Genomic DNA, 179,007 nt, shown 5'->3' on the forward strand with positions numbered 1-179,007 from the left:
TATCCGCTGCTTTTAGTTGATCATCCGGAATATTTCCAGGAAGCGTGGCATCGGTAATAATATCCCGACCACCGTCTTTTTGACCTTGTGTTCCTTGGAAAATCATGCCGACTTCACCCGTTTTCGTGTTTTCGACAATCATGTAATCTAGTCCGGATTTTGTTCCATATGTTCCTTCTTTAACTTTGTAAGCATTTGGAACACCGTTCACTTTGATGAGGTCGTCTGCACGTGGCTCTTGATAAACTATTTTGCCGCTCATTTCTATAATATCCAAGTCTGATGTTTTTAGTTTTTCCGCTGTTGGCATCTTCCAAAGCCCCCTTGTCCATTATTTTTGAATATCCTCAACCCTAACATTATCACCGTCGGGCAAGCCAACGCGATTAACAATAAAATTATCATATAGAATAACACTATAATTTCCTTTTGGAAGTCCTGTCTCATTCTTCAAATCTTTGGCTATTTGTTCAGCCTTCTCTTGTTTTGGCACCCCTTTACTTATGTTATAGAAGTTTAAAGATACATTTGCATCTTCAAACTTACTGTCCACTTTAAAAAATAAGTTCCTTATTTCACTTACTGAAATGTTGGGATTTTTAATATAAGCATCATAAACTGCTGTAGACTGTCCACCAATTGGCACAAAATAACAACTTTTTTCATATCCGGAAGCATGCGTCTTATCAATCGTGGTCTGGTTTAACCCCTGTAATTCATATTTTTCAGCTATTTTTTTTGTAAAAGTATCCAGTTTCTCGAATTCTTCTTTGTAAGCTTTTACATATAAACCACTTGTAATGGCGCTCTCGACTAGCCCGTCCTGAGACCAAACATTAGGCAATGGGTCAAGCTCTTTTTTTCGCATATCAAGCCCGACAATCACAGAAGTATGGAACTCTATCGGGTCTTCTGCTTCGACCATGACAACCGCCGCATCTCTTGCAGGTACAACATTATTCACTTTAACATCAGTTTTATATGTATCTTTCATATATGCGATGGCTCGCTTTTTAATTTCTGCTTCGTTCTTTTCGACAATTTCTTTAGACTTGTCGCCATCAACGAAAATAAATCCTTGCCCTTTATACTCCGCAACAGGTGTTGTCCCGTCGTCTATTTTCTTTTCTTTTTCATCTGACTGCCCCATAAATGAACAACCTCCTAGTAAAATTGATAAACCAATAATGGAAATCGCTATTTTTTTCCCGTTCATGGTTACACCCCTTTTCTCTATTTATATAAAAAACACCTCTTATAGTATACAACAAGAAACCCTGTTTTAAAATTAAAACCCCCAATTTTGTTGGTCTTACTCTTCCTCCCACACTAGCCGTTCTTGTGTTTGTAGCGTTATAACAACCTCCCTCTTACGTACGCTTTTGCCATAAGGTCGCGCAATTCAGGCAGGGTATTCTAATTGAAACTTATCTCCAGTTTATGTATTTTTCTTACAATTTTAATAGAGCATGTTACTTTTCTTACTGCCTATGTAGATTTTGTGAGCTTTTTAAAAAAAGGACATAAAAGAAAAATAGATAGACAAAAATCCAGTAATAATGCCATCTTTAAAAAATGAGCTTTACTGGATTTTTGCTTACTTTTATTTATTTTTCTAATCTTTCGATACCGTTTTATATTTCTTACCTGGCCAAAATGCCCATCTGCCAAACAGTGTTGTAACTGCTGGAACGAGTAGCGGCCGAACTAAAAATGTATCTAGTAATATACCAATAGCTGTAATGAGTCCAAATTGGACGAGCAGATTAATTGGCAACGTTGTTAAAACTAAAAAGGTTGCGGCTAAAATGACACCTGCAGATGTAATAACCCCGCCTGTTTGGTGTACGCCTTCTTGAACCGCTTTTCGTAGCGGCCATTTTTCTGCGTTTTTCCAAATACTTGAAATCATAAAGATATTGTAGTCCTCTCCTAGCGCCACAATAAATACGAACGCATAAAGCGGTATGAGCCCTGAAATGGCTGTTACACCAAAACCGTGATGCAAAATGAGCCAGCCTAATCCAATTGCCGCCGCATACGAGATTAAAACAGACAAGACAAGATAAATAGTCGCTGTAATCGAACGCAAATACGTCAATAGCAAGATGCTTATAAGCGCAATGACAAGCGGAATAATCACTTTTTCATCATGTTCCGTCACAGCGCGGCTATCATACTGGGCAGCCGTTTGACCAGCAACATACGCTTTCGCTGAATCATCACTTGCCACTTGTTTGATTTTTGGAATTAAATCCATCGCTTCATTGCTGTAAGGATTCATATCGAGTACGACATCATATTTCACCACACTCGAATTCTCTCTACTTTTTTCAGGCAAACTAACAGATTGAACGCCTTTTATGTTCTCTAAATCCTTCCTGAGCCCTTCAGATGGGTTTTCAGCAAGCACCTCGACTTTAGCTAAATACCCCGCCCCGTAATGATCACTTATTAGCTTAAACCCTTCACGTGATGGCATATCTTCTGGAAAAGTTGAGAGTGTGTCATACGTATAGGAAACATTGGTCGTTTGAATGGCTGCTCCTCCAAGTAGAAGCAGTGCGACAATAGTGACAATAATTGGATGTTTCGTGGCAAGTTTCCCAACACGATTCCAAAATTGGTTTTCGCTTTTATGTTTTTTATTCGGATGCGGGATAAAAGGCCAAAATGAAACGCGGCCAAATAGCCCAAGAAGCGCCGGAACTAGCGTTAGCGATGAAAGTAGCATAATCAAAATGGCAAGGCTAAACGGAATCGCAAAGTTGTGAAATGAACCGTACTGTGCAGCAAGTAGCATTAAGAGTGCCACCATGACGGTAAGTCCGCTTAGTAAAATAGCGCCCGACGTCCCACTAAACGCTGTTCGGAAAGCTTTGAAGCGGTTTTCCTCATGACGTAAAACAGAGCGATAACGTGTAATGAGGAACAAACAATAGTCGGTCCCGGCTCCAAACAAGAGCACGGTCATAATGGAAAGCCCTTGCGAACCATACGTGATGAAACCATGTTCGCCTAGAAAACCGAGTAGTGGCGTAATCATCAAGTAAGCAAATCCGACCGCAATAAGCGGAATAAGCGCTAAAATCGGCGAACGATAGATGACAAGTAAAATAATTAAAACTATGAGCACCGTTGCAATAAGTAGTGAAACATCGGCATCTTGGAATAGCCCTGTCGCATCAACGCTAATACCTGCTGGCCCTGTAGTCCGCGCAACTAGCTCATCTTTACTCGATATTTTTTGGCTAAAAGGGTTCTCGCCTAGTACCCCTTCCGCACGCGTTTTTATTTCATTCATCCCCGTTTTAAGTTCATCTGCTGTGGCAGACTCGTCCATCAAGATAGTTTGAATGAAAGTCGTTTGGTCTTTTGAAAGTTGCTGTTTTAGGACAATTGGTGGCAGTTTCTCAAGTGGAATCGTGGCTTCCTGATGCGCCACTGGTGTTTTTGTAAGCGACGCATTAATGGCTTGAATGCTCGCTAAGTCCTCATTTGTCAAACCTTCTGCACGATACCAAGTAATCAGAAGCGGCGTTCCCGCCTGACCACCAAAATATTCTTTTACTTTGTTGTCCGCTACAACAGATGGCTCGCTACTTGGAAGGTCGCTTGCCGCATCATCTTTATATTCATCCGCACTCGGCAAGAAAAGCTGCAACAAAATCACAGCAAGTATCCAAATGGAAAGCGTCACAAAACGCCCTTTCTTTCCCCCAACACCATCAGCCATTTTTTCCAAAAAGTGACTCATATTTTTTCCCCCTTCGTTTATCAGTCGATAAATAGATTAGCATACTTTCACTTATCAATCGATAAATATGCTTCGATAAAAAAAAGATATTAAATTATACCTCTTTTTTACATAGCCCAAACAAAATAAAATTAATCGTTTCTTTCACACGAACATCCGTCGGTTCAGCACTTTCAAACTTGCTCATTTGCGAGAAAAGTGGACTTATCGCTGAAAGGAAAAAACGAGCAGCGCGTTCTGCAGAAATAGGTTCACGAATTTCCGCACGAGCTTCTAATTGCTTAAAAACATGCTCAAATGGACGCAAATACGTATCACGCCAAAGCGTATAAAGTAAAAATTGATTTTCTTCTTTTAATTCATTCAAAATATCATGAATCATTAGTAAAATATTGGTCGGGTGTTTATCAATTAGCATGATAACCATCTCATTTAGCGCATCCACCGGCGCTAAATTTTTCCGAATTAACTCGCTCATGTCAGCTTGAATGCTCGTCGTAAGCTCCTTCACAACCTCAAGATAGAGCATCTCCTTATCTTTAAAATGGTGATAAAGTGCCGGCTGCGTAATTCCAGCGATGACAGCAATTTCACGCGTTGACACGCTCCGATATCCTTTTTCCATAAATAAATCTCGGCCAGCATCTAAAATTTTCTTGCGCGTAATTAAAAATTCTTCTGCTCGACTTCTCTTCACCATGTCAAACGCTCCTTTTCCTCAACATGGTTTCATTTTATCATAAACAAACAAGATTTTCCCACCCTTCTTTTAGATTAAAACTGACATCGCTTTCCTAAAAAAACATTCTTCCCTCCTAAAATTCATTCCAAAAATCCGAATTGAAATCGCTAAATGTAAGATAATCTAACAAAATTTATGGAATTCATAAATAATTCTTGCAATTAAAATTTATTTATGTATTATAGTGGCATAAAGAAATTAATCAATGTTAGTTTATCTAACATTAAAGGAGAGTTGAATATGGAATCTGTCTTTATGTTTTTTTGTACATTGTTAGTTTGGCTTATGACACCAGGAATTGCATTATTTTATGGTGGTATGGTACGTCGAAAAAATGTTTTAAGTACAGCGATGTATAGTTTTGCTTCGATGGCCGTCATCTCAATTTTGTGGGTTGTTGTAGGTTATTCGCTCGCCTTCGCACCAAATAATGGCTTCATTGGCAGCTTTGACTGGAGCTTTTTAAACCAAGTTGGTTTCGCACCGAATGAATTATACAGCGATGCTATTCCCCATCTGCTCTTTATGATGTTTCAAATGACATTCGCTGTTTTAACAGTCGCTATCATATCTGGCGCTTTCGCAGAACGAATGAATTTTGCCGCCTATCTTGTTTTCATTATCCTTTGGTCACTCCTCGTCTACGCCCCTGTCGCACATTGGGTTTGGGGTGACGGCGGTTTCCTTCGCAATCTAGGCGCGCTTGATTTTGCTGGTGGTAATGTCGTTCACATTAGCTCCGGTATAACAGGTCTTGTACTCGCCATCATGCTCGGGCGAAGGAAGGAAGTCGATACGGCTTCACCACACAATCTTCCCCTTGCTTTAATCGGAGGAATCTTCGTTTGGTTTGGTTGGTACGGTTTCAATGTCGGCAGTGCGCTCACAATTGATAACGTCGCAATGGCGGCATTTGTCAACACAAACACAGCGGCTGCGGCCGGCATTATCGGCTGGTGCCTTGTCGAGTGGCTAACGAATAAGCGTCCCACTATGCTTGGAACAATTTCAGGCGCTATCGCGGGTCTTGTATCCATCACTCCCGCCGCTGGTTTTGTCACCGTTCCTGCTTCCATGCTCATCGGCCTTCTTGGCGGCGCGCTTTGTTTCTGGGGTGTCTACTGGCTAAAAGGAAAAGTCAAATATGATGATGCTCTAGATGCATTTGGCCTTCACGGAATCGGTGGCATCTGGGGCGGTATCGCAACCGGCTTGTTCGCCACAACTAAAATCAATGAGGCAGGAGCCGACGGTTTATTTTATGGAAATCCGGCGTTATTATTTAAACAACTGGCAGCCATTTCCATAACCGTTGTCTTCGTCGCAATCGCAACCATCATCATCGTTGTACTTATCAAACTCGTCCTCCCGCTTCGTGTTAGCGAAGAACAAGAATACAAAGGCCTAGATTTGACACTTCACGGCGAAAAAGCTTATCAGGATTAAAAGGAGGTTTTACAATGGCAAATTTAACAAAAATTGAGATTATTACGCGCCCCAACCGATTTGCAGCCTTCCAAAAAGAATTGGCTAAAATCGGCGTTAGCGGTTTAACTGTAACAAAAGCACTCGGCACAGGTCTTGAAAAAGGCTTCATCGAATTGTACCGCGGCAAAAAGAAAGAAAATAATATTCATGAACGCATGAAAATTGAAATCGTCGTAAGTACTGTTCCTGTAGAAGACGTTTTACGCGTCGTCGAAAATACACTCCGAACTGGAGAACCAGGCGATGGGAAAGTTTTTATTTATCCGCTTAGCGAAGTGATTAAAATTAGCACAGGCGAAACTGGAACCCAAGCACTTCAAGATTCACCTACTGAAAATTAAAATTAACCAAATAAATGCCTCCTTTTCTAAAAAAATCATGAGAAATTGTCTTTTCCCCTTTACTATGGGCGGAATACAGCTATAATTGATAGTGAGATGTATTTAGATTGGAGGCGCGAGCTCATTTTATGCGTAAGATTCCCATTTTCACTATAATTGCTGTTTTGCTAATTGGTGGCGGATATTTCTACTATCAACACATGAGCACAAGAGTTGATATTACGTTTAATTTTACACCAACCAAAAAATCAGCAGATCATACTGTTAGCGGCACAATTGACGGCGCGGGTACTGAAGAAGTTACTATCCCGCTCTCTGAAGAAATGTGGAAGACCGTTAAAAAGGGCAGTCGTTATAACGTAGAAGCGACATTCTATAATAAAAATAAAGTCAGTAAAGAAGTAGCTAAAAATTTACAAGGTCCTTTCTGGGAAAACGAGGCCAATCAAGGTCTACTTGTAAATAAAGTTAAAGTCGATAATATGGAAGCCATTACGACTGGATTTTAAAAAAGTGGTGCGAAGCTAAAAACTTCACACCACTTTTTTTATTTATTTGATGACTTCCGTTTTTTTCGGTACAGATGGACAAGAACGAAAAATAAAATAATAATTGGAACGTAAATCACAAGTATTGGAATGAACGCTGTAAAAGTTGTCATTGTTGTTTTTCTCCTCCATTGTCATGGTTCTTATTCTTTTTCAGGAACAGTCAAACCTAACTCCTCTAACTGTGCTTTGCTTACTTCACCAGGCGCGTTTGTTAGTGGGTCAACTGCACTTCCTGTTTTAGGGAACGCAATTGTGTCGCGCAAATTGTTTTTTCCAGCTAAAATCATCACAATGCGGTCGAGTCCTAGCGCGATGCCGCCGTGAGGTGGCGTGCCGTAGTCAAGCGCATCCATGAGGAAGCCGAACTGTTCTTCTGCTGCTTCGTCCGTAAAGCCGAGCGCGCGGAACATTTTTTGCTGTACTTCTTTTTGATAGATACGAAGCGAGCCGCCGCCAATTTCATAGCCGTTTAGCACAATATCATAGGCTTCCGCCATCGCCTCTCCTGGCTTTTCTTCCAAAAGAGGAATGTCTTCTGCTCTTGGTAAAGTGAACGGATGATGTGCAGAAACGTAGCGTTTTGCTTCTTCATCGTACTCAAATAGTGGCCAATCTGTTACCCATAAGAAAGCGAATTTGCTTTCGTCAATCAGTTCCAGCTCTTTCCCAAGTTTTGAGCGGAGTGCCCCAAGAGAAGCCGCAACTACTTCGCTTCTATCTGCTGCAAAAAGGAGTAAGTCGCCAGCTTCTGCATCAAGTGCTGCGCGTAATTCAGCCTGCTTTGCTTCGTCAAAGAACTTCGCAATTGGACCTTTTAACTCGCCTTCTTCAACTTTAAGCCATGCAAGTCCTTTCGCGCCGTAAGTGCCGACAAATTCACCTAGCGCATCAATTTCTTTACGCGAGTATTTATCAGCCGCTCCTTTTGCGTTAATTGCTTTAACAACGCCGCGAGCTTCAATTGCAGACGTGAACACTTTGAATGCCACATCGCTTACAAGAGCTGAAATATCGATTAGCTCTAGGCCAAAGCGTACATCTGGTTTATCGCTACCAAAACGTGACATCGCTTCACTGTAGGTCATGCGCGGAAATGGTGCACTGATTTCAATCCCCTTCGCTTCCCGTACAACGTTTACGAGCATTTCTTCGGTCATGCCCTGAATTTCTTCTTTGGATAAAAAGCTAGTTTCAAGGTCGACTTGAGTGAATTCAGGTTGCCGGTCGCCTCTTAAATCTTCGTCGCGGAAACAACGAACAATTTGGTAATACTTGTCAAATCCAGCTGTCATTAAAAGCTGTTTCAAGATTTGCGGTGATTGCGGTAGCGCATAGAAATTCCCCGGATAAACGCGGCTTGGAACTAAATAATCACGCGCCCCCTCAGGCGTGCTTTTCGTTAAATACGGTGTTTCAATATCATAAAAACCAAGTTTGTTTAATGTTTCGCGGAAAACGCGCGTCACCGTGTGGCGCATTTTAAATGTTTCTGCCATTTCGTTGCGGCGCAAATCAAGATAGCGATATTTTAAACGTAGCTCATCGGAAACATTGATGCCGTCTTCAATGTAAAATGGTGGCGTTTTGGAACGATTTAAAATCGTCACGCTTGATGCCACAATTTCTACTTTCCCAGTTGCAATTTTAGTATTGATAACCGCCTCATCACGCGCGGCCACTTTTCCTTTTACGGTAATGACAAACTCTGAACGAATGGATTCCGCAATACGAAGCGCCTCTTCGGAAAACTCCGGGTTAAAGACGACTTGGACAATTCCTTCGCGGTCACGCATATCGATAAAGATAAGCCCACCTAAATCACGACGTTTTTGTACCCAACCGTGTAATACGACTTCTTGACCAATGAATTTTTCTGTTATTTCTCCGCAATATGCTGTTCTCTTTTCCACGTTTTTTCCTCCTTAGGATTTCGTTAAACGGCTTATAAGTTCCTCAGCTGAAACTGAAATTTGTTCACCCGTTTCCATATTTTTAAGCGGGTATTCACCCGATGCAAGCTCTTCTTCTCCAATGATAACCGTATATTTTGCTTCTTTACGATTCGCATCTTTCATTTGCGCTTTAAATTTGCGCTTTTGGTAATCTTTATCAGCACTTATACCAGCATTTCGCAACTGATTCACGATTTTAACTGCTTCAAGTTCTGCTTCCTCGCTCGCTACAATGACATAACAAGCAAGTTCCTTATCTTTTGGAATTTCAATTTCTGCCGCCTGAAGTGCAAGAAGCACACGTTCAACGCCCATACCAAAACCAATTCCCGGAGTATCTGGACCATCAAATTCTTGCACAAGTCCGTGATAGCGACCGCCGCCACAAAGTGTCGTTTTAGCCCCAAAACCTTCCTCATCACTCATAATTTCAAACGTCGTATGATTATAGTAATCAAGCCCGCGGACAAGCGTTGGATCCACTACAAACGGAATGTCAATTGCCTCTAAAAACCCTTTTACTTGGCTAAAATAGAGACGGGAATCTTCATTTAGAAAATCTAAAATAGATGGCGCCGTTGCCACAAGTGGATGTGCGTGGTCCGTCTTGCAATCCAAAATACGAAGTGGATTTTTATGCAATCGATTTTGACAATCCGAACAAAACTCGTCAATGCGCGGTTCGAAATGCGCAATCAGAGCATCCCGATGTTTCAACCGGCTTTCTTTATCCCCTAGACTGTTAATCGTTAGCGAAATATTTTTAAGACCAATGGATTTATAAAAATTCATCGCAAGCGCAATGACTTCCGCATCAATCGCAGGATCCGCACTCCCAATTGCCTCCACGCCAATTTGTGTGAATTGACGCTGCCGCCCGCCTTGTGGCCGCTCATAACGGAACATCGGACCATTATAGTATAGCTTCACTGGTTGATTGACATCACCGAACATTTTATGTTCAACAAACGCGCGTACAACCGAAGCAGTTCCTTCTGGACGCAGTGTTAAACTCCGATTTTTTTTATCATGAAATGTGTACATTTCTTTTGAAACAATATCCGTTGAATCTCCGACACCACGTTCAAATAACTCCGTGTGCTCAAAAATTGGAGTACGAATTTCTTCATAACGGTAGTTTTCACAGATTTCGCGAAATTTATCTTCAAGAAAATGCCATTTTTGTACCTCTTCAGGTAAAATATCTCGCGTGCCTCGTGGTAATTGAATTTTCATCACATTTCCTCCTTTTTTGAATATAAAAAAATCCCTCGTCACTTGTCCGAAAACAAGGGACGAGAGATGTAGATTCACCCGTGGTACCACCCTAATTGGAATTTTTGAAATTCCCACTCTTCCGTTAACGCCGGACTACGTTTCGACCTACTCGTTTTCGATCAAAACCTCGGAAGTGTCTTTCCAAAAAGTTTCACCATGAATTTCTCTCAGCAAATGAAATTCTCTCTTTTATGGGAGTGATTCTTTGTACTTTTCTTCGTCATCAGTTTAAATATGAATTATTTCTAGGTTACTAAAAAAAACGACTAAAGTCAATTAGCTAAAAGAAAAACTGTAAAATTATATCAAATAACATTCAGTAGTGCGTAAAATTGTTTTCTTTTTTCAAAAAATTATGGTTAATAGTTCCATGAAAGCTTAATTTGTGGTACCATTTTAATGACCTGAAGAAGTTTTTATAAAGGTGGTGTAGCAATTTCGTGAAGAACAAATTTTTATTTATCACCGTTTTATCGGCGTTACTCATTGCAGCGGGGGTTATTACAACGATTGCGATGGCGAATGCAAATGCCGTTCGCGTTCAGGCGGAAGTTTTAAACGTGCGAAACGGTCCAGGTCTTGCTTATGACGTAACAAGTCAAGTCCGTAAAGGTGACGTGCTTCGCGTCATTGGAGAAGAAAATAAATGGTATAAAGTTCGTTTAGATAACGGAAATAGCGGTTGGGTAGCCAGCTGGCTCGTTGAAAACACAGATGTGAGCGCTGCAAGTAATAGTATGGCGATCGTAAGTTCTGAAAACGGCTTAAATGTCCGGTCCAAACCGTCAACTGATAGCACAGTTTTAGGCATATTAAATACAGGTGATCAAATCAATGTTGTGAGTGAACAAAACGGCTGGGCTCAAATTCAATATAAAGGGCAAAACGCTTGGGTAAATGCGAGTTACATAACAATTCGTGAATCAACGACAAAAGTTGACCAAAATAATTTGCAAAGTTTAACGATTCGTGATGACTCTACAAATATTCGAAGCAAGCCTGATTTAAGCGGTGAAGTGATTGAAAAAGCAAACTCTGGTCATGCTTACGGAATTCAAGGTGTCCAAGGTGACTGGTATCAAGTTCAAACAGCTGATGGACAAACTGGTTATGTAGCAAACTGGGTTGTCGATGTAGGAAATGAAAATGAAAAACCCGCTAAATCAAAAACGACGAAACTTTCTGAAGCAACTATCGTCCTTGATCCAGGCCACGGTGGAAACGATCCCGGTGCAAAAGGTGAAAATGGAACCATAGAAAAGAAAGCAACGTTAAAAACAGCAAATGCCATTAAAGCTCGACTAGAGCAAGCTGGCGCAAAAGTGATTATGACGCGTGACCACGATGAATATATTTCATTACGTCAGCGTACAAAAGTAGCTTCGAAAAACAATGCTGATGCATTTGTCAGCTTGCATTTTGATAGCCTTGAAAACAACGACGAAAGCGTAAGCGGCCAAACTACTTACTATTATGATAGTAGTGATAAAGGGCTCGCAAAAAGCATTAATAAGAGTCTTGGCAATACCCTTCCAACAACAAATCGCGGTGCTCGTGTTGGCGACTTTTACGTTGTACGCGAAAACTCGCAACCTGCTGTTTTATTAGAACTTGGCTATTTAAGTTCAAAAACTGACGAAGCCAACATCAATTCTAATTCATACCGCACAAAAATTGCTGAAGGCGTAACAGAAGGACTCGCAAACTATTTCGCAAACTAAAAAAACCGGAAAGTAAGTGTTAAGCTTACTTTCCGGTTTTTCTATTTCATTAAATCAGCTGAATCAAGCAAAATCGTGACTGGCCCGTCATTAACAAGCGAAACTTTCATATCCGCTCCGAAAACCCCGGCGTCTACACCTAAACCAGCTTTTTCCAACTCTTTATTAAATCGATTATAAAGCTTTTCCGCTTCCGCACCCGGTGCCGAGTCCGTGAAACTTGGTCGGCGCCCTTTTCTTGCGTCTGCATAAAGTGTGAACTGCGATACGCTAAGCACGTTTCCCGAAACCTCTTGAATGGATAAATTCATTTTCTGGTTTTCATCTTCGAAAACACGGAGATTTGCAATTTTTTGTACTAAAACATCAATTTCTCGTTCTGTATCCGTATGAGTAAAACCAACAAGAAGCAAGAATCCTTGTGGAATTTCCGCAATAATTTCATCATCTATCGTCACACTTGCACTTGTAACCCTTTGAAGCACAACACGCATAGCCAATCATCCTCCCTAGCTCATCAATCGTCTTACCGTATAAACATCTGGAATTTGTTTAATTTTATCTACAACGCGCTGTAAATGATTAATATTATGAATTTGCAAAGTTAATACGAGCGTTGCCATTTTATTATTATCAACTTTCGCATTCACGCCATTAATGTTTGAAGTCAAACTATTAATTACTTGCAAAATATCATTCAATAAGCCATTGCGATTATAACCATAAATTTCAATATCCACATTATAATCATTTTTCGCCTGAAAATCTGCATCTTCCCACTCTACGCCGATGAGCCGCTCACTTTCGATGGACTGCACATTCGGACAATCCGAACGGTGAATCGAAATCCCGCGCCCCTTCGTAATATAGCCCACAATTTCATCGCCCGGAACAGGGTTACAACATCTGGACAAACGAATAAGCAGATTGCCAACACCTTGAACAACTACACCCGCATTATGCTTGATTTTAAGCTTCTCGTTATTGGCCTCCGCATTGCTATTCCGCGCTTCCGCTTGCGAAAGCAATTTTTCCGTTTGCTCCTCTTGGTCGCGCTCCTTCCGCTCTTTCTCCGTCAAACGATTCGCCACTTGAAGCGCCGTAATCCCGTTATATCCAACAGCAGCAAACAAATCATCTTCATGGGAAAAATTCAGCTTCTCAAGGAGACGTTTGAGATTTTCGTTCGTCATAATCTTTTTAGGTTCAAAATCCATTTGCCGAAGTTCTTTTTCAACCAAATCCCGGCCTTTTTCGACATTTTCTTCTTTCGCTTGCCGTTTGAAGAATTGACGGATTTTATTTCGCGCCTGCGACGTCTGCACGAGTTTTAACCAGTCACGACTTGGCCCGTAGGAATGCTTCGACGTTAAAATATCGATAATATCCCCAGTCTTCAGCTTATAATCGAGTGTGACAATTTTGCCATTCACTTTCGCGCCAATCGTTTTATTCCCAATTTCCGTATGAATTCGGTATGCGAAATCAAGTGGAACCGAGCCGTTTGGTAGCTCGTAAACATCGCCTTTCGGTGTAAACACATACACAACGTCCGCAAATAAATCTAATTTTAACGATTCCATAAACTCTTCCGCATTATCAGACTCATTTTGGTACTCCAAAATTTCACGGAACCAAGTCATTTTATTATCAAATGACGTTTTCGAGTTAACGACTTTTCCTTCTTTATACGCCCAGTGCGCGGCAACCCCGTATTCTGCAATTTGGTGCATCTCATGCGTCCGAATTTGCACTTCAAGCGGTTCGCCTTGCGGTCCAATAACCGTCGTATGCAGCGACTGATACATATTCGATTTCGGCATCGCAATATAATCCTTAAACCGTCCCGGCATCGGTTTCCAGCGCGTATGAATGACGCCCAGTACCGCATAACAATCTTTAATGCTACTAACTAGAATCCGTACCGCCAATAAATCATAAATTTCGTTAAATTGCTTATGCTGTTCCGACATTTTGCGATAAATCGAATAAATATGTTTCGGCCTACCAGAAATATCCGCCTGAATATTTAATTCATCCAAGTTGTCTGAAACGCCGTCAATCACATCTTGCAAATAGCGCTCACGCGCACCGCGTTTTTGTTTCATCAAATGTACAATGCGGTAGTATTGTTGCGGATTCAAATAGCGTAATGCTGTATCTTCAAGTTCCCATTTCACGCGGCTAATCCCAAGTCGATGAGCAAGCGGTGCGAAAATTTCAAGTGTTTCCGTCGAAATCCGGCGCTGTTTTTCTACCGGAAGATGTTTTAAAGTACGCATATTATGCAGTCGGTCTGCTAACTTGATCAAAATAACTCGAATATCTTGCGCCATCGCAATGAACATTTTCCGATGATTTTCAGCTTGCTGTTCCTCATGCGATTTATATTTAATTTTCCCAAGTTTTGTAACGCCGTCCACAAGCATCGCCACTTCAGCATTAAACGTTTCTGTTAAATCCTCAAGTGTCACATCCGTATCTTCGACAACATCGTGTAAAAAACCTGCCGCTACCGTTTCAGGGTCCATTCTTAGCTCAACAAGAATTCCTGCTACTTGAATTGGATGAATAATATATGGCTCTCCCGATTTTCTAAACTGTTCACTATGTGCATCTCGCGCATATTCATAAGCCTTTTTCACAATTTCCAGATGCGTTTCATTCATATAATTCGAAGCCATTTCGATGACTTGCTCTGCTGTCAAATTTTGCTCTTTCGCCATTTTATCCACCCCCTTCTTTTCCCCTTGTCTAAAATAGATTCTTAGTTACTATTATACACAACTAAAGTGGCTTTAGAAAGTAGTTTTCATGCGCCACTAGAAAAAAACACTTTCCAAAAGGAAAATGTTTTTTCTAACTTAAAAGTCCATCAAAATCAAGCGATCATACCCGTTCAATTTTTTATGTCCTTCTAATTCTGTCAGTTCAATTAAAAAGGCGCACCCAGCAACAATTCCACCAAGTTTTTCCACAAGTTTGATCGTTGCTTCAATCGTACCACCCGTTGCAAGCAAATCATCTGTAATGAGCACACGTTGCCCCGGTTTAATCGCATCTTTATGCATCGTTAGCGTATTTGTACCGTACTCAAGCTCATACTCCATTTCAATTGTTGCACGCGGCAATTTGCCAGGTTTACGTACTGGTGCAAAACCAATACCAAGCGCATAAGCAACCGGGCAACCAATAATAAAGCCACGCGCTTCTGGCCCAACAATCAAATCTACTTGTAGTTTTTCAGCATACTCAACAATCTGATCTGTCGCAAATTTATAAGCTTCACCGTCATTCATAAGCGGTGTAATATCCTTAAATACAATGCCTTCTTTTGGCCAATCCTCCACGATTGCGACAAATTTTCTAAGATCATTTAAATCCATGTTTATTCCTCCAAAGTGGGTAGGCACTAGGCCTCCATAATGCGCTTCATCCAGCTAAATAGTTCATTAAAGCTCGCATAAAGCAGTTTTTCTCGTGTTGCAAGTTCTTGTTTTTTCGACTGATAAATTTCGGCCTCTTCTAAATTTCGTTTTTCTGAAAGGTTATTTAGTAAAATCACGCCACTTTCTATTTTAACAAAATCCAGCTCAAAAAACACGTTTGACATAAAATCAATTTGTTGTTTACTCCAACCGAACTTTTGATTTAAAGCAGGACCATACTTTTCAAGCGAAAAAGGTTGATATTTTTTAATCAGGGCAAAAAGATTCGCAAATGCCTTTCTATCTGGCAGCGCCTGGAAATCTTGATTTTCAGATGCTCCGAAATGGACATAAATCCGCTCAGGCTGGAACTTTTTAATGAACGCCTCCACGTGACCCGTTTCTTTCGGTAAATCAACAAAAACCACTTCACGCGCGCTCTCCCTGTCATCAGGCGTATACACCACATTCGCAGCAATCGCCGGAAGTTTCGTTACGGTTTCTTGGTTAAAGCAGATGAAAACCCGTTCGCGCTCAGATTCTTTTAATAAACGTTGCCATTCTGTTCGGTTACGCGCATCAAAAAGCTGGAACTCATTGACTTCAAGATCAACCAACCTAAGTTGCGGCTTCCGAATATGATTCCATTCATTCACATTCAGTTCGCCTACAACGCTAACAAGCGCATTTTGTGCCACATTATCCGCCAAGTCACCTAAATTGAAACCAATGCCATCTAAAAGCACGTTTTGGTCGGTCAGCACCGTTTTCAAATGCGTTTTATCCGCACCAATTCGTTTCGTATCTTTCAAATTAATCTCTTCAAATTGGAAAACTGGTTTCACATTGCCCGTTCCAAATGGCGCCATCTTTTCAATCATCTGAATGAATGGCAGTGAAACGTCAGCGAGTTGCAACGTGTCTTCCACGCTAAGCTCTCGTTTTACACTCGTTACATCTAACGCATCAGCCTGCGCAATTAAAGCCGCTTCAAGCGCCGCTAAATTATGAAGCGACACCGTCATACCAGCTGCCATGGGGTGCCCGCCAAACGCTTCAAGAATCGCCCTGTTTTTATCAAGCTCTTGATACAAATGGAAATGCGGTACACTTCTGCCAGAACCTTTAGCAATCCCCGCCTCCTCATCAATGGCAAGACAAATGACCGGACGATTAAATTTTTCTACTAATCTAGACGCAACAATTCCTAGCACGCCTGGATTCCAATCCTTTTCAGCAACCACAATGATACTCGGAATTTCAGTTTTCGCCTCCAAAATTGCAACGGCGCTCGCGGTGATGTCACTAACGAGTTTCCGTCGATTGACGTTTGCCTCATCAATTTCCTCGGCCAAATATTCCGCTTCCTCCTCATCAAAAGCGAGTAGCAATTCCGCAGCCGGGTCAGCAGCGCCTAAACGACCGACAGCGTTTAATCTTGGGGCGATGGCAAACCCAATTGTTTCTTCGTTTGCCTCCTCCAATTTGACACTTGCTTTCAAAGCGAGAACACGCAAGCCTGTGTTTGGCTTTTCACGAAGCACTTGAAGTCCCTTTTGTACAAGAAGACGATTTTCATCTGTTAATGAAACAAGGTCCGCTACGGTCCCTACGGCTACCATGTCTAATAAGTGCGTCGGCTCTTCGCCAAGCAGCGCGTGCGAAAGTTTGTAGCTAACGCCGACTCCCGCTAAATCTTCAAAAGGATAGTTCGAGTCGGGGTGCTTTGGGTGGATAACCGCAACTGCTTGCGGCAAGGTTTCGCGCATTTCGTGGTGGTCGGTTATAATGACATCCATCCCGATTTCTTGAGCAAAATCCATCACTTCAAGAGCCGCAATCCCATTATCAACCGTAATAATCAAATCGAAGCCTTGGTTCTTAATCATTTGAAATGCGTTCTGATTCGGCCCGTAACCCTCCGTGAAGCGATTTGGAATATAAAACTGTACAAGTGCCCCCAAACTTTCTAACGTCTTGTAAAGCACCGCAATGCTCGTTACGCCGTCCGCATCATAATCGCCGTAAATCATAATTTTTTCGCCCGCTTGAATCGCAGACTTAATCCGTTCTACAGCTTGCTCCATTTCTGCAAGTAAAAAAGGATCATAACTCGCATATTTGGAAGGATTCATGAACTTATCGTACTGCCCTTCCGTCGTAATCTTACGTTTCACAAGCATTTTCGCAAGCGGAAGCGACACATTCAACTCTTTAGCTAGGTTTGCTACTTTTTCGCCGTCAACTTCTTCGGTCTTCCATCTGTATTTTGAATGAATCACAATTCCCCCACCTTTCAACCCTCCTATTATATCGGAAAACATCGGAAAAACCAATAGTAAAAAGCCCAAATCAAAATCGATTTGGGCTCCAGAGTAATACTAAACGGCAATAAAGTCTTACCGTTTAGCATCACTCTGATTTTGCGATCTGCGTTTTGTATTCAAATATTAGTTTTGCTCATCCTGATTTTCAACTTTCGCATCGGCTACTTCTGTTTCTTCTGTGTCGCGAATTGAAATCGTGGACGTTTTTGTTTGCATCGCTTTCGCCGCCGCAAGTTGGCGTTCTAGATTTGTTTTTTCTTCATGAAGTTGTTTGACTTGCTTATTCATCCCTCGTACTTTAGCAATATTCAAACAGAAAATAATCAAGCCTCCGATAAGCACTGAGCCTAAAATAACTAATATAAGCGGCCACTCTAGTTTTGCGAAAAAGAAATTGACTTCAACTGATTCAACATTAATAATCGCAAAAACAGCAATTAAAATCGCTAAAATAATTCCTACAATAACCTGCCATTGATTTTTCATAGCATCTGTCTCCTTTTTTCTAATTATACAAATTTATTCCCGCAAAAAATTATGCTAAAACAAAAGCCGGACAACTCGTCCGACTTTCGTTACTCGTTTTTATACCATAGGTTGCGATGGGTTATTTCTTTTCTTTTTCTTAACCGTTGCAATTGGTCCTTTTTTATTCACTTGACGTGCTTTAAAGACATACCACAACTGCATGGCCATGAAAATGGAAGAGAATACGCTTGAAACAAGCCCAACAAGTAAAGCGATTGAGAAGCTTAAAATCGATTCACTACCAAAAATGACAAGCGCCACAACCGTGAAAATAACCGTCAAGATAGTGTTAATCGAACGCGTGAATGTTTGACGTAAACCGTGATTAACAGCAAATGCCACATCTTCTTTCGTCTTATAACGCCCCATCTTGCGTCCAATATCTCGAATCCGGTCCGCTGTTACAATCGTATCATTAATCGAATACCCGATAACAGTTAGAACCGCCGCAATGAATGTCAGATCAACCTCAATCTGGAAGATACTGAAGAAAATGAAGATGGTAAAGGCGTCAAATAGTAACGATAGAATCGCCGCAATCCCCATATAAAATTCAAAGCGGATCGCAATATAAATAACTATGAGTACCGAAGCTATTGCCATTGCGTACAAGCCGTTTTTCGCGAGTTCTTTCCCGACAGTCGGCGTTACTGTGCTAATGCTTGGTTCATGTTTATATTCTTTCTCAAAATGCGTTTTAAATTTCGCAATTTCATCTTGCGAAAGAGCACCTTTGTAGGAAACTACCGCCGTTTTGTTATCCTTACCTTGGAAAACAATATTATCAGACGGCATATCAATGTCATCTAAATCTTTTTTAATCTGCTGTTCTGTTAGCGGTGAATCAGACGTAATTTCTGCTCTCGTACCACTCGCAAAATCAATGCCCAGATTAAGTTTAAAGAAACTTAAAACAACAATCCCAATAATGGCGATGCCCGTAAAAATCCACAAGAACAACCGGTGATTCTTAACGAAATCAAAACGATCAAATGGTGTTTTTAAGTCATACGTGCTAATACCATCATGCAAATTATGAATGGCATCAGGTTTCACACTAAAGGCACGTGGTTTATTGTTTAATACGTTGCTCTTAACAAGCAAGCCAAGCAGTACACGCGAACCCCAAACGGCCGTTAGGAAGCTGACTAAAATACTAATAATTAGAACCGTCGCAAAACCTTTAATCGAGCTTGTTCCAAAGTAGAACAATACACAAGCAACAAGTAAAGTCGAAATGTTTCCATCGAAAATGGCACGGAAGGCTTCTTTTACGCCGACTTCAAACGCCGCTTTCGTCGATCGCCCGACTTTCAGTTCTTCTTTTATTCGCTCATAGGTGATAACGTTCGCGTCGACGGCCATCCCTATCCCGAGAATCAGCCCGGCAATCCCTGGAAGCGTCAGCGTTGCGTTCAGCAAGGCTAGAACGAGTAAAACAATGTATGTGTAAGCAACAAGTGTTACACATGCAATAATCCCAGGAATACGGTATACAAGCATCATAAAGATGAAAATAGCTGCAACCCCGATAATTCCAGCAAGAATTGTTTCATCAAGCGCATCTTGACCAAATTGTGCCCCAACAGATGTCGAGTATACCTCGGTCATCTTAACTGGTAAAGCACCCGAATTTAGCAAGTTCGCTAAGTCTTTTGCTTCTTCAACAGAAAAATTACCCGAGATTTCAACCTTATTTGTGTCTAAAACTTGGTTGACATTTGGTGCCGATAAGTAAGCAGGATCTTTTTTAGTTCTCTCTGTTTTATATTTTTGGCCCTCTTTCCAGTCTAACCAAATAACGAGTTGGTTGTCAGGTTTTTCAGCCAAAATTGTTTTCGTCACATCAGCGAATTTATCAGCACTTTTTAGTTTCAGTGTGACAATCGGTTGATTATTTTGATCGAAAGCTTGTTTTGCTCCCCCAGGAACTAAATCAGAACCATCCATCATAAGTTTATCGTTTGCGTCCCTAAAAGAAAGTTCCGCTGTTGTCGATAACATTTTTCGTGCTTCATTTTGATCCGTCACCCCAGCAAGCTGGACACGAATACGGTTATTTCCTTCAATTGTGATGCTAGGCTCAGCTACGCCGATACTGTTAATCCGGCGATCGAGGGCACTTACAGTATCCGTAAGTGTCTGTTTAGTCACTTCACCTTTTCCAGAAGCAGGCTCTACTTGATAAAGCACTTCAAATCCGCCCTGTAAATCTAGTCCCAAGTTAATATTTTGTAAAACCATTTTCCCTGTGCTGAAAACGACCCCAAAAATAATTGCCACGACTAGGAAGAAGGTTACTAACCTACTTTTCTTAATCATTTCTTTTCCTCCCTCATCTAAACCATGAAATGCTATTTAGAAAGTTCAGAAGATGTCGCTTCATTATCTTCCAAATTCTCTGTTTCATTGTTTGCGCTAGCGCTAATTGCTGGCTCGTTAGATGTTTTTGTAATAAAGTCCATTAATTGTCCAATGTTCATCTGCATTATATCATTGACACGTTCATGCAAATTCGGAGTGGGATTTGTAGCCCATTTAACTTCTGTTAAAAATGACCAAATGTGTTCTGGTTTGATTTCTCTATAACTAAGAAGATGGAAATCTTCCACTTTAATTAAAATAGCTGGTTCCAAACTTTCATACCAGTCTTCGTGCGACATCGCACTTCCCCTCCCTCATTTTACAATCAACTATTCCCATTTTATCTAAAAATCAACCAAATGAAAAGCAGAAAGTGAAAAATCCACATAAATGACACATTTAATTGTTCAAATTGGTACTTCCTAACAAAAAAGAACCGCCCTAGTTTGAACTAGAGCGATTTCTTTATTTTTCTTCGGTTTCTTTTTCAGTTTCTGCTACTTCTTCAACTGGCTCAGTAGGTGCTACTGCAGGAGCAGCGTTTCCTTTTTCAAGAACCGTACGAATCGCATTGCGATCGAATGTCAGCTTCGTGTTGCCAGTTTTTAGTACGACAGTGCCATCTTCAATTGCTTCAACTACGCCATGAAGACCACCAATCGTAATAATTTTGTCGCCTTTTGCTAAACTATTTTGCATGTTTGTTACTTCTTTTTGACGCTTTTGTTGAGGTCTAATTAGTAAGAAGTAGAACAAGACAATCATCAAAATAATTGGAATAAATGCTGTTAAACTACCCAAAAATTGTCAGCTCCTTTAAAAAAATATTTATTAAAAATTTTTCGCATTTGGTCCGTTAAAACCATATTGCTCAAAAAATTCTTCACGAAATTCTAGCAGACGATCAAAGCGAATTGCTTCACGTACTTGCTCCATTAAGTTTAACAGAAAATGCAAATTATGATAAGTCGTAAGTCTTATTCCAAATGTTTCATCGCAGCGAATTAGATGGCGAATATAGGCTCTGGAATAGTTTTGACAGGTGTAACAATTGCAGTTTTCATCAAGCGGTCCAAAGTCGTTTGCGAATTTGGCGTTTTTAATAACTAGGCGTCCGTTTGAAGTCATACATGTACCATTACGCGCAATGCGTGTCGGCAAGACACAGTCAAACATATCGATGCCTCTAATGACCCCATCGATTAATGAATCTGGCGAACCAACACCCATTAAATAGCGGGGTTTTCCACTTGGAAGAAAAGGTGTTGTGAATTCAAGCACTTCATTCATGACGTCTTTTGGTTCGCCTACTGAAAGGCCGCCAATCGAATAGCCTGGAAAATCAAGTGAAACGAGATCTTCCGCACTTTGACGTCGTAAATCTTCATAAGCGCCGCCTTGTACGATGCCGAATAGACCTTGAATATTAGGCTTCATATGCGCTTTTAAGCCGCGTTCTGCCCATCTGGACGTGCGTTCTACAGAGCGCTTCATGTATTCATGTGTGGCTGGATATGGTGGACACTCGTCAAAACTCATCATGATGTCAGAACCGAGTGCATTTTGAATTTGAATAGCTTTTTCAGGTGATAAAAATAGTTTGTCGCCATTTAAATGATTGCGAAAATGAACGCCTTCTTCTTTGATGTCGCGCATATCGCTTAAGCTAAAGACTTGAAAGCCACCTGAATCGGTTAAAATAGGTTGGTCCCAGTTCATAAACTTGTGCAGACCACCAGCCTGCTCAATCAATTGCTCACCGGGTCTTAACCATAAGTGATAGGTGTTGCTTAAAATAACACCCGCACCCATCTGTTTAAGCTCTTCTGGCGACATTGTTTTGACAGTTGCTTGCGTACCAACAGGCATAAACATTGGCGTATCAAACGTACCATGCGGAGTATGTAGTTTTCCTAACCTCGCACCTGTTTTTTTATCAGTTTTAATTAATTCATAACGAATAGCTGTCATGTGTTACCTCTTTCTTTTTACTCTACTAAATAGCATAACGAAAATAAACATAGAAAACAAGGTTTTTCACAAAATTAATGGATAAACATCGCATCGCCAAAACTAAAAAAGCGATACTTGTCTTCTACAGCATGCTGATACGCTCGCAAAATATTTTCACGCGTGGATAAAGCGGAAACAAGCATGATGAGTGTCGACTTCGGTAAATGGAAATTAGTAATTAACGCATCTACCGCTTTAAACGTATAGCCAGGGAAAATAAAAATATCCGTCCAGCCAGAATCGGCTTTTAATTCGCCGTCAAATTTTGTTGCAATTGTTTCTAGTGTCCGAATGGAAGTCGTACCAACAGCCACAATTTTTTTGCCGCTTGCTTTCACTTGATTTAAAACCGTTGCAGTTTCTTCCGTCAGACGATAAAATTCCGAATGCATTTTATGGTTTTCCGTATCGCTAACGTCTACCGGACGAAACGTGCCAAGACCAACATGGAGCGTCACAAAACATACGTGAACTCCTTTAGACCGAATCGCCTCTAAAAGTTCTTCAGTAAAGTGCAGACCCGCAGTTGGAGCGGCAGCAGAGCCATTTTCGCGCGCATAAACCGTTTGATAGCGGTCCTGATCGCTTAGCTGCTCTTTAATGTAAGGCGGAAGCGGCATTTCTCCGAGGTTTTCGAGCACCTCATAAAATATGCCCGTATAGTGAAACTCCAAAATACGACCACCATGCTCAAGCTCCTCAACACACGTCGCCGAAAGTTCACCCTCACCAAATGTGATTTTCGCACCTACACGAATGCGTTTCGCAGGCTTCACAAGCGTTTCCCACTTATTTTCTTCTTTTTGTTTTAATAAAAGCACTTCGATATGTGCGCCCGTCTCCTCTTTAATTCCGTGGAGGCGAGCAGGTAGAACGCGCGTATCATTTAATACAAGCGCATCTCCTTCGTTTAAATAATCGATAATATTCGTAAATTTTTTATCGCTTAAATCCCCCGTTTTTTTGTCCAGCACCATTAAGCGACTTGACGTGCGGTCAAGTAATGGCGTTTGAGCAATGAGGGATTCTGGCAAATCAAAATCAAAATCTTCAACTTTCATTCATGGACACCTTTTTCGTTTTGAATTCCAAAATGGTCGTACGCTAATTGTGTTGCGAGCCGACCTCTTGGTGTACGTTGCAAAAAACCAATTTGCAGTAAATATGGCTCATGCATATCTTCAATCGTTTCGCGTTCCTCACCGATGCTTGCTGAAATTGTATCAAGTCCAACTGGGCCACCACGAAATGATGTCATAATCGTTTGCAAAAGCTTCTGGTCAATCGTATCAAGTCCGCGCGGGTCAACACGTAGAAGCGTTAGCGCATCTCTTGCTACTTCATAAGAAACAAGTCCATCGCCTTTAACTTCGGCAAAATCACGCACGCGTTTTAATAAACGATTGGCAATCCGCGGGGTTCCGCGCGAACGCCTAGCAAGCTCAAGCGCGCCGTCTGCATTAATTTCCGTCGTTAAAATTTTAGCCGTCCGTAAAATGATATCCATCAATTGTTCTTCCGTATAAAATTCCAAGTGGTCAATTACACCAAAGCGGTCGCGCAGTGGCGCCGATAATTGCCCCGCACGCGTTGTCGCTCCAATCAGCGTAAATGGTGGTAAATCTAGGCGTACCGACCGCGCAGATGGCCCGTTTCCGATAACAATGTCCAAACAATAATCCTCCATCGCAGGATAAAGCACTTCCTCAATGGATTTTGATAGCCGGTGGATTTCATCAATGAAAAGCACATCGCCCGGTTCGAGTGATGTTAAAATTGTCGCTAAGTCCCCTGGACGTTCAATCGCGGGTCCACTTGTCGTTTTGATGTTTGTTCCAAGCTCGTTCGCAATGACCATCGCAAGCGTCGTTTTCCCCAAACCAGGAGGGCCGTATAAAAGCACATGATCCAGTGCTTCTTCCCTTCTTCTTGCTGCCTCAATAAAAATGCCAAGATTATGTTTGACCTTGTCTTGACCGATGTATTCTGCAAGCAATTGTGGCCGCAAGCTTGTTTCAAACGAGATTTCTTCAGGACTCACATTTTCGGAAGAAACAATACGCTCATCCATGCCACATCCCTCCTTAATTTGTCATTAATTTCAAAGCTAGTTTAATATAGCCGTCACTTGTAAGCATCTCATCTTGCAGTTTCGGCACGATTTTCTTCAGTTCGCGCTCACTATAACCGAGTGCCTGTAAGGCAAGAACCGCCTCCTCGAGCTGCGGCGGAAGCCCATCTGTAATTTCTTTTTTAGCCACAAAATGAGGAATCTCACTTGTCACCACGTCGCCTAATTTTCCTTTTAGGTCAAGGATAATCTGACGCGCTGTTTTTTTCCCAACACTAGGGAATTTTGTTAAATACACATCGTCTTCGATTTCAATCGCATTAATAAGCTGCGTAGCATCTCCTGCGGCCGTTATAGCGAGCGCGCTTTTAGGCCCAATTCCTGAAACACCGAGCAGTTTTTTAAACAAATAACGCTCTTCCGTCGTTTGAAATCCGTAAAGCGTAATATTATCTTCACGAACATGTTGATGTAAATAGACTTTCGCTTCTTTTCCTTCTTGCGCCGCAAAAGCAAACGGGTTGCCGGCAACAATTTGGTAGCCGACCCCGTAAACTTCTACAACGATATATTCAGGTGTAATGGCCGCAACTTGGCCTTTCATATAATCATACACGTCAATTCGTCCCTTCTGTCATACCATACCTTTCATGATAGCATATTACGAACATTTGTGCTAACAATCGTCTTACAGTTGTGCAATGCAGTCTTTAATGACACGTGCTGAATGCTTGAACGCCTCTTCTTCCTCGCCGTTCAGCTTTAACTCAATAATTTCTTTGACGCCGTCCTGATTAAGAACCGCTGGAACACCAATCGCCAAATCGCGCTCCTCGTATTCGCCTTCTAACACACACGACACCGTAAGTGCACGTTGACTTCCGCTAAAAATATGCCGACAAATCTCAACGATTGTGCCACCAATTCCGTATTCCGTACAACCCTTTTGGTGATAAATTTCAAAACCAGTATCGCGTGCAATCTCCCCGATTGCTTTCAAATCAAGAGAATCGCCTAGCTTCTCCGCGCTATATTCGTTCACCGGTTTCCCGTAAATGGAAGAATGCGACCAAACAGGAAACTGCGAATCACCATGTTCACCTAAAATGAAGGCATCAATACTTTGCGCCGCAATATCAAGACGCTCCGCGAGTAGCCTCCGAAGCCGCGTTGTATCAAGCCATACACCAGTACCTAAAACGCGATTTTTAGGTAGCCCTGATAACTTCCAAACTTGATAGGTAATGATGTCACAAGGATTTGTAGCCACCAAAAAAATGCCATTAAAGCCACCTTTCATCATTTCCGGAACAATACTCGCAACAATTTTCGATGTACTTTTTTGCTCATCAAGCCGCGTTTGCCCTTCCTTTAAAGCACCTGCTGTCACCGTAATGACCGCAATATCCACATCTTTACAATCTTTTGCTTCACGTACAGAAATATCCATTTTTCCCGGAATAAACGCAGCCGCATCAGCCAAGTCTTTCCGATTTCCTTCCACACGATCTTGATTTATGTCAACTAAAATAAGCTCTTCAATAAAACGCTGATTCACAAAAGCGTGAGCCGCTGCAGTTCCAACGTTCCCCGCCCCAATAATCATAACTTTCCGTGGTTTCATTCGTTTACTTCCCTTCATTATTTCACTACGCTCTCTATTCTACAAAAAAAGTAGAAGCTTCCGCAACTTATTTTAAAAAGAAACGCAATAATTTTTCCCGATATTTCGAATTCGGATAACGAAATTTCATATCAAAAGCAGTCGTCTGCCGCAGCACACTTTTCTCGTGCGAAAACGTCCGAAAACTGGCTTCCCCGTGATAGTTCCCCGTGCCGCTATCACCCACACCCCCAAACGGCAAATAAGGCGTAGCAATGTGCATCAGCGTATCATTAATGCACACACCACCAGAAGATGTTTTAAAAAGAAACTTCCGCTCGATTTTTCGACTTGCAGTAAAAAGATAAAGCGCAAGCGGCTTAGGACGCTCACGAATAAACCGAATCGCATCTTCTGTCTCCGCAAAACGAATGAGTGGCAAAATCGGACCAAAAATTTCCTCCCGCATCACAGGACTATCCAAATCTGGCGCTTCCAAAAGGTACGGCGCCATTTTCAAATTCGCTTCATCGACGAATGCATCTGGCACGTAGCTTTGAAGCCGTTTAAAATGCGCCTCGTTTACAATCCTTCCATATGCTTCATTCATCAGAGGGTTTCCACCGTAAAGTTCCGTTATCGCTTCTCGAAGCTCCGCTTTAAATTCATCATAAATGTCGTCCTGAACTAAAACATAATCCGGTGCAATGCACGTTTGCCCAGCATTCACCCATTTTCCGAAAGCAATGCGTTTTGCAGCCAGCTTCATATTTGCATCGTTCATCACAACAAGCGGACTCTTTCCACCAAGTTCAAGCGTGACAGGAGTCAAATGATTCGCCGCTTTTTGCATCACAATTTTCCCAACGTGCGTCGAACCCGTAAAGAAAATATAGTCCATTTTTTGATCTAGCAATTCCGTCGTCACGTCCACGCCACCATTTACAACCGCAATGATTTCTTCACGAAAGCGCGATAAAACGTGCATCAGCACTTGTGCTGTATGAGGTGCGAGTTCCGATGGTTTTAAAATCACCGTATTCCCAGCTGCAATGGCCCCAATCAGTGGTGCGAGCGCTAATTGGTACGGGTAATTCCACGGGGCGACTACAAGCACCGTACCGTACGGCTCACGCTGAATAAACCCCTTGGAACCAACATGCGTCAAGCTCGTCTTCACTTTCTCGACACGCATCCATTTTTTCAAATGCTTTAAAGCAAAAGAAATCTCTTCATAAATAATCCCAATCTCTGTCATGTATGCCTCAGAATTGCTCTTCCCCAAGTCCTTTTCGAGTGCTTCCAAAAACAGTTTTTCGTTTTCTTTCAATAGCATCGCCAAATTTTCAAGCGTTGTTTTTCGGTGTAGAAAACGCTTCGTATGCCCCTCATCAAAATAAGCTTTTTGCCGCCCCATAATATCACTAATTTGCATGGTTTTCCCTCCTAAAAAAGGCGCCACATTTTGTCGGCACCTCTCTCGTTTAGTCGTTATTCGCGTTTGTATAAACTTCTTGCACATCATCATCGTCTTCTAAAATGCTAATCATCTTGTCAAATTCAGCGCGCTTATTTTCTGGAACTTCCTGATAAAGCGTAGGTTGCATCGTAAGTTCTGCCGCTTCAAATTTTAAGCCTGCCTGCTCCAACTCATCTTTCACCACCGTAAAATCCGCTGGCGCCGTAAAGACTTCAAACGCTTCATCACTCGTAATAATATCTTCAGCGCCCGCCTCAATCGCAAGTAGCATGAATTCATCTTCACTGAGGTCTAAATTTTCCCGCAGCACAACTAAGTAGCCTTTCCGATTAAACATATAAGCCACACTACCCGTTTCCCCTAAACTGCCGCCATTTTTATTGAAAGCAACGCGCACATTCGTCCCCGTACGGTTTTTATTATCCGTAAGCGCATGCACCAAAACAGCCACACCACCTGGACCATACCCTTCGTAGGAAATTTCGTCATAGTTTTCCCCCGCCTGATTGCCAGCCGCCTTTTGAATTGCGCGTTCCATATTATCATTTGGCATATTCGCCGCTTTCGCCTTATCCATAACAAGTCTGAGTGCAGGATTTAATGCGGGATCAGCTCCACTTTTCGCCGCCACATAAATTTCCTTGGCAAGCTTCTGAAAAAACTTCGGCCGTTTTGAATCCTGCGCATTTTTTCTTCCTTGAATATTCTTCCATTTTGAATGCCCCGCCATAATCCGCTCACTCCTTCATTAAAATTCTAACGTATTCAATCTAGCCATGCAAGTTTATAGGCAAAAGAAAAGCACCCAGATTTCTCCGAGTGCTCTTCTTTATTTCGCGTATTCAACCGCTCTTGTTTCCCGAATCACCGTTACTTTAATGTGTCCTGGATAATCAAGTTCTTCTTCAATACGTTTGCGAATATCTCTAGCTAGGCGATATGATGCTAAATCATCAATTTCGTCTGGCTCAACCATAATCCGAACTTCACGTCCAGCTTGAATGGCATACGATTTTTCAACACCCTCGTAAGATTCCGAAATTTCTTCCAGTTTTTCTAAACGACGGATGTAATTTTCAAGTGTTTCACTACGCGCGCCAGGTCTAGCAGCAGAAAGCGCATCCGCAGCAGCAACTAAAACAGCAATGACAGATGTCGGCTCAGTATCCCCGTGATGGGAAGCAATACTGTTAATGACAACATCATTTTCTTTGTATTTCGTCGCTAATTCGACACCAATTTCAACGTGACTACCTTCAATCTCATGGTCAATTGCTTTCCCAATATCATGAAGTAAGCCAGCGCGTTTTGCCAGTGTCACATCTTCACCAAGCTCCCCAGCTAAAATTCCAGCCAGTTTAGCAACTTCCAGTGAATGATTTAAAACATTTTGTCCGTAACTTGTACGGTAACGCAAACGACCTAAAATTTTAATTAAGTCTGGGTGAATCGAATGAATCCCAATTTCGAAAGTAGCTTGTTCCCCAACTTCACGGATGTGCTCATCCACTTCTTTACGTGCTTTGTCGACCATTTCTTCAATACGTGCCGGGTGAATTCGTCCATCTTGAACTAATTTTTCCAGTGCAATTCGCGCAATTTCACGGCGAACCGGATCAAAACCTGATAAAATTACAGCTTCTGGCGTATCATCGATAATTAAATCAATACCAGTTAGCGTTTCAAGCGTACGGATATTTCGTCCTTCACGACCAATAATTCGACCTTTCATTTCATCGTTTGGAAGTGTTACAACAGATACTGTCGTTTCAGCAACATGATCTGCCGCACATCGTTGAATGGCAAGTGATAAAATGTTTTTCGCTTTTTTGTCCGCTTCTTCCTTCGCCTTGCTTTCAGATTCCTTCACCATGATAGCTGTATCATGAGAAAGCTCCTCTTCTACTTGGTTAAGGATGACTTTTTTCGCTTCTTCTTTAGTGAGTGCGGAAATGCGTTCGAGCTCATCTTGCTCTTTTTGAATCATCTCATCAATTTTGCTTTCCTTCTCTTCAATATGTTGTTGTCGTTTACTGATATTCTCCTCTTTTTTCTCGAGTGTACCTTCTCTTTTACTTAAAGAAGTATCTTTACGGTCGAGGTTTTCCTCCCTTTGCAATAAGCGATTTTCTTGTTTCTGTAACTCTCCTCTTCGCCCACGAAGTTCATTTTCGATTTCAGTACGTACTCTATGGCTCTCTTCTTTTGCTTCTAGCAACGCTTCTTTTTTCGTTGTTTCCGCCTCTTTTTTAGCATCTTCAACGATTAATTCAGCTGTTCCACGAGCAGCAACCAGTTTCTTTTCAGAACTAGCTTTATAAATAAGTGAGCCGACAACCAAACCGACGATTAAGAAAAGCAAACCGGAGATGATTGCGACTACTACGCTCATCCTTACACCTCCTTCGCTATTCAGTTTTCGTTATCATTATGTCGGTGGCCAAAAATGATTGGCACAAAGTGTATTTTCTATCATTAGCTGGATAGACTCCAACTTTACTAAAAAGCAGTTTTATTTTCCATCATCACTCTTTAGCAAATGTAAAATATACAATCTAATTTTATATTTGAATATACGTATTGTCAAGGAAAGGGCAGAATAATACGAGAAAAAATACCTTTTCGCCTGTTTTATACAAAAAGCCTAGTTTATATTCAACTATAAACTAGGCTTTACTTTTATTTTATTCGTCTTCTAAAAGACTAAATTCTTCATCTGCATCTGGTGTATTAGCTTGTTCTGAACTCGCGTCAATGCCATACTCCGCACGAACACGCGTTGAAATTTCATCCCGAATTTCTGGATGCTCTTTTAAGAATTGTTTCGCGTTTTCACGACCTTGACCAATACGTTCCTCATTGTAGGAGTACCATGAACCGCTCTTATTGATTACATCTACTTCAGAAGCCATATCAACAAGTTCACCTTCACGAGAAATTCCTTCCCCGTACATGATATCTACTTCAGCCACTCGGAATGGTGGTGCCACCTTGTTTTTAACGACTTTAATTTTCGTTTTATTCCCAATCACTTCGGTTCCTTGTTTCAACTGTTCAGCGCGACGAACTTCTAAACGAATTGTCGAATAGAATTTCAATGCACGTCCACCTGGCGTTGTTTCTGGATTACCAAACATTACACCAACTTTTTCACGAATCTGGTTGATGAAAATCGCAATGGTTTTGGATTTATTAATAACACCTGATAATTTACGCAAAGCTTGCGACATCAAACGAGCTTGAAGACCTACATGGGCGTCCCCCATCTCCCCTTCAATTTCCGCGCGTGGAACTAATGCAGCAACGGAGTCAATAACTAACATATCTACTGCGCCACTTCTTACAAGTGCTTCTGCAATTTCAAGCGCTTGTTCACCTGTATCTGGTTGTGAAAGCAATAATTCATCGATATTGACACCTAAATTTTTCGCATATGTTGGATCTAAAGCATGTTCAGCATCAATAAAGGCAGCTGTTCCACCTTGTTTTTGCACTTCAGCAATGGCATGAAGGGCAACGGTCGTTTTACCAGAACTTTCTGGCCCGTAAGTTTCAATAATTCTTCCTCTAGGATACCCACCGACGCCTAAAGCAATATCAAGAGCTAATGAGCCGCTTGAAACAGTGGAAATATTTTGGTCACTATGTTCACCTAATTTCATAATAGAACCTTTACCAAATTGTTTTTCAATGGATTTTAAAGCTTGGTCTAAAGCAGCTTGACGATCGTTCACGTTATTGCCTCCTCTATATATCTCTCTTAGTCATATTTCTCAATTTGAAATTCTCTTAATTTAAATTCCTAAAGTAACTATACCTTATTTCAAATTAAGAATCAAGCAAAAAGCGAACATTTATTCGCATTTTTTAAAAATCGCTTTTTAACATTCTCACACAAGTATTATAACGCGTGCTATAGCTGTTCGTCCAACTCTTTTTTCAGCGCCGTTTCTTACTTTTTACAGTACTTCACAGCCTTTTCGCCTTAATCAAAAACCCATCTTTTCCGCTAAAAAGTGATTAATAATTTGAAATCCTTGTTTTACCGCACGATTTCGATTATGATTCCGATCTCGCCCAAAAACAAAAGAATATGTTTCCGTTTTGAAGCCTGCAACACTAAGGCCAATAAAAACTGTTCCTGGTAAGTGTCCATCTAATTCACCTGGTCCAGCTACGCCAGTAAAACTAATTCCCATTTTTGCATCACACAGCTTGCGTATATTTTCAGCCATCGCTTTCGCACATTCTGAACTTACTACGCCGTGTTCAGCAATAATATTTTCTGAAACACCAAGAACATCCTTTTTCATTTCAGTGCTATACGTCACCATACCGCCTTTAAAAATATCCGATATACCTGTTGTAGCTCCTAATTCAGCTTGAAAAAGCCCTGCCGTTAAACTTTCGGCCGCAGAAATCGTTATTTTTTCTTTTAACAACTTCGAAATGACTACATCTGCAAGGGACGCCTCACCGTAACCATATAAAAATTCACCATCTCGTTTTAAAATTTCCTGCTCCGTTTCGAAAAGTAATTTATTCGCTTCTTCTTTTGTTGCGGCTGAAGCTGTAATTCGAATTTCAACTTCATTATCCGTTGCATATGTTGCGATAGTCGGGTTCGTCTGCTTCTCAATTAAATCATGTAAATCAGCAGCTAGTTTTGACTCGCCGATACCGAAAAAATGCATTATTTTCGACTCTAAATGAACTGCTTCCCCTAGTGAACTTTTGAGGAGCGGTTTCGCATACTGCTGAAACATTGGCTTCATTTCTGACGGAGGTCCAGGCAGGAGCATATAATTTTTGTTTTCCAACTCGAAAAACATGCCCGCTGCAAACCCAAAGTCATTTTGTAAGACAGTGGAACCTTCAATGACTAGCGCCTGCAATTTATTGTTTTCCGTCATCGCCCGCTTGCTTGCGGCAAAGTAGTTCGTTATTTTATCTAGATGAAACGCATCCTCCACCAAATTTTTATGAAGATGACTCGCTAAAACTTGTTTCGTCAAATCGTCTTGCGTTGGCCCTAAGCCGCCAGTAAAAATAAGGAGGTCACTCCGCTTCTCAGCAATCGTAATGACTTCATGAAGGCGCTCAGGATTATCTCCTACCACCGTATGATGATAAACAAAAATGCCAACATTCGCTAACTCTTTGGATAAAAAAGCGGCGTTTGAGTTTACAATTTGACCCATTAAAATTTCTGTTCCGACCGCAATGATTTCTGCACGTACCATATCCACACCCCTTTTAATTTAACGAGAAAAAACAAAATACTTCCTCCAAAAATTGCTTGGCTGAAGTATTTCTGTTTGTTACATAGAGCCTTTGAAAACTCCACGATTTTTATAAAAATAGTCGATTCCCGACCAAACTGCGAAAAATGCGCAGACATATAGGAAAATCATATCGACGCGAATTCCCGTCCAAGCAAATGGGAAATTGTCTAAAAACATTAACGGAATTGCAATCATCTGCGTAAATGTTTTTATTTTTCCAAGTTGCCCAGCAGCAAGCACTTCGCCTCCCTCAACAAGAAGTAAACGCAAGCCTGTTACGGCAAGTTCACGGCTAATAATTAAAATGACAATCCAAGCTGGCGCGATATTCATTTCGACCAAAATGATGAATGCCGCTGTAACAAGTAGTTTGTCCGCCATTGGATCCGCAAATTTACCAAAATTGGTAATGAGATTGTATTTCCGAGCTAGGTGCCCATCAAACCAATCCGTTAGTGCCGCAACAACAAAAATGATTGTCGCAATTAAACTTGTTACAGGAATTGTAGAATCCAACCATTCAACATTTCCCCATGAAAATGGCACAACACAAATAATGACAAAAATCGGAATTAAAATAATACGTGCCACCGTGAGTTTATTAGGTAAATTCATTCTTCCATCTCCCATCTTTTACTATTATTCATAAAGAAAGTATAGGCAAGCAATCACCTATACCTCTTTTATGTTACTAATTAGATGTCGTTGAACTATTTGTACTGTCATCACTATTGTCTTGAAGTGTCACAGTTAATACTTGCTTCACTAGCGTTGGTGCAAGTTCGAGCGTTTCGCCGTTTATTTTAACAGTAGTTACAGGGGCATTACCAACAACAATCGAAATGGTTTTGTTTTCACCACCATCAATGGCTTCACTCTTTTCCCCGTCTTTTAAAATACCGTTATAAATGTTAGCGCCTGCTTCTGTAGAAACGCCTACCCAGCTATCGCCACCAGATGCTGATAATTCAATCGTTAGCTTATCCGCATTTGCGACTGTATACGTTGTTGCATTACCTTGTGTTTCACCTTTTGTAATCGTAACTTGTTTGTCTTCCTCTTTTTTCGCTTCTTCTTCTTTCTTCTTAGCATCAGCAGCTTTTTGCTCTTCTTCTTTTTTCTTCGCCTCATCATCACTATTAGTTGATTTTTTTGTCGAAGAACCGGTATCGTCCTGAACTTTAACCGTTTGATTATCGTTCGTCGAAGTCACCTGATCATCATTTGATTTATTGGCAAAAACAAAATACCAAATAATAAAGAGAATAAACAGGATAAAGAGCGCAATAAGCACTTTTGGTAAAATATCAAAAAAACGATTTCGCGTTGAAGCAGACCCGCCAACAGAATGCGTTGTAAGTGGCGCCGCCTTTTTTTGTGCCCTACTTTGCTCTTGGTTCACCACTTCTTGTTGCGAATAAGGAACTTCCGATTCGAATTCAGTAAATAATTCTGCGCTGTCTAAATCGACTGCTTCCGCATATTGTTTAATAAAAGCACGCGTATAAAATTTACCAGGCATAACCGAATAGTTGCCCTCTTCAATTGCAACTAAATATCTTTTTTGAATTTTAGTAATTTGCTGTAAATCATCCAAACTGAGTCCTTTTTCTCGACGTGCAGCTTTCAGTTTGTCGCCTAAATCAGTCAATATAAAACACCTACCATATTAAATCTTAATTTATCTATCACATGTTCCAGCCACCATTAACACCCAGAGTCTGTCCAGTAATATAATTATTTTCATCACTCAGCAAATAAGAAGCGGCATTTGCAACATCAACAGGTGTAGCAAGTCGTCCTAACGGAATTTCCTGCTTTAAGTCAGCCTTTTCACTTTCAGAAAAACGCTCTAGCATCGTCGTATCTACAGCGCCTGGTGTAATCGCATTGACGGTCGTTCCAGTATACGCTATTTCTTTGCTTAACGCTTTTACAAAAGCAAGCTGTGCACCTTTCATTGTTGAGTATACAACTTCCATTGCTGCTCCAACTTCTCCCCAAATAGAACTTATAAAAAGAATTTTGCCACACTCGCTCTTTTGTATTTTGGGTAAAAAAGTGCGAACTAAGCGGAGCGGCATTTCAACATGTATTTGATAAAGATGTTTCAATGATGCATCTGAACTATCCATAAAAAGTGTATATTCAGATTCCCCAGCAGCATGAACAAAAACATCAAGTTGAAAAATGGAGTCCACAATGTTTATTAAACTTTCAGGATTTCTAAAATCAGCTTGGATTGGAAAAATATCGACTTGCGAATTAGCAAATTCAGCCATAATTTCTTTAATACTTTCGAAATTCTTGTGATAATGCAAATAAAGATGGAAACCATCCTTTGCAAGACGCCTCGCAATTGCTTGTCCAATTTCACCACTTGCTCCAGTTATAAAAGCATATTTATATGTTTTATCCATTTTAAAACTCCCTGAAAACCTATTAAATTCATAATAGCATGACTTCGTTTATAATACCATTTTTTCGTTGAGTTTGCTCATAAAAACTTGAGATTTTATACTTTTCTTTAATTTTGTTCAGGTAAAAGGGTGAAAGTTGTAATTTTATCCTCATCAGCCAGAGATTGGATAAAAGAATCAATGTCCGATTTAGTCACCGCTTCAAGTGCTTCTGGAATATCAAATAATGAGGCATCTTCTAAAATATATTGACTAAACTGATTGGCAATAAATTCAGGTGAATTAAGCGATCTCAAAAATTGCCCGATTTTTTTACGCTTAACAAGTTCTATCGTTTCTGCTGATACACCTTCTTTGGCGCTTTTAAAAATAGCGTCTTGAATCGCTTTTGACTGTGCATCAGGGTCCTCGGCATCCCCACCAATAATCACAAACGAAAAGCTGTCTTGTAGCGAATAATCAAACCCAAATGTGTCATCAATGACGCCCGCATTGTAAAGGTTTAAATAGTTTTCTGATGTTGTTCCAAATAAAATTTCTAGCGCAATATCCGCCGTCATTTCATGTTTAACTGCTTCAAAACCACGCAATAACCCGATATCCTCTTTCACGCCCACTAAAACTTTCGCTACTTGCACAGGAAATGATACATTTCTATGCTTCATAGCCACTTGTTTTTGTTCGTTCGGGAAAGAACGTTTTATTTCAGCTGGCGGAGCAAACGATTTTTCACTTTGATTTTTACGAATGTCTGCCATCATTTCCTCTGGCTCAAGTTGTCCGACAACAAATAACACCATATTGCTTGGATGATAAAACGTGTGGTAGCAAAGATATAGCAAATCTTTGTCGATTTCCGCGATGGATTCAACCGTTCCCGCAATGTCAATTTTAACTGGATGCTCTTTATACATATTTTCAATTACGCCGAAATAAGCGCGAAAGTCAGCATCATCGTCATACATTCGAATTTCCTGACCGATAATTCCTTTTTCCTTCTCAACCGTTTCTTTTGTAAAGTAAGGTTCTTGTACAAAATTAAGTAGTGTTTCTAAGTTTTCCGGAATGTTTGATGTCCCCGAAAACAGGTAAGCGGTTCTAGTAAAAGATGTAAAGGCATTTGTAAAAGCCCCTTTTTCCCCGAATTTAAAGAAGATATCGCCTTCCTCTTTTTCAAACATCTTATGCTCTAAAAAGTGAGCAATACCGTCTGGAACATGTTTCATTTCCGTTTCGCCAAGTGGAACAAAGGTATTATCAATCGAACCGTAATTCGTTGTAAAAATCGCAAATGTTTTACTGAATCCTTTTTTGGGCAGCAAGTACACTTTCAAACCATTATCAAGCTGTTCATGATAAACGCTTTCGCCAACTTGTTTAAAATCGATTTTTTCCATCAAACTCACTCACCTTTCTCCAAGAAATAAATCGTATCTTCTTGAATTTTTTGTATCGCGGCAACAACTTCTGCTTTTGTCGTCGCTCTAATTTTTCGGATCCAATTTTCAAGCGTTAAATCGCTCTTTTTAAGCACGTTACTATACGCCAGCTCAATTAGTCCTTGGGCGCCGTCACTTGTTTCAAGCAATTGGTTGATATACAATTCTTTTGTTTGCTCAAGCTCTTCTTCCGTAAAATCTCCAGCTTTCATTGCGGCGACTTGTTCTTTAATAATCGTCATTGCTTGTTCGCGATTTTTTTCGTCAATGCCTGCTGAAATGAGCATAAATCCTTTAAAGGAATCTACTCGGCTAGAGGCATAATACGCCAGACTCGCTTTTTCACGGACATTGATAAAAATTTTCGAATTCGCGTAGCCACCCAATAAGCCGTTTGCAATTTGCAGTGGGACAAAATCAGGGTCACCGAATAAAACGCCCGTATGGTAGCCTAACACGAGCTTTGCTTGGTTGATGGGTTGGTTTTCGGTAATCAAACGTTCAGCAGTTGCTGGTTTTGACGGGACAACCGTTAGCTCTTTCATTTCGCGTTCACTAAAACCTAATTTTTTCACAAAAGGAGCTACTTCATCACGTGACAAATTACCACATATGAACAGTTCAATCGTATCTTCGCGAAGAAATTCTTGATAATAAGAATAAAGATTTTCTGCGGTGATACCCTCAAGCTCTGAAAGAATGCCCGCAGCCGGATATTGAAAAACGTCATCTGCGAACATTTCCTCGATAAGGCGCATATTCGCATAACGAATTTTATCGTCATAAACGCTCTCAAGTCGACTCTTCAAGTTCACTTTTTCCCGAGCAAACGTTTCTACATCAAAAGCTTTTTCAGACACATTTGGGTTGAAAAACACTTCGTTTAAAAAAGCAAACGCATCGGCTAAAAGTTGTTCTCCTTCTGGCACAAGCTGCCCGTCCACCATATCTAAGACAGCCGTAATGATATGCTCATTGCCTTTTTTCTCGACCGAAGTAAAAAAATTGGCGCCGTACAAATAAGCAAGCCGCCGCCTAAAGGTCGTTTGCGTTTTATATGTAGCATTATTCGTTTCAAGCATCATAGCAAGAAGCGATCGTTTCGTAATTGTTTCACGTTTTAACGGCGAACGAAACTTAAATACAATACGATTTGATTTAAATTTTCCCGTTTGAATAAATGTTGTATGTATTGTTCCTAATTTTTCTTGATAATAATCCATATTGAAGGCTCCTTCCGATTTTACCCTACCCCTCATTTTAGCGTAACTGCTGCGGAAGTACAATTCTAAAAGCTGAGCCTCTGCAAAATGCAGAGGCTCAGCTTGTGCGCATATTTATAAGGGTATTATTTTCCTTTAATGTAATTGATGCCGTCTGCTTTTGGCGCTTCTGCTTTACCAATGAAGCCGACAAGTGCCAAGATTGTTAAGACGTAAGGTGCAATTTGTAAATAGATATCTGGGATTTCTTTGAAGAATGGCAATGAGCCTCCCGTGATGGCAAGACATTGTGCAAATCCAAAGAAAATAGCAGCGCCCATTGCACCAAGCGGATTCCATTTACCAAAGATCATGGCAGCTAGCGCCATGTAACCTTGTCCTGAAATTGTTGCATGACCGAAGTCTAACGTAAAGGACTGTGCGTATACAGCACCACCTAGGCCACCTAAAATACCAGAAATAATCACACCTTGATAACGCATGAAGCGTACTTTTATCCCCATCGTGTCAGCCGCAAGCGGATGCTCCCCAACCGAACGAAGACGAAGTCCAAAACGTGTTTTATAAATGATGAACCAAGAGAGTATTGCGAATAAAATCGCCACATAACTCATAACTGGCACATTCATGAAGAAAATTTCACCAATAAATGGAATATCTTTTAAACCAGGAATATCCGGTTTCCCAAAATAATAGGTGATTTGATCCGTTTGACCTTTATCATAAATGACTTTTACGAGAAAAAGTGAAAGTCCTGTAGCTAAAAAGTTAATCGCTACACCCGAAATAACATGATCAGCACGGAAATTAATCGTTGCAACTGCATGGACAAGGGAAAATATCCCACCAACAAGCATCGCTGCAATTAGTGATATCCACGGAGTTAACGCACCAAAGACATCTTGAAAAGTAAGGTTAAAGACGATTGCCGAGAATGCACCCATGACCATCATACCTTCTAGCCCGATGTTAACGACACCGCCTCGTTCAGAATAAACGCCGCCAAGTGCTGTGAAAATTAGTGGTCCTGCCATGAGTAACGTACTGGAAACTATCGTTGCTAAAATCGCAGTCATTCTGCTTTCGCCCCTTTCTTAAATTTCGCCATCGTCCAACGAATGATATAACTAGATGCTACAAAGAAAATAATAAGGGCGATGATGACATTAACTAATTCATTTGGAACTCCTGCAACAGCTGGCATATTGAGCGCACCAATTTTAAGGGCACCAAATAGTAAAGCCGCGAAGATAATTCCAATCGGAGAGCTTCCGCCGAGTAGGGCTACGGCGATTCCGTCAAAGCCGATACCAGGCGAGGCACTCAGGACGTATGCATTTCCATATGTACCAAGGCCTTCCATAACGCCGCCAAGTCCTGCTAGACCACCTGCAATGACCATTGACATAACGATTGTTTTCTTAACGCTCATTCCGGCATACTGGGAAGCGTTTTCGTTAAAACCAACTGCTTCAATTTCATAACCAAATGTTGTTTTATTTAGCATCAGCCAAATAATTAAAGCGAAGCCAAGTGCAATTAAAATCCCCCAGTGCAAGGTCGAATATTGTGTGATTTCTTGCAAGAACGCGGATTGTAGCGAAGCACTTTCGCCAACAGTTTTGGTTTTATCAAGCCCATCGGTTAAGAGATTTTGAACGACATAGTTGAAAATATAAAGCGCCGTATAGTTAAGCATGATAGTTACAATAACTTCATTTACGCGCAAAGTTGCTTTTAATATCCCTGGAATGAACGCCCAAAATGCGCCAAAAAGGATACCGGCAATAACGGCTAGTGGCAAATGAATCCATTTCGTTAAGCCGTCAAATTGTAGCGCGACGATAATCGATCCTAGCCAGCCCATAAGCATTTGCCCTTCTGCTCCGATATTGAAAAGCCCTGCTTTAAACGCAACCGCTACTGAAAGCCCGACTAAAATGTAAGGCGTCGATTGACGAATGGTTTCACCAATGTAGTAAGGTTGACCGACAACGCCGTCAATCAGAGCGGAATAACCAGCAATTGGATCATAGCCAAAAACAAGCATGATGATAGCTCCGGAGATGAGTCCCAAAATAACGGCAGTCACGGGAATAACAAGTGCATTTAACATACTTTTGACTTTACTCATGAACTTCTTCCTCCGTTTCTGCCTTTACTTTCGAGCCAGCCATTAAGAGTCCTAGTTCTTGTTCCGTTGTTTCTTCTGGCTTCACGATAGCTACGATTTTGCCTTCGTAAATAACCGCGATTCGGTCACTCACATTCATAATTTCATCAAGTTCAAACGACATTAAAAGAACCGCTTTTCCTTTATCGCGCTGCTCAATCAAGCGACGGTGAATAAACTCGATTGCCCCAACATCTAACCCACGTGTTGGTTGAGCCGCAATAAGAAAATCAGGGTCGCGACTTACTTCCCGAGCTATAATCGCTTTTTGTTGATTCCCCCCTGAAAGGGCTTTTGCTGCCACGTATTCGCTACTTGCGCGCACATCATATTCTTCAATTAAACCACGCGCAAAATCATACATCGCTTTATGATTTAAAAAGCCTTTACTTGAGATTGGTTTCTTATAATACGTTTGAAGCGCAATATTTTCGCCTAAACTCATCTCGAGCACTAAACCATGTTTATGGCGATCCTCTGGAATATGTCCTAACCCAGATTCTGTAATTTTACGCGGTTTATTGTTTTCAATAGATTGTCCGTTTAATTTAATCGTGCCTGCCGAAACTTTTGTCAAACCGCTAATGGCTTGAATCAATTCACTTTGTCCATTTCCATCTACACCAGCAATCCCAACAATTTCTCCTGCACGAACAGACAAGTTTAAACCACGGACGCTTTCAACGCCTCGTGCTTCTTTTACTACTAAGTCTTTCACTTCAAGAACATCTTTACCGGGAGTAGCTGGTTTTTTCTCCGTTGTAAAGACGACTTCACGACCAACCATCATATTCGCTAGTTCTTGTGGATTTGTTTCGGAAACATTAACAGTTCCCATTCCTTTACCACGTCGAATAACAGTGACACGGTCACATACATCCATAATTTCTTTTAATTTGTGCGTAATTAAAATAATCGATTTCCCTTCTTTAATTAAAGCGCGCATAATTTGAATGAGCTCTTTAATTTCTTGCGGCGTAAGCACCGCTGTTGGTTCATCAAAAATTAAAATATCTGCACCACGATAAAGTGTTTTTAGAATTTCAACACGTTGCTGCATTCCAATTGAGATATCTCGTACAACGGCATGCGGATCTACACGTAAACCATAACGATCAGAAATTTCTTGAATTTCTTGAATGGCCTTTTTCTGTTCAATGACGCCAAATTTATTAGGTTCTTTACCTAAAATAATATTTTCTGCCACTGTGAATTTGTCGACAAGCATAAAGTGTTGGTGGACCATTCCAATACCGAGATCATTAGCTTTATTTGGGCTATGAATATCTTCTTTTTGACCTCTTACGCGAATTTCACCACCATCTGGTTCATACAAACCGAATAGTACGTTCATTAGTGTCGACTTTCCTGCGCCATTTTCACCTAACAAAGCATGGATCTCTCCCTGCTTTAACTGTAAGGTAATGTTATCGTTAGCTACAAATCCAGAAAACTCCTTTCTGATTCCTAACATTTCAATAACATAATCCACATTCTCACTCCCTTTATCCGCTTCTTCAAAACGGAAAAACAGCCACTCGCGCATTTCTCACGAAAGACGCCGCCTCTCCCCGATCAGTCTAAAAGCGATTCTCGAGTTTTTTATCCGTTTATATCAATGCACTTTTCTGTAAAAATATGTATGTACGATAAATCCTAGTATCAATAAAAAAGGCATCACTTTATTTTATTTCTATTTGCTTTCCAATGCAATCATAATTTATAAAAAAACAAAAATATCTTTTGGGTTTCTTAGTAAAAGGGTTTACCTATCACTAGAAAGCGGTTTCATTTAGAAATTGAATGACAGGCCGCCAGTGGAGGCGGCCTTGCCAGTCTTTATTTCATCACGGTTTTTCTGGAACTTTAATTTCACCATCAACAATTTTTTGCTTATATTCGTCAACTTTTTTCAGAATATCAGCAGAAATATTTTCTTGATGTGGAGATAGTCCAACAGCATCCTTATCTAAACCATATTCGATTTTCTCGCCGCCAGGGAAATCCCCTGCTTTAGCACGAGTAGATAAGTCTTTAACAGCGATATCAACACGTTTAATTTCAGAAGTTAAAGTAACATTGTACTCTTTACCATCGTTTGCTTTAACTTTTCCTTCGTCCCATTGGTCACGGTCAACACCGATTACCCAAACAGCACGGCTAGGATCTTTTTTCTTCAAGTTTTTCGCTTCTGCAAACACACCGTTACCAGTGCCGCCAGCAGCATGGAAGATAACATCTACGCCGCTTGAATACATTGTCGAAGCAATTTGTTGTCCTTTATCTGCTTTTGCAAAATCATTTGCATATTGAACATCAATTTTCGCATCAGGATTTACAGCTTTTACACCTTCAGTGAAACCAGCTTCAAAACGGTCAATAACTTCACCCTTAACACCGCCGACAAAACCAACTTTATCAGTCTTCGTAGTAAGTCCAGCTACTACACCAACTAAGAAAGATCCGTCATTGTCTTTAAATCCGATACTTACAACATTATCACGATCATCAATGTTATCATCGACAATAGCAAAGTGATTATCTGGATTTTGCTTAGAAACTGTTTCAATCGCTTCTTTTAATTTGTAACCAATACCGAAAATTAAATCATAATCAGAACGAACAGCTGTGTTTAAGTTTGTTTTGTAATCAGCTTCAGATGCAGATTGCAAGTAGTTATAGCCATCTGTACCTTTTTTCATGTCGTTATCTTTACCGAACGCTTGAAGACCTTCCCAAGCTGATTGGTTAAATGAACGATCATCTACACCGCCAGTATCAGTAACCATAGCAACAGTGAAGTTTTTATCACTATCTTTGCTACCTCCGCTTTTACTATCCGAATCATTCGAACCACAAGCTCCCAAAACTAAAGCAGAAGCTAAAACTGTTGTTAGTGCTAAAGCAAATGTACGCTTTTTCACCTGCAAACCCCTCCCAAGAGATAAAATGTCAGCTAGATTTAACGGTTTACTACGAACATTCGTATCTTTTTAGGATATGTAAGTTCCCTTTTTGCTAAAAACGAAAATTCTTTGTAAACGTATACCTCTAACTGTTTTTAATATACCATGTTCTGCCTTAGAAATAAACAATGAAAGTCACATTTTTTAAATACAAGTAAATTCCGAAAATTTATTTTTATTCTAAACCCGTTCACTTAGTAAGCGTTTACATTTATTTCTAAAGAAAAACCAGTTCAAAAAATGAGCTGGTTTTCGTTATTATTCTTCCCCTTCAATTCGTTCAACGTTCACTCGGCGGGGTTTACTACCTTCATGTGGACCGACTACTCCGCGTTGCTCCATCTCGTCAACGAGTCTAGCAGCCCGGTTATAGCCAATTCTGAATTTCCGTTGTAACATCGAAACAGAAGCGGTTTGCATCTCTATGACAAGCTGGACGGCTTCATTGTAAAGTTCATCTTCACTTTCTTCTGCTACATCAGGCACATCATCTGGAATCATTTCTTCGTTATACTGCGCTTTTTGTTGCGCAATCACGAAATTCACCACTTTTTCTACTTCTTCATCGGATAAAAACGCACCTTGTACACGTGTTGGCTTACTTGAACCTACAGGTAAGAACAACATATCACCACGGCCTAGTAACTTCTCAGCGCCTCCCATGTCTAGAATTGTTCGCGAATCCGTTGCGCTAGAAACCGCAAAAGCAATGCGTGAAGGAATATTTGCTTTAATTACACCCGTTATGACATCTACAGAAGGACGTTGCGTAGCAATAATGAGGTGGATACCAGCGGCACGCGCCATTTGAGCGAGTCTCGTAATGGCATCTTCCACATCATTTGAAGCAACCATCATTAAATCAGCAAGCTCATCGACAATGACGACAATAAATGGCAATTCTGCTTGTTTTTCTTCATTTTCTTCGTTATGGCGGCGAACATGTTCATTATATCCTTCCATGTTTCGTGTCCCAGTACGTGAGAACAAATCATAGCGTCGTTCCATTTCAGCGACTACTTTTTGCAAGGCTTGTGCCGCTTTTTTCGGATTGGTTACGACAGGTGCTAATAAGTGTGGAATGCCATTATATACATTTAGCTCGACCATTTTAGGGTCAATCATCATCATTTTCACTTCATGCGGCTTGGCACGGAGTAAAATACTTGTGATGATGCCATTAATACAAACTGATTTCCCGCTACCTGTTGAACCTGCAACGAGTAGATGAGGCATTTTGTTTAAATGGGCTAACGTTGCCTCGCCGGAAATATCACGCCCGAGCGCAATTTGGAGTTTATCTTCAGGTTTATTTTGGCTGTTATTCTCAAGCACTTCACGCAATGTGACGACTGCCACATTTTGGTTGGCAACTTCAATACCAATAGCCGATTTCCCTGGAATTGGTGCCTCGATACGGATATCTTTCGCTGCAAGGGCAAGCGCAATATCGTCGTTTAGCGAAACAATTCGGCTTACTTTCACACCAACTGCGGGTTGCACTTCATATTTGGTAACAGCGGGTCCTAAATGCACCTGTGTTATTTTCGCCTTTACACCGAAACTTTCAAATGTTTCTTCCAGTTTCCTAGCATTCGCTTTAATTTGGTCATACTCCGCAGATTGATCGGTCGGCTTAGCTTCTACCAATAAATCAAGAGGAGGCAATTGATAGATTTCATTTTCAAAAGACTCTTGTTCAAATTTCAATTCAGCTTGAACAACTTCCTCTTTTTTCTCCTCCGCGATAGTTTCTACAACAGGTTCTGGAGCTTGATTTTGGCTGAAATTAGAAATAATCGGTGGCAATTTTTCTTCGACGTTTTCTTTTTTAGGTTCCTCAGCTAGTTCTTTTGGTAATTCATTTTCTTTTGCTAGCTGTTTTTGCTCGCGCTCAGCTTTTCTTTCTTTGCTTTTTTCATTCCAAGCTTTGCATTTTTGGACAACGAAAGTTACCGCTTGTTTGACTTTTTCTTTCACAACAGCAAGCGGAACTCCAGAGGCAAAACACAAACCTACGAAGACAAGAATAAGTCCGATTATATTTGTTCCTACTTTAGACACGAGAAAATAAGTAATCGAGGACACGAAAGCCCCAATCATTCCGCCCCCAACGGTTAGGACAGTGCTTGGGTGAATGAGGTTTGTGAACGCAACTTCCCAAGAATATTCCAAAAACGCTCTGTCTGCTGGAAGGTTTTGCGCGATAAAAGTCATATGTAAAAGGGTTGCGAGTCCGATAAATATTAAGTAAATGCCAATGAGTCTTTTCGAAAACATTTTCGGTCGCACGCGTTTAATCATCAAATAGCCACCGAGAATAACAAGGCCAATTAGCAGGCCATAGCTAAGCGAGCCAACTAATAGTTCGCCGAGCGCGTAGACGTGTTGGCCGATAAACCCTAATTTGAATATACCAACGAGTCCTAATGCAATTAAAATAAGACCTGTAATTTCGAAACGAAAAATAGGATTATTTTTTTTCTTTGAACGCGAATTTGTTCGTTTGCGCGTCGCCGTTTTTTTCTTTTGAGTTGCCAATATTTTCCCCACCTTATTCTCAGTTTCTCATGAAAATCCTGCTTTATTATAACATATTTCAACTTCGCTTGACTCATTCAAAAGTCCTATTTACCAAACAAATGTACGTAAAAAACCGCAACACTTAATGGAAAAGTCGCGGTTTTCTTGTTACAATTCGGCACCACTTTGAATAATTTTATTGACAATGCCGTATTCAATCGCTGCATTAGCAGAAAGCCAAAAATTACGATTGGTGTCTTTTGCAATTTTGTCAAGCGGTTGTCCAGTTGCTTCGCTAATCATACGGTTAATTCGTTCACGCATTCTAATAATTTCACGCGCTTCAATTTCGATTTCGCTATTTTGACCTTGCCCCCCACCAAGAGGCTGATGAATCATGTAATGCGTGTTCGGCAAGCTAAAACGATTTTTCTTTTTAGCTGCTAAATAAATTGTGATGCCTGGACTAGCCACCCAGCCAGTGCCGATAATACGGACTTCCGGTTTGACAAAACGTATCATATCATGAATTGTATCTCCTGCTTCAATATGGCCACCTAGGCTATTAATAAAGATTGTAATCGGATTATCATTCAAAGATTCTAAAAGCAACAACTGACTAAAAACTTCTTTGGCTAAATCTTGATTAATTTCGCCGTATATTAAAATGGTCCGATTATCAATCATTTTTCGTGTTAATAAATGATTAATGTCTTGGTTTCTGTCTACTTCCATTCTGCACTCCTCTTCAAAACAATTTATTTGTTCATTGTACCTTTTTGAGCAAACAAGTTCAAAAGATATGTGTAGTAGACTATAGAAAACTTCAAAATAAAACGCAAGCACACCTTCCACAGACAATGAACGAGAGAATTTGCGTGCATTGAACTAACAGTTTCCCCGAGGCCAGAAATCCGAAATTTGCTGTTTGTCAGAGTTCAGTGCATTTTATAAATGCGGCGTCCGTTTCGGTCTCATTTTACCGCCGCGGACTTCTGACATACTTCCGCCAACTGCCAAAAAGGCCTCTGGATCAATGTCGTCTAAAATCGCTTTTAATTTGACTTCTTCAAACCGAGAAATAATAACAAAAATCACTTTGCCCGTATGGCCTGAATAACCGCCAGTAGAATCAAGATAGGTCACACTTTTGCCAATTTGCTCCATAATTTCAAGCCCAATTTCTTCATAGTACTTGCTGATAATAAAAGCACTTTTTGATTCGTCCATTCCTTGAATGACAATATCAATGACTTTATACGCTAAAAAGTATGTAATGAGAGAATACATCGCTCTATCCCAATTAAAAGCAAATCCTGCTACACAAAAAATAATAATATTGATGACCATAATGATTTGTCCTGTAGAAAAAGGCGTTTTACCATTAATGATGATGGAAACAATTTCCGTCCCGTCAAGCGCCCCTCCGTTACGAATTACAAGTCCCACGCCTAGTCCAAGCGTCACACCGCCAAAAACAGTTGCGAGCAGTAAATCATCTGTTACAGGTTCAAAATCATGCAGTAAAAGTGTCACAATAGACATGACCGCAATGCCATACAATGTGAATAAAGCAAATACTTTACCAATATGCCGGTAACCGAGAATAAAGAAAGGAATATTTAAAACAAAGGTTAATATACCTAGAGGAAGCGGCGAAAGTTGCGAGATAATAATGGAAATCCCCACTACGCCACCATCTAAAATTTGATTATTTACGAGGAAAAGTTCAAGGCCGACACCCATTAATATTGCGCCGACAGTAATAATAAAAATTTTATAGAACAGCCACTTTATTTTTTTACGCCTACGAATCTTCACTTCTCGTAATGCTTGTTCTTCTAAAAAATCCGAGTTTACTTGCAAAGCCATCACTTCCTGTTTTCCGCATTTTATCTCTTTTTAGTATAGCATAGCCACTTTTAAGTTGTATAGAAACTTCATTTGGTGAAGTACTTTTACACTTGCCGAATTCTCCTTACTTATAGTAAGATAAAAGGTGCGCAACTTGTGGAGAATAGCATAACAATGCGTATCTTTTCACATAATAAATTAATAAAATAAGGGTGATAAAAAATGAGTGACTATCAAGTGTTGTTATACTACAAATACACGACAATTGATGATCCTGAAACATTTGCAAAACAGCATAGTGCTTTTTGTAAAGAAATTGGATTAAAAGGAAGAATTTTAGTAGCGACCGAAGGGATTAACGGAACAGTTTCAGGCACAAAAGAAGCTGCCAAGCAATATATGGAGCATATGCATGCCGACGCTCGCTTCCAGGATATGGTTTTTAAAATAGATGAAACCGACAAACATGCCTTTAAAAAAATGCATGTCCGGCCTCGTACGGAAATTGTATCGCTTCATTTAGAAGATGATGTAAACCCTCTCGAAGTAACGGGAAACTACATGGCACCTGAAGAATTTCGCGAAGCTCTAAAAGATCCAGACACGGTTGTCCTAGATGCAAGAAATGATTATGAATTTGATTTGGGACACTTTCGCGGTGCCATTCGTCCAGATATTAAAGCATTCCGCGACTTACCAGAATGGGTAGAAGAAAATCGCGAACAATTTGATGGTAAAAAAATCGTTACTTACTGTACAGGCGGAATTCGTTGTGAAAAATTTTCTGGCTGGCTGAAAACGGCAGGATTTGAAGACGTTTCGCAACTCCACGGCGGTATTGCCACATACGGCAAAAACGAAAATACAAAAGGCGATTTATGGGAAGGCATGATGTATGTGTTTGATGAACGTATTTCTGTACCTATCAACCGTGTTGAACACCGAGTTGTTGGCCGTGACCATTTTGACGGGACACCGTGCGAACGCTATATTAACTGCGCGAATCCTTATTGCAACAAGCAAATTCTTGCTTTAGAAGAAAATGATGAAAAATATTTGCACAGTTGTTCTCATGAATGCCGCGTTCATCCTGAAAACCTCTATGTAAAAAATAACCACCTTTCTCAAGAAGACCTAGAAACTCGCCTTCTTGCAATTGGCGAAACGTTATCAAAATCCATTCGTTAAATGGAAAAAGCAAAAATGCGTCTTTGCATTTTTGCTTTTTATTTTGCCAACTTCTGAAAATCAATTCCTCGTGCCATACAAAAATCTTGCAACTCACCCTTCACAATGAGCGGCGTGTCAGAAATTTCAAGCATATTTTTAGCGTCAGCAAGCACGAATAGAGCCGCCAAATTTTCTTTAAAAAGTCTCAGCTTCTGAATAGTTGCCCCCTTCCCTTCTTTTTTCAAAGAATGAAGAACAAGGCCAGCGATACCAGCAGCTTTTGCACCTAAAATAAAACTTTTCATCATATCAAGTGGCGTTTTGATTCCTCCCGACGCGATAAATTCCATGTCGCTAAACTCTGGTCGCTTAACATCAAGCAAAGACTCTGCCGTTGTTAACCCCCACTCTTGCATAAAATCATAACCTTGATCTCGTCTTCGGTCATTTTCAATTTCTGCAAAATTAGTTCCACCACGTCCGCCAAGATCCACAGTTTGAACCCCAAGTTCTTTTAAAAGCCGAACCGTTTCAAAGCGCATACCAAAACCGACTTCTTTGACGATAATCGGGATATTTATTTGTTCCGTATATTTTTTTATCGCATCTGCCCAGTGCGCAAAATGACGGTCGCCTTCACGCATCACGAGCTCTTGCGCCGGATTAATATGAATTTGTAATATATTTGCTTCTAACATTTCGATGGCACGCTTCGCTTTTTCAACGGAAACTTCCGGGCTTACATTTGCAAATAAAATGCCGTTTGGGTGTGTCTTCCTGACAATTTCATAGGTGGGAATTAAATCCGGATTTGAAAGAGCAGCAGACTGTGAACCGACAGCCATCGCAAGGCCGGCTTCACGTGCGATTTCGGCTAAATCTTGATTGATATTTTTCGTGTGTGCACTGCCACCTGTCATAGCGTTAATATAGAAAGGGACATCAAACGTGTGCCCTGCAAATTGTGTTTGTAGTGAAACGTCTTGTACGTCTAAGCGAGGAAGTGACGTTCCTAAGATTTGTAAATCTCGAAAAACATATTCCGTTCGCTCATAGTTTTTTAAAGCAAGCGTCACATGTTCGTCTTTTCTGCGTTCTCTAAGCAGCGCTTCTTTTTTATCCAATTTCTTCCCCACTTTCTTCATTTGAAAACTTGACTTCAAACGGGCTAATCTCGCTAAACCATTTTGCTTTTTCCCCTTCTGTCGGGGTGTAAACGGCATTATTCTCCATTAAAATTAAACCGTGAAATGTCTGAATATCGTCCTCACAGTCCTCGCAGTAGGCAATCTCATCTTCATTCCAAGCTGCGAAGAGAACGTCTTTTTTTAAAGCTTGATGCGGATAATCTAAAATGAGTTGTTGGGCGATTTCGCGATATTTTGAGAAGGCTTCTTCTTTCTTCTCAAAAGTAAAACTTGAAACGATATTTTCTTCCCATTCTTCAAAAAACCACCATGGTTCGTAGTCACCTGTTGTTAAAAGCACTTTCCATTCAGTCATTTGAAAACATCTCCCACACTACAGAATAGTTAAATTATAGCAATTGGACTGCGGAAAGTAAATTTTTGAAACTCGGGAGAAAAAGCGCTAAACTAAGATGTAAAGGATAAATGAAGGGTGTGTATCAGGATGGCAATTGAAACAGCAATTATTCGCGTTACTGGCTTTGTGCAAGGTGTTGGCTTTCGCTATACGACAAAACATGTGGCCTATAAATATGATGTTTGCGGGACTGTAAAAAATTTAGATGATGGTTCTGTTGAAATTGCGGCGCGTGCGGAAAGTGACAAGCTTGAAAAATTTATTGAGGCTGTAAAAAAAGGCCCCTCGCCTAGTGCGCGCATTCAAGAAGTTTTCATCTACAAAGGCGCTCCTGTTCCTGAAACGAAAACTTTTGATATCGTTTACTAAAATGAGGGCTTGAATTCCAGTACTATTTGAATTATAGTTAAGGAATGAACCGGGAAAGGAGCTGATGCGCGTCGTGACAATTCTTGTTCAAATGTTTTCAGAGCCAGAGTATGTATCACTTACTGTGACATTTTTACTTATGCTTGCGCTATTTCGTTTTTGGCCAGTTATCACACTGTTTAAACCTAAAATGTTATCGCGCGCTGAAGCAATCCATGTTTCTCATTTAACGATTGATAGGCGAATAGAAATGGTCAATGAGCATGTTAGTTTCGTCGTTAATTGGATTGTTGCTACTTTGAAAAAAAGTCAGTCCGATGACGAAGAAAGCCATCGTTCTTAATCTTTCAAGCAGAATGAACTTTTAGGAGGAAATAAGAACAGTGAAGAAGAAAAAAATTATACTCATTAGCATGCTTGCGGTGGCGCTACTCGTCCTTTCTGGATGTAGCATGGATCCATCACAAAATCAGGACGGCTTTTTCTATACGTATTTAATTGCACCACTTGTTTGGTTTATTCAGTTTGTGGCATCATTCTTTAACGATAATTACGGGATTTCTATCATTATTACAACTCTTATTATCCGTGCCATTATCATGCCGCTAAACTTGCGTACAGCGAAAGCACAAATGTCCATGCAGTCCAAAATGGCTGTTGCGAAACCTGAAATTGATGATATTCAAGCGCGCTTAAAACGTGCGGCAACAAAAGAAGAACAATCAAAAATTCAACAAGAAATGATGACCGTCTATAAAAAATATGATATTAATCCGATGCAAATGGGTTGTTTGCCACTTCTCATTCAAATGCCGATTTTAATGGCGTTTTACTATGCTATTCGTGGATCAGAAGAAATCGCAAGCCACACTTTCTTATGGTTTAATTTGGGCTCACCAGACACGATTCTAGCTATTATAGCCGGGCTCGTCTATCTTGGTCAATATTTTATTTCAATGATTGGTTATACTCCTGAACAGAAAAAACAAATGCGTATCATGGGATTACTATCCCCTGCGATGATTTTATTTATTTCGTTTTCAGCGCCTTCTGCACTTGCTTTGTACTGGGCTGTCGGTGGGATTTTCTTAGCTGGTCAAACTTTACTTACGAAAAAACTTTATATGAACAAACATCCAGAAGTTAAAGAAATGGCGAAAGAAGAACGCGAATTCGAAAAAATTGTCGAGGAACAAAAGAAACAACAATAAAAAGAAGCTGGGGCGTTATAACCCCAGCTTTTTTTTATTTAGTTACCTCAGCTTCTTCTTTTTGAATAACAGGTAACGTGATGGTAATTTCTGTGCCTTTATCTTCTTCGCTTTTTGCGTTAATGGTTCCTAAATAGCCTTCAACTAGCTGCTTGGCGATAGCTAGTCCTAAGCCGTTCCCACCTTTTTCGCGACTGCGTGCCTTATCTACGCGGTAAAAACGATTAAATACTTTATCAATTTCATCAGCAGAAATTCCGACACCGTGATCGCGAATTGAAATGTGAATTTTGTCTTTCACTTTGAAAACATTCATATTCACTTCTTTCGCTCCGTCCGAATACTTCACAGCGTTGTCCATAATAATAATGAGTAGTTGTTCCAAATGATTGTGCTGAATCATCGCATGTAAATCGGTTTCTTTCTCGTCTAAAGTAAAAGTAAAATCTTCATACATGACTTCAAAATTGCGTTTTACTTGCTCCACAACATCGTTCACATTGACGATTTGAAGTTCTTTTGTTTGAGAAACTTGTTCAGCGCGCGATAAATCAAGCATTTCTTGCACTAAGCGTTTCATTCGGTTGAGTTCGGTTAGCGAAGCATTTAATGATTCGTCTAACACCTCTGGATCACTTTTCCCCCACCGATTAAGTAGTTTCAAATGACCTTCCATAATTTGCACTGGTGTCCTCAGTTCATGCGAGGCATCTTCCACAAATTGTTTTTGCTGCTCAAAGCTCGTTTCAATTCGCGTCATCATGTCGTTAAAAATAACGGTAAGCTCAGTAATCTCGTCACGCGACTTGGATGTCGTTTCAATTCGTTTTTGGAAACCATTATTGCGAACATCATTCATTCCTTTCGCCAGTTTCGTTAACGGACTCAGGAAGTTTTGTGCGAGCAAATAACCCAACATTCCACTAATAAATAGTGCAACCCCGCCAAGAATGAACATCGTTACAAGCAATTTACCCATAATTTTGTTGTAACTTGTTAACGGATTAATAATTTGAACATAACCGATAACAGTAGAATTATCACTTATGGATGTAATTGGACCTTGTGAAATCAACATTTTATCCCCATTAATCGTGGGTTTACTTGTCACCCGTTCATTCGTTTGCCGAAAATATTGTGTAAAATCGTTGTTGGCCGTTTTTGTACTGGCCGTTAAAAAGTACTTTTGAATATATTGCCCATCTGCATCATAAAGCGCAATGACTTGGTCTTGTATTTTACGGCTGATGTTCGGATTTTTATCGAAAACTTCGACCAGCAAATCCGTATTATCAAGATTTCCGCTTTTCAGCACTTCATTGGCTGTTGTTTCAGCTAACAACGAATCGACTTTCTGCTCTTCTTCATTTAAAAGCATTTGTCCAATGCCTTGATAAATTGCGTATGAAAACAGGAAAAATGTAAGGAAAATGGCGGCACTGGCGCCGAATGTCCATTTAAACTTTAAAGAACGGCTCTTTAGTGAAAAGTTACTCGTCGTCATGTACGCATCACATAGCCTGTGCCCCGAACGGTCTGAATATAGCTTTCTTCATCAGGGTGATCGATTTTATTCCGCAAATAACGGACATAGACGTCCACCACGTTCGTTTCAACCTCAGTTTCGTAACCCCAAACCTTATTTAAAAGCACTTCTCTGGTTAAAACAATGTTGATGTTTTCCATTAAGGTTAAAAGTAACTCATACTCCCTTTTTGTTAAGTCGATAACTTCCTCACCTCGGCGAACAATGCGGCTTTCCTTTTCTACAACTAAATCACGATATTCGAGCGTCGTTTGTTTTAAGGATTGCTCAGCATTTTCAACGCGACGAAGGAGTGAGCGCAAGCGCGCAAGAAGTTCTTCTATCGCAAATGGTTTTACGATGTAATCATCTGCCCCGTGATCCAGTCCTGAAACTCGGTCAATAACTGAATCTCTTGCTGTTATCATTATAATTGGTGTTTGCTTCACTTGACGAACGCGTCGGCATACTTCTACACCATTTAAATGCGGTAACATTAAATCAAGTAAAATGGCATCCCAGTCTTCTTCGAGTGCAAGTTCTAGCCCCGCTCTTCCATCATTAGCCACTTTTGTTTCATAGTTTTCATGTTGAAGTTCAAGCTCGATAAAACGTGCTAAATTTTTTTCATCTTCAACGATTAAAATTTTACTCATCTGAAAAACCTCTCTTTCGGTTTCAAAAACATCATACCTATTACTATTGTAACTAACTTTGCAGATAAAACAACTAATAATCCCTTTATGACAACTTTTTTGATAAAATCTTAGCTGATTTTAAGAAATCAGACTTATTGCTGTAAGTATACCAGCCTCCATAAAAAGCTGTAAACAAAAAACACACCTCTTAAAAGAGATGTGTCTTAGTTATTTTTATTCATCAACTTCTGGCCACTCTGTATGGAACACGCCAGGTTTGTCGACACGCTCGTACGTATGAGCGCCGAAATAATCGCGTTGAGCTTGGATTAAGTTCGCTGGTAGAACTTCGGAACGGTAGCTATCATAATAGCTGATTGCCGCTGTGAACGTTGGAACCGGAATCCCAGCTTTTACAGCTTCAGAAACTACTTCGCGAAGTGCTCCTTGATAGTTATGCGCAATATCTTTAAAGTATGGATCTAAAAGAAGATTGCTTAAATGCTTATCATTATTGTAGGCATCTGTAATTTTTTGTAAGAAACGGGCACGAATAATACAACCCGCGCGGAAAATTTTCGCAATTTCCCCGTATTGAAGATCCCACTCATACTCGTCGCTCGCCGCTTTCATTTGCGCAAAACCTTGGGCATAAGAAGCGATTTTACTGAAGTACAAAGCACGACGTACAGATTCAACAAACGCCTTCTTATCACCATCAAAATGATAGCTAGACGGGCCGCTTAAAATGGTGCTGGCGTATTTACGTTCATCTTTAAGCGCAGAAATATAACGCGCGAAAACAGATTCTGTAATGAGCGAAAGCGGTACGCCTAAATCAAGCGCGCTTTGGCTTGTCCATTTACCAGTACCTTTTTGGCCGGCTTTATCTAAAATGACATCAACGATTGGTTTCCCAGTTTCATCGTCACGCACTTTTAAAATGTTCTTCGTAATTTCAATTAAGTAGCTATCTAGTTCGCCTTCGTTCCATTCTGCGAAAACGTCAGCTAATTCATCGTGATTTAAACCAACAATATCTTTTAAAATCGTGTAGGCTTCAGCGATGAGTTGCATGTCGCCGTATTCGATGCCGTTGTGCACCATTTTAACGTAGTGACCAGCACCATCTGGACCAATGTAAGTGACACACGGTTCACCGTCTGCAACAGCTGCGATTTCACGCAAAATTGGCGCCACTAAATCGTACGCTTTTCTTTGTCCACCAGGCATAATAGATGGGCCTTTAAGTGCGCCTTCTTCTCCGCCAGAAACGCCTGTTCCAATGAAGTTGAAACCTTCTTCGCTCAACTCTTTGTTACGACGAATTGTGTCTTCAAAGAATGCATTTCCGCCATCAATTAAAATATCGCCTTCTGTTAGGAAAGGTTTTACCGCTTCAATCATCATGTCCGTCGCATTACCTGCTTGAACCATAATCAAAATACGGCGCGGTACTTCAAGAGATTCAACAAACTCCTCTAAACTATAAGTCGGAACTAATTTTTTATCCGGATTTGCTTCCATAACCGCTTTTGTTTTTTCAGTAGAACGGTTGAAAATCGATACCGTGTGCCCGCGACTTTCAATATTTAGTGCAAGGTTACGCCCCATTACACCCATTCCAATAACGCCAATTTCTTGTTTTGCCATATGAAAATTCTTCCCTTCCTCGTATTTTTAAGGCAGAAGTCCCCTGTCTTACATTTTCTTTCAACCACTCTACTATACCAAATATTGAGAATCACGGCAAATGAATGTTTCTAGCCATTCACAACATTTTACAAATTTTTTGAAAAAGAAATCGTTTCCCCAAGATTTTCTCCGGATAAAGCAAGGGCTAACACCAGTTCTGTTAACCGTTCAAGCGTATTTTCAGAAATTTGTTCTTCCTTTGAATGCGGATTTTGATACCCAGCAGAAAGGAGTACGGTAACAAGCCCGCGCTCGTTAAACACACTCGCGTCTGATCCGCCCGCAAAACAAACGGATTCGACTGGCCATTTTAAGCGGTTTAACGCCCGCTTTAGTAATGCCACGCTATGATGGCGCTCTTCTAAACGGAAACCGGGATGTGTCACATGCGACTCCCCTTCAATTTCAACGTCGTATTTGATACCCGCCTCAAAAAATAGTTGCTTCACTTCTTCCATATACGGCATCAATTCTTCAAGCGGCATGTAACCAGATAGTTCCAATTTCATGAAAACAGTTTCATCAGCATTTTCATTAATTGCGCCTTCAAATTGCTTCACCGCATGTTTTACAGCTGGCGGCAAATTGACTTGTTTCAACTTATGGATGATAGTTCTAGCAACATTAATCGCGGATATTTGTGATTTTTTGAAATTTTGGATAATCGTAAAATCGAGCACGACATGTGACTCGCAGGCGATTTGAAAGCTCCCCACTTCTCCCGGTGCGTCCAGCGAATATCCGAAGCGTGACGTCAGCACACTTAAATCGAGCATTTTAGCCCCGAGCATCCCTACCTCTTCTTTTGCTGAAAAAATGAACTCAAGTGTTCCGTGCTTCGCTTCTGAATTCGTTTGTAGCGTGTCAATCAGCTCGAGCATAACTGCGACGCCAGCCTTATCGTCCGCCCCTAAAAAACCATTCTCACTCGTGTAAACTCCATTCCGCTTTTCCAGCTTCGGAGCCTCCCCGTTCGTTGCTGTATCCACGTGAGCATTAAAGAACAGCGCAGGAAAGTGTTCATCCGTTTTGTCTAAGCGCGCCATAATCCCGTCGTCTGATTTAACAAGTATTTGCACATTCCGCTTTTTGAGTTCTGACTCGATGTAGTCCAGTATTTCCGCTTCGTTGTAAGACGGGGAATAAATTTTTACGAGCTCTTCAAAAAAATCGGATGCGGCCATCATTCTCTCCTTCTTTCCTTTGTTTTTATATAGAATAACATAATTCTTCTTGAACAGTTACTACTATCTTGGTAAAATAAGGTAACAATGTTTCGAGAGGAGCTTATGCTGCATGTCCAACAAAAAATTTGTCCGTTTTGTGGTCATCTTAATGCTTATCGCCATCGTTCTTTCAAGTGTCATGGCTGGAGTATTGATGTTTCTTTAAAAATAATCACAATCGCCAAAAAGTCGGAGGTTCTCCGGCTTTTTTTATGCAAAAAAAGAGCAGCACTGCAAAGAGTACTACCCAAAAACATCTAGGGAGTTTAGGGGTATGGATCTAGATGTACAGTACCATACCCCTATATTCACAAAATAAAACGTTAATAAAGCGGTGTGTTATCTTGCGTCATCTCTTCCACAGACTTTTTAATGGACTGCAAGAAACGTCCTGCTAACAGGCCATCTAAGATACGATGATCAATGGATAAACATAGATTTACCATATCACGAACAGCAATCATATCGTCCACAATAACCGGACGTTTCACAATCGCTTCCACTTGTAAAATGGCTGCTTGCGGATGATTAATGATTCCCATGGACTGAACGGAGCCAAATGAACCCGTACTGTTTACTGTGAATGTTCCACCTGACATATCGTCATTTGTTAGCTTATTCGCACGCGCTTTGGCAGCAAGCTCACTAATTTCACGCGCAATACCTTTAATTGATTTCTCATCGGCATTTTTAATAACTGGCACGTAAAGTAAGTCGTTCGCTGCAATAGCGATCGAAATATTGACATCTTTATGCTCAATAATTTTGTCACCAGCCCACGTACTATTAAGCGCTGGGAACTCTTTAAGTGCACGTGCCACAGCTTTAATAAAGAACGCAAAATACGTAATGCCAAAGCCTTCTTCTTTTCTAAATGACTCTTTAATACTGTCACGATAGCGTACTAAACGCGTCGCATCAGCTTCAACCATCATCCAAGCATGTGGAATTTCATGTTTACTTTCCACCATATGTTTAGCGATAGCTTTGCGCACGCCATTTACAGGGATTTCACGGTCGCCATTCGCCGCGCGCGGATAGTCTTTCGGCGCTTCTTTAACAGCTTTTTCAGGCGTCGCTTGCTTAGCAGGAGCAGCTTTCACACCGCCATTTTCGACAAAACGAAGCACATCTTTACGCGTAATCCGACCACCTGCACCAGTTCCTGTAAGATCAGCCAAGTCAATTTGATGTTCTGAAGCCAAGTGCAACACGGCTGGGGAAAAGCGCGCGCCAGACGGGGCACTTGCTTTCGCTTCTTTTAGACTACCGCCGTTTTGTTCCACTTTAGGTTCAACTTGCGCCGTTTGTTCTTCTTTAGGAGCTTCCGCAGATTCAGCACCGTCTGCGTCCGTTTCAATCGTACAAATAATCGCACCAACTTCAAGCGTTTCATCTTCCTTGGCGATAATTTCTTTAATGACACCACTATAGGAAGATGGAATTTCTGCCGTCACCTTATCTGTTAATACTTCAGCCAAAGCATCATATTTTTCAACTTTTTGTCCCGGTTCTACAAGCCAAGAACTAATCGTTCCTTCCGTGACACTTTCACCAAGTTTTGGCATTGTAATTTCCATAACAGCCACACTTCTTCACTCCTTCTTTAAAATTCCGCAAGTTCCCGCATTTTATCTAAAATCTTATCCGGATTGATCATGAAATATTTTTCCATTGTTGGTGAGAATGGCATTGCTGGCGTATCTGGACCAGCTAAGCGCGCAATTGGCGCATCCAAGTCGAATAAACAATGTTCTGAAATAATTGCCGCCACTTCTCCAATAATGCTACCTTGTTTATTGTCTTCGGTCACTAAAAGGACTTTCCCAGTCTTTTTAGCCGCTTCAATAATGGCTTCCTCATCAAGCGGGTAAATCGTCCGCAAATCTAAAATATGCGCCTCATACCCGTCACTAGCTAGCCTTTCTGCCGCCTGTTGCGCGAATTCAACGGCAAGCCCGTAGGTAATGATCGTAATATCATCCCCTTCGCGTACAACATTGGCTTTTCCAATTGGAACCGTGTAGTCCGTCTCTGGAACTTCCCCTTTAAGCAAACGATAAGCTCTCTTATGTTCAAAGAAAAGCACTGGGTCGTTATCGCGAATCGCCGCTTTTAGCAACCCTTTTGCGTCGTAGGGGTTCGATGGAACGACGATTTTTAGCCCCGGTTGGCCGAAGAATACTTTTTCGACGGACTGCGAGTGATAAAGTGCTCCGTGGACGCCGCCACCAAAAGGCGCGCGAATGACCATCGGAACAGTCCAGTCGTTGTTTGAACGGTAGCGAATTCTTGAGGCTTCGGAAATAATCTGATTGACTGCTGGCATAATGAAGTCCGCAAATTGCATTTCAGCTACAGGACGATAGCCATACATAGCCGCCCCGATGCCAACACCTGCTATCGCTGATTCAGCGAGCGGCGTGTCGATAACACGTTCTTCACCAAATTTATCATAAAGTCCTGCTGTTGCTTTAAAAACGCCGCCTTTTTTACCGACATCTTCTCCTAAAATAAATACTTTATCATCGCGTTCCATTTCTTCGCGAAGCGCCATCGTAATGGCATCAATATATGAAATGACTGGCATTTTTACTCCTCCTCCGCATTCTCTTCGTATACATGTAGAAGTGCTGATTCCGGCTCCGCGTATGGTGCATTTTCCGCATATTCTGTCGCCTCATTCACTTCTTTTGCAATTTCTTTTTCAAGTTTTTGCAAAATTTCTTCTGTCAAAACGCCTGCTTCTAAAAGCTCGTTTTGGAAGATAAGCAGCGGATCTTTTGCTTTCGCATCATTCACTTCTTCTTTCGAACGGTACGCGCTATCATCATCATCAGAAGAGTGTGGCGTAAAACGGTATGAAACTGTTTCAATTAACGATGGGCCTTCACCCGCACGAGCGCGGTCCACAGCGCGTTTGAATGCTGTATAGACTTCGGTAATATTATTTCCATCCACACGTTCACCCGGCATGCCGTAACCAATGGCACGGTCAGAAAGCTGTTTCGCCGCATATTGTTTTTCTGCTGGTACACTAATCGCGTATTTATTATTATGAATGACATAAACCACAGGTAATTTGTGCACACTAGCAAAGTTAATTCCTTCATGGAAATCACCTTGATTAGAAGAACCTTCACCTGTTGATGTATAAGCGACAATATTTTCGCCAGCCATACGAGCAGCTAACGCAATCCCTGCCGCATGTGGGAATTGTGTCGTAACAGGAGAACTTTGGGTGACAATGCGCTGCGCTTTATGCCCGAAATGGGCGGGCATTTGTCGTCCACCTGAATTCGGATCTTCTGCTTTGGCAAACGCAGAAAGCATAATATCTTTCGCTGTCATTCCAAATGCAAGAACAACTGCTAAATCTCGGTAATACGGCAAACAATAGTCTGCATCTAAATCAAAGGCATAAGCCGCACCAATTTGTGCGATTTCCTGCCCTTGCCCAGAAATTGTAAATGGAATTTTCCCTGAGCGATTTAATAGCCACATACGTTCATCTAAACGACGCGCTAATAAAGTCGTACGAAACATTTCCAGTAATTTTTCATCAGATAATCCAGTATCTTTTAAAGCCATTATCTTTCCTCCTAATTATCAATCAAGGTATTTATTACCCGTGAATTTGATTCCCATCAACAGTAAGAGCTGCTTCTGCAAAAGCCTCTGATAAAGTTGGATGCGGATGAATCGTCGCCCCAATTTCCCAAGCTGTCGCATCAAGCACTTGTGCAAGAGCTGCTTCACTAATCATGTCCGTCACATGCGGTCCAACCATCGACACACCAAGGAGATCATCTGTTTCTTTGTCTGAGCAAACCTTAACAAATCCGTCAGATTCCCCAAAAACAAGTGCTTTCCCAATGCCGCGGAAAAAGAATTTCCCTTTTTTCACCGCATGTCCACGTTCTTTTGCGATGTCTTCGCTCATTCCGACACTCGCAATTTCTGGTGAAGTATAAATACAACGTGGAACCAAGTCGTAATTTAATTTTTCCACCTGCTTGCCAGCAATGAAGTTCGCCGCAATCGTTCCCTCGTGCATCGCAACATGTGCCAGTTGAAGCGTTGGGATACAGTCGCCAATTGCAAACATATGGCTTTCCTTTGTTTGATAAACATCATTCACTTGAATAAAACCTTTTTCAACAACAACATCTGTATTTTCTAAACCGATATTTTCAACATTAGCCGCGCGACCAACAGACACAAGCATTTTTTCAGCTGTAAATGTTTGCTTTTCGCCCTTAACAAGCGCATCAATCGTGACAGAGCCACCTTTTTTGATTAAAGAATCCGCCTGAACTTCTGCACTCGTAACCATTTTAATTTTTTTCTTTTTAAAGAGCCTCATGAGTTCTTTCGAGATTTCTTTATCTTCCGTTGGGATGATTCGGTCTGCATATTCGAGAACCGTAACATCAACGCCAAAATCGTGCAGCATCGAAGCCCATTCCATACCGATTACACCGCCACCAACGATTAAAATTGACTTCGGCAAAGCTTCCATTTGGAGCGCCCCGTCAGATGAGAATACATCTTTTTCATCAAGTTCGAGTCCTTTTAAAGAGCGTGGTCTTGAGCCTGTTGCGATAATAAGATTTTTTGAAATAAGCATTTCATTTTCAGAGCCGTCAAGAAATTCGACGGATACCGTTCCTGCTGTAGGCGAGAAAATAGATGGACCTAAAATCGTTCCTTTTCCTTCGTATAGGTCGATTTTCCCTTGTTTAAACAGTTGATGGATACCATTTGTTAATTGCTCCACAATTTTCGCTTTGCGTTCTTGTGCCTTTAAGAAATTAAGCGATGCACCACCTTCAACTGTAACACCAAATTCTTCTGCTTTTTTTACAGTTTGAAAAACTTCAGCAGAGCGCAGTAGTGCTTTACTCGGAATACAACCTCGATGTAAGCATGTTCCGCCTAGTTTATCTTTTTCAACAACCGCTACAGATAAGCCATTTTTTGCCGCACTAATCGCTGCAACATAACCACCTGTTCCGCCGCCCAAAACGACTACATCATACTCTTTCGCCATCTAAAAATCCTCCTCCTAGTATTCTAAAGCAATCTCTTGTCCTAACAAAATTCGCTGTGCGCCTTCATTTAAAGCCTTCATTTCGTCTTCACCTGGTGAGACAATAACCTTGGCAATCCAAGACGTCAGCTCCGTTATTTTCTTCGTAAAAGAAGCGCTCCTTGCAAGCCCGCCAGTTAAAATAATGGCATCCACTTCACCAGTAAAATGCACAGCAAGACTCGCGATTTCCTTACTCACTTGAAGGGCCATCGCATCAAAAATGAGCGCTGCGTATTCATCACCATTTGCAATCATCTTTTCAACTTCACGCATGTCCGTCGTACCTAGATACGAAGCAACGCCGCCCTCACCCATAAGTTGCTTTTGCAATTCTTCTTTTGAATGATTTTGGTCAAAACACGCGTCTAGAAATGCGTTAAGCGGTATAGTTCCAGCGCGTTCAGGGCTAAATGGACCTTCGCCGCCTAGCGCATTATTCACATCAATAGCAAACCCGTCCTTATGCGCCGCAACCGAAATACCACCGCCTAGATGTGCAATAATAAAGCGACTCGCTTCATACGCCTGGCCTAGCTCACTTGCTATCTTACGCGCCGTAGCCTTATGATTTAGCGCATGAAAGATACTAATTTTTTCATAATCCTTATGACCAGAAATACGCGCTACTGGTTCTAATTCATCAACCACAACCGGATCCACAATATAAATCGGAATTTGAAAGCCCTCGCCTAATTCAGCCGCAATTAAACCACCTAAATTAGATGCATGCTGCCCTGAAACACCAATTCGTAAATCCTGAATCATGTTCTCCGTTACCTTATACGTGCCACCTTTTAGTGGCCTTAAAAGCCCTCCACGTCCCACAATAGCATCAAGTTCCTCAAGCGAAAATGCTTTGCTTCGCAACGTTCGAATGATGATTTCCTTACGAAATTGAAGCTGTTCAAGAATTGTTCGAAACCCCTTTAATTCTTCATGTGAATGCCTTATTTCTTCTTCAAAACGTAAAGTATGTCCATCAAAAATTGCGAGTTTTGTTGATGTTGAACCTGGATTAATCGCAAGTACTGTAAAGCTCATTTCTGCCCCCTTCTAGCGCTAATCGCCTACTGAATTAAATTTGTGAAATTTATTATGTGTTATCAGTTATTTCAGCACTATTGTAACATGCACGCTTCACAATCCAAAAACTCTTTGCATCAAAAACAAAGAAAACGCTTTATTCCGATTTTTATAACATATTCAGACCATTCTGCCAGTTAATAAAAAGGGCAATATTACATTTAATTTTGAATCACTTGCAAAAAAATTACCATCAGGACTTTCGAATCAACAATGCTGTCATAAATGAACTTAATCCGCATTTTCAGTAGGCCTCATAAAATATCTGCACTCTTCACAGAAGGAATTCTAAATAGTGTCTTTCATAGGCGGCTCATGCTTTGAGACTTTCTCGCTAAAGTCTCAAAGCGCACTTGACCTTGCTAAGAATTTCATCATTCTAATAACGAGGAGCTGCGTTTTAATTTACGTGAATTTAGAGTTTTCCACTAATCTGCTTAAAGTTATTTTCTTCGTTACTATTTCCTCATACTCCGCATCATCTATTTTTTCTCCTAAATCAGGTGCACTTTTTCATCACGTAATCTGTTGCAAATAAGATGATATGGCAGAACAACCTCTTCGTCCGAACTCGTTTGAAAACTTCCAAACCACCATGACGACTAAAACAAAAACTTAACTTTTGGATGAAAGCAAGTTTTACCGTCCCTAAAATGATTGCATCACTCTTGGCTTTCCCATAAAAAAAGATAGCTACATTAAAAATTAGTAGTTGTTTTTATAGGTAGGTAATAAAACTTACTCTTATATTTTAAACAAAAAGCTTTTCGTATGCAAGCAATTTTGTTTTTTTATCGTGCGGATTTCGTCTTACTTGCTTGGGAAAGCATTTCTTCCGCATGTTGTTTCGCTATCTCAGTAACTTCTGTCCCCGCAATCATCCGACTGATCTCCAAACTTTTTTCAGCTCCGTGAAGAATTTCCACGTTAGTAGACGTTCGTTCATTTTCAATATTTTTCGTAATATAGTAATGATGATCCGCCATTGCCGCAACTTGCGGTAAATGCGTAATACAAAGGACTTGTGATCCCACCGAAACCGCGTAAATTTTTTCAGCAATAGCCTGTGCCACGCGCCCGCTTACTCCCGTATCCACTTCATCAAAAATAATCGACGTAATCCCTTGATGCTTCGAAAAAATCGTTTTCAGCGCCAACATCATACGCGATAGCTCACCGCCTGAAGCAATTTTCGTCATCGGTTTTGCCGGCTCCCCGGGATTTGTAGACATATAAAAAACCACTTCATCTTGCCCCGTTTCTGAATACTCTTCTTTGGTTGAAAAATGGACCTCAAATATGGCTTTTTCCATATACAGTTGACTGAGTTCTTGCTTAATTTGCGCTTCCAATTGGGTGGCGGCTTTTTTTCTTAGGGAAGTTAGGCGCGTGGCTTTTTCAGCGACTTGTTTTGCCAGCCGTTCGACGTTTTCCGAAAGTTCACCAACATGTGCTTCGCTATTCGCGAGTTTTTGAATTTCATCTTGGATTTCAAGATGGTAAGCCATTATGTCTTCCACCTTTTTCCCGTATTTCCGTTTCAATTGGTTCATTTCCGCCAAGCGATTTTCAATTTCGTTCAATTGCTCTGGCTGGAATTCCATCTGCTCAAGCGCCTGTCTAATTTGCATCGCCGCATCTTCCAATTGGTAATAGCTTGATGCAATGGTTTCGTGTACGCTATCAAAATCGGGCGACACGCCTTTTGCCGTTTCCATCTGATGCATCGCCTCACTCACAGCTGAAAGTCCGCCAGAGTCTGCTTGAAGCGCACTATACGCGCCATTCAAATTTTCATTTAATTTCTCGAAATTGGCCAGAATATTTTTTTCCGCAAGAAGGGTTTCTTCTTCGCCAGCTTCCAAGTGGGCAGCTTCAATTTCCTGATTTTGAAATTGAAGCATATCTAAACGCTGAGCGAGTTCTTGTTCATTTTTTGTGAAATCGCGAAATTCTTTTTGCGCCTTTTTATACAAAGTAAAAGTTTCTTCATATTCTTGAAGCGGTTTTGTTTCGCCGCTGTACCGGTCGAGAAGTGTAAGGTGAAACTCGTCATGCATCAACTCTTGGTGCTCATGCTGACTATGAATATCAATTAATTTGGAACCAATATCTCGAAGAAGCACTGTTGTCACAAGCTTCCCGTTTATGCGACAAACATTTTTCCCGCTTCTAAACATGGTTCGCTCTAAAACAACCATATTATCCGTTGCATCGATACCGTTCTCCGCAAGTGTTTTTTGCGCAGCGATGTTATCTTCTGCAAGGATAAATAAACCTTCTAAAGAAAGCTTATCTTCGCCGTGGCGAATGAAATGACTTGATCCCCGGCCACCTACAAGTAAACCGAGAGCATCGATAATAATCGATTTCCCAGCACCTGTTTCACCGGTTAAAACGGTCATTCCTTCTTCAAAAGACAGAGAAAGAGATTCAATGATAGCCAAATTTTTAATCGTTAATTCTTGTAACACCTGCCGAAGTCCTCCTTTTTATAACATTTCCACTAAACGTTCTGAAACTTTTTGTGCGTCTTCTTCCGAGCGACAAATAATTAGACAAGTATCATCGCCACAAAGTGTTCCGGCTTTCTCAGGCCAATTTAAATTATCGAGCAAGGCGCCGATTGCGTTTCCGTTTCCCGGCATTACTTTTAAAAGCAATATAAACTGAACTGTATCAATACTAATAAAGCAGTCAACTAGCGTACGCTTTAATTTTTGCTGTGGGTTGAATTTGTTATCAGCAGGCAAACTATACTTATATGTTCCATTTTGTGTTGGCACTTTCACCAAATGAAGTTCCTTAATGTCACGAGAAATGGTTGCCTGCGTAACTTTCACGTCACGCTTTTGCAAAAGTTCTACTAATTCTTCTTGCGTATCAATCTCATTTGAAGTTACAAGTTCACGGATAATAATGTGTCGATGACCTTTATTCACTATTTTTCACCTCGCGTTATTTTTTATATCTCCATATTAACGAAAAAATCGCATAAAGTCACGGATTTAACGCAAATATTTTTTGAATTGACAAATTTTTATTTATTCATGAGGGTTTATATTTTTTGTAAAATGCGTATAAAATAAAAAAACCAGCATAAAAAACTGGTTTTCTAGTCTAATTGTGTATGTGCAAGCGCAACAATTTTTTCTAGCGCGTGGCTCTCTAATAAAATTTCACCTGATTCATTTCCCGTCCATTTAAGATGCGCAATAAATTCAATATTCCCTTCGCCACCTGTAATCGGTGAGAAATCAATGCCTAGCACATTAAAACCAAGCTTTGCGGCTTCCGTTAAAATATCTTCTAAAACCGCTAAATGAATTTTAGGATCGCGCACAATACCTTTTTTCCCAACATTTTCTTTCCCTGCTTCAAATTGCGGTTTAATCAGTGTCATCACATCGCCGCCAGTTACAAGCACCGTACGCAAAACAGGCAATATAAGCTTTAAAGAAATAAATGAGACATCAATGGTCGCAAAATCTGCTAAGCCAAGCGCGAAATCTACGGGTGTGACATGCCGGAAATTAGTTCGCTCCATCACGGTAACCCGCGAATCATTGCGCAGCTTCCAAGCTAACTGGTTATAGCCTACATCAAGCGCATATGAATGTTTCGCCCCGTTTTGAAGCGCACAATCTGTGAATCCTCCTGTAGATGAGCCAATATCAAGCATCAATTTATCCCGCACATCAAAATCAAAAACTTGCAGTGCTTTCTCAAGTTTTAATCCGCCTCGACTGACATACGGCAAAGTTTTTCCTTTCACGCGTAGTGCGCTATCCACAGGAATTTTCTCGCCAGGTTTGTCGATTCTCGTATCCGTCCGGAAAACAATTCCCGCCATAATGGCGCGTTTTGCTTTTTCCCTCGTTTCAAAAAGGCCTTGTTCCACTAGCAAAACATCCGCGCGTTCTTTTTTTACACTCATAATAAATTCGCCTTTTGCTTCCCGAAACGCGCAAGCATTTCTTTTATTTTCATTTCAATGCCAGAAACCGATAAGCCATATTCCTCTAAAATGACTTCTACTGAACCGTGGCTTATAAATTCATCTGGCAAGCCTAGTCGACTAATAACGCTGTCGCTATACCCATGTTCTTCTGCAAATTCCAAGACCGCACTGCCGAATCCACCCGCTAAAAGGGCTTCCTCAACCGTTAAAATCGGCATTTTTTTCGCAAAAAGTTGGTGTAAAAGAACTTCGTCAAGCGGTTTGATGAAGCGTGCATTAATAACGCCGACGCGTAATCCTTGTTTGCGTAAGTGGAGAGCCGCCTCACAAGCGATAGAAATGGTTGTGCCAAATGTCAAAATTGCAGCATCTACTGGTTCAATCAATGTTTCAAATTCCCCAATGGGAAGAGCTTCTGCTGCTCCGCTCAAATCAACGCCTAATCCGTTGCCTCTTGGGTAACGAAGTGCGAATGGACCTTCAAACTCATAAGCAGTCTGAATCAGTTGGCGTGCTTCAAATTCATCTTTTGGCATCGCAATCACGATATTTGGAATTCCGCGTAAAAAACTAATGTCAAAAATACCTTGATGCGTCTCACCGTCCCCGCCCACAAGGCCAGCTCGGTCAATTCCAATTATCACATTTAAGTTTTGTCTGCAAACATCGTGGACAACTTGGTCGTAGCCGCGCTGTAAGAAAGTGGAATAAATTGCTAAAAACGGCTTTAAACCTTCCGCAGCAATTCCAGCAGCAAGCGTAACGGCGTGTTGTTCGGCAATCCCTACGTCGAAAAAGCGTTCTGGAAATTCTAAAGCAAATTTTTCTAGCTTAGAGCCGACTGGCATAGCTGGTGTAATCGCAACAATTCGCTCATCTTTTCTCGCTAGTTCCAAAATGCCTTCACTAATGACCTCACTCCATGCCGGCGCATCTGTTACAGGTTTAATAAAAGCACCTGTTTCAACTTTGTACGGTCCCGTGCCGTGCCATGTTCCTCGCTTATCAGTTTCAGCAGGAGCATAGCCTTTTCCCTTCGTCGTGACAACATGAATAAGCGTTGGCCCCTTCACCTTTTTAGCAAATTCAAGATTCGTAATTAAATCTTGATAGTCGTGACCGTTCACCGGTCCTAAATATGTGTAACCCATTTCTTCAAAGAAAGTTCCTTGGACGAGCAAATATTTTACGCTATCTTTTACTCTTTCTGCAAAACCAGCGATTTTATCCCCCGCTGTAGGAATTTTTTTCATTGCCGCCTCTAAATCTTTTTTTGCACGTTTAAATTTACCCGAAGTTCGTAGCTTTCCGAGCATATTGTGCATCGCACCAACGTTTGGTGCAATCGACATATTATTATCATTTAAAATTACAATCACTTCTTTTCCCATATCGCCTATATGATTAAGTGCCTCTAGCGCCATTCCGCCTGTCAAAGCACCGTCACCGATAATAGGCACGACATGAAAATGTTCGTTTTTTATATCTCGCGCAATTGCCATCCCTGCTGCTGCGGAAAGAGAAGTAGAACTATGTCCCGTTTCAAAAACATCATGAGGAGATTCTTTTCTTTTTGGAAAACCATCTAATCCGCCCTGTTGCCTAAGTGTATCAAATTTATCTGCCCTACCCGTTAAAATTTTATGCACATATGACTGATGCCCAACATCCCAAATAAATTTGTCATCTGGGCTTTGGAAAGCATAATGAAGTGCAATCGTCAGTTCAACTACACCTAAATTAGGTCCAATATGGCCACCTGTAACCGAAGTAGATTCAATCAAAAACTTTCTAATCTCTGCGGCTAACTCTTCCATTTCAGGTATCGCCATATCTTTTAAGAAGGCAGGATCCTTAATTTTAAAAAGATCCAATAGAAACAGCTCTCTTTCTTCATAATTTAATAAAAAGTGCCCATTCTATTTGGGCTTATTTGCCATTACTTGAAATCATTATATCATTTTCAATCTGTTTCACCAAGTGAATTCAAGTGAAAATACTTTTAGACAACAAAAAAAGCAAACCTCAAAATTGAGATTTGCTTTTGATTTTAAAATAGTAATTACGCTTTGTTAACGTTAGCCGCTTGTGGTCCACGAGCGCCTTCTTCTACGTCAAAAGTAACTGCTTGACCTTCGTCTAAGCTTTTAAAACCATCAGATTGGATAGCGCTGAAATGTACGAATACATCGTCTCCACCTTCACGTTCGATAAATCCAAAACCTTTTTCTGCGTTAAACCATTTTACTGTACCTTGTTCCATTTTAAATATTCCTCCTCGTGCTCCCGAGCACATTATATTGTACTATTCTTGCTTATGGCACGAGATGGAATGCTGTTCACAATCGTATCCTTACCCACAAAAATAATGCTATTTAAGCATATCACGTAAGAATCAAAAAAGCAAATGTTTACCTCAAAATAGTGAAACAATTTTTACAACTATTCAATTATCTCGCTTCACAATTAAATCAGCTAGACCAATTAAGAAATCCGTTTTTAAATCGCTACCTTGAAGTGCTGCAATTGCCAAATGATAATGCTCGTCTAACGCTTGCTTTGCACCGTCAAGTGTTAATAAACTTGGATAGGTGCTCTTTTGGTTTCGCTCATCAGAACCTGTTTCCTTACCTAATTTCGCTTTATCCCCTGTCACATCCAAAATGTCATCGCAAATTTGAAAAGCGATTCCAATATTTTGAGCATACGCGCTCAAGCGTTCCTGCTGACTAGCTGACGCATTTCCTAGCACGCTGCCCGCATAGACAGCCGCATGGAGCAGTGCTCCCGTTTTCCGCACATGGACTGATTCTAGCTCCTCAAGCGTGAGTTGTTTGCCCTCGCCCGTTAAATCTGCTTGCTGTCCGCCTACCATACCAAGAGCGCCAGCGTTTTTGGCGTAACATTGAATAATTTTTATCCGTTTATTAGCATCAATCGTTTCATCGTTTGCTACTTCCGAAAAAGCCATCGTTAGGAGAGCATCTCCTGCAAGAATAGCCGTTCCTTCATTAAATTTCTTGTGGTTCGTTAGTTTGCCGCGGCGATAATCATCATCATCCATCGCAGGTAAATCATCGTGAATTAAGCTATATGTATGAATCATTTCGATCGCGCTCGCCGCGTGGCTACCTAAGTTTTTGTCGCCTGATAAAGCATCGATTGTCGCAAATAGCAAAAGTGGACGAATTCGCTTTCCACCAGCTTGAAGCGAATAGTGCATCGCTTCTTTTAAAAGTGGTTCAATCGCTTCGTTTTCAACTGCGGAAAAGAGGCGTTCTTCAAGTTTTGCTTTATACGTATCTATAAAAGCATCAATGCTTGACAATGTTATTCGCCCTCCACTTCAAACGGCTTCTCTTCGTCCGTTTCCGTTACCACTTTAGCCATCTTCTCCTCAGCCGCTTGTAACTTCGTTTGGCAAAGTTTCGTTAACTCGATTCCTTTTTGATACATATCAAGCGATTCCTCTAAAGATGCATCGCCACTTTCTAAAGCTTCCACAATTGCTTCTAGTTCCTTCATCGCTTCTTCAAAACTTTGTTGTTTTTTTGTTACCATTTATTTTTCCTCCTCTTTGCTCGTCACATTTGCCAGAAAGGCTCCATCGCTTAAAACAACCTTCACTTCATCACCCGCAGAAAGTTCGCGCACTTCTTTCACGACCTTTCCGGCTCTATATGTCACCCCGTAACCTCTTTTTAGGAGGGAAAGCGGACTTAAAAGTTCCAACGCCGAAATATACTTTTCAAACTCATATCGCTTCAATTTGATGATATCAGTCGTAGCAACTTGTAATCGCCCCGCCAGTTCCTTTGTGTCGCGTTTTGCATCCGCCACTAGGCGTTCGGGTGAAACCAGTTGTAGCCGATTGGAAAATTGTGTCAGATGCGTTTCTTGTTGCCAAATAACCCGCGAAAATGCATTTTGCATCCGCCCCGAAAAATAATCCAAACGTTCAGTCTGCTCATCAAGCAATTTTCTTGGCCCACGTAGCAAAAGTCGCTCCCGCTTCGCTCGCAAATTGACTTCAGAACGCTCTAAAGTTTGCCGCATTAAATTTGTTAGCCGATACTTCCGTTCAAGTAAACGTTCATTTAAATCTTGATAGTGTGGCACCGCGAGTTCCGCAGCAGCAGTTGGAGTCGCCGCCCGAACGTCCGCCGCAAAATCAGCAAGCGAAAAGTCCGTTTCATGCCCGACCGCTGAAATGATAGGCACGTCGGAATCGAAAACCGAGCGTACTACGATTTCTTCATTGAATGCCCAAAGCTCTTCGAGTGAGCCACCACCTCGTCCAATAATCATCAGATCAATGTCGTTGCGCGCATTAATACGGGCAATATTTTCTGCTATTTTACGAGCAGCCGTTTCTCCTTGAACAAGTGTTGGGAAAACGAGTACTTCCACACTGGGCATTCTGCGGTGAATCGTCGTCAAAATATCGCGTACCGCAGCCCCAGTTGCACTTGTCACGACAGCAATTTTAGAAGGGAAAGAAGGAAGCACTTTTTTATGCGCTGCATCAAAAAGTCCTTCCTTGTCTAATTTAGCTTTTAATTGTTCAAATTGAACGTATAGCGCACCGACGCCGTCTGGTTCCATGCTGTCCACGTAAAATTGATAGCGTCCTGCCTTATTGAAGACGGACACTCGACCGGTCACGAGAACGTTCATGCCATCTTCTGGTTGAAATGGCAATTTGGCAACTGATTTTGCAAACATGACAGAACGAAGCATGGCCGCTTCATCTTTTAACGTAAAATAAATGTGGCCGCTCGCAGGTGTTTTTAAATTCGAAATTTCCCCTTTGACAAAAACTTGTTTTAAATATGGGTCTGCCTCAAATTTGCGTTCAATGTATTTTGTAAGTGCTTCAACTGTTAAATATTTTTCTTGCAAAATCATCACGTCCAATTTTTATTGCTTATTATAAATTCGTTTTGCGGCTTTTAGCGTGTTCGTAAGGAGCATTGTAATCGTCATTGGACCAACGCCGCCTGGAACAGGTGTGATATAGCCTGCTTGTTGGAAGACATCGTCATAATCGACATCGCCGCACAATTTGTTGTTTTCATCGCGGTCCATGCCGACATCGATGACAATTGCGCCTGCTTTGACATAGTCTTTTTTCACAAATTTAGCAAGGCCGGTTGCGACAACTAAAATATCCGCTTCACTTGCGACTTCTGCTAAATTTTTTGTTCGGCTATGCGCAATTGTTACGGTTGCATTTTCTTGCAATAAAAGTTGCGCAACTGGTTTTCCGACGATGTTACTTCGTCCAATGACAACCGCGCGCTTACCTTCAATTGTTTCACCTGTTGATTTGATGAGCTCAATAATCCCTGCTGGCGTGCACGGAACAAGCGAATCTTTGCCAACGAATAAGTTGCCGACGTTAAGAGGATGGAACCCGTCTACATCCTTCAGTACGGAAATCGTGTCAATGACCTTTTCCTCCGAAATATGTTTAGGAAGTGGCAGTTGCACTAGAATCCCGTGAATGGTTTCGTCTTCGTTTAGATCTTTGACGGTTTGGAGCAGCTTTTCTTCTGAAACATCTTCTGGAAGTTCGATAAGTACTGACTTCATGCCGCTTTCTTCTGTGCGCTTTTGTTTATTTCTTACATATGTACGTGACGCTTGGTTATTTCCTACGAGCACAACTGCAAGCCCTGGTTGTTTGCCTTCGCTTTTTAGCGCGCTAACTTCTTTCGTTACATGTTCCTGAATCTCTTTTGCTAATTTTTTACCATCAATAACTTGTGCCATCTTCATTGCCCCCTTGAAAACTTATGATTAAATAGACTTGGCGAAAAATACTTTTTTCACCAAATCTACAGTAAAACCATTAATCGTTTTGTGCAATATTTGCGAGTACGCCATTGATAAATTTGCTTGCTTTTTCATCGCTATAAATCTTTGCGATTTCAATTGATTCATTTAAACTTACACGATCTGGCACATCTTCTAAAAAGAGCATTTCAAATGCGCTAACTCGCAAAATGGAGAGGTCAACTTTATTTAAGCGGCTTAGTTGCCAATTATCTAGATGTGCTTCGATTTTTTGATCAAGTTCGCTTTTATGTTCTGTCACTCCATTTACAAGTGTTTCAACATAATCATCTTGTTCCTCATCCATCACATTTTGAATCGCCTGCTCGACTGGCATTTCATTCAATTCCATTTGGAATAAAGCTTGAAGCGCTCTTTCGCGTGCTTCTCTTCTTTTCATTTTAATACTCCTTTAAAAACGTCTCTTAAAATGTTAGGTCATCAAAAGAAAGCGATTCGGTTTTTTCAAATTGAACGCCTACAATGTGCACATTGACTTCTAAAACATGAAGTCCTGTCATGCTGAAAATTGTATCGCGAACCGTATTTTGGATGCTTTCAGCGACTAGCGGAATGCTTGCACCGAATAAAACTGTGCAATAGATTTCAACCGTGATGCCTTCTTCTAGTAAATCCACTTTGACACCTTTACGATAGTTCACTGCCCCGCCAAAACGTTCACGCATTTCTGTCGCAAAACCGCCTTGCATGGCCGCCACTTGCTCTACTTCATTTGCTGCAAGTCCAGCAATGACACCAATAACCTCAGGCGCAATTTCAATCTTCCCAAGCGGTTCGTCCTGTCCTTTACGTAAATCTTTTGTATAGGCCATAAATTACTCCTCCTCAGTGTTTTTCATTACATCATTTTTTTCTAAAAACTTCGTATTGAAATCTCCTGAACGAAACGCCTCTGTTTCAAGCACTTTTATGTGGAATGGAATGGTGGAAGGAATTCCATCAATCGCAAATTCGGAAAGCGCGCGTTTCATTTTTTCGATAACTTCTTCGCGTGTATCGGCGTAACAGATTAATTTTGCAATCATTGAGTCATAAAACGGCGGAATTTTATAATTTGGATAGGCTGCCGAATCGATTCGAACACCGTTTCCACCTGGCGGCAAGTAAAATTTAATTTCATCTGGCGCTGGCATAAAGTTGCGTTCTGGATTTTCAGCATTAATGCGGCATTCCATTGCCCAACCGCTTAATTTCACGTCTTGTTGCTTGATGGTTAATTCTTCACCAGAAGCTACTAAAAACTGTTGTTTCACGAGGTCAATCCCTGTAACAAGTTCAGTAACAGGATGTTCAACTTGGATACGCGTATTCATTTCCATGAAATAAAAGCTTTTTTCTTTTGGTTCGTAAATGAACTCAATTGTGCCGGCGCCTGAATAATGAACAGCTTTTGCCGCTTTAACTGCAGCGCGTCCCATTTTTTGTCGTGTTTTTTCATCGAGGGCTGGTGATGGACTTTCTTCAATTAGCTTTTGTAAGCGGCGTTGAATGGTACAGTCGCGTTCCCCGAGGTGAATAACGTTGCCATGATTATCCGCCATAATTTGAATTTCCACATGTCTAAAGTCTTCGATGAATTTTTCAATATAAACACCCGGATCACCGAATGCTGCTTCAGCTTCTGCTTGGGTCGTTTTGATACCAGAAATTAATTTCTCTTCACTCTCCGCAACGCGAATTCCTTTTCCGCCGCCGCCAGCTGTTGCTTTAATGATGACTGGATAGCCAATTTTCTTAGCAATTTTCTTACCTTCTTCGGCATCTTGAACGATTCCTTGTGAGCCGGGAACAACTGGAACTCCGGCTTTCCGCATCGTTTCGCGTGCAACATCCTTCGTTCCCATTTGCGAAATAGCTTCCGCGCTTGGGCCGATAAAGGTAATATTGCAATCAGCACATAAATCCGCAAAATCGGCATTTTCTGCTAAAAAGCCGTATCCGGGATGAATAGCATCACAATTTGTTAAAACAGCGACGCTAATAATATTTGACATGTTTAAATAACTATCTTTTGTTGCGGCTGGACCAACGCAGTAAGCTTCATCAGCTAATTGACTATGTAAAGCATCGCGGTCAGCTTCAGAATAAATCGCAACCGTTTCAATTCCCATCTCTTTTGCAGCACGAATAATACGAACGGCAATTTCGCCACGATTGGCAATCAATACTTTTTTAATCATTTCGCATTACTCCTTATTTTTTTCTAACTTTAAAGAGAGGTTGACCAAATTCAACAAGTTCCCCATTAGAAACTAAAATTTCAGCAATCTCACCGTTTAAGTCAGCTGTAATTTCATTGAATAATTTCATCGCTTCTACGACACAAACAATTGTGTTGTTTGACACTTGAGAGCCAATTTCAACAAATGGCGGTTCGCCTGGGCTACCAGATGTATAAAACGTTCCTACCATTGGAGAGGTAATTACTTCTAAATCGCTTGTTTCCACTGGTGCTTCGGACACGACTGGAGATGGCGAATTTTCTACAACATTTACTTTTGGTGCAGCTTCAGGCAGAAAGACTTGTCCTACTTCACTTAGTGCATGGGAAACTACGCCACTGTTTTTCTTTATAGAAAGCTTTGTTCCCTCTTGGTCTAATTCAAATTCATTTAAATTGGAATCGTCAATCAGCTCAATAAGCTGTTTAATATCATCAAATGATAGCATTTTTTTCTACACTCCTTAACATATCTAGTTCACAAACTAATTTCATTGTACCATAATTTCTTTTTAAATGGATAAATCACACGCTCATATTTCAATTTTTTCACAAAAAAATAGTACCTATCGGTGGATAAGTACTACTTCTTTTACTAAGCACGTGATACGTAACTAGCTTCTGTTGTATTAATCACAAGTGTGTCCCCTTCGTTTACGAAGAATGGCACCTGAACAACTAAGCCTGTTTCAAGTGTTGCTGGTTTAGAGCCTCCAGATGAAGTATCACCTTTAATTCCGGGTTCAGTTGCAGTTACTTCTAACTCAACTGTGTTTGGCAAGTCTACACCAATTGTTTCACCTTGATACATGATGATGTTGATTTCCATATTTTCTTTTAGGAATTTCAACTCATATTCAATTTGCGTTGCTGGCAATTCAATTTGTTCATAAGATTCGTTATCCATGAACACGTGATTTGTGCCATCTGCATATAGATATTGCATTTTACGGTTATCAATTTGTGCTTTGGCTACTTTTTCGCCGCCGCGGAATGTTTTTTCTTGAATCGCGCCAGTACGTAGATTGCGTAGTTTAGAGCGAACAAAAGCGGCTCCTTTACCTGGCTTCACGTGTTGGAAATCCAAAACGCGCCAAATCCCATTATCTACTTCAATTGTAAGACCAGTACGAAAATCGTTAACTGAAATCATCTTTTTTCCTCCTGTAAATCCCATTTTCTTAGTTCTTACTTATTTAACCACAAATGGCTAAAAGTTACAAAGAAATTTTATAAAATAATGAGCTCTTTTGGCGAATGAATTAAAACCTCATTCCCTGTTTCTGTAATTAAAATATCGTCCTCGATACGTACACCGCCAATTCCAGGTAGGTAGATGCCTGGTTCGTCAGTCACTACATTGCCGGCAACTAATTTTTGCGGACTCTTCATCGATAAGTTTGGACCTTCGTGGATTTCAAGTCCGATACCATGACCTAGAGAGTGTCCAAAATCCTCACCATAGCCGAAAGAAGCAATGTGATCACGCGCAATTTTATCCGCCTCGATGCCAGTCATACCAGGTTTTAATGCCTCAATAACTTTAAGTTGCGCATCTAGCGTAATTTGGTAAATCTCTTTTAATTTTTCGCTTGGTTCGCCCATCGAAACTGTTCGCGTCATATCGGAACAGTATCCATTGTAATAGCAACCGTAATCCATTGTTACAAAGTCGCCTGTTTCAATTTTTTTATCAGATGCCACTCCGTGTGGAAGCGCCGAACGAATACCGCTTGCCACAATGGTATCGAACGAAGATGAAGTCGCGCCTTGTCTGCGCATAAAGAATTCAAGTTCATTGGATACTTCAAGCTCTGTCATGCCAACTTTCATAAAGCGAATGATATGTTCAAACGCGGCATCTGCAATTTCGCATGCAGTTCGAATTTCTTTTAATTCGGCTTCTGTTTTCACTTGGCGCATCTTTTCAAAAAATCCTTGAACTGGAGAAAGTACTGCAGAAAATATTTGTTCCATTCCTTTAAATTCAGCAACAGTAACATAAGCTTCTTCAAAAGCCAATGTTTTTACACCATTTTTTTGGAGTAATTCTTCGACAGTTTCAAAGATTGGTCCTTGGTGCTTCACAATTTCATAACCTACAGCTTGTTTAGCGGCTTGTTCCGTATAACGGAAGTCCGTCACAAAATAAGCTTTTTGGGGCAAAATTAGCGCCACACCACTCGTACCAGTAAAGCTAGAAACGTAACGTCTATTATATTCGCTCGTCACAAGAACGGCTTCCATTTTTTCATTGACAAGTGCTTGCTGTATCCTTGATAATCGATTCATTTTTAACTTCCTCCCTATATGTAAGTTTCGTTTTTTATTTTACCATAAGTCGCGCACAAAAACTCATCCGAGAGCTGGATGAGTTTTTGCGGTATACCATTTTTTAGTGAAGTGAGGTAGAACAGCCCAAAACGCATTGGACTACTCTTTTTATAGCCTTTTTTTATAAAATTAAAACATTCAAGAAAAAGTCAGCAACAACCTGTGCTTCCTGTGTTATAATTAGTTTTTAGAAATCATAAAGGCTGGTGAACTTGTTGGAAGATAGACAAAAACCTGCTTATGGTGGTCAAGCAGTCGTTGAAGGCGTCATGTTTGGCGGCAAAAAGCAAACCGTTACAGCCATTCGCAGACTAGACGGTACGATGGAGTACTTTTATTTAGAAAAAAATAGCCCTCAATGGGTTACGACTTTAAAGCGCATTCCTTTTTTAAGAGGTATTGTGGCACTCGTCGAATCTAGTGCCATTGGTTCCAAACATTTAACGTTTGCAACTGATCGCTATGATGAAGATCCAAATCAACCTGAAGTGGAAGAAAAAATTGAGAAAAAAGAATCGAAAGTTGCCCTCTGGCTCGGCGTTGCGGTTATTGGCGTCCTTTCATTTGTTTTCGCGAAATTCGTGATGACGCTGATTCCAGTGTTTCTCGCACAGTTTTTCCGTTTTCTTGTTCCAGGTGATGTTGGACAAGTCATTTTAGAAAGCTTTTTTAAACTTTTATTGTTGCTAACTTACATTTTTGCCATTTCACAAACCCCCATTATCAAGCGGGTTTTCCAATATCACGGTTCCGAGCATAAGGTGATCAACTGCTATGAAAACAACCTCCCTCTTACGGTAGAAAATGTTCAAAAGCAGTCGCGGCTTCATTATCGTTGTGGGAGCAGCTTCATTTTATTCACCGTAATTGTCGGGATGTTCATTTACTTCTTAGTGCCAACTGACCCGCTGTGGCTCCGTGTTGTGGATCGTATCTTGCTCATTCCGGTTGTGCTAGGCGTTGCATTTGAAGTGCTGCAACTAACAAACAAGTGTCGGAACATTCCCGTTCTTCGCTTCCTAGGCTATCCAGGACTCTGGCTTCAACTTATCACAACAAAAGAGCCTGACGATTCACAAGTTGAAGTTGCTATCGCTTCTTTTAATGAACTTTTGCGCGTTGAAAAAGAAGGTGTTCCAGAAGATGAATTGCCTCAAAATTTAGAGTTACTGGAGTAGATGAATATGAAAAAATCATCCAAAATTATTTTGACTCTAATTGTTGTACTGTGCCTGATTGGCATCTTTACAGGTGGCGCGATTTCACTTGTCACACTCATTATCATTGGGGCGATTTCCGCTCTTTTACTCTTTGTTTTATTTCATTTTATTGCAACTCCAAAAGCGTCAGGATACAAAAAAGCGGTGAAGCAATCCAAGCAACTTCGCCGAAACGAAGAAAATCGCATTTCAAAAAAGAAAAAATCTTCGTTCAAAGTCATTGATGGTGGGAAAAAATAAGTTATAATAGAATTGATGTTGTATTGGAAAGGAGTTTACAGAATTGGATTTCAGTTGGATTTTAGCCATTGCCATTTTACTGATTTTACTTGGTTATGAAGTATATCAGCTAATTATGCGCAGAAAAGCAATCACCGTTTTATCAGAAGAAGAGTTTAAGGAGGGGTATCGCAAAGCACAGCTTATTGATGTGCGCGAGCCTAATGAGTTTGACGGCGGTCACATTTTAGGAGCACGAAACATTCCTGTGACGCAACTTAAACAGCGTATTTCTGAGTTCCGCAAAGATCAGCCCATTTACTTATATTGTCAGTCCGCACAGCGTAGTAATCGTGCAGGCATCATGCTTTATAAGCGCGGCTACCGGAATATTTACCAGCTAAAAAGCGGTTTCCGTAAATGGTCAGGTAAAACAAAAGCGAAATAATCATGAAAGCCGTCTCCGTTTACGAGGCGGCTCAAATTTTATAAAGGAGCCTATATATGTCTAAAATAGTAGCACCGAAAATTCCTCATCATTTAACAAATGCGTTTGAAGCAGACTTAACCGATTCTTATATGCAGCACATCCTTTTTACAGGCGCTTTCCCACTTCCAGAAACAGAAAGTCTTGTCATTAATCAGTCAAAATTTGAAAATGTCTTTTTCGAAGGTCGTTATTATCCGAAATTTGACCTGACTGATGTTCTTTTTGAAAAATGCAATTTATCAAACGTAACCCTCTATTCAAGCACTGTTCATCGCGTAACATTTAGCGATTGCAAATTGACTGGCGTTGATTTTTCCGACAGCTTGCTACACAATGTGACCTTCCAGAATTGTTTGCTCGATTTAGCAGGGTTTAGTTTTTCAAAATTTAAAAATGCCACATTTATAGATTGCCAATTGACTGGCGCAGAATTCGAAAGCACTGAATTCAAACAATTTTCATTTCAAAATTGCCTTTTAACGGACTGCCTTTTTGCTAATACTTCGCTAAGCGGGCTTGACTTCACAAGCTGCACATTCGAAAAACTAATTGCTTCGATTGAATCACTAAAAGGACTAAAAGTGAACGAGGAACAAGCCTTAAAATTGTCCACCCTGCTCGGCATCATTATTGAATAAAATCAGACTAAATACTGACTTAGTTTCCGTCTATCGTTGGTTATAAATCCTCTATTTTCTCGTTAAAATAATGGTATCGATATAAAAAGGGGATTTCAAAAATGAAGATATACATACTTTTAACTAGCACCAATACTCTACTCGCAAGAACGATTCAAAAATCAACAGGATTTCCGTTCTCACACGTATCACTTGCATTAGATGTTTCACTTTTTAATACATATAGTTTTGGAAGAAAAAGTGATTTAAATCCATTTCAAGCTGGTTTTGTTCGAGAAAACATGCATGAGCCAATATTCCAAAACGCAACCTGCATCATTTACGAACTTCAAGTTTCAAAAGAAAAATATGCACAAATTAAACGCTCCATCCATAAAATGAAACGCCGAGAAAAACTTTATCGCTATAACTTCTTAGGTTTGTTCGCTCTGCTTTTCCAAATTCCCTATAAACGGGAAAACCACATGTTCTGCAGTCAATTTGTTGGGCAGACACTGCTTGAGGCTGATATTAAAATTGATAATATCCCTCCTGAATTGTTAAAGCCAAGTGACTTTACAGCGTTTGAACCATTGAATGAAGTTTTCTCTGGGCAATTGAAAGACTATCCAATTTTTGAAAAAGACAATAAAATTGCTTAAAAAAACCGGGAAGAAGAGCCAACCTCTTACTTCCCGGTTTTTATTATTTTTGATAACGAAGTACTGGTTTTCTTGCAGCACGCGTTTCATCAAGACGTTTTACATACGTATCATGCGGCGCTTCTTGGACGATTTCAGGATCATCTTCTGCTTCTTTTGCAATTTGTAACATCGTATCGATGAATTTATCAAGCGTTTCTTTTGATTCCGTTTCTGTTGGCTCAATCATCATCGCCTCTTCCACAATGAGTGGGAAGTAAACTGTTGGCGGATGGAAATTATGATCTAACAGACGTTTCGCGATATCTGTCGTTCTGACGCCAAGTTTCTTTTGACGATTGCCGCTAAGGACAAATTCGTGTTTGCAGACTTGGTCGAACGGGAGATCAAACGCTTTTTCAAGCCGGCGCATCATGTAATTGGCGTTTAAAACGGCGTACTCGGTTACTTTTTTGAGTCCGTCTGGGCCCATGGTGCGGATATACGTATACGCCCTGACGTTAATTCCGAAGTTCCCATAATAAGGTTTTACACGGCCGATAGATTGCGGGTAGTTGTAATCAAACGTGTAGTTTTCCCCTTCTTTCGTTAAAACAGGCGTAGGCAAGAATGGGATTAAATCTTTTTTGATTCCAATTGGACCAGAGCCAGGTCCACCGCCGCCGTGCGGACCGGTAAATGTTTTATGCAGATTTAAATGCACCACATCGAATCCCATGTCCCCTGGACGCACCTTTGCCATAATCGCATTTAAATTTGCCCCATCGTAGTATAGCTTTCCTCCCGCAGCATGAATGATTTCCGCAATTTCCACGATGTCTTTTTCAAAAAGACCGAGTGTGTTTGGGTTTGTCAGCATGAGCGCGGCTGTATCTTCGCCAACGACAGTGCGCAAATCTTCAACATCAACAAGTCCTTTTTCGTTCGATTTCACGGTCACTACTTCAAAGCCTGCGACGGTTGCAGAAGCTGGGTTCGTGCCGTGCGCAGAATCAGGAATAATCACTTTCGTACGCTTCGTATCCCCGTTTGCTTCGTGATAAGCGCGAATCAGCATCAGGCCAGTCCACTCGCCCTGCGCCCCTGCTGCTGGCTGTAATGTTACTTCGTCCATGCCCGTAATTTCCACTAGACTCGTTTGCAAATCATATAAAAGAGCCATCGCGCCTTGCACGGAACTTTCAGGCTGATACGGGTGAATGTTCGCAAATCCAGGAAAACGTGCTACTTTTTCATTAATTTTTGGATTGTACTTCATCGTACATGAACCGAGCGGATAAAAGCCTGAATCTACGCCAAAGTTATGGTTGGAAAGCTCGGTGTAGTGACGCATAATTTCAAGTTCGCTAAGCTCTGGTAAATCAGCTTTTTCCGAACGAATATAGCTCGACTCAAAAATATCTTCTAAGTTCGTTTCAGGAACATCTTGCTCTGGCAGACTAAAACCGATACGCCCAGGCACGGAACGTTCGAATACAAGTTTCATCGTTTCACTCATTTTACTCCCTCCAAACTCTCTACTAATGCTGTAATAAAGGCATCGATTTCGTCTTTCGTGCGCATTTCAGTTACGGCGACAAGCATATGATTCGCGTATTGCGGCGCATAGAGCCCTAGATCAAAACCGCCAATAAAACCGCGCTCAAGTAGCATTTCATTAACGTGTTTCACTGGCTCATCTAACTTCACGACAAATTCATTAAAGAAAGCGTCCGAGAATAAAACGGTAAAACCAGCCGCTTGAAACGCACTTTTAGCATAATGAGCTTTATCAATGTTTTGCTTGGCCATTTCTGGAAGCCCGTTCTGACCAAGCGCGACCATTGCAACAGAAGAAGCAAGCGCATTTAACGCCTGATTCGAACAAATATTTGATGTTGCCTTATCACGGCGAATGTGCTGTTCACGCGCTTGGAGTGTCAATACATAGCCACGTTTTCCGTTCTCGTCAACCGTTTCACCGACTAATCGTCCTGGAACTTTACGCATTAATTTTGTCGTACACGCGAAATAGCCACAGTGCGGGCCACCAAACGATTCAGGAATCCCAAACACCTGCGTATCGCCAGCCACAATATCCGCCCCAAACTTCCCAGGTGGGGTTAAAATTCCTAAAGCGAGCGGATTACTTGAAACAATGAGTAGTCCTTTTTGTTCGTGAACAATCGCTTCAATTGCCGCTAGATCTTCTACTTGTCCATAAAAATTAGGATAACCGACAACGACACCGGCAACCTCATCGTTCATAGCCAATTTAAGGGCCGCTAAATCCGTTTTTCCGTCCTTTTCAGGGATGAGCTCTACTTCGACATGTTGCCCACTTGCATACGTCCTTAACACGTTAATGGATTCAGGGTGAACCGCCTCAGATACTAACACTTTCTTCCGCTTTGTATGCCCTGATGCAAGCATAGCCCCTTCAGCGAGTGATGTTCCGCCGTCATACATCGACGAGTTCGCTAAATCCATTCCCGTCAACTCTGCAATCATCGTTTGAAACTCAAAAATCGCCTGCAATTCCCCTTGCGAAATTTCTGGTTGGTACGGCGTATAAGCCGTGTAAAATTCAGAACGCGAAATAACATGGTCCACAATTGTTGGAATGTAGTGCGAATACACGCCCGCCCCTAAAAATGAGGCTGTTTCTTGCGTATTCACATTTTGTGCAGCGAGTTTCGTAAGTTCACGCAATAAGTTGGGTTCCGAAATGGCCGGTTTTAAATCATAATCCCGATTGAATCTAATTTTCTCAGGAATATCCGTGAATAAATCTTGGATGGAACTGACCCCAATTGTTTCTAACATTTCTTTTTCATCTTGCTCCGTCATTGGTAAGTAGCGAAATTTTGACATGTTCTTTCCTCCTTTTAATGGCGTAAAGTTTATTTTCCTCGCTTATAAAACGGCGTTTCAACAACGACTGCTTTAAGTTTCTTGTTGCGCACTCCGACTTCAAGCTCAACTCCAAGTTCTGCGTAATTCGAGTCAATCAAGGCAAGACCTAAGTTTTTCCCTAAAGTAGGTGATTGTGTGCCCGATGTAATCTTCCCGATTTCCTTCTCGCCTAAGTAAACAGGATAATCGTGTCTTGGTATCCCGCGGTCAAGCAGCTCCACCCCAACAATCTTACGCGGTACGCCCGCTTCTTTTTGTGAAATGAGCGCTGCTTTTCCAATAAAATCAGGCTCTTTTTTTAGCTTTACGGCGAAATTAACGCCTGCTTCAAGTGGCGAAATTTCTTTTGATAACTCTTGACCGTAAAGTGCTAAATTGGCTTCAAATCTAAGCGTATCACGTGCGCCAAGCCCAATTGGTTTTGCCCCTGCACTCACAACTGCTTCAAACACGGTAACCGCATCTTTAGCCGCCATATAAATTTCGAATCCGTCTTCACCTGTATAGCCGCTTCGCGAAATGATTGCGTCTACTCCAACTACCTTTTCCTCTACAAAACCAAAGAATGGAATGCTCGCCAAATCGGCATCTGTCAGGCTTTGCACAAGTTTCTCGGCATTCGGTCCTTGAACCGCTAGTTGGCCATATTCTGATGAAACATTTTTAACTTCTACATCTTCACTAGCATGCTCTTTTAGCCAGTTAAAGTCTTTTTCTGTATTCGCAGCGTTGACAACGAGTAGATAATCTTCATCGTTGCGTTTATAAACAACTAAATCATCTACGGTGCCCCCGTCTTCGTAACACATAATATTATATTGCGCGCGTCCATCTTTTATGTTCGCAATATTATTTGTTAACATTTTTTCTAAGTATGCGGTGCTCTCTTTCCCTGTCACATGAATTTCCCCCATGTGTGAAACATCAAATACTCCAACATCGGTGCGAACTGTTTCATGCTCGGCTTTTATCCCTGCAAATTGTACTGGTAAATCCCATCCCCCGAAATCAATTGTCTTGGCTCCGTACTTCCCATAAATGGAGTGAAGCGGTGTCTGTAATAGCTCTGCCAAAATGAAAACCTCCTTTTAAATTTAAGCATAGGAAAAAGGCTTACTAAATCATAAGCCCTGTCGTAAAAAACTCCAGAGTTGCGTCCCATAAACATCCTTTTGCCTGAGAGTTTCACATACTTCATGCTTTCCCCGTCGGCGCTGTTTTAACAGTCTCTCTGTTTATTTTCAACCGCGTTTTACATATGTATCCTGCCTTTTCCTATAGCTTATCACGCCTTGCAACGTTCGGCAAATTATACGTTCTAACGTATATAAAAGTATTTTCCAAAGGATTCGTTCGTAATGAAAGGGCTTTATTTATTTTCACTCATAAAAACGTACGCATAGTTATCGAATTCACAAAGTTTTGCTACTGGAAAATTTTTTTATGAAGTGATTATTTGTTTTTGGCGTCAATTAAGCGTTTGCATTTTTATAAAGTTGTCGAAATTTCATTTTCGGGCGGAAAACCCCTTTTATACCAAAAAGGAGTTGTTGTGTATGTGGCGAATATAATTAGCAAGAGGTGAATTTTATGCCCCAACTTTTTTTTGATAGTATGTTAGAACAATGTTTTGAGCTGCGTGCAAGCGATTTGCACTTGCACCCTTCTATAACTTGTTACCTTGTGAGAATTCGTGTTTCCGGTAAGCTCCACCCGCTAGCCACTATCCCGTTTGATCTTGGCGATAAGTTAATTTCTTTCTTAAAATTTAATGCTCAAATGGATATCGGCGAAAAGCGTAAGCCGCAATCTGGACAATACGAGCGCATCATCAAAAATCAGACAATCGCTCTTAGAGTATCTACACTTCCGAATAAAACTGGAAGGGAAAGTATGGTTTTGCGACTCTATCATTATGAGAAGCCACTGCCATTTTTAGAAACAACTCTTTTTTATGCTACAGCAAAATCTATTTTCGAATGTTGTGCTTCTAAATCAGGTTTATTTCTATTTTCTGGCAGTACTGGAAGCGGTAAGTCAACATCTATGTATAGTCTTGCTACTGAATTAACGCGGCATACACATAAACAAGTTATCACTATTGAAGATCCTGTCGAACATCTTCATCAAGAGTTTTTACAAATTGAAGTGAACGAACGCGCGGGCCTCACTTATGGAACTATTATCCGTGCGATTCTAAGACATGATCCAGACATTCTTATTATTGGTGAAATTCGTGATAGTGAGACCGCACAGATGGCAATTCGAGCAGCTCTAACAGGGCATCTTGTTATTAGTACTATCCACGCAAGTAGTTTAGATGGCATCATTGCCAGGTTAGCTGAATTAGGCATATCCAAAGAAAATTTGGCGCATTGCTTACTTGGCATAAGTTTTCAAACAATACATGCGCTTTATTGCCCGCTATGCTTAAGTTCTTGCCAACTTTTTTGTACACATCTTTCAAGAAAACGTACGGTTCTTTATGAAGTCGAAACTCGGCAAATCAATCTTCTGCAAATGCTAGAAGGACAACGAAATACCCCCACATTATCACTTAACAAACAATTTCAGAAAGGACTCTGCTATGGCTTTTTTTAATCAATCTGACTGGAATAAAGATGGCGATTTCCTAGTTCGCCTTTCCGAACTTTTAGACAAAGGTTTTCCAATTGATACCGCTATCGCCTATCTAGCCATCACTTCAAAAAAAGAAAAAAGACGCTATCTTATCATGCTTGAAACATTGAATACGGGTGCAAACTTTTCAATCGCTTTACAAAAAGCAGGTTTTCCTTCCTTCATTTCGGCACCTGTCCTTTATGCAAATGAACATGGCTATTTTAACGAAACCCTGCTAGAGTGCGGCAAGCTACTAAAAAGAAAAGCCGAACAACAAAAATCTCTTAAAAAGACATTTCAATATCCGGCTGTTCTCTTTTCAACTGTTATCATCGTATTTTTCTTGTTACGGATTTTCTTGCTGCCGAAGTTTGACCTGCTGTTTAAGCAAATTGCTAACGGTGAAAATGCATCTGGTCAGTTCTCATATTTCTTACTACAACAATTACCGATTATATTATTTGGCCTGATGCTAGGTTGCTTCTTCCTATTCTTATTCATTTTAAGCAGGAGCAAACGAAAAGATGCTTTAAAACGCGCCTTGTTTTTCAATAAAATCCCTATCGTTTCAAGTTTTACGCGTATTCACTATTCTCAACTATTCGCGAGAGAATGTGGTTATTTATTGAAGAGCGGTCTTTCTATTCAACAAACTTTTCAGCTCTTCATGCAAAAGAAATCCACTTCTTTTTTTATGAATATAGGCGAAAAATTTACGATTTCCTTAGAAAATGGGCTTTCTTTTACGGAAGCTGCAAAATCTATTGGAATCTTTGAAAAAGAGCTTGTTTATATTATTAAACACGGCGAGAAAAATGGTACTTTGTCAGATGAACTTTTATTTTATTATGATTTTTGTCATAGTAAAATGCTCGAAAAAACAGAAAAACTTTTTGGCTATATTCAGCCAGCTGTATTTCTTATTATCGGCATTTTAATTATTTCGATTTATTTATCAATCCTCTATCCCATGTTTTCAATGGTTAATCAAATCTAAAAGGAGTGTTTTCATGTTTAAAATTAATTGGAAAGACAATCAAGCGTTTACTTTAGTGGAAATGTTAATCGTTCTGCTCGTCGTCAGTGTTCTGTTACTCCTAACGATTCCGAACATCGTGAAGCAAAGTAAATCCATTAATGATAAAGGTTGTACTGCTTTTATTTCTGTTGTAGAAAGTCAAGTCCAAGCTTATCAATTAGAATTCAATCAAGTTCCTAGTTTCGCTGATTTACTCGCGAAAGGTTATCTATCTCAAGATCAAAAAAGCTGCCCGAATGGAAAAAGCGTTCAAATTGATGCTTCAGGAAATGTAAAGGAAAATTAGTGAAAAGAAATAGCTTTACACTCATTGAAATGTTGTTTGTTTTACTGATTTGCAGTTTAACCATTCAATTAACAATTACTCCTGTTCACCGCCTTATCGATCAAATTGCAGAAAAAGAGATGCTTGAGCAAATCAAAGCGGATATTTTTTTGGCCCAAACTATCGCGATTACAAACGGCGAACGAACAGAAATCATTTTTAATCCCGATCAATTTCAAATGGTTGTAGGTGGGCAAACACGCTATACAGAAAAATTTCCTAAGTCGCTAAAAGTTGTTCAACTAGAAAAATTCCAATTTCTACCAGATTCTGGTCATATTAATCGTTTTACAACCGTACACTTTAAAGGGCTTACACGTGACTACAAGTGGATCTTTCAAATTGGGAAAGGACGTTTTAGAATTGAAGAAGCCTAACGGTTTTACGCTGCTTGAAAGTATTTTTTCGCTTAGTATTTTAGTTTTGATCACGTCTTTTATTACGCCATTAATTTTGTTCATGCTTAGTCAACTTGAAACCGAGCGAGATTTAACGATACTTTATCAGCACCTACACGATCAAGCTCGGGCCCATCAATCTCCCCCTTTCAAAAAAGAAATTGATGGTTATTATATTGAGCAATTAAAAAAGGAGGAGATTTGTGGTTGGTCGAGTAAAAATAAAAAATGTCTCCCTCTCGCCGAATAAAAATGCCTTTAGTCTGCTAGAATCTATCATGGCACTTTTAGTAACAATCATTATTTTTACAATGATTCCTTTCTTACTGCAGACCGAAAAAAAGATATTGAATGTGACGAATATTTCTCATAGTGCAGAATGGCATATTTTTGTGAAACAATTACGCGAAGAGATTGGAAACGGGAAAATTCATATTCGTTCAGACAATAAATTCTGTTCGATTTCAAACAAAGAAATTTGTTACGAATTCTATAAAGATGTGATTCGCAAGCAAGTTGACGGGAAAGGTCATGAAACGTTGCTTACAAATGTCGCTCAATTTTCAATGTATTTAAATGATGCGGAACTAAGTTTGAAAATCAAAACAACTGCAAATAAAAATTTCACTACCATGCTTATGATGGAAAGGGAGTGAGTTAATTTTGAAGAACGGCTTTTCTCTCCCGATTACTCTATTTATCCTTTTCATTAGTTTTCTTATTTTAACAAGTGTTATTACTCTCTTTAATCGCCAAATGGAATTCGAACAGCGGTGGCAGAACTATTACATGGAGCAAATAAAACAAACCAGCAGATAGCTGAAAACCAATTTACTTCATTATATACAAAATGACACACTGTCTACTTTTTAACAGACAGTGTGCCATTAATAAATTCGTTCAGAAGACGAAACTAAGTTTGAAATTTTCCCATCTTTAGTGGAAATAAGTTGTTCAAACTGATAGCCGTATAAAACTTTTTGGCCATCTGGTGAACTAACAATTGGTTTATTATCCATGAGTTCTACGATAACACGATGTGATTTCTCTTCTGGATTAATCAATACAAGACGATATTCATTACCTTGTGGACTTATTTTTTTACTTTCATACGGTTCAAACGTCAGGAATGTTTTGGCCGTAAAATTTTTGTCGAAATACGGAATAAAGGTTCCTAATTCATCGTATTCTCTAGGCATCTCATATTTATAAATGGTTTGAAATCCTATTGTTCGAAAATCATACATGACTTTTGATGGGTCATCAGGTCGTTCAGTTGTAAGAAGCATATTGTGGCTTACCGCAAATTGCAAAATATTGGCCACGATAAGACTTTCTGGTTCTTGTTCTCTAGTATCTTCCAAATACAAATTACCGAGTTCAATCCCAGGTTCTTTTCGGTTTACTACATACAAATTATCACTATACCAACTGACAAACTGCGATGTAGTTGTCACTTTTGAAATTTCACTCGTTTCTGTATCAATAACATTTACTGTATAAGCAAAATTTTGATCAAAGAGAACCATCATTATTTTGTTTATCGAATCCGGATTCCAATAAAAATTGGCAGATAATGGTTCCATCTCTTTACTCATAAGAGTACTACCATCTGATGTCGAATGAACAGATAAATTCACTTTATTGTTTTTTTGAATAGCATACACGAGAAACTGAGAACCATCTGGACTTAATTGCACATCAGAAATTAAGCTGTCTACAGCTAATATTGGTTTTTCTTTTCCTGTATAAATATTGTAGTTGACGAAGTTTGTGCTTTTTCCTTGTTGGGCTTGCACTAAGACACTATCATTATTTAGCCAACCGACAATGCGAACAAACTTCTGCTTACTTGTTTCAAATGGCTTGACAACCATATTCTCATCTTTCTTTGCATCTTTCTGCTTAGGAGGAGAGCAGCCAAATGAAATAGAAGTGATTACGACAACGAACACAACTAGGATAAGTACTTGTTTTTTCTTCATCTCAAGCCTCCAATCTGTTTATCTATCCATAAAAATACCCTTTTTAGAATAAGCTAAAACTAGATTAGATGGCGCTTTTTTTAATTATTACGCTTCCTCATTTGGGAGCGCTAACCATGCAGCTCCAATAACGCCTGCATCATTGCCTTTTGTAGCAATTGAAATTTTAGTTGATTCCCTAACTGCTGGAAATACCATTGTTTCAAAATAAGCAATAACTGGTTTTAATAAAGCATCACCAGCAGCTGAAACACCTCCACCGATAATAATCTTCTCAGGATTTAACATATTACCAATATGGCTAAGTGCTAAAGCTAAATAGAATGAAATTTTATCGACAACAAGTTTAGCTAGCTCATCATTTTCTTTTTCAAAATCAAAAACAAGTTTAGCTGTTACTTCTTCATCATTTATAATCGCATCACGGAGTTTAGACTTACCTAAAAAGTCTTTTGCTAAGTCTTTCGCAACCCGTACGATACCTGTTGCAGAAGCGATTGTTTCTAGGCACCCTTTCTTACCACATGTACAATCATAACCGTTTTCAGGCACGACCGTAACATGACCAATTTCGCCAGCTGCGCCTCTTACGCCATGAAGAATTTTGCCTTCAGCAAAGATTCCGCCGCCAACGCCTGTACCTAATGTGACGAATACTACATTTGCACCGCCTTCACCAGCACCTTTCCAGCGTTCACCAAGTGCTGCAACGTTTGCATCATTATCTAAGTGAACTTTTAATCCAGTTATACGACCCAGATCTTCTGACACATTTTGTTCTTCTACCCAGTTCAAATTATAAGCGCCTTTTACAGTTCCCTTTTCAAAGTTTACAGCGCCTGGAGTTCCCATACCGATGCCATAGAATTCATCGCTTTTAACTTGAAGCTCAGCCAATTTTTGATTTAAGCTATTCCCAATATCTTGAACAATGTTTGAGCCGTTGTCTTCGATGTTCGTTTTAATTGTCCATTTCTCAGTAATATCGCCTTCTTTGTTTAAAAGCGCAATTTTTGCTGTTGTTCCGCCTAAATCAATACCAATTAACTTTTTGTCCATGTCCCTTATTCTCCTTTTATTTACTATTTTTCTTCTGTTCTTTTATTAACTCTTGTTTTAGAATACCTCGCGCTTTAGCATATAGCTCTCTATCTAAAATTTGGTGTTTAAAAAGTTCTGTCAGTTCATGCTCCATCATTTCGATATCATACTCGCGTTTGCCAAGATAAACAATAATGCCATACTTTTTTAATAGCTGTGCTACATCGTAAACAGAATTCATAGTGCTCCCTCTAACTGGTTAGAATTTTTTAATTGATTATAGAAATCTAAAAAGAACTTTTCATCAGATAAATCTTTAGCTATTTCAGCTTCTTTTAAAGCATTTTCTCGGTCGCCTTTATGCAAATAGGTCACTGCTAAAATATAATGAGCTTGCGGAATTTCTGGATTCAGTAGAATGGCTTCTCTAGCAGCTGCTTCTGCTTTTGAATAGTGCCTGTTTTGTAAAGCTTCTGTGGCCATAAGGGTATAGCTATATTCATCAGCACTTCTTGTTTCTACTAAATAATCAAGTATTTTATTGGCTTCTTTATGATTTCCTTCTTGAAAATAAGATTGGGCTACACTATTACTAATAGCAGGATTCTGCACTTCACCAGCTTTATCAAATCCCATGACTAGAAATAGAATGGCTAGCGTAACAAAGCCAATTCCGTAAAAAAGTCGCCGCCAGTGAAAATATTGTAGTGGTAAAGATAATGCTCCTGCTAAAAAGAATCCTCCTACAAGGCCACCCACATGTCCAGCCAAATCAATTCCAGTTGCAAAAATATCGATGACTAAATTTACTGCAACCAATGCCGCAATACTAGAACCTATTGTTTTAGCATAAAGATGCGGTTTTAAAACAACTAAGTAGAGCAACGCGCCAAATAGAGCAAAAACAGCTGTACTCGAGCCAACAGCCACATTATTGTTTAACGCAAAGCTTGCGATATTTCCAGCAATTCCGCCGATGAGAAGAATTGTGGCGTAGCGCCATTTCCCATAAATTTTCTCTGCCCATGGACCAACTATATAGAGCATGAGGCAATTTGCTGCGATATGCATGAGTCCGGTATGCAAGAAAATAGGTGTAATTAGACGCCACCATTCGCCTTGATAAATTAGCGGGTTAAACTTAGCACCATATTCAACTAAAGTGAAGGTACTAAGCGACATATCTTTAAAAAACACCCAAAGAAAGTACGCGATTTGCATCGCAATGAAGGTATACGTAATATAAGGTTTTTCTTTTCTTGCTGTTTGTTGTTCTTCAGTTACTTTTTTGGTGATATAGTTGATAACGGTTTGCCGCTCCAATGCGACACGTGCTTCTGTCATTTCACCTTCTACAGAGAAAGTTCCTTGTTGAATCCCAAGTTCATTTTCTAACTCTCGTAACTTTTGTTCAGTATGTTCTGTTGAAATTAAAAAGTTTTGGAGTGAAATTTTATCATTTTTACCTGTTATTATTTTTTCAAATACAGGTTTGTCCCCCACAGGCTCAAAAGGACTGATGTAAATGTTCACGAGTGAAAGCTTTAATCTACCCATTTGTTTACGAAGATTTTCGGCCACGTTAAAGACATGGGTCACGTCGCGCTCCACTACACTTGCCCATCCTAATTCTCGCATTTGAATACGAATGACTGGACGATCCTTTTTATTTGGATTATCTAACCATAGTTCTTGTTTTTCTTCATGTAAATGAATGAGTCGATAGTTTTCTTGCCCTAAAAAGTAGTTCGTTAACAGCCAGAAAACATAATTTTCTTGGAGGCTCAAAAAATTCCCTGCTTTCTCTCTAAAAATACAGATTACATTTACTACTATACGCAAAAAAATAGGCGTTGTAAACAAATCCTAAATATAATTCTTAACGATTAAATAACCAAAATTTTCCCAACTGGTATATCATGTCTTTCTGGTTGTAAATCGCTACTTATTTGTTCGCTAAAGCAAAGTGAAATTGTTTGATTAGGATAGTTTTCGAGATAGCGGTCATAAAAGCCACCGCCAAAACCAATACGGTATCCAACATCGTTATAAACTACGCCCGGAACTAACAGTAGATCAATTTTTTCTTTTTGCACAATGGTTGCCTTTTCACTCGGCTCTTTAAGTCCTAGTTTTTTCTCGATTAACTGGTCACCACTTTGATACTCGCGAAATTGCATTTTATTACCTGGATAGATAGTTTCAGGAATGACAATTGTTTTTCGTTCTTGAAAGGCTTTTTCTATGATACATGTTGTATCTACTTCTGGAAATCTTGAGATTGTTACGCCAACAATCATTGCTTGTTGCCATTCGGTTGTGTCAAAAAGTTGGTTGGCTAATTTTTCTGATTTCTCGCGATGCTTTTCTTTATTCATCTGATTGAGTTGTTGCAAAACGTTTTGACGTAAGTCATTTTTATTCATTGGCATAAGGAAACCTCCCTTTTAAATAAAAAAAGCAACAGGGGAAATCCTGCTGCTTACTTTGTTTCGCGGTGTAAAGTTACACGACGCAATCTTGGACAATATTTTTTTAGTTCAATACGTTCAGGATTTTCACGTTTATTTTTAGTCGTAATGTAGTTACGATCGCCACACTCCGTGCATTCTAAAGTAATATTTACGCGCATTGTTTTCCCTCCAACTCTATTCAGAAAAATTATTTATAGACCTGTATTATAATATCATTTTTAGGCTGATTCTGCAAGGTTACATGTGATTTTCTTTTTATTTTCTTTACAAATCTTAAAAGGCATGGTCTTTTAGTAAGCTTTATGTTATAAATAAAGGTAGAGTTTTAGTGAAAAGAGGTGTTACTACATAATGACCGCAATCATAATAATTCTTCTTGTTGCTGCTATTGTCCTGTTCATTGTGTCTTTCTTGAAAAAGGGAAATACAGAACAGACAGAAAGCGAATTTGAAGAAGTTGCGTCGCAGCTGATGCATGAAAATTATCAGCTTAAAAAGCGTGTGTCTGCTCTTGAGAAAGCTATGCAGACTACTGAAACTAAAGAAGCGACTGAAGAAGTGAAAGAAGAAACAACTGAGATGGTAGCTGAAGAATCCTCTTCTACTCCAAGTCCTAAAATGCAATCTCTATTAAAAAAACAAGTTATCACTCTTTATACATCGGGGATTGCAACTGATGAAATCGTGGAACAATCATCTCTTCCGAAAGAAGAAGTTGAACAAATCATAGAAGAATATTTGGAACATTGATTCCAACTGGCAAGAAAGGAGTAAATCGTTGAAAAATAATTTACGCATGATTGCTCTAGGTCTACTCATTTCTGCTGTTGTCCTTTTTGTTTATTCAGAGTTTTTCTCTTCAGAAACTGATGCAGCAACAAAGGAACCAACAACGAAACAAGCAGCTGGAAATAGTAATACTTGGAAGCAAAAATATGAGAAACTTTTAGCTGAGCAAGAACTTGAAAAAAATGAAGTCGCCGAAAAAGAACGTCAAGAAGCTGAAAAGAAAGCGGCTGAAGAAAAGAAAAAAAATGAAGAAAAAAAATATACAGTAGTCGTTTCAAAAGGTGAACCTACTTCTCAAGTAAGTGAAGACTTGAAAAATAATGGTATTATTGCCAATGCACAAGACTTCGACAAGTATTTGAAACAAAATAATTATGAGAAATACGTTCGTGATGGTAAATATGAAGTCACAAATAAAATGACTTTTGATCAACTCGCGAAAAAATTAACTCATCAAGATTAAAAAAACCCAAAGTGCCAAAGCACTTTGGGTTTTTTTTATTTGGACTCGTCTTTTTTGAAACGAGGTTTGCGTGGGCGGTCTTTTTTCTCTTGCGCTTTTTTCTCATCGTAGCCTTCTGGCTTTTCAAGAAGTACTTTGCGAGATAGATTGACGCGACCTTGATGATCGACTTCAATAACTTTGACAGTGACTTCATCGCCAAGTTTTAGAACATCTTCTACTTTACCAACGCGCTCGTAAGCAAGCTCAGAAATATGCACAAGCCCGTCTGTTCCTTTGAATAGCTCAACAAAGGCACCGAATTTTTCGATACGACGAACTTTTCCTGTATAAATCTCGCCAACTTGAACTTCACGAACGATATCTTCAATAATGGCCATTGCTTTTTTGTTCATCGCTTCGTCTTGAGAAGCAACATAAACTGTACCATCTTGTTCAATATCAATTTTCACGCCAGTTTCTTCAATAATTTGATTGATTTGTTTTCCGCCAGGTCCGATAACATCTTTGATTTTATCTGGCTTAATTGTCATGGTCACAATTTTTGGTGCATAAAGAGAGAGCTCAGTACGTGGTGCACTAATTGTGCTCATTAGGTGTTCCAAAATGTGTAGACGACCTTCTTTTGCTTGTGCAAGAGCTTCTTCTAAAATTTGGCGGCTCAAACCATCGATTTTAATATCCATTTGAAGTGCTGTAATTCCTTCGCTTGTCCCAGCAACTTTAAAGTCCATATCGCCGAAATGGTCTTCCATGCCTTGAATATCCGAAAGAATTGTGTAGTCATCGCCTAATTTCACGAGTCCCATTGCAATCCCAGCTACAGGTGCTTTAATTGGTACACCAGCATCCATCAAAGCGAGTGTCGAGCCACAAATACTTGCTTGCGAACTTGATCCATTGGATTCTAGAACTTCAGATACAAGACGAATTGTATACGGGAAGTCTTCTTCAGATGGGATAATATATTGAAGCGCACGCTCACCTAACGCTCCGTGTCCAATTTCCCGGCGACCAGGCGCACGGCGTGGACCAGTTTCGCCTACACTGAATTGCGGGAAGTTATAATGGTGCATAAAGCGTTTGTATTCTTCAGCGCCTAATCCATCAATGATTTGATGCTCACGAAGAGGAGCTAGCGTACAAATACTTAGCGCTTGCGTTTGACCACGCGTAAATAAACCAGAGCCATGCACACGTGGAAGAAGGCCAGTTTCAGAGGATAACGGACGAATTTCGTTTACTTTACGGCCATCTGGACGAATTTTTTCTTGCGAGATAAGACGACGCATTTCATCTTTCTCAATTATTTCTAAAATATGTGCGACTTCTGCAAGAACAGCTTCTTCATCTTCAAGTTCTTTTGCTTTATAGCCTTCTAAAATTTCTTCTTTTACTTCTTCAATCGCAGCTTCGCGTGCTTTTTTCTCTTCTGTTTGAATTGCTGCTTTCATTTTCGCTTCACTTAAGCTCTTCACTTCTTCTTCAAGTTCTGGGTCTGTTACGAAAAGCTCAATTTCGCGTTTTTCTTTTCCAACGGCTTTAATGATTTCTTGCTGGAATTCACATAAGCGCTTGATTTCCTCATGACCAAACATAATTGCTTCAAGCATCGCTTCTTCGGATACTTCTTTGGCGCCTGCTTCAACCATGTTAATCGCTTCGTGTGTTCCCGCAACGGTTAATGAAATATCGCTTTTTTCAGCTTCTTCAATTGTTGGATTGATGATGAATTTGCCATCAACGCGTCCAACATCAACACCTGCAATTGGGCCGTCAAACGGAATGTCTGAAATGCAAAGCGAGATGGAAGAACCTAGCATTGCCGCCATTTCTGGTGAACAGTCTTGATCGACACTGAATACAGTTGACGTAATTTGTACTTCGTTACGGAATCCTTCAGCGAATAACGGACGAATTGGACGGTCAATTAGGCGTGCTGTTAGTGTTGCGCGGTCACTTGGACGTCCTTCACGTTTTAAAAATCCTCCGGGCACTTTACCAACAGAGTACATTTTCTCTTCATAGTTTACCGTAAGAGGGAAAAAATCTCCTGGTCTTGGTTTTTTTGATCCAACTGTTGCTGTTAGAACAACTGTATCGCCGTAGCGCACAAGTGCTGCGCCGCTAGCTTGTTTTGCTAATTGTCCTACTTCGATTTGTAATTTTTTGCCTGCGAGCTCTGTCTGAAATACTTGTTTTTCCGACATAAATCATTCTCCTTTTTTAGAGAACGTTTTCCTTTACCATGCATAAGAATGCTTCATGCACACCCCGAATGCGGGGCACGCATAAATCCAAAAACCTACCATAAAAGTGAGATAGCGTCCTTTTTAGCACGTTTTTGGATTCATGCGATAAATAAAAAATCGTTCTCTTTTTTCTTAATAAAAAAGCGGGAGACAAAATCGTTCCCCGCTTTTCTTGGTTTCGTTATTATCTACGTAAACCTAAACGTTTAATAAGTTCGCGGTAACGTTGAACATCTTTTTTACGTAGGTAAGTAAGTAGGTTACGACGGTGACCTACCATTTTCATTAGACCTCTGTAAGAATGATGATCTTTTTTGTGTACACGAACATGCTCATTTAAGCTGTTGATTTCTGCAGTTAGTACAGCAATTTGTACTTCCGGAGAACCTGTATCCGTATCATGAACACGGTATTCAGCAATGATTTCGTTTTTACGTTCTTGAGTTAAAGCCATTTAACTCCACCTCCTAAATTTTCTAATCCCCACTTACTGAGCAATGCGCCGGTGACTCGCAAATAGCCAAGTAAAGGTTCTTGTCGTACAGATTTAAAGATACACTAATTTGGGAATAAAATCAAGTTAAATCAAACTTTCTCCCTCAAAATAACGACGGGTGTTCTCTTCGTCTTTTTTTAGCTGCTCGATTAAGCCTTCCATGCCATTGAACTTCATTTCCGGTCTAAAGAAATGGAACCATTCAATTTCGGCGCTTTCACCATAAATTTCCCGATCAAAATCCAAAATGTACACTTCAATGGAAAGCTCTTGGTCAGTTTTAAAGGTAACATTGTAGCCAATGCTTGCCATGCCCAAATAGCTTTCGCCGTTTACGATGAACTTCACGGCATAAATTCCGAGTTTTGGAATAAGGTAGTCGCCGTCAATGCGCATATTAGCCGTTGGGAAGCCTAACGTGCGTCCACGCTTGTCGCCATGAATGACTGTGCCGCGCACTTTATACGGGTAGCCTAAAAGTTCATTCGCCTCATCTAATTCGCCACTTTCGATGTAGTTGCGAATGTTCGTTGAGCTAATTTTAGCATTGAATGCTTCTTGCTTATCGACAATTGTGACGTCAAAACGCCCTTTTGCATATTCTGGTAGCTCACTCATTTTACCGGCGCCTTTTTTGCCGTAAGAGTAGTCGAAGCCAGCCACGACATGTTTGGCATGAAGACCAACTAAATATTGTTCGACAAATTCTTCTTTTGACAATTCGGAGAAAGCAGTCGTAAAACGCACCACGTATAAAATATCAACGCCAAGTGCAGCTATTTTTTCTTCCTTTTCCTCCAAAGGGGTTAAATATTTTACTTTCTTACGCATTTTGCTAAGCACAACAGATGGGTGCGGGTCAAAAGTGAGGACTGCGCACTGCTCATTGTTTGCCACAGCGATTTCTTTTGCGCGCAAAATGACTTCCTGATGTCCGCGATGAACACCGTCAAAAAAGCCTAGCGCAATAGTTTTCGGCTGTAAATCCGAATTTAACGTATTAGGGTGATGTATAAAAATAGTTTCCATGAAATCTCCTTTTCACTCGTAACATTTCCTACATATCATATCTATTTTTCACCTTTTTGGCAAAAAATTAGTTTAGCGGACCATCTCTTAATTCGATGACTTTTTCAGGTTTTAAAAGCTGCGTTTTCGTCGGGTGTGGTTTGTAGATGGCGACCAATTTGCCGTTTCGCATCATCGCAAATAAATTCCCGCTAGGCGCACCAAAAAGCGCCGTCTCAAGCACAACACCGTTCAATACTTTTTTGTACAGCGTGTCATCTAATTCGAGCTGTGGCATATTAAAAATGCCTTTTTCGAGTGGCTGAAGGAAGTCAAAATTGCCACTATTGACTTGTTTTTCGATTTCCCCCAAAGTCAGGCAGTCTGCTTTTTCAAAAAAGCCGCTTTTTGTGCGTTCAAGAGTAGCCATATGCGCCGGCAAACCAAATTGTTCGCCAATCATCACGGCTAGCGTACGAATATACGTCCCTTTCCCGCAAGCAATGCGGATTTGGAACGTCGGATTCGCGGCCGTCAGCTCGCCTGAATCTAGTCGCTCAAGCGCATAAATTTGCACGGTGCGTTTTGGTCGTTCCACGGTTTGCCCAGCACGTGCGTATTCGTAGAGTTTTTTGCCGTTTACTTTTACAGCAGAATACATTGGCGGAACTTGTTCGATTTCGCCTGTCAATTTATCTAAAACCGCAACTAGTTTTTCCTCCGAAATCGCCGTTTGAAGGTCTTTTTTTGAAACGACTTCGCCTGTTGCGTCTTCTGTCGTCGTACTTGTGCCGAGCGTGACTGTCGCAACGTATTCTTTTCCTTCACTTGTTATGTATTCGGCAAGCTTTGTCGCCCGGCCAACACAAATCGGCAGTACTCCTTCAACTTCTGGATCGAGCGTTCCGGTGTGCCCAACTTTTTTTGTTCCTAAAATTTTGCGCAGTTTAAACACACAATCATGGCTCGTCATGCCACGCTCTTTAAATAGCGGAATAATTCCGTCCATTAAAAAATCCTCCTTTCACAAAAAGAGAGGCAAACAGCGCCCCTCTAGAAAGTTATTCACCTTTATTTAAATCTCTTAAAAGTTCATCGATACGATTGCCGTATTCTAGCGAGCTATCCATTTCAAACAGCAGCTCTGGAACTTTTCGCAGGCGCATCCGGTTGCCAATTTCAGAACGAATAAAGCCGTGTGCCTTTTCAAGCGCAAGAAGCGTATCTTCACGCTCTTTTTCATTCCCTAAAATCGAAATAAATACCGTCGCTTGCTGCAAATCGCCTGTCACTTCCACATCAGTAATCGTGATAAAGCCAAGACGAGGATCTTTTAATTTTCGGTTTAAAATGTCGCCGAGTTCTTTCTTCATTTGCTCCGCAACACGATTTGCTCTCAAACTCATTTTGTTCACCTCATAACCATTCAATGTCCGTCAAAAGGCGCTCCCATTCGGGGAAGGAGTCTAGAAAGCGTAACACTTCCTGACCTTCCTTCTCCGTTTGAACTCGCGAACTTCCGACAATCACAAAACCAATTTCCGTGCGCTGCCACTTATCTAGGAAGCCTATTTCAGCCATAGACACATTAAATTTCTGGCGGGCGCGCATTAAAACACGTTGTAATACGGCACGCTTTTCTTTTAAATTTTGGGCTTCATAAATGTGAAATGTAAGAGCGGCACTGTAAATGATCATTTTCTTTCGATTTCTTCCATAATGAATGCTTCAATCACATCGTCTTCTTTAATATCATTAAAGTTTTCAATAGTAATCCCACATTCAAAGCCTTTAGCTACTTCTTTTGCATCATCTTTAAAGCGTTTCAGCGTAGAAAGTGTGCCTTCAAATACAACGATACCATCGCGGATTAAGCGGACTCCGCTATCGCGTGTAATCTTACCATCTGTCACATAACAGCCGGCAATTGTACCAATTTTAGATACGTTGAATGTTTGGCGAACTTGCGCTTGTCCAATGATTTTTTCTTCAAATTCAGGATCAAGCATTCCTTTCATCGCTGCTTCAATTTCTTCAATCGCTTTGTAAATAACGCGGTGTAAGCGAATATCTACGCCTTCATTTTCCGCACCTTCACGTGCTTGAGCAGTTGGACGAACGTTAAATCCAATCACAATGGCATTTGAAGCAGCCGCGAGGGTAATATCCGACTCGTTAATAGCCCCTACTGCTGTATGAATGATTTTAACGTTAACGCCTTCCACTTCAATTTTACGAAGTGATGCTGCGAGCGCCTCAACAGAACCTTGAACGTCTGCTTTAATAATGACGTTAACTTCTTTCATTTCGCCGGCTTTCATATGTTCAAACAAGTTGTCTAAGCTGACGCGATTTGTTGCTGAACGTTGCTCTTGGAGTGCTTTCGATGCACGAGTTTCCCCGACGCTACGAGCTGTTTTTTCGTCTTCAAAGACTACGAAACGATCGCCCGCTTGTGGCACACCATTTAAACCAGTAATTTCAACTGGTGTACTTGGTCCAACTTTTTTCACACGACGTCCTAAATCATTCACCATCGCCCGAACACGTCCAAACGTATTTCCGACAACAATTGGATCGCCGATATTTAACGTTCCATCTTGAACAAGCAGTGTTGCCACTGATCCGCGGCCTTTATCAAGTTCCGCTTCGACAACTGTACCAATTGCACGGCGTTCAGGATTCGCTTTTAGTTCCTCTACCTCAGATACAAGTAAAATCATATCTAATAGGTTATCTAAACCTTCACCAAACTTCGCTGAAATCGGTGCAAAAATCGTATCGCCACCCCAATCTTCTGGAATAAGCTCATACTCTGTTAATTCTTGCATGACGCGATCAGGATTCGCTTGTGGTTTATCAATCTTATTTACAGCAACGATAATTGGCATACCAGCAGCTTTCGCATGGTTGATTGCCTCAATCGTTTGTGGCATAACGCCATCATCAGCAGCCACAACAAGAATCGTAATATCCGTAATTTGGGCACCACGCGCACGCATCGCAGTGAAAGCCGCGTGACCAGGCGTATCTAGGAAAGTGATTTTCTTCCCGCGCACATCAAGCTGATAAGCCCCGATATGTTGCGTAATCCCGCCTGCTTCACCAAGCGTCACTTTCGTATTGCGCAAGGAGTCAAGAAGCGTTGTTTTCCCGTGGTCAACGTGTCCCATAATTGTAACAACAGGAGGACGTTCTTTTAATAGTCCAGCGTCTTCTTCAACTGCATTTTCAAAGTAAACATCTAAATCCGTAATATCCACTTTAATTTCTTCTTCTACTTCAACACCGTACTCAGAACAAATAAGTTCAATAGCATCTTTGTCTAAAGATTGGTTAATTGTGGCAACTACGCCAAGTAAGAAGAGTTTTTTGATAATTTCTGATGGTTCACGATATAGCTTTTTCGCCAATTCGCCAACCGTCAAAGATTCGCTGAAAACAATTTTTTCTGGAAGCTCTTTTGGTTTCGGCGGAGTTGGTGGTGTCGTGCTGAAATTTGTTTTCCCTTTGCGCTTCGTATTTTTACCGCTACGATTTTGCTGATTAAATCCACCGCGTTGGTTATTGTTTTTCCCACCGCGATTTTGATTATTATTTTTACCGCCTTGATTGTTGTTTCTATTGCCACCCGAATTACTGTTTTGATTATTCGAACGGTTCGCATTTTGCACAGTTTGAGTCCCACGACTCGCTTGACCTTGCGTTTTATTTTGCGTATTTGTTTGCGGTTTTTCCGCACGATTTTGATTCGTTGGTTTTTTGTTTCCTTGACTATTCAGTTTGTTTGGCTCCCTACTTGTCCCTGTGCTCTGCTTCGTTTCTTTCGTATCTTTTACAGGCTGATTTTTTTTCGAAAAAGATTCGTCGAGTTGTCTAAGTGCATTATCGTTAATCGTCGACATATGATTGGCGACCTCTACACCTAACCCACGTAACTTTTCAATAACATCTTTGCTAGACAACTGCTGTTTTTTTGCGTACTCATATACACGAATTTTACTCATGCCGTACACCTCCATTAGGTAATCAACCGAGGAGTTCTTTTAGTTTTTTTGCAAATCCAGCATCAAGTACTGCAATAATTGCTCGTGACTCTTTCCCGATGGCACCCCCTAGTTCATCTCTTGTGCCAGCTTGTTTTATAGCCACTTCATAGTACTCACATTTATCATGGATTTTTTTCGCTGTTCTCTCTGAAATATCTTCTGCGATAATGACTAATTTCGCCTTTCCGCTTCGAACAGCTTTCAAAACTAATTCTTCTCCGGTCGTTAATTTCTTCGCTCGATTTGCAAGTCCGAGAAGTGCAAGTGCTTTATCATTCATGATTTGCATCCTCTACCGCTTTTAAGTATGAGATAAGTTCATCATAAAAACTTTCCTGCTCATCTATTTTAAGACCTCTAAAAAGCGCATTTTTTTGCTTGGCGCGCTCTGCAACTGTAACATCTTTTTTAATATAAAAACCACGTCCAGGCGCTTTACCAGTAGGATCAATCGTTAGCGTGCCTTCTTTCGAATACGCGATTCTAAGAAGCTCTCCTTTAGGCAGACGCTCCCCTGTAACCATACATTTCCTAAGTGGAATTTTTTTGTTACGCATTTTGGTTTCTCCTTTTATTCTTCATCGTCAGAAACTGGTAATTCTTCTTCCAAAATTGGTGCACCTTCGCGCGGATAGATACCCATTTCACGCGCGACACTTTCGCTCTTAATATCGATTTTCCAACCAGTCAGTTTTGCCGCAAGACGCGCGTTTTGACCGCGTTTACCGATAGCAAGTGAAAGTTGATAATCCGGTACGACAACCGTTGTCGCTTGCTCTTCTTCGTCCACAATAACATCTAACACTTTTGACGGACTGAGCGCGCTAGCGACAAATGTGAACGGGTCATCTGACCATTCCACAATATCGATTTTCTCACCCTTCAATTCATTTACAATCGTTTGCACACGTGCACCTTTAGGGCCAACACATGCACCAACAGGATCCACTTCTGGATTCGATGTGTACACCGAGATTTTCGAACGATCGCCCGCTTCACGTGCGACAGATTTAATTTCTACAATGCCATCATAAATTTCTGGAACTTCCATCTCAAAAAGACGTTTTAATAATCCAGGATGCGTTCTTGAAACAAAGATTTGCGGACCTTTTGTTGTTTTTTCAACTTTCGTTAAATAAACTTTAATGCGGTCATGCGCACGGTATGTTTCATTTGGCATTTGCTCATTTTGAGATAAAATCGCTTCAATTTTACCTAAGTTTACATAAATAAATCGTGAATCTTGACGCTCGACAATCCCCGTCATAATATCATCTTCGCGGTCGATAAATTCATCGTAAATAATACCGCGTTCAGCTTCGCGAACTCGTTGCGTCACGACTTGTTTTGCCGTTTGTGCTGCAATTCGGCCGAAGTCTTTTGGTGTTACTTCAAGCTCCACAACATCCCCTGTTTTATAAACCGGATTTACTTTGTGTGCTTCTTCAAGCGAAATTTCAAGGCGCGAATCAAACACTTGATCCACAACATCTTTTCTTGCAAAAACGCGAATCGAACCATTTTCTAAGTTTAGTTCCACCCGAACGTTTTGGGCTTGGTTAAAGTTTCGTTTGTAGGCGGATACCAGTGCGGCTTCAATCGCCTCCACAATGACATCACGCGAAATTCCTTTATCATGTTCTAACACATGAAGAGCGTCTAGTAGTTCTGAGCTCATTTTTTGCTCACTCCTTATTTAATTTTAAAATTTAATGGCTAGTCTTGCTTTGGCAACTTTGTCTTTTGGAATCACACAAATAATTTGGCGTGTTTTATCCATAATTTCTACCGTTAACGTGCTTCCATCATATGCAGTTAGCGTGCCTTCCCACATTTTACGACCTTCAATTTGCTCGTAAGATGTGACATGTACGTAAGCCCCTACAGCATTTTCAAAATCAGCTTCTTTTTTAAGCGGGCGTTCTGCACCTGGTGATGATACTTCTAAAAAGTAGTTTTCAGAAATCGGATCAGCTTCGTCTAGCTTTTCGCTAACGCGTTCACTAATTACGGCGCAATCATCGATATCAATGCCACCTTCTTTATCAGCAAAGATACGTAAAAACCAATTTTTCCCTTCTTTTTCAAAAGCTAAATCGACAAGTTCAAAGCCGAGCTCTTCCGTAATAGGCTTTACGATGGACTCTACTTGGTCTAGGACTTTACTCATTTCAGCCTCCTTCTAGATTCTCGCTCGCTTGCTTTTCGCAAAACGAAAGAGTGGGCAAATGCCCACTCTTAGCTGAGTTATCGTAGTATTTCATAAGCAATCATATCACAAACGGCGCAATTAAGCAAATTTACGGGTTTTTTCCTTATTTTGTAAAAGAAAAAAATTGTAACGCCTTTTGAATTTGCGAATCCCAGTAATCCCACGTATGACTACCTGGGCCTTCCTCGTATGTTAACGGCAAGTTCGTTTCCGTTGTTACAAATTTACGGAAATTTTGATTATGCGCATATAAAAAATCTTCCGTCCCGCACGCCTGGTACAGTCTTGGCGATTCCCCAGACACATTTTTCGCCAGCGCGAACAAATCGTTTTCACTTCCAACAAAGTCCGCCGCCGTTCCAAACGTATTATTTTTCTCCCGAGCTGCTTCTCCTGAAACCTCTTTTAAATAACTTTCCATGTCTAAAGCACCTGAAAAACTAGCTGCAGCAGCGTACCGCTCCGGAAAATGGAGTGCTAATTTCATCGCTCCGTAACCGCCCATGGAGAGCCCCGCAACAAACGTTTCATTTCGCGCACTGCTAATTGGAAAGTAATGTTGCACTAGACTTGGCACTTCGTTTGCTATGTAGTCAAAATAGTTCTCGCCGGTTTTAGTATTCGTGTAAAATCCCCGATACCCATTTGGCATGACGACAACAATTCCAAGTTCAGCGACATAGCGCTCAAGCGCCGTCCGACGAGTCCACGTGCTATCATCGTCAGAAAGTCCATGTAATAAATACAAAACGGGATAAGCCTCCTGTTTTTTAGCTCCTGCCATCCCAATTCGATTTTTTCCAACTTCAGGAAGGAGCACTGTCATTGAAGTCGAAATCCCGAGCACCTCTGAAAAAAACTCACATTTTACTTTCGCCATTTTTTATCACCTCTATGTGCAGTATACCTAAAATGAAAAGGTCTGCCTAGTGAAATAGATATCATTTAGCGAACAGCAAACAAAATGATTTTAAGTTATATAATCTAAGTTTTTTGAATGTATTTCACTGAAAAATTCACAAATTATCCATATTTTACTTTTCTTACGTATGTTAAACTAGAAAAAAAGATAAAAGTAGGTGAATGCTTTAGTGAAAGATATCCATTATCAGGAAGATGACTTTGAAAAAGCAGGAAAAAGCATTGGCAGCCTTATCGGGAAAGGCGCATGGGGCAAAGGCACCATCGACCATTTAAAGAAAGTTTCCAAGAATTTAGAAGAAGTAGAAAAAGATATTGCTACATATGACACAGACGGCGTGATTTCCTTTCAACATACAAGCCGAACATCCAAGTATCAGGAGATTTTCGAGGATTTTGACGTCCTTTATCGTTTTTCCGACCAAATCGGGGACATAGTAAACAACACGATCGACCACCCTTTTTATGAAAAACTAGATGACTTTGTGGCAGGCATGCGCGACTTAGATGCGACCACGTTCACAACGGAAAACCGAATTGGAGCCACCACGACAACCACGCAGTTTGAAAACAGCTATACGCAAAAACAAGTAGAGGTCCCAAAAAGTAAAGTGAGCCTCGAAGATTTATTCAGCGGGGACACCTTTTATGCCGACCAAATGAAACTGCAGTATGATGCATGGAAACAGACGAACAAAGGAGAAGACGTCAGCCATCAAGATTTTCAAGCCGCGATGTTAAATTCCCGAGCCTTCACCTACACGTCCATTAAAGATGAACAACAGAAGACAGAATTTTGGACACTCGTGGTCGCCACTATCGTCATCGTGGGTGTTTCCGCATTTTGCCCGCTCGCAGGTGTAGCTTTAAGTGCCGCTTACGGTACGCTTGAAATAAGCGCGGCGAAGACAGGCAAAGACTGGATGACTGGCCGCGAACTGGATGCCACCGAACGCGCCCAGCGCGGCGCTTTTGCGGTTTTGGATGTCATTCCAGGCGTCAAAGCCCTAACCGGCGGTGTACAAATGATGCGCTCAGGAAGCCGTTTAGCAAACGTGAGTGATGCCCTCTTACAAGGCGTGAAAAATGTCCCCACCCAAGTGGGGGATATTGCCAAACTTGGTCAAACGCAAATGAGAACGCGCATAGCAAGCCTAAAAACCGCCACTCAAGACGCATTACAAGTCACCACACAAAAAGGCATCAAAGGATTGGACAAGGTCGGACAAACGGCAACCGCCATGAAAGGCTCTTTAAACTTGCCGCCACGAGCACATCTAGCCTTAGCCGGCATGGGAGGTATCCCGAACCAAGCGCCTTCCAAAATTGCTCAAGGGACCGAGAATCTGAAAGATGTGCTTCGGAAGTTTGATGTGAATTTGGGTGGCGGAGGCAAACGGGCTGATGGTATAATGGAGGGAGTTAGTGGACTTACCAAAGCACAAAAAGTTGAGAATTTCCAAAATAGAATTAATGATATTAGAAATAAAATGCCTAATAATCCGTTGAAAAAAAGAGGTAATATGGCAGCTGCTGATGTAAATATAAAAGGATTACCAGAAGAGTTTGTAGCTCATAGTAAAATTAATTCCAATCTTGATAAAGGTGCTGATGTTGAAAATTTTTCTACATTAAAACCTGAAGGAGAAAGAATTTTTAAGAATTATGAACCCTCTGCATCAAGTATAGATGGAACTAAATTTGATAGGTTTCATGATACAGAAGCTAAAATTCTAGAGGATATTGCCTCTAAAATTAAAGACCCAAATACTTCTGGTTCAATTGATTTATTTACAGAGCTACCAACTTGTCAAAGTTGCTCTAATATAATTTTAGAATTCCGTGAGAAATTCCCTAACATTAAATTGAACATATTTACTAAATAGAAGGAGCGAAAATTTATGGAATTGAAGTATGAAGACATAAAAGAAGATTCTGCTGATATTTATGAAAGTTTGCATATAAATGCTAAATATTCTCTAAAAGACACTTTCTATGCATTTCTAAATGATTATGAATTAAATGAAAATTATGATATAACGGAAGAAACTTCATTATATGTAGCGTTTTGTACATTATTGATTAATAAAGAACAAAATTTTGATTTTTTAAGAAATAAGTTAGCTAATCTAATCTCTAATAAAAATTTAGAGAAAGTTACTAATGATTTAAAATCAGACGAGCTTGTTCAATTTTGTAGTGATGTTGACATTATAAAAAAAGAAATTAACATTGAAAACTAAATGAAAAGTTTAAGTTATTTAGAAGCAAGAGAGTTAACTTTAGAAGATTATGAAGATTTTTATTGAAGATGAAGGGTTCAGTCCGAGTCAAGCAATAGCCGCAACTTTTGAAGACTCTGTACTAATAATGAAAAAAAGTTATAAAGTTTACATGTCAGTTATGGTAAATCTTTCAATTTTAAGTTTAAATCAAAAATTTCTACCAGATTATCTATTAGAAAAGCAAGAAGTTTTAAAAGAACTTGATGGTTTAAATGAAGAAGAACAGTCTGTTTATGATTCAGATATAAGTACTTTGAACCAGTTGTTGAGCAATCGGATAGTAAAGCCTTGGCTAGTAAGAAAGAAGCTCACTAATCAAGTTGCTAGTAGCTAACAAAAAGCTAGCTGTATTTATTGTACAGAGATTTAAGATTGAAAAAGAAGCGATTGAACTTTGTCGTTTCTTTTTCTGCATTTAGAGTTATTTTCTAGCCCAAAGAAAGCTAGTGGGGCTGGCGGATTCAATATTAATGAAATTCGACCAAAATTAAAAACAGATTCCGATACTGCATTTTTCTGGTCTGGTAGAACAGATGGTGTTGGAGGAGCTGACATAGCGGCAAGTGTAGCAAAGGGTAAAGGGGGTACGACTTTAGAATCAACAATAGAGAATAAAAATATTAAAATGCCAGAATGGGATTTTAACAATGGAAGCTTGGGATTTGGCTTCAGGTGCTTATGCAGAACAAGTTTCTGGTCAAGTTCGTGCAGTAGTTGGTTCAGAGTTGAGACCTGGTAATATATGGGAGAATGTGGAGTTACCTCGATTAAAAAGTAATCCTAAAGTTACCAAAATTACTACAATTGACCCTAAAACAGGAATTGAAAAAATCATTTTTGAAAGGAAGTAAATTAAATGAAAATTACAGGTAGTAGCTCACACGTAAAATTTGATTTAGAAAATGGATATGCAGTAAAGGCAGATGGAGAAATATTAGTAGGAGGAAAATTTGTAGCTTTTAAAGATTCAATGAAGAATTGGGAGTCACCACATGAAAATGAAAAACTTTCAGAAAAAGAAATCCAAGAAATTATTCAGCAAGTAAAAGAGAATACGAATGAAAACACCGTACAAATCTCATTCGAATAATAAGTAGTATAGTGAATTTGAAAATGGTATTCATGTTGCTCATGAATAAAGTAAACCGAATATTTCTTAGGTGTACAATGATTTTAATTAGAATATAGTAAAGGTATTGTAACGGTATTAGTGAAGCACCAATCACTGATACCGTTTTCTGATTTTGTCCCCTCTCGCAGCAGGTATAACTTTAAGTGTAGCTTGCGGCAGTCTTGATTACGGGGAAAGACTAGGTGACTGGCCGCGAAGCAGTTATAAATTATATCTATTTTGCTAGAGAATATAGAAGAAATTTAGGAAATATAAAGTTATTAAAATACTATTACCGTTTAGCCGTGCGTAATACGTTCTTACAAAGAAAGAGGCTAGGACAGATCCTAGCCTCTAAAATAAATTGTTCTATAATTCATTTTCGCAGAAACACATTCTAAAACAACCGCGCATTCTTCAACATTTCCTGCTTGTCTTTATAGGCTTTTTGAATGCTTTCTTTTCCAGAAACTTCGGAGATGCCAACGTTCCACCAGCCTAAATAGCCGTCGGACATGGTTTTTGGGAGGACTTTCATTTCGATGAGCGTTGTACGTGTTTGCTTTTTCGCATCTAAGAGCGCTTGCGTAAGCTCTTTTTTGTTGTTCACCCGATATATTTTTGCCCCGTAGCCTTCTGCAATTTTTGCATAGTCGACATTCAAAATCCGGTCATTTTCATCCCGAAATTCGCAGTAAAAGCTTTTGCTCCCGTTTGCCATTTGTAGGTTGTTGATACAGCCGAAACCAGAATTGTCGAACAGCATAATGTTGAGCTTATGGCCGTACTGGAGAGATGTTAGAAGCTCTGAGTGAAGCATGTTGAAGCTGCCATCTCCCACCATGGCGTAAACTTCTTGCTCCGGCGCCGCGATTTTCGCCCCAAGCGCCCCATTAATCTCGTAGCCCATGCACGAGTAGCCGTATTCAAGGTGATACGTTTCTGGCACTTCTGTGTTCCACAAACGGTGCAAATCGCCAGGCAGCGAACCAGCCGAAGTGAGCGCAATGCTGTTTGCATCTACCACCTCATTAATCGTGAGCAGTGCTTCTGTTTGGGTAAATTCTGTGTTCAAAGCATCGGCATATTCGTTTAATGTTGCGGTCGCAAATTGATTTTTGATTTCGGGTTCAAAATTCTCACGCGTAAACTTCACATTTGCCAGACGTTCACGCTCTTTGTCCCACTCTTCTTGTAAAATTTGCAGTTCATCCCCGTAAGACGTGAGATAACCTTCTAGGCGCGGCTGTAGCGCGGTAAGCGCCGTTTTAGCATCCCCTACCACTTGAAACGCATCAAATTTATACGCTTGCTGCCGACTCACATTAATATTCAAAAATTTCGTTTGCGCTTGAAAGGCTGTTTTTGAACTGGTGATAAAATCCGTGTAGCGCGTGCCAACGCCAATGACGAGGTCGGCCGACTGCACGATTTTATTCGCCGCAAGCGTGCCTAGAATGCCGCTGCCACCCAAATTGTTCGCAAATGTACTTTCCACCGTCGATTTCCCGGCGTGCGTTTCCACTAGTGGAATGTTATGCCGCTCTGAAAGCGCGATCAATGCCTCACGTGCGCCAGAATAGCGCGCCCCACCGCCCACAATGATGACCGGACGCTCACTCGCCGTAATTAAATCCGCCGCACCAATTAATTCGCGTTCAGTCGGTATTCTGCGATTCATGTGGTGAATTCGCTTTTTGAAAAATTCAACCGGATAATCATACGCTTCACCCTCTGTATCTTGCGCAATGCAAATTGTTGCGGGGCCTGCGGTTTCAGGGTCGGTCATCACTTCAAATGCGCGGATAAGCGCGCTCATGATTTGTTCTGGGCGCTCAATTCGGTCCCAGTAGCGCGAAACCGGGCGGAGCGCATCATTTGTTGTCACATCGGCACTGTACGCATGTTCAAGTTGCTGTAACACAGGATCAGGCTGGCGTGTGGCAAATGTATCCGCCGGCAAGAAGAGCACCGGAATATTGTTCGCAAGTGCTGTTCCAGCCGCCGTCACGAAATTGGCGCTCCCTGGGCCAGCTGATGCAGTACAGGCGAAAATTTTCTTACGGTTGTTCTGTTTCGCAAAACCAATCGCGGCGTGCGCCATGCCTTGCTCGTTTTTCCCCTGATAAATCTTTAAATGTCCCTGGTGCTCTTCAAGCGCTTGGCCGATGCCGACCACATTTCCGTGACCAAAAATCGCGAAAATGCCTTCCACAAATGGCGTCACTTCACCGTCAATTTCAATATATTGCTCATTCAAAAACTTCACTAATGCTTGTGCCGTCGTCAACCGAATTTTTTCATTTGGCATAAGGCGCACCTCCAGTTTTACTATTTTTGCGCTTCAATCAGCGCTTCAATTTCATGCGAAGTCGGCATCGCATCTGAAGAACTATGCTTACTAATTACAATCGAGGCCGATGCACTCCCGTATTTTAGTGCCGTTTCCACCCCTTTATTTGTGAATAAAGCATAGAGAAAAGCAGATGCATACGAGTCGCCCGCTCCAAATGTTTTCAAGACGTTCGTTTTGTACACCCCAGCTCGGAAAACCTCGCCTGCCTTCGTATATGCGTTTGAACCACTTGCGCCGTGTTTAATCACAACAAGCTTCGCATGGTGGGAAAATAGATGCTTCGTCGTCACCTCATTCGCACCGCCTGAACGCCCTTCCATCACATCATATTCATCGCGCGTTCCAATGACAATATCAGCCTGTTCGGCAACAAGCGAATAATAAATCGCGGTTTCTTCTTCCGAAACCCAAGTGTACGGGCGGTAATCTAGTTCAAACGCGACAAGGCAATCGTTTTTTCGTGCAAGCTGAATCGCTTTTAAAATAGCCTCACGAGATGGACTTTTGGCGAGTGCCGTTCCAGATACGAGCAAAAGGCGTGCCGAGCTTAAATATGCTTCATCGATTTCGTTTGGCTGCAAATATAAATCCGCCACATTATCGCGGTACATTAAAATACTACATTCGTCGGGGCTTTTGATTTCCGTGAAGGCAAGCCCAACTTTATGCCCTTCCGTATCCACGACCATGCCGTCCGTATTTACACCAACTTGTTTCATATAGCCTTCAATAAAACGACCATGTTGGTCATCTGGAATTTTCCCAATGAATCCAGCACAGAGGCCCAATTTGGAAGCACCAATGGCAATATTTGCAGGACTTCCACCTACATATTTAGAAAAAGTCATCGTTTCTTCCATCGGGCGATTATACTCCACCGCATTTAAGTCAATGCATGCGCGGCCAATGGCGATAATATCAAATTTTCGTTCTTTATGTGTATTTAAATCCATTTTTAGTCCTCCTCTATTTGCGGTCCAGTATCCAAGCGTGTGCCGGGTCATTATGGAATTTCCAAATCCGCTCTGGTCCTGCCATCACATTCAAATAATAAGACGTATAACCGTCTGGTACGCCAACCGGGTGATAGCCAGCAGGCACCAGTACCATATCGCGATTTTCCACCGTCATCGTTTCATCAATCGACCGGTCATCTGTATACACACGCTGGAACACAAAGCCTTGCGCTGGATTCATTTCATGATAATAACTTTCTTCCAAAAAAGATTCCGCTGGCAAATTATTTTGATCATGTTTATGCGGTGGATAACTCGAAAAGTTGCCGCCTTCTGTGTATACTTCCACTACTAAAACGCTATCCGCCACGTCAGAATCATCCGGCAAAATATTATGCACCAAACGCCTATTTTGATATTTTCCACGCGCTTCAATCGTATTACTACTTGCGGGAATAAAACGCACAGGCAAAGCCTTTTCAGTTGGTGAATAGCAAAGTGCCACGCGTGCCATTTCCGATTCGCCAGCAATTTCAAACCGCTGACCGCGTCCCACATACACACTATCGGTTGGAATTTTTTCAAAAACAGATTTTCGCGTCCCAATCTGTTCAAAAACCTCATTTTCAGTGCGTACTGTGATTTTTCCGGTTAAAGCAACGATACAAACTTCCATATCTGCCAAAGTTTCCCCGTACGTTGCCCCTTTTTTGACATCAAGCATCATAAAAGCCACATAGTGCAGCGGCGCATTGTCCTCCGTCACGCGGTGCACACAAGTAATCCCTTCCTTTAAAAGCTCGTTTTGCGGTTTTCTTAAAAGTTTTGCCATGTTCACTTTGCCTCCTAGTAACCTTTTTGTGAATAACGCGCCGTTACTACTTTTTTATGCGTGAAGAAATCTACGCTATCTTTTCCATTCGCATGCAAAGTCCCATAAAATGATGACTTCCAACCAGAGAATGGGAAGAAGGCCATTGGAGCTGGCACACCCAAATTAACGCCAAGCATGCCCGCATCAATATTTTCACGGAAGTAGCGCACCGCTTTCGCACTATCTGTAAATAAGCAAGCCCCATTAGCAAACTCCGATTGATTCGCAATCTCAACCGCTTCCTGTAAATTTTTCACCCGAATGATGGATAAAACGGGCGCAAAAATTTCATCTTTCCAAATGGTCATATCCGTTGTCACGTCTTCAAAAATGGTTGGGCCAACAAAGTAGCCGTTTGCTGGTACTTTTTCGCGTCCATCAACAACCAATTTTGCGCCTTCTGCAACTCCCTTTTCAATATACGAAAGCGTTCTTTCTTTGTTCTCCTCGCGAATGACTGGCCCTAAAAAGACGCCATCATCGAGGCCGTTGCCAATTTTTATTTCCGACGCTCTCTGTTTTAGAGCTTCGACAAACTCGTCATAAATCCCATCTTCAACGGTCGCCACCGCGCACGCCATGCAACGTTCGCCAGCAGATCCAAAAGCCGCCGCAATGACGTTTGTCACCGTATCCTGAAGGTCCGCATCATTCAGTACGATGGTATGATTTTTAGCCCCCGTAAGAGCTTGAACGCGTTTTAAATGAGCGCTTCCTGTTTGGTAGACATATTCCCCAACGGGCTTCGAGCCAACAAACGAAACCGCTTTAATCGTTTCATTTTCCAAAATACCATTTACGACATCATGCGCCCCGTATACAATGTTTAGCACGCCATCTGGCAGTCCTGCTTCGGCAAATAAATTGGCCAATTTTTCCATTAAAAGTGGGGTGCGTTCTGATGGTTTTAAAATGAAGCTGTTGCCAAGCGAGATGGCCATCGGGAACATCCAGCAAGGTACCATCATGGGGAAATTAAATGGTGCAATGCCGCCGCAGACGCCAATTGGATAACGATAATTTACAGCTTCCACGTCTGTCGCGATGCTTGCAAGCGAATCCCCCATCATAAGCGACGGCGTACCAGCTGCAAATTCAACGTTTTCAATGCCACGTCCGACTTCGCCAAGTGCTTCGGACAAATTTTTCCCATTTTCCATCGTAATTAATTTAGCCAGTTCTTGTTTATTTTTTTGTAGCAATTGTTGAAAGTTGAATAAAATCCTTGCACGCCTAGGAACCGCCACTTTACTCCATTTTAGAAAAGCCGCTTGCGCAATTTGTGCGGCGCTATCTAATTCCGCGCGCGTCGAAATCGGCACTTGGCAAATGACTTCTCCAGTTGCCGGATTGATAACGTTTTCAAAATTATCCGTGCTACTCTCTATCCATTTTCCGCCGATAAAGTTTTTCATTTTTCTTACCTCTGTCATATAAGACGCCTCCACTCATTTAACTTACTCCACAAATTGTCATATTTTGATTACATCTTCATAATAGTAGTTTGATTTCAAACGTTCAACATGCCTTATGATTTTATTTGTCAGCACAGATGACAATAGTTTGGACTATGAATGCGCACAAAAATAGACGCCAAGCTTCGAATGGAAACTTGGCGCCTTTAGTAACATTTTTAGTACACTTCGCTATATAAGCCTGTAATAAATGCCTCAAAATTTTTTGCTAAAAAAGTGATTTTATAATCCGCTTCTTGATCAACATGAACAACAGTCGGCTCACCTTCAGAACCACATGCACGGTAATCAAGAAAAACCATATCATGCCCAGCTGATGGGCAATCACAAATGCTTACACCAATTTTAGGATAGCCCCAAATTGATTCCCAGAATTCAGTGGAAAATTCCCCACATAAAGAAGAAGCGGCCTGTTTTCCTATTCCCATAATGCCTGTAATGGCAATAGAATCTTCTGACCAAGAAGTTGCTTCATTTGTAGGAAAAGAATCTTTGCACGGTATGCCGCCGTTTTGTGCATGGCGCATGAGGTAAATATATGAAGCAGGCAACTTAAATCCAAGCTCCGCCTCAATCTCTTGAATAATTTCATCAGTCGGGTAAGCATCTTGGTATTCATCGCCATAGCTAGTATTGAAAAAAGTTTTTAAATCCAGCCCTTTGAAAAATTTTCCTTCTTCTTCAAAATACTTTTTAAAAATTTGCTGTAATTCATTGGCTTTTTCCAATTCGACATTTAGTGAGTCATCAAAATCTCCCCGTTCAAGTTGCAAAACTTCTGTCAAATTGTTCGCCATCTCAGAAAATCGTTCGCCCCGCTTATATGAAATGTCTGCTAAAACAATTGTTGCCCTGACAAACACTTCTTGATTTCCTTCATTTTTTGCAGTGGGAATAATGTTATCTAACGTTTTTATCGCTTCTAATTCTTTACCTTTATCCAAATAATAAAGCACTTTACATAGCTGTTTAGCTAAATCCATTTGTTTTCCCCCTTTTTTAAAAGGTTGCCTTGATAAAGCAAAAGCAGCTCTAATTTTAAAACAGTGATAACTGATTTTGATCAGGAAGACCTTCTAGGCAGCCTTGATCGTCCATGTATTGAATAATCGTTTTCGATACTTTCCCGCGTTGTTGCAAATCTTCTTTTGATAAAAACTCGCCATCAAGACGCGCCTCAACGATTTGTTTCGCAACGTTTGTTCCAAGACTTGGAATCGCATTAAACGGCGGAATAAGCGTATCGCCTTCAATGATAAATTCATCTGCGGTAGATTTATATAAGTCCACTTTTTGGAATTTAAAACCACGCGCAATCATTTCATTCGCGATTTCAAGTACCGTAAGCAAGTTTTTCTCTTTCGTACTCGCTTCAAGCCCCTTGTCATTAATTTCTTTCATGACAGCGCGCACCGCTTCTCGCCCGTTAACCATTGCCGTTAAATCAAAATCGTCTGCGCGGACGGAGAAGTAAGTCGCATAAAAGAACAATGGATGATGGACTTTAAAATACGCGATTCGAACGGCCATCAGAACATAAGCTGCCGCATGGGCTTTCGGGAACATGTACTTGATTTTTTTACAAGAATCGATGTACCAAGCCGGCACTTTATTTTCAATCATCGCAGCTTCCATTTCTTCCGTTAAACCTTTCCCTTTACGCACGGATTCCATGATTTTAAAAGCAAGTGAACTGTCTAATCCTTGATAAATCAGGAAGACCATAATGTCATCACGACAACCAATAACGTCAGGGAGCTCACAAATTTTGTTTTTTATAAGTTCTTCCGCGTTGCCAAGCCATACGTCTGTCCCGTGAGAAAGACCGGAAATTTGCACAAGCTCGGAAAATGTCGTCGGTTTTGTTTGCTCGAGCATTTGACGTACGAAACGCGTTCCAAACTCAGGAATACCAAGCGTTCCTGTTTTTGAATCAATATCTTGCGGTTTCACGCCTAATGATTCTGTCCCGCCAAACAATTTCATGACTTCAGGGTCATCAGTTGGAATGGTTTTCGGATCAATTTCACTTAAATCCTGCAACATCCGAATGGCGGTCGGATCATCGTGTCCGAGTATGTCGAGTTTTAACACGTTATCGTGAATCGAGTGGAAGTCAAAATGCGTCGTTTTCCACTCCGAATCCGTTGCGTCAGCTGGGAATTGCACCGGTGTAAAATCGTAAACATCCATATAGTCAGGAATAACAATAATACCGCCGGGATGCTGTCCAGTCGTACGCTTAACGCCCGTACACCCTGCAACGAGTCGGTCCACTTCTGCTCCGCGAATATTCATATTCATGTCTCTTTCGTAACCGCGAACAAAGCCGAAAGCGGTTTTCTCCGCAACCGTACCGATAGTTCCCGCACGATACACATACTCCTCACCGAAAATTTCCTTCGTGTACGCATGCGCAACGGGTTGATAGTCACCAGAGAAGTTTAAATCAATATCGGGCACTTTATCCCCTTTGAAACCTAGGAACGTCTCAAATGGAATATCCTGCCCTTCTTTTTGATAGTTGGTGCCGCAGTGTGGGCAAACTTTATCTGGAAGGTCAAAACCTGAACCAATCGAACCGTCGTCGAAAAACTCGGAATGCTTACAGTTCGGGCACAAATAATGCGGCGGGAGTGGGTTTACTTCGGTGATTTCGGTCATAGTCGCCACAAAAGACGAACCAACAGACCCACGAGAACCTACCAAATAGCCGTCGTTAAGCGATTTTTTAACAAGCTTATGGGAAATTAAATAGATAACGGCAAATCCGTGTCCGATAATACTTTTTAGTTCCTTTTCAAGACGTGCCTCTACGATTTCAGGTAACTTTTCGCCGTACAATTTGTGTGCCATTTCGTAACTCATGTTGCGGACTTCATCTTCAGCACCTTCAATTTTAGGCGTGTATAATTCGTCTTTAATCGGCTTTAAGTCTTCCATCCAATCAGCAACGAGATTCGAATTCGTTACGACAATTTCATGTGCCTTCTCGCTTCCTAAAAAGCTAAATTCGGCGAGCATTTCATCCGTCGTACGGAAATGCACGTCTGGCATTTCATTTCGATTTAAAGGATTCGCCCCACCCATTGAATGGACTAAAATCTTACGGTAAATCTTATCATTTGGATCTTTGTAATGGACGTTTCCGGTTGCTACAACAGGTTTCCCCGTTTTTTCGCCCACTTTAACGATGTTTTTCAAAATTTCTTCTAACGCTTTCTCATCGCGAATCATTTCGCGTTCAATCAGCGGCGCATAAACTGGTTTCGGCTGAACTTCAATGAAATCGTAAAACCCAGCGACTTTTTCAGCTTCCGCCATACCTTTTTGCATCATCGCTTCAAATAATTCACCTTGACTACAGGCCGTCCCGACAATTAAACCTTCGCGCAATTTTTGCAGCTGTGACCGCGGAATACGCGGCACACGGAAGAAATAATTCAAATTGGACAGCGTAACCAGTTTAAATAAATTCTTTAAACCTTCAGGCGTTTTTGCATAAATGGTCGCGTGGAATGGGCGTGCACGTTTGTAAGCGTCGCCTTCTCCCATATAATTGTTGAGCGCGTCGTGAAAATCAATATCATGCATTTCCTTCGCATCTTTGATGAGCTTCCACGCCAAATACGCAGTTGCTTCGGCATCAAAAATGGCACGGTGATGCTGTTCGAGTATGATGTTGAACTTTTTCGTCAACGTATTCAGGCGGTGGTTTTTAAAATGTGGGTATAAAAATCGCGCTAACTCCAGCGTATCAATAACCGCGTTCGGCGCGTCAGGCAAACCAATTTTGCGGTACGCCGTGTTGATGAAGCCCATATCGAATGATGCATTGTGGGCAACTAAAATGTCATCGCCACACCATTCGCGGAAGTTTTTTAGAACGACTTCAATCGGATCAGAGCCTTTTACCATATCATCTGTAATGCCTGTCAAATTAATCGTCGTCGCCGAAAGTGGATGCCCAGGGTCAATAAACGCTTCGAATTTATCAATGACTTCCCCGTTATGCATTTTAATTCCGGCAAGCTCGATAATCGTATCATAAACCGCAGAGAGCCCAGTTGTTTCAACGTCAAACACCACATAAGTTGCGTCTTTTAAACCAGTATGTTGGTCGTTATAAGCAATCGGAACGCCGTCATCAATTAAATTGGCTTCAATGCCGTAAATCATCTTGATGCCATTTTTCTTCCCAGCCGCATAGGCTTCTGGGAACGACTGTGCCGCCGCATGATCTGTAAGTGCAATCGCTTTGTGTCCCCAATCAGCCGCCTGTTTCGTTAAATCGCTAATGGAATTTGTTGCATCCATTTGACTCATGTTCGTGTGTAAATGCAATTCAACACGTTTTTCTTCCGCTTTATCGTGACGCATTTTCGGTGCAATCTCATTAATATCTTGCGCCATCATAATTAAATCGCGGACAAAAGTATCATTTTGCACGCTACCGCGAACTTTGACCCACATCCCTTTTTTAAGGTTTTGGAACATCGCCGCATCATCATTATCGCGCGAGAACATTTTAATAATCATCGAACTCGTATAATCCGTTATTTTAAATTGAAGTAAGCTTCTTCCGCTCCGAAGCTCGCGAATCTCCGTTGCAAAAATATAACCTTGCACCGTAATCCGGCGTTCCTCATCATAAATATCGCCGAGCCGTTTCACTTCTTCATCATCTTTAATTTTATAACCAATTTGGAACGGACCATCAAGTGGGGCTGCTTGAACATCATTAGATGCCGCCTCCATCTGGCGCTTTTGCATCACCTGAACAGCCTCCTGCGCCTTCATCGCGTCCTCTTCTTCTTTCGCCTTCGCAAACGCTTTATACGCTTCCGTCTCTTCTTGGGCTAAAATATTCATCCGGATTGCAAGACGCGGGAACCCCGCATCACGGTAGGCTTCAAGAATCTGATTCTGAAAGCTCTGCGCTATTTTAGTTTGCTCCATCTCATTATGAACCGAAATCTCCAAAAAATGCGGTTCCTTCAAAGTCGGTTTTTGTTCCATCAACACCTGCCCAATCATTGGCGACGTCTTAAAAATCGGCTCGACAATCATGTTCCAGTAATCTTGAATAAGTGCCTCATCCAAGCGTGCATCTGTCGTCATGATTCGCAGTTCCGTTTCTGCAATCTCACTAAAAGCACGTTTCATTCCCGTATCAAGCATTTGATAAAACGCTTGCGGAAAAATTTGCGGCGTCTTCAAATGAAATTGCCACGTTTTTGTTGCCTTATCCGCAATCAATTTTTCAATTTGCGTTTCATTCGTGTAGTCGGCAAAAGTCGACACATCGCTTAAACCAACCTGTTCTAAAAGAAGTTTAAATCGTTCTTTTTTATCTTGTTCGGTAGCACTCAATCTCTGACACTCCTTCCAGAAAACTTGAAAAGTACCTTACAAAAGCCAAGGTACTTTTCCGTCATCTCTATTGTACTAAAAAAATCAGTTTTCGCCAAAAAGAATTGGTAGCGTATTTAAAAGTTCATCTTGACGCACTTCAATCATTTCGCCCGTCTTCCGAATTTTCACTTCCACAATTTCTTCCGCCGCTTTCTTCCCAACCGTCACACGAATTGGTAAGCCAATCAAATCTGCATCCGCAAATTTCACGCCAGCGCGCTCAGTTCTATCATCAAGCAACACACTGTAGCCCGCTTCTTGCAGTTTCGCATAAAGCCCTTCCCCAAATTCGCGCTGCTCATCATTCTTCATGTTTACTGGAATCAGGTGAATATCAAACGGCGCAATTCCTTTTTCTAGGACTAAACCGTTCTCATCATGATGCTGTTCTGCTACCGCAGATAAAAGTCGCGATACGCCAATTCCGTAGCAGCCCATAATTAAAGGATTCGCACGACCGAATTCATCTAAAAATGTCGCATTCATCGCTTCACTATATTTTGTTCCCAATTTAAAAATGTGGCCTACTTCAATACCTTCAGCAAATTTAATAATGCCTTGACCGTCAGGCGATAAGTCCCCCGCTTGAATCATCCGAAGATCAAAATAACTGCTGACCGTAAAATCACGTTCTGGATTCACATTTATATAATGGTAGTCATTTTCATTTGCCCCAGTTGCTGCATTCACAATATCTGCCACCGCATTGTCCGCATAAATCCGAATCGAATCCGGCACACCGACTGGCCCAAGAGACCCAAAATCCGCGCCAAGCAATTGAATCGCCACAGCAGGATCCGCAAGTTCAACACTTTTCGCATCAAGCGCATTTTTAATTTTAATATCATTCACTTCATGGTCGCCGCGAACGAGTACCATGATGATTTCGCCATCCACATCAAACAACATTGATTTCAACGTTTTTTCAATTGGAATTTCTAAAAACGAAACAATATCTTCAATGGTTCGTTTTTCAGGCGTCGCTACTTTTTCAAGTTCCGCTTCTTTTTCATGAGATTTTTTTTCCATGTGTAAAACGGGCGCCATTTCCGTATTTGCCGCATAATCGGAAGCATCGCTATATGCAATGGTATCCTCCCCAATTTCTGAAAGCACCATAAATTCTTTCGTGTCTTTCCCGCCAATCGCACCAGAATCTGCAATGACTGCACGGAAATCTAGTCCACAGCGCGTAAAAATGTTGCTGTAAGCTTGATACATCTTTTCATACGTTTCGTCCAAGCTTTCTTGTGTGGCGTGGAACGAATAAGCATCTTTCATGATGAATTCTCGACCACGAAGCAACCCAAAACGTGGACGTTTTTCATCCCTAAATTTCGTTTGAATTTGGTAAAGTGTAATAGGTAAACGCTTGTATGAACTCAGTTCATCACGAACGAGTGACGTAATTACTTCTTCATGCGTTGGCCCAAGCGCAAAGTCGCGCGCGTTACGGTCTTTAAGACGCATTAATTCAGGACCGTAGTCGCTGTAACGCCCGGATTCTTTCCAAAGTTCAGCGGGTTGTAAAGCTGGCATCAAAAGTTCAGATGCTCCCACGCGATTTAATTCTTCGCGAATAATTTGTTCGATTTTTTTTAGTGTTAAGTGAGCAAGCGGTAAGTAGCTGTAAATCCCACTTGCAACTTGACGAATAAAACCTGCGCGGAGTAACAGCTTATGGCTCATTACTTCTGCATCAGCAGGTGTTTCCTTTAAAGTTGGAATAAATGTCATTGTCTGACGCATGAAAAACACTCCCTAATTTTTAAAATCAATCCCTTTGTAACATCGTCTTAGAAAAAGGCACGTTGGATGTCATTCCAAGTGACAAGTATCATCAGAACCATGAGTAGCGCGAATCCGATAAAGTGAATCATTCCTTCTTTTTTCGGATCCACTGGTTTTCTGCGAATAAGCTCATACGCAAAGAATAAAAGTCTTCCGCCATCTAGTGCTGGAAGCGGCAATAAGTTAACAATCCCCAAGTTAATACTAAGAACTGCCGTCCAGTTTAATAACGTTAAGAAGCCGTAACTAACAACTTGTTCCGTGCTCGTATAAATCCCGACTGGTCCGTTCAACATGTCAAGCGAGAAGCCACCCGTAATCATGTTGCCGAGCACTGCAAAGATTTGTGAAATCCAGTACCATGTTTGCGTAAACCCGTAACTGATTTTAGCGCCAAATGAATCGTCTGTCGGTGATCCGACGCCAATCTTCCCGACTTCCTTGCCTTGTTCTTTCACCGAGTCAGGCGTCACATGAATATCTTCTGTTTTTCCGTCGCGGTCTATTTTAAAGTCTAAATCCTTGCCCGGGTTTTCCGACACGATGGTCACAATATCAGCCCAGGAATCCGTTTGTTTACCGTTAATTGATTTGACTTCATCGCCTTGTTTTAAGCCAGCTGTTTGTGCGGGGCTATCCGGCATTACTTTTCCAAGTTCGCTTTCATTTGTGACAACGCCGCCTTGTACAAAAGCAAGCACCGTAAAAATGAGAATCGCTAAAATGAAGTTAAATAATGGGCCGGCAAAAATTGTCGCTGCACGCTTTCCGAGCGATTTCGAGCCGAAAGAGCGGTCATACGGGACAATTTGCGTTTCAATTTTTCCGTCAATAATAATCGCATCTTTTGCGACTTCATAACGGACTTTTTTCGTTTCGTCAAAATCTTCAAAGCCTTCGATGAATAAATCTTTTTCGAGATCTGCATTTGAGACTTCAAGCGGTTGGGCGTTGACATACTGGTCTTTCCCATTTACGATAATTTTTTCGACCTTTTCATCCTCAGAAAGCTCTAAACCAATGCGAAAACCCGGTTTGAGCGAAATCTCTTCGCCGTCCTCCCCGGCCATGCGTACGTAACCGCCAATGGGAAGTAAACGAATCGTGTATTGTGTTTCTTTCTTTTTATAAGCAAATATTTTGGGGCCAAAACCAATGGAAAAATCTTTTACCATTATTCCTGAACGTTTGGCTAATAAAAAGTGTCCTAATTCATGAAAAAAGACAATTAACCCAAAAACAAATATAAATGCAATGATGGTTGTCAAATTCGTTTCACCTCTATCCTATAAAAGTGTTTTCACGTATGCACGTGTTTCTTGATCTACTTGCAGGATTGTGTCGAGTGACGGATCTTGAATCGCATTATGGTTATGCATCGCGTTCTCAACAACTGCTTCAATTCCTTGGAAGGCGACTTGCCCATTTAAAAACCCTGCCACAGCAATTTCGTTCGCTGCATTTAAAACCGTTGGCATCGTCCCACCTATTTTACCAGCTTGAAATGCTAATTTCAATGCCATGAAGCGGTCAAAATCGACTTTTTCAAAATGAAGCGCCCCGTATTTTGTAATGTCAAACGGTTCACTGAACGAAATCGATGCGCGCTCTGGATACGTTAAAGCGTACTGAATGGGAATGCGCATATCAGGTGTTCCGAGTTGGGCAATTAAACTGCCATCAACAAATTCTACCATCGAGTGCACAACACTTTCACGATGAATGACGACTTCAATATCATCGTAGTCCATGTCATACAACCAATGCGCTTCAATGACTTCAAGTCCTTTGTTGAACATCGTTGCCGAATCAATTGTGAGTTTATTTCCCATGTTCCAGTTCGGATGATTGAGCGCTTCTTTGACTGTCACGTTTTTTAGCTCTTCACGTGTCTTGTCGCGAAAACTACCGCCGCTAGCTGTTAACACAATTTTAGCAACGTCTTTCTGGTTTTCGCCATTTAATGCCTGAAAAATAGCTGAATGTTCGCTATCAACAGGTAATAAGTTCACGTTATGCTTCGCTGCGGCCGCCATGACAAGATGCCCAGCCGTTACAAGTGTTTCTTTATTCGCAATTGCGATTTCTTTCCCCGCTTCAATCGCATCTAGTGTGGGGAGAAGCCCAACGCTACCAATTACTGCATTGACAACAACATCGCCTTCTGGGAAAGTCGCAATTTCTCTTAAACCAGCAATGCCGTACGAAAACTGAATGCTTGGAAATTCTGCTCGTAGCGTTTCAAGGTCACGTTTATTTTGTACGGAAACTTTTTGAGGCTGAAATTCCGTAATGATTTTCCGTCCCAGTTCCACATTTCTTCCAAATGAAAGCGAAACAATTTTAAATTTTTCGGGGTGCTCGCGAACAATTTCAAGTGTTTGTGTTCCAATTGATCCCGTTGCACCTAGTAAAATAATTTTTTTCATAGTCACATCTCCATTTAAATAATTTGAAGTATATGTAGAAGTGGCAATACAAAGAGCAGGCTATCAAAACGGTCTAAAATCCCGCCATGTCCTGGTAAAATTTTGCCGGAATCTTTCACGCCGTAATAACGTTTTAAGGCAGATTCAACAAGATCGCCTAGCTGTCCAAAAATGGATAGAACAACAAGCCCTACTAAAATAACGACCATGGAAAGTGGTAAATCGGCGAAATAATAAAAGCCGCCTGCAATGACTAATGCGCAAATAATACCGCCTATAAAGCCTTCAACCGTTTTATTCGGACTAACATGCGGCGCTAGTTTATGTTTCCCAAATTGCCGCCCGATGAAATACGCACCTGTATCAGTCGACCAAACGATGAGTAATGCGAAAATGACATAGTATAAACCCGCGTCACGCGTCAAAGATAAATAGTGAAAGCCAAATCCAACGTAAATCGCTGAAAGTAGCGCCACTCCCGCTTGATCAAAATGGAACTTATTCCGCGAAAATACCGTATAAGCTAATAAAATTGCAATTCCAATGAAAAGAAGTTCCATTTTTGAAAGACCTATTTCTTCAAAAAAAGTTAAATAACGGTCTGGAACAGTCACAATCCATGTCAGTAAAATCGTGATAATCCCGCTCACAGAAAAAACAGGTTGTTTTACCATGACTAAAATTTCATATACAGCAATTGTCGCTAACAACAAACTCATTAGCTCAAAAGGAATCCCCCCGATGATTACAAACGGAATAAAAACTATGAGCGCCACAATTGCCGTAATTATTCTTGTCTTCACTTATCTTGTCCTCCCTACAGACCTCCGTACCGGCGTGACCGATTTTGATAATCAATCATCGCTTGAAGGAAATCTTCTTCTTTAAAATCAGGCCAATGAACTTCCGTAAAATAAAATTCGCTATAAGCAAGTTGCCAAAGCATAAAATTACTAAGTCGAAGTTCGCCACTTGTTCGTATCAATAAATCCGGATCGCCTAGTCCCCGGCTCATCAAATGATTATCAATATCCGCCTCTGTAATATCAGCCGGATTTTCACCTGCTGCTACTAGCTCTGCAATGGCTGCCTTTGTCGCCGATATAATTTCCGCTCTTCCCCCGTAATTGAGCGCAAAATTAAGCACAAGCCCTGTACAGTGTTTCGTCGCTTCGATAGCTCCTTCAACTGATTTAAGCGTATGAGCTGGTAAGTTTTCCCGGTAGCCCATAATATTTACGCGGACATTTTCTTCTACCAGTTCAGGTACAAACGTATCAAAAAACTCCACTGGTAACTTCATTAAAAAATCCACTTCATCTGTTGGTCTTTTCCAATTTTCAGTTGAAAACGCATATAATGTCAACACGTCAATGCCAAGACTGCTCGCATATTTCGTGATTTTCTTAACGACATTCATACCTTCCTTATGACCAGCTATACGTGGTAAAAAACGTCTCTTTGCCCATCTTCCGTTGCCATCCATAATGATTGCTACATGCTTTGGAAGAGGAATTTCTGTTGAAAGCTCGCTATCTATAAAATTTTCGTTTTGTCCAAATAGCTTCTTAAACATTTTAAATCCTCCAATAGAGATGCCATTTTTATGCGCATATCTATACTTATAATATCAAAAATCTCGCCATTTATGTACTAAAATTTTCATGTGGAACATGAGATTTTCATGAGAATAAATAATAAGAAAAAGCATTCCTCCCCTTCTCAAATTAGAAGAAAAGGAACGCTTTCCACTCTCAACATTACACTTCTAAGATTTCAGCTTCTTTGTTTTTCGCAATTTCATCGATATTTTTAATGCTTGCATCCGTTAGTTTTTGTACATCTTCTGTGTAACCACGCAAGTCATCTTCTGTAATATCGCCAGCTTTTTCAATTTTTTTAAGCTCATCATTTGCATCGCGGCGAACATTTCTTACAGCTACTTTTGCTTCTTCTGCTTCTTTTTTCACTTCTTTTGCGAGCTCACGGCGGCGTTCTTCCGTCAATTGCGGAATCGTCAAACGCAACACGGATCCGTCATTGTTTGGCGTTAAACCTAAGTCGGATTTTAAAAGTGCTTTTTCGATGTCACCAATGATATTTTTATCGAAAGGTGTAATCAAAAGCATGCGCGCTTCTGGAACGGAGATACTAGCCATTTGATTAAGTGGAGTCGGCGCCCCGTAATATTCAACTTGAACACGATCCAAAATTGAAGCATTCGCGCGACCAGCGCGGATTTGTCCAAGTGTACGTACTAAAGCTTGTTCTGCTTTTTCCATTTTTTCTTTTGAATTTTGCAAGACTTCTTTACTCATTTAGTTTTTCCCCCTAACAGTTGTCCCGATTTTTTCACCGAGAATAACTCGCTTAATATTATTTTCATCTTCCGCAAACGAGAATACGATTAACGGAATATCGTTATCCATACTTAACGATGAGGCTGTGGAGTCCATCACTTGCAGGCCTTCTTTAATAACGTCTAAGTAAGAAAGTTCGTCATATTTTTTCGCTGTTTCATCGACTTTTGGATCCGCGCTATACACGCCATCGACATTGTTTTTCGCCATTAAAATGACATCCGCTTCAATTTCAGCTGCACGAAGAGCCGCTGTTGTATCTGTAGAGAAGTACGGGTTTCCAGTTCCGCCAGCGAAAATGACAACGCGCCCTTTTTCAAGGTGACGAATCGCTTTACGACGAATGTATGGTTCAGCAATTTGACGCATATCAATCGAAGTTTGTACGCGTGTTGCCACACCAACGTTTTCTAAAGAATCTTGTAAGGAAAGAGAATTCATGACAGTCGCAAGCATGCCCATATAATCAGCTGCCGCACGGTCCATGCCCATCTCACTCCCAAGTTTCCCGCGCCAAATATTTCCACCACCAACAACGATGGCCACTTCGACACCTATCTCTACTACTTCTTTTACTTGTTTAGAAATCGCATTAACAACGTTTGGCTTAATCCCAAATCCGTCTGTTCCAGCTAATGCTTCACCACTTAGTTTTAGTACTACACGTTTATATTCTGGGGTATCCATAAAAACCTCCGCTATTCATTCTATTTCGAGATAAGTTGTTTCTTTATCCACCATCATCTATTTTACTAGAAAACCCGTCATTACAAAAGCTTTTTTATATAAAAATAGAAAAAATGTTTGCGCTTTGCCTTTTTGTGTAATTTGGAGCGTTTTTATTCTCCTAATTTTCAAAAAACGTGCTATACTAAGAGCAAATAAAAGGAGGAATGATGATGGTTTGGACTGTACCCTATTTAATTTTCGATGGCACGGCAAATGACGTCTTAGAATACTATAAAGATGTTTTTGAAGCTGATAACAGCGGCGTTCAGCGTTATGGCGATATGGAAGATTTCTCTGGCACCGATTTATCCGCCAAACGATTAATTCACGGCTGGCTGGCAAAGGACGGTGTGGATTTCTTACTTTTTTCTGACGCACCCGAGGGCATGCCACTTGCTGAAGGTGATACTGTAACCATCGCCTTCATGTTCCAAGACGAAGCTTCTTTAAAAAGAGCGTATGACAAACTAAAAAGTGAAGCCAAAGATATCCACATGGAACTCCAAGAAACTTTTTGGGGCGCGATTTACGCGAATCTAACGGACAAATACGGTGTTCACTGGCAACTTAATTATCAAAAAGAAACATTACCAAGGTAAAAAACTAGGCAGGTCACTTTAAAGCGACCTGCCTTCTTTAATCAAAAATTGCTGGCATTTTCTCAGTATCCCCGCGAAACAATTTAAGTAGCACAAATTTTAACCCCTTGAATAAAGCATAACCTATCATACTTCCTAAAAAATTAAAGATAATATCATCTATATCAGCAATCCGATACCCTATTAAAAACTGTGTTACTTCTATTAAAAGTGTAAAAGTAAATCCTACTATCATCATTCTTTTCCAAGACATTCGTAATAAAAATGGTAATCCAAATCCAAACGGTATCGTTAAAAGTGTATTTAATAAATAGCCTTTTGGATCGATACTTACGAAAGGTACTAAAGACACGCCTTGCCAAATAGATAGATTCTGTTCTGCCCTGTCAATAAAGTAAAGCGGAAATTGTGTAATCCGAATCACTTCGGTTATGTAAAGATAAAAAATAGAGTAACATAATAGAAATCCCCAGCTTTTTTTCCAACATAGCTTTAAAATTATAATTGATACCATATAAATACAAAAAAAGGTAAGATATGTCCCCAACTCTTCAAAATAAATCCCCAATTGTCCTCTTTCTCCAGTCCTCTAATCTAAGCTGTTTTTATTGTTCCATTATAGCACAAAAACACGCTGCTGCTTTCAAATCATTTGATAAATCCTGTCTGCTATTCTTTATTTCTCAATCGCAAAAGTCACAAAATGTGTACCAAGTTAGAAGGGTAGTACACTTTTCGCGAAATTAATCTTGAGTAGATTATTTGTGTAGTATAATAGCTATTATCACGAATGAATCGAGGTCGATTAGATGTTAAAAAATCGATTAAAAAACTTAAGAGAAAAAAATAACTTACTACAAAAAGACGTTGCGAGAAAAATAGATGTTGGTCGCACAACTTATGCTATGTATGAGCAAGGGAACCGAGAACCTGATTTAGCAACACTCAACAAGATTGCCAAGTCATATGATGTATCCATTGATTACTTGGTAGGTAACACAGACAATGAAGACGGATACCTCAACTCCCCTGAATACATAGCTTTTGAAAATAATCCTGAATTAGCTGCATTTTGGAGAGAACTTCCTGAATCAGAGGAAGAACGAGTCCAACAACTTTATGAGATGTGGAAAATCATTAGTAATCCAAGTTATTTTCAACACAAAAGTTCAAAATATAACTCATCAATTGATGTTAACGCATAAGCGCTAATATAAAAACACAAAAAGGAGAGAACATATTTATGGTAGGAGTTTCAATTTTAATGCTTGTTTTAGGTTTTATCGGTCTAGTTGTGGGCATTATTCTAATCATCAACAAGAAAACTAGAAAAGCAGGTGTTATAACTACTATTTCATCTATTGCATGTGGGATAGTATTTTCAATCGTGTTTGTCGTGGGCATAGTCAATGAGGGAGCAAAGGCGGTAAATGAAGCTGCCTCTACTAACTCTACTTCCACTAACTCAAGCGATGATTCGGCAGACACTTCCTTAGAAGACGAATCAACTGAAGAATACACTGACACTGAGTCAGAAGAAGGATCTAGAGCTAACCCTACTCCTTTAAATTCGACATTATCACTTAGCGGTTCAATGATGGATGTGGATACTTATGATAACTTTAAAGCAAATATGGATATTACGATTACTGAAACAATACGAGGAAATGAGGCCGCACAAATAATTCAAGCTGAAAATCAATTTAATGAGCCTGCCCCTGATGGAAAAGAATACATTTTAAATAAAGTCAAAGTTAAGGCATATGGCATCGCTTCACCAGAAAATAAATTTATGATTAATGATATGGAATTTGAATATCTTTCATCAACAGGAACGCTTTATGACGGAGAAAGTGTTGTTATTCCCAATGAATTATCAGCTACATTATATAATGAAGGAACAGCAGAAGGATATATTCAAGGAACGATTAATAAAGATGATGCGGCGCCGCTTATAAAGTACGAGAATTTTTATTTTAGCACTAAATAATTAATAACATAAAAACCCCTGTTATTCTAAATGAATAACAGGGGTTTAAACTTATATTTACAATTAGTCTTTCTTCACTTGATTCATAACTTCTTCAACAAAGTTATCTTCTTTTTTCTCTAAGCCTTCGCCGACTTCAAAGCGTACGAATGATGCAACAGTTGCACCGTTTTGTTTCACATATTCGCCAACTGTGATGTCAGGATTTTTAACGAAAGGTTGGTCTAAAAGGGAGATTTCACTCAACCATTTTGTTAAGCGACCTTCCACCATTTTTTCAACGATTTTTTCAGGTTTACCTTCGTTTAAAGCTTGTTGTGTTAAAATTTCTTTTTCGTGTGCGATTTCAGCAGCGTCTACATCGTCACGAGAAATGTACTTCGGATTAATAGCGGCAATGTGCATCGCAACATCTTTTGCTACTTCTTCCTTGTCAGTACCTTCAAGTAAAGTTAAAACGCCGATACGTCCACCCATGTGAATGTATTCGCCGAACGCATGGTTATCAGCTTTTTCCTTGATTTCAAAACGACGAAGTGAAATTTTTTCACCGATTTTTGTAATTTGTTCAGTGATGTAATCTTGAACTGTTACGCCGCTTTCGATTTCAGTTTTTAAAGCGTCATCTAAGTTATCTGGTTTAACAGCTAACAAATGATTCGCTAATTTATCTACTAATGCGATGAAGTTATCGTTTTTAGCAACAAAGTCAGTTTCAGCGTTTACTTCTAAAACAACAGCATGTTTCTCGTTACTTACAACGTGAGTCATACCTTCAGAAGCAATACGGTCACCTTTTTTAGCCGCTTTCGCGATTCCTTTTTCACGAAGATAGTCGATTGCTTTATCCATATCGCCATCAGTTTCTACTAACGCTTTTTTACAGTCCATCATACCTGCGCCAGTTTTTTCACGTAATTCTTTTACCATTTGAGCAGTAATGTTTGCCATTTTATTTTCCCTCCAATAGTTAACTTTTAAAAAAGGTGATAAGTTAAATCTCTTATCACCTCAGAAATGTTTCATCAAAAATTAAGCTTCAGTAGACTCTTCCGCTTTCACTTCTTCAGTAGATTGTACTTCTTCTACAGGAGCTTCAACGTTTTCTTCGCCTTGGTTGACTTCGATGATAGCATCAGCCATTTTAGCAGTTAATAGTTTAACCGCACGAATCGCGTCATCGTTTGCAGGGATTACATAATCAATTTCATCAGGATCACAGTTAGTATCTACAATACCGATGATAGGAATATTTAATTTACGAGCTTCTGCTACTGCGATACGCTCTTTACGAGGGTCAACGATGAACATTGCATCAGGAAGACCTTTCATATCTTTAATACCGCCTAAGAAGCGCTCTAATTTTTCTTTTTCTTTTTTCAGAAGGACAACTTCTTTCTTAGGTAAAACTTCGAAAGTGCCATCTTCTTCCATTTTTTCGATTTTTTTAAGGTGTTTAATACGCTTTTGAATCGTTTCAAAGTTTGTAAGTGTTCCACCTAACCAACGATGGTTTACAAAGTATTGACCAGAACGTTCCGCTTCTTCTTTAACAGAATCTTGCGCTTGTTTTTTAGTACCAACGAAAAGGATAGTACCTCCGTCAGCAGCAACTTCACGCATGAAGTTGAAAGCTTCGTCAACTTTTTTAACCGTTTTTTGTAAATCGATAATGTAAATTCCGTTACGTTCCGTGAAGATATATTTCTTCATTTTCGGGTTCCAACGGCGTGTTTGGTGTCCAAAGTGTACACCAGCTTCTAATAATTGTTTCATTGAAATAACAGGCATGTTATTCCCTCCTATGGTTTTATTTTTGCGACAAGTCGCCCTCCGCAATCGGTCAACCAAATGAAAGACTTGAAAAATCAAGCACCTTCTCATTTGTCACGTTGCGTGTGTGATTTAACACCGTTTATTACTATACCACAAATTGATGCTATTAGTCAATATCATTCCTTATTACTCCGTACCATTTTCGTCCAGTTATACCAGCTATAAACCGAGTTGAACAAATACATGATATACATGACGAGCACGGACATGTTTGTTTCACCTGAATGCGACAGCATCAGCACCCATAATGTAATCGTTAAAATATTTACCACAATCCATAAAAGCCATTGTTCACGAAAACGCAAAATCATTAGGATTTGCGCCACTACAGAAATTATCGTGGTCGCTCCGTCCCAACCGGGCAGGGCGCTTCCGATGCTTCGCAAGTAAATACTGTACAGGATGGTTAAAACAGCCACTAAGACGATACAGATTAGCCACTGGACTAGGGTTAAAGATTTCGCCTCAACTTCTTTTACTTTTGCCTTATTAATTGCATGTTTAGCCGAGTAGTGTCTTTTCCACATGATGAATCCGACAATTTGGACTGGAAGATATAAAATGAGTTGCAGCTGCACTTCGCCGTATAATTTGAACGTGTAGGAAACCCAGGCGTAAGCGAGAACATTAATGAGTCCGAAGAAATAATTGCTTATTTTTCCTTTTCCAACAAAAACAACGCAAAGTATCCCGCTTATCCCAGCGATTAAGCCGATAACGGAATCTGGGTATAAGATGTATACCACAATTTGTACGGCAAGAAAAATCGTAATCCATATTTTTTCAAAAGTTGTCCAGCCGTAAAACAACTCCTTTTTTAAAGCTTCAATCATGCAAATTCTCCTTCTGGCTCAATCAAGTTGTCAATTAGCTTGATTGCCGCTTGATACTGTTCATAAAAACTACCTTCTAAAACCGCTACTTTGTCAGAAAGGTTATATTCGGTTAGCGTGTTTAAAAAGTTTTGATGCATTCTTTCGCGTGTGGCATCATCGCTGTAACTCATGTCGCGGAAACCATCATCTACATATCTCGTTGCAGGTGGCAACGTAATAATTAAGTCCCACTCCTGTTTCTCAATATAATGTTTAAACACAACGCGCGCATTCTCCACTTCTTCTTCTGTGCAATAATATTGAATGTAGTTTAGCGTGGTCATCGTGTCGGTATCCGCAATAAACACGCCACTGTTCGCTGGGCTATGTATATGTTTTTTATTATTTTCAAATTGCCCAATTCCAATGTTTAGAAGATCTCTAAAACTTAATTCGTCATCGCGAACATTGTAAGTTTCTTCATATTCGCGCGCGTACTCTAATGAGAAAGACGTTGCATAATGCCGAGCCAAATCACGCGTTAAGGTCGTTTTCCCTGTTGAGGCAGTCCCGTAAATTAGCACCTTTTTAACATAAAATTTTCGAAAAGGTTTCATGATGTAGTCCCAATATTTGACCGGATTTTCGCGACATAAAGTGCCGGAAAGCCCTGTTTCCTTGCGTTCCAGAAACGTTATCACATCTTCTCTAGCTACCCGCTTTTGGAGTTCTTGCTGATATTCTGGTTCCCCTACATAATAGTTTCGCGGGCTATTTGTGAGTAGCTCTTTTGCCAGTATTGTTTGCAAGAGCGCCCACCACTCTTCCCAACCATTCACATCAGCGGAAATATACGCCGGAATATCCTTTTCATCTAGTTTAATAACTTGTACCATTTCGTCATCTTTAAATAGCTCTCTCATGGCTCTAAATCTATCGGTTAAACCCATGCCGCTACTGCCACCACGATCTCCGTCGTAGCCTGACACAACGACAACAACACCCTCCTCACATTCGCGTTTTGCACGAATGACTAGCTCATAATGCCCAATATGACAGGGGGCAAATGTGCCAAAATAAATACCGATTCCATTATGCATGTGTCCACCTTCTTTTGCTGATTTATTTTTTATGTTTATTCATAATAGTAGCGAACTCGTATAGGAAAGTAAATAGCCGATTCCAACTGTTCGTAAAAAAATACTTGTTTACACAAAAAAAGAAGGGGAAAACTCCCCTCCTCAGCATTAATTTGCTACAATATTGACCAACTTTCCAGGAACAGCAATCACTTTACGAATAGTTTTGCCCTCTAGTTCCGCTTGGATGCGTTCATGTTGTTTAGCAAATTCCTCTAATTCTTCTTTTGGCATTGCTTTTGCAACAATTGCTTTTGCTTTCACTTTGCCGTTCACTTGAAGCACAATTTCCACTTCGTCTTCAATTAGTTTTGACTCATCAAACGTTGGCCACACCGCGTATGCGATAGATTCGTTATGCCCAAGAATGGACCAAAGTTCTTCCCCTACGTGCGGTGCAATTGGGGCAAGGAGTTTTACGAAGCCTTCTGCATATTCTGTTGGCACCGTTTCTGCTTTATATGCTTCGTTCACAAAAATCATTAGCGCCGAAATACCGGTGTTAAAGCGCAGGTTTTCGTAATCATTCGTCACACTTTTCACCATTTGATGGTACGCACGTTCAAGCTTGCCATCGTTCGCTTTTGTCACTTTTGCTTGCAAATTGCCTGCGTCAGAAACAAAAAGTCGGTATGCCCGGTCGAGGAACTTCCGCGCACCTTCAAGCCCGTTTTCACTCCAAGCAATAGAAGCTTCAAGCGGTCCCATGAACATTTCATACAAGCGCAGCGTGTCCGCCCCGTATTTTTCAACGACTTCATCAGGATTTACAACATTGCCGCGAGATTTCGACATTTTCTCGTTGTTTTCGCCCAAAATCATTCCTTGGTTAAAAAGTTTTTGGAATGGCTCTTTCGTAGGAACAACCCCAATGTCATACAGGAATTTGTGCCAGAAGCGCGCGTATAGCAAGTGAAGAACGGCATGCTCTGCGCCGCCGATATATACATCAACGGGAAGCCACGCTTTTAGTTTTTCAGGGTCCGCGATTTTGTCCGCATTTTTCGGATCGATATAACGCAAGAAATACCAGCTGGAGCCAGCCCATTGCGGCATTGTATTCGTTTCACGACGCCCTTTCCGACCATTTTCATCGACCACATTTACCCAATCCGTCAGATTGGCAAGTGGTGATTCGCCTGTACCAGATGGCTTAATTTCTGTTGCTTTTGGCAAAAGAAGGGGCAATTCATTTTCAGGTACAAGTGTCGATTCGCCGTCTTCCCAGTGGATAACTGGAATTGGTTCGCCCCAATAACGCTGACGGCTAAAGAGCCAGTCGCGCAAACGATACGTTGTTTTTCTCGTACCCGAACCATCTGCCTCTAGCCAGTCACAAATTTTCGAAATAGCATCTGCTTGATTCAAACCGTTCAAGAAATCGGAGTTCACATGTTCACCGTCGCCGCTATAAGCCGCGTTTGAAACGTCGCCACCCTTCACAACTTCCACAATTGCAAGATTAAACTGCTTGGCAAATTCATGGTCGCGCTCATCATGCCCCGGAACCGCCATCACAGCACCCGTGCCGTATTGAATGAGCACGTAATCCGCAATCCAAATCGGCATTTTTGCGCCATTAACTGGATTTATCGCATACGCTCCTGTAAAGACACCTGTTTTTTCTTTGGCTAAATCCGTACGTTCTAGTTCACTTTTTAGTTCCACCTTTTTGCGATACGAAATGACAGCCTCTTTCTGTTCGGGTGTCGTAATGACGTCTACCAAATCATGCTCAGGAGCAAGCACCGCATAAGTCGATCCAAAAAGTGTATCTGGACGTGTTGTAAAGACAGCAAATGATTGGTCCGTGCCATCAATCGCGAAATTAACTTCCGCACCAACCGATTTCCCAATCCAGTTGCGCTGCATGTCCTTAATGTTTTCCGGCCAGTCGACAAGCTCCAAGTCGTCTAGCAAGCGATCAGCATAAGCGGTAATTTTAAGCATCCACTGACGCATTGGTTTACGAAAGACTGGATGTCCGCCGCGTTCACTTTTTCCGTCAATGACTTCTTCATTCGCTAGCACCGTTCCAAGCGCCGGGCACCAGTTTACTGCCACTTCCGCTTCATATGCCAAGCCTTTTTCAAACAATTTTTCAAAAATCCACTGCGTCCATTTATAGTATTCTGGGTCTGTTGTATTAATTTCGCGTTCCCAGTCATAAGAAAAACCTAGCGATTTAATTTGACGCGTAAAGTTTTCAATATTGTGCGCTGTAAATTCAGCCGGGTCATTCCCCGTATCAATCGCATACTGTTCGGCGGGCAAACCAAACGCATCCCAGCCCATCGGATGAAGCACGTTGTAGCCTTGCGCCCGTTTCATGCGCGACAAAATATCCGTCGCCGTGTAACCTTCTGGGTGCCCAACATGCAGACCTGCTCCAGACGGGTATGGGAACATATCAAGCGCATAAAAGTTTTTCTTATTCGCATCTTCCGTCGTACGGAATGTTTTCTTTTCGTCCCAATATTTTTGCCATTTTGGTTCAACTACCTTGTGATTAAAACTCATTTTTTCTCCCTCTCTCTACCTATTTTTTGAGATGCACAAAATAAAAAGCCTTCCGCCCCAATAGCATACTTGCTATGGGACGAAAGACTATTGCTTCCGCGGTACCACCCAAATTAGTGACATTCACTCAACTTTATCATCCTTAACGCGGATAACGTGCGAATTTTTGTAAAGGCAAGTTCACCCGTCCTCTTGTTCAGCTCACACCAACCGCTGACTCTCTAAGCAAAAGAAACTTGGACTACTACTCCTTTTATCGCATCTCATTTTGAAGTTAGCTTCATTGTAGCTGATTTTCACGCTTTTGGCAAGGCTCCTTTTCAATCAAATTCTCTATCCTTCTTCATCAAAACAAGTAAGTCTGTATTAGCTAATCTCTTAATTTTACCCCAATACACAATCATAATTATCAATCCATATATAAAAATATCAACTGCAATAATACTTATTACAACGAAGCTTGGCACTACAAAAAGTGGTAATAGTGACAGCATAATAAATATGACAGAGCTCACAATCAAGCCAATTCCATAATTTCGACTAATAATATCTAAGTAGATATGCGAAATAATATTATTCTTATATTCCATTAGTTTCAAGATAGACATTTCTTTTTTATTCGAATTTAAAAAGTTAGGAAAATGATACGCTTTGATTCACGAAACTTCCACTAATTTTGTCATTTGTTCTGTCTTTCGCCTAATTCATATACATTATCTGATGTAAAAAAACTTATTTTATCATTATTTTCTTGATAGCCTAAATAGTCATTGTAGCTCAATAAAATGTTGTTTGTAGATAAGTCTTCTACTATAAATTCTCCATCTGCCATTACTTGCAAGAGATATCTATCTGAAATAATCTTTGCTGTGGTTGTTCCTTCGGCTAATTTTTTTATTTGTTTTGTACCACTATACAAATAATTCTTTTTCGTATAAACAATTTCTTCTTTATTTGTGCTAAGGGAATTCTCATCTACATCAGTTGCAATTAAATTAAATTCAGATAACATTTTATTTGTTTTGTATAGATTTGCCATTTTATTTTCATGAAGTAGTGTATAAATATCCCCGTTATCGGTCGAAATTCCCGAAAAAACTTTTTTAGCCTTATCACTTAATTCTAAATTCATTTTTTTAATTTTCCCGGACCGATCAATTTCCAGTAAATCAACAAGCTCATTTGTATCATCCAAATATTTAACAACAATAAATAAGTGCTCATCCCCGATACTTGCTAAAGGAAAAAGAGCTTCTTTATCACTCTTTAAATGATATATACTACTGTAAGAATCACCAGCTTTTTTTAGGATTTCAAAATTATTTGATATTGAATTTCCTGAAGTGATATATTTAGCTGATTTAAAGAACGTATATTGAAACTGATTACTACGCAAATCCCATGGTTCTATAGCTGACTTTTCAGACATATCAAATTTAATTAGCTTCGCTCCGTCGTATACGAGTTTAATATTTTTATTGACCTCATTACTGTTGTTTACTTCATCATTTTGGTTTTTAGAACATCCAGAGATGATCAAAACTGCAAGTAGAAACATTAAAAAAGCTATTTTCTTTAACATTATGTTCTCCTATGTTTGTTTTTTTGTAAGGCTAGTAATTGTAAATAGAAGCTGCTACCACATGAGGTTATCTCCCTTTATTCCTTGAAATAAAATAAGATGTTGCACAGGTAGCAGCTTTTATCTATTTTACAACATAAGCAATTAGTCCTACTTTACTACAGAAACCAAAATTAAGCAAATTGTGTATATTTTTATACAAAATAGCCTATTTCTTATATTCTCAAAAGATTTATCTAGTTTGCCCTTTTTTCATTAAAGGATAAAGTATGAAGCCGAGTAGGAACAAGCCCAGACTGAGGCCGAATACGATTAGATTTTCCGTGCCGCTTTTAATGATCCATGCGCTATAAATTAGAGCGAGTAGCGCGATTACACCATCTGTGACACGTTTTGTGCGCGCCGAATGCTCGTAGCCTGAACCGGTTAGCACGAGTTTCAATTGGAAAATTGGTGAAATGAAATACTGCACGAGAAAGGCCAGCGTGGAAACTTTTACGACGAAATCGTACGCGACGGCGATGCTACCTGATAGCGTTGATAAAATGAATAATTGTGATGCTAAACACGTTAAAACGAGCGCGCGCACTGGTGTGCCGTTTTGATTTACCTTTTTCAAATAAGGAAGGAAAAGTCCATTTTTTGCAGCCTGATGCGGGGCTTCGGAACTAAGCATAATCCAGCCAATTGTGGAGCCGAACAGGCAAATGAGCGCTAGAACAGCCATGACGGCGGAACCACCACTGCCAATGACCGAATTGAGCGCATCTGCAAGCGGGCTCGCGCTCCCGAGTAACTGCTCTTTTGGAATGAGTCCGAGAGTTAAAACCGAGATGGAGATATACAGCAAGACGGAAATCACCAAACCTGAAATCGTCGCTGCTTGAATAGTACGGCCTGATTTGGCACGACCTGCAAACATCATCGCGGATTCAATGCCGATAAACGCCCAGAGCGTCACAATTGCGGCTTTGTTAACTTGCGATAGAAGTCCGTTTTCAAGGCCATTTGCATCATAAACGGGGTGATAAAATGCGCCCATTTTGGCGGACTGGAAGGCGAAGACGGCAACGATGATGAATAAAAAGAAGCCAATGACTTTGGCGATGGTGGCGATTAAATTGATTTTTCCAGCTGCACTTACGCCGCGTGAAATGATGAATGCTACGCCCCAAAGTAAGACGGAACATACGAAAAATGTCACGAGCTGACCTTCTGCTAGCTTGAAGCCTCCGATTTGAACCAAAGTATCAGTGCTGTTTAATATTGGAAAAAACACGGATAAGTAGCCGGCAAATGAAGTGATAATCGACACGTTCCCTGCCCAGTTTGCTACCCAATAACTCCAAACGGCGATGAAGCCGGCCATTTGTTTCGCGTTTTGATTTTTAAATAAGGCGTAGGCATGGCTCTGCGCCCCGCTTGTTAAGTCTGGTCTTCTGACCGCTAAATTTCCGAAGACAAGGGCGATCATTAAAACGCCAAGTCCCGTAATCGACCACGCCAGCAAAATTGCGAGCGGACTTGCGACTTCTGCCATTTGGCGTGGAAGCATAAAGATGCCTGAACCAATCATATTTCCGATGACGAGGGCTGTTAAAATAAAAAAGCCCATTTTCTTTTTTTGCGACATATTTGTAACTCCTTTTTCAATTTAACCTATTATCACGTTACCAAGAGAAAGTATAACTAAATATAGCAAACTTTATTTTATGCGTCAACTATTTGTGGTAAACTAAACACATTGAACAAAAAGGAGTAGAAGTATTGTGACACAAGTAAATCCCTTTCCTTATAGTCGCGACAACAAGCGGTACCATACGTGGAATTATTGTCTCCGCGAACAATTTGGCATGAAAATTTTTAAAGTAGCACTCGACGGCGGCTTCGATTGCCCGAATCGTGATGGCACAGTCGCGCGCGGTGGTTGCACATTTTGTAGCGCTGCTGGTTCTGGCGATTTTGCTGGCGACCGCAATTTTGACTTGAAAACACAATTCGATGAGGTGCGGAGTAAAATGCATCATAAATGGAAAGACGGCAAATATATTGCTTTCTTCCAAGCCTTTACAAATACCCATGCGCCCGTCTCCGTTTTACGCGAAAAGTATGAAACGGTTATGAACGAGGAAGGTGTTGTTGGGCTTTCGATTGCGACGCGCCCAGACTGTTTGCCAGACGATGTGGTGGAATATTTGGCGGAATTAAATGAACGCACCTATTTATGGGTTGAGCTTGGTCTTCAGTCGGCGCACGATGAAACGGGGAAACTCATCAATCGCGCTCATGATTATGAGACTTATTTGGAAGGTGTCGCCAAACTACACGCAAAAGGCATTCGCGTTTGTACGCACATCATTAATGGGCTTCCAAAAGAAACACCAGAAATGATGCTTGAAACTGCACAAAAAGTAGCGGAAAGCGGCGTTGAAGGTATTAAAATCCACCTCCTCCACCTTCTAAAAGGCACGCCGATGGTTCTGGATTATAAGCGTGGCGACTTGAAATTTTTGTCGCAAGAAGACTATGTAAAGCTCGTTTGTGACCAACTTGAGCTTTTGCCAAAAGAGATGGTTATTCACCGCATCACGGGTGACGGCGGCGTTAGCGATTTGATTGGCCCCATGTGGAGTCTGAACAAGTTTGAGGTGTTAAACGCCATTGATCAAGAGCTCGTCTTTCGAAACAGCTATCAAGGAAAACATTTTTCGGGGGTAAAAGCATGAATTTAGACGGGATTCTTCCCTTCAGTCACGGTTTACTGAAAAAGATTATTTTCCCCGGTGACGCAGTGATTGACGCGACTTGCGGCAACGGGCACGACACACTTTTCCTTGCTGAATTAGTCGGCACAAATGGGTGCGTGTACGCGTTTGATATTCAAAACGAAGCCGTCCAAAATACTGCTACTAGACTCACCGAAGCAAATTGTTCCGCGCAAGTAAAACTATTTCAAAAAAGCCATGCGGAAATCGAAAATTGCGTCCCCGTACCAATTAAAGCTGCTATCTATAATCTTGGCTACCTACCAGGTGGCAACAAGTCCATTACAACGCTAAGCGAAACAACAATCTCAAGCATCGAGCAAGCGCTAGCGAAACTTCTTCCCGGTGGCATTGTCATTTTAGTCATCTACCGCGGTCATGACGCTGGAAAAACCGAAAAAAAAGCCGTTCTAAATTACGCTGAATCTTTGCCACAAAAGGACTTCCACGTTCTCAGATACGGTTTCATCAATCAACAAAACAATCCACCATTTGTTGTTGCGATTGAAAAAAGAGAGCGGAAAAATTAATTTCCACTCTCTTTTTCATTTATTTATTAAAATCATACTTTTCTTCAATATAAATGGAATACCAAATCATGAAGATGACGACCGTCCAAATTTTACGGCTGTAATCATGTTTCCCTGCGCAATGATCATCAAGTAGTTGTAACACGTACTCTTTGTTAATTAAATGCCCCGTTCCCGATTCATGAATAATCGTTTTAACCCACTCATTCATTTCCTCTTTTAGCCAGTGGCGAATTGGAACCGGGAATCCTAGTTTACGACGATTTAAAACGTGTGCGGGAACAAAAGTCTCTGCCGCTTTACGTAAAATATATTTCGTCGTTCCGTTTGTCGTCTTAAGCGATGCGGGAATTTGTTTCGCAACGTTAAACACTTCTTTATCCAAGAAAGGAACGCGCACTTCAAGTGAATTCGCCATCGTCATGCGGTCAGCTTTTAGCAAAATATCGCCGCGAAGCCATGTGTGCATGTCGATGTATTGCATCCGCTCGACTGGTCCGTAGTGTTTCGTTTCATCATAGAACGGTTTAGTGATGTTCGTATAATCGTGGCCTTCGATGTAGCCGGGCAGTAAAATGCGTTTTTCAGCTTCGGTAAACATCTTCGCATTGCCGATATAACGTTCTTCCATTGGCGTTGTGCCGCGTTCTAGGAAGCTTTTACCGCGCATTCCTTCTGGCATCACTTTAGCAACGCCGCCAAGCATCGATTTGAAAACGCCGGGCATTTTGTTGAACATGGAAAGTGAATTCGGTTCGTTGTAAATGTTATAACCGCCGAACAATTCGTCTGCGCCTTCGCCTGAAAGTGCTACGGTTACTTGTTTGCGCGCTTCACGTGATAAGAAGTAAAGCGGAATCGCCGCTGGATCGGCAAGTGGGTCATCCATATGCCAAACAATTTTCGGCAGTTCGTCCATGTATTCTTGCGGTGTAATCACATAGCTAATGTTTTCTACGCCCAGTTTATCTGCGGTTTCCTTTGCAACATCGATTTCGCTAAAGCCATCTCGTTCAAATCCGACCGAGAATGTTTTAATCGCTGGGTGGTATTCTTTCGCAATCGCCGCAATAATCGAGGAGTCAATTCCACCAGAAAGAAATGAACCGACGGGCACATCAGAGCGCATGTGCATTTTGACAGAGTCGTACATGACATCGCGGATTTCTTTAATAAACGTGTCCTCGGACTTAGAAACGGCTGCAAATTCAGGTTTGAAATACTGCGTAAACTGCATTTCTTCCCCTATTTTTTTAGTAAAATAATGTCCTGGTAGTAGACGTTTGACTTCCGTCGTAAGTGTGTCAGGTTCTGGCACAAATTGATACGTCATATAATTTTGTAAGGAAACTTCATCTAATTTTTTATTTTTCAGTGCGTGTAAAATCGATTTTTTCTCCGAACCCATATAAAGTTTGCCGTTTTCTTCTGCATAAAAGAATGGCTTAATTCCGAATGGATCACGCGCGCCGTAAACGGTATTTTCCACTTTATCCCAAATGACAAAGCCAAACATTCCGCGCAGTTTTTCGGCAGTCTTCTCTTTATATTTCGCATATGTAGCGATGATAACTTCTGTATCACTTTCGGTTTCAAACGATAAGCCGTCTGCTTTAAGTGATGCACGAAGTTCCACATAATTATAAACTTCTCCGTTAAAGATAATCCAATAACGTTCGTTTTCGTACGTTAACGGTTGGTGACCGTTTTCCACATCAATAATACTTAAACGTCTAAACCCGAACTGAACGTGCTCATCGGTATAGTATCCTTCATCATCAGGTCCACGATGGGTAATCATATCATTCATTTCTATAAACGTTTGTTTTTCTTCACCAGTAATTTCAGCAATGCGGTCATGAACGCATCCTACAAATCCACACATTCTGACATTCTCCTCTATTTTAAATTTCATTTGATTTCTCAATTACACAACGTCTATCATATCATAAAGCACGACGATTTGCACAGTTTCAATAATAAAAAAACGCCGCTAAAAGAAGCAGCGTTTCGAAATTATAGTTTACTTGCAAGTTGATTTAAGAAAGCCTTTAAGTCGGTTACTTTATTTGTTTCCTCCCACGGCAAGTTTAAATCAGAACGTCCAAAATGTCCAAATGCTGCTGTCTGCCGGTAAATTGGGCGTTGCAAGTCAAGCATTTTAATAATCCCCGCGGGACGCAAATCAAAATTGGCACGTACAGCTGCAATTAAATCTTTTTCAGAATAGTCACTTGTTCCGTAGGTCTCAATAGAAATCGAAACTGGGTGTGCGACGCCAATTGCGTAGGCTAACTGTACTTCTACCTTTTTCGCCAGTCCAGCTGCTACAATATTTTTAGCCACATAACGGGCTGCATAGGCACCGGAACGGTCAACTTTGGTCGGATCTTTACCGGAGAAAGCGCCGCCGCCGTGCCTTGCATAACCGCCGTAAGTGTCTACGATAATTTTCCGCCCAGTGAGCCCCGCATCGCCTTGCGGGCCGCCAATAACAAACCGACCTGTCGGGTTAATGAAATATTTTGTTTCCGCGTCTAACAAGTTTTCCTCGATGACCGCATGAATGACTTTTTTAAGCATGTCCTCACGTATCGTGTCATTTGAAATCTCAGGATGATGTTGCGTAGAAATGACAATCGTGTCGATGCGCACAGGCTGGTTGTTTTCATCATATTCTACAGTCACCTGTGTTTTGGCATCAGGGCGCAAATAATCAAGCGTTTTGGATTTCCTTAACTCAGCAATTTTTCGTGATAACGCATGCGCTAAATGAATCGGTAGCGGCATTAAATCCTCTGTTTCATCCGTCGCAAAACCGAACATCAAGCCTTGATCGCCGGCACCAGTCGCAAGTAAATCTGTTTCCTTTTCTCCGTTTCGCGATTCCAAAGATTCATCAACGCCCTGCGCAATGTCAGGCGACTGCTCATCAATTGCTGTTAAAACGGCACATGTTTCTGCATCAAAACCATATTTAGCACGCGTATAGCCGATTTCCTTAATCGTTTGTCTAACAATTTTCGGGATGTCCACATAAACAGATGTTGTAATCTCACCTGCTACAAGAACGAGTCCAGTTGTCACGGTCGTTTCACAAGCGACACGCGCATCTGGATCTTTTGCGATAATAGCGTCTAAAATTGCATCAGAAATTTGGTCTGCAATTTTATCTGGGTGCCCGTCAGAAACAGATTCTGACGTGAATAAATGACGATTTTCAGTCATTTGATAGTTCCTCCTTTTAATCTCTTCCATCCGCGTATGGCAAGAAAAAAAGCCCTATTCTCTACATAGACAGGCATAGAGAAAAGGCTTGAAAGTTCGTACCTTCGCTCTCATCGGTCAGGATTTCTCCTGCTCAGGTTAGCACCTTACAACAAAAAGTGTAGGTTGCTGGGCTTCAAAGGGCCAGTCCCTCTACCGCTCTGGATAAGAGTTGATTTCGTTCTTTTTTAGAATAACATACGGAACATACCGTTGCAACCCTAATTTACTGTTAAAAATTCCGGCCATTCATTTGGTGGCACATCCTTGTACTTTTCATATAATAAATCGCCTTTTTCTGTTCTGCTGTAACGGATGCCGTGGTTGCTGTGGTAGCGAAAAACATATCCGGCTTCTTCTAGTTGGTAAATCGTCCATAAAAAATCCGTTTTACTTGGCAAATTCATCCTACCTGATTTTGAACGATCGTTGACAAGTTCATGAATGTTCGATTCACTTTTATAGACGTTTTCAATAATTTTAAAGGCTAAATTAAATGGCATTTCCAAACTATTCACGCTTCCCTCTTCAAACACTTCACATTTTTATGCGGCAGATATTTTCTAATATAATACATTATTCTACCACGTTTTCGCGCAATTAAGCGATATATTTTTCTGCCAAAAAAAGGAATTCCCGGAAGATATAAGGCTACAGCTAGCCATTTCCAATAAGGTAAGCGCATGAGGATTTTGCGTACGGCATAAAAGCCGCGATAAATACGCCCATTTTCGCTTATAACATGCAACTGTTCGTGTAGTTCACTTGCTGAAAAATAGCTCCCTTTGTATGTTTGAAGCGGCTGCCATTTTAGCTGGCCTTTTTTGTCTAATTTCATCATTATTCGTTTGACTTCCTTGCAAAATTCGCAATTTCCATCATAAAAAACGATATCTTTCATCGACAAAACCTCCTAGTATTTTTCTTTCCCCTTATCATATTTTTAAACCTGTGGTATGATAGAATGGTTAAAATTAGAAAAATATATTCGAAATTAACGATAAGGAGAAGAAACATGACATTAATTCCACTAACTTTAATTATTTTTGCAGGCTTTGTTGCGGCTCTGCTTTTATTTGAATTCATTGTGAAATGGCGCTGGTTTAAGTACTTTTTGGCGACGGTAGGTTTAGTAGCCAGTGGCATCATATTTTTTATCAGCTTTTATGGTGGTGGTATGAAACAAACCGAAATTGCAATTGCATTATTCTTAGCAAGCTTTGGCGAATACGTCATTTCCCTCATCATCAGCCTTATTTCACTCATTAAAAGAAAATCAAATACGCCTAAGAAAAAGGCAACTAAAAAAACCGGTCATGCTTAAATCTAGCATAACCGGTTTTTTTAGTGTCATGTAATATTTTAATACAATTTAAGATGTTACACTTTTCGTTTAACAAACTATATTTTCTGTTTATATATTGTATAATTCTAACTATGAGGGAGGTACCAGTATGACCATTTTAAGTGAACGACTCACAAGCTTACGCGAAGACAGAGGTTGGACAAAAACGCTGGTTATACATAAGCTTGGTTTGAAAAATTTAGGTACTTATGCTAACTGGGAATACGGGACACGTGAACCTGATGCCCAAATGATTGTAAAACTTTCTGATTTATATGACGTAAGTACAGATTATTTACTCGGGAAAAGCAATACATCCTAAACATGCTTTTGACTATCAAAATAATCACATTATAATAATAGGAGATGAAGGATATTGGATTTTGAACAGTTTTCTAAGACACTTTTTTCTGTAAGCGCACGTGTAGAGCAATTAGAGGAAAATATTACTACAGAGGAAGCCACAAAAACATCATTAATTATGCCCTTCTTTCAAACTCTAGGTTATGATATTTTCAATCCCTTAGAGTTTTCACCAGAATACATTGCTGATGTAGGTATAAAAAAGGGAGAAAAAGTAGATTACGCCATATTAGAAGATGGGAAACCACTTATTTTAATTGAAGCTAAATCAATCAATGAAAAATTGAACAACCACGATTCTCAACTGTTTCGATATTTTGGGACAACCTCTGCTAAAATCGGAATATTGACAAATGGTAACGAATATCGTTTTTATACTGATTTAGATGAAACGAATAAAATGGATAGTAAACCTTTCTTCTCGTTTCACTTAACCGAATTAAAAGATGGACAAGAAGCTGAAATTTTCAAGTTTCATAAAGAACAATTTGACCTAATCAATATCTCGAAAGCAGCTTCTGATCTTAAATATCTTGGAGCTATAAAAGAATTTCTAACCAAACAATTAAATGACCCTAGTGAAGAGTTTGTAAAATTTATTATGACCGAAATTTATGAGGGGAAAAAGTCAAAAGCTGTAATTGATAAATTCACACCAGTTATCAAAAAAGGATTTAGACAATTTATTTCTGAACAAGTGAATAGTAAGTTAAATGCTGCCCTAAATAATTCTGTAAACTTAAGCAAAGAAGATGAAGAAACTAGTCTACATGAAACAAACGAAAAAGAAACTATAACAACCGAAGAAGAAATTGAAGCTTTTGCTACAACGAAACTAGTATTAAAAGATTCAATCGATTTGGAACGACTTTACTACAGAGATAACAAATCATATTTCAACATTCTCATTGATGATAATATTCGTAAATGGATTCTTAGACTTTATATTAATAACTCCCGTAAGTTTATTATTTTAAATGATGAAAAGAAAACTGAACTTGAGCTAGTGAATGTCACAGATATTTTTAACTATAAAGAAAAAATCACACCCATTGTTGAAAAATATTTATAAAAATAGCTACTTAGGCAAAGCATGTGGTACACTAATACTATAATAATTCACTACCTAGGGGGCGATTTTCATGAAGCAAACATTGCTGATTGTGATGGCAATCGTTTTTCCTGCAACTTTAGGAGCTATTGTAGCGCTTCAAGTTTACAAGAAAAAGACGGCCACTTATATGCCGCTAAAAAATGAATTTGTTCATTGGAAAAAGTAATCATCAAAGGAGGATTTCCACATGAAAAAAGCAGAAAGTGAAAAGCCACTTGTTATAAAAATTGTCATCTCTGTTTTGTTAGGGCTTGTTTTACTTAATCTTATGCCTATTCTAGCGATATTTTCTTAAAAAAATTGAGTTGCCATTTTAAAAATTTTATGCTAATTTAGTAATAGAATTTATGTTTTTATGGTGAGACAGTTAACGGCGATTGCCTTAATGCTTTTTTACAAAAAGACTCCGACACCCTTTTGGGATGCTCGGGGTCTTTTTCTGCTCACTAGGAAAAGAGAGGGGTTATACTATGAATAAAAAATGGGCTTTTAATTTTGCGAAAATTATTATAGGGGCGCTTATTTTTTCGCTAGCAGTAAACGTTTTTGCGATTCCAAACCATCTCGGTGAAGGTGGTGTTACGGGACTTACGATGATTTTATACTACACACTTGGAATTGCACCGGCTATTACTACTTTAATTTTCAATGGGATTTTGCTTATTATCGGATATAAATTTTTGGATCGGTTGACGATTATTCTTACAATTATAGCCATTATTTTTACATCACTTTTTTTACGTCTAACCGAAAATATAACCTTTGTAACTGACCAAACGATTATCGCAGCTATTTTTGCTGGCGTGTTAATGGGATTTGGTATGGGACTTATTATGCACGGTGGTGGAACAACAGCAGGAAGTGCCATTTTAGCTAAAATTGCGAATAAATATCTTGGCTGGAATACAAGTTATGCGCTCCTCTTTTTTGACCTCATCGTTGTCATTCCCTCAACTTTTATTATTGGCTTACAAAACATGCTTTTCACAATTGTTTCACTCTATGTTTCTACAAAAGTACTCGACTTAATTTTAGAAGGCTTTAATCCTAAAAAATCCGTTACTATCATTTCAGATAAATATGAAGATATCGCTCGTGAAATTGATTTAAAAATCGGTCGTGGCATGACTCTGTTTGACGGACAAGGCTATTATAAAAAAGAAGATAAGAAAATTCTTTATATCGTCATTAGCAGACAGCAACTTTTGCCACTTACCAAAATTGTTAACAAACATGATGAAAAAGCCTTTTTCATTATTAATGATGCCCAAAGTGTTGTTGGTGAAGGGTTTACAAAACAAATAACAAGTGAATAAATTGATTTTTTATGCTAAAATAAGTTCGATTCAATAAACAAGTGAGGCGATTTTATGAAGTTTTCTACTATTCCCTTTCGTTTCCTCCTTGTTGTTAGCTTATTATTTAGTATTTTAGGGGTCATAAATATTGGTATCTCCCTCTCATGGGATTTTAGTAACATTGAAAATTTGCTTTTAGGACTATTTTTACTTTTTCTAGGAATTGCATGTTACCATTTACGTTATAAACTCATTAAAAAGGGACGCAACGACTAAGAAATAACACGTGTAAACCCCGCCGAATTGATTTTCGGTGGGGTTTACTAGTATTGCTTCCTCCTATTTCCCTTCATAATCCATATTCATATATTTTTTGCCACCTTTTAGCTCTGTAATCATTTGTTCGATTCTTTTATGGCGAGTTTCCTCACGTTTTGCGCGTCCAATCCACCCAATATAATCATTTTTTTGAAAATCTGGGCGCTTTTTATAGGCTTCTAAAACTTGATGTTCTTTCAACAACTGATGAATATCTTCAGGCAAAGGATAAATCTCACGTTTTAAATTCGTTTCTTTAATATATGGATTCACGTCGTTAACTTCCCTTCCTCCTATTTTAAATCATTTTCCCCTTCTTTTTTTAGACAAACATCTTGTGAAATGGGATTGCGTTTTCATAAAAGAACATGGTACAATTTTCTGAATGAATAGTGAACATACTTTAACTTAAGGACGTGTATCTATGCATCATAAAGCGCTATCCCCCACTAGAAAAATCTTAAATTTGGCTATCCCCGCTACGATTGAGAACCTCCTTCAAACTATGATGGGGTTTGTTGATGGGCTAATGGTTGCTCGAATCGGTTTGCTTGCCGTCACTGCCGTAGGGCTTGCTAACACCATTCTTGCCGTCTACCTTGCCATATTTCTCGCATTAGGGATTGGAACTGCCTCACTAATTGCGCGCTATCTAGGCGATAAAAAAGTAACCGCTGCCAAAGAAATCGTTTCTCAATCTACATTTATTGCGATTTTAGTTGGAGCTTTATTTAGTGTCCTTACACTCCTTTTTGCCTCTCCACTCCTGCAGTTAATGGGCGCTAAGGATTCCGTTCTAGTTTATGCAGTCCCTTTTCTTTCTATAGTTGGCGGAAGCTCCGTTTTCATTTCTTTGATGACTGTATGGGGAAGCGTATTACGCGCTGCCGGAGATACAAAAACACCTATGAAAATTAGTTTCGTCATTAATATTTTGAACGTTCTTTTAAACTACATCTTGATTTTTGGTATCGGATTTATCCCCGCATTTGGCGTAGTCGGCAGTGCAATTGGGACTGTTATCGCTAGGCTCATTGGCTGTTTATTACTATACATGAAAATTCAACAAACTGATTTTCATCTTTCTTTCCGCAAATTATTCCGAAAATCCAATTATTCGGCGCTTATTCGCCTCTCTATTCCCGCAGCTTTGGAGCGGCTTGTCATGCGTCTAGGACAAGTACTTTATTTCAGCTTAATTGTAGCTGTAGGGATTAAAACATACGCCGCTCACTCGATTGCTGGGACTATTGAAAGCTTCACTTATATGCCTGGTTATGGTTTTGCCATTGCGGCGACAACACTTGTCGGTATGAGTGTGGGTGCTAAAAACTATCAGGAAGCGAAACAATTGGGATTTTTGTCTGCTAAAATTGGGCTGATAATTATGAGTGCTTTTGGCGCCGTTCTCTTCTTTTTCGCTCCTGTATTTGGCAGTTGGTTTACACAAGACCCAGAAGCGCTGCATAAAATTATAATCGCTCTGCGCATCGATGCTTTTATTCAGCCTATTTTAGCGATTAGTTTAATCCTTACAGGCGCTCTTCAAGGTTTGGGTGATACGAAATCGCCTTTATATAGCACGGTTATTGGCATGTGGGGCGTCCGGATTATCGGCGTGATTATTTTCAGCTTATGGCTTCAGATGGATATTGCCGGCATTTGGCTTTCGATTGGACTCGATTTACTGCTACGTTCCATTTATCTTACCTATCGCTTCCGGAAAAAGATCGCTCAAAAAAGCACGTTATTCGCAAAAAAGCAAGAGTTGAAAGATGTCTAATAAAAACCGCTAAAAATTTTAGCGGTTTTTACCCTTGATGCCCGCCAATGTACGTCGACCGCTTCATTCCAGTGGCCCCGCTTGAAAGGCTGCTCGCATGCATTAAGGCTTTATAGCCATAGCGCGCGCGAATCTTGTCAATTGTTCGCTCTAATTGTTCCATTTGCAGCGTTTTAATAGGATTCTCAAACAAATTAAGCTGCAAGCCCTTTTTTAGTGCGATGCCACCAAATGAAATGGCGATGACGCGAACAGATTGCTGCTGATAATATTTCCAAAACAGCATTTCTAAAATGGCTTTAAGCCGCACACTCGAATCTGTCGGCTGGATTTTAATTTGATGTCTAAAGCCTCGAATTGGACTATATTTGCTGTAACCAATACTCAAAAACACCCGATTGGTGTCCACAAAATTTTTGCGAAGGCGCGACGCCATCTCTTCGGCCATTTCTTTTATGACAATCACAACTTCTTTTGCATCTTTGTAGTCGCGTTCCAAAATTTGATTTTTCCCAAAAGATTTTTCGATAGGTTTATAAGTTTCATTGATACGGCTATAATCGAGACCGTGCGCATGATAGTAAAGCTGCTGCCCAATTACCCCAAAATGTTTCTTGAGCAGCCCTGGCTCTGTTTGGCTAAGCTCATAAATGCTATTTATGCCAATATCCCTAAGCTTCCGCCCCATTCGCTCCCCTATGCCCCAGAAATCCGTGAGCTTTTTAATGCGCCACACCTTCTCAGGAACGTTCTCATACCGCCATTCCGCTCGTCTCGTAAAACTATGTTTCGACTCAATATCAAGTGCCAATTTAGCCAAAAGCAGGTTATCGCCAATGCCACAAGTGACATAAAGCCCTGTTTCCTTTAAAATATCCGCTTGAATTTGTTCCGCAATCCTTGTAGTCGTCCCAAAAAGGCGATGCGAACCAGTCACATCTAAAAACACTTCGTCAATCGAATAAGGCAAAAAATACTCTTTAGGCACATATCGTAAAAAAACCGCCCGTATTTGTGAGTTAACAGCCAGATAATGTTTCATACGAGGCGGCGCAACAATAATGCGTGGATCGTTTGGAAGCTCATATCTTCTCGCTCCCGTTTGAATGCCAAACACTTTTTTCATGAGCGGTGTCGCAGCAAGAACTAATCCCCCACTATTTTCCGGGTGGCTCATGACAACTAAAAATGAAGTAAGCGGATTAAGTCCCCTTGAAACACATTCCACACTCGCAAAAAATGATTTTACATCAATGCATAAAATATCTTTTCGCGGCACATGCTGATAATCCATTACGTGTACCATTTAGATTCGCCTTCTTTACATGCCACATGATGAATACTATCAAAAAATACTTTTACGTTTTTCTCCCCGCTTCTAAGCCAAATATCGCCATCTTGAATGCCAACAATTCGTCCAATTAAGTCTGCTTCCGGAAAACCATCCGGGTTATACACTGGCAATTTCTGCTGAATAATGACAGTTTGCTGATGCAGCAATGCTTCGCTTAATATCATTTCAATGTTTTTCGCACTCATTGCCTCTTTCCAATTTAAATGCTTCTTCTCATGTTCAATTTGCTCTGAATGTTCACTTAAAATGAAGCCACCCCATTTTTGGATACCTCGGTCAAATTCTTCGCCAGGTAAATTCATTTTATTTCGCCCCCTCCCTAAAAAAGAACATACGTTCGTTTAAATTGTATTAAATTAATCAACAAAAGTATACAGTCCGAAAGTCATCTTTTAAAAATATACTGGAACGAAGTAACTAGATAAAAAAGAACCTTGCGAAAAATCACAAGGCTTAAAGTCAAATATTATATTCTAGCATAATTTTTTCGTGTTCATATCTTTGCCGATGTCGATTTCTAAATAAATCGCTCGCTCTTTTCGTAAAAATGATAAGATAAGGCAAGCGTTTCTCATTATAAACAACCGTCAAAAATCCGTGACGATTAAGACGTTTGAGGTTGTGATAATGTGCCTTTAAGTAACCTGAATCATCTTCTTTATGCGCTTCATGGAGGTAAATTAAGACCCGGTAATCTTCCGAGTTTAACCTTTTCATCCTTTCATCTCCCGTATGTTATTTTTTTCACATTAGCGATTATACTGCTAATAATCGCAAAAGAAAAATAAAAGAATATACATAATAAGGCGTATTCTTTTAATATTGAAAATTTTTAAATCGCATCTTAATAATGCTATAATGAAATGTGAAAAATAATTAAGGGAATGATGATTTTGAAGAAAATGGCCTTACTATTTGGCTTCCTCCTTATATTTGGTATTATCCTATCTGGCTGCTCAGGAAATACTTCCAAAAAAGAAGAGACTAGCAAAGAAAACACCCAACCGAAAAACATTATCGGGCAAACTTTACAAACAGAAGGCTTACACGAAACTACCGATAATTGGACCAACATGTATGAAACGGAATTTTATACAGTAGATGCAAACAATAAAATTATTTTTATCCAAGCAGATGTAACAGACAAAAATGTAGACTTTCCAGCATCTCAAGATAAATTGCTAGACCTTGCATCGCCTTATATTCCAAAAGAAACAACTGTTTTAACTGACATGCAAGATGGCTCCGGCTCGACAGGCTACGAATGCCAAAGCGGCGACATGCATTTTACAATTTTACAAGCAGACACCGACGATGATGGAAAAGTAGATACACTTTATATTTCGAAAATCTAAAAAATTGGCCCACAAATGTTATGCCTCAAAGAGTTAGACTAAAAGCCTAACTTTTTGAGTTTTTTTGCATTTATATATTAAAAAAGTTTTTTATATTGAATGGTTGCATAAAGTAACAAAAAAGACACCAAACTCCGAAAAGCTTGGTATCACTAAAATTCAATATAACGTCCTGAGAGGGATTCGAACCCCCGACCGACGGCTTAGAAGGCCGTTGCTCTATCCAGCTGAGCTATCAGGACAAATGGCTAATTTTTCAACAGCCAAGTACCATTTTATTTCGATTTCATTCGTTTGTCAATGGTTTTATGCAAGTTCGCTTATATTTTTGCAAAAAGAGAACTTTTTCAAGCCTTCAAAAGCGGAAAAACTTGCGTCAGCTCCGTCAGCTCCTGATCATCTTCGTCCATGAATTTTACGCAAATCCCTTCAGGAACACTTTCGATTAAAGCATAGGTTTTCACGCGAATTTGACCTCGCGGCAAAGAAATACTGCCAGGGTTTAAAATGAGCGTCTGATCAATGAGTTCGGCGCCCAACTCGTGTGAGTGGCCAAAAAAGACAAAGTCAGCATCAAGCTCACGCGCCCGGTAGCGTAAGTTCATTAACGTCATTTTAATATTGTATAAATGACCGTGCGTCACAAAAATACGGTACTCGCCGACCTCGATAACGAGGTCATTAGGAAAGTCAGCGCCAAAATCGCAGTTTCCACGTACCGTCTGAAAGCCTTGAATAGCAGGATCATCCTTTTCAAGTTCAGAGTCACCACAATGAATCATAGCATCCACTTTGTTTTCATATTTTCCCTTTAAACGAAGCAGGCAGTCATGTTCATGATGACTGTCGCTAACTACTACTAATTTCATAAAATGTATATCCTCCCCATGTGCTACTGCTTTCTATTTTCTCACTTTTTATCAATTTTTTCTAGTACTTTTTCAATATTCGCACCAAGATTTTTAATTGCATTCGCACGATGGCTAATTTGGTTCTTTTCAGCAGGCGTTAAATTTGCCATCGTCACACCGCGTTCAGGTAGGAAAAACAATGGATCATAGCCAAACCCGTTTTTTCCAGAAAGCGCTTGTGCAATTTTCCCTTGGCAATCACCTTCATAATAATCAACCTCGCCGTCTGGTGTGGCAAGAGCTAGTGTGCAGTGGAATCTTGCCGTACGCTTTTCATCTGGCGTGTCTCCGAGCTCGCGTAAGAGCTTTTCATTATTCTTGGCATCATTATGTGCCTCGCCAGCATAACGCGCAGAATAGACGCCCGGGGCGCCGTCTAGTGCATCTACAATTAACCCCGAATCATCAGCTAGCACCGTTTGATTTAAAATTTTCGCTACCGTCGTCGCCTTTAAAGCAGCATTTTCCGCAAAAGTCGTACCCGTTTCTTCGATTTCACCAATTTCAGGAAAATCTTTCAGCGTTAAAATTTCCACATCATATTTTTCTAAAATCCCACGAAATTCCTGTGCTTTTCCAACATTTCCCGTTGCAATTACTAATTTTCGCATCTCTTTACTCCCCTTTTATAAGCGCCGTAATATCCGCACCTAATTGTTCTTTTTGTAGCTCAACAAGCTCCGCAATCCCTTTCCGCCCTAAGCGAAGAAGTTCACTTAGTTCCTCGTCAGAAAAAGTCGCCTCCTCGCCAGTTCCTTGTAGCTCAACAAACCGCCCTGCACCCGTCATAATCACGTTCATATCAACGTTTGCAGCGCTATCCTCCACATAATTTAAGTCTAAAACCGCTTCCTCTTCATCTAAAATGCCCACACTTGTAGCGGCAAGAAAATCTTGAATCGGAAATGAGTCAAATGATTTCTCCGTATGTAACCGATAAACCGCAAGCGTCATCGCGATAAAAGCGCCAGTAATAGAAGCCGTACGCGTACCTCCGTCCGCTTGGATCACATCGCAGTCGAGCCAAATTGTTCGCTCCCCTAGCGCGTCCAAATTGACAACAGCACGTAATGCGCGGCCGATCAGGCGTTGGATTTCCATCGTCCGTCCGCTCACTTTTCCTTTGGATGATTCGCGAATGTTTCTTGAACCTGTCGCCCGTGGCAGCATGGCGTATTCAGCTGAAATCCAACCTTTTCCTTCACCACGCATAAACGGCGGAACTTTTTCTTCAATGCTCGCGTTACAAATGACCTTCGTATTTCCAGCTGAAATTAAAACCGAACCTTCCGGATGCATGATGTAGTCTTTTTCTATCTTAATCTCACGCAATTCTTCATTATTTCTACCATCAAATCTCATTTTTACACCTGATTCCCTTATTTTTCCCCAAGAGTGATGTGTTCGACATCCATTTGAGGTAGTTTTAGCCAGTCGTTTGCGATATTATGGAAAATTTTGACCGAACCTGTTGTATAAAAACGGTGATCGGTTTCGCCGCCTCTTCGTTCGAGCAAATCATGATAATCGAGCAGTGCGCTCACTTCGCTGGCCGTTTCCTCACCAGAATTAATGACCGCAACGCCTTCGCCCATCACGTTTTCAATAAGCGGCTTTAAAAGCGGATAATGCGTGCAACCCAAAATAAGCGAATCAATTTTTGTGCTTTTTAGCGGCAAAAGTGACTCTGCAACAATTTTTTTCGCGATAGCGCTTTTATATTCGCCCGATTCCACAATCGAAACAAATTTTGGACATGCAAGTGAATCCACTTTGACTTGATTATTCAGTCCCTTCAAAGCTTTTGGATACGCCATGCTTTGAACGGTTCCAACCGTCCCGAGTACACCAATATGATTGTTGCGCGATGCTTTAAGCGCCGCCCTAGAGCCAGGCTGAATAACACCAATGACAGGTATATCTAATTTCATGCGAATATCTTTTAACGCCGCAGCAGTTGCCGTATTACAAGCAATCACTAACATTTTGATCTTTCGCTCCACTAAAAAATTCGTCATTTCCCAAGTGAATTTTAATACTTCTTCTGTATCACGCGGACCATACGGACAACGTGCTGTATCACCTAAATAATAAATGTTTTCATGAGGAAGTTGCTTTAACACTTCTTTTACTACGGTTAAGCCCCCAACCCCCGAATCAATAAATCCTATTGCTCGTTTCACGGTCTCGCCTCAATTTCTATTTTAAATCTATACGTTTCCATTTTCTTATTTTTTCCCACTTTTAGCAAGTATTTTACAAAAATTATCCTTCTCTCTTTCCAATTGGGGCTACTTTTAGTTATAATAGTGAAGAAGAAAGTGGGGTATTCACAATGACAGAAGAAATTCATGAAGACGTTCAGTCGCAAATTCCAAGCTTCGGCCTTGAATTGTTGCGAGACCATCTTATTCCTGAACTACTAGGCGAGGAAACACCACATATCCTCTACTGGGCCGGAAAAGATTTAGCAAGAAAATTTCCTTTAGCTTCTCTTGATGAAATAAGCGCATTTTTTAAAAAGGCTTCTTTCGGCGAACTTACGCTTACGAAAGAGAAAAAAGACGAGTTACGGATTACTTTAAGCGGTGAGCAGGTCGAAAAGCGCTTTTTAGCGGAAGGAAATCCTACTTTTAAACTAGAAGCAGGGTTTTTAGCGGAACAAATTCAAAGTCAGCGAGGCTTCTACGCAGAAGCTTACGATGAAATCAACGCGCGGAAAAAAGAGGCGCTCCTAATTGTGAAATGGGACCGGAAAGAAACGACCGATAACGAGGAAAACTATTAAAAATCAGGTAGCACGTCATGTTTAAAAGCTGACGACTACCTGATTTTTTTATGTGTATAATTTGAAAATGTTGCAACAACCATCATAAAAGTTATTGCACAAACTATTTCTTTATCGATTTTACTTTTTAAAACTCATATTGCGTATTTCTACAACTTTCTAAACTACCTTACTAGAATAGCAACAGTCGATTCAGAAACTTTAATACTTGCACTATCATACGCAATGATGGAAACGATATCTGTCATCGAAGTAATTTGCGGGCGAGCGTAATATGAATAGTTTCCTGCTGTAACTGGAACTTTGCTTAAAGTAACTCCATTTACTTTTAACGCCACATACCTTACATTGCCCGTATATGTTCCAGATACATATTTATCTTGGTCTATTGTATAATCGTTTGCTGTAATGGTGCAAGTTGTACTCCCAGAATTGTATAATTTTACTTCCTCTCTCGCAATGACAGTACCTTTTGAGTCATAACCAATGACATACACTTTATCTGTAGTTCCATTCGTAATATTTGGTCGTGCGTAATATCGATACTTCCCATCTGTTGCAACTGGAACTTTACTTAGCGTAGCTCCGTTTACCTCTAAAGAAACATATTGCACATCACCCGTATACGTTCCAGATACATATTTATCTTGGTTTACCGTATAATCATATGCGCTAATGCTACCTGTTGAACTATTTGTATCGTTTAATGCAACTTTTGTTTTCGAAACTTCAGCACCACTTGAATCATAACCAATCATATACATTTGATCTGTATTTGCATCTGTCTCCGTTAATCTGGCATAGTACTGATAGCTACCGCCTGTAACTGGAACTTTACTTCGTTTAACTCCTTTTACTTCTAATGCCACATACTTTACATCACCTGTATACGTTCCTGTTACATATCTATCTTGGTTTATCATATAAGGATTTACTGTAAGGGTACTCGTTATGTCACTACCTGTATCTGTGCCAAGTAATGTAACTTTCTCTCTTGTAGTTCGGACAATTTTCGAGTCATAAGCAACGATGTACACTTGATCTGTATTTACATATGTCTCCGTTAGTCTGGCATAGCATTCAAAGCTACCACCTGTAACTGGAACTTTACTTCGTTCAACGCCCTTTACTTCTATTGCAACATACCTTACATCACCCGTATACGTCCCTGTTATGATTCTATCTTGGTTTACTGTAAAGGGATTTACTGTAAGGGTACTCGTTATGTCACTACCTGTTTCTGTGCCAAGTAATGTAACTTTCTCTCTTGCAATTTGGGCATTTTTCGCGTCATAAGCAATGATGTACACTTGATTTGTATTTACATCTGACTCCGTTAGTCTGGCATAGTATTCATAGCTGCCACCTGTAACTGGCATTTTACTTCGTTCAATGCCCTTTACTTCTAATGCAACATACTTTATATCGCCCGTATACGTCCCTGTTATGTTTCTATCTTGGTTTACTGTGTAGGGATTTACTGTAAGAGTGTTGGTTATGTCACTGCCTGTATCTGTGCCAAGCAATGTAACTTTCTCACTTGCAATTTGGACATTTTTTGAGTCATAAGCAATGATGTACACTTGATCTGTATTTACATCTGACTCCGTTAGTCTGGCATAGTATTCATAGCTACCACCTGTAACTGGAACTCTACTTCGTTTAACTCCTTTTACTTCTAATGCAACATACTTTACATCACCTGTATATGTCCCTGTTATGTATCTATCTTGGTCTACTGTATAAGGATTTACTGTAATAGCCCCTCCTGTCACAGTATCTGTGCTGCGTAACGTGACTTTCGTGCGTGCTAATTGTTGATTAGAAGAATCAAGCCCAACTAGATACACGTCTTGGTTTACGTCAGTAATCTCAGGCCGCGCATAATATTCAAAGCTTCCAGCCACGGGAATAGTCGCTTTTCTAAGACCATCTACTTCTAAATAAACCCTTGTCACAGCACCTGTAGCCTCTGCTTGAATACGACTATCTGTACCAACATAAAAGTCTTGGTTGACAATGATTGTGCCTGCAGCATTCGTATTTGTTTCCGTGTCAACGTTTACAACCTCTTGATTAGTTTCTGTCGCTAACACATCGTGTGGTAAAGTAGTCATAACTGTTGCAACAAACACTGTAGCTGCAATAATACTAACACTTAACTTTCTTAACTTAGCTTTTTTGTTCTTCATATTTATCTTCTCCCTTGTTTAAGATAGTCATTTAACAGCTGCCTTTAAATCTAAAAACATGTATATCTTAAAAAAAACTTTTCACAGTATACCGTTATTGATTTTATATGCTTTAGCACACCGTTTAGCCTCGCTTGTTATTTATGATTATCTTTTCTAAATAATTAAAACTTCGTTTGGATGCTCCTCCTTTGATGGGAATTATGACGAATGTGTTTTGAAATATCAAAATACACATAATCATGATACCATCAAAGAAACACACGAAATGGATATTAAAATAGTTTTCCTTACATATTTTATGTATAAAATGTTACGTTTATTTTTTAAAAAGTATATTATTTATGTAATCAAGCCAGCGGAAAACAGAAAATTTCCTTTAGCTTCTTTTTCGGAAAAAGAAGACTTTGTTAATTGTGAAATGGGACCAAAAAAATAAAAGCATAAAACCAGACATAATCCCATTTTTAAAATGGAGTTCACTGGTTCTATGCTTTTTTGTTGCGTGATTATCTTACCGCGACTGGTGATTCAGCAATAAGACTGCCTGCATTATTATATGCAAGGACTGAAACTACATCTGTTGTCGAAGTGATTTGTGGACGTGCATAATACGTATAGTTCCCGTCTACAACCGGAATTCTACTTAAAATCGTTCCGTTCACTCTCAAAGTAATGTATTTTACATTCCCTGTATACGTTCCAACCACATATTTATCTTGATTTAATATGTAGTTATATGCTGTAATAGTGCCATCTAGTTCACTATTCGTCCCGGACAATGTCACTTTGACTCTTGAAACTTCATTGCCTTCTGAGTTATAGCCAATAACATATACTTGATCCGTATTGGCATTCGTAATATTTGGCCGCGCATAGTACTGGAAACTACCATCTGTTGCAACTGGAATACTGTAAAGAACCGTGCCGTTCACTGAAAGACCTACTTTTTTGATATCTCCTGTATACGTTCCTTTCACATAAGCATCCGCCCCAACAATAAAATTCTTAGGAGAAACTGTACCTGTTCTTATTTGTCCATCTTTTAAGGTCACTTTTGTGCGTGCTAACTGCTCATTAGAAGCATTAAGTCCAACTAAATAGACATCTTGATTTACGTGAGTAATGACATTCTTGGCATAGTACTCAAAGCTACTCGCCACAGGAATAGTTGATTTTCTCACACCATCTACTTCTAGATAAACTTTTGTCACATCTCCTGTAACTTCCGCTTGAATTCGGCTATCCACGCCAACAAGATAATCCTTTTTGACGCTGACTGTACCAGTAGATGTCTGAGTTTGTACTACAGTTGTGCTTGCACTTGACGTTTTACCATTTGCTGTTGCCGTTGCAATAATAACCGTATTCGCAGCTTGTTTTTGTATCGTTAATACATACACACCATCAGAAGCCACTCGACCTCTTGCTAACACCACACCACTTTGATTTTTCAATTCAATATCTGCATTTGGCTCTGCTGTCCCTTCTGCCCTTACTGAATCTGTTGTTAATGACTTAATGGTTGTTGGTGCAATACTTTCGCGTTTAACCGTTGTGGATGCACTTTCGGTTTTACCACTTACCGTCGCTGTAGCTGTAATAATTGTTCCCTCAGGTTGCTTTGGAATGGTCAAACTGTAGTAGCCATCTGTCGCAACTTTGCCTCTCGCAAGGATAATACCACTTTGGTTTTTCAATTCAATATCTGCATTTGGTTCCGCGGTTCCTTCTGCCCTTACTGAATCCGTTGTTATCGCTTCAATGGTTGTGGGTGCCATACGCTCTCGCACAACTGTTGTGGACGCACTTTCGGTTTGTCCCTTTGCCGTCACAGTAGCTGTGATAATTGTTCCTTCTAATTGTTTGGGAATCGCTAAATTATACCTACCGTCAGAACCTACGCTTCCAACTGCCAGTTGCGTCCCGCTTTGATTTTTAATGCTAATTATAGTGTTAGGTTCAGCTGTTCCTTCCACCCTCGTCGAATCAGTTGTAAGCTTATTAATTGTAGTAAAAGCAAGATCTGCCTCTTTCACAATGATAGAATCTACACTAAGAGCAATGGTTGATTGATTATTTACTATTTCGCGATAAGCTAATGATATTTTTATTTTAGTACCTGCTGCTTGTTTTGGAATAACAAACGCAAATGTACCGTTAGTATTGACTGTACCACTCGCAATTTGGTTCTCGGAATCATTCACTGAAATAACAATATCTGCTCCTGGCGTCGCTGTCCCACTTATTACGTTTGAGTTTGGGGTAACAGGATACGTTTCAAATGGAATACGGTCAGTATAAACGACCGTTGCATCAGCACTCGAAGTATTGCCATCTTTAGTTGCTGTCACTGTCATGACCGTATTAGCTGCTTGTTCCGCAATGCTAATTCTATATCCGCCTTCAAAATCTGCGCGTCCTGTCCCAATTTGGACACCATTGTTAGTAACCGTAATGGCTGAACCAGGTTCTGCAAAACCTTTAGCGATTGTTGATTTTGTAGTGGCACCTCCCCAAATTGTTGTAGTTCCGATGGCAGCGTTTACATTTTTAACAACTTGATTACCCACTACTTCCTGATTCGCTTCAATCGCTACCGCATTATAAGGTACTGTCGTTAGAATAGTTGACGCAATAACAGTGGACAAAACGGCACTAATGCTCAATTTCCTTAACTTAGATTTTTTGCTAGTCATGTTTGCACTCTCCCTTTTTCTTAGTTAAGACAATCTTCCAAATTAACATAACTAATCGCCTTTTTACAATCTAGAAAATATGTAAGTTCACTTTGATTTAAAGTGAGGTTGGGTAGTACTCAAGAAGTCCCCCATTGATTATTCATAAGTTTTACATACTCTGACGAACCGTTTAGATTATTTTGTTTTTTCTTGATTGCCTTTTTCTGAACAGCTAAAAATTCGCGCAGTTGTCCCTCCTTTGCTATAAAGTATAACTGTTTATTTAAACTAAAATATAAACAGTTATACTCATAATAACATCAAAAAATATACAAATAGGCTAGTAAAATAGTTTTTTAAACGAAAAATATGTATATTTTATGACATTTACAGAGAATATATGAATCTTTCTTAATCTATTTACTCTATAATAGAGTTTTAAAGAATTAAAAAAAGTAGAAAATATTTTCTACTTTTTTTCGTATTCTTCCAGCAATAAACCGTACACAACATAATCAACAAAGCGACCATTGATAAATTTTGCCTCTTTCAAAATTCCTTCTTTTCTAAAGCCTAATTTTTCAGGTAAGGACTGGCTCTTCTCATTATTAGATGCAATTTTCATTTCAATTCTATGTAACTTAAGCGTGTGGAAGCCATAATCAATTAAAAAGCGTAGCGACTTAATCATCAGGCCTTGGCCTTGAAACGGTTCAGCTAACCAATAACCTATTTCGCCACTCTGGTTGACTTTATCCATTGTATGAAAACTGATAGAGCCGACGAGTTTTCCTTCGTATTCCATCATAAATAAAGTTGGCACTTCTTCATTAACGTTCATTTGATACGCTATATTACGCGCGGTATCGCTTTTTGTTTCAGCTTTATCGCTGACCGTCAGCCAGTTTCTTAAATAACTTTTGGCCGATTTAATCAGTTCAAAATAGTCGTCTACATCATTTTTAGTTAAAACGCGAATGGTAAGTTTCTCATCAATTTGATGTTTGAACATTGGTTTTCCACCTTTCAGCCGCTATTTTAGTTGATGGCGCTTGATTTTGCCAGATGCGGTTTTGGGTAGCTCGGGCGTGATGTGGAAGGCTTTCGGAATTTTATAGGCGGCCAGTTTGGTCTTTAATGCTTCTACTAGGTGCGGCTCGCTGAACGTGGGTAAGACGACGAGGTGTGCGACTGGCACTTCGCCCCATTTGACGTCTTTTTTTCCAACAACAGCGGCTTCTAAGACGTGTTTGTCACTCAAAATGGCGTGTTCAACTTCTGTTGGGTAGATGTTTTCGCCGCCGGATATAATCAAGTCACCCTTGCGCTCTGCTACAAATAGGAAGCCTTCTTCGTCCACGTGGCCGATATCTCCGGTACGAAAGAATTCGTTTTGTGTGGCTTCGTCTGTCGCAGCCGGGTTGTTCAGATAGCCCTTGAAAACAGTTGGCCCACGCAGCCAGATTTCTCCGTCAACGTCCGCCTCATTAGCCTTTTCAATATGCAATTCCGAGGGGAACAAGATGCGGCCTGAGGAGCCGATTTTACGTTTCGCATCGGCCGGGTTTAGCGCAACAATTTGTGACGCCGTTTCGGTCATGCCATATGACTGAACAATTGGAATGCGGCGCGCAAAACAGGTTTCTAGCATGTCTTTTCGAACGGCACTTCCGCCGAGCAAAACAACACGCACGTTTTCGTGGAAAGCCGCCGAACTGTGGGCAAGTAGCCGTTCAATCATTGTCAGAACGACTGAAACATGCGTCACGTCCCCGCTCATTAGTAGTTTCGTGACGCGCACCACATCAAATTTTTCTTCCAAAAAAACCGGAATCCCGTAAATGACCGAGCGCATCAAAATCGACAGGCCGCTAATGTGAAAAATTGGCACCACACAAAGCCACGCGTCCGAACGTGGATTCACGCCAAAATTTAGTGCTGAAGCTGTCGCGCTGAAGAAATGGTTCCCGTAAGTTTGCAGAACGCCTTTCGGGTTTCCCGTCGTGCCAGAGGTGTACATAACCGACGCTACGTCATCAAAATCATTTTTTGTGGCAGAAAAATCTCGTGCGATTTGCGCAGCCACTTCCGAAAATGCGTGACGCGCACCGTCTAAATCCACCGAAAAATCAGCAAAGGCATCATCAAAAAGCGTACAAATGGCGCCGCTATCCAAAATCTCAAAATTCATTTCAGAAGCCGTCAACCGATTGTTCAAAAAAACCGGAATGGCGCCAAGCAATTGGAGAGCGTGAATCATCAAAAAAGTTTCCTTGTTGTTTTTTCCAAGAAGCGCCACAAAATCGCCCGGTTTAATGTTCAGGCTGGCCAGTTTTCCAGCGTTACAAAATGCGTCCCCTGCCACCTCTTCAAACGAATATTTTTCTCCGCGGAAAACAAGCGCAGTTTCATGTGGCGAAACCTGCGCTCGTTGTAATAACCAGTTCATCATGGGAATTTCGGGAATTGATCGAAGTCAGGGTCGCGTTTTTCCTTGAAGGCGTCGCGGCCTTCTTTCGCTTCATCTGTCGTATAGTAAAGAAGTGTTGCGTCCCCTGCGAGTTGTTGAATTCCCGCCAAACCATCTGTATCGGCATTAAATGCTGCTTTAATAAAGCGCAAAGCTGTCGGACTTTTCTTAAGCATTTCTTCTGCCCAAGCGACCGTTTCATTTTCCAGTTCAGAAACGGGTACGACCGTATTAATCCAGCCCATTTCAAGCGCTTCCTCGGCCGTATATTGGCGGCACATAAACCAAACTTCCTTCGCTTTTTTATGCCCGATAACGCGCGCTAAGTACCCAGAGCCATACCCCGCGTCAAAGCTTCCTACGTTCGGTCCAGTTTGACCAAACTTCGCATTGTCAGCAGCAATTGTAATGTCACAAACAAGTTGCAACACATTTCCGCCGCCAATTGACCAGCCTGCAACCATTGCAATAACTGGTTTTGGAATGATACGAATGAGACGCTGTAAGTCGAGCACGTTTAAACGTGGAATTTGGTCATCGCCAACATAACCGCCGTGCCCGCGCACTTTCTGATCTCCCCCAGAACAAAACGCTTTGTCGCCTTCACCAGTTAAAATGATGACACCAATTTTTTCATCATCGCGAGCCAAATTAAACGCATCAATCATTTCCATCACCGTTTTAGGCGTAAATGCATTATGTACATGCGGACGATTAATCGTTACTTTCGCAATTCCGTTATGCGACTCATATTTAATTTCCTCAAACACTTTCTCCGTTTTCCATTCAATCATAGAAAAAACCTCCTAAAAATGGTCATTTAACCAGTTATTTATCATTTTCGATACTTCTTCAGGTGCCTCAAGATGAACCGCATGCCCCGCATCTTTCACGGAAACGTACGTCGCATTAGGCAGTAAACTCTGCACTTCCTTGGCAATACGGCAAAACTTTTCATCAAGTTCACCCGCTATAAGCAAAACCGGTATATCAAGCTCTGCCAAATCCGCCCAGTAAGAAGGCAATTCACCTGTCCCAACACCAGCTAAACTGTATATAAGCCCTGTTCCCGCTTGACTCAAACGCTCGTCACGAATTTGTTCTTGCTTATCCGCAGCTAACGACTTTTGCGAAGCAAACAAAGGCAAATTTTCCCAGTAAGCCACAAATTCCGGCACACCTTTTTCGGTAATAAATTGCGCCAAGTCCGCGTCACGGTGCCGCCGAGTTGCGCGCTCCTCATCCGTCTTGAGTCCCGGCGAACCACTTATCATAACAAGCCCGCCGTATTTTGCCTTGTTCCGCATAGTAAGCGCCAGTGCAATTCGTGCGCCCATCGAATAGCCAACTAAAACCGTAGGCTTGTCCGCTCTAACAAGCGCGTTTAATGCGGCTTCCGTCGCCTCAAGCGAATAATCATCTGGAACAGCTGAATAAGATGCGCCGTGCCCGGGCAAATCCGGCAAAATTAAATTCGCCCCGCCTAGTTCCAGCTGTCCAAATGTTTTATGTGTCCCCGTAAAACCGTGTAGCAACATCATATCAAGCTTGGCATGACGATTTATAAAACTTAAAAAGAGCTTCATTTTTTCAGGTCACGCTCCACTTGGAACGCTATTTTCTCAAAAAGAGCTTGGTGATGTGCCACATTTTCATGGCGATTTGTGCGCACTTCAATGATGTCTAACCCTTTGTTATAAGCGGCTTTGTCGAGTGCATCTTCCAAATCACATAATCGTGTAATTTCATCATAGCCCGCGCCATAAAGTGCTGCCGTATAGCGAAAATCAAGGTTTGTGGATGTGCCAAATAGCGACTCAAAATATTTCGGCGTCTTCGCCTGAGGAAGAAACGAGAAAATCCCGCCGCCATCGTTGTTCACCACAATAATCGTCAAGTTCAAGTTGTATTTTTTGGCCATCAGTAGGCCGTTCATATCATGATAAAAAGATAAATCGCCGATAAGCAAATACATCGGTTGAACAATCGTACTCGCACCAAGGGCGGCCGAAACAACACCATCAATGCCGTTTGCTCCGCGGTTTGCAAGCATCTTCACCCGCTTATCCGTCTGCATGAAATACGTGTCCACATCCCGAATCGGCATGCTGTTCCCAATAAACAAACCCGACTGATCCGGCAGATGCTCCCGCAGCACACTCACAATTTGCCCTTCCTCCAAGCCAGCTGTTTCTTTTATATGGGAAGAAAGCACGTTTTGCGCAGACGCGTTTAGTTTGTGCCACACAGAAAGCCAATTCTCCGGAGCCGCAAACTCCGCCTGAGTCATCTCCTCAAGTAGGAAACGCTCATCGCAATGAATCATATCCGTTACACCCTTCACCGGGTCCCGCCAAGCCGCCCCAGGATCAACAACGAAAGTCCGCACATCGAATGATTCTAGCCAAATTTTCAGTGACTTCGATACTGGCATCGCCCCAAAACGAACGACCATTTCAGGTGCCATCGCCGAACAAAACGCCTCGTTTTTTAGCAGTGCATCATATTGATCCACCACAACCGTATCTTTTTCGCCGTATGACCGAAGACCAGACAGCGGATCCGCCAAGATTGGCCAACCCAATTTTCGCGCCGCCTGAACTAATTTTCCTTCCAAATTCTTCTTATCAAGCGGTCCCGCAATGATGACCCCTTTTTTCCCAGAACAATCTGCGAACATTTTATCTAGCGCTTCCTGCTCTAAAACTTCATGCGTATAATAAATCCGCACGTGATGTTTCTTCTTACCCGTCTGTGTAAACGGCGAAGGATCTAAAATCGGCGTTAATGGTTCCCGTAGTGGGAAGTTCAAATGTACTGGTCCCCGCGGCGTTTTGAGCGCAATATCAACTGAACGACTACCGTGCCATTTCGCATAGCGTAGCATCTCATCTGTTCCTTCTGGTATCGCCATATCGACCATATCTTTCACGTGGGTGCCAAACAACTGAATTTGATCCATTGCTTGCGGCGCCCCAACATTTCGCAGTTCATGCGGTCTATCTGCCGTTAAAACAATGAGCGGAATTTGGGATAAATTCGCTTCTGCCACTGCCGGAAAATAATTGGCCGCAGCCGTTCCACTTGTGCAGAGTAGGACAACCGGATTTTTCGAAGCTTTTGCGATGCCAAGAGCGAAAAAACCAGCCGAACGTTCGTCCACATGAACATGAATTTTAAGCGTCGGGTGTTCCGCCATTAAAAGCGCAATTGGAGTTGATCTTGATCCTGGGCTAATAACAGCTTCTTTGACACCTGCTTGAATTAATTCTTCGATAAAAGCAGTTAAATATGCGGTCATTGTTTCTTGGTGACTCATTCGACATTGCCTCCTAAAACACGTAACATCGGTTGAAATTTGACTTTTGTTTCTTGTAATTCTTCTTCTGGAACGGAATCAGACACAATCCCGCAACCTGCGTAAAGCACGCCAAGCGAGTCAATGACTAGCGCTGAACGAATTGCTACAGCGAATTCGCCATCAAAATCCGTGTCAATAAACCCAATTGGTCCACCGTAAAAACCACGGTCACTTGTTTCCTTCATACGAATAATCGCCCGCGCTAAATTTTTAGGTGAACCGCCAAGCGCCGGCGTCGGATGCAGCGCCCGCAAAATTTGCAGAATATTTACATCATCACGCTTTTTCGCATGAACATTCATATAAAGATGTTGGATATCCCGATTTTTTAAAAGAACCGGTTCACTGGAAATCGTTAAGTCATCTGCAAATTGTTGTAAGGTTTCTTCAATCATTTCCACAACATAATGATGTTCTCGTAAATTTTTCGCATCTTTCAATAAAGCATTCCCGAGTTTATCATCTTGTTCTGCCGTTTCGCCGCGTTTGGCCGACCCTGCTACACAAGAAGAGTGGATTTTATCATCAGAAACCGCTACTAATCGTTCTGGCGTAGCACCAAAGAACAATGCAGCACCTTTTTCCATCACAAAAAAGTAGCTATTTTCTTGTGTATCCATCATTTTTTGAAGAACTGCACCACTATCAATTTGTTTGCTAAAACGCAAGCCCATTCTTCTGGATAACACCACTTTATGTAAGTCTTCCGAATCTTTTAGCAGCGCAATAATATCACGCGCATTTTCCAAAAATTCATCCGTTTCTAATTCCTTAGCTGTAATGAGCGAATTCACTTCCATATCTGGACGTTTCGCTTCCATAATTTTTTCCCACTGACCTTTTACGGCTTCCAATTTTTTAAGCTCATCGTCAGGATAAACGACTAAGTTAACCGTTAAAAAAACTTTCTCGCTCTTTTTCGTCAACATAAATAGTGGCAAGTAAAATAATCCATCTTTAAAAGCTTGCCATTCTTTATCTGTTTCGCGTTCTGGATCAAATTTGAACCCACCAAAATAAAGCGGCCCTGTCTCTTTTTCAGTCGCGTTGGTCACCGTTCTTAATTTTAAAGCCTTTAGTTTATCTTCTAAACCAGAAAAAGCATCCTTTGCTTTATCCGCAGCTAAATATTGTTCGGTTACACCAAAGCCAGCCAGTGTTAGCGTCATCTCAGGATTTTGCCAAAAGAAACGCTCGCCAGAAAAGGCATCTTTTGCTTTTTGATACAAAATATGCGGCGCCAAATCTTGTGAGTATTCAGTTACCCAACTCAGAAGAGCAGGTTTATCTTTTGTTGCATGACGTTTCGCTTGTTCAAATAAAGCAAGAGGTAATGTAATTCCCATTTTTTTCATCGCTCCTTTACTAACACTCCTTCTATTATATCAAAAATAAAATCTTCCTGCTCATTTTGCGATTTTGGCTTTATTCATTGACGAAACTCACTATTTTCCCTAAAATGAAGAAAGGATATTTTAAAAAAGGAGCGAATAAAATGGCAGCGCAGGAAAGACAAGTTCTAGCCAGACAATCTGGTTTTAAAAAATGGTGGACGCTACTTCGGCCCCACACTCTAGTTGCCTCTTTTGTGCCCGTATTTTTAGGTACATCCGTTGCAATGCTCTACTCAAATCTTCATTTCACACGTTTTCTCGTGATGCTTGTTGCATGCTTTTTCATTCAAACATCAGCAAACTTGTTCAATGAATATTACGACTATAAAAAAGGGCACGATGATGAACATTCGGTTGGAAACGGCGGAGCCATCGTAAGAAATGGTATACGCCCGGGATTCATTCTTTTTCTAGCGATTACCCTTTACATACTTTCCATTCTAGGCGGCGTTTATTTATCGATGGAACTAAACTGGTATGTTGGCTTGCTCGGCGCAATTTGCATGCTCGTTGGCTACTTATACACTGGCGGCCCGTATCCAATCGCTTACACCCCTTTTGGTGAAATTATGGCCGGATTTTTCATGGGTGGCGTCATAACTTTCATATCATTTTACATTCAGGCGGAATTTATTGGCACACAAATCGTTTATATCTCCATTCCAATCATGGTTCTCGTAGGCAATTTATTACTCGCAAACAGCATCCGTGATTTAGACCCAGATAAAGCAAATGGGCGCTTGACACTTGCCATCTTACTTGGAAGAAGAAACGCCACAATTTTGTTCGCCCTCGCCTATGTTTTCGCTTATGCTTTTGAAATCTCGCTTATTTTTTGGGCAGGCGCGCCGTACTGGACCCTACTCATTTTAATAAGTGCTCCAGAAGCGATTCGTTCCGTCAGACGTTTCATCGGCAGAACGGAACCAATCACTATGATACCGGCAATGAAATCCACATCGAAAGCCATTACGATTTTTGGTATCGTACTCGCGATTAGTTACTTACTAAGTTTGCTTCAAATGAATTTATTTTAAAAATAGGTCAGAAAATCATTTCGCGATTTTCTGACCTTTCGTTTAGCGCAAAAAACAGGCTACATTTATACGACATGCACCTGTTTTTTTGATTTTGCATATTCCAATAATTCGAGCGATAAATCGTAGCGTAAAAATGGTGTAATGATGTAAATCCCGTTAAAATGCGTGCAAATTGCATCAATGATTTCTTTTGAGATTAGCATGCCTTCTTCGTTGCCACGCCCCGCTTTTTCTGCCTCGCGCATTCGTTCGCGGACTTCATTGGTTAGCCTGATACCTGGAACTTCGTTGTGCAAAAATTCCGCATTTCGGCTTGATAGAAGTGGCATGACGCCAACAAAGATGGGGACGGAGATTTCTGCCGCATCAAGCGCCTCTTTTAAGATGGCGGCCTTCTCCACATCGTAAATGGGCTGTGTAATGATGTAGTCCGCGCCGTATTCCACTTTTCGCTGAATCAAACGGACCGCTTTTTCCACATTGAGAACGTTCGGGTTGAACGCAGCTGCGACGTTGAAACGCGCCTTTTCCTTGAGCGACTTGCCTGTATAAGAAATTCCATCATTGAACTTTTTAATGAGTTGAATGAGCTCAACCGACCGTAAATCAAAAACAGAGGAAGCACCCGGAAAATCGCCCACTTTCGTTGGATCGCCTGTCACAGCGAGAACATCATGCAAGCCAAGCTTATGGAAACCCATGATGTGCGAATGCATGCCTACGAGATTGTGATCACGTGTTGTTAAATGAATGAGCGGCTTAATGTTGTGCTCGTGCTTTAAGATCGAAGCAATCGCCATGTTGCTAATGCGCGGCGTCGCAAGCGAGTTATCGGAAATCGTAATCGCATCAGCTCCAGCCGTATCGAGCGCCTTTGCGCCTTCAAAAAATTGCGTCGTATCAAACGTCCGCGGCGGATCGAGTTCGACTAGCACCGTGCACTCATTCTTCACTTTATCCACTAAACGAACACCTTCATGCGTGTCTGGCTCTTCAGGAACAAGTTCGATGATGGGACGAACTTCCTTTGTTCGAACTGGTTTAGTTGACCGAAGTCCCGCCCGGAACGCCCGAATATGGTCTGGTGTCGTCCCGCAACAACCGCCAATGATGCGTGCGCCCTGCTTGCGGAAAATTTCACCATATTCCTCAAAATAATCCGTTTCCGCTTGATAAATGATTTTTCCTTCCTGCATTTCAGGTAGACTAGCATTCGGATATGCTGCCAAATAGGCGTTATCTAGGAGTGGCACCGTTTCAAGCGCGCGTGCCATATGATAAGGACCAAGCCGACAATTCACGCCTACAACATCTGCGCCTAGATTTGCCAATTCCTGCAAAACATCAGGTAGCTTCTCCCCGTTTTGAAGTAGCCCCGGTTCATGCATCGAAACATTCGCTACAACTGGCAAATCTGTATTTTCCCGTACAATTTTTAATACGGTTTTAAGCTCGTTAGGATCATAAAATGTTTCAAGAAGAATCGCATCCACGCCCTCCAGCAAAAAACAATACAACTGTTCCCGAAAACTACGTTTGATTTCTTCAAGTGGAGCCTGTTCCACTTTTGAATCACTAGCCCCGTTAATGCCGCCAATCGTTCCAAAAACATAAGTCCCTGTGCCGCTGGTCGCTTTTTTCGCCAACCTAATAGCCGCCTGATTTATCCGTTTAATTTCATCTTCTAAGCCGTAACGCTTCAGCTTTATATAGTTTGCGCCGTACGTATTCGTTTGGATAATATCCGCGCCCGCTTCAATGTAAGCGCGGTGAATAGCAAGTACGTCATCTGGGTGCGTCACATTTAATTCTTCAAACGAACGGTCTACACCGTACGAATAAAGCAAAGTTCCCATTGCCCCGTCTGCAATTAAAACTTTCTCACTTAAATCTTTACGCAAATTCATGGCCGTACCGCCTCCTTAGAAGCGCATTCGAACGCCGTTTTGAGATCGTTCACCAAATCGTCCGCGTCTTCAATGCCAACTGAAATGCGCAACAGCTCATCAGTTAAGCCGTATGATTCCCGCAGTTCTCGCGGAATATCCGCATGTGTTTGCGTAGCAGGATACGTAATTAAACTTTCAACGCCGCCTAAACTTTCAGCAAAAGTAAAAAGCGAAACACTTCTAAGTAGCGGTGAAATAAGCGCGGCATTTTCAATATAAAAGCTAATCATGCCACCGCGCCCTGGATACTTCACTTCTTTGACTAAAGCATGGTTTTCGAGAAACTGAACGACGCGTTTAGCATTTCTTTCATGCTCTCTAATGCGTAGTGGTAGCGTTTTAAGCCCGCGAATTAAAAGCCACGAATCAAATGGTGACAGCACTTCGCCCGTTTCATTTAAAGCCGTCGCATAAAACTCACCGAGCTCATCACTTCGCACAATGACTGCTCCCGCCAGAACATCATTATGACCGCCTAAATATTTCGTAGCGCTGTGAATGACAATATCTGCCCCAAGATTTAACGGCTGCTGCAAAATGGGCGTATAAAAAGTGTTATCCACAATGAGCAAAAGCTGATGCGCGCTCGCAAATTGTGCCACTTTTTCAATATCCACTTCCTGCATAAGCGGATTTGTCGGCGTTTCAATAAAAATCGCTTTCGTATTCGGCTGTAAAAGCCCGTCAAGCTCATCAAACACTTTTCCGTCCCAATATGCAAATGCAATCGCATACTGCCGTTCAAGCGTCCCAAAATAGCGAAAAGTCCCGCCGTACAAATCTTGCAAACTAATAATGTGGTCACCCGTTTTAAACCTTTTAAAAACAAGCTGAACCGCGCTCATACCAGAACTTGTAGCAAAACCATATTTCCCGTCTTCAAGTTCTGCGAGCGCCTCCTGTAAAACATCGCGCGTCGGGTTTGCCGTCCGCGTATAATCGTACCCAGTACCCACCCCAATATCCGTATGGCGGTAAGCCGTTGAGAAATAGAGTGGCATGTTGACCGCACCAGTTTTCTCACATTTTTTATTACCAATTTGTGCTGAAATCGTCTGCTTACTTAAATTTCCCATCGAGCTTCCCCCGTTCTCTATTTTTCTAAAATGGTATAGGCCTCGCGAATTTCCTTTGTAGCGGAAACCATATCACGAAGCGCGGCAACCGTTTCTTCTTCCTTCCGCGTTTTAAGCCCACAATCCGGATTAATCCAGAAATTTTGAACTGGAATCACGCGAAGCGCGCGCTCAATATTCGTTTTAATTTCAGTCGTACTTGGAACGCGTGGGCTATGAATATCATAAACACCAAGCCCAATTTCCTTATCGTAATGATATGCTTCAAACGTGGAAATAATTTCCCCGTGACTACGCGACGTTTCAATCGAGATAACATCGGCGTCTAGCGCACTAATCGCATCGATAATGTCATCAAAATCCGAGTAGCACATATGCGTATGAATTTGCGTTTCGTCCGCGACACCGGAAGTCGTTAGCTTGAAAGCATAAACCGCATCGTTCAAGTATTTTTCCCATCTCGAACGCTTCAGCGGCAACCCTTCGCGGAGCGCCGGCTCATCAACCTGAATCACGCGAATCCCATTTTCCTCTAATGCAAGAACTTCCTTCCTAAGAGCAAGCCCCACTTGGTTGAAAACATCGCTTCTTGGAATATCGTCTCGCACAAAGCTCCAATTGATGATGGTTACGGGGGCGGTCAGCATCCCCTTCACAGGACGATTCGTGAGTGACTGGGCAAATTTGCTTTCCTTCACCGTAATATTTTCCGTAAAAGCCACATCCCCGTAAATAAGTGGCGGACGCACCGCACGCGAGCCATATGACTGCACCCAACCAAATTTCGTCGCCTGGAAGCCTGCTAATTTTTGTCCAAAATACTCGACCATATCCGTCCGTTCAAATTCACCGTGCACAAGAACATCAAGGTCCAGATCCTCTTGAATGCGAATCCAGCGTTCCGTTTCCTGTTCAATGTATGTTTCGTACTCCGCTTTCGTAATATCCCCTTTTAGGAAAGCCGCGCGTTTTTTGCGAACTTCAGGCGACTGCGGGAAACTCCCAATTGTTGTCGTCGGTAAAAGCGGCAAATTCAGCCATTCGTGCTGGGCTTTAATCCGCGTTTCAAATGGGCTTTTTCGTTCAGCAGAAATGCTACTAAGCTCTGAAAGCTCCGTTTGAACCGCCTTGTTATTCCGATGTTCCGAACGATTCAATTCTGAAACGGCAAGCTCTGCTTTTTCAAGCTCGCTAGACACCGCCTCCGCTCCGTCTGAAACAGCTTTCGCGAGAAGAACGACTTCATCCAATTTTTCATCCGCAAAAGAAAGACCATCGTACAGCACTTTATCCAAATTCGGCTCGCTTTTTTTCGTCACCGGAACATGCAGTAGCGAACTCGCCGGCTGTACAATCAGTTTGTCCTTTTGCACAAGTCGCGTTAAAATTTCAAGCTCCGCACGTTTCGCCTGAACATCCGCCCGCCAAACATTGCGCCCATCAATGATTCCCGCCGCCAAATATTTATTATCTGGAAAACCAAATTTTTGAATTCTCTCAAGCGTCTCACCATGGTCGTGAACGAAATCCAGCCCAATCGCATCCACCGGCAATTTTACAACCGCCTCATATGCGTCCACACTTTCAAAATACGTTTGCAAAATCAATTTCGCATGTGGCGCCGCTGCGCGTAATTCCGCGTACACCTCTTCAAAAAGCACTACTTCTTCTTTTGCTAAACTCGTCGCAAGAATTGGTTCGTCTAGTTGAATCCATTTCGCGCCCGCCGCATCTAGCTCTTCAATAATCGTTTTATAAAGCGGTAAGAACTTCTGAACTAAACTCGCGAAATCATTTTTATCGGCACCTTTTCCAAGTTTCAAATAAGTAATTGGCCCAATGATGACCGGCTTTCCATCAATACCTAGCTCCTTTTTCGCTTCTAAATAAGCTTTTAGCGCCCTATTCTCTAAGAGTTTCGGCTCCACATCGTCAAGCTCTGGAACGATGTAATGGTAATTCGTGTTGAACCATTTCGTCATCTCAGAAGCAACCGCCGTATCGTTCCCGCGCGCGATGTCAAAATATGTACGTAGCGACACCTCGTTCGTAAAATTCCCAAAACGTTTCGGAATCACACCAAACGCCACACTCAAATCAAGCACATGGTCGTACAATGTAAAATCATTGACCGGAATAAGCTCAATCCCTTTTTCTTTCTGCTTGTTTAAAGCAGCCAATCGAATCGCCTTTGTTTCAGAAAGAAGTGTATCTTCTGAAATTTTGTTATTCCAAAAATTTTCTAACGATTTTTTCCATTCGCGCTTCTCTCCAAGACGTGGATACCCTAAATTTGAACTAAGTACTTTTACCATTTACCTCATCCTCTCTTTTTTATGACGCGAAAAAGCCTCCCTAGATAGAGAGGCTAAAATAATTCGAAAATAAACGAAAAATTAGTTCTCTCTTATCTTTCAAAGCAACATGCTTTGCAGGATTTAGCACCTTTTCAAAAAACTTGAAAGGTTGCCGGGTTTCATCGGGCCAGTCCCTCTACCACTCGTTATAAGAGTTTCATATTTAATTTACATATCAAATGTATTGAAATCATAATACCAAAAATAAATCTATGCTGTCAATCTTTTTTTTGAAAATAATAAAATTCCTCCCAAAATAAGAAGCAGAGCAATCGTAAAATAAAAGCTCCTCGGGCCGACCATAGTAATCAAAGCCCCCGTTACACTCGGCCCCAAAATACTCCCCACACTAAAACACATCCCCACCAAAATATTTCCAGCAGGAAGAAGATCAAGCGGCGTCAAATCCGTCATATATGAAAGCCCAAGTGAATAAAGCGATCCCACAAGTATCCCGAGCACAAAGAAAATCACAATAAAAAGCACACTACTCGAAACAAATGCTGTTAGGAAGAAAACGAGACCACCTAAAAACGTTAAAATCGGCAACACGCGCCCGCGCCCCATCCGATCACTAAAAATCCCAATTGGAACCTGAAACAAAATCGTCCCTACCGAGAAGGCAGAAATAATAAACGTAATTATATATGTTTCAATCCCAAATCTAAGCCCCACAATTGGGAAAGTCGCGTTTAAACCCGTCTCCAAAACACCATATAAAAAGGGTGGTATCATCGCTACCCAAGCAATTTTCATCACATCAGAAAAACGCTTCATACTATCGAAAAAAGAAATTTTGCGAATTTCCGTCCCTTGCGAAATAAATTCATTTTTCAGCGTCAAAATTAATCCCCACGCCAAGAGAACTAACACACCGGAAATATAAAATGGCAAATTAGGACTTACATCCATCAAATTCACAAGCTGCGGTCCAACCGCAAATCCAAGTGAAAAAAACAAGCCATAAATCGCCATATTCCTGCCACGTTTGCTCGGTTCCGTCGTAGCTCCAATCCAAGTTTGCGACGAAAAATGTAGCATATGATCCCCCACACCAATAACAAGACGCAGCAAAAACCAAAAATACAAATTAAACCACATCGGGAACAAAAATAGCGCCACCGCAACTAATCCCCCACCAACCACAATAATCGGCTTAAATCCAAATTTATGTAGCGGCGCTTCAATAAATGGCGACACCAACAAAACGCCAATATAAATCCCCGTCGCATGAAATCCATTCACACCCGAACTAATCCCCATTCCTTCAAAAATAATCGCAATCAGCGGCAACAAAAGCCCTTGTGATAGCCCCGAAATCGCCACTATAACCGTCAAAATCCAAAACTTCCTCCTATTTCGCATCCAATCCAGCCCTCCAATTTCCAACCAAAATAAGAACAATGCCTCTGCATTGTTCTTATACTTATAATGATGACCCGTACGGGATTCGAACCCGTGTTACCGCCGTGAAAGGGCGGTGTCTTAACCGCTTGACCAACGGGCCTTACTGGCGGAGAAGGAGGGATTTGAACCCTCGCGCCGCGTTAACGACCTACACCCTTAGCAGGGGCGCCTCTTCAGCCACTTGAGTACTTCTCCAGTATAAAATATAAACTCCACAGGCAGGACTCGAACCTGCGACCGATCGGTTAACAGCCGATTGCTCTACCAACTGAGCTACTGTGGAATAAAATGGGCCTAAATGGACTCGAACCATCGACCTCACGCTTATCAGGCGTGCGCTCTAACCAGCTGAGCTATAGGCCCAAAAAAGCGGGTGAGGAGAATCGAACTCCCGACAACAGCTTGGAAGGCTGTGGTTTTACCACTAAACTACACCCGCATAATACACATAAAAGTGGCTTGGGACAGAATCGAACTGCCGACACCTTGAGCTTCAATCAAGTGCTCTACCAACTGAGCTACCAAGCCAAATGGCGGTCCCGACGGGATTTGAACCCGCGATCTCCTGCGTGACAGGCAGGCATGTTAACCCCTACACCACGGAACCACGATTGCGGGGACAGGATTTGAACCTGCGACCTTCGGGTTATGAGCCCGACGAGCTACCAGACTGCTCCACCCCGCGATAATAATATTAAATTGGCCCACTTAGTCACAAATAAAAAACGGAGGAAGAGGGATTCGAACCCCCGCGAGCTTTTACACCCCTGTCGGTTTTCAAGACCGATCCCTTCAGCCAGACTTGGGTATTCCTCCACGATATAATAATAAAAAGTGCTAAGTGGACCTTGCAGGACTCGAACCTGCGACCGGACGGTTATGAGCCGTCTGCTCTAACCAACTGAGCTAAAGGTCCAAATTTTAAAGATAGCGGCGGAGGGAATCGAACCCACGACCTCTCGGGTATGAACCGAACGCTCTAGCCAGCTGAGCTACGCCGCCACATTAATAAAGATTTAATTTAAAATTTGGTGGAGCCTAGCGGGATCGAACCGCTGACCTCCTGCGTGCAAAGCAGGCGCTCTCCCAGCTGAGCTAAGGCCCCAAATTATAGAATTTAATAATGGTCGGGAAGACAGGATTTGAACCTGCGACCCCTTGGTCCCAAACCAAGTGCTCTACCAAGCTGAGCTACTTCCCGTAAAATAAGCGCGCCCAGAAGGAGTCGAACCTCCAACCGCCTGATTCGTAGTCAGGTACTCTATCCAGTTGAGCTATGGGCGCAATATAGAAATGGTGCCGAGGACCGGAATCGAACCGGTACGGGTATCACTACCCGCAGGATTTTAAGTCCTGTGCGTCTGCCAGTTCCGCCACCCCGGCATAAAATAAACTCAGATTGGAGCGGAAGACGGGGTTCGAACCCGCGACCCCCACCTTGGCAAGGTGATGTTCTACCACTGAACTACTTCCGCATAAATATAAGTGCGGGTGAAGGGACTTGAACCCCCACGCCTCGCGGCGCCAGATCCTAAATCTGGTGCGTCTGCCAATTCCGCCACACCCGCAAAGAGTGAGCCGTGCAGGGTTCGAACCTGCGACCCTCTGATTAAAAGTCAGATGCTCTACCAACTGAGCTAACGGCTCTTTATACTAATGTATGTAAGACTGATTAAGAAAAAGATGGTGCCGGCTGCAAGAGTCGAACTCGCGACCTACTGATTACAAATCAGTTGCTCTACCAACTGAGCTAAGCCGGCATAAAAATGGTGGAGGTTAACGGGATCGAACCGCTGACCCTCTGCTTGTAAGGCAGATGCTCTCCCAGCTGAGCTAAACCTCCAAAATCATTGCCCGGCAGCGACCTACTCTCACAGGGGGAAGCCCCCAACTACCATCGGCGCAGAGAAGCTTAACTACCGTGTTCGGGATGGGAACGGGTGTGACCTTCTCGCCATAACTACCAGACAATGAAAGAAAGAACGTTGTTC

Annotated in this window: 166 protein-coding genes, 21 tRNA genes, 1 rRNA gene, 3 pseudogenes, 3 riboswitches and 1 other annotated feature; of the genes and pseudogenes, 41 read left to right on the forward strand and 150 right to left on the reverse strand. The window is 40.8% G+C overall.

Going from position 1 to position 179,007, the window contains the following annotated elements; all coding sequences use genetic code 11:
• The 4 genes and pseudogenes from CFT42_RS07350 to CFT42_RS07365 all read right to left on the reverse strand — a co-directional run.
• Positions 1 to 310 (reverse strand): annotated as a pseudogene (locus CFT42_RS07350) (SA1320 family protein); the annotation flags it as partial.
• 21 nt (positions 311 to 331) lie between these two features.
• Positions 332 to 1,216: a DUF1672 family protein gene (locus CFT42_RS07355; protein ID WP_088815810.1), complete on the reverse strand. Its 885-nt coding sequence runs from the start codon at positions 1,214 to 1,216 to the stop codon at positions 332 to 334.
• A 399-nt stretch (positions 1,217 to 1,615) separates the two neighbouring features.
• Positions 1,616 to 3,757: an MMPL family transporter gene (locus CFT42_RS07360; protein ID WP_088815812.1), complete on the reverse strand. Its 2,142-nt coding sequence runs from the start codon at positions 3,755 to 3,757 to the stop codon at positions 1,616 to 1,618.
• Between the two features lie 94 nt (positions 3,758 to 3,851).
• Complete coding sequence (locus CFT42_RS07365; protein WP_088810038.1) at positions 3,852 to 4,457, reverse strand: TetR/AcrR family transcriptional regulator; 606 nt, start codon at positions 4,455 to 4,457, stop codon at positions 3,852 to 3,854.
• 282 nt (positions 4,458 to 4,739) lie between these two features.
• Here CFT42_RS07365 and CFT42_RS07370 point away from each other — a divergent pair, with 282 nt between their 5' ends.
• From CFT42_RS07370 to CFT42_RS07380, 3 genes are all read left to right on the forward strand, one after another.
• Positions 4,740 to 5,945, forward strand: coding sequence for an ammonium transporter (locus CFT42_RS07370; protein WP_088810037.1), 1,206 nt, complete (start codon positions 4,740 to 4,742; stop codon positions 5,943 to 5,945).
• Between the two features lie 14 nt (positions 5,946 to 5,959).
• Positions 5,960 to 6,328 carry a P-II family nitrogen regulator gene (locus tag CFT42_RS07375; protein ID WP_088810036.1) on the forward strand — a complete coding sequence of 123 codons (369 nt, stop codon included), beginning with the start codon at positions 5,960 to 5,962 and terminating at the stop codon, positions 6,326 to 6,328.
• Positions 6,329 to 6,456: 128 nt separating this feature from the next.
• Positions 6,457 to 6,837 (forward strand): hypothetical protein, encoded by a 381-nt coding sequence (locus tag CFT42_RS07380; protein ID WP_088810035.1) that lies wholly within the window; start codon positions 6,457 to 6,459, stop codon positions 6,835 to 6,837.
• A 182-nt stretch (positions 6,838 to 7,019) separates the two neighbouring features.
• Here CFT42_RS07380 and aspS read toward each other — a convergent pair whose 3' ends face one another.
• Positions 7,020 to 8,789 carry an aspartate--tRNA ligase gene (aspS, locus tag CFT42_RS07385; protein ID WP_088810034.1) on the reverse strand — a complete coding sequence of 590 codons (1,770 nt, stop codon included), beginning with the start codon at positions 8,787 to 8,789 and terminating at the stop codon, positions 7,020 to 7,022.
• A gap of 12 nt (positions 8,790 to 8,801) precedes the next feature.
• Positions 8,802 to 10,067, reverse strand: a complete 1,266-nt coding sequence (gene hisS, locus CFT42_RS07390) for a histidine--tRNA ligase (protein ID WP_088815814.1) — start codon at positions 10,065 to 10,067, stop codon at positions 8,802 to 8,804.
• A 52-nt stretch (positions 10,068 to 10,119) separates the two neighbouring features.
• Positions 10,120 to 10,342, reverse strand: a binding site (T-box leader).
• A gap of 207 nt (positions 10,343 to 10,549) precedes the next feature.
• On the opposite strand from hisS, the gene CFT42_RS07395 reads away from it, so the two are divergent.
• Positions 10,550 to 11,830: an N-acetylmuramoyl-L-alanine amidase family protein gene (locus CFT42_RS07395; protein ID WP_088810032.1), complete on the forward strand. Its 1,281-nt coding sequence runs from the start codon at positions 10,550 to 10,552 to the stop codon at positions 11,828 to 11,830.
• Between the two features lie 41 nt (positions 11,831 to 11,871).
• Here CFT42_RS07395 and dtd read toward each other — a convergent pair whose 3' ends face one another.
• From dtd to CFT42_RS07545, 30 genes and pseudogenes are all read right to left on the reverse strand, one after another.
• Complete coding sequence (gene dtd / locus CFT42_RS07400; RefSeq protein ID WP_088810031.1) at positions 11,872 to 12,324, reverse strand: D-aminoacyl-tRNA deacylase; 453 nt, start codon at positions 12,322 to 12,324, stop codon at positions 11,872 to 11,874.
• A 15-nt stretch (positions 12,325 to 12,339) separates the two neighbouring features.
• Positions 12,340 to 14,556, reverse strand: coding sequence for a RelA/SpoT family protein (locus tag CFT42_RS07405; RefSeq protein WP_088810030.1), 2,217 nt, complete (start codon positions 14,554 to 14,556; stop codon positions 12,340 to 12,342).
• A gap of 138 nt (positions 14,557 to 14,694) precedes the next feature.
• Positions 14,695 to 15,216: an adenine phosphoribosyltransferase gene (locus CFT42_RS07410; RefSeq protein ID WP_088810029.1), complete on the reverse strand. Its 522-nt coding sequence runs from the start codon at positions 15,214 to 15,216 to the stop codon at positions 14,695 to 14,697.
• Positions 15,217 to 15,242: 26 nt separating this feature from the next.
• Entirely contained in the window at positions 15,243 to 17,540 is a 2,298-nt protein-coding gene (gene recJ, locus CFT42_RS07415) for a single-stranded-DNA-specific exonuclease RecJ (RefSeq protein ID WP_159457886.1), read from the reverse strand.
• 168 nt (positions 17,541 to 17,708) lie between these two features.
• The gene (locus CFT42_RS07420; protein ID WP_088810027.1) at positions 17,709 to 18,071 is read right to left on the reverse strand and encodes a LapA family protein; all 363 of its coding nucleotides are present in this window, start codon (positions 18,069 to 18,071) and stop codon (positions 17,709 to 17,711) included.
• Between the two features lie 99 nt (positions 18,072 to 18,170).
• Positions 18,171 to 20,435, reverse strand: coding sequence for a protein translocase subunit SecDF (gene secDF / locus CFT42_RS07425; RefSeq protein WP_088815816.1), 2,265 nt, complete (start codon positions 20,433 to 20,435; stop codon positions 18,171 to 18,173).
• Positions 20,436 to 20,467: 32 nt separating this feature from the next.
• A complete protein-coding gene (locus CFT42_RS07430) occupies positions 20,468 to 20,776 on the reverse strand; it encodes a post-transcriptional regulator (RefSeq protein ID WP_088810025.1) in 309 nt (102 codons plus the stop codon).
• Between the two features lie 166 nt (positions 20,777 to 20,942).
• On the reverse strand, positions 20,943 to 21,278 hold the full coding sequence (gene yajC / locus CFT42_RS07435) for a preprotein translocase subunit YajC (RefSeq protein ID WP_088815817.1): 336 nt from the start codon (positions 21,276 to 21,278) through the stop codon (positions 20,943 to 20,945).
• Between the two features lie 30 nt (positions 21,279 to 21,308).
• Positions 21,309 to 22,448, reverse strand: a complete 1,140-nt coding sequence (gene tgt / locus CFT42_RS07440; protein WP_088810023.1) for a tRNA guanosine(34) transglycosylase Tgt — start codon at positions 22,446 to 22,448, stop codon at positions 21,309 to 21,311.
• A gap of 74 nt (positions 22,449 to 22,522) precedes the next feature.
• Positions 22,523 to 23,551 carry a tRNA preQ1(34) S-adenosylmethionine ribosyltransferase-isomerase QueA gene (gene queA, locus CFT42_RS07445; RefSeq protein WP_088815818.1) on the reverse strand — a complete coding sequence of 343 codons (1,029 nt, stop codon included), beginning with the start codon at positions 23,549 to 23,551 and terminating at the stop codon, positions 22,523 to 22,525.
• Complete coding sequence (gene ruvB / locus CFT42_RS07450; RefSeq protein WP_088810021.1) at positions 23,548 to 24,561, reverse strand: Holliday junction branch migration DNA helicase RuvB; 1,014 nt, start codon at positions 24,559 to 24,561, stop codon at positions 23,548 to 23,550. Before ruvB ends, queA begins: the two co-directional genes overlap by 4 nt.
• A 13-nt stretch (positions 24,562 to 24,574) precedes the next feature.
• Positions 24,575 to 25,177, reverse strand: a complete 603-nt coding sequence (gene ruvA / locus CFT42_RS07455) for a Holliday junction branch migration protein RuvA (protein ID WP_088810020.1) — start codon at positions 25,175 to 25,177, stop codon at positions 24,575 to 24,577.
• A gap of 72 nt (positions 25,178 to 25,249) precedes the next feature.
• Positions 25,250 to 26,185 carry an L-lactate dehydrogenase gene (locus CFT42_RS07460; RefSeq protein ID WP_088815820.1) on the reverse strand — a complete coding sequence of 312 codons (936 nt, stop codon included), beginning with the start codon at positions 26,183 to 26,185 and terminating at the stop codon, positions 25,250 to 25,252.
• 67 nt (positions 26,186 to 26,252) lie between these two features.
• A complete protein-coding gene (locus tag CFT42_RS07465; RefSeq protein WP_088810017.1) occupies positions 26,253 to 27,599 on the reverse strand; it encodes an aldehyde dehydrogenase in 1,347 nt (448 codons plus the stop codon).
• A 49-nt stretch (positions 27,600 to 27,648) separates the two neighbouring features.
• Positions 27,649 to 28,374, reverse strand: a complete 726-nt coding sequence (locus tag CFT42_RS07470; RefSeq protein ID WP_088815822.1) for a YebC/PmpR family DNA-binding transcriptional regulator — start codon at positions 28,372 to 28,374, stop codon at positions 27,649 to 27,651.
• A 99-nt stretch (positions 28,375 to 28,473) separates the two neighbouring features.
• Complete coding sequence (gene rny, locus CFT42_RS07475; protein ID WP_088810013.1) at positions 28,474 to 30,036, reverse strand: ribonuclease Y; 1,563 nt, start codon at positions 30,034 to 30,036, stop codon at positions 28,474 to 28,476.
• A gap of 292 nt (positions 30,037 to 30,328) precedes the next feature.
• A complete protein-coding gene (gene recA, locus CFT42_RS07480; protein ID WP_088815823.1) occupies positions 30,329 to 31,378 on the reverse strand; it encodes a recombinase RecA in 1,050 nt (349 codons plus the stop codon).
• A gap of 255 nt (positions 31,379 to 31,633) precedes the next feature.
• A complete protein-coding gene (locus CFT42_RS07485; RefSeq protein WP_088810010.1) occupies positions 31,634 to 32,887 on the reverse strand; it encodes a competence/damage-inducible protein A in 1,254 nt (417 codons plus the stop codon).
• A 78-nt stretch (positions 32,888 to 32,965) separates the two neighbouring features.
• Positions 32,966 to 33,544, reverse strand: a complete 579-nt coding sequence (gene pgsA, locus CFT42_RS07490; protein WP_088810008.1) for a CDP-diacylglycerol--glycerol-3-phosphate 3-phosphatidyltransferase — start codon at positions 33,542 to 33,544, stop codon at positions 32,966 to 32,968.
• A gap of 76 nt (positions 33,545 to 33,620) precedes the next feature.
• Positions 33,621 to 34,580, reverse strand: coding sequence for a helix-turn-helix domain-containing protein (locus CFT42_RS07495; RefSeq protein ID WP_088810007.1), 960 nt, complete (start codon positions 34,578 to 34,580; stop codon positions 33,621 to 33,623).
• 37 nt (positions 34,581 to 34,617) lie between these two features.
• Positions 34,618 to 35,349 carry an elongation factor P 5-aminopentanone reductase gene (gene ymfI / locus CFT42_RS07500; protein WP_088810005.1) on the reverse strand — a complete coding sequence of 244 codons (732 nt, stop codon included), beginning with the start codon at positions 35,347 to 35,349 and terminating at the stop codon, positions 34,618 to 34,620.
• Positions 35,350 to 35,456: 107 nt separating this feature from the next.
• Positions 35,457 to 36,746 carry an EF-P 5-aminopentanol modification-associated protein YfmH gene (gene yfmH / locus CFT42_RS07505; RefSeq protein WP_088810004.1) on the reverse strand — a complete coding sequence of 430 codons (1,290 nt, stop codon included), beginning with the start codon at positions 36,744 to 36,746 and terminating at the stop codon, positions 35,457 to 35,459.
• Positions 36,727 to 38,011, reverse strand: a pseudogene (gene yfmF / locus CFT42_RS07510) (EF-P 5-aminopentanol modification-associated protein YfmF). The gene yfmH and the pseudogene yfmF overlap by 20 nt, the downstream one beginning before the upstream one ends.
• Positions 38,012 to 38,136: 125 nt before the next feature.
• Positions 38,137 to 39,087, reverse strand: a complete 951-nt coding sequence (locus CFT42_RS07515; protein ID WP_088810000.1) for an ABC transporter permease — start codon at positions 39,085 to 39,087, stop codon at positions 38,137 to 38,139.
• Positions 39,084 to 40,127: an ABC transporter permease gene (locus CFT42_RS07520; RefSeq protein WP_088810048.1), complete on the reverse strand. Its 1,044-nt coding sequence runs from the start codon at positions 40,125 to 40,127 to the stop codon at positions 39,084 to 39,086. The genes CFT42_RS07515 and CFT42_RS07520 overlap by 4 nt, the downstream gene beginning before the upstream one ends.
• Positions 40,128 to 40,137: 10 nt before the next feature.
• A complete protein-coding gene (locus tag CFT42_RS07525) occupies positions 40,138 to 41,676 on the reverse strand; it encodes an ABC transporter ATP-binding protein (protein WP_088810047.1) in 1,539 nt (512 codons plus the stop codon).
• 355 nt (positions 41,677 to 42,031) lie between these two features.
• A complete protein-coding gene (locus tag CFT42_RS07530) occupies positions 42,032 to 43,108 on the reverse strand; it encodes a BMP family lipoprotein (protein ID WP_088809999.1) in 1,077 nt (358 codons plus the stop codon).
• Between the two features lie 300 nt (positions 43,109 to 43,408).
• A complete protein-coding gene (locus tag CFT42_RS07535; protein ID WP_088815824.1) occupies positions 43,409 to 45,691 on the reverse strand; it encodes an FtsK/SpoIIIE family DNA translocase in 2,283 nt (760 codons plus the stop codon).
• A gap of 150 nt (positions 45,692 to 45,841) precedes the next feature.
• Positions 45,842 to 46,408: an ATP-dependent Clp protease proteolytic subunit gene (locus CFT42_RS07540; RefSeq protein WP_088809996.1), complete on the reverse strand. Its 567-nt coding sequence runs from the start codon at positions 46,406 to 46,408 to the stop codon at positions 45,842 to 45,844.
• A 213-nt stretch (positions 46,409 to 46,621) separates the two neighbouring features.
• Positions 46,622 to 47,548 carry a YitT family protein gene (locus CFT42_RS07545; RefSeq protein ID WP_088809994.1) on the reverse strand — a complete coding sequence of 309 codons (927 nt, stop codon included), beginning with the start codon at positions 47,546 to 47,548 and terminating at the stop codon, positions 46,622 to 46,624.
• A 201-nt stretch (positions 47,549 to 47,749) separates the two neighbouring features.
• Between CFT42_RS07545 and trhO the strand changes: the two genes are divergently transcribed.
• The gene (gene trhO, locus CFT42_RS07550) at positions 47,750 to 48,715 is read left to right on the forward strand and encodes an oxygen-dependent tRNA uridine(34) hydroxylase TrhO (protein WP_088815826.1); all 966 of its coding nucleotides are present in this window, start codon (positions 47,750 to 47,752) and stop codon (positions 48,713 to 48,715) included.
• Between the two features lie 38 nt (positions 48,716 to 48,753).
• On the opposite strand, the gene fni is transcribed toward trhO, so the two are convergent.
• The gene (fni, locus tag CFT42_RS07555) at positions 48,754 to 49,821 is read right to left on the reverse strand and encodes a type 2 isopentenyl-diphosphate Delta-isomerase (protein WP_088815828.1); all 1,068 of its coding nucleotides are present in this window, start codon (positions 49,819 to 49,821) and stop codon (positions 48,754 to 48,756) included.
• On the reverse strand, positions 49,814 to 50,200 hold the full coding sequence (locus tag CFT42_RS07560) for a DUF1033 family protein (protein WP_088815829.1): 387 nt from the start codon (positions 50,198 to 50,200) through the stop codon (positions 49,814 to 49,816). The genes fni and CFT42_RS07560 overlap by 8 nt, the downstream gene beginning before the upstream one ends.
• A gap of 129 nt (positions 50,201 to 50,329) precedes the next feature.
• On the opposite strand from CFT42_RS07560, the gene CFT42_RS07565 reads away from it, so the two are divergent.
• From CFT42_RS07565 to yidC, 3 genes are all read left to right on the forward strand, one after another.
• Positions 50,330 to 50,611, forward strand: a complete 282-nt coding sequence (locus CFT42_RS07565; protein WP_088809989.1) for an acylphosphatase — start codon at positions 50,330 to 50,332, stop codon at positions 50,609 to 50,611.
• Positions 50,612 to 50,684: 73 nt separating this feature from the next.
• Complete coding sequence (locus tag CFT42_RS07570; protein WP_088810046.1) at positions 50,685 to 50,954, forward strand: hypothetical protein; 270 nt, start codon at positions 50,685 to 50,687, stop codon at positions 50,952 to 50,954.
• 40 nt (positions 50,955 to 50,994) lie between these two features.
• Positions 50,995 to 51,822, forward strand: a complete 828-nt coding sequence (gene yidC, locus CFT42_RS07575) for a membrane protein insertase YidC (protein WP_088809987.1) — start codon at positions 50,995 to 50,997, stop codon at positions 51,820 to 51,822.
• Positions 51,823 to 51,856: 34 nt separating this feature from the next.
• Here the strand turns inward: yidC and CFT42_RS07580 are convergent, their stop codons facing one another.
• The 4 genes from CFT42_RS07580 to CFT42_RS07595 all read right to left on the reverse strand — a co-directional run bounded on the left by CFT42_RS07580 (position 51,857) and on the right by CFT42_RS07595 (position 56,867).
• Positions 51,857 to 53,326 (reverse strand): HAMP domain-containing sensor histidine kinase, encoded by a 1,470-nt coding sequence (locus CFT42_RS07580; protein ID WP_088809986.1) that lies wholly within the window; start codon positions 53,324 to 53,326, stop codon positions 51,857 to 51,859.
• On the reverse strand, positions 53,323 to 54,003 hold the full coding sequence (locus CFT42_RS07585) for a response regulator transcription factor (RefSeq protein WP_088809984.1): 681 nt from the start codon (positions 54,001 to 54,003) through the stop codon (positions 53,323 to 53,325). Before CFT42_RS07585 ends, CFT42_RS07580 begins: the two co-directional genes overlap by 4 nt.
• Before the next feature lie 216 nt (positions 54,004 to 54,219).
• A complete protein-coding gene (gene gndA / locus CFT42_RS07590) occupies positions 54,220 to 55,638 on the reverse strand; it encodes an NADP-dependent phosphogluconate dehydrogenase (protein ID WP_088809982.1) in 1,419 nt (472 codons plus the stop codon).
• A gap of 128 nt (positions 55,639 to 55,766) precedes the next feature.
• On the reverse strand, positions 55,767 to 56,867 hold the full coding sequence (locus tag CFT42_RS07595; protein ID WP_244169941.1) for a M20/M25/M40 family metallo-hydrolase: 1,101 nt from the start codon (positions 56,865 to 56,867) through the stop codon (positions 55,767 to 55,769).
• A gap of 109 nt (positions 56,868 to 56,976) precedes the next feature.
• On the opposite strand from CFT42_RS07595, the gene prli42 reads away from it, so the two are divergent.
• Positions 56,977 to 57,072, forward strand: a complete 96-nt coding sequence (prli42, locus tag CFT42_RS07600; protein ID WP_088809974.1) for a stressosome-associated protein Prli42 — start codon at positions 56,977 to 56,979, stop codon at positions 57,070 to 57,072.
• A gap of 157 nt (positions 57,073 to 57,229) precedes the next feature.
• Here the strand turns inward: prli42 and CFT42_RS07605 are convergent, their stop codons facing one another.
• The 20 genes from CFT42_RS07605 to CFT42_RS07700 form a co-directional block, all read right to left on the reverse strand.
• The gene (locus CFT42_RS07605; protein ID WP_088815833.1) at positions 57,230 to 58,495 is read right to left on the reverse strand and encodes a dihydrolipoamide acetyltransferase family protein; all 1,266 of its coding nucleotides are present in this window, start codon (positions 58,493 to 58,495) and stop codon (positions 57,230 to 57,232) included.
• Positions 58,496 to 58,512: 17 nt separating this feature from the next.
• Positions 58,513 to 59,496, reverse strand: coding sequence for an alpha-ketoacid dehydrogenase subunit beta (locus CFT42_RS07610; RefSeq protein WP_088809970.1), 984 nt, complete (start codon positions 59,494 to 59,496; stop codon positions 58,513 to 58,515).
• A gap of 2 nt (positions 59,497 to 59,498) precedes the next feature.
• Positions 59,499 to 60,497, reverse strand: coding sequence for a thiamine pyrophosphate-dependent dehydrogenase E1 component subunit alpha (locus CFT42_RS07615; protein WP_088809969.1), 999 nt, complete (start codon positions 60,495 to 60,497; stop codon positions 59,499 to 59,501).
• A gap of 34 nt (positions 60,498 to 60,531) precedes the next feature.
• On the reverse strand, positions 60,532 to 61,959 hold the full coding sequence (gene lpdA / locus CFT42_RS07620; RefSeq protein WP_088809967.1) for a dihydrolipoyl dehydrogenase: 1,428 nt from the start codon (positions 61,957 to 61,959) through the stop codon (positions 60,532 to 60,534).
• Positions 61,960 to 61,974: 15 nt separating this feature from the next.
• Positions 61,975 to 63,042 carry a butyrate kinase gene (buk, locus tag CFT42_RS07625; protein ID WP_088815835.1) on the reverse strand — a complete coding sequence of 356 codons (1,068 nt, stop codon included), beginning with the start codon at positions 63,040 to 63,042 and terminating at the stop codon, positions 61,975 to 61,977.
• An 833-nt stretch (positions 63,043 to 63,875) separates the two neighbouring features.
• Positions 63,876 to 65,558: a DNA repair protein RecN gene (gene recN / locus CFT42_RS07630; RefSeq protein WP_088815837.1), complete on the reverse strand. Its 1,683-nt coding sequence runs from the start codon at positions 65,556 to 65,558 to the stop codon at positions 63,876 to 63,878.
• 18 nt (positions 65,559 to 65,576) lie between these two features.
• A complete protein-coding gene (ahrC, locus tag CFT42_RS07635; protein ID WP_088809963.1) occupies positions 65,577 to 66,026 on the reverse strand; it encodes a transcriptional regulator AhrC/ArgR in 450 nt (149 codons plus the stop codon).
• A 173-nt stretch (positions 66,027 to 66,199) separates the two neighbouring features.
• Entirely contained in the window at positions 66,200 to 67,021 is an 822-nt protein-coding gene (locus tag CFT42_RS07640; RefSeq protein WP_088809961.1) for a TlyA family RNA methyltransferase, read from the reverse strand.
• The gene (dxs, locus tag CFT42_RS07645; RefSeq protein ID WP_088815838.1) at positions 67,018 to 68,919 is read right to left on the reverse strand and encodes a 1-deoxy-D-xylulose-5-phosphate synthase; all 1,902 of its coding nucleotides are present in this window, start codon (positions 68,917 to 68,919) and stop codon (positions 67,018 to 67,020) included. The genes CFT42_RS07640 and dxs overlap by 4 nt, the downstream gene beginning before the upstream one ends.
• Positions 68,920 to 69,107: 188 nt before the next feature.
• Positions 69,108 to 69,308: a cold-shock protein gene (locus tag CFT42_RS07650; protein ID WP_007474297.1), complete on the reverse strand. Its 201-nt coding sequence runs from the start codon at positions 69,306 to 69,308 to the stop codon at positions 69,108 to 69,110.
• Positions 69,309 to 69,491: 183 nt separating this feature from the next.
• The gene (locus CFT42_RS07655; protein WP_088815839.1) at positions 69,492 to 70,373 is read right to left on the reverse strand and encodes a polyprenyl synthetase family protein; all 882 of its coding nucleotides are present in this window, start codon (positions 70,371 to 70,373) and stop codon (positions 69,492 to 69,494) included.
• Between the two features lie 2 nt (positions 70,374 to 70,375).
• Positions 70,376 to 70,606 carry an exodeoxyribonuclease VII small subunit gene (xseB, locus tag CFT42_RS07660; RefSeq protein WP_088815840.1) on the reverse strand — a complete coding sequence of 77 codons (231 nt, stop codon included), beginning with the start codon at positions 70,604 to 70,606 and terminating at the stop codon, positions 70,376 to 70,378.
• A complete protein-coding gene (xseA, locus tag CFT42_RS07665; protein ID WP_244169948.1) occupies positions 70,607 to 71,950 on the reverse strand; it encodes an exodeoxyribonuclease VII large subunit in 1,344 nt (447 codons plus the stop codon). It abuts the gene before it with no gap.
• A 15-nt stretch (positions 71,951 to 71,965) separates the two neighbouring features.
• Positions 71,966 to 72,820 carry a bifunctional methylenetetrahydrofolate dehydrogenase/methenyltetrahydrofolate cyclohydrolase FolD gene (gene folD, locus CFT42_RS07670; protein ID WP_088809952.1) on the reverse strand — a complete coding sequence of 285 codons (855 nt, stop codon included), beginning with the start codon at positions 72,818 to 72,820 and terminating at the stop codon, positions 71,966 to 71,968.
• Positions 72,821 to 72,899: 79 nt separating this feature from the next.
• Positions 72,900 to 73,283, reverse strand: coding sequence for a transcription antitermination factor NusB (gene nusB, locus CFT42_RS07675; RefSeq protein ID WP_088809951.1), 384 nt, complete (start codon positions 73,281 to 73,283; stop codon positions 72,900 to 72,902).
• Between the two features lie 25 nt (positions 73,284 to 73,308).
• Entirely contained in the window at positions 73,309 to 73,716 is a 408-nt protein-coding gene (locus CFT42_RS07680; protein WP_007543544.1) for an Asp23/Gls24 family envelope stress response protein, read from the reverse strand.
• A gap of 3 nt (positions 73,717 to 73,719) precedes the next feature.
• Positions 73,720 to 75,084: an acetyl-CoA carboxylase biotin carboxylase subunit gene (gene accC / locus CFT42_RS07685; RefSeq protein ID WP_088815844.1), complete on the reverse strand. Its 1,365-nt coding sequence runs from the start codon at positions 75,082 to 75,084 to the stop codon at positions 73,720 to 73,722.
• 13 nt (positions 75,085 to 75,097) lie between these two features.
• Positions 75,098 to 75,574 carry an acetyl-CoA carboxylase biotin carboxyl carrier protein gene (gene accB, locus CFT42_RS07690; protein WP_088815846.1) on the reverse strand — a complete coding sequence of 159 codons (477 nt, stop codon included), beginning with the start codon at positions 75,572 to 75,574 and terminating at the stop codon, positions 75,098 to 75,100.
• A 146-nt stretch (positions 75,575 to 75,720) separates the two neighbouring features.
• A complete protein-coding gene (gene efp, locus CFT42_RS07695; protein ID WP_088809945.1) occupies positions 75,721 to 76,278 on the reverse strand; it encodes an elongation factor P in 558 nt (185 codons plus the stop codon).
• Positions 76,279 to 76,355: 77 nt separating this feature from the next.
• Entirely contained in the window at positions 76,356 to 77,417 is a 1,062-nt protein-coding gene (locus CFT42_RS07700; RefSeq protein ID WP_088815847.1) for a M24 family metallopeptidase, read from the reverse strand.
• Between the two features lie 311 nt (positions 77,418 to 77,728).
• Here CFT42_RS07700 and CFT42_RS07705 point away from each other — a divergent pair, with 311 nt between their 5' ends.
• The 5 genes from CFT42_RS07705 (at position 77,729) to CFT42_RS07725 (ending at position 80,667) form a co-directional block, all read left to right on the forward strand.
• Entirely contained in the window at positions 77,729 to 78,637 is a 909-nt protein-coding gene (locus CFT42_RS07705; RefSeq protein WP_088810045.1) for a DUF1385 domain-containing protein, read from the forward strand.
• Between the two features lie 6 nt (positions 78,638 to 78,643).
• Positions 78,644 to 78,919, forward strand: a complete 276-nt coding sequence (locus CFT42_RS07710) for a hypothetical protein (protein ID WP_088815849.1) — start codon at positions 78,644 to 78,646, stop codon at positions 78,917 to 78,919.
• A gap of 43 nt (positions 78,920 to 78,962) precedes the next feature.
• The gene (locus CFT42_RS07715; RefSeq protein ID WP_088809942.1) at positions 78,963 to 79,346 is read left to right on the forward strand and encodes a rhodanese-like domain-containing protein; all 384 of its coding nucleotides are present in this window, start codon (positions 78,963 to 78,965) and stop codon (positions 79,344 to 79,346) included.
• Between the two features lie 56 nt (positions 79,347 to 79,402).
• Positions 79,403 to 80,026, forward strand: coding sequence for a pentapeptide repeat-containing protein (locus CFT42_RS07720; protein WP_088815851.1), 624 nt, complete (start codon positions 79,403 to 79,405; stop codon positions 80,024 to 80,026).
• A 101-nt stretch (positions 80,027 to 80,127) separates the two neighbouring features.
• Positions 80,128 to 80,667, forward strand: a complete 540-nt coding sequence (locus CFT42_RS07725) for a hypothetical protein (RefSeq protein ID WP_088815853.1) — start codon at positions 80,128 to 80,130, stop codon at positions 80,665 to 80,667.
• Between the two features lie 43 nt (positions 80,668 to 80,710).
• Here CFT42_RS07725 and gcvPB read toward each other — a convergent pair whose 3' ends face one another.
• From gcvPB to gcvT, 3 genes are read right to left on the reverse strand one after another with little or no spacing between them, the layout of a single operon-like run.
• Positions 80,711 to 82,165 (reverse strand): aminomethyl-transferring glycine dehydrogenase subunit GcvPB, encoded by a 1,455-nt coding sequence (gcvPB, locus tag CFT42_RS07730; RefSeq protein WP_088809937.1) that lies wholly within the window; start codon positions 82,163 to 82,165, stop codon positions 80,711 to 80,713.
• On the reverse strand, positions 82,162 to 83,520 hold the full coding sequence (gene gcvPA, locus CFT42_RS07735; protein WP_088809935.1) for an aminomethyl-transferring glycine dehydrogenase subunit GcvPA: 1,359 nt from the start codon (positions 83,518 to 83,520) through the stop codon (positions 82,162 to 82,164). Before gcvPA ends, gcvPB begins: the two co-directional genes overlap by 4 nt.
• 29 nt (positions 83,521 to 83,549) lie before the next feature.
• The gene (gene gcvT, locus CFT42_RS07740; protein ID WP_088809933.1) at positions 83,550 to 84,635 is read right to left on the reverse strand and encodes a glycine cleavage system aminomethyltransferase GcvT; all 1,086 of its coding nucleotides are present in this window, start codon (positions 84,633 to 84,635) and stop codon (positions 83,550 to 83,552) included.
• 81 nt (positions 84,636 to 84,716) lie between these two features.
• Positions 84,717 to 84,807, reverse strand: a riboswitch (glycine riboswitch).
• Positions 84,808 to 85,152: 345 nt separating this feature from the next.
• On the opposite strand from gcvT, the gene comGA reads away from it, so the two are divergent.
• From comGA to comGF, 6 genes are read left to right on the forward strand one after another with little or no spacing between them, the layout of a single operon-like run.
• Positions 85,153 to 86,163, forward strand: a complete 1,011-nt coding sequence (gene comGA, locus CFT42_RS07745; protein WP_088815855.1) for a competence type IV pilus ATPase ComGA — start codon at positions 85,153 to 85,155, stop codon at positions 86,161 to 86,163.
• Positions 86,150 to 87,181: a competence type IV pilus assembly protein ComGB gene (gene comGB, locus CFT42_RS07750; protein ID WP_088815856.1), complete on the forward strand. Its 1,032-nt coding sequence runs from the start codon at positions 86,150 to 86,152 to the stop codon at positions 87,179 to 87,181. Before comGA ends, comGB begins: the two co-directional genes overlap by 14 nt.
• Before the next feature lie 13 nt (positions 87,182 to 87,194).
• The gene (gene comGC / locus CFT42_RS07755) at positions 87,195 to 87,509 is read left to right on the forward strand and encodes a competence type IV pilus major pilin ComGC (RefSeq protein ID WP_088809930.1); all 315 of its coding nucleotides are present in this window, start codon (positions 87,195 to 87,197) and stop codon (positions 87,507 to 87,509) included.
• Entirely contained in the window at positions 87,509 to 87,925 is a 417-nt protein-coding gene (comGD, locus tag CFT42_RS07760; protein WP_244169942.1) for a competence type IV pilus minor pilin ComGD, read from the forward strand. The genes comGC and comGD overlap by 1 nt, the downstream gene beginning before the upstream one ends.
• Positions 87,912 to 88,196: a type II secretion system protein gene (locus tag CFT42_RS07765; RefSeq protein ID WP_088809929.1), complete on the forward strand. Its 285-nt coding sequence runs from the start codon at positions 87,912 to 87,914 to the stop codon at positions 88,194 to 88,196. The genes comGD and CFT42_RS07765 overlap by 14 nt, the downstream gene beginning before the upstream one ends.
• On the forward strand, positions 88,150 to 88,602 hold the full coding sequence (gene comGF, locus CFT42_RS07770; RefSeq protein WP_088809928.1) for a competence type IV pilus minor pilin ComGF: 453 nt from the start codon (positions 88,150 to 88,152) through the stop codon (positions 88,600 to 88,602). Before CFT42_RS07765 ends, comGF begins: the two co-directional genes overlap by 47 nt.
• A gap of 231 nt (positions 88,603 to 88,833) precedes the next feature.
• Here comGF and CFT42_RS07775 read toward each other — a convergent pair whose 3' ends face one another.
• From CFT42_RS07775 to rpmG, 6 genes are all read right to left on the reverse strand, one after another.
• Positions 88,834 to 89,931, reverse strand: coding sequence for a YqgU-like beta propeller domain-containing protein (locus CFT42_RS07775; protein WP_088815858.1), 1,098 nt, complete (start codon positions 89,929 to 89,931; stop codon positions 88,834 to 88,836).
• Positions 89,932 to 90,018: 87 nt separating this feature from the next.
• Complete coding sequence (locus CFT42_RS07780) at positions 90,019 to 90,990, reverse strand: ROK family glucokinase (protein ID WP_088815860.1); 972 nt, start codon at positions 90,988 to 90,990, stop codon at positions 90,019 to 90,021.
• 16 nt (positions 90,991 to 91,006) lie between these two features.
• A complete protein-coding gene (locus CFT42_RS07785; protein ID WP_088809925.1) occupies positions 91,007 to 91,213 on the reverse strand; it encodes a YqgQ family protein in 207 nt (68 codons plus the stop codon).
• Positions 91,210 to 92,760: a rhomboid family intramembrane serine protease gene (locus CFT42_RS07790; RefSeq protein WP_088809924.1), complete on the reverse strand. Its 1,551-nt coding sequence runs from the start codon at positions 92,758 to 92,760 to the stop codon at positions 91,210 to 91,212. Before CFT42_RS07790 ends, CFT42_RS07785 begins: the two co-directional genes overlap by 4 nt.
• A 98-nt stretch (positions 92,761 to 92,858) precedes the next feature.
• The gene (locus CFT42_RS07795) at positions 92,859 to 93,404 is read right to left on the reverse strand and encodes a 5-formyltetrahydrofolate cyclo-ligase (protein ID WP_244169943.1); all 546 of its coding nucleotides are present in this window, start codon (positions 93,402 to 93,404) and stop codon (positions 92,859 to 92,861) included.
• Between the two features lie 50 nt (positions 93,405 to 93,454).
• Positions 93,455 to 93,604 carry a 50S ribosomal protein L33 gene (gene rpmG / locus CFT42_RS07800; RefSeq protein ID WP_003719608.1) on the reverse strand — a complete coding sequence of 50 codons (150 nt, stop codon included), beginning with the start codon at positions 93,602 to 93,604 and terminating at the stop codon, positions 93,455 to 93,457.
• Positions 93,605 to 93,797: 193 nt separating this feature from the next.
• Here rpmG and CFT42_RS07805 point away from each other — a divergent pair, with 193 nt between their 5' ends.
• Positions 93,798 to 94,196: a hypothetical protein gene (locus CFT42_RS07805; protein ID WP_088815862.1), complete on the forward strand. Its 399-nt coding sequence runs from the start codon at positions 93,798 to 93,800 to the stop codon at positions 94,194 to 94,196.
• A 28-nt stretch (positions 94,197 to 94,224) separates the two neighbouring features.
• On the forward strand, positions 94,225 to 94,698 hold the full coding sequence (locus CFT42_RS07810) for an endolytic transglycosylase MltG (protein WP_088809922.1): 474 nt from the start codon (positions 94,225 to 94,227) through the stop codon (positions 94,696 to 94,698).
• A 35-nt stretch (positions 94,699 to 94,733) separates the two neighbouring features.
• On the opposite strand, the gene pnp is transcribed toward CFT42_RS07810, so the two are convergent.
• The 12 genes from pnp to CFT42_RS07870 all read right to left on the reverse strand — a co-directional run bounded on the left by pnp (position 94,734) and on the right by CFT42_RS07870 (position 105,595).
• Positions 94,734 to 96,908, reverse strand: a complete 2,175-nt coding sequence (pnp, locus tag CFT42_RS07815) for a polyribonucleotide nucleotidyltransferase (protein ID WP_088809921.1) — start codon at positions 96,906 to 96,908, stop codon at positions 94,734 to 94,736.
• A 226-nt stretch (positions 96,909 to 97,134) separates the two neighbouring features.
• Positions 97,135 to 97,404 carry a 30S ribosomal protein S15 gene (gene rpsO / locus CFT42_RS07820; RefSeq protein ID WP_003719603.1) on the reverse strand — a complete coding sequence of 90 codons (270 nt, stop codon included), beginning with the start codon at positions 97,402 to 97,404 and terminating at the stop codon, positions 97,135 to 97,137.
• A gap of 126 nt (positions 97,405 to 97,530) precedes the next feature.
• A complete protein-coding gene (locus CFT42_RS07825) occupies positions 97,531 to 98,475 on the reverse strand; it encodes a bifunctional riboflavin kinase/FAD synthetase (protein WP_088815863.1) in 945 nt (314 codons plus the stop codon).
• A 67-nt stretch (positions 98,476 to 98,542) separates the two neighbouring features.
• Complete coding sequence (gene truB, locus CFT42_RS07830) at positions 98,543 to 99,463, reverse strand: tRNA pseudouridine(55) synthase TruB (protein ID WP_088809919.1); 921 nt, start codon at positions 99,461 to 99,463, stop codon at positions 98,543 to 98,545.
• A gap of 52 nt (positions 99,464 to 99,515) precedes the next feature.
• Positions 99,516 to 99,860: a 30S ribosome-binding factor RbfA gene (gene rbfA, locus CFT42_RS07835; protein WP_088809918.1), complete on the reverse strand. Its 345-nt coding sequence runs from the start codon at positions 99,858 to 99,860 to the stop codon at positions 99,516 to 99,518.
• Between the two features lie 10 nt (positions 99,861 to 99,870).
• Positions 99,871 to 100,149 (reverse strand): DUF503 domain-containing protein, encoded by a 279-nt coding sequence (locus CFT42_RS07840; RefSeq protein WP_369821475.1) that lies wholly within the window; start codon positions 100,147 to 100,149, stop codon positions 99,871 to 99,873.
• On the reverse strand, positions 100,149 to 102,461 hold the full coding sequence (infB, locus tag CFT42_RS07845) for a translation initiation factor IF-2 (RefSeq protein WP_088809916.1): 2,313 nt from the start codon (positions 102,459 to 102,461) through the stop codon (positions 100,149 to 100,151). Before infB ends, CFT42_RS07840 begins: the two co-directional genes overlap by 1 nt.
• A 22-nt stretch (positions 102,462 to 102,483) precedes the next feature.
• Positions 102,484 to 102,783: a YlxQ family RNA-binding protein gene (locus CFT42_RS07850; protein ID WP_088809915.1), complete on the reverse strand. Its 300-nt coding sequence runs from the start codon at positions 102,781 to 102,783 to the stop codon at positions 102,484 to 102,486.
• Complete coding sequence (gene rnpM, locus CFT42_RS07855) at positions 102,776 to 103,060, reverse strand: RNase P modulator RnpM (RefSeq protein WP_088809914.1); 285 nt, start codon at positions 103,058 to 103,060, stop codon at positions 102,776 to 102,778. Before rnpM ends, CFT42_RS07850 begins: the two co-directional genes overlap by 8 nt.
• 14 nt (positions 103,061 to 103,074) lie before the next feature.
• Positions 103,075 to 104,181, reverse strand: a complete 1,107-nt coding sequence (gene nusA, locus CFT42_RS07860) for a transcription termination factor NusA (protein ID WP_088809913.1) — start codon at positions 104,179 to 104,181, stop codon at positions 103,075 to 103,077.
• A gap of 24 nt (positions 104,182 to 104,205) precedes the next feature.
• Entirely contained in the window at positions 104,206 to 104,673 is a 468-nt protein-coding gene (gene rimP, locus CFT42_RS07865; protein WP_088809912.1) for a ribosome maturation factor RimP, read from the reverse strand.
• Positions 104,674 to 104,818: 145 nt separating this feature from the next.
• Positions 104,819 to 105,595: an alpha/beta hydrolase gene (locus CFT42_RS07870; RefSeq protein WP_088809911.1), complete on the reverse strand. Its 777-nt coding sequence runs from the start codon at positions 105,593 to 105,595 to the stop codon at positions 104,819 to 104,821.
• A 211-nt stretch (positions 105,596 to 105,806) separates the two neighbouring features.
• Between CFT42_RS07870 and CFT42_RS14970 the strand changes: the two genes are divergently transcribed.
• The 5 genes and pseudogenes from CFT42_RS14970 (at position 105,807) to CFT42_RS07895 (ending at position 109,011) form a co-directional block, all read left to right on the forward strand.
• Positions 105,807 to 107,522 (forward strand): deaminase domain-containing protein, encoded by a 1,716-nt coding sequence (locus CFT42_RS14970; RefSeq protein WP_244169944.1) that lies wholly within the window; start codon positions 105,807 to 105,809, stop codon positions 107,520 to 107,522.
• Positions 107,523 to 107,537: 15 nt separating this feature from the next.
• Positions 107,538 to 107,879 (forward strand): hypothetical protein, encoded by a 342-nt coding sequence (locus CFT42_RS07880; protein ID WP_088815865.1) that lies wholly within the window; start codon positions 107,538 to 107,540, stop codon positions 107,877 to 107,879.
• Between the two features lie 49 nt (positions 107,880 to 107,928).
• Positions 107,929 to 108,255 (forward strand): hypothetical protein, encoded by a 327-nt coding sequence (locus CFT42_RS07885; RefSeq protein WP_088815867.1) that lies wholly within the window; start codon positions 107,929 to 107,931, stop codon positions 108,253 to 108,255.
• Between the two features lie 291 nt (positions 108,256 to 108,546).
• Positions 108,547 to 108,772 (forward strand): annotated as a pseudogene (locus tag CFT42_RS07890) (hypothetical protein).
• A gap of 5 nt (positions 108,773 to 108,777) precedes the next feature.
• On the forward strand, positions 108,778 to 109,011 hold the full coding sequence (locus CFT42_RS07895; RefSeq protein ID WP_088815869.1) for an Imm74 family immunity protein: 234 nt from the start codon (positions 108,778 to 108,780) through the stop codon (positions 109,009 to 109,011).
• A 418-nt stretch (positions 109,012 to 109,429) separates the two neighbouring features.
• On the opposite strand, the gene iolD is transcribed toward CFT42_RS07895, so the two are convergent.
• The 13 genes from iolD to pyrH form a co-directional block, all read right to left on the reverse strand.
• On the reverse strand, positions 109,430 to 111,343 hold the full coding sequence (iolD, locus tag CFT42_RS07900) for a 3D-(3,5/4)-trihydroxycyclohexane-1,2-dione acylhydrolase (decyclizing) (protein WP_088815871.1): 1,914 nt from the start codon (positions 111,341 to 111,343) through the stop codon (positions 109,430 to 109,432).
• Between the two features lie 20 nt (positions 111,344 to 111,363).
• A complete protein-coding gene (iolC, locus tag CFT42_RS07905) occupies positions 111,364 to 112,341 on the reverse strand; it encodes a 5-dehydro-2-deoxygluconokinase (RefSeq protein ID WP_088809905.1) in 978 nt (325 codons plus the stop codon).
• Positions 112,342 to 112,354: 13 nt separating this feature from the next.
• Positions 112,355 to 113,176: a 5-deoxy-glucuronate isomerase gene (gene iolB / locus CFT42_RS07910; RefSeq protein WP_088815873.1), complete on the reverse strand. Its 822-nt coding sequence runs from the start codon at positions 113,174 to 113,176 to the stop codon at positions 112,355 to 112,357.
• A 14-nt stretch (positions 113,177 to 113,190) separates the two neighbouring features.
• Positions 113,191 to 114,651: a CoA-acylating methylmalonate-semialdehyde dehydrogenase gene (locus CFT42_RS07915; protein ID WP_088809903.1), complete on the reverse strand. Its 1,461-nt coding sequence runs from the start codon at positions 114,649 to 114,651 to the stop codon at positions 113,191 to 113,193.
• Positions 114,652 to 114,851: 200 nt separating this feature from the next.
• The gene (locus CFT42_RS07920) at positions 114,852 to 115,676 is read right to left on the reverse strand and encodes an SMI1/KNR4 family protein (protein WP_088815874.1); all 825 of its coding nucleotides are present in this window, start codon (positions 115,674 to 115,676) and stop codon (positions 114,852 to 114,854) included.
• A gap of 55 nt (positions 115,677 to 115,731) precedes the next feature.
• The gene (locus CFT42_RS07925; protein WP_088815876.1) at positions 115,732 to 120,066 is read right to left on the reverse strand and encodes a PolC-type DNA polymerase III; all 4,335 of its coding nucleotides are present in this window, start codon (positions 120,064 to 120,066) and stop codon (positions 115,732 to 115,734) included.
• 84 nt (positions 120,067 to 120,150) lie between these two features.
• A complete protein-coding gene (locus CFT42_RS07930; RefSeq protein ID WP_088809900.1) occupies positions 120,151 to 121,857 on the reverse strand; it encodes a proline--tRNA ligase in 1,707 nt (568 codons plus the stop codon).
• Between the two features lie 47 nt (positions 121,858 to 121,904).
• Complete coding sequence (rseP, locus tag CFT42_RS07935) at positions 121,905 to 123,167, reverse strand: RIP metalloprotease RseP (RefSeq protein ID WP_088809899.1); 1,263 nt, start codon at positions 123,165 to 123,167, stop codon at positions 121,905 to 121,907.
• An 18-nt stretch (positions 123,168 to 123,185) separates the two neighbouring features.
• Positions 123,186 to 124,328: a 1-deoxy-D-xylulose-5-phosphate reductoisomerase gene (dxr, locus tag CFT42_RS07940; protein ID WP_088809898.1), complete on the reverse strand. Its 1,143-nt coding sequence runs from the start codon at positions 124,326 to 124,328 to the stop codon at positions 123,186 to 123,188.
• A gap of 14 nt (positions 124,329 to 124,342) precedes the next feature.
• Entirely contained in the window at positions 124,343 to 125,131 is a 789-nt protein-coding gene (locus tag CFT42_RS07945) for a phosphatidate cytidylyltransferase (protein ID WP_088809897.1), read from the reverse strand.
• A 14-nt stretch (positions 125,132 to 125,145) separates the two neighbouring features.
• Positions 125,146 to 125,904 carry an isoprenyl transferase gene (locus CFT42_RS07950; protein WP_088809896.1) on the reverse strand — a complete coding sequence of 253 codons (759 nt, stop codon included), beginning with the start codon at positions 125,902 to 125,904 and terminating at the stop codon, positions 125,146 to 125,148.
• 184 nt (positions 125,905 to 126,088) lie between these two features.
• Complete coding sequence (gene frr / locus CFT42_RS07955) at positions 126,089 to 126,646, reverse strand: ribosome recycling factor (RefSeq protein WP_088809895.1); 558 nt, start codon at positions 126,644 to 126,646, stop codon at positions 126,089 to 126,091.
• Positions 126,647 to 127,375, reverse strand: a complete 729-nt coding sequence (pyrH, locus tag CFT42_RS07960) for a UMP kinase (protein WP_088815878.1) — start codon at positions 127,373 to 127,375, stop codon at positions 126,647 to 126,649.
• Between the two features lie 206 nt (positions 127,376 to 127,581).
• Between pyrH and CFT42_RS07965 the strand changes: the two genes are divergently transcribed.
• Complete coding sequence (locus tag CFT42_RS07965) at positions 127,582 to 128,016, forward strand: VOC family protein (RefSeq protein WP_244169946.1); 435 nt, start codon at positions 127,582 to 127,584, stop codon at positions 128,014 to 128,016.
• A gap of 37 nt (positions 128,017 to 128,053) precedes the next feature.
• On the opposite strand, the gene CFT42_RS07970 is transcribed toward CFT42_RS07965, so the two are convergent.
• Positions 128,054 to 128,584: a VanZ family protein gene (locus tag CFT42_RS07970; protein WP_088809892.1), complete on the reverse strand. Its 531-nt coding sequence runs from the start codon at positions 128,582 to 128,584 to the stop codon at positions 128,054 to 128,056.
• A gap of 241 nt (positions 128,585 to 128,825) precedes the next feature.
• Between CFT42_RS07970 and CFT42_RS07975 the strand changes: the two genes are divergently transcribed.
• Positions 128,826 to 129,221, forward strand: coding sequence for a helix-turn-helix domain-containing protein (locus CFT42_RS07975; protein ID WP_088809891.1), 396 nt, complete (start codon positions 128,826 to 128,828; stop codon positions 129,219 to 129,221).
• 38 nt (positions 129,222 to 129,259) lie between these two features.
• On the forward strand, positions 129,260 to 130,006 hold the full coding sequence (locus CFT42_RS07980) for a hypothetical protein (RefSeq protein WP_088815879.1): 747 nt from the start codon (positions 129,260 to 129,262) through the stop codon (positions 130,004 to 130,006).
• Positions 130,007 to 130,069: 63 nt separating this feature from the next.
• Here the strand turns inward: CFT42_RS07980 and tsf are convergent, their stop codons facing one another.
• The 7 genes from tsf to CFT42_RS08020 form a co-directional block, all read right to left on the reverse strand.
• Positions 130,070 to 130,957: a translation elongation factor Ts gene (tsf, locus tag CFT42_RS07985; RefSeq protein WP_088809889.1), complete on the reverse strand. Its 888-nt coding sequence runs from the start codon at positions 130,955 to 130,957 to the stop codon at positions 130,070 to 130,072.
• An 81-nt stretch (positions 130,958 to 131,038) separates the two neighbouring features.
• Positions 131,039 to 131,797: a 30S ribosomal protein S2 gene (gene rpsB, locus CFT42_RS07990; RefSeq protein WP_088809888.1), complete on the reverse strand. Its 759-nt coding sequence runs from the start codon at positions 131,795 to 131,797 to the stop codon at positions 131,039 to 131,041.
• A 161-nt stretch (positions 131,798 to 131,958) separates the two neighbouring features.
• Positions 131,959 to 132,675 (reverse strand): nicotinamide riboside transporter PnuC, encoded by a 717-nt coding sequence (gene pnuC / locus CFT42_RS07995; protein WP_088809887.1) that lies wholly within the window; start codon positions 132,673 to 132,675, stop codon positions 131,959 to 131,961.
• Complete coding sequence (locus CFT42_RS08000; protein ID WP_088815880.1) at positions 132,672 to 133,757, reverse strand: AAA family ATPase; 1,086 nt, start codon at positions 133,755 to 133,757, stop codon at positions 132,672 to 132,674. The genes pnuC and CFT42_RS08000 overlap by 4 nt, the downstream gene beginning before the upstream one ends.
• A 147-nt stretch (positions 133,758 to 133,904) precedes the next feature.
• A complete protein-coding gene (gene leuS / locus CFT42_RS08005) occupies positions 133,905 to 136,316 on the reverse strand; it encodes a leucine--tRNA ligase (RefSeq protein WP_088815882.1) in 2,412 nt (803 codons plus the stop codon).
• Between the two features lie 679 nt (positions 136,317 to 136,995).
• Positions 136,996 to 137,898 (reverse strand): hypothetical protein, encoded by a 903-nt coding sequence (locus CFT42_RS08015; protein WP_088815884.1) that lies wholly within the window; start codon positions 137,896 to 137,898, stop codon positions 136,996 to 136,998.
• 232 nt (positions 137,899 to 138,130) lie between these two features.
• Positions 138,131 to 139,531, reverse strand: coding sequence for an amino acid permease (locus CFT42_RS08020; RefSeq protein ID WP_088815885.1), 1,401 nt, complete (start codon positions 139,529 to 139,531; stop codon positions 138,131 to 138,133).
• A 136-nt stretch (positions 139,532 to 139,667) separates the two neighbouring features.
• Here CFT42_RS08020 and mnmL point away from each other — a divergent pair, with 136 nt between their 5' ends.
• Together mnmL and mnmM are read left to right on the forward strand one after the other, a co-directional pair.
• Positions 139,668 to 140,624, forward strand: a complete 957-nt coding sequence (gene mnmL / locus CFT42_RS08025) for a tRNA modification radical SAM protein MnmL/YtqA (protein ID WP_088809882.1) — start codon at positions 139,668 to 139,670, stop codon at positions 140,622 to 140,624.
• Complete coding sequence (gene mnmM / locus CFT42_RS08030) at positions 140,621 to 141,193, forward strand: tRNA 5-(aminomethyl)-2-thiouridylate-methyltransferase MnmM (RefSeq protein ID WP_088809881.1); 573 nt, start codon at positions 140,621 to 140,623, stop codon at positions 141,191 to 141,193. The genes mnmL and mnmM overlap by 4 nt, the downstream gene beginning before the upstream one ends.
• A 19-nt stretch (positions 141,194 to 141,212) precedes the next feature.
• Here mnmM and asnB read toward each other — a convergent pair whose 3' ends face one another.
• The 4 genes from asnB to CFT42_RS08050 form a co-directional block, all read right to left on the reverse strand.
• Positions 141,213 to 143,078 (reverse strand): asparagine synthase (glutamine-hydrolyzing), encoded by a 1,866-nt coding sequence (asnB, locus tag CFT42_RS08035; RefSeq protein WP_088815886.1) that lies wholly within the window; start codon positions 143,076 to 143,078, stop codon positions 141,213 to 141,215.
• 131 nt (positions 143,079 to 143,209) lie between these two features.
• Positions 143,210 to 144,421 carry a methionine adenosyltransferase gene (gene metK / locus CFT42_RS08040; protein ID WP_088809879.1) on the reverse strand — a complete coding sequence of 404 codons (1,212 nt, stop codon included), beginning with the start codon at positions 144,419 to 144,421 and terminating at the stop codon, positions 143,210 to 143,212.
• Between the two features lie 107 nt (positions 144,422 to 144,528).
• Positions 144,529 to 144,632, reverse strand: a riboswitch (SAM riboswitch).
• A 49-nt stretch (positions 144,633 to 144,681) separates the two neighbouring features.
• Complete coding sequence (locus CFT42_RS08045) at positions 144,682 to 144,978, reverse strand: DUF3116 family protein (RefSeq protein WP_244169947.1); 297 nt, start codon at positions 144,976 to 144,978, stop codon at positions 144,682 to 144,684.
• Entirely contained in the window at positions 144,975 to 145,361 is a 387-nt protein-coding gene (locus CFT42_RS08050; RefSeq protein ID WP_088809878.1) for a thiol-disulfide oxidoreductase DCC family protein, read from the reverse strand. The genes CFT42_RS08045 and CFT42_RS08050 overlap by 4 nt, the downstream gene beginning before the upstream one ends.
• Positions 145,362 to 145,475: 114 nt before the next feature.
• On the opposite strand from CFT42_RS08050, the gene CFT42_RS08055 reads away from it, so the two are divergent.
• From CFT42_RS08055 to CFT42_RS08070, 5 genes are all read left to right on the forward strand, one after another.
• A complete protein-coding gene (locus tag CFT42_RS08055; protein ID WP_088809877.1) occupies positions 145,476 to 145,784 on the forward strand; it encodes a hypothetical protein in 309 nt (102 codons plus the stop codon).
• A 130-nt stretch (positions 145,785 to 145,914) separates the two neighbouring features.
• Entirely contained in the window at positions 145,915 to 146,127 is a 213-nt protein-coding gene (locus CFT42_RS08060) for a helix-turn-helix domain-containing protein (protein ID WP_088809876.1), read from the forward strand.
• Between the two features lie 54 nt (positions 146,128 to 146,181).
• Positions 146,182 to 147,240 (forward strand): type I restriction endonuclease, encoded by a 1,059-nt coding sequence (locus CFT42_RS08065; RefSeq protein WP_088809875.1) that lies wholly within the window; start codon positions 146,182 to 146,184, stop codon positions 147,238 to 147,240.
• A 70-nt stretch (positions 147,241 to 147,310) separates the two neighbouring features.
• Complete coding sequence (locus CFT42_RS14840) at positions 147,311 to 147,448, forward strand: hypothetical protein (protein WP_162859614.1); 138 nt, start codon at positions 147,311 to 147,313, stop codon at positions 147,446 to 147,448.
• Between the two features lie 304 nt (positions 147,449 to 147,752).
• Positions 147,753 to 148,598 (forward strand): YitT family protein, encoded by an 846-nt coding sequence (locus tag CFT42_RS08070; protein WP_088809874.1) that lies wholly within the window; start codon positions 147,753 to 147,755, stop codon positions 148,596 to 148,598.
• Between the two features lie 321 nt (positions 148,599 to 148,919).
• Here CFT42_RS08070 and CFT42_RS08080 read toward each other — a convergent pair whose 3' ends face one another.
• Positions 148,920 to 149,171 carry a YdeI/OmpD-associated family protein gene (locus CFT42_RS08080; RefSeq protein WP_088809872.1) on the reverse strand — a complete coding sequence of 84 codons (252 nt, stop codon included), beginning with the start codon at positions 149,169 to 149,171 and terminating at the stop codon, positions 148,920 to 148,922.
• Between the two features lie 151 nt (positions 149,172 to 149,322).
• On the opposite strand from CFT42_RS08080, the gene CFT42_RS08085 reads away from it, so the two are divergent.
• On the forward strand, positions 149,323 to 150,681 hold the full coding sequence (locus CFT42_RS08085) for an MATE family efflux transporter (protein WP_088809871.1): 1,359 nt from the start codon (positions 149,323 to 149,325) through the stop codon (positions 150,679 to 150,681).
• 28 nt (positions 150,682 to 150,709) lie between these two features.
• Here CFT42_RS08085 and CFT42_RS08090 read toward each other — a convergent pair whose 3' ends face one another.
• The 3 genes from CFT42_RS08090 to CFT42_RS08100 all read right to left on the reverse strand — a co-directional run bounded on the left by CFT42_RS08090 (position 150,710) and on the right by CFT42_RS08100 (position 152,752).
• A complete protein-coding gene (locus CFT42_RS08090; protein WP_088815887.1) occupies positions 150,710 to 151,987 on the reverse strand; it encodes a Y-family DNA polymerase in 1,278 nt (425 codons plus the stop codon).
• Entirely contained in the window at positions 151,975 to 152,337 is a 363-nt protein-coding gene (locus CFT42_RS08095) for a hypothetical protein (protein ID WP_088809869.1), read from the reverse strand. Before CFT42_RS08095 ends, CFT42_RS08090 begins: the two co-directional genes overlap by 13 nt.
• Positions 152,338 to 152,494: 157 nt before the next feature.
• A complete protein-coding gene (locus CFT42_RS08100; RefSeq protein WP_088809868.1) occupies positions 152,495 to 152,752 on the reverse strand; it encodes a hypothetical protein in 258 nt (85 codons plus the stop codon).
• Between the two features lie 170 nt (positions 152,753 to 152,922).
• Here CFT42_RS08100 and CFT42_RS08105 point away from each other — a divergent pair, with 170 nt between their 5' ends.
• Complete coding sequence (locus tag CFT42_RS08105; protein WP_244169950.1) at positions 152,923 to 153,390, forward strand: hypothetical protein; 468 nt, start codon at positions 152,923 to 152,925, stop codon at positions 153,388 to 153,390.
• Positions 153,391 to 153,558: 168 nt separating this feature from the next.
• Here the strand turns inward: CFT42_RS08105 and CFT42_RS08110 are convergent.
• The 5 genes from CFT42_RS08110 to racE all read right to left on the reverse strand — a co-directional run bounded on the left by CFT42_RS08110 (position 153,559) and on the right by racE (position 156,484).
• Positions 153,559 to 153,632: transfer RNA gene (locus CFT42_RS08110), tRNA-Arg, on the reverse strand.
• A gap of 105 nt (positions 153,633 to 153,737) precedes the next feature.
• Positions 153,738 to 154,259 (reverse strand): metallophosphoesterase, encoded by a 522-nt coding sequence (locus CFT42_RS08115; protein ID WP_088815888.1) that lies wholly within the window; start codon positions 154,257 to 154,259, stop codon positions 153,738 to 153,740.
• 41 nt (positions 154,260 to 154,300) lie between these two features.
• Positions 154,301 to 154,912 (reverse strand): XTP/dITP diphosphatase, encoded by a 612-nt coding sequence (locus tag CFT42_RS08120; protein ID WP_088809866.1) that lies wholly within the window; start codon positions 154,910 to 154,912, stop codon positions 154,301 to 154,303.
• Positions 154,913 to 154,916: 4 nt separating this feature from the next.
• A complete protein-coding gene (gene rph, locus CFT42_RS08125) occupies positions 154,917 to 155,663 on the reverse strand; it encodes a ribonuclease PH (protein WP_088815889.1) in 747 nt (248 codons plus the stop codon).
• 17 nt (positions 155,664 to 155,680) lie between these two features.
• Complete coding sequence (racE, locus tag CFT42_RS08130; protein WP_088815890.1) at positions 155,681 to 156,484, reverse strand: glutamate racemase; 804 nt, start codon at positions 156,482 to 156,484, stop codon at positions 155,681 to 155,683.
• Positions 156,485 to 156,636: 152 nt separating this feature from the next.
• On the opposite strand from racE, the gene CFT42_RS08135 reads away from it, so the two are divergent.
• Positions 156,637 to 157,089 (forward strand): YslB family protein, encoded by a 453-nt coding sequence (locus CFT42_RS08135; protein ID WP_088809863.1) that lies wholly within the window; start codon positions 156,637 to 156,639, stop codon positions 157,087 to 157,089.
• Positions 157,090 to 157,253: 164 nt separating this feature from the next.
• Here the strand turns inward: CFT42_RS08135 and CFT42_RS08140 are convergent, their stop codons facing one another.
• The 8 genes from CFT42_RS08140 to CFT42_RS08180 form a co-directional block, all read right to left on the reverse strand.
• On the reverse strand, positions 157,254 to 159,281 hold the full coding sequence (locus CFT42_RS08140) for an immunoglobulin-like domain-containing protein (RefSeq protein ID WP_088815891.1): 2,028 nt from the start codon (positions 159,279 to 159,281) through the stop codon (positions 157,254 to 157,256).
• A 509-nt stretch (positions 159,282 to 159,790) separates the two neighbouring features.
• Positions 159,791 to 161,980 carry an immunoglobulin-like domain-containing protein gene (locus CFT42_RS08150; protein WP_088809860.1) on the reverse strand — a complete coding sequence of 730 codons (2,190 nt, stop codon included), beginning with the start codon at positions 161,978 to 161,980 and terminating at the stop codon, positions 159,791 to 159,793.
• 451 nt (positions 161,981 to 162,431) lie between these two features.
• Positions 162,432 to 162,974, reverse strand: coding sequence for a GNAT family N-acetyltransferase (locus CFT42_RS08155; RefSeq protein WP_088809859.1), 543 nt, complete (start codon positions 162,972 to 162,974; stop codon positions 162,432 to 162,434).
• A gap of 21 nt (positions 162,975 to 162,995) precedes the next feature.
• A complete protein-coding gene (locus CFT42_RS08160) occupies positions 162,996 to 164,414 on the reverse strand; it encodes an o-succinylbenzoate--CoA ligase (protein WP_088815893.1) in 1,419 nt (472 codons plus the stop codon).
• A complete protein-coding gene (gene menB, locus CFT42_RS08165; RefSeq protein WP_088809857.1) occupies positions 164,411 to 165,226 on the reverse strand; it encodes a 1,4-dihydroxy-2-naphthoyl-CoA synthase in 816 nt (271 codons plus the stop codon). The genes CFT42_RS08160 and menB overlap by 4 nt, the downstream gene beginning before the upstream one ends.
• A gap of 12 nt (positions 165,227 to 165,238) precedes the next feature.
• A complete protein-coding gene (menH, locus tag CFT42_RS08170) occupies positions 165,239 to 166,018 on the reverse strand; it encodes a 2-succinyl-6-hydroxy-2,4-cyclohexadiene-1-carboxylate synthase (protein WP_088815894.1) in 780 nt (259 codons plus the stop codon).
• Positions 166,015 to 167,751 (reverse strand): 2-succinyl-5-enolpyruvyl-6-hydroxy-3-cyclohexene-1-carboxylic-acid synthase, encoded by a 1,737-nt coding sequence (gene menD, locus CFT42_RS08175; protein ID WP_088815895.1) that lies wholly within the window; start codon positions 167,749 to 167,751, stop codon positions 166,015 to 166,017. Before menD ends, menH begins: the two co-directional genes overlap by 4 nt.
• Positions 167,748 to 169,139 carry an isochorismate synthase gene (locus CFT42_RS08180; protein ID WP_088809854.1) on the reverse strand — a complete coding sequence of 464 codons (1,392 nt, stop codon included), beginning with the start codon at positions 169,137 to 169,139 and terminating at the stop codon, positions 167,748 to 167,750. Before CFT42_RS08180 ends, menD begins: the two co-directional genes overlap by 4 nt.
• A gap of 149 nt (positions 169,140 to 169,288) precedes the next feature.
• On the opposite strand from CFT42_RS08180, the gene CFT42_RS08185 reads away from it, so the two are divergent.
• Entirely contained in the window at positions 169,289 to 170,224 is a 936-nt protein-coding gene (locus CFT42_RS08185) for a 1,4-dihydroxy-2-naphthoate polyprenyltransferase (protein WP_088809853.1), read from the forward strand.
• A 65-nt stretch (positions 170,225 to 170,289) separates the two neighbouring features.
• Here CFT42_RS08185 and CFT42_RS08190 read toward each other — a convergent pair whose 3' ends face one another.
• From CFT42_RS08190 to rrf, 25 genes are all read right to left on the reverse strand, one after another.
• Positions 170,290 to 172,134, reverse strand: coding sequence for a bifunctional homocysteine S-methyltransferase/methylenetetrahydrofolate reductase (locus tag CFT42_RS08190; protein WP_088815896.1), 1,845 nt, complete (start codon positions 172,132 to 172,134; stop codon positions 170,290 to 170,292).
• On the reverse strand, positions 172,131 to 173,252 hold the full coding sequence (locus tag CFT42_RS08195) for a PLP-dependent transferase (RefSeq protein WP_088809851.1): 1,122 nt from the start codon (positions 173,250 to 173,252) through the stop codon (positions 172,131 to 172,133). Before CFT42_RS08195 ends, CFT42_RS08190 begins: the two co-directional genes overlap by 4 nt.
• 17 nt (positions 173,253 to 173,269) lie before the next feature.
• Entirely contained in the window at positions 173,270 to 175,567 is a 2,298-nt protein-coding gene (gene metE, locus CFT42_RS08200; protein WP_088815897.1) for a 5-methyltetrahydropteroyltriglutamate--homocysteine S-methyltransferase, read from the reverse strand.
• A gap of 89 nt (positions 175,568 to 175,656) precedes the next feature.
• A riboswitch (SAM riboswitch) is annotated at positions 175,657 to 175,764 on the reverse strand.
• A 55-nt stretch (positions 175,765 to 175,819) separates the two neighbouring features.
• Positions 175,820 to 176,974 (reverse strand): MFS transporter, encoded by a 1,155-nt coding sequence (locus CFT42_RS08205; protein WP_088815898.1) that lies wholly within the window; start codon positions 176,972 to 176,974, stop codon positions 175,820 to 175,822.
• Between the two features lie 70 nt (positions 176,975 to 177,044).
• Positions 177,045 to 177,116: transfer RNA gene (locus CFT42_RS08210), tRNA-Glu, on the reverse strand.
• A 4-nt stretch (positions 177,117 to 177,120) separates the two neighbouring features.
• Positions 177,121 to 177,211 (reverse strand) — tRNA-Ser (locus CFT42_RS08215).
• 15 nt (positions 177,212 to 177,226) lie between these two features.
• Positions 177,227 to 177,299 (reverse strand) — tRNA-Asn (locus tag CFT42_RS08220).
• 6 nt (positions 177,300 to 177,305) lie between these two features.
• Positions 177,306 to 177,379, reverse strand: a tRNA-Ile gene (locus CFT42_RS08225).
• A 5-nt stretch (positions 177,380 to 177,384) separates the two neighbouring features.
• Positions 177,385 to 177,455, reverse strand: a tRNA-Gly gene (locus CFT42_RS08230).
• 16 nt (positions 177,456 to 177,471) lie between these two features.
• Positions 177,472 to 177,544 (reverse strand) — tRNA-Phe (locus CFT42_RS08235).
• A gap of 3 nt (positions 177,545 to 177,547) precedes the next feature.
• Positions 177,548 to 177,623 (reverse strand) — tRNA-Asp (locus CFT42_RS08240).
• 4 nt (positions 177,624 to 177,627) lie between these two features.
• Positions 177,628 to 177,701: transfer RNA gene (locus tag CFT42_RS08245), tRNA-Met, on the reverse strand.
• Positions 177,702 to 177,742: 41 nt separating this feature from the next.
• Positions 177,743 to 177,832: transfer RNA gene (locus CFT42_RS08250), tRNA-Ser, on the reverse strand.
• Between the two features lie 26 nt (positions 177,833 to 177,858).
• Positions 177,859 to 177,932: transfer RNA gene (locus CFT42_RS08255), tRNA-Ile, on the reverse strand.
• Between the two features lie 12 nt (positions 177,933 to 177,944).
• Positions 177,945 to 178,018 (reverse strand) — tRNA-Met (locus CFT42_RS08260).
• Between the two features lie 27 nt (positions 178,019 to 178,045).
• Positions 178,046 to 178,121 (reverse strand) — tRNA-Ala (locus CFT42_RS08265).
• Between the two features lie 19 nt (positions 178,122 to 178,140).
• Positions 178,141 to 178,217, reverse strand: a tRNA-Pro gene (locus CFT42_RS08270).
• A 9-nt stretch (positions 178,218 to 178,226) separates the two neighbouring features.
• Positions 178,227 to 178,300 (reverse strand) — tRNA-Arg (locus CFT42_RS08275).
• Between the two features lie 10 nt (positions 178,301 to 178,310).
• Positions 178,311 to 178,399 (reverse strand) — tRNA-Leu (locus tag CFT42_RS08280).
• A 17-nt stretch (positions 178,400 to 178,416) separates the two neighbouring features.
• Positions 178,417 to 178,491: transfer RNA gene (locus CFT42_RS08285), tRNA-Gly, on the reverse strand.
• A gap of 11 nt (positions 178,492 to 178,502) precedes the next feature.
• Positions 178,503 to 178,584 (reverse strand) — tRNA-Leu (locus CFT42_RS08290).
• Between the two features lie 6 nt (positions 178,585 to 178,590).
• Positions 178,591 to 178,663, reverse strand: a tRNA-Lys gene (locus CFT42_RS08295).
• A gap of 37 nt (positions 178,664 to 178,700) precedes the next feature.
• Positions 178,701 to 178,776, reverse strand: a tRNA-Thr gene (locus CFT42_RS08300).
• A gap of 7 nt (positions 178,777 to 178,783) precedes the next feature.
• A tRNA-Val gene (locus CFT42_RS08305) sits at positions 178,784 to 178,859 on the reverse strand.
• A 9-nt stretch (positions 178,860 to 178,868) separates the two neighbouring features.
• Positions 178,869 to 178,984 (reverse strand): 5S ribosomal RNA (rrf, locus tag CFT42_RS08310).
• Positions 178,985 to 179,007 lie beyond the last annotated feature (23 nt).

Source organism: Listeria goaensis (genome assembly GCF_900186125.1).
Lineage (GTDB): Bacteria > Bacillota > Bacilli > Lactobacillales > Listeriaceae > Listeria > Listeria goaensis.

Excerpts from the sequence above, each read along its gene's own strand:
- CFT42_RS08190 (WP_088815896.1), bottom strand. The coding sequence starts at position 172,134 with ATGAATTTGCGTAAAGATTTAAGTGAGAAAGTTTTAATTGCAGACGGG.
- CFT42_RS07405 (WP_088810030.1), bottom strand. The coding sequence starts at position 14,556 with ATGGCGAAAGAGCAAAATTTGACAGCAGAGCAAGTCATCGAAATGGCT.
- comGC (WP_088809930.1), top strand. The coding sequence starts at position 87,195 with ATGTTTAAAATTAATTGGAAAGACAATCAAGCGTTTACTTTAGTGGAA.
- CFT42_RS08205 (WP_088815898.1), bottom strand. The coding sequence starts at position 176,974 with ATGCGAAATAGGAGGAAGTTTTGGATTTTGACGGTTATAGTGGCGATT.
- CFT42_RS08020 (WP_088815885.1), bottom strand. The coding sequence starts at position 139,531 with ATGTCGCAAAAAAAGAAAATGGGCTTTTTTATTTTAACAGCCCTCGTC.
- rny (WP_088810013.1), bottom strand. The coding sequence starts at position 30,036 with ATGAGCGTAGTAGTCGCAATCATCTCCGGTTTGCTTTTCTTAATCGTC.
- CFT42_RS08050 (WP_088809878.1), bottom strand. The coding sequence starts at position 145,361 with ATGAAAGATATCGTTTTTTATGATGGAAATTGCGAATTTTGCAAGGAA.
- CFT42_RS07880 (WP_088815865.1), top strand. The coding sequence starts at position 107,538 with ATGGAATTGAAGTATGAAGACATAAAAGAAGATTCTGCTGATATTTAT.
- iolD (WP_088815871.1), bottom strand. The coding sequence starts at position 111,343 with ATGCCAAATGAAAAAATTCGGTTGACGACGGCACAAGCATTAGTGAAG.
- CFT42_RS07380 (WP_088810035.1), top strand. The coding sequence starts at position 6,457 with ATGCGTAAGATTCCCATTTTCACTATAATTGCTGTTTTGCTAATTGGT.
- rpmG (WP_003719608.1), bottom strand. The coding sequence starts at position 93,604 with ATGCGCGTAAATATTACTTTAGAATGCACGGAGTGTGGCGATCGTAAC.
- CFT42_RS08060 (WP_088809876.1), top strand. The coding sequence starts at position 145,915 with ATGACCATTTTAAGTGAACGACTCACAAGCTTACGCGAAGACAGAGGT.
- CFT42_RS07885 (WP_088815867.1), top strand. The coding sequence starts at position 107,929 with ATGAAGATTTTTATTGAAGATGAAGGGTTCAGTCCGAGTCAAGCAATA.
- CFT42_RS08140 (WP_088815891.1), bottom strand. The coding sequence starts at position 159,281 with ATGAAGAACAAAAAAGCTAAGTTAAGAAAGTTAAGTGTTAGTATTATT.
- iolC (WP_088809905.1), bottom strand. The coding sequence starts at position 112,341 with ATGGATTTAAATACACATAAAGAACGAAAATTTGATATTATCGCCATT.
- CFT42_RS07640 (WP_088809961.1), bottom strand. The coding sequence starts at position 67,021 with ATGAGTGTAAAAAAAGAACGCGCGGATGTTTTGCTAGTGGAACAAGGC.
- CFT42_RS08115 (WP_088815888.1), bottom strand. The coding sequence starts at position 154,259 with ATGAAATTAGTAGTAGTTAGCGACAGTCATCATGAACATGACTGCCTG.
- asnB (WP_088815886.1), bottom strand. The coding sequence starts at position 143,078 with ATGTGTGGATTTGTAGGATGCGTTCATGACCGCATTGCTGAAATTACT.
- comGA (WP_088815855.1), top strand. The coding sequence starts at position 85,153 with ATGCCCCAACTTTTTTTTGATAGTATGTTAGAACAATGTTTTGAGCTG.
- CFT42_RS07920 (WP_088815874.1), bottom strand. The coding sequence starts at position 115,676 with ATGGATTTAGCTAAACAGCTATGTAAAGTGCTTTATTATTTGGATAAA.
- rph (WP_088815889.1), bottom strand. The coding sequence starts at position 155,663 with ATGAGATTTGATGGTAGAAATAATGAAGAATTGCGTGAGATTAAGATA.
- CFT42_RS08070 (WP_088809874.1), top strand. The coding sequence starts at position 147,753 with ATGAATAAAAAATGGGCTTTTAATTTTGCGAAAATTATTATAGGGGCG.
- nusB (WP_088809951.1), bottom strand. The coding sequence starts at position 73,283 with ATGAAAAGAAGAGAAGCACGCGAAAGAGCGCTTCAAGCTTTATTCCAA.
- CFT42_RS07895 (WP_088815869.1), top strand. The coding sequence starts at position 108,778 with ATGAAAATTACAGGTAGTAGCTCACACGTAAAATTTGATTTAGAAAAT.
- rnpM (WP_088809914.1), bottom strand. The coding sequence starts at position 103,060 with ATGCGTAACAAAAAAATTCCACTTAGGAAATGTATGGTTACAGGGGAG.
- CFT42_RS08100 (WP_088809868.1), bottom strand. The coding sequence starts at position 152,752 with ATGAAAAGGTTAAACTCGGAAGATTACCGGGTCTTAATTTACCTCCAT.
- CFT42_RS07565 (WP_088809989.1), top strand. The coding sequence starts at position 50,330 with ATGGCAATTGAAACAGCAATTATTCGCGTTACTGGCTTTGTGCAAGGT.
- CFT42_RS08095 (WP_088809869.1), bottom strand. The coding sequence starts at position 152,337 with ATGAATTTACCTGGCGAAGAATTTGACCGAGGTATCCAAAAATGGGGT.
- CFT42_RS14840 (WP_162859614.1), top strand. The coding sequence starts at position 147,311 with ATGAAGCAAACATTGCTGATTGTGATGGCAATCGTTTTTCCTGCAACT.
- CFT42_RS07470 (WP_088815822.1), bottom strand. The coding sequence starts at position 28,374 with ATGGCGGGGCATTCAAAATGGAAGAATATTCAAGGAAGAAAAAATGCG.
- CFT42_RS07720 (WP_088815851.1), top strand. The coding sequence starts at position 79,403 with ATGTCTAAAATAGTAGCACCGAAAATTCCTCATCATTTAACAAATGCG.
- yfmH (WP_088810004.1), bottom strand. The coding sequence starts at position 36,746 with ATGGAAAAAATCGATTTTAAACAAGTTGGCGAAAGCGTTTATCATGAA.
- truB (WP_088809919.1), bottom strand. The coding sequence starts at position 99,463 with ATGGACGGAATTATTCCGCTATTTAAAGAGCGTGGCATGACGAGCCAT.
- infB (WP_088809916.1), bottom strand. The coding sequence starts at position 102,461 with ATGAGTAAAATTCGTGTATATGAGTACGCAAAAAAACAGCAGTTGTCT.
- rpsB (WP_088809888.1), bottom strand. The coding sequence starts at position 131,797 with ATGCCTGTTATTTCAATGAAACAATTATTAGAAGCTGGTGTACACTTT.
- rpsO (WP_003719603.1), bottom strand. The coding sequence starts at position 97,404 with ATGGCTTTAACTCAAGAACGTAAAAACGAAATCATTGCTGAATACCGT.
- gcvPB (WP_088809937.1), bottom strand. The coding sequence starts at position 82,165 with ATGAGTGAAACGATGAAACTTGTATTCGAACGTTCCGTGCCTGGGCGT.
- menB (WP_088809857.1), bottom strand. The coding sequence starts at position 165,226 with ATGATTGAATGGAAAACGGAGAAAGTGTTTGAGGAAATTAAATATGAG.
- CFT42_RS07460 (WP_088815820.1), bottom strand. The coding sequence starts at position 26,185 with ATGAAACCACGGAAAGTTATGATTATTGGGGCGGGGAACGTTGGAACT.
- CFT42_RS07370 (WP_088810037.1), top strand. The coding sequence starts at position 4,740 with ATGGAATCTGTCTTTATGTTTTTTTGTACATTGTTAGTTTGGCTTATG.
- CFT42_RS07710 (WP_088815849.1), top strand. The coding sequence starts at position 78,644 with ATGAAAAAATCATCCAAAATTATTTTGACTCTAATTGTTGTACTGTGC.
- CFT42_RS07355 (WP_088815810.1), bottom strand. The coding sequence starts at position 1,216 with ATGAACGGGAAAAAAATAGCGATTTCCATTATTGGTTTATCAATTTTA.
- CFT42_RS07485 (WP_088810010.1), bottom strand. The coding sequence starts at position 32,887 with ATGGTACGTGCAGAAATCATTGCGGTCGGAACAGAAATTTTAATGGGT.
- CFT42_RS07825 (WP_088815863.1), bottom strand. The coding sequence starts at position 98,475 with ATGGAAACTATTTTTATACATCACCCTAATACGTTAAATTCGGATTTA.
- CFT42_RS08135 (WP_088809863.1), top strand. The coding sequence starts at position 156,637 with ATGACAGAAGAAATTCATGAAGACGTTCAGTCGCAAATTCCAAGCTTC.
- CFT42_RS07870 (WP_088809911.1), bottom strand. The coding sequence starts at position 105,595 with ATGGCGAAAGTAAAATGTGAGTTTTTTTCAGAGGTGCTCGGGATTTCG.
- tsf (WP_088809889.1), bottom strand. The coding sequence starts at position 130,957 with ATGGCAAACATTACTGCTCAAATGGTAAAAGAATTACGTGAAAAAACT.
- CFT42_RS07610 (WP_088809970.1), bottom strand. The coding sequence starts at position 59,496 with ATGCCAGTCATTTCATATATTGATGCCATTACGATGGCGCTTCGCGAA.
- CFT42_RS07795 (WP_244169943.1), bottom strand. The coding sequence starts at position 93,404 with ATGCCAATGAATAAAAATGACTTACGTCAAAACGTTTTGCAACAACTC.
- CFT42_RS07540 (WP_088809996.1), bottom strand. The coding sequence starts at position 46,408 with ATGGAAGTAGACAGAAACCAAGACATTAATCATTTATTAACACGAAAA.
- CFT42_RS07585 (WP_088809984.1), bottom strand. The coding sequence starts at position 54,003 with ATGAGTAAAATTTTAATCGTTGAAGATGAAAAAAATTTAGCACGTTTT.
- secDF (WP_088815816.1), bottom strand. The coding sequence starts at position 20,435 with ATGATTAAGAAAAGTAGGTTAGTAACCTTCTTCCTAGTCGTGGCAATT.
- frr (WP_088809895.1), bottom strand. The coding sequence starts at position 126,646 with ATGAGTAAAGAAGTCTTGCAAAATTCAAAAGAAAAAATGGAAAAAGCA.
- rimP (WP_088809912.1), bottom strand. The coding sequence starts at position 104,673 with ATGAGTAAAGTCCTAGACCAAGTAGAGTCCATCGTAAAGCCTATTACG.
- CFT42_RS07520 (WP_088810048.1), bottom strand. The coding sequence starts at position 40,127 with ATGTTAAATGCACTTGTTATTCCCGTGACTGCCGTTATTTTGGGACTC.
- CFT42_RS07375 (WP_088810036.1), top strand. The coding sequence starts at position 5,960 with ATGGCAAATTTAACAAAAATTGAGATTATTACGCGCCCCAACCGATTT.
- dtd (WP_088810031.1), bottom strand. The coding sequence starts at position 12,324 with ATGCGTGTTGTGCTTCAAAGGGTTACAAGTGCAAGTGTGACGATAGAT.
- menD (WP_088815895.1), bottom strand. The coding sequence starts at position 167,751 with ATGAGTCACCAAGAAACAATGACCGCATATTTAACTGCTTTTATCGAA.
- CFT42_RS07980 (WP_088815879.1), top strand. The coding sequence starts at position 129,260 with ATGGTAGGAGTTTCAATTTTAATGCTTGTTTTAGGTTTTATCGGTCTA.
- CFT42_RS08180 (WP_088809854.1), bottom strand. The coding sequence starts at position 169,139 with ATGGGAATTACATTACCTCTTGCTTTATTTGAACAAGCGAAACGTCAT.
- CFT42_RS07365 (WP_088810038.1), bottom strand. The coding sequence starts at position 4,457 with ATGGTGAAGAGAAGTCGAGCAGAAGAATTTTTAATTACGCGCAAGAAA.
- CFT42_RS07560 (WP_088815829.1), bottom strand. The coding sequence starts at position 50,200 with ATGACTGAATGGAAAGTGCTTTTAACAACAGGTGACTACGAACCATGG.
- CFT42_RS08120 (WP_088809866.1), bottom strand. The coding sequence starts at position 154,912 with ATGCGAAAATTAGTAATTGCAACGGGAAATGTTGGAAAAGCACAGGAA.
- pnuC (WP_088809887.1), bottom strand. The coding sequence starts at position 132,675 with ATGATTGAAGCTTTAAAAAAGGAGTTGTTTTACGGCTGGACAACTTTT.
- CFT42_RS07650 (WP_007474297.1), bottom strand. The coding sequence starts at position 69,308 with ATGGAACAAGGTACAGTAAAATGGTTTAACGCAGAAAAAGGTTTTGGA.
- CFT42_RS07780 (WP_088815860.1), bottom strand. The coding sequence starts at position 90,990 with ATGGACAAAAAGTTAATTGGTATTGATTTAGGCGGAACAACAGCAAAA.
- pnp (WP_088809921.1), bottom strand. The coding sequence starts at position 96,908 with ATGTCGGAAAAACAAGTATTTCAGACAGAGCTCGCAGGCAAAAAATTA.
- CFT42_RS07680 (WP_007543544.1), bottom strand. The coding sequence starts at position 73,716 with ATGGCCTATACAAAAGATTTACGTAAAGGACAGGACGAACCGCTTGGG.
- CFT42_RS07420 (WP_088810027.1), bottom strand. The coding sequence starts at position 18,071 with ATGAAAAATCAATGGCAGGTTATTGTAGGAATTATTTTAGCGATTTTA.
- iolB (WP_088815873.1), bottom strand. The coding sequence starts at position 113,176 with ATGGCAAAACTTTTAAGAAAACCGCAAAACGAGCTTTTAAAGGAAGGG.
- CFT42_RS07465 (WP_088810017.1), bottom strand. The coding sequence starts at position 27,599 with ATGCAAATTAGTGATATTATGGGGCGGCAAAAAGCTTATTTTGATGAG.
- CFT42_RS08185 (WP_088809853.1), top strand. The coding sequence starts at position 169,289 with ATGGCAGCGCAGGAAAGACAAGTTCTAGCCAGACAATCTGGTTTTAAA.
- metE (WP_088815897.1), bottom strand. The coding sequence starts at position 175,567 with ATGGTAAAAGTACTTAGTTCAAATTTAGGGTATCCACGTCTTGGAGAG.
- hisS (WP_088815814.1), bottom strand. The coding sequence starts at position 10,067 with ATGAAAATTCAATTACCACGAGGCACGCGAGATATTTTACCTGAAGAG.
- buk (WP_088815835.1), bottom strand. The coding sequence starts at position 63,042 with ATGAGCTTTACAGTACTTGCGATTAATCCAGGTTCAACATCAACAAAA.
- mnmM (WP_088809881.1), top strand. The coding sequence starts at position 140,621 with ATGAATTTAGACGGGATTCTTCCCTTCAGTCACGGTTTACTGAAAAAG.
- CFT42_RS07615 (WP_088809969.1), bottom strand. The coding sequence starts at position 60,497 with ATGGCTTTAAAAGATACTGGATTATCTGATGAAAAATTACTGGAAATG.
- CFT42_RS07700 (WP_088815847.1), bottom strand. The coding sequence starts at position 77,417 with ATGAATCGATTATCAAGGATACAGCAAGCACTTGTCAATGAAAAAATG.
- CFT42_RS08150 (WP_088809860.1), bottom strand. The coding sequence starts at position 161,980 with ATGACTAGCAAAAAATCTAAGTTAAGGAAATTGAGCATTAGTGCCGTT.
- CFT42_RS07930 (WP_088809900.1), bottom strand. The coding sequence starts at position 121,857 with ATGCGTCAGACAATGACATTTATTCCAACTTTAAAGGAAACACCTGCT.
- lpdA (WP_088809967.1), bottom strand. The coding sequence starts at position 61,959 with ATGGCGAAAGAGTATGATGTAGTCGTTTTGGGCGGCGGAACAGGTGGT.
- accC (WP_088815844.1), bottom strand. The coding sequence starts at position 75,084 with ATGATTAAAAAAGTATTGATTGCCAATCGTGGCGAAATTGCCGTTCGT.
- dxr (WP_088809898.1), bottom strand. The coding sequence starts at position 124,328 with ATGAAAAAAATTATTTTACTAGGTGCAACGGGATCAATTGGAACACAA.
- CFT42_RS07975 (WP_088809891.1), top strand. The coding sequence starts at position 128,826 with ATGTTAAAAAATCGATTAAAAAACTTAAGAGAAAAAAATAACTTACTA.
- leuS (WP_088815882.1), bottom strand. The coding sequence starts at position 136,316 with ATGAGTTTTAATCACAAGGTAGTTGAACCAAAATGGCAAAAATATTGG.
- menH (WP_088815894.1), bottom strand. The coding sequence starts at position 166,018 with ATGAAGCTCTTTTTAAGTTTTATAAATCGTCATGCCAAGCTTGATATG.
- CFT42_RS07965 (WP_244169946.1), top strand. The coding sequence starts at position 127,582 with ATGATGATGGTTTGGACTGTACCCTATTTAATTTTCGATGGCACGGCA.
- CFT42_RS07410 (WP_088810029.1), bottom strand. The coding sequence starts at position 15,216 with ATGGATTTAAATGATCTTAGAAAATTTGTCGCAATCGTGGAGGATTGG.
- xseB (WP_088815840.1), bottom strand. The coding sequence starts at position 70,606 with ATGGTAACAAAAAAACAACAAAGTTTTGAAGAAGCGATGAAGGAACTA.
- metK (WP_088809879.1), bottom strand. The coding sequence starts at position 144,421 with ATGACTGAAAATCGTCATTTATTCACGTCAGAATCTGTTTCTGACGGG.
- CFT42_RS08085 (WP_088809871.1), top strand. The coding sequence starts at position 149,323 with ATGCATCATAAAGCGCTATCCCCCACTAGAAAAATCTTAAATTTGGCT.
- CFT42_RS07725 (WP_088815853.1), top strand. The coding sequence starts at position 80,128 with ATGAAGATATACATACTTTTAACTAGCACCAATACTCTACTCGCAAGA.
- CFT42_RS07595 (WP_244169941.1), bottom strand. The coding sequence starts at position 56,867 with ATGATGGCCGCATCCGATTTTTTTGAAGAGCTCGTAAAAATTTATTCC.
- CFT42_RS07580 (WP_088809986.1), bottom strand. The coding sequence starts at position 53,326 with ATGACGACGAGTAACTTTTCACTAAAGAGCCGTTCTTTAAAGTTTAAA.
- CFT42_RS07515 (WP_088810000.1), bottom strand. The coding sequence starts at position 39,087 with ATGACTGCGATTTTAGCAACGATAGTTTCCAGTACGTTACTCATGGCA.
- CFT42_RS08160 (WP_088815893.1), bottom strand. The coding sequence starts at position 164,414 with ATGATGAACTGGTTATTACAACGAGCGCAGGTTTCGCCACATGAAACT.
- CFT42_RS07360 (WP_088815812.1), bottom strand. The coding sequence starts at position 3,757 with ATGAGTCACTTTTTGGAAAAAATGGCTGATGGTGTTGGGGGAAAGAAA.
- queA (WP_088815818.1), bottom strand. The coding sequence starts at position 23,551 with ATGAAAGTTGAAGATTTTGATTTTGATTTGCCAGAATCCCTCATTGCT.
- ruvB (WP_088810021.1), bottom strand. The coding sequence starts at position 24,561 with ATGGATGAGCGTATTGTTTCTTCCGAAAATGTGAGTCCTGAAGAAATC.
- folD (WP_088809952.1), bottom strand. The coding sequence starts at position 72,820 with ATGGCACAAGTTATTGATGGTAAAAAATTAGCAAAAGAGATTCAGGAA.
- gcvPA (WP_088809935.1), bottom strand. The coding sequence starts at position 83,520 with ATGTCAAAATTTCGCTACTTACCAATGACGGAGCAAGATGAAAAAGAA.
- CFT42_RS08090 (WP_088815887.1), bottom strand. The coding sequence starts at position 151,987 with ATGGTACACGTAATGGATTATCAGCATGTGCCGCGAAAAGATATTTTA.
- rbfA (WP_088809918.1), bottom strand. The coding sequence starts at position 99,860 with ATGAGTTTGAGAGCAAATCGTGTTGCGGAGCAAATGAAGAAAGAACTC.
- ymfI (WP_088810005.1), bottom strand. The coding sequence starts at position 35,349 with ATGGATAAAACATATAAATATGCTTTTATAACTGGAGCAAGTGGTGAA.
- nusA (WP_088809913.1), bottom strand. The coding sequence starts at position 104,181 with ATGAGCTCAGAACTACTAGACGCTCTTCATGTGTTAGAACATGATAAA.
- gndA (WP_088809982.1), bottom strand. The coding sequence starts at position 55,638 with ATGGCAAAACAAGAAATTGGCGTTATTGGAATGGGTGTAATGGGGCGT.
- accB (WP_088815846.1), bottom strand. The coding sequence starts at position 75,574 with ATGCTATCATTTGATGATATTAAACAGCTTATTGAGCTGATTGACGAT.
- efp (WP_088809945.1), bottom strand. The coding sequence starts at position 76,278 with ATGATTTCAGTTAACGATTTTCGTACTGGTCTTACAATTGAAGTAGAT.
- CFT42_RS08015 (WP_088815884.1), bottom strand. The coding sequence starts at position 137,898 with ATGTTAAAGAAAATAGCTTTTTTAATGTTTCTACTTGCAGTTTTGATC.
- trhO (WP_088815826.1), top strand. The coding sequence starts at position 47,750 with ATGAGTGACTATCAAGTGTTGTTATACTACAAATACACGACAATTGAT.
- CFT42_RS08105 (WP_244169950.1), top strand. The coding sequence starts at position 152,923 with ATGATTTTGAAGAAAATGGCCTTACTATTTGGCTTCCTCCTTATATTT.
- CFT42_RS07915 (WP_088809903.1), bottom strand. The coding sequence starts at position 114,651 with ATGACAGAGGTAAGAAAAATGAAAAACTTTATCGGCGGAAAATGGATA.
- tgt (WP_088810023.1), bottom strand. The coding sequence starts at position 22,448 with ATGACAGCTATTCGTTATGAATTAATTAAAACTGATAAAAAAACAGGT.
- CFT42_RS07785 (WP_088809925.1), bottom strand. The coding sequence starts at position 91,213 with ATGAATTCTGTTTACGATGTAGCACAGCTATTAAAAAAGTATGGCATT.
- CFT42_RS07950 (WP_088809896.1), bottom strand. The coding sequence starts at position 125,904 with ATGTTTAAGAAGCTATTTGGACAAAACGAAAATTTTATAGATAGCGAG.
- prli42 (WP_088809974.1), top strand. The coding sequence starts at position 56,977 with ATGTCCAACAAAAAATTTGTCCGTTTTGTGGTCATCTTAATGCTTATC.
- CFT42_RS07805 (WP_088815862.1), top strand. The coding sequence starts at position 93,798 with ATGACCGCAATCATAATAATTCTTCTTGTTGCTGCTATTGTCCTGTTC.
- pgsA (WP_088810008.1), bottom strand. The coding sequence starts at position 33,544 with ATGAATTTACCTAATAAACTCACGGTGGCACGTATTATTTTAATTCCG.
- CFT42_RS07430 (WP_088810025.1), bottom strand. The coding sequence starts at position 20,776 with ATGTCGCACGAAGACTGGTATGAAAGTTTGGAACCAGCTATTTTAATT.
- comGB (WP_088815856.1), top strand. The coding sequence starts at position 86,150 with ATGGCTTTTTTTAATCAATCTGACTGGAATAAAGATGGCGATTTCCTA.
- CFT42_RS08000 (WP_088815880.1), bottom strand. The coding sequence starts at position 133,757 with ATGCATAATGGAATCGGTATTTATTTTGGCACATTTGCCCCCTGTCAT.
- CFT42_RS08055 (WP_088809877.1), top strand. The coding sequence starts at position 145,476 with ATGACATTAATTCCACTAACTTTAATTATTTTTGCAGGCTTTGTTGCG.
- CFT42_RS07850 (WP_088809915.1), bottom strand. The coding sequence starts at position 102,783 with ATGAATGATAAAGCACTTGCACTTCTCGGACTTGCAAATCGAGCGAAG.
- CFT42_RS08195 (WP_088809851.1), bottom strand. The coding sequence starts at position 173,252 with ATGGGAAATTTAAGTAAGCAGACGATTTCAGCACAAATTGGTAATAAA.
- CFT42_RS07775 (WP_088815858.1), bottom strand. The coding sequence starts at position 89,931 with ATGAAGAAAAAACAAGTACTTATCCTAGTTGTGTTCGTTGTCGTAATC.
- CFT42_RS08155 (WP_088809859.1), bottom strand. The coding sequence starts at position 162,974 with ATGTTCAAACATCAAATTGATGAGAAACTTACCATTCGCGTTTTAACT.
- CFT42_RS07705 (WP_088810045.1), top strand. The coding sequence starts at position 77,729 with ATGTTTGGCGGCAAAAAGCAAACCGTTACAGCCATTCGCAGACTAGAC.
- pyrH (WP_088815878.1), bottom strand. The coding sequence starts at position 127,375 with ATGGATACCCCAGAATATAAACGTGTAGTACTAAAACTAAGTGGTGAA.